Below are 230686 nucleotides of genomic sequence, written 5' to 3'. Positions count from 1 at the left end.
GAAAAGATCCAGCAGTCGTCAGCCTCTGCAGACCAGCTGCCCGGGCCGTCAGCACCGGCCGGCATGAGTTTTCTCGAGGTACCCGCGCCCAGACAACAGCCGCAGATGGGCGATCCGGGCACTTCACGAGACCCTCTGCCCGACAACCCGCAGCTGCCTGATGCGACAGGCATCGCGGTGCCCGACGCTGGCCTGCTCGTCGCCCTGACGGGTGTTCGATGACTATGAGGATGCTGACAAGACTCGTGACGCTGGTGCTGACCGCCCTGTGTGGCCTGACCGCCCTGTGTGGCCTGACGGCCCTGGCCGGGTGCTCGTCAGCCGACGACGGGGCAGAGAGCGTCGCGAGACCGGTCTCTACCGACGAGGCGCAGCAGCTGGCGACGGTCAGGTTCAAGCTCTTTGAGCAGGGCAGCGTGCCGGTGACCGTCGCGGCCAAGACGGCAGAAGGCGACGTCGGTCTGCAAGGGTGGGTCGATTACCGCAGTCAGCTCGGCTATGCGCAGCTGACGCAGCAGGGAACGTCCAACCGCGCAGTGCTGTGGTCGGGGTCGACCGCCGGCGTGCATGCCTCGCAGCCTGACGCCCTCGGAAACCCCGCGCTGCCGATTCCCGCCGTGAACGAGACCGGCTGGAGCGCGCAGGGCCTCGGCTCGACGACGGATGCGCTGCCCCAGCTGCTGAAGGTGCTGGCGGCGCTGGGAACGGATCGCCCGGACAACCCGATGCTGCTGCAACAGACGGGAGCACTCTGGCTGCGTGATGACACATTCGACGGGCAGACCGTTCATGTGTTCGCGACACCGCCGTCTGACAGCGTCGCCGAAGGGCAGAGCAACGTCGCGGTCGACCCCGATGCGTCAGGCGTTCGGCTGTGGGTCACAGACGAAGGACGTCTGGTGCAGGCTGAGATTCGGGCGTCCAGCCAGTGGAGCACCGTGCAATTCGGCGCCGAGAGCGGGCCGACGCTGACTGCTCCGGGAATCAGTGCACAGTGAGCGACGAACCCGGTCGACACGATCCTGAGGCCAAAGGGTCGGCCTCTGACACGACAGAGAACGAAGACGGAACCTCTCCCCGGCGGGAGGGCTCGCGCTGGTCGAGGCGTCAGCTGCTTCTCGGCGGGGGCTCGCTGCTTGGCGGAATGGCGATCGGCGCGGTGGGCACGACGGCGGTCTCGAACCGTTCGCCGGTGCAAGGTGACCGTGCGACGAGCGCCGACGCCGGTGACGTCAGCCGGGTCGTGGCCACCGGAGAGCACCAGGCTGGTGTCAACCGGCCTGACGTGCCTGCATCGCACGCGCTCTACAGCGTTTTGGATGCGCCGCAGATTCGAACTCGAGAAGACCTGATCACGATGCTTGCCGCACTGGGCGACCGCGTGCGTTCACTCACTGAGAGCGACTCCGATCTGCTGCCAGACGGCGCCGGAGACCTTGCGGTCTGCATCGGCGTGGGTGCACGTCTGGTCGAGCTGGTCGAGGGGAGCACTGCTCGTGTCGACCTCCCGCTCTTCGCCGGCGATGACGCTCTGCCCCCGGAACGCTGCGGTGGTGACATGTTGATCATCACATCTGCCAGCGATCCCGGCATACTTGAGCCGGTCACCGCCGAACTCGTGACGGCTGCGCAGCTGACACTGCGCTGGAGTGAAGCCGGCTACCGTGGCAGGCCGAGACAAGACGTCGCTCGCAATCCATTCGGCTTCTACGACGGCGTCATGATTCCGCGCGACGACGACGCACTCGAACAGGGTGTGTGGATCGGCTCAGGGGCGTTCGCCGGTGGGACGATCTGTGTGGTGCGCCACTTCGACCTCGACGTCGATCGCTTTCGAGAGCTGGCCGAGGGCGATCAAGAGCAGATCATAGGCAGGCACAAAGCTGACAGCTCACCTCTGACCGGTGGCGACACGTTCGCCGAGTCAGACCTGTTGGCCAAGACGTCGACTGGTTCGTACGTGACCCCGGCGTCATCCCACGTTCGGGCGGCGCACCCGTCATTCGTGGGCAGGCCGCTGATGCTCAGACGCAGTTACAGCGTGCTGTCAGCGGGCACGGTCTCTGGGCTGCTGTTCACGAGCTTTCAGAACGATGTGCGCACCTTCGCGGCCACCCAGCAGCGAATGGATGACATGGACGCGATGATGGCGTACACGACAGTCCGAGGCGTCGGCGCCTTCGCAGTACTGCCGGGATTCGACTCAGTCCAGAAGATGGGAGCCTCGCTATAACGCGGACTTGCATCTGACGTCGAATGCATAGGGCGAAAAAGAGGGTGAAACTTGACTCTGGCGAACGTCGTCCACCGGATTCGTGCATATCATCCTGCTCAGTGGCATATCTGTCACCAGTTTTCGAATGCTCTGCACCCGGGTGCCGACTCTGTGTCTGCACGTCATTCGTGCGAGCCGTCATGAGGGGATTGCGTGAAATCGCACAGCCGCAGTATCGACAGTCAGAGCCGGTCATTCACGAGACGAAGCGGCGTGGCCATGATCGCCACGGCCACGACTGTTCTTGCCAGCATGACTCTTCTGACCCCGGCGTTCGCCGCAGACGAGCCGACCATATCGGGAACGGTCTTTCGTGACTTCAATTCGAACGGTCAGTTTGACGCAGCGAAAGCCGATGGGTCGGCATCGGCTGCCGATGGGCTGATCGATGTGGGCCTCGGGGGTGCCGATGGGAATCGCACCAAGGTTGACGCCTACGCTCAAGACGGGTCGCACATCGGGTCGCAGGTCGAGGTCAATGATGACGGCACGTACACGCTTCCGCTGACGGGAATCACGAGTGGCTCTCCGGTGCGCGTGGTGTTCAGCGGGTATCCCAGCGATTTCTACGACTCCTACCAAGGGTCTTCCTCGGGCTCGAGCGTGCAGTTCGTCACAGCCGGGGCATCCTCAGTGAACCTCGGGCTGCATCGCCTCGATGACTACTCGAAGGGGCTGGACTCCCCAGTGTTCACCGGTCTGCAGGCACAGGGTACCTACGACGGCGTGAACAAGGGCAAGCGAGCGCTGACATCGATACCCGGCACACTGGGGCAGAACGCCACGACCGCTGACTCCACCACTCTGGCCAGCTTCGGGCAGATCGGTGCGACATGGGGCACTGATTACCAGACGGATGACACCAGTGGCGGTGCCGGCTATGTCTACGTCGCTGCGTCGTTGAAGCGCTACTCCGGTTTCGGGCCGCAGGGCATCGGAGGCATCTACCGCGTGCCGGTGACTGCTGACGGCAGGATCGCCGATGACGGTAACGCCACAAGCACCAATCGTTCATGGCTTGATGTGACGACTCTGGGAGTTGACCTCGGCACCGTGACGCGAGACTTGTCCGAGAACACGGGAACGGGGCGTGATGCTGATGCCTGGGACAAAGCCGGTCTGGTGGGTATCGGCGGCATCGCAGTCTCAGGCGACAGCCTCTTCTTCGTCAATCTGAATGATCACAAGATCTACGAGGTCGACATTCCCTCGCAGACCCTCAAACACACGTATGCTCCGGTCAGCACGTGGAGCGACGGCGGCAAGCGGGAGCAGCCGTGGGCGTTGACCGTTCGCGACGGGCAGCTCTACACGGGCATCGTCGATATCGATGGCACGAACGCGCGTGTGAGCCGCACAGCGATCGGCGCCGACTCGTGGGCTGCTGCGCCTGGTCTCGGAAAGATCGATCTCAGTTACAAACGCGGCTACACGTCGTGGGGCGACAACAGCACGCTGAGTGACACTGCTGGGGTTGAAGGCACACAGTGGCACAAGTGGACCGGGGCTTGGGGCACCGACACGGACGCACAGAACGCGATCAAGAAAGACTCTGTGATCTGGCCGAACTGGCGGCACGTCGGCTACGCCCAGCCGATTCTTTCGGGGCTGTCGTTCGACGAGTCAGGCAACGTCGTGCTCGGGCTCGCCGACCGCTGGTCACTGACCACCGGTTACAGGGGCACTTGGCCTGATGGCACGTACAACTATGTCGATGCCGATGGAGTGTCTCAGAACTACGCGACCAATGAGTTCGGCGGCGTGGTCGCCGGAGACACGCTCTTCGCCGGTAACCAGAACGGCACCTGGACACTGGAGAAGAACGGCGAGGTCACGGTCTCGACACCGTCTGGCAGCACAGAGACGCGAACGGCGCAGGTTGTGCCCGCGGGGCAGACGATTCCCGCTGACGAGGCCAAGACCCTGGGCATCCAGGGACTGGGCGGCAAAGAGTTCTTCGAAGACCGCATCGGCTGGGACGGCGGCAACCTCGGTGGAGTCATTCACGAAGAGACCACTCTCGGCGCTGTCAAGGTGCTGCCCGGCCTGCAGCAGGTGGTCTCGACTGCCTATGACCCGCAGAACAGCGTGGAGACTGGCGGTAACAAGTGGCTGAGTCTGAGTGACGGACAAAGCCTGCACGGCTTCGACCAGTATTCAAGCAGTGAGAACGGCTTCTTCGGCAAGGGCGGCGGTCTCGGCGGCCTCGCTGTTCTGACCAGCCCGTCGCCTCTGCAGATCGGCAATCGGGTCTGGCTCGACGCTGACAATGACGGTGTGCAGGATGCAGGCGAGCCTTCACTGGGCGGCGTCACGGTGACGCTGAAAGACAAAGACGGCAAGACCGTAGCGACCAAGATCACCGACGCCCAGGGCAACTATCTGTTCAGCAGCGATGACAAGGACTCTGCGCTGCAGCCGAACACGGAGTACACGCTGGTGTTCTCCACCCCATCCGAGGCAACGCAGAGCACGGTCATTGCCTCGCTTGACGGGACTGACTACGCGGGCACGACCTGGGGGCAGCTCAAGCTCACCACGCAGACGGCCACTGGCGGTACGACGGATGCGGCACAGCAGACGCTGGTCGACTCGAACCCCGATCCGACCACGGGCGCATTCACGTATACCACTCCATCACTCGGTGCGAACGATCATTCGCTCGACGCCGGCTATGGGCTGACCCCCGCAGTCTCCGTGGGCGACTACGTGTGGCGCGACACCGATGGCGATGGTGCACAGGATGACGGCGAGCTCGGCATCCCGGGTGTGGTGCTGAACGTGACCGACCCTGACGGCAAGCCGGTCACCGACGTCTACGGCAACGTCGTCAGACCAGTGACCACAGATGCGAACGGCAAGTACCTGTTCCCGGCCCTGCCGGTGCTGCCTGCGGGCAAGCACTACACGGTGACGATTGACCAGGATGCGTCGAAGGATGCGCTGACTGGTCTGGAGCCCACGAAGAACGACGGCGCTGATGGTGACACCAGCCAGGATTCTTCGACGTGGAGTGCCGAATCGACCGACCTCACGACGAACCTGGCGAAAGATCTGACTCTCGACTTCGGGTTCGTGACCACGCCGCCTCAGCCGACGCCGTCTGTGTCGGTTGGTGACCTGGTCTGGAAGGATACGAACGATGATGGTGTGCAGGGGTCGGAAGAGCCTGGCATTGACGGTGTCGTCCTGAAGATCACTGGCCCTGACGGCAACCCGGTGACGGATGTCAACGGGAAGCCTGTTGGGCCGGAGACGACCAAGGACGGCGGGAAGTATTCGTTCGCGGATCTGCCGGTGCTGCCTGCAGGCGAGCACTACACGGTTGCCATTGACCAGAATGCGTCGAAGGTCGCGCTGACCGGTCTCGAGCCGACGAAGTCGAACGTGGGCGATCCTGCGAAGGATTCGTCGGAATGGTCTGCGACCTCAGGCGATCTCACCACTGATAAGGCGCAGGATCTGACCCTCGACTTCGGGTTTGTGAATACGCCTCCTCAGCCGGCGCCGTCAGTGTCGGTTGGCGACTATGTGTGGGTTGACGGTGATGCCGATGGTCTGCAGGGCGGCGCGGCAGACAAGGCGTTGCCTGGGGTGACTTTGACGATCACGCGCTCGGATGGTTCGCCCGTGACGGCTGCTGATGGGGTGCCGCTGACGACTGATCAGTTGTCGACGAAGACTGATGCGACTGGGAAGTACGAGTTCACGGGTCTCGAGGTGCTGCCTGCGGGCACGCACTATGTGGTGACCGTCACCACGCCTGAAGGCTATGAGCCGACGGAGGCCGGTGCTGGCAGTGATCGTGGCAAGGATTCTTCGACGGGTTCTGCCACGTCGAGTGATCTGACCACGGATGGTGCCAACGATCCGACGTTGGATTTCGGGTTCGTGAAGCTGCCGACGCCGTCTGTGTCGGTTGGTGACTTGGTCTGGAAGGATACGAACGGTGATGGTGTGCAGGGTTCGGAAGAGCCTGGCATTGACGGTGTCGTCCTGAAGATCACTGGCCCTGACGGCAACCCGGTGACGGATGTCAATGGGAAGCCTGTTGGGCCGGAGACGACCAAGGACGGCGGGAAGTATTCGTTCGCGGATCTGCCGGTGCTGCCTGCAGGCGAGCACTACACGGTGACGATTGATCAGGATGCGTCGAAGGAGGCCCTGAAGGGTCTGGAGCCGACGAAGGCTGGTGCGGGCAGTGATCGTGGCAAGGATTCGTCGACGGGGTCTGCGACCTCGACTGATCTGACCACGGACGGTGCGAGCGACACGTCGCTCGACTTCGGGTTCATCACACCGACCTACGCCGTGGGCGATGTCGTCTGGGTGGATGCTGACGGCAACGGGCAGCAGGGCGACGCTGAACGTCTGGCCGGTGTCACTGTCATGCTGCTCGACGCCGATGGCAACCCGGTTGCCGGTGTCGAACCGGTGACCACCGACGAACAGGGACGCTACCTCTTCGACAAGCTGCCGGCTGGCGACTACCGTGTGAAGTTCACACTGACTGACGAGCAGGCTGCGAAGTACCAGTTCACAGGCAAGTCGGTTGAGGGCTCCACCGCAGAAGACGATTCGAACGCCGACCCGGCGACGGGCATCAGCGATGTCTTCACACTGGGGGCGTCGAACGGCAACCTGACGCGCGACTACACTGATCAGGCATTCACCGCGACCAATGGCATCGACCCCACCATTGACGCCGGTGTGACACTGAAGCCGGTGACGCCCACGCCTGATGAGCCCGGTCAGCCGGCGCAGACTGAGACGCAGCCGGCGAACCAGGGCGAGAGCACTCCGTCATCGTTAGCTCGTACCGGACTCGAGGCAGGAGCGGGAGCACTTGGGATCGCGCTGCTGGCCGCCGGTCTGCTTCTGCGGCGTTCGGCACGTCGTCGCGACAGCTGAGCCCGAGCGACTGAAGTGCTGTTCACGAGCCAAGTCATCCTGATCCGCTCGTGCAGCACAGACAGACACTGAAGCAAGACCGAGCAGGGGCCTCATCTCATTCGCGTGGGATGGGGCCCTTTCTTCTCACTCATCGGGCGGTCGTCAGAAGACTCTTCGGGCCGACTCGGCGCCATCGCCTGCTGCTGAAGGAATTGTTGCGCAGTGTTGCAGGCTGACTTCCGTGCCGACCAGCAAAGCCGTAGGCTCTACAGGTTGTGCCCACACACGTTGCCGGCGCGAGTCGATCGCGCCGCGTGCACGCGGCATCCGCACGACGAGGGAAAGCGTCACCATGACGCCAGCAGACACAGAAAGGCCGGAGGTGATCGACAGTGAAGTGGTCGGTCATCGAGAAGGCGCTGCCGCTGTTCGCCGATGCCTTCTGGACGACCCTGTGGCTGTCTGCAGTGGGCATCGCACTGGCCCTCGTGATCGGGGCGGTCGCCGCATTGGTGCGCGAGTTCGAGGTGCCAGTCGCAGCCAAGGCCGCCGCAACCTATGAAGAGCTGCTGCGCAACACCCCGCTGCTGATTCACCTGTTCTTTCTCTACTACGCCCTGCCGGTCGTCGGCATCAAGCTGCCGGCTCAGGCCTGCGCCATCGTCGGGCTCGCGCTGATGGGCGGGGCGTACATGGCTGGCGCGTTCCGCGGCGGGTTCAGCGGCATTCCCAGCATTCAGCAGGAGTCGGCGCGCGCGCTCGGCCTGACCAGGCTGCAGCGCGCCCGATATGTCACGCTGCCGCAGGGGCTGGGGCTCAGTGTGCCCGCCGTCGCAGCGAACATGATCTTTCTCGTCAAAGAGACCTCGATCTTCACCGTGATCGCGGTCCCCGAGCTGACCAACACCGCGCGCTATCTGATCGGCATGTACTACCGCACCGACGAGTATCTGTTCATGCTCGTTGTGGCATATGCGGTCATCCTGGTGCCGCTGTCGATCGGGCTGACACTGCTCGAGAGGAGGGTGCGCCGTGGTTCCTTCGGGCATTGAACTGCTGCTCGATCCCACCATTCTCGGGCGGCTGCTCGGCGGGCTGTGGGTGTCGGTGCGCATCGCCGTGCTCTCGCTGCTGGTGGGCATTCCGCTCGGCATCGTGCTGGGTGCGCTGCGCCTGCTGCCGAGTCGCATTGTACGCACTGTGCTGCGGCTCTACCTCGAGTTCTTTCGCATCATCCCGACGCTGGTGCTGCTCTTTCTCTTCTACTACATTCTGCCGCGTGAGCTCGGTTTGCAGGTCGGCGGCGAGACCATCGCGGTGGTCGCGTTCGCGCTGTGGGTTGCGGCAGAAATCAGCGACGTGGTGCGTGGTGCGCTGGTGTCGGTGCCGACCCATCAGGTGGATGCCGGGCGTGCGCTGGGGCTGAACGCGCTGCAGCAGCTGCGGTACGTGCGCATTCCGCAGTCGATCGTGCTGATGGTGCCGGCGACCATCAACCTGGCCACCCGCGTGATCAAGACCACCTCACTGCTGCTGCTCATCAGTGTGCTCGACGTGGTCAGCGTCGGTCAGCAGATCATGGAGGCCAACCGCGACACCGCCCCCGACGCGCCATTCTGGATCTACCTCTTCATCTTCGTGCTCTACTTCGTCGTCTGCTGGCCGCTGGCGATGTTCGCGAGCCGACTCGAGCGCAGAACGAAGGAGCGCACTCATGGCTGAAACTGCGGAGCGACCGCTGCTGGCGGTGCGCGACCTCGCCAAATCGTATGGTGACCGGCACGTGCTCAAAGACATCACTCTCGCGGTGCCGAAGGGCAGCGTACAGGTTCTGCTCGGCCCGTCGGGGTCGGGCAAGTCCACGTTGATCCGGTGCCTGAACGGGCTCGAGACGATCGATGGCGGGCGCATCGCCTTCGACGGCGACGTGGTCGTCGACATGGCTTCGGGCACCGGCTCGAAGCGCGCCGGCCGGGCGCAGGAAAAGGCTTGGCAGCCATTGCGCAGCCGTATCGGCATGGTCTTTCAGAGCTACGATCTCTTCCCGAATCTGACCGTGGCCGAGAACATCAGGCTGGCACCGACGAAAGTGCAGCACCGTGATCGCCCCGAGGTCGATGCCGAGATCGAACGACTGCTGGCCCAAGTGCAGATGAGCGACTACCGCGACTCATACCCGCGGCAGCTCAGCGGCGGGCAGAAGCAGCGCGTCGCGATCGTACGCGCCCTCGCGATGCAGCCCGACCTGATGCTCTTCGACGAAGTCACCGCCTCGCTCGACCCCGAGATGGTGCGCGGAGTGCTCGAAATTCTGCTCGGCCTCGCCAAACGCGAGATGACCATGATCGTCGTCACACATGAGATGGAGTTCGCTCGTCGCGTCGCCGACACGGTGCTCTTCCTCGATGGCGGGGTCATCGCAGAGCGAGCTTCCGGGGCGGAGTTCTTCCAGCATCCGCGCACTGAACGCGCCCAGCGCTTCCTGGCCAGCATGGCCCCGCTCGAGTGACCACAAGACGAACGACTGAGAACGAGACACAGGAGACACAGATGAAGATTCGCAAGACCATCGCCGCCATCGCCACCGTGGGCATCGCGGCCCTCGCACTCGCGGGCTGCTCGGGCAGCGGCTCAGACGGCTCTGACGGCGCGCAGACCGGTGCGACCGTGCAGCAGATCAAAGACAAGGGAACGATCCGCATTGCGACGTTCACCGATCTGAAGCCCTACGGATACACCAAGGACGACGGCACGAACACCGGCTTCGACGTCGAGCTGGGCGAGCGGCTGGCCAAAGACTTGGGCGTCAAGGTCGAGTGGGTGCCGGTGAATGCGGATGCGCGGGTCGACTCACTGCGGTCTGACAAAGCGGACCTGGTGCTCGCGAACTTCACCGTCACCGATGAGCGCAAAGAGGTCGTCGACTTCGGCACGCCGTACATGAAGGTGTCGATCGGGGTTGCGTCGCCAGAGAGCGCGGTCATCACCGACCCCTCGCAGCTGGAGGGCAAGACCTTGGCGGTGAACAAGGGGACGACGGCCGAGCAGTACTTCACCGAGAACTTCCCGCAGATCGAGCAGACGAAGTTTGACTCGAAGACGCAGCAGTTCCAAGCTTTCAAGGATGGCCGTGCGGCGGCGCTGGCAGACGACAACACGTACCTGTATTCGTGGGCGAAGGACAACCCCGGGTTCACGGTCGGCATCAAACAGCTGGGCGACCAGTCGTTCATCGCCCCGGCCGTGGCGAAGGGCAACGCCGACCTGCTCAAGTGGGTCAATGAGCGCATCTCGTCGCTGACCGGCGAGGGCTTCTTCGAGCAGGATTACAACGATCAGCTGAAGCAGTTCTTCACTGACGACGTACAGCCCGACGACGTTGTGCTGACCAAGGACGAGGTTGCTGCGCAGACGAAGTAGGTCTGAAGCGGGGCCGGTGGGTCAGGCTGCACTCTCAGTGTCCGAGACAGTGGAGTCGGCACCGAGACATGGCAAATGCCGCCTACAGATGTCGAGACAGGGAACTTGTCATGTCTGGATGTTGTGGAGCAGCGTTTGCCCTGTCTCGATCGTCAGATCTCGGCGGGCAGACGACGACCGTCAGATCACGGGCGTCAGATCACCGACGTGTGATCGCGAAGGTCAGGCGTCGTGCGTGCGGCGGCTCCTCGCTTTGACGACCATGGTCGTGCCGATGACAGTCACGCCCGCTGCGACCAGTGCCCAGAAGAGCATGATCGAACTGGTGCCGGTCGTGGCCAGGGCGTTGTGTGCGACTGGCTCCTGAGCATCTGCATCGTCTCGGCCAACAGTACGGCTGCCGTCGACGTCGCAATCGGTGCTGTCACTGATGCCGTCACTGTTTCCGGTCCCGGTGCCGGTCCCGGGGCGAAGGTCAAGGTCTTTCTGAGTGCAGATGACGCCGCGAACGACCGCAATGCGATCGTCGTCGACGGGTCTGACGAATGGGCGACGGACGACCAGGGGCAGGTCACCATTGACGGGCTGCGTCTGTCGAACTTCGTGAACGGGCTCGATCGTGACACCTCTGACCCGCTCTATCGTTCGTTCTTCGTCAAGCCGACGTTCTACCCGGCGGGCTGGATGGGGGATTGGGCTGTGCGGCAGACGGCCGTCACCTCGGTGGACGACCCGGCTGTGGTCACCTTCGAGGTCTGGCGTGACGACTCGAATGGGGGCGGCGAGACACCGCCTGGAACTGGGCTTGACGACTTGGCTAGGACCGGTGCGCAGCTTGCGGGACTTGCGCTCTTGGGTATTGTGCTGGTCGGCGGTGGTGCGCTGGCGCTGGTTCGGCGGCGTCGCAAATCGGACGACACGAGAATGGCGACGGGTGAGGCGGAGTCGCACGGGGCATCCGCAGACGACGAATGACCTCGCATCGTCAGACGCGCGCGCCGCGCACCTGTGCCCACGCACGCAGCCCGACCCGACCCAGCCGGGCCGACCCCCAGTCCCGCCCGGCCTCACTGCCCATGCGGGCCTGCCGCAGTCGAAGCTGCTGACCGATCTGTCGAAGGCGGAGGTCGGCGACACTTTCTGGATCAGCGTGCTCGGCGAAGACCACCACTACCAGGTGATGAGCACTGAGGTCGTGCTGCCCAGCGACACCGATTCGCTGAAGATCACGCAGGGCGACGCAGGTGAAGAGCTCGGCGCCGATGGGGTGCCGCTCGGGTTCCCGTGGTGGGCCGTCTGGCTGGCCGGCGGGTCGGGCGCCGTCGGGTGGATGCTGTTCGCACCCCCGCGCAAGAAGGGCAAGAAGCGGCGCGGCGGGGAGTCAGAGGGCTGAGCGGGCTGAACGGGTCGGGCTCTGAACGCTGGGCCTCGTCGTTCATCTTGCCAGCGGGTTGCCGGCGGGGCCCAGCGCTTCGTCTGAACTCAATTACTCGGCTTCGGCCGCTCTAACCGTCTGGTGCTCGAGTTCTGCGGTTCTCGACGTTTGGCTCTGCGCGGTCTTGCCGTGTACGACCATGTTTCGCATGGCACGGTTTTGTACAACCTGGTCTTGCACTGCTTGCTCCTGGGGCGAGTTGCCGAGGTGCGTTCGTCGAGATGGTAATTAAGCGGTCCATGGGTGAGTTTTGGCCCGTGTTTTTGCCAACTCGGTGCTGGCACGCGTGGTCGTGAGGGCGTCTTCCGCGGGGCGGTCGCACATGCACGGTGTCAGACTCGTGTTCACTGTCAGTTCACCTCGCACTCACCGGGCAGCCACTCACTCGGGAAGAGATGTTCACAAGAAACCCGTAGGTTCTGACGGTCGGCCACGAGACGGTGGCGGGCAGCCCCCCGTCAGCGCATCAACGAGGAGAACCTGTGAAGCTGGGATCGTCCCTCCACGCCCACCCCCATCAAACCCGCGAGTCCCATCAGCGCCGCGACCTGCACGAGGCTGCACACCCGCTCCGGGCCGGCCAACCGCACGTGGCTGCCAACCTGCAACAATCTGCCCAGTCGCACTCGTACGCTCAGCAGCATCGGCACAGCGACATGCACCGGTCCGTTTCGTCGCGAACGCGACGACTGCTGGCCAGCGCCGTGGCGACGCTGAGCATCGCCGCCCTGCTCGCTGCCACGCCCGGGCTCACCGGCTCGGTGCCGGCGGGTGCGGCCGAAGAGGTCTCCGGGCCGATCGTCACCGAGATTCAGGGCGACAACACCGGCGATGACAACTTCGAGTACATCGAGCTCTACAATCCGACCGCGTCCAGCATCGACTTCGCAGCCGACGGAGTGACGCTCGGATACGACGTCAACGGTGCTATCAAGAAGCTGAGTACCGTCGGCATGGACAACATGGGAACCCCGAATCTCGTGCTCGCACCGGGCAAGACGGTGGTGCTCTGGCTCTCGTACAACGATGCCAAGAAGGTCGACTCGTTCTCGAAGACCGAGGCGCAGTTCCGCGACGCGATCGGTCTGAACGACACGGAGGTTCCCGTGGTGCGCCTGACCGGCCAAGCGGGCATCGCCAACGGCGGCGACCGCGGCATCGTGGTGCAGCGCAACGGCGAGACCACGTCGGAGTCGTACTTGCCGGCTGTCTCACCGCTGGCGCCGGGCAAATCGACGCACTTCGCGCTGCCGGCCGATGCGACCACGCATCAGCTGAAGGTGTGGCAGTTGGCCACGGACGGCACCCCTGGTGTGGTCGACCCCGAACAGATCGCCGATCAGGGCACCGACCCTGGAGACAGCACCGATCCCGGCGACGACAACACCGACCCTGGCGACGACAACACCGACACGGGGCAGCCCGCCGCCGACGATCCCACCCCGGGGTTCGAACCCGTTGCAGACGACAGCGCGACGGGCCCGGCCCTGCAGATCACCGAGCTGCTGCCCGACAGCTCGAACGTCGGCGGGTCAGACGGCTACGAGTTCATCGAGGTCTACAACTCGTCGAGCGAGCCGGTGAACTTCTCCGACTACGTGCTGACCTACCTGATCCCGATCGACTACGACACCAACACGACCGAGACGCTGTGGCCGTCGACCAAGCGCGATGTGGTCATTCAGCCGGCCGGCACGCTGGTGCTGTGGGTGAAGAACTCTGCCAACCAGCAGCTCACCGCCACAGACTTCAACGCGAAGTTCGGCACGCACCTCGTCGCCGACCAGAACCTCGTCGAGGTGCAGTCGTCGGGCATGGCCAACGGCAGCATGCGCGGCCTGGCGCTGCGCACGAACACGGGCGACACCGTGAGCCGCGCGTACTACAACATGAGCATCGGCCAAGGGCAGAAAGACGTCGCGGCCGATCAGGGCCTGCACTACACGCTTGGCACTGACGCGGTTCGACCCGATGTGCAGCGCATCCAGAGCACCAGTGCAGCCACCCCGGGGCAGGTGAGCCTCGATCAGGTCGGTGACAAGCTGGTCAAGCCGGCCGCAGACTCCACGCGACCGGTGATCGAGAACCGCACCGTGGCATCCACCGACGGCACGGGCGACCTGACGATCTCGGCGCGCATCACCGATGACCAGCAGGTGCGTACCGTCGAGCTGCGATACCGCAACAACGTCGACAACACCGACCAGACTCTGCAGCTCAAACGGGGCGACGGCGACGTCTACTCGACGACCATCGCCGCGGGCGACCTGACGGGCAAGTCGAGCATCGACTACACCTTCACTGCGTCAGACGGCACCACCGAGCCCTCCGCTCTCAGCGGCACGGTCGCCATCGAACGCGGCGAGACCGGCCCAGTGCGTCTGAACGTCACCGACGGCCAGGTGGTCTCGGGCACGGTCGACCTTGTGACCGACGGCGACGCCGGCGACACGACCCTGCTCATCGACGGGCAGCAGCAGTCGACCACGCCCAGCCTCCCGAGTCAGCCCGCCTTCCTCTTCGAGGCGACCAACACCGATGTGTTCTTCCGCAATGGAGTGAAGGCCACGAACGCCGAGGGGCAGAACGATCTGCTGAAGATCTTCGACGAGGGCACCTACTCGAACGTCGAGACCATCAGCACCCCGGTGCCGCTGAGCTACATCGCGCAGGGGCAGCCGCTCAAGCTGAGCATCTGGGCCGGCACGAAGGCCTGGCCCGACATCGATCTCAACGAGAACAACGACGACTTCATGGTGCAGAACCTGCGCCTCGTGCTGCCCGACGGGCGCACGCTTCGCGCACCCGAATGGTCAGATCCCGGTGAGGTCATCCAGATGGGCGACTCCACGGGCAAGCACGACTACATCGACGCCACGTTCAGCATCGACGACGCAGCGTTCAGCGGGTCGGGCTTCTCATGGAACACCACACAGGCCGCCGATGGCAGGCACACGGTCACCGGCCGGTCAGGCGCCGACGAGTTGCAGGCAGACGTGATCGTCGACAACACGGCGCCGCAGGTCACCCCCACGGTGACGTCGCAGAACGACACCGAGCAGGGCATGCACGGTGCGATCACCCTCGACGCCGCGATCGACGACGGTGACGGGGATGTTGCAGGCGTGCCCGCCTCGGGCGTCACCGCGAAGCTGGACGGCACCGCGATCGACCTGCCCCATCAGACGAGCACCGTCGATCTCGCCCCCGGGCAGCACACGTTCACTGTTGCGGCAGTCGACGCCGCGGGCAACCGCGCCGAGCAGACGACGACCTTCACCACCGTCGACGAGACGCCCTCTGAGGCCGAGCTCGCAGTCGGCCAGCAGGCCACGCTGAACGTCGACGGCACCGCGACCGTCGACCTCTCGGCGACGTCGACCGACCCGACGGGCGACGACCTCACCGTGACGTTCAACGAGGGCACCGCTCAACAGCTCGGCACAGACGTTCAGGCCTCTGCGGGGCAGACGGCTGACGCGCTCGCCACCGATCGCAGCAGTGCCGTGGCGCTGAGCGAAGACGACCTCGCCAAGCTGGGGTCGACAGACGGCGTCGGGGCGACATCCGCCGGCACCGACGGTCTGCCGTACCAGCTGTTCACCGTCGCCGTGCCGCAGGGCGTCACCACGGGCCAGGTGCGCACGGTCTGGTCGGGCACCAGCAATCCGAACGCCCAGGTCACCCTGTACGCGAAGAAGGCCGACGGCTCGGGCTGGGACCAGATCGACCGGCACTACACGCCGGCTGACGACGAGGGCGCGAACTTCACCCTCAGCGGCTACGTGGGCGTCGAATCGCACGCCGTCGACGGCCAGGTCACGCTGATCGTGCAGCATTCCGACGGCTGGTCGGGCGCCGACCTCACCACCCGTGACTCGACGGTCGATCCGTACAACGCGGATGCGACCGCGCGCAGCGACTACGACTTCACGCTGGCTTGGGAGTCTGACACGCAGTACTACAACGAGAACCTCAGCGAGAACTATCACTATCAGCGAGACATGCACCAGTTTCTGCTCGATCAGCGTTCGAACCTGAATCTCAAGTACCTCTTTCACACGGGTGACATCGTCGACGACTTCGACCAGGAGTACGAGTGGCAGAACGCCGACTCGGCCTACAAGATGCTCGAGCAGGATGCCGACGGCAACCCGCTGGCCGACGAAGACCGCCTGCCCTACGGCGTGCTCGCCGGCAACCACGATGTCGGGCATATGGCCGACAGCTACACCGAGTTCAGCAAGTGGTTCGGGGTGAGCCGCTACCAGGGATCACCCTGGTTCGGTGGCGATTACAAAGACAACCGCGGGCACTACGACCTGTTCAGTGCCGGTGGCATCGACTTCATGGTGGTGTCGATGGGCTGGGATCCGGGCACGTCTGAGATCGAATGGATGAACAAGGTGATCGCCGAGCACCCCGAGCGCACCGTGATCATCAACCTGCACGAATTCATGCTGACCACGGGAGGCCTGGGGCCGATTCCGCAGAGCATCATGGACGAGGTCGTCGCGACGAATCCGAACGTGCGCATGGTGTTCAGCGGGCACTATCACGATGCCTTCACGCGTCAGGATCAGTTCGACGACAACGGCGACGGGGTCAACGACCGCACGGTCACCTCGATGCTCTTCGACTACCAGGGGCTCGAACAGGGCGGCCTCGGCTACCTGCGCCTGCTGCACTTCGACAACCAGTCGCAGACCATGCAGGTGCGCACCTACTCGCCGTCGCTCGACGACTTCAACGCCGACGAGGCGTCGCTGTTCGGCCCGAACGGGGAGCCGACCTACTACCAGGACTTCCCGGTCTCATATGCCGACCTCGGCATCACCCCGCGCGACAAGACGCTCACCACCGATTCGTTCAGTGCGTCGGTCTTGCAGAACGTTGCCGGGGTGCAGGGTGCTGCGGGGTTGCAGAGCGTGGCAGCGGCTCAGAGCGCCGCGTCCATCGCGCCGGCGGATGCCGTGAGCGGCCTCATCGCCACGCGTCAGGTTACGAGCGGCGAGACCGCGCACGCGGCCTGGACGGTTCCCGGCCCCGGAGTCTACGGATGGTACGCACAGGTGACCGACCCATACGATGCCAGCTCGGTGTCGGCGGTCAATACATTCACCGTGCGCACTGACGGCAGCGTCGTCGCCGGCTCGGTCGACCCGAATGTGGGCGGCTCGAATGCGGGCGACTCGGACGGCTCAGGCACGGGCACCGGCACTCCTCCTGGCAATACGGGTGACGGGAGTAAGAAGGCTGGTGCTGACGGCGCCGGGGAGGTACCGTCCGTGGCATCCACTGGGGAGCTCGCGCGCACTGGTGCAGACATGCTGCCGCTCGCAGCAGCGCTCGCCCTGCTGCTGGCGGGTGTCTGCGTCCGGCTCGTGTCGGCACGCCGCGCGTGCAAGGGGCGTCCGACCAAGTAAATCAAGTAAATAGGGCCAAGCCCGTCACAGACGACTGTGCAAGAAGGGCCGCAGCTGCTCAGGCAGCTGCGGCCCTTCTTGTCGTTCTGAAGCTGACGAATACACGGTCTGTACGGCTGACGAATACACCGTCTGTACGGTCGTACCCACCATCTGCACGTGCTCCCGTGCACGCCATCTGCGTGAGCCTCCGACCGGCAGCGCCGGTGACAGGTGTTCCGGGCCGCAGCCTCAAAGGTGAGTCAGCATGTGAGCGGTGCGAGGAGGCCCTGCTCAGCAAACACGAGTTCTCAGCCTGAATCGAGAGTGTGGTCACAGAGCTGAACCGAGCGGGTGACAGAGAAGCTCGCACTGAGAGAGGCAGGCATGACGGTGCGGGGCTCTCCGTGGTTGCACTGGTGCTCAGTGCTTAGTGCTCAGTGCTCGGTGTTGACGTGTGACCCGTCTTGACGCGCGCCACCCAGTGAGAGACACGCTGTACCACGGTCGCTCGTGCACGCAGAGTGCGGGCTCTCCGTGCTCTGTGAAGGTACCGAGACATGGCAAATGCCGCCCACAGATATCGAGACAGGGAACTTGTCATGTCTGGATGTTGTGGAGCGGCATTTGCCATGTCTCGATCGTCAGATCTCGGCGGGCAGACGACGACCGTCAGATCACCGGCGTCAGATCACCGACGTGTGATCACGAACGTCAGGCGTCGTGCGTGCGGCGGCTCCTCGCTTTGACGACCATGGTCGTGCCGATGACAGTCACGCCCGCTGCGACCAGTGACCAGAAGAGCATGATCGAACTGGTGCCGGTCGTGGCCAGGGCGTTGTGTGCGACTGGTTCCTGAGCGTCTGCATCGTCTCGGCCGGCAGTACGGCTGCCGTCGACGTCGCCATCGGTGCTGTCACTGTTCCCGGTGCCGTTGCCGGTGCCGGTGCCATCGCCATCGGTGCCGTCACTGTTCCCGTTGCCGTTGCCACCGCCATCGTTCCCGTCACCGTTCCCGTCATTGCCACCGTCACCGTTCCCGCCCCCGTCACCGCTCCCGCTGCCGTCATCTGACTGCCCGATCTGCACGGTGATCGGCTCGGAGTAGACCGTGAAGTCTGCGCCCTGGATGCTCTCGGTCGTCTGCAGCAGCACGGTGGCCGTGCCAGTGGCACCGGCCGCGGCGGTGAGCGTGCTGCCCGTGACCTGCACCTTGTCGCCGCCGTCCACGACGACCACCGAAGGCGCATCGACATTCACGAGATCGCCCACATTGGTCTCGGCGCTGCCCTCCAGCGTCACCGACGAACCGGGAGCCACCTGATACGACCGGCTCGCCGCATCGATGCCGAAGAAGGCGTCTTTCGTCCAGCCAGAGTTGTTCGTCGTCATGCCGTTGATGCCGAGCAGCAGCGACTGCTGAAAGCTCTGACGGTCGCCGTCACCCGAATACGTCCAGCCCCACAGCGTGAGGTTGCGCGCATGCGCGTTGGCGACGAAGGTGCGGTTGTCGGCAGACTGGGCATCGTTGCCGCCCAGCTGGTTGAACGACGGGTCGTAGGCCGCATTCTGCGGGGTCAAATACTGCAGAGCCTTGTGCAGCGTTTCCATTGGCCGACCGGTGGCGATGCCGCCGACCCCCTGCAGATTGCCCACCGAGTTGCCGGGCAGCAGCTGCTGAATGGTCGGAATCTCATACTGGTTGAACGTGATGAAGACGACCTGGTCAGCGGCCTGCTTGGCCTGCACTACCTCGGCCGTGCGCTCTTCGATGGCGGGCGAGGTCGGGTCTTTCAGCTCCAAGAAGAGCACGACGTCGTGGGCCTTGACGAAATCGAGCAGCTCGTCGAGGGTCGGCACTGGCTCGGCCGTCGCAGCCCCGTTGGCATCGCGCAGTCGCAGCTTCTCGATCTGCGCAAGCGTCAGATCGCTGGGGCGTGCATTGGCCCGGGTCACGCCGCCGGTGAACTCCGAGTCGTCGAGTGCTCGAGTCGTCGTGATGTCAGTGGTGCGGGCGAACGTCGAGTCGTGCAGAACGACGACGTGGTCGTCTTTCGTCACGTACACGTCGGTCTCGACCATGTCGGCGCCGTTTTCCTCGACCGCGGTGCGGTAGCCGCTGATCGAGTTCTCCATCGCCTGCGTGGGGATGCCACGGTGGCCGATCGTGAAGATGCGGCGCAGGAGCGCGTTGTCACCGAGTTTGTCGACGACCTGCAGCGCGGTCTCTGGAGCGGCCGAGATGATGGTGTTCGCCCCAGAGGCGATCGCCGCAGCATTGCCTGCGGCCGTGTCGTCGGCCTGCACGGTCACCGAGAGCAGCCGACGCTGCAGCTCTTCGACCACGGCGCGGTCGGCTGCGCCCTGCTTGAGAATGACATGCTGCGAGCGTGAGCGGTTCGTCTCGTCGACGACGGATGCCACGTCGGCCTGCGAGATCGTGTCGCGGTCGCTGAACAGGCCAGAGCGAGTCGACGGGTTGTCGGCGCGGAACCCGGCGAGCAGCTGCACGTCGCTGCTGACCACCTCGACATCGCTGAGTTCGCGCTGCCGCAGCGCCTCACCCAGACGGTTGGCGCTGCTCTGGTCGCTCACACGCGCGATGATCAGCGTCTTGCCATAGGCGGCATCGGCGAAGTCGTCGAATGAGCTGATCTTCGTGTCGCCAGAGAACACGTTCAGAGCGTCATCGGAGTCTGACGCACGCACGTCGACGAGCGTGCCGTCGGTCGGATCGTCAGCGACGATCGACTGCACGTCGTCGAGCGATGCGAGGTGATCGGTCATGATCGGCGTGGTGCCGATCACCTTCGACGTCTTCTGCTTGACCTCGACGTCACCGTCTTCGATGTGCGGAACAGGCCCGAGATCGGCCGGGCTCATCGTGACCTTCAGGTTGTCGACGATCATGGTGAGGTTGTCGCTCTGCATGCCGAGGTCGCCGGCGGCATAGTCGCCGGCTCGGTCGGTGAAGATCATCTGCTGGCCGTCGATGAGCTCTTTCACCCGGTCGCCGGTCACCGTCGCAGCGAAGTGATAGGTCTTCGACCCGTCGATGGCCTCGGTGAAGCTCGAGGTCTGTCGAACATCCCATTGATCCTGCGCGTTGCGGTGAGCGAACTCGACGCCGTTGGCCGCAGTCGCACCCTGACGCACCGCCATCTGAAAGTAGGGATGATCGCCGTTCTGCACCCGATACATCAGCGACCCCCAGCGCGCGCTGTTCGCGGCGTTCTGATAGGTCACATCGGCTTCGATCGTGTAGTCGTTGCGCTCGGTGATGTTCGGAATCAGCACGCGCGTCGACGGCGCCAGCTGCAGGGCGCGCCCCTGGCCGTCGGCGACTGCCTGCACCTGCGAGGCGCTTCCGTACTTCAGCTGCAGACCGGTCGGCAGAGCACCCGCGGTCAGATCATCGTCGAAGTGCTCGTCGATGTAGACCAGATCGTTGTCGTCGGCTCGCACCCAGACGTCGAGAGGCGCCGGGGTCGTTGCGACGGTGGCGGTCAGCCTGGCGAGCCCCTTCTTGCCGAAGACGATCTGCCCGTCCTGCACCGTGGCGACGGCGTCGTCACTTGAGGCCCAGGTCACCGCGGCGTCATCGCCTGCGAGCTGCTCGGTCGTGCCGAGCACCGTGCTCGCCGTCAGCGAGACGTCTGACAGCGACAGATTCTGACCGACGATGTGCTCGGCGAGCTGACGAGAGTCGTCGACCGTCAAGGCCGTCAGCGCCGGGCGGTCGTCGCTCGCCTCGACAGTGATGGGCGCCGTGACCGCACGCGCCCCGACGATGAACGTCAGAGTCGCCTGACCGGCGGCGTTGGTCACGAGCGTTCCGTCGTCTCGAACCGTCACCACACTCGGGTCAGACGAATATGCGCGCACGCTCGAGCCGGTGGCGGTGTAATGATCGCCGTTCGACAGAGCGACCTCGACCGACGGTGCGATCTCGGCATACTGCTTCGCCGAGCCCGGAACGGACGAGGCGACGGTGAGCGAGTCGATGCTGAGCTGTCTGACCACGATGTTGTCGAAGGCGGCAGCCGCCTGGTCGACCTGCACTCCGACGCGCCCGCCGTGGCGCAGATCATCGGCGGCGACGATGCCCGACTGGTCGGCGTCGGCGGTGAGGTCGAGCGTTGCAGGTGATCCGCCGCCGGTGCGCACATGATGCAGATGCTGCCCCGAGGCGGCGACTGACGAGTGATAGGCGACGCCCTGCTGCAGAGCCCCCGGCGACGGGGCGTTGTTGAACGCCTTCCATTCGTTCGCCTTCACCTTCTCGGTGATCTCGCCGCGACCGTCGAGCCGATTGGTGAAATGGTAGTAGCCGAGGCTGTCATCCGGCGCGCTGCGGTAGACGACCGATGCCCACCGGCCGGCGTTGACGGTCTTCTCGAAGGTGACGTCGGCATCCACCGTCACGTCTGACCCGAGTGCGGGCAGCAGCAGCCGCTTCTCGGCGGCGCCGCTGACGGCGAAGTCGCCGTGCAGCGCCCCGTCGCGCACCGACCAGCCCTCGGTGCCCGAGGCCGAGCGAACGTTCGCCGGCAGCTGCCCGTCGGCGATGCCCTCGAAGCTCTCGTCGTAGATCACCGGGCTGTCGGTGTTCTGCCTGGTCTCGTCGTCGAGGCGGAGCACGCCGAAGCCGCTCGTGTCGTTCCAGAAGCTGTTGCGCCCGTTGGTCTCCCACAGCGCGAGCTCGCTCGACGAGCCCGTGAGGGCGGCCGTCTTGTTGTCGACGCCGAGGTCGAAGCCGATCTCGCGGTCGAGGTAGGCGTCGATGCCGAGCTGCTGCCAGGGAATCGCCACCTCGGCGTCCCAGCCGTCTGCGGTGGGCTTGGTGACGCCCTGCACCTCGTCGGCGATGCGCGTCTGGTCGTCGCTGGTGAGTCCGTTTCCCGGGGCCGACCCGAAGAGAATGTGCGGCGCGAAGTTGTCGGTCTGATTCAGGCCGATGCCCAGCTGCAGATCGCCCGCGGCGAACGGAGCAGACTTGTGATTCGACTTGTCGAAGAAGAGCGAGACGATGTCGCCGTGGCCCCAGTTCGTGCCGTCGACGAGGTCTTGGTCGCCGGTGACATGCACTGCGACGTACAGATTCTGGTAGTCCCAGGTCGCATCGAAGGTGTTCTGCGTGGTCGACGGCTTGGTCTGGTCGGTGGTCGGGATGCTCTCGTCTGCCGGGGTGCCCACCTGCCAGACCGAATCGTCGAGATTGCCGTCGATGATCGGCGATCGCGAGACGCTCTTGGCGTCGAATGTGCTGGTTTGAGCCGGTTGCAGGGCGGTGTCGCCGCCTGCGGCCGTCGCGGCGGCGGATGCGATGTCTGGCCCGATGCCGACGGCTGCGGCGCCGGTCGGCGAAGCCGCGATCGTCGCGACCGTCAGCGCCCCGGCGAGCAGAGCCAGCCGCGACTTGTGGATGAATGACATGAACAGCACTCCTTACAGATGCGCCCGAGGCGCGTGGGGGATCGGGGTGGTGCGCCAGGCCCCGTCGCCGCGCAGGGCGCGCTGGCGAGTGTCGGGGCCTCACCGCGTCGAAAGCACTGAGATCCCGCAGAGCCAGCAGACAGGCTGCGTCTGGAAGAAGGCCGAACACCCAGAACCTATGGGCAAGCTGTGAATGAGAAGTGGCTCAGATCTTGTCGTTTCGTGACCGCGGAGTGACGTTCGGCTGCACTTTATGGAGGGCGAGTGGCCGTTCGGTGAACGACTGGTTCCAGGTGTCGTATTCGATTGGTGCGGGCGACCCTGGTGAGAGCAGACTCACTCGTATGCGCGCACTGACAGACTGCGGTGAACATGCAGTACCAGCGTGCAGTGCGTGTCATGGCTGCAGCGCAGACGCAATGCACGCAGCGACCATGCACCCGCACAGGGTGCCGAACAGGTGAGGAGCCTCTCATGACAGAGTTGTCCGTAGACCCCGAATACGCCGCCTTTCTCGCGGCCCAGCAGGCCGAGACAGAGGCATCAGCAGAAGTGGTGCTGCCAGCCGTCGGCGATATCGAAGGCCGCCGCGAAGCGTTCAAAGCGCTGCTGGGCACCGGTGACGAGCCCTTCGACGAGACCGAGGTGACCATCACCGATCATGAGATTCCGCTCGAGGGCGGCCAGAGCATCCGCGGTCGCCTCTTCACACCCGTCGACCGACGCAGCGACGCGTTTGGCGTGTACACCCACGGCGGCGGCATGATTCTTGGCACGATCGAGCAGTACACTCCCATCATCGCCGGCTACGCTGCAGCCGCGGGGGTGCCGCTGTTCGCCCCGGACTATCGGCTGGCGCCAGAGCATCCGCACCCGACGCCGAGCGAGGATTCGTACGCGGGCCTGGTCTGGGCATGGGAGCACCTTGACGAGCTCGGCGGCGGTGATCGGGATCGGTTCTTCGTCATCGGCGACAGTGCCGGCGGCAACCTGGCGGCGGGGCTCGCCCTGATGGCGCGAGACCGTCGCGGCCCGAAGCTCGCCAAGCAGATTCTCATCTACCCCATGCTCGACGACCGCACCGTGGTGACCGACCCCGCGATCGCTGCGTTTCTGACGTGGAGGTTCGAAGACAACATCACCGGATGGCAGGCTCTGCTGGGCGACGGCGCCGGAGCGCTCGAGCCGGTTTCGCCCTACGCTGTGCCCGGTCGTGCCGCAGATCTGGCGGGGCTGCCCGAGGCCTTCATCGACGTGGGCACGCTCGACATCTTCCGCGATGAAGACATCGACTACGCGAAGCGGCTGCTGCGCTCAGGCGTGCAGGTTGAGCTGTGCGTCTATCCCGGCGTGCCGCATGCCTGGGAGCTGCTGGCGCCTGACACCGAGCTGGCGAAGGTCGCCCGCGCGAACAGAGTGCGGGCGATTCGCGCCGTGTGAGGGCGCCGGGGCAGGGGACTGCGGCCTCGTGACGGAGCCATGGCAAATGCCGCCCCTTGACACGGTCGAGACATGGCAAATGCCGCCCACTGACGGTCGAGACATGGAACTTGGCATGTCTGGTTCTCGTGGAGCGGCATTTGCCATGTCTGGATGGGGCTGTCTGGGGGCGTCTGGATGGGGACAGAGCGGCCTGCTCAGCGTCGTGTGTGTTCTGGTGGGGTAGGTGCGTCGAGTTTGTAGAAAAACCGGAATGGCGTGTCTGATAGCCGTACTTTTTGCAAACTCGGCGAAGGAGACGCCGGTGTTCGGCACTGAACGTGCGGAAACGGGTGCGCGATCGTGACGGGTGGCCGAGTCAGAGCGCGCGATCGTGCGACACCCGTATGGGAAGAACCGACGCACCGGCTGCGTTGGGTCTCAACGTGAGTTCGCGGCAGAGGGTGAACCGCGCCGAGGATGAGCTCCGGCAGAAGACTGCAGAGTGCTGCGGCTCGCAGAAACCAGAAACCAGGAACCAGGAGTCTCATGCGCAACCACATTCCCCTGAACGTGCTCGACCTGGTGCCGGTCAGCGCCGGCAGCGACATGAACGCGGCGCTCGACGCGTCACTCGACTCGGCGAAGCTGGCCGATGAGCTGGGCTACGAACGGTACTGGTATGCCGAGCACCACAACACCGAGCAGCTGGGAGCGAGCGCAACCGACCTGCTGATCGAGCGGGCAGCGGCGAACACGCACCGCATCCGCGTGGGGTCGGGCGGGGTCATGCTGCCGAACCACCCGCCGCTCATGGTCGCCGAGGCGTTCGGCACCCTCGCGCGGCTGCATCCCGGGCGCATCGATCTCGGCATCGGGCGCGCTCCGGGCACCGACCCGACCACATCGTCGCTGCTGGCGCGTTCCGGGTCGGCTCCGCAGGCGGTCATGCGCAACATCGCCGACCTGATCGGCTGGTTCGGGCCTGAAGGGCGTGCGCTCAGCGCGCCGGTGGTGTCGGGCGTCTCCGCCGGAACGAACGTGCCGATCTGGGTGCTCGGCTCGAGCCCGGTCGGCGCGACGATCGCCGGCGCGATGGGGCTGCCGTTCGCGGTCGCCTCGCACTTCGCGCCAGACGGCCTGCAGCAGGTGATCGAGACCTATCGGGCAGAGTTCGATGCCGATGCGCCCACGGTTCAGACCGAGTGCCCGCGAGTGATGGTGGGCGTGAACGTGATGGTCGCGCCGACCGATGCCGAGGCTCGGCGTCTGTGGACGACCGTGCAGCAGATGATGGTCAGCGTCCGCACCGGTGCCCGACTGCCGCTGCAGCCCACGGTCGACCCCGAGTCGCTGCCGGTCGAGGTGCACCGGTTCAGCGACGCGATGCTGCGTGTTCGTGCGGTCGGTACGGCGGATGTCGTGGTCGCGCAACTGCGAGCGCTCGCAGACGCGACCGGGGCCGACGAGCTGATCACGGTGACGTATGCGCATGATTCTGCGGATCGGCTGCGCAGTATGCGCCTGCTCGCGGAGGCGTGGGAGAGATGAAGACCACTCAGCGTCGGAACCGGCTGCGGTGCCGACGCCGAACAGTGCACCGACGCTGAACAGTGCACCGACGCCGACGCCGAGGAAATTGCCGATGTTCGGCTCTGCCAAGCGCTGTGCTCCTGTTCAGATCTTCTCTGAATCTTCGCAGCGACCGTCCAATCTCCGCAGTATTGGCTCGTTGTTGCGGGCATTTGGCTGGTGTTGCAGAGATTCGGGCGAAGTCTCGGGCGAGGAGAGCCGAGGCGAACCGGTCGCCGCTGTGACACCGCTGCGCAGTGTGAGTCTCGAACGCAATCGCAATCGCAATCGCAATCGCAATCGCAATCGCAATCGCAATCGCAAACGCCGTCAGCGCGTCAGTCGGCACGTTGGTGCCGATGCACAGGCCGAGGCTCGAGACCGCGCAGAGGTGGGCCGCGGGAGCAGCATGATGCGTCCTGCGGCTGACAGCTCGGTCTCAGGTCTCCGAAAGCAATCACACGGGCATGCGCCATGTCAGTCTCAGGCTCAGCCGCTGTACTGATTCTTGGACGCAGGATGGCGCCAAGAGCACCCGTTGTGGCCGAGCAGCACGATTCGTGCAGAGGCTCACAGGTCGCCGACGAGGCTCGAACGGCAGAATGCGTCACTCGACGACACGAGCCACAGGAGGCAGAGCATGTTCGACGATGATGACACCCGGCAGGTGCCGCAGCAGACCCCTCGGCAGCAGCCCCAGGCCGACCGCCAGGAACAGGGCGAGTCTGAGACGGACCCCTCGCAGGGTCAGCCTCCGCGCTCGCCGAACTGGGCGTTCGTGACAGATACGGCACACCTAGCACAGCAGCCCGACACGCCGTTCGCGTCACCGCGCTCGCCGAACGCGTTCGCAGAGCCCTCGGCGCAGCAGCCCACCGGCCCAGTGGTCTCGGGCCGCGGGCGCTCGGCCTTCTGGCGCAAAGCCCTCGCGCTCGGCGGTGCGATGGCCATCGGCGCGGGGCTGACGCTGGGCATCGGCGCCCTCACCGGTGGCTTCGGCGCAGCGGCATCCGGCTCCAGCAGCCAGGCCCTGCCCGCATTGGGCAACGGCTACGGCGTCAACGGGTCGCGAAACGGCAGCAGCGGGTCGGGCCAGTCCAACGGGCTCGGCGACGACACGATCGACGACTCCGGGCGCACGGGCACGTCGAGTGCGGGCGCGACCGCGGCATCCGCCGAACAGCAGCGCGGCGCCGTCATCATCGAGACGGTGCTCTCGTACGGTGCCGGAGAGGCTGCTGGCAGCGGATTCGTGCTCAGCAGCGACGGAATCGTCGTCACGAACCATCACGTCGTCGAGAGCGCGACCCAGATCAAGGTGACCGTCGCGTCGACCGGAACCACGTATACGGCCAAAGTGCTGGGCAGTGACTCGACGAAGGACGTCGCGCTGCTGCAGCTGCAAGATGCGTCGGGCCTCGAGGCCGTCTCGCTCGACGACGACGGCGTGAACGCCGGTGACACGCTCACCGCGATCGGCAACGCCGAGGGCAAGGGGCAGCTGGTCGCCGCCGCAGGCACGGTGAGCGCCACGAACAAGACGATCACGGCCTCGACGGCGAGCAGCGTGACCGGCGCGGCGAGCGGCAGCGCCACCGGCGGGACGTCAGGGGGCTCATCGAGCAGCAGCGAGTCCGAGACCCTGAGCGGGCTGATCGAGTTCGGCGCCGCGGTGGTGTCGGGCGATTCGGGCGGGCCCGTGCTCGACGCTGAAGGCGAGGTGACCGCGATGACGGTCGCCGCGAGCAGCGGCGGCCAGACCGTGGGCTACGCGATTCCGATCACCACCGTGTCGAGCGTGGTGCAGCAGATCGAGAACAAGGATGCATCAGGCAGCGTGCGCATCGGCGGCTCGCCGTTCTTGGGCGTCTCGATGCAGAGCGCGGGCAGCTCGTCGGGGTCGGTCTCGTCGAATCGTGGCTCTCGCAGCGGCTCGACGGGCTCGTCGGCGCAGACCGGCGGCGCAGCTGTCGCCGGGGTCGTCGATGAGACCCCGGCTGCCGAGGCCGGCATCACTGCGGGCTCCACGATCACTGCGATCGACGGGCAGACCGTGGGCAGTGCCGAAGACCTGAGCACGATCATCGCCAAGCATGCGGTCGGCGATCATGTCTCGGTCACGTGGGCAGATGCGCAGGGCACCTCGCACACCAAGACCGTGACGCTGGCCGAAGGCCCCGTGCAGTAGCAGAAACACCTCGCCGGGCATCGTGCCGCGGTCAGCCCAGCATGTCGACGGCGAGACCGCGCGCACGGCGCAGCCGCTCCAGCACAGCGGTCTCACTCGCCTGCATGTCCGGGGGCAGCTGCTCGGGGCCGGTGACCAGCGCGATCTTGACCACGGCGATCACGACGGCGAACAGCAGTCGCGCTCGCTGCTGCACCCGGGCATCCGTCGTCGCCGTGCCCAGCTCGAGCGCGACCCGCTCGGCGATCGCGTCATTCAGACGACTCTGCAGCCGTTCGACGCGACTCGCTATCTCGGTCAGCAGATGCGGGTGCTCATGCAGAATCCGGTGACGCTGTACCTGCAGCGACGACTGTCGCAGCGGGCTGTGCTCTGCAGATGCGATCAGCTGCAACAGCGCATCGATGATGTCGTCGTTCGAGTGCTCGATGAACTGCTGCAACGCGGCTGCATCGATGCTCGCCGGTATGTACCCGAGAATCGCGGCATCCTTGGTGCCGAAGTAGTTGTAGAACGTGCGCGGCGAGATCTCGGCCTGATCACAGATCATCTCGACCGAGACCTGGTCGTACCCGAGGCGATCGACGAGTTCAACCGTCACCTGCTCGACATGCTCGCGAGTCTGGCGCAGCTTGCGCTGACGCAGCCCCTCGTGCGCGCATGCCATCGCGTCGGCCTGATCAGCCATCGTCGCGAGCCTGTGCGTGATCATGCGTCGATGCCGCGGATGCTGCATGCGTGCCTTGTCGACGAGTCGCGGTCGTCATCTCGGCATCGGCCGGGGCCGCGCCGCCGGTCTTGCCCGACTCATCGAGAGAAGTGGCGAGCGGGTGTTCCTGCACGAAGAGCAGCAGCACGAAGGCGATCAGCAGCAGCGGCATCAGCCACATGAAGATCGGGGTGAGGGCGTCGTTGTACGCGTTCACGATGACATCGCGAATCGGCGTCGGCAGGTCTCTGACCACGGTCGGGGTGAGTGAGTCGAGGCTGGCCCCGGAACCGTCGCCGGCGCTGGTCTGCGGCATGCGCTCTGTGACCAGAGCTGTGAGACGCGAAGTGAACACGCTGCCCACGATGGCCGACCCGAGAGTGGCGCCGATCTCTCGAAAGAAGTTGTTCGCACCGGTCGCGGTGCCGACCTGCGTGATGGGAAACTCGTTCTGCACGATGAGCACGAGAATCTGAATGCCGAGACCGATTCCGGCACCAAGCAGAAACAGGTAGCTGCACAGCAGGAACAGCGGGGTGTCGGCGTGCAACGTGGACAGCAGTACCAATGAAGCCGCCACGAGCAGCATGCTGGCCAGGGGCATCCACTTGTAGTGCGACGTGCGGCTCGCGAGCTGGCCCGAAGAGATTGCCGTGATCATCAGGCCGATGACCATGGGCACCAGGAGCAGCCCTGACTCGGTGGCGCCCGTGTCGTGCACGATCTGCAGGTAGGTCGGCATGTAGCCGAGCGTGCCGAACATCGCGATGCCGACGGCGAGGCCTGCGGCGGTGGTGAGGTTGAAGTTGCGGTTGCGGAAGAGCGCGAGGGGCAGCAGCGGGTCGGCCGCCTTGGCCTCAGCCCAGAGAAACAGACCGGCGAAGACGATCGTGGCGATGATCAGTCCGATGATCTGGGGGGAATCCCAGTCGTACGTGTTGCCGCCCCACGAAGCGAACAGCACTAGGCACGAAACCCAGATCGCGAGCAGCACGGTGCCGAGCACGTCGAGGCGCACTCGGTCTGTCGCATGCTTCGGCAGGTGCAGCAGCACGCTGAGCGCGATGATGGCGATGACTGCGAGTGGAATGTTCATCCAGAACGCCCAGCGCCAGCCGATAGAGTCGGTGAACCATCCGCCCAGCAGTGGACCGGCCACTGCTGAGAGGCCGAACACGGCACCCATGGGGCCCATGTACTTGCCGCGGTCTTTCGGCGGCACGATGTCGGCGATGATCGCCTGTGAGAGAATCATCAGGCCGCCGCCGCCGAGGCCCTGAATGCCTCGAGCGATGATCAGCCAGGTCATGTCCTGCGCGAGGCCGCCGACGATCGAGCCGACCAGAAAGGCGGTCACTGCGCCGATCGTGATCGCCTTGCGGCCGTAGAGGTCGCCGAGCTTGCCATAGACCGGCATCATCACGGTCGCGCAGAGGATGTATGCGGTGGCGACCCAGAGCATGTGCTCGACACCGTTGAGCTCGCCGACGATGGTCGGCAGGGCTGTTGAGAAGATCATCTGGTCGAGCGAGCTCAGCAGCATCACGACGATCAGCGCGACGAAGATCAGATTGATCTGTCGTCTGGGCAGCATGCCTGTCGGGGCGTGCGTGAGAGTGGGGTCGGGCATGGAAGAGCCTTCTTCGTGAATCGGGGGAGTGTCGTGCAGATGTACATGCGGCAGATGCGCATGGACACGACGGCGCGTGCCATCACGGCAGCGTCGCGCGTGTCAGTGCACTAACTGTAAACTTGCAGACTCTGCAAAGTCAAGCTGGGGCTTTGCCGGCGCCCGAGCTGCGGTTCGGCCTCAGCAGACGCCCTAGAATACCCTCGGCGCCTTTCGATCGCGGATGGTGCAGTGATGGGGGGGTGAGACTGCGATGAACCTGAAGCGGCGGCTGCACGTGCCCTCGCATGCGCTGATGCGCGGCACCGCCGCGATGCTGACGCTCTGCCTTGCCGCTGCGGGGGTGATCCAGATCGCGGCCGGGGATGCTCCAGCCGCCCAAGCCGTTGAAGTCGATGCCCTCAGTGCGGCTGCGGCGGTCGACGCGCTGCAGCTGCAGAGCCCGCAGCTGCAGATCGAACTGCAGAGTCGGCTGCAGGGCATCGTCGACAGTGCCGCGCAGCATGGCGTGAAGATGGGCATCGCGCTCGGTGACTTGTCGGGGGTGCTCGGTGGCGAGTCTGTGGCGGTCGGTGCCGCAGACGAAGAGTTCAAAGCTGCCAGCACGATCAAGATCGGCCTCGCTGCAGTGATCATGCGCGCTGTCGACGACGGGCGGTGGGATCTGCAGACCCCCGTCACCGTTCGGCCTTCAGATATCGTCGGCGGCACGGGAACGCTGCAGGGCGGGGCCGCGGCGACATCCGTCAGGCAGCTGCCGTTGGGCGAGCTGCTGCGCCTGATGATCACCGTCAGCGACAACACAGCCACCAATGTGCTGATCGACTTCGTCGGCGGGCTCGACGCGGTCGGGGTCGGGCTGCGCGCGCTCGGCATCGCCGACGCCGACATGCACTTCGGGCGCAAGATGGTGCTCTCGCATGATGCGAGACATGAGAACCTCATCACCGCAACAGGCGACATGCGGCTGCTCGAGCGCATTCATGCTGGTGAGATGCTGTCGCGCGCGGCGAGCGATCAGATCATCGACTGGATGCGCCAGCAGACCGTGAACACCAAGTTCGGCGCGGTTGTGCCGCGGACCGAGCTGGCCAACAAGACGGGCGAGAACGTCGACGTCAGCCACGACACGGGCTACCTGCTCACCCCAGGCCGAGAGGTGGCGCTCGCCGTGATGACCTCGTTCGGCCCGGGTGTCGCGGGTGGGGCAGGCACGGCGTCGGCTGCCGACCGTGACGTGCAGGACGTCGCGCGCGCGGTGCACGACGTTCTTGTCGCGGCACCTCGGCCTGCTGCGGGCTCTGAGGCGGGCGCGAGCGAGTCGGCTTCGCACGTGGGCTCGGCGTCAGGGCTGGCCGATCAGGTGCCCCAAGGCACCGCCGGTGACGCTCGCCTGCCCGCTGAGACCGTCATGGGGATGCCCCGCTCACTTGCCGTGGGGCTGGCCAGCGCCGGGCTGGGTGCGGGAGTGCTCTGCGTGGTTGCGGGCATGGTGCTTGCGGTTCGTCGCCGGCGCGCTCTGGTTTCCGATTCGCACAGATGATTGCTAGGATTTGCTCTGTGACAGTTTCGACTGTCTCTCTGGGGGGAGAGCGGTACATTTCGACCCTTGGATGATTCGAATCAATCATGTTCAAGTTCTAGGGGGGAATGCCCATAATGTCAGCAACTCCAGTGGCATCACGCAAAGCGCTCGGCCTCATCGCCGCATTCGCGCTTTCGTTCTCAGCTCTGATCGGCGTCAGCTCGATTGCGCATGCAGACAACGTGTCGCCTGACGATGGCGCGTCTGCAGGCCAGCACGCAACGTCGAACGACGGCAATGCGTCAGGCGACAACGGCAACGCGTCAGGCAACAACGGCAACTCGAGCGCCGACGACAACTCGAGCGCCGACGACAACGACAAAGACGGCGCGCTGACGCTGGACGACATCACTCTGTCAGACGCCACCGTCGTGCCCGGCCAGACCATCACCGTCTCGACCAAGGCTGGCACGCTGGCGGCTGGCGAGCAGGTCGACATCGAGCTGCACTCGACTCCCGTCGTGCTGGCGAAGGGCGTCGCGGCGAACGACCAGGGCGTGCTCAACGCGCAGGTGACGATTCCCGCCGACACCGAGCTGGGCGAGCACCACATCGTGATCGCCGACCTCGATCCGGCCAAGCTCACGGTCGTGGCCCCCACGGCTGACGATGCAGCGGCAACCGACGCCGGCAGCTCAGCTCAGAGCGGCACCCTCGCTCACACAGGTGCTCAGGATGCCGCCCTCGTCTTCGGCGCCCTGCTGCTGGTCGCCGCTGGTGCGGCCGGTGTGATCGCGGCTCGTCGTCGCGGTGCAGCTCAGCACTGAGACTGTTGAGACGCTGCCTGCGCCTCAAACGCGGGTGACATCCATGATTCGCGCGCTCATCCGAAAGACATGGGATGAGCGCGCGAATCTGTCTGCACACGCAGCGATCTGGCTGCTCGTCGTCTCACAGTTCGTCTTTCTTCCCTATGCAGATGACCGCTGGATCTTTCCCAAGCTGACGGCCATGTGCGTGGCGGTCTTCTTCGCGGCACTCGCACCGGCATCGGGGCGCCTGCCAGCGTTCTTCACCCCGGTTGTGCTTGCCGGGCTCGGCATCCTGCTGCTCGACGTGGGTGTGTCGGCAGACTTCGGAGCACAGCTGCTCGGTCGTGACCCGCGCTATGAGGGGCTGGTCGCCGTGCCGGTCTACGCCGCGGCGATCTGGGCTGGTGCACGCATGTTGGGGCCTGGTGCGACGCAGGGGCACAGGCGGTCGTTCGTCGTGGCCCTGGCCTGCGGTGCGATCGCCACTGCAGTGGTGGCTGTCTCGCAGCGCACCCCGTTGACGCTGATTCCCACCGACTCGGCGCGCCCCGGGTCGTTGCTCGCCAACGCCACCAACCTCGGCGTGATCATGGTCGTCGTCGCCGTCATGCTCGTGCCATCGGCTCTCGCCGGCGTCAGGCAGTTCGTTGCCGCGGTGAAGATCGGCACACGTCTGCAGGCGACCCCGCGCCGCATCGCCCATGCAGTGAGCATCGCCCTGATTCTCGCAGGCCTGGCGAGTGCAGTGCTCAGCTTCGTGCTGTCTGCCTCGCGAGCGGCGTTTCTCGCCGTCGCGGTCTCAGGCGTCGTCGGTCTGGCCGTGATCATCACCGACCGGGTGCGCAGTGGGCGTCGCATCGTGCGGCCGGTGTTGCTGCCCGCGACAATCGCGGTCGCGATCGTCGTCGTCGTCTCGCTGTGCGTGCCCATGACGCGTTCACGGCTGCTCGGCACCTCGAACTTCGCGCTCAAGACGGTCTCAGACCGATTTGACATCTACGAGTCGACGATGCGCATCGTGGCGGATCATCCGTGGACGGGGCTGGGGGCAAACGGCTTCATCGAGGTTGCCCCGAAATATCTCAATGCGAACTGGTATGCGAGCGTCGGCGGCGACGTCACGCTCGACTCGCCGCACAACTGGGTGATGCAGGTGCTCGTCATCGGCGGTCTGCCGCTCTTCGCGTGGGCATTGCTGACAATCGCGCTGTGCGTTCGTCAGCTGTGTGCCCTGCTGCTGTCACAGCCGATCAGCACGCGGTCGCAGGGGCGCCGCAAGAAACTGGTCGGCAGCTATCAGGGCACTTCTGCCGTGACGATGACCTCTGACCGCTGGTGGGCGCACATCGGCCCCGAGCAGCGCGCTCTGCAGCTGTCGGCCGGTGTCGCCCTGGCCGGCTATCTCGCCGCACTGCTGACGCACTTCACCTCAGCCGACAACACCCTGCTCGCCGGTGTGCTCGTCGGTCTGGCCCTGAGCCGGCCGATGCCCGCACGCGGTGCGATCGAGCGCATGTCACTGCTGAGTCAGGCGTTCTCCCGGGTGCGCTCACCACGGCTTCGCAGACGGTGCCAGCGCTTGAAACATGCGGCCGAGCGCCCGCTGCGACCCGCACTCGACGGCGGCATCTCGCGTGTCATCGTGCTCGCCGCGCTGCTGATCTGGAGCGTGTGGATGGGAGTGAACGCCGCCGCCGAACAGCCGCTGCGCACGGCACAGCTGGCCATCTCGCAGACGAACTATGCCCGAGCCGAACGTGAGTACGCCAAGGCCGAGGCAATGCGACCGTGGGATGTCGACCTGCCGTACAAGGCGGCACGTCGCTATGCGGGGAAAGCAGCCGCGGGTGATCCGGTCGCCGCCCAGCTGACCGTCGACTGGTCGCGTCGAGCGCTGGCCGAAGTGCCAGACATGGGGCGGGCCAAGCGCACGCTTGCGATCGGGCTGGAGCATGTGGGCGACGTGCGCGGGGCATACGCAGTGCTCGACGAGCTCGCATGCGATATTCCGGGCAACCCCTCGGTGCAAGAGCAGCGCAGTCGTGTCGGGGAGCTCATCGCCGCCCAGACGCACTGACCTGCGGTCTGCAGACATCGGTCGGTCAGGCCGTGAGTCTCTTCGCTGAGCATGGGGCGCTGCTGTCGCGAATGCGCAGACTCGGCGAGACCAGAATCTCTGCGGGACGCACCCCGCCTGCGGCAGACTCGATGCGGCGGGTGGCCTCGTCGACCGCCAGTGCGGCGATCTGCGCGACGTCTTGGTGCAGAGTGGTCATGCGCAGACCCGACTGCCAGGCGAAGCCGCTGTCGTCGAAGCCCACGACTGACACGTGCTCGGGCACCTGCAGGCCTCGAATCTTGAGGCCGAAGATGATGCCTGCGGCGCATTCGTCGTTGTGCGCAACCACCGCAGTCGGCAGCTGAGCCAGCAGCTGGAGCCGCTTGGCCGCCTGGATGCCAGACTGAAACGTCTCGCCGCCGTGAACGATCGTCGAATGCGCGTTCGTGCCAGCGGCCTGCATGGCGCTTTCGTACCCCAGGCGTCGATCAACGGTGCCCGACGCCTCAGGGGCGTCGGCGAAGGCGATGCGGGTGTGACCGGCCGACTGCAGATACAGCATCGCCTGGCGCACTCCCGCCCAACCGTCGACGCTGACGCTGCTGATCGCAGCACTTGACCTGTTGCTGCCGACAATCACGATCGGCACGGTGTCGATGGCAGCGCTGACGTCGATGTCGTCTGGGTGCGTGCTGACCAGGATGATCGCCTGACAGCGGCTGTCGATCAGGTGTTCGGCCGCCTCCTGCGGGGCGCGGTCATCTGTGACTGCGCTCAGCAGCAGCTCGTAGCCCCGAGATGCGGTGGCCTGATAGAGGGCCTCGATCACCTGTGCGTGAAACGCCTGCCGCAGCGAGAACACGACTCCGATGCGACGCACCTCATGTCGGGCCAGCACGCTGGCAGCCTTGTTCGGGCGGTAGCCGAGCCGTCGAGCGACCTCACGCACGTGCTCACGCGTGCGCTCGGCCGGCCCGGGGGCTCCGGTGAGACACATCGAGGCCAACCCGACCGACACCCCTGCGGCGCGGGCGACCTGGGCGAGGGTCGGGCGAGGTGCGCGTTGCTTCGGCATGAGAACTCCTGTGTGACGGTGCGTCTGAAGCCTCGTCGTTGAAACATTCAGACGAATATCATTTGCCCAGTCTATGCGTTTCTGTCGTACGGTATTAAAACGTTTCAAGCGACGATGTGGTCGGCTGCAGAACCATACGGCGCATCAATCTCGGCAATGACGCGAAATGAGGGATGCACAGTGAAGACGGTTGAAGAGCACTATGACGTGGTGGTCTGCGGCGGAGGCCTCGCCGGCGTCAGCGCAGCGATCAGCGCGGCGCGCCACGGCGCACAGGTGGCCCTGGTCCACGATCGACCCGTGTTGGGCGGCACTTCGTCGTCTGAGGTTCGCGTCACCCCGCACGGGGCTGCCGCGTTTCACGCCTATGCGCGTGAGACCGGCATCATCGCCGAGACGCTCATCGAAGAGCGCGTGCGCAATCATGTGAAGATCACCGAGAACGGCTGGACGAACAGTGTGTGGGATCTCACCCTCTACGACTTCGCGATGCAGACGCCGGGGCTCACCGTGCACCTCAACACACCGCTCGAAGAGGCCGAGGTCGTCGAGGGGCGCATCGCCTCGATCACGGCGCGCACGGTCAACGCCGAACTCAGCCATCGCATCCGCGCCGAGGTCTTCATCGACTGCACCGGCGACGGCACCCTGGGCGCGCTCGCCGGCGCCGAGTCGCGGCACGGCATTGAGGCGCGCTCCGAGTTCGACGAGCCCAGCGCCCCCGATGAGGCGAGCAGCGACACGATGGGCAGCTCGCTGCACTTCAAGACGGTCGACGTCGGGCATCCCGTCGACTTCACCCCGCCGCCGTGGGCGGCGAAGTACGAAGACTCCTCGTTCTTTCGCAGCGGCGGGCGCATCGCCAAGACGCTGGCCAGCGGGTATTGGTGGATCGAGATCGGGCCGCCGTGGAACACCATCGACGACAACGAAGAGATCAGACACGAGCTCACCCGTCAGGTGCTCGGCATCTGGGACTGGTACAAGAACCACGACGACGAGTGGTCGCCGAAGGCGCGCAACATCGCACTCGACTGGATCGGCCAGGTGCCGGGCAAGCGCGAGAGCAGAAGACTGATGGGGCAGCGCCTGCTGACCGAGCACGATCTGCTCGCCTCGCCCGCATATGACGACGAGGTCGCCTACGGCGGCTGGTACATCGATCTGCACTCGATCGGCGGGCTCTATCAAGACGAGGCCGAGCCGCTGACCAGCGCACGCCACGTCGATCACTCCAGCTCATATCAGGAGTCTCGCTATGTCGGCCCCTTCGGCATTCCGCTCGGGGCACTGGTCAGCCGAGACATCGGCAACCTGATGTACGCCGGCCGCAACATCAGCGCCACACACGTCGCCCTCGGTGCGCTGCGCGTGCAGGGCACCACCTCGGTCATGGGGCAGGCGGTGGGCACTGCGGCTGCACAGAGCGTCAGCACGGGCGGCGATCTGTGGCAGAACGTGCAGCGAGACATCATCGAGATTCAGCAGTCGCTGGTGAGAGACGGCTGCTTTCTGCCGCATGTCGCGACAGCAGACCCGGACGAACTGGCAGCGCGTGCCCGTCTCAGTGCGAGCTCGACACACGCGTGCACCGGTGTCGACCCCGACGACGAGTCGGTTCTCGGTGGTCTCGACTACTGGCGCGACTACCCGATCTTTCCCGAAGACGGCAGGCTCGACAGACGTCTGGCCCAGTGGATCGCTCTCGGTGAGGGGCAGGGCGTCGACGAGATCGCCGTCTGCCTCACCAACCGCGGCGACCACGAGGCCGAGGTGCGTGCGCATCTCTACGATGTGCCCGACATCTGGACGTATGCCGCCGAACCCTCTGCGCCTGTGCGCGAGACGACGCTGCATGTCGCCCCCGGCGAGCGCATCTGGGTGCCATGGCCGGTGCAGGCCAGCGCCGAAGAGCTCGCGCAGACGACCTACCTGCGCCTCGATCTCGATGCCGTGCCGAACGTCGAATGGCACGTGTCGAAAGCGGTGCTGCCGGGGCAGGTCGCCGCATACGAGGTCGCTGCGGGCCGTCATCGCCGCTTCGGCGGCGGTGCGACGCTCAGCCACCGCGTCTCGCCGGCCCAGCAGGCCTATCCGATCACCCACGTGGTCAACGGCGTGACCAGGCCGCATCGCGCGACGAACCAGTGGCGCTCGATGCCAGACGACAGCCCGCAGTGGGTGCAGCTCGACTGGGCTGAGCCGCAGACCGTCGCGCAAGTGCAGCTGACTTTTCCCGGGCACCTGCTGCGCGAATACCACGCCTGCCCTCCGGGGTATCGAGACCCACAGAGCGCGCGCGACTACCGCGTACAGGGGCTGACCGCCGATGGGTGGCAGACGCTGGCGGTTCGGCAGGGCAACTATCAGACTCGCGTCGTGCACGACTTCGACGCCGTGCAGATCACTCGTCTGCGCATCGAGATCGATGCGACGAACGGCGACCCCTCGGCCGGTCTCTTCGAGGTGCGCTGCTATGCGCATGCGAAGTGCACGCCGGCGGGCGTGGTGCGAGAGGGGACAGACCATGACGGCTGAGACTGAATTGGGCCGGGTGCCGGCGAGAACCAGACGCAGCGGGTCGACGCGTCGGTTCGCGGTCATTCTCATCGCGCCGGCGCTGGTGCTCTTCATCGCGGTGATCGGCTACCCGATGGTGCGGTCGCTGGTCTACGGCTTCTACAAGGGCAGCCTGCTCACCGACGCGTCGACGTTCGTCGGGTTCGACAACATCGCGAACCTGATGGGCAGCCCGAGCTTCTGGGGCATGGTCTGGCACACCGGCGTCTTCGTGGTCGTCTCGTCGATCGGTGCCTTCGTGCTGGCCCTGGCCCTGGCCCTGGCGCTGAACAGCCGGATAGCGGGCAAAGGCGTCTGGCGCACGTCGTTTCTGATTCCCTGGGTGCTGCCGGGCGTCGTCGTGTCGTTTCTCTGGTCGTGGATCTTCAACACGAACTACGGGCTGCTCAACGGGGTGATCGCAAGCCTCGGCGGGCCGGGTGACACGAACTGGTTGAACTCTCCCACGCTGGCGATGGCAGGCGTGATCATCGCGAAAATCTGGCATTCGTTTCCGTGGATGGCTGTGCTGCTCATGGCCGCCATGCAGGGCGTGCCGAGCGAAGTGCACGATGCCGCCGCGGTCGACGGGGCGAGAGGGTGGCGCAAGCAGTGGTACGTGGTGCTGCCTCAGATCAAGCCGGCCATGGCCCTGACGCTGCTGCTCGAGACCATCTGGGGGCTCCAGCACTTCGAGATTCCCTGGGTGATGACCGGTGGCGGGCCAGTCGGATCGACGACGACACTGTCGATCGGCCTCTACAAGGCCGCGTTCAACAACTACGACCTCGGGCAGGCCGGCGCCATCGGCATCGTGTGGACTCTGATCATGGGCGTGCTCGCGGCGATATACGGAATCTACTCAGTGCGACAGGAGAGGGCAGCACGATGAGCGACACGACCCTGGCGAATGCCATCGACGCCGAACAGAGCCGATCGGGCAGATACGTGCGCGAAGCCGAGAGCAGAGAGGCTGAACGGCGCCCCCGCAGGCTGCGCCGCAGACCATGGGTCGGCTATGCGACCGTCGCAGCGCTCGCGGTGTTCGCGTTCATTCCGGTGATCTGGATGATCATCACGGCATTCACCTCAGAAGAGAGCATCTTCCGCGACCCGCTGGGCGCTGACCGCACGTGGACGCTCGAAAACTTCACCGCTGTGCTCACCGACCCCAATCTGGTGAGATTCATCGGCAACGGACTCTTCGTGTCGCTGACCACCTCGGTGGTGAGTCTCGCGGTGGGGTTCCTGGCCGGATACTCGTTCTCGAAGTTCCGCTACCGCGGGCGCTCCACTGCGATGTACACGCTGCTGCTCGCGCAGATGGTTCCCGAAGTGCTGCTGCTGCTCACGCTGTACACGACCATGGCGAAGTTCGGGCTGCTGAACACCTACCCGGCCCTGATCATCTCGTACACCACGTTCACACTGCCGCTGTCGGTGCTGATGATGAAGAATGCCTTCGACGCCGTGCCCGACGAACTCATCGAAGCCGGGCGAATCGACGGTGCGAGCGAGTGGCGCATCATGAACTCGGTGATCTTCCCGGTGGTCAAGACCTCGATGATCGCCGTGTGCATGTTCGCGTTCATCCGAGCCTGGAACGACTTGGTCTACGCGCTCACGCTGGTCGACACCACGAAGCAGACCCTTCCTGCGGGCCTGACTCTGACCTACCTCGGAGAGTTCCAGAGCCAGTACGGGCAGATGATGGCTGCCTCGCTGATCAGCTCGCTGCCGGTGATCGCCATCTTCCTGGTCTTTCAGAAGCAGTTCGTCAGCGGAGCGCTCGCTGGCTCGATCAAGTGATTCGGCGCGTCGAGCGCGACTGCCGAACGACCAGACTCTCAACACCCGACCGCCACAACCTCGACTGGACAAAGGAGTTCACGATGAATACCACACGCCTCGACCAGAAGTCTGCGTCGCCGCTGCAGATGCCCGTCAGCCGACGCGCACTGCTGGGCCTGATCGGATTCGGCGCCGCCACCGCCGGCATGATGACTCTCACCGGCTGCAGTACAGCCGGATCGTCGGCCACGGGCTCGGACACCGAGACACAGTTCACCTCGTGGATCCTGGGCGATGACAAACAGGGGCCGCAGATCAAGCAGCTGCTCGACTCGTTCGGGCAGTCGAAGTCGGTCACGGTCTCGACCAACACGTATCCGTATCAGCAGTACATGGATCAGATCGTGCTCAAGGCCCGCAACCGCGACATCAGCGGCGTCGCCCACATCGACGAGGAATGGCTCTCCACTCTCGCGACGGCAGGTGTGCTGCAGTCGGTCGATGACATCTTCGACGCCTCGAAGTACTCGTCAGCAGTCAACGACAGCGGGGTCTACAAGGGAACCCGCTATGGAATGCCGTGGGCCTATTCCGCCATCGGTCTGGTCGGCAACAGCGAGGTGCTGAAAGAGGCCGGTGTCGACCCGCAGGGACTGACGACGCCCGAAGGATTTCTCAGTGCGCTTCGGGCCATCAAACGCGCGGACTCCTCGATTGTGCCCTACGCCCCGTGCACGAATGTCAAGCAGGTCAAAGACATCATTCCGTGGATGTGGGCGTTCGGATCCTCGGTGGTGGAAGGCGACCAGGTCACGCTCGGCGACGACGGGTCGGTGAAGGCCCTCGACTTCTGGAAACAGCTCCTGGACGAAGGGCTCATCCAGGCGGGCACGCTCCGAGAAGAGACGAGAACGCTGTTCGCGCAGGGGAAGGCCGCGATCTACGACGACGCTCCCCAGGCGATCGGCGTGATTCCGAAGCAGTCTCCCGACCCGAACATCGTCGACAAGATGGTGCCCGTCGTGCGACCGGGCGGCGACTCGCTCTCGTGGAGTCAGCCGGTCGTGCTCTTCGACACGGGCAAAGCCAGCAGCGAGCTGGCCGGCTTTCTGTCGACGGACGATGGCGCGCTGCAGACCGCGTTCGAGGTGTCGGGTCAGCCACCGGCCCTCGAAAGCGCGACGCAGCAGCCCTGGATCGCGCAGAACCCCTTCTACCAGCAGTGGAATCAAGAGGTTCTGCCGCACGCCAGGCGGAACCCGTTGTGGGCGTTCCCCAGCGCCAGCGCTGCACAGACCCGGCTCAACGAAGAGGTGGAAGCGGCTCTGTCCGGCGCCAAGAGCGCATCTGCCGCGATGGCGACGGCAAAAGACGATCTGCAGGGACTGCTCCAGGGCTGACCCTGGCGCACACGAACGACGAGGAGAGAGCTCATGGCGACAGTCACCTTCACATCCACCACTCGCGTCTATCCGGGGCAGGACCATCCTGCCCTCAACCACCTCGACCTCGAGATCGACGACGGCGAATTCCTCGTGCTCGTCGGCCCGTCAGGCTGTGGCAAGTCGACGACGCTGCGCATGCTGGCCGGGCTGGAAGAGGTGTCAGAGGGCAGGATTCTCATCGATGGAAAAGACATCACCACGCTCTCTCCTCGTGACCGTGACATCGCGATGGTCTTTCAGAACTACGCGCTCTACCCGCACATGACGGTGGCCGAGAACATGGGATTCGCACTGAAGATGGCGAAAGTGCCGAAGGCAGAGCGGGAGCGCAGAGTGCGCGAGGCCGCCCGGCTTCTCGACCTCGAGCCCTATCTCGACCGCCGCCCGAAAGCGCTCTCGGGCGGGCAGCGTCAGCGAGTCGCCATGGGGCGCGCCGTCGTGCGCGAGCCGAAGGTCTTCTTGATGGATGAGCCGCTGTCGAATCTCGATGCCAAGCTGCGAGTGCAGACGAGAACGCAGATCGCCCAGCTGCAGCGGCGCCTGAACGTCACGACCGTCTATGTGACCCACGATCAGACTGAGGCGCTGACCATGGGCGACCGCATCGCGGTGCTGAAAGACGGTGATCTGCAGCAGGTCGGCACCCCGCGAGAACTCTACGAGACACCGGCGAACGAGTTCGTGGCCGGCTTTCTCGGCTCTCCATCGATGAATCTGCTCGAAGGCGTCGTCGACGACTCGGGAGTGCGCCTCGGCACGCGACACATCGACGTGCCTGCCGAGATTCTCATCGGGGCCGGGCCGACGGTCACTTTCGGCGTGCGCCCCGAAGACCTGTACCTCAGCGACAGGCCGGGGGAGGGGCTCAAGCTGAAGGTCGACATGGTCGAGGAGCTGGGAGCCGACGGGTACCTCTTCGGGCATCCCACCGACCAGCCCAAGACGACGGTCGTCGCGAGAGTCGACGGGCGTGACCACCCGGCGCCCGGCGACGTCGTGAGGGTCGTGCCCAAACCCAATCGGGTGCATCTCTTCGATCGGGCGACCGGCAACCGGCTCTACTCGACGGTGACCGCACCCGTTCGGCTGCCGTCGTGACGCGTCGCCGCTGACCGGGCCTTTTCGTCATGGCGCCGCAGGTGCCAGCGCAGTCAGACGACAGCGGGCTCGTCGAGGCTGTCGTCGCCGTCGTCTCCACCAGTCTCAAGGCTGCGGCCTAGACTGGTGGAGCGCGGCCGCACACTTCACTCGGCAGCGCCAGTACCGTCGCAGGTGCGAGCGTACGACGAGGGGAGCACGGTGAGCAGCATTCTGAACGCGCAGACCAGGCAGCAGGCAATCGAGACCGTCAGCGACTCGACGCTGGATGTGCTCGTGATCGGTGGAGGCGTCACCGGCGCCGGCATCGCGCTGGACGCCGCGACGCGCGGGCTGAAGGTCGGCATCGTCGAGGCAGACGACTGGGCCTCAGGCACGTCGAGCTGGTCGAGCAAGCTGCTGCACGGGGGGCTTCGGTATCTCGAGATGCTCGACTTCGTGCTGGTGCACGAGGCGATTCTCGAGCGCAATCTGCTGCTGCGCGTCATCGCCCCGCATCTTGCCGTGCCGGTGCCGTTCATCTACCCGCTGCACCGGGCTGTCACCGAGCGGGCCTACGTCGGCAGCGGCATCACGCTCTACGACAGCATGGCCTGGCTGGGCGGCATGCCAGCCGTGCCCGGGCACCGACACCTCACGAAGCGGGGGCTGCACGAGCTGTTCCCCGGGCTCGATGAGAATCGACTGGCCGGCGGCATCCGCTATTACGACGCTCGCATCGACGACGCCCGCCTCGTCTCGACACTGGTGCGCACCGCTGCGCACTTCGGCGCCCGTGCGGTCAACCGGGCCAAGGTCACCGCTCTCATCACCGACGAGTTCGATCGCGTGCGCGGGGCCGAGGTGCTCGATCGCGAGAGCGGCAAGACCTTCACCGTGCGCGCGAAGAACGTGATCAACGCCACCGGCGTCTGGACGGAACAGACCGAGGCGCTCAGCGGCACCAGCGGCGGGCTCAAAGTGCTCGCGTCGAAGGGCGTGCACATCGTCGTGCCGCGCGAGCGCATCCCCGGCCACGCCGGCATCATCTCGCAGACCGAGAAGAGTGTGCTCTTCGTGATCCCGTGGAAAGGCCGCTGGATCATCGGCACGACCGATACGCCATACACCGGCGACTACGCGAAGCCGGTCGCCACCGAAGAAGACATCGCCTATCTGATCGATCACGTCAACGAGCTGCTCGCCGACCCGATCTCTCGAGAGGATGTCGTGGGCACGTATGCGGGTCTGCGCCCGTTGCTGCAGCCCGGCACCAAGGCAGGCACTGCCTCGACCAAGGTCTCGCGCGAGCACACCGTTGCCTCACCGGCACCGGGACTCACCGTGATCGCCGGAGGCAAGCTGACCACCTATCGTGTGATGGCCGAAGACGCCGTGAACTTCGCCCTCGGGCCGAGCAAGGCCCGCAAGAAGCCCTCGCGCACGAAGCAGACGCCACTGCTCGGCGCCCGTGGGCTCGACGCGATCACCGCCAAGCGAGCCGAGATCTCACGCATTCACGGCTGGCCGATGTGGCGGGTCAACCGTCTGATCAACAGATACGGCACCCTGCTCTACGACGTGCTCGAGCTCATCGGCGTCGAGCCCGAGCTCTCAGACGAGATCGACGGGGCCCCCGGATACCTGCAGGCCGAAGTCGTCTACGCGGTGACGAACGAGGGGGCGCTGCACCTCGACGATGTGATGGAACGGCGCACCCGCATCAGCATCGAGTACCCCGATCGGGGGGCCGCCGCGGTCGACCAGGTCTCGCATCTGATGGCCGCGCAGCTCGGCTGGGGAGAGAGGCAGCGCCTGGCCGAGGTCGACGGTTACCTGGCAGAGACTGCGCACACCGGCATCGGCGACGACCAAGAGCCGGTCGTGCACGCAAGTGGTGACGACGTCGCGCCCGCGTCAGACGAGACCGCGCCAGAGGCCGTCGAAGAGAGCGTCGCCGGCGACCATGCCGACGGGCGGAGTGCAGGCCGATGACGGCCGGTGACCGAACCGTCGACATCGTTCTCTGTGCCCCACGCGTTCCCGCCGGAGTTCTGCCACGGCCCAGACTCAGCGCTCTGATCGGTCGGGGCATCGAGCAGAGAGGCGGAGTGGTTCTGCTCGGGCCGTCTGGCTGCGGCAAGACCACGGCGCTCGCCGACTGGGCGCACAGCCAGCCAGACGACGGCACGATGCGTCTGTGGATCGCCGTCGACGACGGCAGCCGCACGCGTGAGCAGTTCTGGAGACTGGTCGCCGAGCGCCTCACGCGCGCCGGTCTCATGCCGGGCCTCGATGCACAGCGACCGATCGGCCTGGCGACAGACTCCCGAGACCCGCTGCCGGTGCAGATCGCACGGGTTCTGTCTGCGAAGAACACCCGGGTCGTGCTCATGGTCGACCGAGGCGAAGACCTGATCGATCCTCAGATCGCGAACGACTTTCTGATGCTGAGCAGCCGCTGCCCTGCGCTGTCGCTCGTCATCACGGCGCACACGATTCCCCTGGGCATGGACGCCGATCTGCACGCAGCAGGTGCCGCGATCATTCGCGCTGATGAGTTCTCACTGACCGTGGACGAATGCCGTCAGCTGCTGATGCGAGAGGTCGGGCCTCAGGCCGTGCCGCTTGCCTCGCATCTGCGCGAACAGACCGGTGGCTGGCCGATGCCGGTCAGACTGGTTCTCGCCGAGCTGGAGCACACTCGGGCACCAGAGTGGGACGCGCTCATCACCTCGACCACCGTCGCCTTCATCGAATCACGAGTCCTCGGTGACGCGCAGATGCCCGGTGCGGCGGAGTTCATCACGCTGACGAGTTTCGCAGAGACCTTCTCGATAGACCAGGCCGCCCAGATGGCAGAGGTCTCACCGACCGAGGCCGAGCGCATCATCGACACCCTGCACCGGCAGGGCCTGGGCACCTGGCTGCCGTGGGACGGCTCTCCACAGGGGCTCTTTCGCTATCACCGCATGATCGTCGACGTCGCGGCCACGCGCCAGGCCGAGATCTCGGCAGCGCGCCGCCGTTGCATCCACCGTCTGGTCGCGACTTGGGCCGAGCGCAGAGAAGACTGGCGCACAGCGATCCTGCATGCCGCTCGCGGACGTGACATGGCGCGGCTCAACGCCCTCATCTCAGATCATCTGCATGCCACGCTGATGGCCATCGACGCCGAGATCGCCGAGTCGTTCAATGAAATCGATCTCGACACGATGCGCTCTGAACCGCTGGTGCTCTACATGCGGGGGCTCATGCGCATGGTGTCGGCGACCAAGGCCCGACAGGGAGCAGTCGAACTCACCGAGGCAGCTCGGGTCGCGATGCAGCAGGTTCCGAACGCTCGAGGACGGCGCCGAACGACGCTGCTGAGCATGATCTCGGTCGTCCAGCGCATCACCGGCGAGTGGGACGACCTGGGCAAGACCCTGCTGCGACTTGAGAATCAGCTGGACGAGTTCGATGCGCAGCCCGGCCTGATTGCGCCCGATGTCGAGGAGTACCAGCGCCTGCAGGCGGCCCTCGGGCATCTGCGACTGGGCGAGAGCGCGCAGGCCCGTGTCCAGGTTATGCACGCTCTGCAGAAGTCGGATGCCAGCCGGCCGACGCTGTCTCGTGGCAGTGCACTCGGCCTCATGGCCTGTCAGCAGGCGTTCGAGGGGCACCTCTACGAGTCAGAGGAGCTCGTCAGCAAGGGGTTCGCCCAGCAGCGGCCATATGGGTGGCAGAGCTCGTACAATGGCCTCCACCTTCGACTGGCTGCCGCCACGATCGCTCTTGAACGCGGCGACCAGAGACTGATGGACGAACACCTGGACGCCGTCTACCCGCATCTGCCTCGGTCGGAGTACTGGTCCGATGCGGTTCCGCTGATCGGGTGGGGGCTGATGGTGACCCGAGGCATCGGCGCCGCAAACGCCTTCATCTTTCAGCAGGTCGAGATGCACGCCGCAGGGGCGCCGTCGTCACCGGCCGCCCAGCAGCAGCTTCATGGTCTCTGGGCCGGGGCGTGTGCGACCGGCGGGCTGATGCCGCAGGCCGAGCAGCATCTCGTCGGTGTCGATCCGAAGCTCGCACCGGTGCGCCTCGCTCGCGTCATCATCGCGCTGCAGACCTCTCGGTACGATGCCGCTGCTGCCGATGGCATCACACTGGCGACCGACACCACCGTCGCCCTGCGTGGGCGAGTGACGGGCTCTCTCTTCGCAGCCGCCGCGCTCTGGCAGAAGGGGCAGCAGGAGGTCGCGCTGCGATACTACGATGCGGCCAGCGAGGCGGCGCTGCGCGATGGGCTGAGCCTGCCGCATCGCATGCTGCCGGCGACCATCGGCTGTGAAATGCTCGATGACTGGAGACTTCGACATCCTGCTGCGCTCGATGAGACCGAGCACGCCCTGATAGAGCTCTGGGGAAGGCCGATCGGCGCGACTCCGCGAGAGCAGGTCGATCTGACGCCGCGCGAGATCGAGGTGCTGAGACTGCTCAAACAAGGGGGCACGACTTCGTCGATGGCTGCTGACCTGCACGTCACGGTCAATACGGTGAAGACACAGCGCACATCGCTCTACCGCAAGCTCGGTGTGAAGAATCGAGACGATGCGCTCAATCGCGCCTACGAACTCGGTCTGTTCGTCTCGGACTCGGCCGATCCCGGGTCAGGAACGGCCCTGTGATGCAGCGTCGAAGACTCGCGACGACCGTGACGAAGACCGCCGAACCCGTCGAAAGGGCTGGGAAATGATCAGACTCGACAGCGCTGACGACCGGTATCTGCTGGCGATCGACCAGGGCACGACGAGCACCCGCGCGATCGCCTTCGACACGGCCGGGCACGCTCTGGCCGCAGCTCAGCGCGAGCACGATCAGGTCTTTCCCGAGCCCGGCTGGGTGCAGCAGGATGCCATGCAGATCTGGCACAACACCTGTACGGTGATCGCCCAGGTCGTCGAAGCGATGAGCAGCCGTGCCCCGGCGGCGATCGGCATCACGAATCAGCGTGAGACGACGCTGGTCTGGAGCCCCGGGACCGGTGAGCCCCTGCACGATGCGATCGTCTGGCAGGATACCCGTTCGCAGCCGCTGGTCGACCGCATCATCGAGCGCATCGGCGTCGACGGGCTGCGCGAGATCACCGGGCTGCCGGTGCATCCGTATTTCTCGGCGACCAAACTGCTGTGGCTCTTTCACCATGTCACGGGGCTGCGCGAAGCCGCTGAGAGCGGCGGCGCACTCTTCGGCACCATGGACGCCTGGGTGCTCTGGAACCTCACCGGCGGTGCGCACGGCGAGCACACCGTGCACGCCACCGACGTGACGAACGCCTCGCGCACGCTGCTCTTCGACGCCCTCGACCTCGGCTGGAGCGACGAGGCGCTCGCCGGCTTCGACGTGCCCCGACGCATGCTGCCCGAGGTGCATCCCTCGTCGTATGCCTTCGGCCGCGTCGACGCCGCCGCGGCAGGGCTGCCCGCCGCACTCGACGGAGTGCCGATCACCGGCATCCTCGGCGACCAGCAGGCGGCGGCCTTCGGCCAGACGGCGACCCGACCGGGCGACGCCAAGAACACCTACGGCACCGGCAGCTTTCTGCTGGTCAACACCGGCGACGAACCGGTGATCGACTCGGCGGCCGGACTGCTCACCACCATCGCCTACCAGCTCGACGGGCAGGCGCCCAGCTATGCGCTGGAGGGATCGATCGCGGTGACCGGCTCACTGGTGCAGTGGCTGCGCGACAACCTCGGCTTCTTCGATGACGCGGCCGAGATCGAGGCGCTCGCGAACGAGGTCGACGACAACGGCGGGGTGGTGATCGTGCCGGCGTTCAGCGGGCTGTTCGCCCCCTTCTGGCGACCCGACGCGCGCGGCGTGATCGTCGGGCTGACGCGCTATGTCACGAAGGCGCACATCGCTCGTGCGGCTCTCGAGGCGATTGCGCACCAGAGCGCCGACGTGGTCGAAGCGTCGGGGCGCGAGATCAGCGAGCTGCGCGTCGACGGGGGAGCCAGCACGAACGACCTGCTCATGCAGATGCAGGCCGATCTGCTCGGCGTGCCCGTGCAGCGGCTGACGACCTTCGAGACGACGGCGCTCGGTGCGGCCTATGCCGCCGGTCTGGCCGTGGGAGTGTGGCACGATCTCGACGAGCTGCGCGATCTCACCGAGCTCGGGCGTCGATTCGAGCCACAGCCTGACGAGGCGATTCGCGCTCGCATGCGTGCGCAGTGGGCTGACGCCCTGCCACGCAGCTACGGTCTCGCTTGAACGTCCGGTGCACTGAGCTGCGAATGCGCCTCGGGCTGCGTCATCATGCGATGACGGCTCTGGGCTGCTCGTCGCAGCGTGCCTCGACTACAGTTTGCGCAGCAGCACCCGATTCACCGTGTGGTCAGCGGCCTTCTCGAGAATCAGGTCGGCGCGAGACCTCGTGCGCGCGATGTTCTGCCTGAGGTTCGGCAGGTTCACCGTGCGCCAGATGCGGTCGGCGACCTCGGTCGCCTCGTCGTGGCTGAGCTCCGCGTACTTCTTGAAGTAGGCGTCGGGGCTGTCGAAGGCGTTCGCCTGCAGCTTGAGAAACCGGTCGATGTACCAGCGCTCGATGTCGTTGGTGCGCGCGTCGACGTAGATGCCGAAGTCGAGGTAGTCGCTCACGGCGGCCTGCGCGCTGTCGGCCGGCGTCTGCAGCACGTTCAGCCCCTCGAACACGAGCACCTGCGGGCGACGCACGACGACCTCCTCGCCGGGCACGATGTCGTACTTCACATGCGAGTACTGCGGCGCGCGCACCTCGGGCGCACCACTCTTCACCTGGCTGAGAAAGCGCAGCAGCGCACGGCGGTCGTACGATTCGGGAAAACCCTTGCGCGAGAGCAGACCACGGCGCTCCAGCTCGGCGTTGGGCATCAGAAACCCGTCGGTGGTCACCAGGTCGACGCTGTCGATCTCGCTCCAGCGCGACAGCAGCTCGCGCAGCAGCCGGGCCACCGTCGACTTGCCGACGGCGACCGACCCGGCGACACCGATGACAAAGGGCGTGCCGCCGCCGCGGGTGCGCAGAAAATTCTGCAGCCGGTGGTTGAGCCCCTGCCGGTTCACCACGAAGTTCTTCAGCAGCAGGCTCACCGGCAGGTAGACCTCGGCGACCTCGCGCAGATCGAGCGGATCGCCCAGCCCGCGCAGGGCTTGAACCTCGCTCACCGTCAGAGGGTTCGGCACCTTCGGCGCGAGCTCTGACCACGAGTGACGCGGAATCTGCCAGAACGGCGAGGGCCGTTCTTCAGGCGCAGCGGCAGGTGAGACACGCTCTTCGACGGCCGCGGCCGTGCTGGCGTCATTGGCGGGCATGACCTCCATCATGCCTCACCGCCGCGCACTTCCGCACATTGCACAGCCTTCAGACCGCAACCTCCGAGATGAGACGCGATTGCATCCGCACCGACACCGCAGCACGACGGGCTGATGCCAGACGTGCCCAGCGGCCGTTCAGGCATGCCGTAAGATTTGCTCCATGTGCGGAATCATCGGTTATGTCGGCCCCGGAAACACCCTTGACGTGCTGCTCAACGGCCTGCGCCGGCTGGAGTATCGCGGCTACGACTCAGCAGGCGTCGCAATCGTCGCCGAAGACGGCACGCTCGGTGTGCGCAAGCGCGCCGGCAAGCTGCAGAACCTGGTCGATTCGATCGAGGATGCCCCGCTGGCGGCCGGCAGCACCGGCATCGGTCACACCCGGTGGGCGACGCATGGCGGCCCAACCGACGTGAACGCACACCCGCATCTGGGCGACGACGGCCGCCTCGCCGTGATTCACAACGGCATCATCGAGAACTTCTCGCAGCTCAAGCAGGAGCTCATCGACGAGGGCTGCGAGTTCATCTCAGAGACAGACACCGAGGTCGCAGCTGTGCTGCTCGGCCGCGAGTACCGCCGCACCGGCGACCTGTACCAGGCGTTTCTCGCCACCGTGCACCGACTCGAAGGCGCATTCACCCTGCTCGCGGTGCACCAGGATCAGCCCGGCACCGTGATCGGCGCCCGCCGCAACTCGCCGCTGGTGATCGGCCGTGGCACGGGCGAGAACTTCCTCGCTTCAGACGTCGCCGCCTTCGTCGAGTTCACGACGCACGCCTACGCGATCGGCCAGGATCAGATCGCGATCATCACCGCCGACTCGATCGACGTGACCGACTTCGAGGGCAACCCGGTCGAGCCCGAGCCCTTCGAGGTCGAGTGGGACGCCACGGCTGCTGAAAAGGGCGGCTGGAAGAGCTTCATGGCCAAAGAGATCTCGGAGCAGCCCGAGGCCGTCGCCAACACGCTGCTCGGCCGCGTCGCCGACGGCCATGTCGTCGTCGACCAGCTGGGCGCGATCGACGGCGACCTGCTGAAGCACATCGACCGCATCATCGTCGTGGCGTGCGGCACGGCGTCATACGCAGGCCAGACTGCGGCCTATGCGCTGCAACAGTGGACTCGCGTGCCCGTCAGCGTCGAACTCTCGCACGAGTTCCGCTACCGCGACCCGATTCTCGACGACCGCGTGCTGGTGATCTCGATCTCGCAGTCGGGTGAGACCATGGACACCCTGATGGCCATTCGCTGGGCCAGCGAGCAGGGCGCCAAGACGCTCTCGATCTGCAACACGCAGGGGGCGACGATTCCTCGCGAGTCTGACGGTGTCATCTACACCTATGCCGGCCCTGAGGTCGCCGTCGCATCGACCAAGGCGTTTGTGGCTCAGATCGCGGCGCTCTACGTCTTCGGGCTGCACCTGGCCGCCGTGCGCGGCACGCTGACCGGCTCCGAGGTCGCCGAGGTCACCGAGCAGCTCGCGCAGCTGCAGCCGGCGATCGCCGAGGCCGTCGAAGCCAGCAAGGTGATCCCGAACCTGGCCCATTGGATGGCCGACACCCGATCGGTGCTGTTCCTGGGCCGTCATGTGGACTACCCGGTTGCGCTCGAGGGTGCGCTCAAGCTCAAAGAACTCGCCTACATTCACGCCGAGGGGTTCGCCGCAGGTGAGCTCAAGCACGGGCCCATCGCTCTGATCGAGCCCGGCCTGCCCGTGTTCGTCGTGGTGCCGAGCCCGCGTGAGTCACCGGTGCTGCACGCCAAGGTGATCTCGAACATCCAGGAGATCCGCGCTCGTGGCGCTCGTGTGCTGGCGATCGCCGAGAAAGGCGACACCGCGGTGCTGCCCTTCGCCGACGAGGTCATCGCGCTGCCCCTGGTGCCCGCGCTGATGCAGCCCTTCGTCGCCGTCGTGCCGCTGCAGGTGTTCGCGATGGAGCTCGCCGAGGCCAAGGGCCTCGACGTCGATCAGCCGCGAAACCTCGCGAAGTCGGTCACGGTCGAATAGCGGCTGGTCGAAAAGGCTGGTGCCCGCGCCATGAGTGCAGAAGCACAGGTCTCAGAAAGCCGGCAGCTGACCGACAGGCGGCTGAGATCATGATTGCCGGCATCGGCGTCGACACGGTCAACCTCGAACGGTTCGCCGAGCACCTGCATCGCACCCCGCGCCTGCGCGAGCGCCTGTTCTCGCCCGTCGAGCTGTGCGGTAGCGACGGCGACCCCCACGACCGGCACGAGACGACGGATGCCGCAGCGGCCGGGCAGCATCCGCCGCAGGCGACGAGGGCCCCGCGCCCCGAGCAGCTGGCGGCCCGGTTCGCCGCCAAAGAGGCGCTGATCAAGGCGCTGGGCGGTGGCGTTCCAGGCTTCGCCTTCGCCGATATCTCTGTGGTGAACGACGAACATGGCGCGCCCCGGTTCGAGCTGACCGGGAGAATCGCCGACTATGTCTCGTCGCAGCAGCTGCGTCTGCATGTCTCGCTCACCCATGACGCCCCGGTCGCGCAGGCCTTCGTGGTGGCCGAGACGCTGAGCTGAGCTGTCGGTTCGCCGCCTCTCAGCACCTGACCCACGCACTTCTGCGCTGATTCGACAGCCGCGGAACCGTGAATTGTCGGCACAACGCGACTGCAGTGCCACAATGGAGATCATGACTTCTCTGCAAGAGGTGCGCGTCGATCGCGCCGCCTACCGGCATAACCTCGAGACCATTCTGCAGCGGGTGCATCCCGCCAAGGTGCTCGCCGTGCTCAAGGCCAACGCCTACGGCCACGGCGCCGTCGAACTCGCCAAGGTCGCCGACCAGACCGACGTGTCCTATCTGGGCGTGGTCTCACTCGACGAAGCGGTGCGACTGCGCCAGGCCGGCATCCGCAAACCGATCATCGCCTGGCTGCACCTGCCCGGCACCGACTTCGCCGAAGCCGCGCGCCAGAACATCACGCTCGGCCTCTCGACCGCCGACCAGATCGAGGCGGCGGCAGCCGCGGGTGCGCACACCGTGCACCTCGCCATCGATACGGGCCTGGGCCGCAACGGAGCCACACGGGCGCAATGGCCGCACTTCTTCGAGACCGCGGCCCGGCTGCAGGCCGCCGGTAAGATCGACGTCGAGGGCATGATGTCGCATCTGTCGAACACCAGCGTCGACGACGACACCGATCAGCTGCAGGTCTTCGACGATGCCCTGCAGACGGCGGCCGACTATGGCATCCACCCGCGTCTGCGGCACATCGCCGCGACCGGCGTCGCACTCGACCGGCCCGAGGCCCGCTACGACATGGTGCGCATCGGCATCGGCGGGTACGGGCTCTCGCCTGACGACCGCACGAGCGCCGAGCTCGGGCTGACGCCGGTCATGCGGGTCTCGACGCGGGTGGCGCAGATCAAGCGCGTGCCCGCAGGCACCCCGGCATCATACGGATACCTCTATCGGGCACCGCGCGAGACCACCTTCGCCCTCGTGCCCTTCGGGTATGCCGACGGCCTGCCACGTCAGGCGTCACAGGGCGGCGGCGTGCTCGTCGGCGGCAGGGTCTATCCCGTGGCCGGCCGCATCGCCATGGATCAGTTCGTGATCGACGTGGGCGATGACGACGTGCACATCGGCGACGAGGCGGTCATTCTCGGCGACCCCCAGCGCGGCGAGCCCTCGGCGACGCTCTGGGCCGATTCCGCCGGAACGATCAACTACGAGATCGTGACGCGTATCGGTGATCGTCCGCAGCGGGTCTATGTGGATCAGCAGCGTTTGGATCAGCCGCGCGTCGAGGAGCACATCGGTGACCGACATCAGGAACAGGCCAGCGGTGAGTGACACCGAGGCGCTGTCGCCCGGCGCACCGGCCATCTCGACGATGCACGGCGTCGACGAACAGCACATCGCAGACCTCGGCCGCCGCATCGGCTCGATCATGCGGCGCGGCGATCTGCTCGTGCTGAACGGCCCGCTCGGCGCCGGCAAGACCACCCTGACCCGCTCGCTCGGCGAAGGCCTTGGCGTGCGCGGCCCGGTGACGAGCCCGACGTTCGTGCTCGCGCGCACACATCCGTCACAGGTCGGCGGTGCGCCACTCGTGCACGTCGACGCCTATCGCCTGACCAGCGGCATCGAACTCGACGATCTCGATCTCGACCTCGAGGGCTCGGCCACCGTCATCGAGTGGGGGCGCGACTGGGTCGCGCTGCTCGCCGACAGCTGGGTGTCGATCGACCTGATTCCCGAAGAGAACGCCCCGAACCACACGCCCGCCGCATCCGCTGACGCGGGCGAGGCGGCATCCCCCGAGGCGTCGGCCGACGCTGCCGACCTCTTCGACGCCCCGCAGACCCGCACCGTGATCATCACCGCGCACGGGCCGCGGCGTGCGCGCGACCTCGCCGCACGGCTAGAATCGAAGGTCGTATGATCATCCTCGCCCTCGACACCTCTGCCGGCACCAGCATCGCGCTGCTGCGCGACGGCACCCCGATCGCCGTGCGCGATGACCAGAACACCCGCGGACACGCCGAAGCGATGGGCGCGCTCGTCGCCGAGGCGCTCGCCGAGGCCGACGTCGCCCCAAGCGAGATCGACCTCGTCGTCGTGGGAGTCGGACCAGGCCCGTTCACCGGCCTGCGCGTCGGCATCGCCGCCGGCGTCGGATTCGCCGCCGGAGCCCGCTGCCCGGTCGTCGGTGTGCCCAGCCACGACGCCGTCGCCGTCGACGCACTCGCCCCGGCCGAGCCGTGCCCGATCTCGGTGGCCACCGACGCGCGTCGTCACGAGGTCTTCGTGACCGAGTACGACTGCCTCGACGAGCACGGCATACCGCACGAGACCCGTGCCGCCCGCACCGAGCCGAACACCTGGCCCGAGACCTGCGAGCAGGTCGTCATGTCGCCGAACGTGTCGGCCGCCGGCCTCGGGCGCATCGCGTGGCTGCGCCACGAGGCGGGGCTCGACCAGCGCGGCACCGACCCCATCTATGTGCGCCAGCCCGACGTGGGCCGCGCGAAACCGAAGCAGGTGCTCTGACCGTGGCCGCAGCGGCTCGCTCTGAGACGGCCCCGACCGCAGGGAATCAGCCAGAGGCGACCCTGCGCGAGGCGACGGCCGCCGATCTCGCATCGATCACCCGCATCGAGCAGGCGAGTTTTCCCGACGATCCGTGGAGCCCCGCGATGCTCGCCGACACGGTCGCCAGCCCGGACAGCCCCGTGTGGGTCGTCGAACGGGGCACGGCGTCGAACGTCGTCGAGCTGCTCGGATTCGCCGCAGTGCTCGCGGCCCGCGGGGCATCCGACGCCGACGTGCTCACCATCGCGGTGGATGCCGCGGCGCGCGGGCTGGGAATCGGTCGCCGTCTGCTGGCCGCCCTCGCTGCCACAGCCAGAGATCGGGGAGCGCACCAGCTCTTTCTCGAGGTTCGCGCCGGCAACAGCGTCGCGCGCAGCCTCTACGAGAGCGAGGGCTTCGTCGTGATCGGCACGCGCCCTCGGTACTATCAGCCCGACGGCGAAGACGCGATCGTCATGCGACTCGACCTGCATCGGCGGGTCGAGGCCGGCACCGCAGAGGCGACCGCACCGCACGCCGCCGACGGTGACGAGCCGGCGAACCAGACCGTCAGCAGACTTGGAGTCTCGAATGACTGAACCCACGCCCTCAGCAGGTGCAGCAGGAACATCTGCCGCACCCGCGCCGTCGGTGCCAGATGCACCCGTCGTGCTCGGCATCGAGAGCTCGTGCGACGAGACCGGTGTGGGCATCGTGCGGGGCACGACCCTGCTGGCCAACACCGTCGCCTCGTCGATGGAAGAGCATGCTCGCTTCGGCGGGGTGGTGCCCGAGGTCGCTGCGCGCGCCCATGTGCAGGCCTTCGGGCCGACCCTGCGACAGGCGCTCGAGACCGCCGGCATTACCATGGACGACGTCGACGCGATCGCGGTCACGAGCGGCCCGGGGCTCGCCGGGGCCCTCATGGTGGGTGTCTCTGCGGCGAAGGGGCTGGCGCTCGGCAGCGGCAAGCCGCTCTATGCCGTGAACCACCTCGTCGGGCACGTCGGCGCCGAGATTCTCGACAGCGGCCATCTCGAGACCCCGACGATCGCCCTGCTCGTCTCGGGCGGGCACACCTCGCTGCTGCTCGTGCGCGACCTGGTCGACGACGTCGAGCTGCTCGGCGAGACCATCGACGACGCAGCCGGTGAGGCCTTCGACAAGACCGCACGACTGCTCGGGCTCGGCTACCCCGGCGGACCGCGCATTCAGCGAGCGGCCGAGGCGGGCGACCCGAGGGCGATTCGATTTCCTCGCGGCCTGAGCACGGCGAAAGATCTGCGCAGGCATCCCTATGACTTCTCATTCTCGGGGCTGAAGACCGCCGTGGCCCGCTGGGTCTCGCAGGCAGAGGCGCAGCAGGTGGGCGGCGAGCTCGACGACGCCGCACGCGCGGCCGCCGAGACCGGGCTGCCGGTGGCCGACATCGCGGCGAGCTTTCAAGAGGCCGTCGTCGACGTGCTGATCACCAAGGCGCTGAAGGCCTGCGCCGACCACGGGGTGCCGCGACTGCTGCTGGGCGGCGGCGTGGTCGCGAACGCCCGTCTGCGTCAGGTCGCGAGCGAGCGTGCGGCGGATGCCGGCGTGAGTCTGCGCATTCCGGCGCTGTCGCTCTGCACCGACAACGGCGCGATGATCGCCTCGCTCGGCGCGCAGCTGGTGATGGCGGGCAAGCCGCCGACCGGGCTCGACTTCGGGGCTGACTCGACGCTGCCCGTCACCGATGCCTATGTCTCGCCGGGGCGAACAGCCGCACGGCGCGCATAGACTGAGCCGGAGAATCGACGAGGCACCGGCCTCGAAAGGATGCACATGAGCGAGAACACCCCCAGCGGCTCACCGCGCGACGAGGCTGCTGCAGCACCGAGCACCCCTGACGATCAGGCGCTGTCGCGCCCGCGTCCGGCTCCGCAGTACGGGCAGTATGCGCCCGGCTACGACGCGAACACGCAGCCTGCCGTCAGCGATCAGCAGGGGTGGCAGGAGGTGCCGCGGCAGCACCCGGCCGGTCAGCCGCAGTACGGGCAATATGGCCAGGCGGGGCAGAACGGCCAGCCGGGGCAGAATCAGCAGGGCCAGTACGGGCAGCAGAACCCGTATGGCACGCCGGTTCCCGCCCAGCGGTTCTCGTCGCAGGGCGGGTCAGTGCTGCCGAGCGCGAAGACCAACGTGCTCTCGATCATCAGCCTGATCTGCGGCGTGCTGTCTGTCGTCACGTTCTTCCAGCTGCTCGGCCTGCCGGGCATCGCCGCCGTCATCACCGGGCACATCGGTCTGAGCCAGATCAAGCGTCGCGGCGAACAGGGCCGCGGCATGGGGCTCGCCGGACTGATCATGGGATACATCACCGTCGCGGTGGGGCTGGTGCTGCTGATCGTGGGCATCATCCTGGTGGTCATGCTGATGAACGACCCCTCGTCGCTGAACGGGGTCGTGCCGCCCGATCAGCTCGACCAGCTGCGCGACGAGCTCGACGGGCTGAACGTCTGATCGCGCCCAACGTCTGGTCTCGCCGAGCGTCTGATCGCGCTGAACGTCTGATCTGGCGAGACGCCGCACGGGGTGGCTGCACTGCGTGACTGCACCGCACGGAGGCCGCCGTGTGCGGCCGGCGTCCGTTCACGGAACGTTCACCGCGCGGCCGATCGGCGCTCACCTGGCTGACCTATTCTCACGAAGCCGGTGCGTGTGTGGCGCTCGGCAGAAGAGAGCACCATGGCGATCCGCCCACTGCCCGCACCAGCGCATCCGCATGCTGGCGTCATCGATCGGCCGACCCGGGCGACGCGCGCCCGTGCAGCCGGCCATGCGGGGCGCACCGTCTCACACCTGGTCGCCGCGCTGGCCGCCGGATCTCTGCTCGTCGGCGGGGCGGTCGTCGGAATCGACGGCGGAGCACCGGCCTCAGCCGCCGAGCAGAGCGCCTCGATCACTGCCTCGTCACCTGACCGCGCCGGATACCTGAGCGCCAAGGCCGGCGACCTGGTCGACGTGCGCATCGGCGACGTGCACCCGACGCAGCCGTCACTGGGCTATGACGAGGTGTACTACAAGCTGGGTCGATACACGCAGGGCAAAGACGAAGCCCGTGGAAAGCTCAACAAGAAGTTCGACGACTGGTGCGAGGCCAACGGTCAGGGTGAGGGCGCGGCCGCCTCTGCCGGTGCGAGGCTGGACGACCCGACGAGCTTCACCTGCACGATCGCGCTGGGCGCCGAGACAGCTGAGAGCACGGCTGCCATGAAGACCGTCGTGATCGGTCCCGGCGGCAGCCTGTACCTGACCGACGGCCACCACACGCTCACCTCGTTCTCTGAGCTCGCTGCTGACGGCGGCATGAACATCCATCTGCGGCTCAAGGTGCTCGGCAATCTCAGCGACAAGACGCCGGCCGAGTTCTGGAACACGATGAAGGCCAACAAATGGACGTGGCTGCAGGATTCGAACGGCAGGCCGATCGAACCGAAGATGCTCCCGACGACGGTGGGGCTGCGCAGCTTCGAGAACGACGAGTACCGCAGCCTGCTCTACTTCGGCCGTGACATCGGCTACACGGCGGGCACGATCCCGTTCCAGGAGTTCTACTGGGGGCAATGGCTGCGTGACGGCGATTTCGGTGTGCGCGGCGAGGCGGGCAGCCTCACTGGGTGGGACGCCGACGCCGATACCGCGCTGGCGACTGTCAAAGCGATGACCGAGAAGCAGGTCGGGCTCGCCGACACCGAGGCGATGCCGGGAGGATTCACCGCGAAAGAACTCGGCCGACTGGACGAGTGGAACGCAGGCAAGAAGGCGACGAAGGGTGACTTCGGCGACCTGAGCGTGCCCTATTCCGACACCAAGCCGGGCAAGATCGCCTACATGCTGCAGCAGCGTGCTGCGCTCACCGCGCAGGGAGTCGACCCGGATCACGCCGCGACGCTGGTCGACCAGACGAAGACGACCGGGTCGCTGACGATCGCGGCGGCCGATGGTGCGGCTGGTGCTGGTGCTGGTGCTGGTGTTGGTGTTGGTGTTGGTACGGCGACGGCGGCGGATGCTGTGGCGGGCTTCGCACCCGGCGCTGCGGTGACGATCACCGGCGCCGGGTTCGCCACGAACTCTCCGCTGGCACTCGAGCTGCACTCCGAACCGGCCGTGCTCGGCACGGTGGTCACCGACGACGCGGGTCGTTTCACCGCACAGGTCATTCTGCCCCAGGGGCTTGCTGCGGGGGAGCACGAACTACAGGCGTGGCTGCGAGGCCTCGACTCGACGGCAGTTGACAGCGGGCTGGTCGGCAGCGCGAAGCTCACCGTCTCGGGGCCGAGCCCCGATGAGAATGGGAGCACGGACACTCCGCCGTCCACAGACGACACGAAGAACGCCGGCCTGACCGAGCAGGAGCCTGCACAGCAGACGTCCAGCGGCCAGATCACGCTCGCGGAGACCGGTGCGTCCACGGCACTGGTGCAGCCGCTCGCGCTCTTCGGATCGCTCACTCTGCTCGGCGGTGCAGTGGCGGTTCTCGCCGCTCGTGCACTCAGGCGCGGCGAGCGATGATCGCGCGGTGACGGCCGGCCACACGGGTGACGAACACGATCGTCTCGTCAGCCGTGCGGCCTGGCTCGACAGCTGCACCGGCACTGGGACCTGTGCCTGTACCTGTGCCTTTACTTGCACTTGCACCGGCACGGGCACCTATACCAGCTCCAGCTCCAGTACCAGTACCAGCACCTGTACCGGCACCGCTCTGCCGATCGGTCACTGTCTTCGCGCCAGTGCCAGTGACCTGGTGCTGAGCCAGACCGAGAGGCGTGCCTGAAGCCGCCGGGGAGCTCTTGCCCGAGTCTCTGCCGCGCCGCTCGCCGCGCTGTTTGCCGCGCTGTTTGCAGAGCTGTCTGTTCCACTGTTTTGCCAGAGCTGCTGGATCGATGTCGGCACCGCGTTTCTTGACGGTCACACGACGAACGCCCAGCTCGGCGAGACGCATCTTCACCTTGCGGTCGTCGAAGGGCAGGTCGTCGAGCACCTCGAAACCGCGCATGAACGGGCTCTCGACGAACTCTGCCCCTGTGAGGTAGGCGATCGTCTCATCGATCGTCGTGAGGTCGTGCCGGGCCGCGAGAGCACCCAGCGCACGTGCCCGGATGACTGCTCCGTCAGGTTCGTACAGCCACCGCTGAAGCGGCCCCACCTGCGGATCGCGGTCGTCGCTGACGATGCGGTGCCAGCCTGCGTCATCGTGCAGCAGCGCGCTGCGTGCTCCGGGGTGCTCGGTGAGGGCTCCGAACCAGAGCGAAACCTCGACCACGTCGCCGTGGTCAGACACCCACTCGGCCTCGGCGTCGTCGGGAATCAGCTCGTGCGGCAGCCCCGGCCCGAGCTTCACCCCGGTCGGCCACTGGTGCGCGACCCTGAAGACCCAGTCGAGACTGGGGGAGAACTGCTCGGGGTTCCACGTGCGGTGCGACCCGCGCCCGCGTGTGCCGCCGCGCTCCTGCAACGATGCGAGACCTCGCGCAGCGCTGTCGGAGGGGGCTCGTGCTGCGCTGCCAGAGGGTTCTGAGACGCGTCGTGCCGGGTCGAGAAACACCGCTCCTGTGTCAACAGCAGAGCCGTCGTCTTCGGGGCTGCCGAGCTCTCTCGAGAGATCGACCTCTTCGGCCCGCGCCTGCAGCACCCGCACGTTGGGCCACGGCGCGAGGTTGAAGCCTGCGAAGGCGGCGGTGACCGGGTCTGCGTCGACGGCCAGGACATCCACATCAGCGGCGGCGAAGGCGAGCGAGTCTGCCCCGATGCCGCACCCCAGATCGGCCACCCGGAGAATGCCCGCACGAGTCAGCCGAGAGGCGTGCGCTGCGGCGACCGGCAGCCTCGTGGCCTGCTGCACGCCGTCTTCAGTGAGCAGCATGCGCTCGCTGAACTGCCCGAACTTGGTGCGCGCCTGCCGGCGCAGCTTCGCCTGCGTGAGCACCACGGCGATCAGCCCGGGGGCGACGCCCTCTTTGTGCAGTCGGGTCGAGACACGCAGCACGTCGTCGGACGATTCGATCGGCGGGAGGCCGTCGAGCAGTGCGAGAGCTTCTGGCGTGAGCAGGGTGCGGGCGTCTTCGGGAGTCACGCTGCAATTGTGGCACGAGCCGCTGACACGGGCCCATGTGACGGCGATTAGCACTCGGGTTGCACGAGTGCTAACACGTGGCTACAGTTCTAAGTGCACCCACGGAGGGTGCCTCAGTTGTGTTCATTCAGTCCAGTGAAATGGATGAAGAGGAAGAGGTCACAAGTGTCGGTTTCCATCAAGCCACTCGAAGATCGCGTTGCTGTCAAGCTGGTCGAGCAGGAGCAGACCACTGCTTCAGGTCTGGTCATCCCCGACACCGCGAAAGAGAAGCCCAGCACGGCTGAGGTCGTCGCTGTGGGCCCCGGCCGCGTCGACGATAAGGGCAACCGCATTCCGGTCGACGTGAAGGTCGGCGACAAGGTGCTCTTCAGCAAGTACGGCGGCACCGAGGTCAAATTCGGCGGCGAGGACTTCCTCGTGCTGTCGGCTCGCGACCTGCTCGCGATCGTTGACTGAGACTGGTCATTCGATTCTGAACGGGAGTCTGAACAGTTGAGACTCTTCGGCTGAGACGCGCTGGACGCGCCCCAGCATGCAGTGAGGGCGGAGATGCTTCGGCGTCTCCGCCCTCACTGCGTCTTCGGAGTCGGGGCGGAGTCGAGGGGCGGTGCTTGTGCGACGTGGCAACATGCTCTCGCTACGCTCATGGAGGGGTCGGGGCGGTGCTTGTGCGACGAGGCAACATGTCCTCGCTACGCTCATGGCGCGTCTCGGGGCTGCGGCGCAGGGGTCTCGGAGACTGGACTCCGTTGGGCAGAACACTCGCACGGCGCCGGCGCCGTGCATTTGCGGCTCAGGCCGGGAGGCGTTTCGAGTGAGCATCCGCAGAACCGGCGCGCTCGAAACAGAAGCGAAAGATCTCAACTGAGGGAGCATCCGCCGAATCTGATCGTATGCGACTCGTCAGCGGACTTTTCAACACGACCGAACGCACGGCGAAACCCAGACGAAACAGTTGGTTATACTGGCGTAACTCTGCGCACATAACGTCATGAGCGCACGAGGAGCACTCGATGCAAAGGAGCAGGAGTACATATGACAACAGAATCCAACGCACGGAAGTTCGGGTCGACGTTCATGCGACGCGGAGCCCAGTTCATCGCCATTGGCGCTGTTGCAGCGCTGGCACTGACGGGATGCGCGAAGTCGGGCGGCTCGACAGGCAGCGGTGACGACTCGACCCTGAACATCGGCGGTCTCGTGCCGCAGACCGGTTCGTTGTCGTTCATGGGGCCGACGCTCACGGCGGCGATCGACCTGGCTGCAGCAGACATCAATGCTGCAGATGCCGGACTGACCGTGAACACCGACATCAAAGATGAGGGTGACTCGACCACCGACACTGCGACGACGTCTGCGAAGTCACTCATCGAGAAGAACTCGGTCATTCTGGGCGCTGCCTCGTCGGCGGCGTCGAAGAACGTGCTACCGACGGTGTCAAAGCGTCAGGTCGTGCAGATTTCGGCATCGAACACCTCGCCAAGCTTCACGAACATCGATGACAACGGCGGTTACTACTGGAGAACCGCACCTTCCGATCTGCTGCAGGGCAAGAGCCTCGGCAAGCAGATCGTGGCCGACGGCAAGAAGAACGTGGCGATCCTCTTCATGAACGACGACTACGGCTCAGGCCTGAAAGACGCGGTCAAGGCGTCGATCGAGGCCGAGGGCGGCACTGTCTCGAAAGAGCAGTCGTTCGACCCTGCGGCGAAGGACATCTCGAGCGAGGTGTCACAGGCGATCAGCGGAAACCCCGATGCGCTCGTCGCGATTTCGTTCGACCAGTTCAAGGGCGTCGTGCAGACGCTGCAGACGAATGGCTTCGACTTCGCGAAGCTGTACGGCACTGACGGCAACAACGGCATCATGAAGTCGGGTGACACCTCCATCCAGGGGGCGACCTTCTCGCAGCCTGGCCCCTACGAAGGCCTCGACGACTTCATCGACCGTGTGAAGCAGCAGGCCGGTGGCTCTCTGACCTCGACGGTGTACGCCCCAGAGATGTACGACGCGACAGTGCTTGCCGCACTTGCGGCCCTGCAGGGTGGCAAGACTGACGGCACCACCATCAAAGACAATCTGCAGTCGGTCTCAGAGGGTGGCGAGAAGTGCACCTCGTTCAAAGCCTGCGCTGCGCTGATCAAAGATGGCAAAGACATTGACTACGACGGTTTCTCCGGCCCGATCGACTTCGATGGCAACGGTGATGTGACCAAGGCCACGATCTCGTTCTACCAGGTAACAGATGCGAACAACACCACGACGTTCAAGCGTCAGGAAGAAGTCACTGCACAGTAGTCGCTGGTTCAGAGTGGTCGTTGCCGCACGGTGTTCGCTGGTGGCCAGCCCCTACTGGCGCCCAGTAGTTGCTCGGGCGTGCCCAGGGTCAGCTGGGGTACTGGCACAGCAAGTGCATCAGCCGTGTGACAGGGCGTTGACCGTGTGACGGTCACACAGTGCTGACTGTGTGACGTGGGATTGTGGGGTCGTCCTTCGGGGCGGCCCCACTTTTGTGCCGGGTGCCGGGGTGCGGGGGTGCCGGGCGTCTGCTGAGCGGGAGCAAATGGGTCGAGCGGGAGCTTCTGAGAGCCAGACCTGCTCCTGCAGGGCACATATGCTCCCGCAGGGCACATATGCTCCTGCTCGGAACGTCTTCGGTCGGGTCACGCGCCGAGGCGCGTGACCGAAGCTGCTGTCAGCTGCGCACAGGCCAAGTCAGCCGCCAGCCACGCCCACCCGGCCAGCAGCAGCCTATCCTGCGGTGTGATCCTCGGCGAGCGTGCCCAGGTACAGCTTGATCACCTTCGGGTCGTTCAGCAGCTGATGTCCCGGCCCGACGTAGGCGTCTTTGCCCTGATCGAGCACGTATCCGCGGTCGCAGATCTGCAGTGCGCGCCGCGCATTCTGCTCGACCAGCATCACCGAGACCCCGGCGGCGTTGATGCGCGCCACATTCAGAAACGTCTCGTCCTGCCGCACCGGAGACAGCCCTGCCGAAGGCTCGTCGAGCAGCAGCACCTTCGGGTCCATCATCAGCGCCCGCGACATCGCGACCATCTGTCGTTCACCGCCAGAAAGCCCACCCGCGCGCTGTCCCAGACGCTTCGCCAGCTCCGGAAACAACGAGGTCACGAACTCCAGCCGCGGCCCGAACAGCCTCGGCTTCTGAAAGCACCCCATCTCGAGGTTCTCGCGAATCGTCAGACTCGGAAACACGTTCTCGGTCTGCGGCACGAACCCGACCCCGGCGCGCACGAGTTTGTCGGCCTTGAGCCCCGTGATGTCGCGTCCGTCGAGAACGACGCTGCCCGAGCGCACGCTCACCATGCCGAACACCGTCTTCAACAGGGTCGACTTGCCGGCGCCGTTCGGCCCGATGATGCCGACGAGCTCGCCGCGCTCGACGTAGGTGTTGCACCCGTTCAGAATGTTCACCCCGGGCAGATACCCCGCGACCAGATCTTTCGTCTCAAGCACGCGCTCGGTCATCGTGGGTCCTCCTCAGTGGTGCCTGCTGGGCGAGCGGCGGATGCCGTAGTCATGCCGTCCTGCGAACTGCCGGTCGTGCGGGGGGCTGGGCGAGCGGCGGATGCCGTAGTCGCTTCGCCCTGTGACCCGTCTGTCTCACGATGCCCAGCACGAATCTCGGCCACCACCTCGCCGAGGTCGCGGTCTTTGTTCGATCCCAGGTAGGCATCGATCACGGCCGGATCCTGCATGACGACTGAGGGCTCGCCCTCGGCCACGATGCGCCCCTCGGCCATGACGATCACCCAGTCGGCGATCGCCTGCACCATGTGCATGTCGTGCTCGACGAAGAGCACGGTCATGCCTTCGTCTTTGAGCTTCACGATGTGCCCGAGCAGCGACTGCGTCAGCGCCGGGTTGACACCGGCCATCGGCTCGTCGAGCATCACGAACTGCGGGTCGCTCATCAGTGCTCGCGCCATCTCGAGCAGCTTGCGCTGCCCACCGCTGAGCGCCGCGGCGTAGTCGGCCTTCTTCTTGTCGAGCAGGAACTTCTCGAGCAGGCCCATGGCCTTCGCCTCGATCTCGGCATCCTGTCGCTTCCACGCCGGTGGCCACAGGGCGCTCCAGAAGTGTTCGCCGCGCTGCCCCTTGGCCCCGAGCTTCATGTTCTCGAGCACGCTCAGCATCGCGAGCGACTTGGTCAGCTGAAAGGTGCGCACCTGCCCCAGTCTCGACACCTTGAACGACGGAATGCCCGACAGTCTCGTGCCATCGAACGACCACCGCCCGGTGTTCGGCTTGTCGAAGCCGCTGAGCAGGTTGAACAGCGTGGTCTTGCCGGCACCGTTCGGCCCGATCAGCGCGGTGATCACTCCGCGAGGAATCTCCACGTGTTCCACGTCGACGGCGATGTTGCCTCCGAAGCTGCGGGTGATGTCATCGGCGACGACGATGGGATCGGTCTTCTTGCAGCCCGGTGCTGCAGGCTCCGCTGCGATCGGGCGTGCGTCGCCTGAGGAGGCTGCCGCAGTCGAACCGCCCTGCGACGTCTCGCCGACGGCGTGCACCGTGCGAGCCGCCGGCCGGGGCTCGGACGCTGGTGTGAGGGGAGTGTCAGGCATTGAAGTACACCTCCGACTTCTTTCCGAACAGACCCTGCGGTCTGAAGATCACGAGCAGCATGAGCGCGACGCCCACGAGGATGAAGCGAATCTGACCGCCCTGGACACCCGTGATCGGCAGCAGGTTCTCGCTCACGAGCAGCGACACGATGCCGTCGGTCGCGACGATGACCATCCAGAAGATCATCGAGCCGACGATGGGCCCGAAGACGGTGGCGGCGCCGCCGAGCAGCATGATCGTCCAGAGGAAGAACGTCGTCTGGGTGCCGAAGTTGTCTGGCTGCACCGACCGCGGCAGCACGAAGATCATGCCGCCGAGGCCGCCGAGCACGCCGCCGAGAATCAGCACCTGCATCTTGTAGGCGAAGACGTTCTTGCCGAGCGAGCGCACGGCATCCTCGTCTTCTCGAATGGCTTTGACCACGCGGCCCCACGGGCTGCGCACCAGACGCCAGACCAGGAGCATCGCCAGCACGACCACGACCCAGGCGAAGATGATCGTCCAGAGATCCTCTTCGGTATAGGTCAGCGGCCCGAGTTCGTAGAGGCCGACCGGAATCGGATTGAGCTCTTGGAACGAGTCCGAGCCGCTCGGCATGCCGGCCGAGCCGCCGGTGAGCCACGACAGCTCCGGCGTCTTGGCCACCAGCCTGATGATCTCGGCGGCGGCGATGGTCACGATGCTCAGGTAGTCGGCGCGCAGTCGCAGCGTCGGTATGCCGAGCAGCAGGCCGAAGAGCACGGCGCCGAGAATGCTGAACAGCAGGCCGACGAAGAACGGCACACCGAAGGTGTTCGACGTGATGGCGAAGAAGTAGCCGCCGACGGCCATAAAGCCGGCCTGACCGAAGTTGAGCAGCCCGGTGTAGCCGAAGTGAATCGAGAGGCCGAGCGCGGCGAGCGCGTACGCGGCCGTGGTCGGCGAGATGATCTCGCCGAGAGCCTGTGAGATGAACGACAGATCCATGGTGGCCCCTTATCCGATGCGTTCTCTGCGACCGAGGATGCCCTGCGGGCGAACCAGCAGCACCACGATCATGATCACGAGCGCCGTGACGTACTTGAGACTGCCCGGCAGGAACAGGCTGGAGAGGTTCACGGCGATGCCGATGATGAGCGCGCCGACGAGGGCGCCGTAGGCGGTGCCGAGGCCGCCGAGCACGACCGACGCGAAGATCAGCAGCAGGATCGACGCGCCGGTGTCCCACTGCTGCGTCTGGTAGAACGCGAGCAGCACACCGGCGACGGCTGCGAGGGCGGTGCCGCCCGTCCACACCACGCGAATGATCCGGTTGACGTCGATGCCTGATGCGGATGCCAGAGCCGGGTTGTCGGCGACGGCCCGCGTGGCCTTGCCGATGCGCGATTTCGTCAGCAGCACAGCAGTGGCGACGAGCAGCACGATGGCCACCAGAGAGCCGAGCACGTCCCACTGGCGCAGCCGCACCGAGCCCATCACGAGCCAGGCGTCACTCGACACCGGCATCACGATGCGGTCGGGGCCGAAGAGAAAGGCGTAGAGGTAGCGCAGCGCCAGCGAGAGGCCGATGCTCACGATCATCAGCGGGATGATGCCCACCCGCTTCTTGCGCAGCGGCTTCCACAGCGCCGCATCCTGCACCCAGCCGAAGACGCCGCCGACCACGAAGGCCAGAATCACGGCGACCCAGGCCGGCAGCGCCAGCGTGGTCATCGCCGTCACGGCCACGAAGCCGCCGAAGGTCACGAGCTCGCCGTGTGCGAAGTTGTTGAGCTTCGTCGTGCCGTAGATCAGCGAGACACCAATCGAGGCGAGCGCGAGGATCAGTCCGAAGACCACCCCGCTGATCAGACTCGGCACGAACTGGTCGGTGAGAAATCCGCTGCCCTCCTGCGCGAGCACGACTGATGGCGTCGCGTGAGCGAGCGCACTTGCTGTCAAGGCCGTTGTCAACTGAGCCTCCCCGTTTGGCGATGGACGCGTGGGATGCCGCACGCGTCACCGTCACCACCCTGAGAGGGTCGCGACGGGTGGCACACAAGCTACCTCGCTTTTGTGTCGCCAATGTTACACAGGAGTCGGGGTAGACTGAGCACACCGCGTCTGGAAGGAAGAAATGGCACACGACCCCTTTGCCTACACCGGTCTGACATATGACGATGTGCTGCTGCTGCCCGGCCACACCAACGTCATTCCCAGCGAGGTCAACACCAAGACCCGCTTGACCCGTGAGCTGTCGATCAACATCCCTCTGCTGTCATCAGCGATGGACACCGTCACCGAGGCACGTCTCGCGATCGCCCTGGCGCGCCAGGGCGGCATCGGCGTGCTGCACCGCAACCTCTCGATCGACGATCAGGCTCGCCAAGTCGACCTGGTGAAGCGCTCTGAGTCGGGCATGATCACCGACCCGCTGTCGACCTCGCCGGAGGCGACCGTGCAAGAGGTCGACGACATCTGCGGCCAGTTCAAGGTCTCGGGCCTGCCCGTGGTCGACGAAGACAACGTGCTCGTCGGCATCATCTCGAACCGCGACATCCGCTGGGTGCCGGTCGCAGAGCGTGAGAACACCCTGGTCAAAGACGTCATGACCAAGGGCAAGCTGTTCACCGGCAAAGTGGGCATCAGCCGCGAAGAGGCGTACCGCACCTTCGCCACGCACAAGATCGAGAAGCTGCCGCTGATCGATGACGAAGGCCACCTCAAGGGTCTGATCACGGTCAAAGACTTCGACAAGGCCGAGAAGTACCCGCATGCGAGCAAAGACGGCTCCGGGCGTCTGCTCGTGGGCGCGGCCATCGGCGTGTTCGGCGATGCCTGGGAACGCGCCTGCGCACTGGTCGAGGCCGGCGTCGACGTCATCGTCACCGACACCGCCAACGGTGATTCGAAGGGCGAGCACGACATCGTCAAGCGGCTGAAGACCGATCCTGCCACCAGACACGTGCAGGTCGTCGGCGGCAACATCGCCACCCGCGAGGGTGCGCAGGCGCTGGTCGACGCCGGTGTCGACGCCGTGAAGGTCGGCGTCGGACCAGGCTCGATCTGCACCACCCGCATCGTCGCCGGTGTCGGCGTGCCTCAGGTCTCGGCCATCTACGAGGCATCGAAAGCGACCATTCCGGCAGGCGTGCCGCTGATCGCAGACGGCGGCCTGCAGCATTCGGGCGACATCGCCAAAGCGCTGGTCGCAGGTGCAGACACCGTGATGCTCGGCTCGCTGCTCGCCGGAACCGATGAGAGCCCGGGCGAACTGGTCTTCGAGCACGGCAAGCAGTTCAAGCAGTACCGCGGCATGGGATCGCTGGGCGCCCTGCAGACGCGCGGCCAGCGCACCAGCTACGCTCGCGACCGGTATTTCCAGGCAGATGTGCCCAGCGACGACAAACTGATTCCCGAGGGCATCGAGGGGCAGGTTCCGTACCGCGGCCCGCTCGAGGCCGTCACCTACCAGCTCATCGGCGGCCTGCGACAGTCGATGTTCTATGTGGGCGCCGAGAACATCGAGCAGCTCAAAGAGAATGGCAAGTTCGTGCGCATCACGCCGGCCGGCCTCAAAGAGAGCCATCCGCACGACGTGCAGATGGTCATCGAGGCCCCGAACTACCACGGCCGGTAGGCCGAACCCGGCAGACGCAGCAACCAGACGAGGGATGAACGAGGAATCATGAGTGAGACAGTGCAGATCGGCGTGTCGAAAGCCGGTCGGCGAGGCTACGGTTTCAGCGACATCGCGGTGGTGCCCGACCGGCGCACTCGCGACGCCGGCGACGTGTCGGTGAACTGGAGCATCGATGCCTACCACTTCGGTCTGCCCGTGGTCGGCGCGCCGATGGACTCGGCCGCGTCGCCCGAGACCGTCATCGCGCTCGGGCGCGCCGGCGGTCTCGGCGTGCTCGATCTCGAAGGCCTGTGGACGCGTTACGAAGACCCGACCGATGCCTACCGCCGCATCCGCGAGGCCAATGACGATCAGGCCGGACGAGTGCTGCAGGAGGTCTACGCAGAGCCAGTCAAGGCCGAGCTGATCACCGAGCGGCTCGAGCAGATTCGCTCCGCCGGCGTGACCGTCGCGGGCGCACTCTCGCCCCAGCGCACGCAGCAGTTCTACCAGACCGTGCTCGACGCAGGCGTCGACCTCTTCGTCATCCGCGGCACGACGGTCTCGGCCGAGCACGTGTCGGCGACCACCGAGCCGCTGAACCTCAAGAAGTTCATCTACGAGCTCGATGTGCCGGTCATCGTGGGCGGTGCGGGCACCTACACGACGGCTCTGCACCTGATGCGCACCGGTGCCGCAGGCGTGCTGGCCGGATTCGGCGGCGGCGCCACGTCATCCTCGCTGAAGACGCTGGGGCTGCGCACGCCGATGGCGACCACAGTCGCCGATGTCGCCGGCGCACGCCGTGACTACCTCGACGAGTCGGGCGGCCGTTACGTGCACATCATCTGCGATGGCAGTCTGGGCTTCGGGGGCGACATTCCCAAGGCCTTCGCCTGCGGTGCCGACGCGGTCATGCTCGGCACGGCTCTCGCCCGCGCGAACGAGGCTCCCGGGGGCGGCTACCACTGGGGTGCCGAGGCGCATCACGCAGAGCTGCCCCGCGGTCGCCGCGTGCAGGTCGGCAGCGTCGGCCCGCTCGAGCAGGTGCTCTTCGGCCCGGCGCACGACGCCACCGGCACGACGAACCTGATCGGTTCGCTGCGCAAGTCGATGGCCACCACCGGATACACCGAGCTCAAGGAATTCCAGAAGGTCGCAGTCACCGTCTCGCACTACGAGGCCTGAAACAGACGTGTCCGAACCTGAGCCCGACGCGAACACACCGTCGGATTCCGCAGGAGCCTCTGACTCGGTACAGCAGCTTGTCGTCTCGGGCGTCTCTGCGCCTGCCGGTGAGCCCGCTCCGCCGCGCACTCAGACGTCGCCGCGCATCGGAGCGGCCGAGGCCAACGCGCTGATCGACGAGCTTGAAGCAGAGCTCTCAGAGCCGCCGCGCTCGACACTGTCGGTGCTGCTCACTGCGAAGTGGCTCGGCGCGCTGCTCGTCGTGCTCGTGATCGTCGCGGCGTTTCTCGGTCTGGGCTGGTGGCAGGCCACGCGGGCGGTGACTCCGGGTGATGACGGCAGTCGTCAGACCGAGACGGCGCGACCGCTGACCGATCTGCTCACGCCTGACCAGACGATGAACGTGCAGGCCATCGAGCAGCGCGCGACCGTGTCAGGCACAGTGCTTGCGGGCACGGCCACGATCGTCTCGAACCGCACTCAGCAGAACGCGTCGGGCAGCGGCGAAGAGGCTCGCGATCGCACGGGCAACGCGCTCGGCTACTGGGTCGTGGTCGGTCTCCTGGTGGATGCCGCACAAGCGCCCGCCGGAGCCGTGCTGCCCGTGGCCCTCGGCTGGTCTCCCGACCTCGACCAGGCCCAAGCGGCACGCGACCGTGCCGAGGCGGCAGCGAGCGGAGCATCCGTCGCAGCAGACGGCGGCACGAGCACAGACGTCGATGGCCATTCCGTTGCAGAGCCCGAGTCGTCGGCGGCCGGCGAGTCGCTGCACCTGACCGGGCGCATCATGCCGTTCGAAGGCGTCGAGAAGCAGCAGACGTCGGCGGCCGACTACCTGACGCAGGTGGTCTCTGGGCCCGAGCTGATCAACGTGTGGCAGACCGATGATCGGCCGTGGTTCGAGGGGTACCTGGTCGTCTCAGACGGCGTGCCCGCCGCGGTCGGCGACGATCTGCAGACGATCTACTCGCCACCGCCGTCGACCGATGCGCAGATCAACTGGATGAACATCTTCTACGCCGCCGAGTGGGCGGTGTTCGCAGCGTTCGCACTGTTCCTGTGGTGGCGCCTGGGGCGCGACGAGTACGAGCATGGTCTCGAATACGCCGCGCAGGAGCGCGAGCAGCTCGAACTGCTGCGCCGCGTCGCCGTGCCCGGTCCTCGTGTCGGTGGTTCGGCGCAGACTGTTTCGCGCGCGACGGATGCGTCAGACGCCCGCACAGAGCAGACATGAGACGAGAGCGAAGACCATGGCACCGACGCCAGAGCAGACGGCACACGATGAACGCCCGCGGTAAGATGGAACCCATGACCCGTCAGCCGATTCTGCCGAAGCGCGATCGGCAGCGCATACCCGGGGCGATCAGGTTCTACAGCATCTTCGCCTACATCACCGGTGTGTTCCTGCTGCTGCTCTGCGCCGAGATGCTCCTCAAGTACATTCCGTGGAACCGTGAGCTCGGCGTCGGCTACGAGGTCTTCGCCGGCGGCGGCCACCTGCTCAACTTCGTGCCCTCGCTGCCCGAGTACATCGACAGCGCAGGCGGCCTCAACCTGTCGATCGGCGTGCTGATCGTGCACGGCTGGCTGTACGTCGTCTATCTGATCAGCGACTTCCGCCTGTGGACGCTGCTGCGGTGGCCGCTGCGGCGTTTCGTCGCGATCGCGCTGGGCGGTATCGTGCCGTTCCTCTCGTTCTTCGTCGAACATCGCATGTCGCGCGTCGCACGTGCAGATCTCGCCGAGCACAACCAACGTGCCGAGGCGCATGACGCGGCCATTCTGGCGCTGCGCAAACAGGTCGCCGACGACGAAGCAGGTGCGGCGACGCAGGCGGGCGAGCATGGCATCCCCAATGCGTCACACGACGCACCACAGACCACAACCGACACCGACGAAAGCAGCGAGACGAAGTGACCCAGCAGACCCCCACTGCGGCAGCGGCCTCGAACGAGGCAGCCGCTGACGCGACGACACCCACGGTGCTCGTCATCGATTTCGGCGCGCAGTACGCGCAGCTGATCGCGCGGCGCGTGCGCGAGGCGCATGTGTACTCCGAGGTCGTGCCGCACACCTGGAGCGTCGAGAAGATCCTCGCCAAGAAGCCGGCGGCCATCATTCTCTCTGGCGGCCCGGCCAGCGTGTTCGAAGCAGGCGCACCGCACGTCGACCGTGCACTGTTCGAGGCCGGAGTGCCGGTGTTCGGCATCTGCTACGGCTTTCAGGCCATGTCATATGCGCTCGGCGGCGTCGTCGACCAGGCGGCGGTGGGCGAGTACGGGCACACAGAGTCTGCGATTCACGAGGCAGGCACGCTGCTCGAGGGCTCGCCCGCGAAGCAGTCGGTGTGGATGAGCCACGGTGTCGCGGTGAAGACCGCCCCCGAAGGGTTCGACGTGCTGGCCTCGACCGTGGGGGCACCGGTGGCGGCGATCGAAGACCGGGGCCGTCGACTGTTCGGCGTGCAGTGGCACCCCGAGGTGCAGCACACCCCGCTCGGCCAGCAGGCGCTCGAGAACTTCCTCTATCACGGCGCCGGGCTGAAGCCGGAGTGGACCAGCGAGAACGTGATCGACCAGGAGGTCGCGAAGATCCGCGCTCAGGTCGGCACGAGCAAGGTGATCTGCGGGCTGTCGGGCGGCGTCGACTCGGCGGTCGCCGCGGCCCTCGTGCAGCGCGCGGTGGGCGACCAGCTGACCTGCATCTTCGTCGACCACGGCCTGCTGCGCAAAGACGAGGTCAAACAGGTGCAGGAGGACTTCGTCGCAGCGACCGGCATTCGCCTGGTCACGATCGACGCCTCGGCTGAGTTCCTGTCTGCGCTGAAGGGCGTCAGCGACCCGGAGCGCAAGCGCAAGATCATCGGGCGCGAGTTCATCCGCACCTTCGAGCGCGCGGCCCGCGACCTGCAGAACGAGGCCTCGGCCGGCGGCGAAGAGATCAAGTTCCTGGTCCAGGGCACGCTGTACCCCGACGTCGTCGAATCGGGCGGCGGCGAGGGCGCGGCCAACATCAAGAGCCACCACAACGTGGGCGGTCTGCCCGACGACCTGCAGTTCAAGCTCGTCGAGCCGCTGCGGTCGCTGTTCAAAGACGAGGTCCGCTCGATCGGACGCGAGCTGGGCGTGCCCGAGGTCATCGTCGGCCGCCAGCCGTTCCCCGGGCCCGGCCTGGGCATCCGCATCATCGGCGAGATCACGCAGGAGCGACTCGACATTCTGCGCGAGGCCGACGCGATCGCCCGTGAGGAGCTCACAAAGGCCGGCCTCGACGATCAGATCTGGCAGTGCCCGGTCGTGCTGCTGGCCGACGTGCACTCGGTGGGTGTGCAGGGGGATGGGCGCACGTACGGGCACCCGATCGTGCTGCGCCCGGTCTCGAGCGAAGACGCGATGACGGCCGACTGGTCGCGCCTGCCCTATGACGTGCTTTCGGTGATCTCGAACCGCATCACGAACGAGGTGCGCGAGATCAACCGCGTGGTACTCGACGTCACGAGCAAGCCGCCGGGCACCATCGAGTGGGAGTGAGCCGGCGGCCCCGGCCGCGTGGGTGTGAGCCTGCGGGCATGGTCGAGCCGCTGACTGAGGAGCCTCGTCGCACCCGCGGCGGGGCTCTGCTCGTTTCGGGTGCTGGTGCTGCCCCGACCTCCCTGCCCCCCCTGACGCGCCCGGCCCGTGGCACACCCCGTGTGTGCAGCGGGCTCGTCAGCGAGTTGGTAGAAAAGCGGTCCTAGCGTGAAGAATGGGCAGTGATTCTGCAAATTCGATGCAGGCACTCGTGTATCCACTTGGTGCGGGCAGCTGGTGCCGGCAGTTGGTACGGGCAGTTGGTGCCGGCACTGAGCACAGTCACCCGGCGCTTCGGGTCTCGCAGGATCCTCTTTCGCAGGGTCCTCCCCGGATCCGCGTATGCTCTCTGCACAGCGGAGTAGGCCTGACAGGTCTCTCCACATTGGGCCTGCGACGCTGCTGCGACGCTCCGTCGCACGCCAAGCTAGGCCTATGACACCGCACCGGCCTGAGCCTCTACCGCTCCAGCTCCGATATCGACCATTTTCCGTGCAGGAGGCTGGGCGCCTTGGCGTCAACCGGCATCGGCTCAGCGCGGGTGATCTGCACAAGCCCTTCCACGGCATCCGCTGCCCAGACGCGTACACCGACCCGCTGCCACTCGGGTCGAGCAGAGGTGAGAGGCTGAGGGCCGAACTCCTGCGTCGTGCGCATCTGTATCTGCCCTTGATGAAGCCGGGGATGGCCTTCACCCATCTGACAGCTGCGCTGATCTGGAAGCTTCCTCTCCCGCTCAGCCTCATTGTCGGGGTGGCCGCACCGGAGCACATCGATGTCGGCTGCCCACGGACAGTCACGCAGCCTCGACGACGGGGCGTGAAAGGGCGTCGGCTGCCACTCTCGGCACACCGGCATGTCGTCGATGGGCTTCCCGTTGTCGACCCATTCACCGTCTGGCGCATGCTCTCTGAAGAACTGGCGTATACCGATGATGACCTCGTCGCCGTCGGAGACCATCTCGTCTGTCGCAGCAATCTGCGCTCAGACGGGCGCCACCCCGTCGCAACGCCTGGCGAGGCAATCGCCTGGGCAGACGGTCTGAGCGGTCGCAATTGTCGGCGGATGCGGCGGGTCGCCCGCAGCGTGCGTGACGGAGCGCAGTCGCCGATGGAGACCCTGCTGAGGCTTCTGCTCGTGCACGCTGGTCTGCCAGAGCCAGAACTCAATGTGAATATCTTTGATGCGACCGGAACCTTCATCGCCCGAGGCGACATGGTCTACCCGGAGTGCAGGGTGATCGTGGAATTCGACGGAGACCAGCATCGGACCTCGCGGGCACAGTATTCGCGCGACCGGGAACGGTTGCGGGCGCTCCGCGAGGCTGGGTGTCACGTGGAGCAGGCGGATTTTGCGATCCTGATCAATCCGGAACGCGCCAGACGGTTCGTTCAGCGTGTGCGGCAGGTGCTTCTGCGTCGATCCGTGTAATGGCCGATGATCGGGTTGTGGTGAGGTGCGCTGCTGTCTGCTGTCTGCTGTCTGCTGTCTGCTGTCTGGTGTCTGGTGTCTGGTGGGGTGCGGTGTGCGTGTGTGGGGAGGGGCTGCTCGAGCAACGGAGCACCGCGCTATTGGCTCGTGGCTTGCGGCTCGCGGCGCGTGGGCGGCCGGAGTAGGGAGCCGATGTAGGGAAGCGGAGCACAGAGCCGGTGCAGGGTGCCGGAGCAGGGTGCCGGAGCAGGGTGCCGGTGCATGGGGCCGGTGCAGGGTGCCGGTGTAGGGAAGTGGTGCGTGGGGCCGGAGCAGAGAGAGCCGGTGCGGGGGCGAGAAAATCATTCGGCGCGGACATGAATTTCGTGGTCTCGGCTGCCGGCGATCTGCCATGGCTGACGGCGCGACACGCCCGGGAAAAAAGATGTGCGGCAGCCTTGCAGAGCAGTGAGCATCGGCCGTAGCATCGTATTCAATTCGCCGAGAAGGATCTCGGTATCCCAGACCACAATGCCAGTGGTCATCCCTTTCACAGTGAGCGATGAATCGCATCGTTGCGGCGCTGCACTGTGCCCCAAAAGACGTCGTCGCCGGTCACACGGACGTGACCGTCTGCGCCGCAGTGCACGAAGCATCCGGGCGCACAGGCCACGTGTCGAACTGTCGACTGACCACTGCACACCGACCACCGATAACCGACCACCGACCAGCACCCAAGCAACCAGCAGCATGAACCCCGAGAAAGGAACGCAGTGTCCGAGATCAGCGCCGTGACGAGCTCCATCCCCGTGCTCACCGGCTCAATCAGTGTCGTCTCTCCCTCCGCTCACGGCAGCCCCGCAGCCCAGCAGACGACGACGCCTGTCGCACGGCATCCGCTGTCGCGCATCCTGATCGGCACCGGGCAGAGCACGCTGGCCGCATGGCGCAACGCGATCTGCGTGATCTTCGCGCTCGCGGGCATCTCGACTGCGGTGTGGGTGGCGCGCATCCCGGAGGTCAGCGCACGCCTGGGCATCGGCAGCGGGGGAGTCGCTCTGCTGCTGGTGGGCCTTTCCAGCGGCTCGATCCTCGGGCTGGTGGTCGCACCGGCGCTCATCGCACGCCTCGGGGCCCGACGCATGCTCACCGCGGCGATCACCGGGGTGGGAATCGGCCTGACTGCGATCGGCCTTGCAGCAGACCTGCTGGCTTCCAGCAGCCTGACCTTCGTCGCCCTGATGATCTTCGGATTCTCGCTGAGCTCGTCATCGGTCACGATGAACCTCGAGGGCACGACGGTGGAGAAACGGGTCGGACGCACCCTGCTGCCGATGATGCACGCCTGCTACAGCGCCGGAACGATCACCGGCGCGCTCCTCGGCGCATTCGCCGCCTCGTCAGGCACGGCTCTGCTGCCGTATCTGGCCTTCGCCTCGGTGTTCCTCGTCGTAGCGGGGCTGGGAACGGTCCGCTCCGTGCCCGGCGTCGCCGCGCTGCAGCGCATCCACTTCGGCGAGACCAACGAACGTGCGGCCGCAGCTGTCGTCGACGAACCCCAGTCAGGCACTGCGACGACCACGACGAGGAAGACCGGCCTGCGTGCCAGGCTCGGGCTGCTCGCCGACCGTCGGCTGCTGCTCATCGGCGTGATGATGGTCGGCATGTCATTCGTCGAAGGCTCGGCCAACGACTGGCTGAGTCTCGCCGCGGTCGAAGGCCACGGTCTCGACCACGGCGGCGCCGCTCTGGTCTACGCGACGTTCGTGGCGGCGATGACCGTCGGGCGCCTCGTCGGCGGGCCGCTGGTCGATCGCCTCGGCACGACCCGCGTGCTGCTGTGCTGCGCGACGGTGGCATCGATCGGCCTCGGAGTCTTCATCTTCGCCGCGGGCACGCCGCTGATCTTCGCCGCAACAGCGCTCTGGGGGCTGGGCGCGTCGCTGGGATTCCCGGTCGGCATGTCGCTGGCCGCCGATCACCCCACGGATGCGACCAAGCGCGTGAGCATGGTGTCGATCTTCGGCTACTCGGCTTCGCTCGCGGGGCCTCCGGCACTGGGCGTGCTGGCCGAGCACTTCGGCATCCTGCACGCATTCGTGCTCGTGCTGGGCTTCGTGGTGATCTCGCTGGCGGTGCTGCCGGGCACGCGCAAGCGCTGACGGCCGGCCACGACCGCTGCCAGTCCCGCGGCCGTCCAGGGGTACGCGTTTTCCTCAGGCACCCTACGTGATCGGCGGTGATGTGGCTCGCCTGTGTGCACACTGACTGCACACTGAGAGCACATCACCGCCAACGGTCTCTGCCTTCTCGGGCAGTGTGGCCGACTGATCACTGAGGAGATCTCCGATGAAGCTCCTGCCCTCGCTCGCAGCCTGCGCTGCTGCGGCTCTGCTCATAGCCTGCCCGGCCACCGCTGCATCCGCCGCCGCAGCATCCGGCGACAGCACGGAAGACCGTCACCCGCAGGGCATGCTCACTACGAAGAGCACCCAGCAGGTCATGTGCACACCGTCACCGGAGCCCGCGTCGACGGCCCTGCGTCGCGGCATCGCGCAGCTGAGCGTCGATCGTGCCGAGGTGACGTCTGCGTGGATCGACATCGAGCAGTCGAACCTCGACCCGGCCACGCTGCACGTCACCCTCGACCGGGAGGGCACCGAGAGCGGCGACCCCGAGGTGACCGTCATCGACGGCACGGCCGGAGCAACCGACGGGCAGTCGGCGGTGCACGCGACCACGTGGGGCGTGACCGTCGTGGTGCCGATGAGCGTCGGCGACTACACCCTCAGCGTCAGCACGCCACAGACCGACATCGAACAGTCCACGGTCGCGTTGACCACGCTCGACGCGTCGGGCGCTTGGGTCGACGCCGGGCAGCGGGTGATGCCGCTCGCCCTCGACGAACCGGGAGACGCCGATCAGCCTGACGCCAGCGAGTGCAGCGATGACAACGGGCACGCAGGCGCAGACGAAGACGTCAACGGCCAAGGCGCCGGCGATACGACACCCTCAGCAGCCTCTGATGGCGCTGAGAACGCAGAGACGCAGGCGGATGCCGGGGCCGGGTCGCTGGCGCGCACCGGCATGGTCGTCGGCTGGACGCTCGGCATCGTGGCAGCGCTGGCAGCAGCCGGGCTGGCGCTGATGTGGTTCGCGCGGCGCCGCTCGCCGCAGACGGCGACGGCCTCGGGGAAGCACTCAGCCCTCGAACAGCGTGACTCAGCCAGCACGGACACCTCGACCGATCAGGAGAACAACCGATGAACATCCGCATCCCTGCTCAGGTCGCGCGCAGACAGCGCCGCAGCCGCTCTGTGGCTCAGATCGCGATTGCCACCCTGATGGCGCTCGCGGTGGGCATGAGCCAGGCACCGCTCGCGTCGGCCGCTGCCGACCCCTCACTGGTCATCCCCGACGCCGTGCTGCAGGCGCCGAGCGGCGTCGCGACCATGGGTGCGGGCGAGACGTACATTCCCCTGGTCGACACCGAGGCAGGAAAATGGCCGCGCGCCTCTGACGGCTCCACCGCCACCGCCGTGACGTTCGACACCCCCGATTCGTCAGATGCGAAGGTGCCGCTGGAACTCGCCGCCAGCGGCCAGCCGGCCGAGACCGATCCGCAGGATGCGCTCGTCCGAGTCACCGTGCTCTCTGCGCCAGCGGGGCAGACGACGGATGTCAGCAGTGGCGGCGATGTCTTTCTCACCGTCGAAGGCGGGCACAGCCGTAGCACCATGGTGCTGATGCCGGTCGTCGACAAGTCGATCGGCCTGCGCACCTCCACGGCCACGGGGCTGCGCATCGAGACCATGGCGACGTTCAGTGCGAACGTCAATACTCCCGGCGGGCTGCACGCCACCGCGACTCCGCAGGCTCGGGCCAACGCCGTGGTGGGAGGTGCGTCGTCGCTGCAGCCGATCGGCTCCGAAGAGCCGTTGGGTGCGGTCAGCGCGGGAGCATCCGATCAGGTGAACGGAGGCAGCGTCCGCTTCGGCGTGACCGGCCAAGGAGGGGTGCCCAGCACGGATGTGCGGTCAGCCGCACTGAGCGTGCAGGTGCACTCCGCCCAAGCGCAGACACTCACCATCGCCGGTCAGCAGGTTCCCGTGTCGGCGGGAGAGGACGTCGTCAACGTCTTTGCCGACCCCGACGCACGGGGAGAGGTCGAGGTTACGGCCGAACAGCCGACTGCAGTGCGCGCGGTCGTGCGAGGGTGGGTTGACGGTGCCGCTCAGGGCAGCCAGACCCTGAACTCCGGCCAGGGCATCGTCAGCCTCGGTGCCAACGCGACGGCGCTGAGCGAGCCCGGTGAGGGCAAACCGCGTGAATACCATGTCACCGCGGATGCGCCGCAGTCGATCGACTTCACCAACGCGCCGAGCGGTGCGGCCTATGCGTTCGTGCAGGCCGACATCACCCATGTTACGCAGCGCACACAGGCAGAGATCGGCGAGCCGTATCTCGGTCGGGGGCGTGGTCTGGCCGTCGAACCAGGGCGCACGGAGAGCGAGCTGATGGTCGTCCCCGTTCCCGGAGACCAGCGTGCCGGCGGGCAGATCACCATTCGTGAGGGCGCGGCCGACGTCACCCTGACCATTCGTCAGTATGTGCTGAGCGATGACGCAGCCGGCGGTGGAGAGACGGACAACGACCGCCTCGTGATCACCTCGCCGCAGAATGGGAGCACCGAAGATCTCGAGCACAGCGCCACGTTCACCATCGAGGGCCTGCTGCAGAAGAACGGTGAGCTTCCTGACCGGGTCGAGATCTTCGCGCGTGAAGCGAATGCCTCGATGCCATCGCTGGTGACGACGGCGGAGCTGACCTCCTCAGACGACCACCCCGAAGAACTCGCCTGGACCGCTGAGATCGGAGCTCCGAAGAGCGGAACATACACGTACACCGTCGTGGCGAAGAACTCGGGCGGCGCCGTGCTCGCGCAGCAGCAGATCGACGTGACGGTGAACGTCACAGACGATGACAGCACGCCCATGGTCTCCGACGACGCCTGGGTGCTGCGCGACGGCGTCTTCGAGAAGGCAGAAACCGCCTTGGCACAGTCTGCCGGGGAGAGCGCGGCGGCGTCGCTCCTGCGAGCCAACTCTGCAGCGTCGGCACAGCAGCTTCTCGCGGTCACTGCGCAGACGGTAACACTCGCCACGGAGCCGGCGTTCGTACCGGGCGATGTGTTCGTGGTCGGGACGACCGGCACGAATGACACCGGTCTGCTGCGGCGGGTCACGGCGATCGATCATCGGCAGAACGGCTGGGTGGTGAGCACCACGGAGGCCGTGCTCACCGATGTCTTCCAGCAGCTCGATCTCGCTGATCAGCAGAACCTGGCCGAGGTCGCGAGCGATCAGCCGATTCACACAAGCGATGTGGCTGTGCCGCAGCCGGACACCGATGACGTGACCATCGTGCACAGTGAGACCGGTGACGATGTGCAGCCCGTTGCCATTGGAGACGAGGAGGACTTCTCCCCGGGAAGTATCGACGCGGGGTCTCGGGACTGCTCCACCGTTGAAGACATGCCCGATGACGAGACGGCGAACGGCGCAGAGTCGCTCGCAGCCGCTCAGTGCGACTTGGCGACGGCGCCTGCGACACCGACGCTGCTGAGCGCCGTGCAGAAGAAGGCAACCTTCAACACGAACATTCAGCTCGCCTGGTCGACCAACGAGGACAAGCTCGACCCGGGCAATGACGTCTCCAAGCTTCCTGCGGATCAGCGGAGCTCGCAGAAGGCCGGGCTCAAGGCCGCCGGTGGCGTCTCTCTCTCATTGACCGGGTCACTCAGTCTGAGCGCCACCATCGGCGTGAAGATCGGATGGAAGAAGTTTGCGGGGTTCATCCCGCGACCGAACCTGCAGTCCATGGAAATGGTGTTGACGAATGATACGAATGCGAAGGTCGAGTTCAACGCGTGGATTTCTTTCTCAGCGGATGCGAAGGTGGGCTACGAGCTCGTCAAACTGCCGATCACCCCGATCACGATCATGGCCGGGCCGATTCCCGTGATCTTCAAACCGTACGCGGACATCAGCATCGGAGCTTCGTTCAAGGTGAAGGGAGAGGCCTCTCTGGCGTTCGCCATCGTCCGTTCGTCCGAGTACGGCTTCGTGTACTCGGACGGCAAGCTGAAGAGGATCGCGACGAGCGTCGACAGCGGTGACGGGCCGCGGCCCGTCGCCGAGGGGCTGAGGGATGTGCCCGACCTTGCTCAGAAGGTCACGGTGTCGACGTCGGCTGGGCCCACTCTGGACATGGGAGTGCTTCTGTACGGTGCGGCAGGGCTCGGCGTCACGGCAACGGTGGGCCCGCAGATCACTGCGACGATGACCCGCACGGCAACAGAGATTGCCGGGAGGCCTGCCAACCACATCGCTTTCGAGGGAGCGGTCGACCTCAAGGCCTCGGCCGGCGGTGAAGCACAGATCCGCATTCCGGTCGTGAACTTTCGCCTGAAGAAGTTCAAACTGATCGACGTCTCGGGCGCAATCTCCATCTGGAAGGGGAAGATCGAATTCGACGTTCCAGAGACAGCGTGAGACGGCCTCTGCGCTGATTCAGGGCTTACAATCCGAGTGCGGCATTCCTGCAGTGGAGTGCCGCACCGAGCCCGGATCGGAATGGAGGCCACGCCTGTGGCACACGATGCACTCACGCTCCGTCGTCTCAGGCTTGCGCGACAGCTGGCTGAGCGCAGTCAGAAGGAAGACCGACGTCTGGTCGCGGTCGTCGGGGCCTCGGGAGTCGGGAAGTCTCTGGTCGCCGCGCGCGTGCAGGAGGAGCTTCTCGCTGCTTCAGGCGCGCCCGGACTGCGTCGCTCGCTAACCCTGGACGTCGGACTCGGACAACATCTCGACCCCCGTGTGCTGCGTCGGCGCCTGCTTCGCGAAGTGCAGTCGGCCCGTCTGGAACGCAGCGTTCAGGAAGACGTCGAGCGCGGGGATGACGAGCGCGCCATTCTGCGCGGCCTCACAGCACTGGCCGCGGACGGGCTGGCACTGCGGATCGAGAACGCCGACCGTCTCGACACGGCATCTGCGCAGCTGATCTCGGAGGCCATGGTCACGCAACGCGTCGTGGCCGTGATCACCACGCGAGATCGCACGGCCCTTCCAGAGGCGTTGTACGAGCAGACCCGCCGGGCGGGCGCGCTGGTCTGGCGTCTGCCCGCACTCGACACCGACGAGACGAGTGAAGTCGTCGAAGCGCATCTGCAGGCCGAGACGCACTGGCGTTCAACGGCACGACTGCACATGGCCACCGCCGGCAATCCCGAGTTGCTCGCCGCCCTGCTGGACGATCTCGACGAACAGCACGCATGGCAGAGCATCAACGGCATCGAGCTGCTGCGCGGAAGGCTTCAGGCCGGGCCTCGGGTACGCGAGCACGTTCGCCGTCTGCTCAGGAGACTCGGTAGGGGCGAACGCGATCTGCTTCTGGCCACCGCACTTGCCGGCAGTCTGCCGGTGCGCAGTGTCGAGGTGCTCAGCTCGTCGGAAACCGTCGATCTCGCAGCGGCCAGCGGTCTGTTCATGCAGCTGCCAGACGGCCCTGCCGCCAGCAGGCGTGTGGGTGTGCAACCCGAGATCACCCGGCAGGCACTGCTCGCGGATGCCGGTCGGGGCGAACTGCATCGTGCTCTGCTTCGGCTGCAGCAGGTGCCGGCGTCCCTGCGCGCCGGCTGGGGTGCGCAGAGCGAGGCCGAGATCATCTGCCGCCGACTCGATCTCGAACCGGAGACGCTCTCTGCCGCAGAGCTGCTGAACGCCGTCGCCGTCTACGTGGAGGCCGGAGATCTGGCGGCCACACTGCCGCTGCTCGAGACCCTCACGCGTCGTGAGGATCTCACCTCTGAACAGAGCGAGGAAGCGACCTTTCAGCGTCTGTACTCGCTGCTGCGCACCGGGCGGGGCGAACAGGCGCGAGCCGAGCTTTCCGGTCTGCGCGATCCGCTGACCCGAGCATTCGCCGGCCTGTGGTTCGCCGAGGGGCCGGAGCTGCCTGAAGGCCTCGACGCGCAGACTGCCCGAGTTCTCACACTGGTGCGCGAGATTCGCAGAGGCGAAGCCGTCGAGGTGGCCGCGCTGGATGCTGTCGCCGACGACGGTGATGCACCTGCCCGGCTGCGATGGCTGGCATGCGCCTATGCCCTGCTCGGCGACCTGTCGTCAGGTGCGCCCCTGACACGCGTCGAGCGCATCGAGCGAGCGCTCGTCGAGATGCAGGCCAGCGCTCGCAGAGTCGACCGGTGGATCGCCAATGAACTCGTGCACGCCCATCTGTACGGGCTGCTCTGCCACCGACGGCCATGGGGCGCCTTCTCGGTGTCGGCGATGATCGAAGGTGTGGCGCAGACCTCTGTCGACGATGCAAACGCCTCACTCGGCCTGGGAGTGATCGCCGGCGAGACCGGTGATCTGCGCATCGCCAGAACGATGCTGCGGCAGGGGCTCGCCCTCTTGCACAGCGATGATCCCACCGGGCTGCGCGAGTACGCCGTCTCGGCGGTGCGCGCGGTCGAGGCGCTGCTCGATGATGCGCCGCGTGCAGATGGGCGCCCGGCAGGTGTTTCAGGCGGCCTGGAGAGAAGCGGTGCCCAGTCGAGCGGTGCCCAGTCCCTGAGCGATGCGCAGCAGGAACATCCCATCACCGGAGCGTCGCGCATGTTCCGTGCCGACATTCGTCGTCGCGACCTGATGACGAGCGCACTGACGCAGTGGCAGAAGAATCGCCGTGAAGGTGTCGAGACCGACTGGAATGAGGCGTCGAGACGATATGACGCGGCGATCTCCGCTGCAGAATCGCGCAGCGAATCGTGGTCGGCCCTGCGGCTGGTGCATGATCGGGCACGGCTGTTGCCACTGCCTGTTCCCGCTCAGTTGGTCGCCTGCGCGCACCGACAGGCCGAGAATCTCGATGGTGAGCTCGCTGAGGCCATGCTGCGGTTCATCACCGGTCGAGGTCAGGAGGAGCCGGAGATGCTTGCGACTGCCGCTGACCTCTTCGAACAGGTCGGTCGCCCGGTGCAGGCGGCGGAATGCGAGGCGACTCGAGCAGGTCTGCTGCGCGCCTGCGGAGATCGCTCTGACGCGGATGCGGCGCTGTGGCGCATGCACGGCCTGCTCGCCGAGGTCGGTCAGGTGAACACTCCGCTGCTCGGTCGTGCCCGCTGGGACGACCCGCGTCTCTCGCGGCGAGAGCGGCAGATCGCCCCATTGGCAGGGCAGCGACTGACCAATCGTGAGATCGCCGACCGCCTGGTGCTCTCGCAGCGCACGGTCGAGGGGCATGTGCAGCGCATTCTCGCCCGGCTGGGCATCGATCATCGTGGGCGGCTGATGGGGGATCTCGGCGACCGTCTGCCCGGCTCCCAGGAATGAGCGCTCGGGTCAGAACTTGCGAGTGCCCACAACGATCAGGACGACACTCACTGCGGCGATGACCGCACCGCCGAGGAACATGGCGCCGTAGCTGATCATCGGAGCCAGAGCCGAGAGAATCGCCGGGATGAAGAACCCGAGGTAGGTCAGCGAGTAGTAGACGCCGACCATGCCGCCCAGATGCTCGGGGCGGGCATTGCGCTGGGTCTCCTGCAGACCCGCGATGAGCAGCAGGCCGTAGGCGAACCCGAGCGCGGCCGCGGCGATGATGGTGATCACCATACTGTGCGTGAAAGCCGAAAGGGCAGCGATCAGCACACCCACGATCACGGCGCACATCGCCGAGGCGATAGCCCGTTGGCTGTGCGGCTTGATGAACTTGCGCGCCAGCTGCTGGCTCAGCACGCCGAAGGTCAGTGCCACGAAGCAGAGGATGCCGGCGAAGGCGACTTCGAAGCCGGGCACCTGATCCATGACCAGAGAGGGGAGCACCGCATACGCGCTGGCGGCCGCACCGAACACCCACGGAGCCATCGGCAGCACCACCAGCAGGAATCTGGGGGAGACCGCCTCCTTCAGACGCAATGCATCCCGCAGGCTCTCGTGACGCGGGGCCGGGGCAGATGCCGTGGCAGCGTTGCGGTCGCCGCCGAGCGGGATGCCGGTGATCGACGCGTTCGTCTCGGGAGTGCCCAGCAGCAGCAGCCAGAGCAGGCCGGTCAGCACGATGTTGACCGCATAGGGCGCGATCTCGGGAATCGGTGTGAACTGTGCGAGCAGCGCGGCGACGACGGCGCCGAGAGCGAACCCGACCGTCAGTGCCATGGTGGCTCTGCGGGCTCCGGCTCCGGCATCCCCGGTCGTGGAGTACGGCCGCATCGAGAGCTCTTTGATCCAGCTCGACCCGACGGCCATCACGAGGCCGAGCGCCAGGCCCGAGAAGATGCGCCCGACGAAGAGCAGCATGTGCGACTCGCCGCCGAACATGAGCAGCAGGCTGCCCGCGATTGAGAGCGCCGGCGCGAGATGCATCAGCGGTCGGCGGCCGCGCAGGTCGGAGAGCGGCCCGCCGATGAGCAGGGCGGGGATGATGCCGAGAACATATGCCCCGAGCAGCACATTCACGCTCTGCGCGCTCATGTGCTCGTGGATGCGGTACATCGCGAGCAGCGGGGTGAACTCGTTGCCGCCCCAGGCGACGGCGAAGAGCACACCCGCGGCGGCGAGCCAGTCAGGTCGCTTCGGCTGCCAGCGGGGGTGTCGGTCTGGCATCGCTGCTGCTGCGGCGGACGCTGCGGATGCGTTGGAGGGATTGTGCTGGGACATGCGTGTGGTGTTTCTCGTTTTCACTCGACGAATCGAACTGGATGGTGGTGTGGCTGCACCGAGTCGGGATGCGCTGCGTTCAGCACGTGATCAACGGGGGCTTGCCCCGTGGATGTCGTTGAAGTGGTGGTCGAGCGCCTTGACGAACTTGTGTGGGTCACCGGTGCGCAGCGCGTCGAGCAGGTCGTGGTGCTGCTGGAGCACGCGATACGGGCGGTCGCTGCCCGTCTTGACCGCATAGGCTGTCATCCGGCGCTGGCGGTCGCTGAGCTGCCGATAGACCGCAGTGAGAATACGGTTGCCGGCCGACTCGACCAGCAACTGGTGAAAGTGCAGGTCGGCGATGATGAACGCCTGCAGATCTGGCTCTTCGGCGAGTGCGGCCTCTTGGCTGATCAGCGTGGTCTCGAGCTCGTCGGCGACCTTGGTGAGCAGGGCGGGGGCGGCAGCCAGGCGACTCGCCGCCCACGACTCGATCAGTCGGCGGGCCTCGAGAATCTCGTTGCCCTCACTGCTGTCGACTCCTTCGACGAGGGCGCCGCGCTTGGGGTAGAGGTGCATCCAGCCTTCGGCCTGCAGGCGAAGAAACGCCTCGCGCACCGGCGTGCGGCTGACGCCGAGCTGGTCGGCGATCTCTCCTTCGCTGAGCAGTGTGTTGCCGGCGATGTCTCCCAGAATGATGCGCTCTTTGAGATCGCTGTAGACGCGTTCTGACGCCAACGCCGCCACGACCAGCCCCCTTCGGGTATACAACATAGATACAAGATGTATCTCGTAGTGTACCGCACAAGCCGGTCAACGCCAAGAACGGCCGACCACCCGCCCGTGAACGGGGCGCGTGGTCGGCCGAACAATGCTGGCGGAGGGAGCCCTCAGTCGCGACTGCTGGCGATGATCGCGAACAGCCGAAGAAACTCGACGTAGAGCCAGATCACGGTGACGGCGATGCCGAACGCGGCCGTCCAGCCGAACTTGGCCGGCGCGCCCTGCTGCACCCCGGTCTTGACCATGTCGAAGTCGAGGACGAGCGAGTATGCGGCCATGATGACCACGAGAATGCCGACGAGCACGCCGACCGGGATGCCGAAGATCTGCATGCCGAGCACGCCGAAGGGGTTCGTGGTCGCTCCGAAGAGCATCATGCCGACGTTCACGAGGCTGAACAACAGGTACCCGCCCATGGCGATCATGAGAATCTTGGCGCCCTTCGCCGAGGCGCGCACCTTGCCGCTCGTGAAGAGCACCAGGGTTACAGCGAACACGCTGAGCGTCGCGAGCACGGCCTGCATGACGATGCCGCCGTAGTAGGTGGCGGCGAACACCTGCGAGATCGCACCGACGAAGAGGCCCTGGAAGACTCCGTAGGCGAGAATGAGCGGCACCGACGGCTGCTTCTTGAACGAGTTGACCAGGCCGAGCACGAGGCCGCCGATGACGCCGACGAACAGCAGCTGAGGAACCATCCAGCCGACCACGGCACCGATGAGAATCGTGCCGAAGAGCATTGCGGTCTTGACGATGACGCCGTCGTAGGTCATGCGCTCCGAGGTGGGCAGAGCCGAGTCGGCAGCGGGGAAGGCCTGCGGTCGGGTCTGCTGCGGAACGCCCTGCTGGGCCTGCGGCTCGGCGCCGGCGGGGCGATCGTACATCTGGCGCAGCTGATCGGCCGTCGCGGTCTCACCCACCTGCGGCGTCTTGCCGTTGAAATAGGGGTTTCTCGAGAGAACGGGGTTGTCCAGAGCCACGAAGGCCTCCTCAGTGTCGTGTCGTGGTCAGCCGCGCTGTCAATGTCGCTGATCGGCAGCGGTGCCGCGGCGCGTCTACAGTCTAGAGAACGCGTCTGTGCGCCGCCTATTCCCTCACGTCCCTCAACTCATCGAAACGGCCTCGCGCACAGCTCGGTTCAGATCATCGTCGCCGAAGACGAATCCCTCACCGGTCAGCCGTTCGGGAACCACCTGCTGGTCGGCGAGCAGCAGGTCATCGGCCGCCGCACCGAGCACCGCGCGCAGGGCCCATGCCGGCGCCGGCAGCACATGGGGCCGACGCAGTGCCCGGGTGACGGCCCGAGTCACCTGCTCGCTGGTCGCGCCGCTCGGCGCCGCGATGTTCGCCGGTCCCGCGATCTCGCTCGCGGTCGCGAGGTGCACATAGGCCGCGGCCTCATCGCGCAGAGAGACCCACGGCCAGTGCTGTCGCCCGGATCCGAGTCTGCCGGCGAGACCGAACTTCGCGAGTGCGACCAGTGGCCCGAGCGCCGCACGGGTCGAGAGCACGATGCCGGTGCGCGCGTGCGCGACGCGCGTGCTCTCCGTCGCAGCGTTCGTCGCCGCCTCCCACCGTCGTGTGACCTCTGCGAGAAACCCCTCTCCGGCGTCGGCCTGCTCAGTCAGCCGCTCGCCGGGGCGGCTGCCGTAGAACCCGACGGCCGACGCTGACACCCAGGCCTTCGGAGGAGCGGCCGACGCCGCGATCGCCCGGGCCAGCGTGCGAGTGCTCTCGATGCGGCTTGTGAGGATGCCATGGCGGCGCGATCTGGTCCACGGCAGCTTCGCGATGCTGGTGCCGTTCAGCGAGACGATCGCATCGGCCCACTCGATCGCAGCGGGGTCGAGCTCGCCGGCCGCCGGCTGCCACTGCCAGGAGAGCGTCGAATCGGGGCGGGGGCGGGAGCCGGGCCGCGTCAGCACGCCGACCTCGTGTCCGGTGTCGGTCAGCTGCTGACGGATCTCTGAGCCGATGAGCCCGCTGGCTCCGGCGATGAGCACTTTCATGGTCGATCCTCTCGACGGTGAGACGTGCAAGTAGCTTACTTGGTAAACAGGCGATGCTACGATCGGCCCATGCACACCTTGCCCGACACCTCTCATCGAACGGGCTCGCGCCCGCCACAGGGCAGGCAGGCGGCCTCGCCACAGCCGAGCCGCTGGCTGCGCATCGGCCTGCCCGTCGTGCTCGCCCTGCTCTGGCTGGTGCTGGGCGGTCTGGGCGGCCCGACTTTCGGCAAGATCTCGCAGGTGGCTTCGACCGATGCCACCACGTTTCTGCCGGCCAGCTCGCAGTCGACTCAGGTGCAGCAGTGGCAGCAGCGCTTCGCCGACGACCCCGATGCGATTCCCGCTGTCGTCGTGTTCACCACAGAGCAGAACCGCGAGCTCACCGCGACCGACCTGCAGCAGATCACCGACCGGGTCGCGGCCGCCGCTGACGGTGCGACCACTTCGCCGGTGATTCCCAGCGACGACCGGCAGGCGGCTCAGGTCGTCGTCGAACTCGACCGCGGCGACGGACTGAAGGCACCCGTGCAGCAGCTGCAGCAGGCGCTCGCCGACGATGCCCTGGCATCCGCCGGCATCGAGGCGCACGTGACCGGTCCGGCCGGCTACGCCGCCGACCTCAGCGCCGCCTTCGCCGGCATCGACGGCGTGCTGCTGATCGTGGCCCTGAGCGCCGTGCTGGTCATTCTCGTGCTGGTGTACCGGTCGCTCCTGCTGCCGCTGCTGGTGCTCGCCACCTCGGTGTTCGCCCTGTGCGCCTCGATCCTCGCCGTCTTCTGGCTCGCCAAGGCGGGCGTCGTGCAGCTCAACGGGCAGTCGCAGGGAATCCTCTGCATTCTGGTGATCGGCGCGTGCACAGACTACTCGCTGCTCATCGTGCACCGATATCGTGAGCTGCTCACCACCGAGCCAAGCGTCTGGCGGGCGGTGCTGGGCGCCCTGCGCGCGAATCTCGAGCCGGTGGCGGCTTCGGCCGGCACGGTCGTCGCCGGGCTGCTCTGCCTGCTGCTCAGCGATCTGAACTCGAACCGCAGCCTCGGACCTGTGACCGCGATCGGCATCGTCTGGGCGTTCCTCGCCGCGATGACGCTGCTTCCCGCACTGCTCGCCCTGGTCGGTCGCGCGGGCTTCTGGCCCAACGTGCCGCGGCTGCGTGCGGCACACGCGGCGAGTGAGCCGACCGGTCGGCTGTGGCCCGCAGTGGCTCGATTCGTCGACCGTCGTCATCGCACCGTGTGGATCGCGAGCATCGTGCTGCTCGCCGCCGGTGCGACCGGACTGTTCGGGCTGAACGCGAACGGCGTGCAGCAGCGCGACCTGGTGCTCACCGAGAACCAGTCGTCGACCGGTCAGGCGCTGCTCGAGCAGCACTTCGCCGGCGGCACCGGCAGCCCGGTCACAGTGATCGCCGAAACGGCGGATGCGGCGGTCACGCTGAACGCTCTGCGTGCAGCCGACGGCATGAGCGGCGCGTACCAGGTGACCGACGGGCCGAGCGGTGCGCCGATTCCGGGCGCACAGCCGCTCGAGGTCGACGGGCACGTGCAGCTGCGCGCGACACTGGAGCACGGCGCCGACGACCCCAGGTCAGAGCAGGCGGTGCGCGACCTGCGCGACGAGCTGGCCACGGCCGCTCCGAGCGCGCTGGTCGGCGGGGTCACCGCGACGGCGGTCGACACCAACGACGCCGCCATGCACGACCGCAACCTGATCATTCCGGTCGTGCTGGTGGTGATCACGATCATCCTCATGCTGCTGCTGCGGTCGATCGTGGCGCCGATCATGCTGCTGGGGGCCACAGTCCTCTCATTCGCCGCAGCCCTCGGCGTCTCATCGCTGATCTTCGATCACGTGCTGCACCTGCCCGGCGCCGATCCGTCGGTGCCGCTCTACGGCTTCGTGTTCCTGGTCGCGCTCGGGGTCGACTACAACATCTTCCTGATGACGCGGGTGCGTGAAGAGACGCGGCTCTTCGTCGCCCACGGCGTGCCTGACGCAGATCTGACGCGAGAGCAGCAGCGGGCCGCGCACCTCAGCACCCGTCGCGGCATCGACGAGGGTCTGGTGCAGACCGGTTCGGTGATCACCTCGGCCGGCGTCGTGCTCGCCGCGACGTTCGCCGCTCTCGGCGTGATCCCGATTCTCTTCCTGCTGCAGCTCGCCATCATCGTGAGCTTCGGCGTGCTGCTCGACACGATTCTGGTGCGCTCGCTGCTGGTGCCGGCGCTCGCGATATCGATGCGCCGGGTGCTCTGGTGGCCGTCGCGCCTGGATGGTGCGCGAGCTTCGGAGCGCGGGGCATAATGATCTGCAGGCCGGCTGTCACAGCCGGCCTGCTCACCCCATCGAACGGAGCATTGCATGGCGCTGTACGCGATCACCTACAAGTATGTCGACGACACCGAGAAGCTCGGCGAGGTCCGCCCCTCGCATCGCGCCTATCTCTCTGGGCTGTGCGAAACCGGGCAGATCCTCGCCTCGGGCCCGCTGACGACGGCCGGCCCGAACACCGCGCTGCTGATCTTCCAGGCCGACAGCATCGAGCAGGCCGCCGCGCTGAGCGACGACGACCCGATGGTCGCCAACGGTCTGGTCGCCGAGCGCCATGTGCAGGAATGGAACGTCGTCATCGGCGGCTTCTCACACTGACTCTTCGATCAGCACCCGGGCCAGGGCGAGCATCGCCGCGTCGAGCTCCTGGTCGTCGAGGTGCCCGTAGCCGATGACGATCCCATGTCGAGACTCGCCGTCGTCTCCGCTGCTCCAATAGGTCGACAGCGGCGACACTGCGAGGCCGGCGGCGGTGCACCGGCGCACGAGGCCGGTCTCGCGTTCGCGGGATGCCCTGCTCGCGTCGCCCTGGGCGCGCCCGGCACCTGCGGCCGGCGTGCGCATCGCCTCTGCCTGCTTGCTGTCGTGCATCACCTCGATGACGGCGTGCAGGCCGCCGTCCATCGGGAACACCGTGATGCCCCGGACTCCCTGCAGTCGGGTGAGCACACGGCTGCGCCGCTGGCGATAGATGCGTCGCATGCGCGCGGTATGGCGGCGCAGCTCTCCCGACGCCAGATACTCGGCGAAGGCGATCTGCGTCACCGCAGACACCGGCGAGCCGAGATCGCGACGCACCTGCAGCATCCGCTCGCGCAGCCGATCGCCGGCGATCACGAAACCTGTCGCCACTTCGGGCGCCACCGTCTTGGAATATGTGCCGAGGGTCACGACCACGCCGTCGTGCGGGTCGTCGAGGGCGGCGAGGGCGGGCAGCGGCTGGCCGACGTAGCGCAGCTCGGAGTCGTAGTCGTCTTCGATGATGACCACCTCGTTGCGGCGAGCCCACTCGAGCAGTTCGCGGCGGCGGTCGGCGGGCAGCGACCCGCCCAGCGGATACTGGTGGCTGGGAGTCACGATCACCGCGTCGGGCACCGTCTCAGGAGGCTGTGGCAGGCGATCGGTGAGCAGACCCGACGTGTCGACCTGCAGCTGCTGCAGTCGCGCGCCCAGCCGTGTCACCACGCGTCGCAGCGACGGGTACCCCGGTGACTCCACGCCGATGGCGGGGGCAGCGGCCGTGCCGAACAGCGCGAGCATCAGCAGTGCCAGCCCTTCGCGCGCGCCCGCGGTCACGATGACGGCGTCAGCGTCGCGCCTGACCCCGCGCATGCGACGCAGGTGCTCGACGATCTGCTCGCGCAGTGCCGGCAGGCCGGCTGGCGGCAGGGCGGCCGGCACCGTCTCGGCAGCCGTTCGCCAGGCCGCGCGCCAGGCCGGCGTGACCAGGTGCTCGGTCGACGGCCGATCGGGGGTCAGATCGTGGATGACCCGTGGTGCCCGAGGCGCCGTCTGGGGGCGCCTGCGCGCTGGGGTCGGCGCCGAGGCAGACACCGACCCCAGCGGGGCTGCCTGCGGTGTGCTGACGTGGGCGGGTGACGGCGGGCGCGGATGCATCGCGGCCAGACGCGGGTTCACTCGCGTGGCCGAGCCCCGTCGTGCCTCGAGATATCCCTCGGCGCCGAGTTGTTCGAAGGCGGTGACGACCGTTCCTCGTGAGATGCTCAGCTGCCGCGCCCAGGCCCGTGTCGAGGGCAGTGCGTCGCCGGCGGCGAGCACACCGGTGTCGATCAGCTCTCGAACGGCCGCGGCCAGCTGAGACGGCAGTGACGAGCCGCGATCGGATCGCAGCTCGATCGGAAGCTCCAGCAGCTGGGCAGCACGCATGCTCTCCATTGTGATCCATAAGACACGAAGTGGTCCAGAGAAAACATCAGATACTGGATCTTGTCTCATGCCACTTCTCGGACGACAGTGGAGGCCATGACTGAGAACGAGACCATCGCAGACGAGACCACTGCTGCGAACACGACAACTGCATCCGCCTACGGCACGCCCCTCGTCAAGAGCGGGCTCGCCGACATGCTCAAGGGCGGCGTCATCATGGACGTCGTGACCGCCGAACAGGCGCGCATCGCCGAAGACGCCGGAGCCGTCGCCGTGATGGCGCTCGAGCGGGTGCCGGCCGACATTCGCGCACAGGGCGGCGTGGCGCGCATGAGCGACCCCGATCTGATCGACTCGATCATCGCGGCGGTGTCGATCCCGGTGATGGCGAAGGCCCGCATCGGGCATTTCGTCGAGGCGCAGGTGCTGCAGGAGCTCGGTGTCGACTACATCGACGAATCCGAGGTGCTGAGCCCCGCAGACTACGTGAATCACATCGACAAGCAGCGCTTCACGGTGCCGTTCGTCTGCGGAGCCACGAACCTGGGCGAGGCACTGCGTCGCATTGCCGAGGGCGCGGCGATGATTCGCTCGAAAGGTGAGGCGGGCACCGGCGACGTCTCAGAGGCGACCAAGCACATCCGCACGATTCGCGGCGAGATCGCTCGCCTGCAGGCGCTCGCTGCGGCAGAGCCCGAGCAGCTCTACGTCGCGGCGAAAGAGCTTGCGGCGCCGCTGCCCCTGGTGCAGTGGGTGGCCGAGCACGGGGAGCTCCCGGTCGTGCTGTTCACAGCGGGCGGCATCGCGACACCGGCCGATGCGTCGATGATGATGCAGCTCGGGGCCGACGGCGTGTTCGTCGGCTCGGGCATCTTCAAGTCGGGCGAGCCGGCGAAGCGCGCTGCGGCGATCGTGCGCGCCACCGCGCAGTACGACGACCCGGCGGCCATCGCCGAGGCCTCGCGCGGGCTCGGCGAGGCGATGGTGGGCATCAACGTCGCCGATCTGCCTGCTCCGCACCGGCTGGCCGAGCGCGGGTGGTGAGCATGCCGGCCCCGACAGGCGCCCACCCGGCGAGGCGCTCGCGGCCAGACCCGAGCATCCGCCGCGTCGGAGTGCTTGCGGTGCAGGGTGGCGTGCGCGAACACGTCGATCTGCTGGCGTCGATGCAGGTGCTGCCGGTGCCGATTCGGCGTGCCGCCGACCTCATCGGCGCCGACGGCCCGCGAGTGGATGCTCTGGTGCTGCCCGGTGGCGAATCGTCGGTGCTCGATCGGCTCACCCGCACGCTCGGCCTCGCAGATGCGCTGAGCGAGGTCATCTCGGGCGGGCTGCCGACGCTCGGCACCTGTGCCGGGCTGATCATGCTGGCCGATCGCATCGAGAACCCGGCGCCGGGCCAGCGCTCGATCGGCGGGCTGGGCATCACGGTCGACCGCAACGCCTTCGGGGCGCAGGTCGTGTCTGAAGAGGCAACGGTCGAGACGGTCTGGGGGCCGGTGCATGCCGCGTTCATCCGGGCGCCGAGGGTGGTGCAGCTCGGGAGCGCCGCCCTCGCCGCGCGTCACCGGGGCGAGGTCGTCGCCGTCACTCAGGGCAACCTGATCGGAGTCGCCTTTCACCCCGAGCTCACCGGTGACACCACGGTGCACGAGCAGCTGCTGAAGCTGGTGTAGCTGCGCAACACCAGAGATCGCTCGGCACCACCACCGATCGCGCGAAGACACGCAGTTCTGAAGCGAACAGTGGGGTGCCGAGCGATCTGCCTGAGGCGCCCTCGCGCAAGTGGGGTGCCGCTGCGCCGCTACCGCACCGATGCGCGGCGCAGTGCGAGATACTGCGCCAGGCAGGCGATCACGATGATGACGCCGGCAAGCGCGGCCAGCCACCAGAGGGCGAAGTGGGCGCCGATCCATGCCCAGGCCGGCACCGACAGCAGCAGTGCGAGCGCGACGACCAGTGCCAGCGCGATGGCCACGATGGTCGGGCCCTTGTTGCCGAATCGCACCCAGATCGCGCCGAAGGCCCCACCGATCGACAGCGACGCGAGCGTGCCCAAGAACACGGTCACGAGCAGCTGCCACAGCGATCCCGAGCCGAACAACAGCGTGTCGAACACGTAGACGCCGATGAACCAGTGGTTCGTGGCCAGCTCGAGCAGCAGCAGAGCGCCGCCCAGGAGCGCGACGTAGACCGCCATCAGCAGGTGGAACGCCAGGGTGCCGAGTGTGAACGATCGGCGTGTGCTGCCGAGGGCGAGCGTGAACGGGAAAGTCGTCGACACCGAGGCAACGCCCAGGTAGATGAGGAATCCGGGCAGAGACCAGGCCGCACCCGAGTTGTTGCGAAGGCCCGCGATGAACTCCGGGTCGCTGGGGGCGCCACCGGTCGCGCGTTGAATCGTCAGCGAGACGATCACCGAGACGGCGAATACCAGTGCGAGAATGATCCCCGGAGTGAGTAGGCTGCTCGACGGCACATTCAGCTGCAGGCGGGTGACGCGAGCGATGCGCTGCAGTGGGGTGGGGCGGACGACACCTGTGTCGGTGGATGGGCCTGTGGTGGCCGGGCCCGGCCCGGCGGAGCCGTCGATGCGGGAAGAAGAGGCGGGAGAAGTCATGATCACTCCTTAGACGGTCGTGGTGCGCGAGGCACCGAGGTCTGTGTTCGGGCGGGCGGCGCGCGCGTCTGTGAGCGAACCTGCGCCGAGCGCGCTCACGATCTGCTGCAGCGACGCGGGTCGAACATCCACACCGTCTGCGGCCGCCGCGGCGACCAGCTCGCGGCCGGCCTGCCCACGCACGGTCACCGTGCTCAGCGCGCCGATCTCGTGCGAATGCAGAACCTCGTGGCCCTTGATATATGCGGTGACGCGTGAGGTGACGCCGCTGAGCGTGAATGCGTACCCGGCGAGGTCGTCGGCGCTGCGGTCGAGCACGAGCCGCCCACGGTCGAGCACCAGCACATGGTCGAACAGTGGCGCCATCTCGTCGATCAGGTGCGTCGAGGCGATGATCGTGCGCGGGTGTGCCGAGTAGTCCTCGATGAGCACGTCATAGAAGTGCTGCCGAGCTGTCGCGTCGAGGCCGAGGTACGGCTCGTCGAGAAACGTGATCGGCGCCCGCGACGCCAAACTGATGGCGACGCCCAGGGCCGAGAGCTGGCCGCGGCTGAACTTCTTGACCTTGGTCTTAGCAGGCAGCCGGAACGCGTCGGCGAGGCGTGCCGCCAGTTCGGCATCCCACGCCGGGTGGAACAGCGGCGCGATGCGCAGCGCATGCTTCAGCTGGTAGTCGTCGGGGTAGCGCTGGTTGTCGCGGATGAAGCTGATATCGTCCTGCACGCGCGCCGACTCGAACGGGCCGCTGCCCGTGATGTGGATGCTGCCCGCCGTCGGGCGATCCTGCCCGGTGAGCAGCGCCATCAGGGTGGTCTTGCCGGCGCCGTTGCGACCGAGGAGCCCGATGATGCTGGGCTGATCGATGCTGAACGACACGTCGTCGAGTGCGGCGACGTCGCCGTACCGGCGGGTGACGCCGGCCACTGAGATGATGGGGGATTTCATCGGGTCCTCCTGTCGAGGTCGAGCTGGTCGGGGTGTGCTGACTGAGCGGCTTGGGTGGGTTGGGCGGTTTGGCCGGGCGGGTTGGTTGGGTTGGTGCGGGTGGCGTGGCTGGTGTCGACGGTCTGTGTGACTTGGCTCATCTGGGTGATGGTGCCGCGCACCTCGTCGCGAGTGAGTCCGAGGCGCTGGGCCTCGCGCAGCATCGGTGCGACGAACTGCTCTGCGAATCGGCTGCGTCGTTCGGAGAGCAGCTGTGCTCGGGCTCCGGCGACGACGAACATGCCGCGCCCCCGGTGCTTCTCGAGCAGCTGCCGATCGACGAGCAGGTTCAGCGCCCTGCCTGCCGTCGCCGGGTTGATGCGGTGGAACGCCGACAGCTCGTTGGTCGACGGGACCGCCGTGCCTTCGGCGTAGGCGCCGTTGGCGATGTCGTCGGCGATCTGATCAGCGAGCTGGATGAAGATCGGCCGGTCGTTGTCGAATGCCACGGATCACCTGCTCTCTGCTGTTCGGCTCGGATGGTTCTGGTGTTTCTCGAGGTGGTGGAGCGTTGTGCTGGCTGATTGCGTTGTCTGTCCAGTGTCGTGCACTTTGGTTCGTTAGTCAAGTGATGAACCAAATAACCTGACCGGTCACCCCACGTCAGATGCCGACCACGTGCGCCCATTCCAGTCCCAGTCCGGCCGGGCTGGCATGCGCAGATTGCCGCGGTGGATGCCGAGCCCGATCCCTGGGCTCCCGAAATTCCGCAGTGCGCGCCGAATCTCCGCAGATCCACGCAGGTTCTGCGCATATTCGTGCGGAGGCGCGGTGATCTGCGCAGGGTGGCTCGCCGAGTCAGCTGATGCAGGTGAGCGAGCGCTAGTCTGGCAGCATGCCTGACACCACCACTGCATCCGTTGCAGCCCACTCACCGGCGATCGAGACGCGCAGCCTTGACGAGATTCTGTACCCGGCGCTGGAGCCATACCAGACCGAGCATCTCGATGTGGGGGAGGGACAGCGCCTGTACGTCGAGCAGTCGGGCAACCCGCACGGAACACCGGTCGTGTTCGTGCACGGCGGCCCCGGCGGCGGCACGAGCCCGTGGCAGAGGCGGTTCTTCGATCCAGCCGTGTACCGCATCATCCTCTTCGATCAGCGTGGATGCGGGCGCAGCACCCCGCATGCGGCTGACGGCGCCGACCTCAGCGTCATCGACACCGCCCGGCTGGTCGCTGACATGGAGTGCATCCGCGAACGCCTCGGCGTCGAGCGGTGGCTCGTCTTCGGCGGGTCATGGGGCTCGACGCTGTCGCTGGCGTATGCCGAAGCCCACCCCGAGCACGTGATCGGACTCGTGCTGCGCGGCATCTTCCTGCTGCGGCGCTGGGAACTCGACTGGTACTACAACCGCGGAGGCGCGCAGAATCTGTTCCCCGACCTCTTCGACGCCTACGAATCAGTGCTGCGCGAGCATGCGCCGGATGAACTCGCCGGCGACCACATCGAGACGTTCCACCGGCTGCTCAATGGCTCCGATCCGGAGGTGGCCCTTCGCGCGGCGCTCGCCTGGTCGGCGTGGGAGGCGAGGACCAGTCACCTGCTCATTCCCGACGAGCCTGTGCAAGCCTCGCAGCAGCTGGCCGAGCATCGCCGGTTCGCGCTCGCGTTCGCGCGCATCGAGAACCACTTCTTCGCGAACGCCGGGTTCATGCGTGAGAACCAGCTGATCGATGAGGCTGATCGCCTGGGCGGGATTCCCGGCGTGATCGTGCAGGGCCGCTACGATGTGGTGTGCCCGCCGCGCAGTGCCTGGGAGCTGCATCGTGCCTGGCCGCAGTCACAGCTCACCTTTGTGCCGAACGCCGGCCACGGATCGAACGAAGCCGGAATCGCGGCCGGGCTGATCGAGGCCACCGATGCGTTTCGCGCGCTGCGGTGACCGATTCAGTCTTCGTAGGCAGGTGCGACGCCGACCAATTCGCCGAGCAGGCCGATGTCGATGACGCTGAGTTCACCTGCATACCCCTTGGCCGGGCGCTGCAGCAGCCCCGCCTTCGCCGCGCCGAAGGTGACGGTCAGGTCGGCGTGCAGCACAGTCGGGTCGGGCACCTCGCCGGTGTCGGGGTCGATCCCGCTGGGAATGTCGACGGCCACGACCATCGGGCGGATGCCATGGGCTCGATCGCCTGACGCGTCTCGTGATGCCTGGGCCGAGGTCGATGCCGTCGTCGTGAGCGATGCGGTGTCGAGACTCTGCACCGGAAAATCGCTGCGTTCGCCGACCACCTCGTTCACCGCCTCGACCACGGCCCGAGCCGTGCCGCGCAGAGCCGCTCCGGGGCCCGGTCTCGTGCCGGTGCCGAGAATCCCGTCGATGACCACGTCGCTCGTCTCTGCCGCGGTGCGAGCGGCTTCGACACAGGCCTCTTGGGGGGATCCGACGGGAACGGCCAGCCGCGCACCGGCATCTTCGGCAGCGGACAGACCGGAATCGTGCACTCTGTCAGCCGTCGGCACGATGCGCACATCGGCACCCGCATCAGCGAGTCGACCGGCCGCGAAGAGCGCGTCGCCGCCGTTGTCTCCCGCCCCGACGAGCACCAGCACATGCGCATCGGAGATCACGATACTGTGATCGTCAAGCAGGCCACGAACCTCTTGAGCGAGTGCGGTCGCTGCCCGCTGCATCAGTGGCAGCCCGGCTTCGAGCAGCGGCTTCTCGGCAGCACGGATCTGTTCGGCGGTGTATCCCCTCATGCTCTCTAGTATGACGGCTGCGATCTCAGTGCTGTTCAGCGAAGCGCGTCGGCTTCGAGGGCCTGCAGAATCGCCTTGGCCGGCGCGCCGCCTCGATAACCGCCCAGACTGCCGTCGGCCCTCGTCACGCGGTGGCACGGCACGATCACGGGCACGGGGTTGCCCGAGCAGCCCGTGCCGACGGCGCGCACCGCCTTGGGCCGCCCAAGTCGTTCGGCCAGGGCGGTGTACGTCGTGGTGGTGCCAAACGGCACCTGGCGCAGCGCCTGCCGCACTTCGAGGTAGAACCCCGATGACAGCGCATCGTCGATCGGCACGGTGAACGTCTGCAGCCGCCCCGTGAAATACTCCCGCAGCTGTGCTTCGGCCGCAGCCAGGTGACGCACCGATTCATTCCCGATTCCCTCGTCGGCGATCAGTCGGTCCGGACGAAGCCGGTCGACCAAGTCGGTGAGCACGGAATCGATGCTCTCAGCGGCGAATGCGACGCGCACCACGCCGCGTTCGGTCGTCGCCACCAGCAGCGGGCCGATCGGCGTCGACACGACTGATGACGTCAGCTCGTTGCGGTGCAGGGTGCTGGCACGAGGCGCACCACGTGGATGCTCGCTGTGGCTCGCGGTGTCAGGCGTCGGTGCCGGGGTCTCTGTCATCGGATTCATGCATTGAGTCTGCCGCACCGGCAGCCGCCTTGACAGTCCCCTCATGTCGTCTGTGCACAAGTCCAGAGCCGCGGGCCAGCTGTGCAGAATCGGCATCACCGCAGAATCGGCCCGACGTCGCGCGAGCGCTTCAGCTCGAAGAACCCGTCGACGCTGGTCGTCAGGGAGAGCCCGTCGTACAGCCGCAAGGCAGCATCCCCGGTCGGAGCAGGCGACACCACCGGCCCGAAGAACGAGTGCCCGTTGACGGTCAGCACCGGTGTGCCGACGTCGGTGCCCACACGCTCGGCGACATCCCGCTGGTTCGCAGCCAGAGGAGCATCCCCCGCGTGCCGCTCGTCGAAGAGTGCCGCGTCGAGTCCGGTCGCCGCCAGGCTCTCACGAGCCACAGCCTCGACGTCGGTGCGGGCATCCAGATGGATGCGCCGGCCCATCTCGTCATACAGCGCCTTGACCGCAGCGCTGCCGGCGCGCTCGCCGACCAGTGCGACCAGCGGGCAGTACTCCTTCGACCGTCGAATGCCGTCGGCATGTTCCGGGGCGGGCGTGGCGTTCGCCGGCAGCAGCGCGAGGCTCATCACCCGCCAGGTCACCTCGAGGTCTCGCAGCCGCTGCACCTCGGTGAGCCAGCGAGAGGTCATCCATGCCCAGGGGCAGATCGGGTCGAAGAAGAACTCGACGGGTGCGTCCGCCTGCGCCGTCGCGCTCGATGTCGTGGTCGGTGCGGTCTGAGTGGTCTGTGCGGGGAGTGCCATGGGGTTCCTCTCGAATTCACGTCGGTCATGTGCGACCGGCGTGCGTTACCGTGCGGTCGCGTCGTGGTCGACTGCCTCGTTGGGGCCATCAACGTGCTTGCCGCCGTCGAAGAGCTCGACGAGGGCGTCGAGAAAGCCGATGACGGCTCGCTGCTGGTCGTCGTCGAGAGCAGCGGCCAAGCCGATCATGCGGGCGTGCATGTCGCCCAGCGAGCGGCGCACCTCCCGGTGCGCGGCTTCAGTCGACTGCAGCAGCTGGCCGCGTCCGTCGAGGGGGTTCCTCGATCGCGTCACGAACCCTGCGGCCTCGAGGCGTCCGAGCAGCTTCGTCGTCGCTGCACTGGTGACGTCGAGATGAGCGGTGACGTCGCCAGGAGTCGTCGCCACACCGCAGCGCTCGCGCGCCACGATGAGTCGCAGCGCTTCCATGTCGGTCGCATTGAGCCTCATGTACCGCTCGGATCTGTGACGCATTGCCTGGTCGGCGCGTCGCAGACGACGAACCGCTTCGAGCACCTGACGGGCGCCGTTCTCGGTGCGCTCGTCATACCAGTACGAGTTCGGGCGGCGATCGGTTCCCGCGATGGGCTGTGGGGATGGTGCGCCTGTGGTCTCCCCAGTTCTCTCAGACATCGTGTTCTCCTCCGTGCAGCGATGCGCGCCAAGTCGCGCCGCCCTGCTCCGAGCCTACTGGGCGAACGGGCTTCGAGTTGGAAATCTTACTAAGTTAGATATAGTTGCGTTGTACGTCAGCCGTCATCGCCGGCTGTTGAAGGAGACCACATGTCCGCGCGCCCGGCATCGACCACAGCCAACCGTCATGTCGCCGAGACGACGCACGCACAGGTGACGTCGATCACCTTGGCCGACGTCGACGAACGGCTGCAGCAGCTGATGGACGAGAGTCTGCGGAAGGCGGCACAGGTCGACGATCGTTTCGTACAGCTGTGGCAGGCGCTGCGAACCGGCATCGGGGGAGGCAAACGCGTTCGGCCGGCGCTGCTCATCGATACCTTCACGGCCTTGGGCGGCCCCGAGCAGCACCGCGAGGCCTGCATCGAGGCAGCAGCAGCCCTTGAGATGCTGCACGCAGCCTTTCTGCTGCACGACGATCTCATCGACGGCGATCTGCTGCGACGCGGCCGTCCCAACGCCATCGCCGAGTTCTCGGCACGGGGAAACGCCCATGCGGCAGGAGCGGGCAGCAGCTGGGGGCTCGCGGCAGGAGCGCTCGGAGGGGATCTGCTGCTCAGCTCAGCCATTCGCCGCCTGGCAGGTGTGCGAGTCGAAGATCGGCTGCGAGAGCGGCTTCTCGACGAGTTCGACGAGACGATTCACCTCTCTGCCGCCGGTGAGCTGGCCGACGTCACACAGTCGCTCAGGTCAGAGGAGACGCAGTCGACGGTCCGTCTGCTGCCACCCGAGGTCCGCCCTTCACACGGCAAGAAGACACGCTGCACGGTGCAGCAGAACACAGCCCCGTCGTCGAGGTCGACTGCGCCGGCTCAGGTCGCATCCGTGCCACCCCTGGCCGACGATGCGCTGTCTCAGATCGAGCAGACCCTGGAGCTCAAGACGGCGCGATACAGCTTCGTGGCTCCCGTGCGCATCGGCGCGATGCTCGCTGGCGCCGATGCGCGGCAGATCGCGCATCTCAGCGATATGGCTCGACACGCAGGCATCGCCTTTCAGCTCACCGACGATCTCATCGGCGTCTTCGGCAACGCTGAGATCACCGGAAAGAGCACCAAGGTCGACCTGCAGCGCGGTACCCGCACCGCGCTCATCGCCGTCGCGCAGCACACGGCGGTGTGGGCAGAACTCGAGACCATGATCGGTGACCCCACCCTCGATGACGCACGGGCGTGCCGAGCGCGCGATCTGCTGAACGCCTGCGGTGCCCGTGAGGCGGTCGAGCTGCGAGCCAGGGACCATCTGCACGTCAGCCGCAGGCTGCTCGAAGACGAGTCGCTGTCGGAGCGCCTCAGAGACTGCATGCAGACCCACCTCGACGCGATAGCGGGGAGGCAGCGATGAGAGAGACCGACGCACAGCGATACCAGCGCACGGCCATGCAAGCCGCTGCACTCGTGGTCGAGCGGTACTCGACGTCGTTCGGGCTCGCCTGTCGACTGCTCGCACCTGCGCTGCGGCCCGAGATCAGGGCTCTCTACGCACTGGTGCGCATCGCCGACGAAACGGTCGACGGCGCAGCAGGGCAGGCCGGGATGTCTGCAGTACAGCAGGGCAAAGCCCTCGCCGCGCTCGAAGACGAAGTCTATGAGGCGATCCGTGACGGCCACAGCACGAATCCCATCGTGCACGCCTTCGCCAGCGTGGCACGCCGCCGAGGCATCGACACCGAGCTGATCGCGCCGTTCTTCGCATCGATGCGGCGTGACCTCGACCCTGCACCGTTCACGGCGGCAGAGATGCCGGCATACATTCACGGGTCTGCCGAGGTCGTCGGGCTCATGTGTCTGGCCTGCTTCGTCGAGGATCCGGTCGCCTGCGCACGGCTGCGCGAGGGGGCACGTGCTCTGGGCTCCGCCTTTCAGAAGGTGAACTTCCTGCGTGACCTGGGCGACGATGTGCTCGTGCGTGGTCGAAACTACTTTCCCGGGGTCGTCGCGGTCGCCGAAGACCGGCAGCCGGGGCGGCTCGAAGATGAGCCGCCCGCTGCGCAGACGTCCGTGCAGACGACCCTGCAGACGACGGATGCTGCAGCGCGCCCGCATCGCAGCATCCGGCTGACCGAGCCCGCCCGAGATGGCATTCTCGACGATATCGACGCTGAGCTCGCCCAGGCCGGTGAGGCGATTGCCGAGCTGCCGGCCAGCAGCAGACTGGCCGTCGCCAGCGCGCATGCGCTGTTCTCCGAGCTCTCCCGGCGCCTTCGGCAGACGTCGGTCGACGGGCTCGTGACCAGACGCACGCGGGTGCCCGGGTGGCGCAAGGCGCAGATCGTGGCGCGGTGCATGGTGCATGAGCGCATCGTCCGACGGCACGGCCGCGCGGTGGACCGCTCGACGGCATCGCAGTCGCTCGACGGTAGCAGAGGATGAGACGGCATCAGCGATCAGCGCAGAACCGCGGGCAGCGTGCGGTGGTGATCGGCGGCGGCATCGCGGGTCTGGCGTCGGCTGCGCTGCTGGCGCGTGACGGGCACACCGTCACGCTGCTCGAGGGGCAGGATGCGATCGGCGGCCGCGCGGGAACCTGGCAGCACGAGGGGTTTCGCTTCGACACCGGGCCGAGCTGGTACCTGATGCCCGAGGTGTTCGACCACTTCTTCACGCTGTTCGGCACAAGTGCTGCGGAACAGCTCGATCTGACGACGCTCGATCCCGGATATCGAGTGTTCTTCGAGCCGTCGACGCCGGGTCAGGCCGCCTCGCGGCTCGACATCGCTCGCTCGCGCAGCGCGAACCAGGCCGCATTCGAAGCCGTCGAAACCGGCGCGGGAGAGGCGCTCGGCAGATATCTGGACTCGTCGGCGATGACCTACCGCAGTGCCAAGAAGCACTTTCTCTACACGTCGTGGCAGCGACTGACACCGCTGCTGCGGCCGGGGGTGCTGCGCGACATCCGGCGTCTTCCGGGGTTGATGACGCAGACGTTGGAGGCCTTCGTGGGGGCGCGGTTCGCCGACCGCAGGCTGCGCCAAGTGCTCGGCTACCCGGCGGTCTTTCTCGGCACGTCGCCCGAGCGCACCCCGGCGCTCTACCATCTGATGAGCCATCTCGATCTCGACGACGGCGTGCGCTATCCGCAGGGAGGCTTCACGGCTGTGATCGCGGCCATCGAGCGCGTCGCCCGTGAGGCGGGAGTGACCATCGTCACTGATCGGCGGGCGATCTCGATCGACACGCGGGGTGGGCGCCGGCAGGGCAGCGGCTTCGCGCGGCGGCGGCGCGCTCAGGCGACGGGCGTGACCACGGTGGACCATACCGGTCGTCGCCGCCGACACCTCGCCGAGATCGTGGTGTCGGCGGCAGACCTGCACCACACCGAGACCGAGCTGCTGCCCTCGCATCTGCGCACCTACCCGTCGTCGTGGTGGCAGCGTCGCGACCCTGGCCCGGGCGCGGTGCTGGCGATGCTCGGGGTGCGCGGCGGGCTGCCGCAGCTCGAGCATCATTCGCTGTTCTTCACCGCAGACTGGAAGACCAATTTCGACACCATCTTCGCCGATCGCTGCGGCGTTCCCGACCCCGCATCCTGTTACGTGTGCCGACCGAGCGCCACTGACGCATCCGTCGCACCGAATGGCTGCGAGAACCTGTTCGTGCTGATTCCCGTCGCGGCAGACACCCGGATCGGTGCCGGGGGCGTCGACGGCGCAGGAGCCCCGGCCGTCGAGGCTGCCGTCGACCGGGCGATCGCACAGATCTCTGAGTGGGCAGACATCCCCGACCTCGCCGAGCGCATCGTGGTGCGTCGCACCGTCGCGCCTGCAGACTTCGCGAGAGACCTCAACGCCTGGCAGGGAGGCGCACTGGGGCCCGCCCACACCCTGCGCCAGAGCGCGCTGCTGCGTGCCCGAAACGCCTCGCGCAAGGTGGCGGGGCTGTACTACGCAGGCACGTCGAGCATCCCCGGGGTCGGCCTGCCGATGTGTCTGATCAGCGCCGAGATCATGCTCAAGCGTGTGCGCGGCGACACCTCACTGGGGCCGCTGACCGAAGGCGCTCAGAAGGCCACGGCAGGGGGTGACCGATGAGTGCCGCGTATCTGATTCTGCTGCTGCTCTCACTCATCGGCGTCGCCCTGCTCGACCGGCGATGGCGACTCTTCGTCTGGCGTGCACCCGTCACTGCGGCGCTGGTGCTCGTCGGCGGCGTGGCGTTCTTTCTGATCTGGGATCTGCTCGGCATCGCTCACGGTCACTTTCGGCAGGCCGACGGGCCGTGGCAGCTCGGGGTGCTGCTGGCGCCGGAGCTGCCGGTTGAAGAGCCGGTGTTCCTGCTGCTGCTCTGCTGGTGCGCGATGCTGCTGTGGTGTGCAGCTGCGCGGCTGCTCGAACGGCGGCAGCGATGACCTATCCTCAGCTCAACCTCATCATGCTCGCTGTCGCGGCCGCTGCAGCTGCAGCGGCGGTGCTGTGCGGGGTGCTGCGCCGCAGAGACGGTCGGCGCGCTGCGCCGCATCCGCGTCACACTCCTCCGCACACCAGGCCGTTGTCGGCAGCACCACGCATCACCCGTGCGCTCGCAGCATTCGCGATCGCGCTGACTGGCCTCGCCGTGCTCACCGCGGTCTTCGACAACGTGATGATCGCCGCGGGGCTGTTCTCCTACCCCGACCAGGGCCGCACCGGTTGGCAGATCGGCCGGGCCCCGATCGAAGACTTCGCCTACCCCCTCGCCGCCCTGATACTGCTGCCAGCACTGTGGCACCTCATGCGAGACCATGAGCGCACCGCGCGCACGGTGCTGCTCTCATCACGGCCGGTGAGCTGGATCAACACGGCGTTTCCGTTCGCCGCGGCATTCTCACTCGGCGCCGGCGACGGAGCCCGTCAGAGCGCCGTGCTGGCCGCGGGCTCCTGGCAGACCCTGGCGCTGGTGGCGGGCACGCTGCTCTTTCTGGTGCCGTACAACCTGCTCATGTACGGCATCAACGACGTGTTCGACTACGAGAGCGATCTGCGAAACGCCCGCAAGGGCGGGGCGGAGGGCGCCCTGCTCGAACCCCGACTGCACCGCGCGGTCATGATCAGCGGTGCGATCTCGGCCGCGCCGTTCGTGCTGCTCGTGCTGTTCGCAGCCTGGCACCTCGGCACGTTCGCGGCCAGCGCGATCGTTCTCGCGGCGAGCCTGTTTCTGGTGGTCGCCTACTCGGTGCCGGGGCTGCGGTTCAAAGAGCGGCCCGTCGTCGACTCGGTCACCTCGAGCCTGCACTTCGTCACCCCGGCCGTGTTCGGTCTGGCCGTCGCCGACGTCGGTCTCACCTGGCCGCTGGTCGCGCTGTTGGTCGCCTTCGGGCTCTGGGGCATGGCCAGTCATGCGTTCGGCGCGGTGCAGGATGTCATGCCTGATCGCGAGGGCGGCATCTCGTCGATCGCGACAGTGCTGGGAGCGGCGCGAACGGTGCGGCTGGCGCTCTGGCTCTGGGCGGCGGCTGGCGCGCTGACGCTCGTCACACCGTGGCCGGGGCCGCTCGGTGCGCTGCTGGTCGTGCCGTACATCGCCGCGGCATGGCCGTTCCGGTCGATCAGCGATGAGCACTCTGCACAGGCCAACGCCGGCTGGCGGCGTTTTCTGGCGATCAACTACGCCTGCGGATTCTGCGTCACGATGCTGCTGATCTGGTGGGCGTCGCTCACACGGTGAGCAGCGGCCGACTCAGGCCAGACCGCCGGGTGAGACCTGGTGCAGGCGCAGCAGCCAGCGTCCGTTGCGACGAACCCAGACTGACGAGTGGGCGGCCACCGTCGGTGACCGAGTCTCGTATGTCACGATGGCAACGTCGTCGGTGACGGCGGATGCCGCTGCCGACCTGAGCTGATCGCCGGCGGCCGGCAGCAGAGCGCGTGAGCCGATGATGCGGCACCCCTCGTCGAGCAGGTCGCGACCGGTGGCGAGGTCACGAGAGCCTCGGGCGTCGGCGAGCAGCCGTTCGGCGGTGAGTGCGTCAGGGGCAGTCGAGCTCGACGATGTGGCCTCTGACGAGGCGTCGGTGATCGACGGGGTCGCAGCCGATGCGGCGAAACCGGGCCCGGCATCCACCGCACGACCCGCCTGGATGGCGAGGGCGGCACCGTGCGCGCGTTCGTCGGCGGCCTCGTTCATGTGATGCCCGGCGTGCCCCTTGATCCACTCGAAGCGCACGTCGCGACCCTGCAGGGCCGCATCGATCAGCTCGAGCTGATCGCGGTTGAGCACCGGCTTGCCGTCAGACTTCTTCCACCCCTTGCGCTTCCAGCCGGGCATCCACTTGGTGACGGAGTTGATCACATACTTGCTGTCGCAGAGGATGCGCAGCGGCTCGTCGCGGTCGGCCGTCGCCTGCAGCAGCTCGAGCACGGCCTGCAGCTCGCCGCGGTTGTTCGTGCTGTGATCCCAGCCGCCGGCCGCCCAGTGGTCGTCGTCGACATACCAGGCCCAGCCGGCGGGGCCGGGGTTGCCGAGAGCTGATCCGTCTGCAGAGGCGATGATGGTCATCCGACTATTCTGCCACTGGCCGGCGGCAGCAGACTTCGTCGTCTGATCATGAACGACGCGGCTCTCTGCTGCAGTTCTGCTCAGATGCGGCCCCGGCGCGGAACGTCACCGTCACGGATGACGTCAGCAGACTGCTTGTGCAGCAGAGCATCGCACGAGCGGAGAAAAGGCCAATCGGCATTCGACGCCGCAGACCACATCGAGGGGCAGTGCTTGTCCTTCTGATCTCGTTGCTCGTGGGTGTTCCAGGGGTGGCTGTCGGTGCTGGCTTCCTCGCGCAGACGGGCATCTTCGGCAACTCGTCGGCCTCGACCGAAGAAGACGACACTGAATACATCAACACTGGATCGCATGACTATGAGAGCTATGCCGTGGCACAGTGGCCGGCCTACATCGTCCTCCCCGCACAGTACGACAGCACCCGATTCGCAGCAGCAACAGCCGCATACCTGAAACCTGCAGACGGTGCGCTGGTGCAGAAGACCACGGTCATCTGGACGTTCGAGGACGCGGCCCGGTACGCCTGGATGCGTGAATGGCTGGACGCTGACACCCGGAGCGACCGTCCTGCAGCGGCCCGAGCAGCCGACATGCTGACTGAGGCAGCATCCTGGCCGGCGACCGTCCGCGCTGACGGAGGAGGCGTCGTCGACCACTTCTCTGACGTTGCGCGAGCAGCCAGAGACGGTGACCGTGCGACTGTCCAGGATGACGCGCTCAGATACGCAGATGACGATCAGGCCATTCTGGAGCAGGCACGATGATGCATTCTGGTCTCCGTCACGCTGATGCAGCGCATCCCACGCGGAACACCCCTGATACGCCTGCCTCAGACAGCATCGAAGCTTTCTCTTCCCGAAGCTGTGCAGCGAAAACTGTGGTGTCTCGGCGGTTTCACCACAAGAATCGCTGTCTGACCAAGGCTGTGCTGCATTGCCAACAAAAGCGACGTAGCGAAGAATCGCGACATGCCAAAGGCAGCGCTACATTGCCAAGGCGAGGTGTGCGATCAGCTGGCGGTTCCGCGTCTTGACTTTCTGCCGTGTTGAGCCATCAGGCAGCAACCCCACATGCAGCAATGGCACGTCGGTGATGACGAGAACTTGGCCAATCGTCGAGGTATCTGCAGGCATGTATGTCTGATTCAGAAGGTGCTCTTCCGAACCTAGGGGAGAGTCGCAGAGGCCGCACCCCAAGGCCTTGAGGCGTGCCTCGGCACGCACCCACGTGCGAGTCAGCTCATTCTCGGCACCATCAGAAGACGTCGCGGCAGCAGTTCGGTGCGACACCGCGGAGTTCTGCAGCGCCTCGCTGATCTCGTGACCGAGCGGTCGTGGCAGCGCATCTGTCAGCAGCATCTCTCGCAGCCGGTCGGTAGTCGGCCTGTCGAACGTGCACTCGACGTCGACGCCAACCGGGCGAGAACTGATGGCGATCAACGCCAGGTCGTCAGTGTACGAGACTGAGAACCGGACTGGTGCCTTGACCGGTTTTTCGGTGAGTATCGCGGTGTGAACCTCTGGAGAAGAGCTGCTCACGGCGAACACAGGGCGGCCATGATCGGGGTCGGCGCAACGCGGGCAGGGCATCCGGGCGAGAGGCACCTCAGCCGCCGGGCAGTTCAGGCGCATGCCGAGCTCTTGACGCAGTCGTGTGTGTGCGGCGATGAAGAGGGCTTTGCGCGCGGGATGTCGCAGGCGAGCGGCACGACGCTGTTCGTCTGCATCGAGCAGAGCCCAGCCGTCGGGCTTGGAGGCGGGGGATCGGTGTTCCAGACGCGACGAAGCACTGACGGTGATGAGATCGATCAGGACACCGGCCGGAGTGGTGGTCATCAGCGGCAACATCCTCACTCGAGTGTCGTCGCAGCATCCGAAGACAATGCTGCCTCCCCCGAAATCTTCGCACGAGCAGCGGAATCGTCGCACTTTCGGCCCATTCCTGCGTCGTTTGGGGTGCGGCTGCGGTGTTGTGCGTGGGGAACGACCATTGGTTAGGCGGCCTCACATGAACACGAGCCCGGGGCAACATCATCGGTGCGTGTCTGAGTCTGATCACCGTCTTCCTGAGCATCACAGCAGTGCTGTCGTTACTTGTCTGGGCAGAATCGCCTTGATCGGTGTTTCGCTGACGATTCTTGCCGGAGCAGGTTGACTGCATCGGCGCACGAAAGCCACGGGTGTGCCAGTCTGGCCGTTCGATGTGTGTTTGACGTGCCAGAACCACACAATCGAGCCGTGAACCTGCCCCTTCCAGTCTCATCTCTCAGCGCCCACTTCTCGAACCTGTGCAGCGAAATCTGTGGTGTCACGGCTGATTCACCGCAAAAACCGCTGCACAGCGACCGCAAAAACCGCTGCACAGCCAAGGCGACGTGTGCGACCAACTGGCGGGGGAGGGGCGGGGAGGGGGGAGAAGAAGAGCAGCAGAGAGGGGGGGCAACGCTCTGCCGTGCAGGGGCGCAGGGGCGCAAGGGTCTCACGCCCCGAACATATCACCGACGGTCTCGAAGATGAGTTTGATGTTCAGCACGGTCAGCACGCCGGTCGCGAGCCATCCGAGCACCACGGCCCACCGCGGGTTCGCGAAGCTGCCCATGATCTTCTTCGACGAGGTGAACCAGACCAGCGGCACCATCGACACGGGCAGTGCGATGCAGAGAAACACCTGAGAGTTGACCAGCAGGTTGTCGAGGGCCTGCTCGTCGCCTCCGTACATCACCGTGCAGATGATCACCGGAATCACCGCGATCGTTCGGGTGATCACGCGGCGGGCCCACAGCGGCATCCGCATCTTGATGAAGCCCTCCATCACGACCTGACCGGTCAGCGTGCCGGTGATCGTCGAGTTCTGGCCCGAGGCGAGAAGGGCGACGGCGAAGAGCGTGCTGAGCACAGGGCTGGCGACGGCACCCGCGAGGCTGGAATCCTTGAGCGCGTCGTACAGCGCGCCGAACGTGCCCAAGTCGCTCTCGACGCCGAAGAACAGAGCCGCACCGAGCAGCAGCAGCAGACAGTTGATGATGAACGCGGCCGAGAGCTGGATGTTTGAATCCCACGTCGCGAAGCGCACCGCACGCCTTTTCTCGACGTCGTCTTCGCGGGCGTAGTCGCGCGACTGCACGATGGCAGAGTGCAGGTACAGGTTGTGCGGCATGACGGTGGCGCCGACGATGCCAAGGGCGAGAGTCAGCTGCTCAGGTTTGAGGATGTCGGCCTTCGGCACGAAGCCGGCGAACACCTGCGGCAGATCAGGCTGGGCGATGACGACCTCGTAGATGAAGACGACCATGATCGTGAGGATGAGCGTGACGACGATGGCCTCGATCTTGCGAAAGCCGATCTGCAGCAGCAGGAGCAGCAGAAACACGTCGAGCACTGTGAGAATGACGCCCACCACGAGAGGCATGCCGAAGAGCAGGTGCAGAGCGATGGCCGCACCGATCACTTCGGCCACGTCGGTGGCCATGATGGCTAGCTCGGTCACGATCCAGAGCACGAAGCCCGTCTTTCGCCCCGTGTGCGCCCGCGTCGCCTGGGCGAGATCCATGCCTGTGACGATGCCCAGCTTCGCAGCCATGTACTGCAGCAGCATCGCGGTGAGGCTCGAGATCAGGATCACACTGAGCAGCAGATAGCCGAACTGCGAGCCGCCGCCGATCGAGGTCACCCAGTTGCCGGGATCCATATATCCGACCGCGACGAGCGCACCGGGGCCGCTGTATGCGGCGAGCGTTCGCCAGAACCCGGCATGGGCGGGCGGTGTGCGCACGGTCGAGTTGATCTCTTGCAGCGACGGCCCGTTCGCCGGCTGAATCAGTCGGCTGCGCGAGCCGTCTGCCCGTTTCGGACGCGTCTCAGATTCGATGGACATTTCGCGTGCTCCTCTACATGCACTCCCGGTGATCACGAGCCGCAGGCTCGCGCATGGTGGGCGAGCCTTGCACGTCCATCTGCAATTAGTTTTACCACATTGAAGAGAAAAGTTCGGCCACCCGAACAGTTTGGGTTACGGTGGATGCTGTCGCTGCAATCCCGACCGGGTGCGCTGGCATGAGAACGAATAATCGATCGTCTGTGAAAGGACACCTGTATATGTGGGCAAAATCAAGACTCCTGCGCGTCGTGACCGCGACTGCCGCCGCGACGGTGGTGGTCGCATCTCTGAGCGCCTGCACCTCCAACGGCGGCAGTGAGCAGAAGTCGGCTGACGGCGACGGCAAGCCTCTCGTGCTCACCACGTTCACCGTGCTTGACGACATGGCCGAGAACGTGGCCGGCGACCATCTGAAAGTCGAGTCGATCACGAAGCCCGGCGCTGAGATCCACGACTACGAACCGACCCCGAGCGATATCAAAGAGGCCTCGAAGGCAGACCTGATTCTGAACAACGGCTTGGGCTTGGAACGCTGGTTCGAGAAGTTCACCTCTGACTCGAAGGCCAAGCGCGCCGACCTCTCTGAGGGTGTCGATCCGATCGACATCAGCGAGGGCGAGTACAGCGGCAAACCGAACCCCCATGCCTGGATGTCGCCGAAGAACGGGCAGATCTACGTCGACAACATCGTCAAGGCCTTCAGCGACCTCGACCCCGACCACGCCGCCGACTACCGACAGAACGGCGAGAACTACAAAAAGCAGCTCCAGGGCGTCTCGGACAGTCTGGAGCAGCGCCTGTCGAGCGTTCCCGAGGGGCAGCGCACTCTGGTGAGTTGCGAAGGAGCCTTCTCGTACCTGACCCGTGACTCGGGGCTGAACGAGATCTACATGTGGCCGGTCAACGCCGAGTCAGAGGGCACGCCGCAGCAGAAGGCCGACGTCGAGAACAAGGTGAAAGCCGCAAACGTGCCTGTGGTGTTCTGCGAGTCGACCGTCAACACCTCGGCGATGGAACAGGTGGCCGAGGCCACCGGCGCTCGCTTCGAGACTGATCCCGAGCACCTGCTCTACGTCGACTCGCTGTCTGAGAAAGACGGTCCGGTGCCCACGTACGTCGAGCTGCTCAGGCATGATGCTGACACCATCGCCGATGGTCTGACCGGAGCCAACGCACAGTGAGCATCGATGCTGCTGACGACGGTATCTCCGTCGACGACCTGAATGTCTCGTATGGCGCCGTGCGCGCCCTGCGAGACGTCTCGGTGCATATCAAACCCGGCCGCATCTGCGGTCTGGTCGGCATGAACGGTGCCGGCAAGTCGACGCTCTTCAAATCACTGATGGGCGTCATCCCGATTCACAGCGGCAGGCTCTCGTTTCTCGGGGAGTCGTCGGTCACGGCGCGTCGCGCCGGCATGATCGGATACGTACCGCAGCATGACGACATCGACACGACGTTTCCTCTGAGTGTGCAGGATGTCGTCATGCTCGGTCGCTATGGCTACCAGAACTGGCTGCGTCACCCGCGCGCGGTCGACCGCGAGGCGGTCGCTGAGGCGATCGAGCGCGTCGAACTCACCGGTCTCGCCAAGAGGCAGATCGGTCAGCTCTCTGGGGGCCAGCGCAAGCGCGTCTTCGTCGCCCGAGCCTTGGCGCAGCATGCACGTGTGCTGCTGCTCGACGAGCCCTTCGCCGGCGTCGACAAGCGCTCTGAGGCCACGATCGTCAGTGTGCTGCACGATCTCGTCGCCGACGGCGCGACGATCCTGGTCGCCACGCATGACCTGCACTCGCTGCCGGCGCTCTGCGCCGAGTCAGTGCTGATCAATCGCACGGTGCTCATGCACGGTGAGACCAATGCAGTGCTGGAGCCGCAGAACTTGGCTCGAGCGTTCGACCTGAGCGCCGATGAGGCCAGAGAGGTGATTCGATGAACGACCTGCTCTCACTGCTGGTCGAGCCCTGGCAGTACGCATTCATGCAGCGCGCGCTGATCGTGGGCATGGTCACCGCACTCGTCTGCGGTGTGATCAGCTGCTGGCTCGTGCTGATCGGCTGGTCGCTGATGGGCGATGCGATCTCGCACGCGGTGCTGCCCGGCGTGGTGCTCGCCTACATCTGGGGTGTTCCCTTCGCCGTCGGCGCTCTGCTGTTCGCCGCGATCGCCGTCACGCTGATCGGCGGCATGCGCGGGCAGCGGCTGGTGAAGGAGGACGCCGCCATCGGTATCGTGTTCACGACGCTGTTCGCCTTCGGTACGGTGCTGATATCGATCACGCCCAGCCAGACCGATCTGAACCACATTCTCTTCGGCAACCTGCTGGGCATCACCAAGACAGACATGTGGCAGGTGATCGTTCTCGGCGCGATCACTGTCGTCGTGGTGCTGTTGAAGCGTCGTGACCTCACTCTGTTCGCCTTCGATCCCACTCACGCTCGTTCGCTGGGGCTGTCGACTCGCGTGTTGAGCAGCCTGCTGCTCGGTGCGTTGGCGGTCACCGTCGTCGTGTCGTTCCAGGCAGTCGGTGTGATCCTTGCGGTGTCGATGCTGATCGTGCCCGGGGCCACCGCCCGTCTGCTCACGTCGAGCATCTGGCGGATGCTCTGGCTGGCACCGCTGATCGCTGCGGTATGCGTGTTGGTCGGCATTCTGCTCAGCTATGCGTTCGACACCTCGTCGGGCGGCATGATCGGGGTTGTGCTGGGTGTGGCGTTCGGCATCGTCTATCTGTTCGGGCCGTCGAGTGCGCTGCTCACGATGCTGCGCCGTCATCGCAGCGGAGAAGAGGCCGAAGCCGCCCTTCGTGAAGAGAACGAAGAAGTGGAACTCACCCCGACGCGCTGAGAGAAGAGGTGACACTGCGCTTTCCAGAGCCACAGGCTGATGTCGACGATCCCACAGAGTCGTCGGCATCAGCCTGCTTCTCTCGCAAGAAGTCTGGTGTCTCTGGTCTGTCTCTTCGGCGTGGCTGGCTCTCGTGGCCCAGAAGCGGTGAATACTACATGTAGTGGGTTGAGTCGGATGTAACCACTACATATGGATACTGAGTGAACAGATGAGGTATGACGAGTGATGCAGGTGACGACAGCTGCGACGGTGCGAGAGCTTGCGACGAACGAGTCGCCAGAGCTGGTCTATTTCTCCAGCGTCTCTGAGAACACTCGTCGGTTCGTCGACCGCGTGGGTCACGATGCCGTGCGCATTCCGCTGCGCCCCCGCATCGAGGGCCTGTTGCGGGTCTCGCGCCCCTTCGTGCTGGTGCTGCCGACGTACGGCGGGGGAGTGCGCAACGGCGCCGTGCCCAAACAGGTCATCGGCTTTCTCAACGACCCGGTCAACCGGGGTCTGCTGCGCGGCGTGATCACCGCGGGCAACACGAACTTCGGCGAGTACTACTGCTACGCCGGGCCGATCATCGCGACCAAGTGCCAGGTGCCTGAACTGTATCGATTCGAGCTGCTGGGCACCCAGCGCGACGTCGAGCAGGTCGACAACGGCCTGACTCGGTTCTGGCACCAGACGCACCAGGGTGACTTTCGCGTCCCCAGTGCGCCCGACGAGGCCGGCTGCAGCGCTTACCGCGTGAAGTGAGGCGAGGCAACCCTTTCTTTCATTGCTGCCACTGATTAGGCTGACCGAAACGAACTGGTGGCCCGACCACATTGGCGTGTGGGCCGCTGACAGCGATTCACAGGAGAGTGGCGAACATGGTGACGAGGCAGTTTCCCAAGCCCAGCGAGATCTTCGATCTGCTGCATTTCAAACCCATCGATCTGAACGGTCGCCGACGGCGGCTCAACTCGGCGCTGACCATCTGGGATCTGCGCCGCATCGCAGCCCGTCGCACGCCCCGTGCGGCCTTCGACTACACCGACGGCGCGGCCGAAGACGAGATCTCGCTGCGTCGTGCCCGGCAGGCGTTCCGTGACATCGAGCTGCATCCGTCTGTGCTGCACCCGGCGACGGATGTCGACACGAGCTGCGAGATCTTCGGCGGCCCGTCTGCGCTTCCGTTCGGCATCGCGCCGACGGGGTTCACCCGCCTGATGCAGACTGAGGGCGAGGTCGCCGGAGCCGGTGCCGCAGGCGCTGCCGGCATCCCGTTCACCCTGTCGACTCTGGGCACCACGTCGATCGAAGACGTCAAGGCGGCCAACCCCGACGGGCGCAACTGGTTCCAGCTCTATGTGATGCGCGATCGTGAGATCAGCTACGAGCTCACCCGACGCGCGGCCAAGGCCGGGTTCGACACGCTGTTCTTCACCGTCGACACCCCGGTCGCCGGGCAGCGTCTGCGCGACAAGCGCAACGGCTTCTCGATTCCGCCGCAGATCTCGCTCGGCACCGTCATCAATGCGATTCCACGGCCGTGGTGGTGGTGGGACTTCCTCACCACGCCTGAGCTGGAGTTCGCCTCGCTGAGCTCGACCGGCGGCACGGTGGGCGAGCTGCTCGACAGCGCGATGGACCCCACCATCAGCTTCGACGACCTCGACGTCATCCGAGAGATGTGGCCCGGCAAACTCGTGATCAAGGGTGTGCAGAACGTCGAAGACGCGAAGAACCTGGTGGCTGCGGGCGTCGACGGCATCGTGCTCTCGAACCACGGCGGCCGCCAGCTCGACCGCGCGCCCGTGCCGTTCCAGCTGCTGCCCGACGTGGTCAAGGCCGTCGGCGACCGCACCGAGATCGGCGTCGACACCGGCATCATGTCAGGGGCCGACGTGGTCGCGGCGATCGCCAAGGGCGCGAACTTCACGCTCATCGGCCGCGCCTACCTCTACGGTCTGATGGCCGGCGGCCGTCAGGGCGTCGATCGCACGATTCAGATTCTGCGCGACGAGATCATCCGCACCATGAAGCTGCTCGGCGTCTCGTCGCTCGACGAGCTGAACCCCGGTCACGTCACGCAGCTGCGTCGGCTGACGCGCGACGAGCGCGAGGCGAACGGTGCGCAGGCAGCTGCGAGCGAGCTCCAAGCGAAAGCCGAGCGCGAGGCGGCCGGCGCCAAGAAGTGAGCCGCGTGCTCAGCAGCTGAGACAGAGGGGCGTCCGGGCAGCCGGCGCCCCTCTGTGCTGCCTTGGGGCCGGGTAAGGAGTTGAGCGCCCGGCCACCAGCGCCCGGCCCGCGGCCGTCTGCGCCTGCCGCGGTGCAGACGCTCAGCGTATTCACAGCGCAGTCATGAGTCGTCGGAATGTGCGCTGACCACGATGGGTAACGCTCGGCCGGCATGCCAGCAGACGCCAGTTCAGAGGTCGTCGGTACCACGGCATCCGCCGCGCAGAGCGAACGAAGCAGAATCTGAAGCAGACAACGCGGCCATGCTGTGACATGGCCAGAGACGGGAGAGTGGCAGCGTGCGCAAGTGGCTCACAGCCGGAGTGATCGCGGTGACGATGGTAGGACTGGCCGGATGCTCGAACGGGTCGAACGGCATCGACGTCACGGGCGACTTCGGCACGGCGGCGGCCGTCAGCGTCTCAGGCGACGTCGACACCTCGAAGGTGCAGACCAAGACTCTGATCGACGGTGACGGCGACACCGTCGGCAAAGACGACAACGTCGAACTCGGGCTGGCGCTCTACGACCCGACCAACCAGAAAGACCTCTCGCCTTACAACACCACGTCGGGCCTGACATCGTGGAAGCAGTACTTCAGCTCGCTGCCCGACCAGATCGACGGCAAGAAGATCGGAACCCGCCTGAGCATCACGGGCAGCGCCTCCGACCTTCTCGGCGCCGGCAACGCAAGCAGCTACTTCGGGCTCGACGACTCCGACCCGCTGGCTATGGTGGTCGACGTCATCGGCCAGGTGCAGACGAGCGACCCCGAGCTCTCCGACACGTTCAGCGATGCCGACTTTCCCACCGTGACGCTCGACGACTCCGGAAACCCGACGACCACGATCACGACCGGCATCTCACCGAAGACCACACAGGTCAAGGTGATCAAGCAGGGTGACGGCGAGACGGTCGCGGAGGGCAACAGCGTGTCGTTCCACTACCAGCTCACCAAGCTGCGCGACGGCAAGCAGGTCGAGAGCAACTACGGCGGCGACGCGGCAACGAGCACGGCAGACGAGACGGGGCTGATCCCCGGATTCGTCAAGGCGCTGGTCGGGCAGAAAGTCGGCTCGACGGTGGTGGCTGTGGTGCCGCCGTCAGAGGCGTACGGCAGCAGCGACGGGGCGGTGATGCAGCATGAGACCCTGGTGTTCGTGCTCACGATCGACTCGACCGGGCCAGCCAGCGACGCCTCGACCTCGACAGGAGAGTAAGACTCAGCGAAAAGGCAGCCGAGCCGGTGATCGGGTTGACCGATCGCCGGCTCGGCTGCTCTTTGGGTACACCGACTGGTGCTGTTCGGTGCGCCCAAGGGGATTCGAACCCCTGGCCTTTGGTACCGGAAACCAACGCTCTATCCAGCTGAGCTATGGGCGCAGAACGCACGCACCCGCAGAGCAGGCGCGCACAGACGCCCACCAGAATAGCATCCGCCGCAGGCCATGCGCGGCACGGCGCGCTCGCAGCCGCTAGAATAAGCCCTCGTGACCCCTGAAGATCTCTCCCAGACCATCGTCGACATTCTGCACGGCCTCGCCGAGGCGGGCGAGGTGCCGACCGAGCTCACCTCGGTGCCGGCCCCGCGCATCGACCGGCCGAAGAGCCGTGACCACGGTGACTGGGCGACCAACGTCGCGCTGCAGCATGCCAAGCGCGTCGGACTGGTTCCGCGTGCGCTCGCCGAGACGATCGCCGGGCGTCTGCGCGACGTCGACGGCATCGCCGAGGTCGACGTCGCAGGCCCGGGATTCATCAACGTCACGCTCGACGCCGCGGCCGGCGCCAGCATCCTGCCGACGGTCATCGGCCAGGGTGACCATTTCGGCGACAACGAGGCGCTCGCCGGCCACTCGATCGACCTCGAGTTCGTCTCGGCCAACCCCACCGGCCCGCTGCACATCGGGCACACCCGGTGGGCTGCACTCGGCGATTCGATCGCGCGCCTGCTGAAGGCGTCCGGCGCCAAGGTCGTCAGCGAGTACTACATCAACGACGCCGGCAGCCAGATGAACCGCTTCGCCGACTCGGTGCTCGCCGCCATCAAGGGCGAGCCCACGCCCGAAGGCGGTTATCCTGGGCAGTACATCCAGGATCTCGCCGCCTACGTCAAAGGCGAGCGGCCCGACATTCTCGATCTGCCGGCCGACGAGCAGCTGTCGACCGCACGCGAGCTCGCCTACGCGAAGCAGCTCGCCGAGATCAAGCACTCGCTCGACACGTTCAACGTGCACTTCGACGTGTGGTTCAGCGAGCGTCGCCTGCACGCGATCAACCCTGAGACCGGCACGAGCCTGATTCAGGATGCGGTGCAGCACCTGCGAGATCAGGGTCGCGTCTTCGAGCAGGAAGGTGCGACCTGGGTGCGCACCTCTGACTTCGGCGACGACAAAGACCGCGTGGTCGTGCGGTCGAATGGCGAAGAGACGTATTTCGCCGCAGATGCCGCGTATTACCTCGACAAGCGTCGTCGCGGGTACGAGCAGGCCATCTACTTCCTCGGTGCCGACCATCACGGCTACGTCAATCGTCTGAAGGCGATCGTGGCCGCCGCGGGCGACGACCCCGAGACGAACATCAGCGTGCTGATCGGGCAGCTGGTGAACCTCAACGGCGCGAAGCTGTCGAAGCGCGCGGGCAACATCATCGAGCTCGATGATCTGCTCTCCTGGATCGGCAGCGATGCGATGCGCTACTGGCTGGCACGGTATCCCGCCGACTCGCCGCTGAACCTCGACGGCGAGAAGCTGCGCAGCCGCACCAATGACAACCCGGTGTTCTACGTGCAGTACGCGCATGCGCGCACGCACAACGTGGGGCTGAACGCGGCTGCTGCGGGCATCGCCGTCGCGCTGCCCGGGCAGGACGTCGAACAGGTGCGCGCCGCCGCCGAGAAGTCTGCCGCCGCCGGCGTGACCGTCTCGGCCTTCGACTTCGACCCGTCGACGCTCACGCATGCCACCGAGACCGAGCTGATCGCGAAGATCGCGCAGTTCCCGGCCGTCGTGGCCAAAGCCGCGGAGTTCCGCGAGCCGCACCGCGTGGCCCGCTATCTTGAGGAGCTCGCAAGCGACTTCCACCGCTGGTACGACAACTGCCGCGTGATTCCGCTCAGCAACGGAGCGGTCGAGCCGGTGCACGCTGCCCGTCTGGCGCTCAACGATGCCGCGGGACAGGTTCTGCGCAACGGCCTGAATCTGTTGGGCGTCTCGGCCCCAGAGCGCATGTGATTCTGCCGCCGCAGCGAGGTCGCCGCAGCGAGGTCGCCGCTGCGCGCCGCAGCGCTGCCGCAGCTCTCTCGTGCGCGCCGCAGCTCGGTGGCTCATCGACTGCGGCAGTGCGCTGAGTTTGTAGAATCTCTGCCTATCGCTGCGTGATGGCCGTATTTTCTGCACTTTCGGTGCCACGACCGCGGGTTTGCTCCAGCTGGGATGGACCGACGTGCCGACCACGTAGAATATGCGGGTGCCCTCACACTCAGATCACACCGAACCGCTGGCTCCCGAATGGCTCACCATTCCTGACGACCTGAACACGCTCGATCCGGCCATCTGGCCAGACACCGCGGCCCGCAATGCCTCGGGTGGGGTCGAGATCGGCGGGGTCGCGGTGACTGACCTCGCCAAGACCTTCGGCACGCCGCTCTACGTGGTCGATCGCGCCACCGCAGTCGCACAGGCCACCCGCATCCGTGACGCATTCGCGAACGCACTCGCCACCATCGGCACCGACGTCACCGTCTACTACGCTTCGAAGGCGCTGCTCACCTCAGACGTCGTGCGCTGGATGCGCGACGCCGGCCTCAACGTCGACGTCTCGAGCGGGGGAGAGCTCGCGATCGCCGTCGCCGCGGGCATGCCCCCGCAGCGCATCGGCCTGCACGGCAACAACAAGTCGTACGCCGAGCTGCGCGCCGCAGTCGGCATTGGCCTGGGCACGATCGTGGTCGACTCGCTCGATGAGATCGACCTGCTGCAGGCCGTGATCGAAGACGCGGTCGCCGAGACGACGGCGGATGCAGCGGCCGGTTCGCCTGCTGCGTCCAGCCCGCTGGCAGATCCGTCGTATCGGCAGCGTGTGCGTCTGCGCGTGACGACGGGCGTGCATGCGTCGACGCACGAGTTCTTGGCGACGGCACGCGAAGATCAGAAGTTCGGGGTGGCGCTGGCCGACGTCGACGAGGCGGTGCGCCGTCTGCGTGCGATCGACCGCGTCGAGTTCGTCGGCATGCACTCGCACATCGGCTCGCAGATCTTCGACGCGCTCGGATTCGACGAAGCGATCACGCGTCTCATCGAGGTGCAGAAACGGCTGCTCGAGAGCGGGCCCGTGCCCGAGCTCAACCTGGGCGGCGGCTTCGGCATCGCCTACACCGAAGCCGACCTGCCGCGACCGATCGAGCAGATGGCCGAGAACATCGCGTCGACCCTGCAGCGCTCCTGCTTCGCGCAGGGCGTTCCGGTGCCGCACATCGCGATCGAGCCGGGGCGCTCGATCGTCGGCCGCGCCGGCGTGACGCTCTATGAGACCGGCACCATCAAAGACGTGCAGATCGATCAGCTCACCGGCAACACCCGCCGATACATCGCCGTCGACGGGGGAATGAGCGACAACCCCCGCCCCGAGCTGTACGACGCCGACTACCAGGCCTCGCTCGCCTCGCGCAGCAGCGACGCCGAGCCGGTGCTCGTGCGCGTGGTGGGGAAGCACTGCGAGAGCGGTGACATCGTGGTGCAGGCCGACTACCTGCCCGAAGACGTGCGTCGAGGCGATCTGCTCGCCGTGCCCGACACCGGCGCGTACTGCTTCTCGCTGTCGTCGAACTACAACATGCTTCCGCGCCCGGCTGTCGTGGGCGTCTGGGATGGAACCGCACACCTGCTGGTGCACGGCGAGAGCATCGAGACGCTGCTGCGCCGTGACGCCGGTCTCGAGATCACGAACAAGACGGAGGACTGATGACTCACCGCACGCTGAAAGTCGCCCTGCTCGGCGCCGGGTCGGTCGGAGCGCAGACGGCCCGACAGCTGATCGAACGTCGTGCCGAGCTCGCCCAGCGCATCGGCGCCGACTTCGAGCTGATCGGCATCGCGGTGCGCAACCTGCACGCACACCGCGACGTCGAGCTGCCTGAGCAGCTGTTCACCACCGACGCCGATCGCCTCATCGACGAGGCCGACATCGTGATCGAGCTGATCGGCGGCATCGAGCCCGCACGCACGTACATCGAGCGCGCGCTCAGCGAGGGCAAAGACGTCATCACCGCCAATAAGGCACTCCTGGCCGCGCACCAGGTCGACATCTTCGAGGCCGGCCGCCGCGGCGGCGCCGAGACCTGGTACGAGGCGGCCGCGGCGGCTGCGATCCCGATCATCCGCCCGCTGCAGGACTCCCTCGTGGGCGACCGCATCAACCGTGTGCTCGGCATCGTCAACGGCAGCACGAACTACATTCTCGATCGCATCGACACCGCGGGCATCACGCTCGACGAGGCACTCGACGAGGCCAGCCGTCTCGGCTATCTCGAAGCCGACCCCAGCGCCGACGTCGAGGGTCACGACGCCGCGGCCAAGGCGACCATTCTCGCCGGTCTCGCCTTCCACACGCACGTGCCCCGCTCAGCGGTGCACACCGAGGGCATCACGAGGCTGACCACTGAGCAGCTCGTCGCCGCCAAACGGGCCGGCTACGTCGTGAAGCTGCTCGCGATCGCCGAGCGCCTTCCCGAGAAGCCGGGCGAGCGCGACGCGGTCAACGTGCGTGTCTATCCGGCGATGGTGCCCGCCGATCACCCGCTTGCTGCAGTGCACGGGGGCAAGAACGCCATCTTCGTCGAGGCGCTCGACGCCGGTGACCTGATGTTCTACGGTGCTGGCGCCGGCGGCGTCGAGACCTCGTCGACCGTGCTCAGCGACTTCGTGCTCGCCGCGAAGCGCATCGTGCGCGGCGCACCGGCCGAGTTCGTCACCTTCGACGCGAACCTGCGCATCGCCGACATCTCAGAGGTCGAGTCGAGCTGGCACATCACTCTGCACGTCGCCGACGAGCCGGGTGTGCTCGAGCAGATCTCGGCGGTCTTCGCGGGCAACGAGATCTCGGTTCGCGCCCTGCACCAGGAGCAACTCGCTGACTCGGCTGTCTCCACGACCGCTGCCGCAGGCTCAGACGAGGCCACCACCGCATCAGCCGCAGACGTCAGTCTCGTCATCGTCACGCACCGGGCACCCGAGGAGCGCCTTCGGCGAACCGTCGAGCAGCTCGGCGAGACGTCTGCCGTGCGCTCTGTGATCGGCGTCATGCGTGTCGAAGGAGACTGATATGTCCGTTCGCGTTCGTGTTCCCGGCACCAGCGCCAATCTGGGCCCCGGCTTCGACTCGCTCGGCATCGCCCTCGACCTCTGGAACGAGGTCGAGGTCACCCCGAACGACTCCGGCCGATTCGAGGTCGACGTGCGGGGCGCCGGGTCGAAGTGGCTGCCTCGCGACCGTCGCAACCTGCTCGTGCGCATTCTGCTGCAGACGACGGAGCAGCTCGGCGGTGCCCTCTCCGGTGCGCATCTGCGTGCCCTGAACGGCGTGCCGCAGTCGGGCGGGCTCGGGTCTTCGGCATCGGCCGTAGTCGCCGGCGTCGCTGCGGCGCTCGCCCTGCACACCGGTGAGCAGCCCGACCGCGACGAGGTCTTTCGGCTGGCCACCGCCTGCGAAGGGCACCCCGACAACGCGGCTCCGGCCGTCTACGGCGGCGCGACCATCGCCTACACCGACGGTGAGGGGCGCCCTCGCTGCGCCGCCATGACGGTCGACGAGAGCATCCACGCGGTGCTGCTGGTGCCCGACTACACGACCAAGACGAGCGCCATGCGCATGCTCCAGCCAGAGAGCGTGCCGGTGGCCGACGCCGTGTTCAACCTGTCGCGTTCGGCGCTGCTGGTGCATGCCCTCGGCGAAGACCCGAGCCTGCTCTTCGAGGCGACCGAAGACCGCCTGCATCAGCCGTACCGTGCGCAGGCGATGCCGGCGACCGACCGCATGATCACCGATCTGCGCACGCAGGGGCATGCGGCAGTGCTGAGCGGGGCCGGGCCGACGGTGCTCGTTCTCGCGACCAGCGCGGCCGAGGCCGATGCCGTGGCGGCGGCGGATGGCCTGGTCGATTCCGCCTCGCATGACACGCCCGTGCGGTGGAAGTCGCACCGGGTGGCGATCGCCGCTGAGGGTGCTACAGTAGTGTTGTGACTTTGAGAGCTGTGCTCTCGGTCATGATCCAGCGGCACCTCACGTTTTCTCAGATGTGTGCCCTTCTGTAATGACGATCGGGACCACCGATCGATGAATCTCCTTGGCCGAAACGGCAAGGCGAGAGGAAAACCTCCTGTGACTGATGTCAAGAACACCACCGAGACGCCCAAGCTGACCACCCTGCGCGTGGCTGAGCTGCAGAGCATCGCCGCAGAGCTGGGGCTCTCTGGCGTGAAGCTGCGCAAGAGCGAACTGATCTCGGCGATCACCGAACGCCGTGCCCAGCTTGCCGGCGGATCGACCGTCGAGCAGGCGAGCGCCACAAGCGCTGAGCCGGTCGCCGCCACGAGTGCGACCGACCAGCCGGCAGCGGCCGAGGCCGAGGCGACCAGCGCGTCCACCGAGGCACCGCGCGCACGCCGCGCCAGCACGGGCCGCCGCTCGCGACGGGCGACGCTGCCCACGACCGATGTGGCCGAGGGCGTCAACGCCGCGGTCACGGTCGAGGTGCTCGATGCGCCCGGTGCGCAGGCAGAGCAGGGCGCTGCCGAGACGCAGCCCGTCGAGCCCGCTGCAGCGGTCGAGCGCACCGAGTCGCGCGCTCCGCGTCGTGCCAGCTCGAAGCAGGGCGCAGCCCGACAGAGTGACAACGACCAGGCCGGCGACGCGAACGCGCAGAACGCCGACCAGGGCGAGAGTGCGACGCACGAGTCGCAGCAGGCCGGTGAGCAGCACGAGTCGAAGCGTGGCCGCCGCTCCGAGCAGACCGCCGACGGCGCGAACGCGTCGGCAGAGTCGAACGGCGAGAGCGCCGATGGCGAGACCGAGAACCATGAAGGCCGCACCGAGCATCGCGAGGGCCGTCGCAGCCGCGGGCGCGGTCGTGGCCGCGGTCGTGACAACGACCGTCAGAACGACAACGAGTCGGCTGAGGGCAAAGACGAGCAGGGCGAGCAGGGCGATCGCAGCGACAAGAACGATCGCAGCAAGAGCGACAAGCATGACCGCCACGAGAAGGGCGACCGTCGCGAACGCGGTGAGAAGGGCGACGACAACTCGCGTCGCGACGATCACGACAACGACGAGCGTCGTGGCCGCAGCCGCAGCCGCAACCGCAGCCGCGACCGCAAGCGACGCGGCCGTGAAGACGAGCCCGAGTACACCGAGAACGATACGCTGATTCCGATCGCGGGCGTGCTCGAGGTGCTCGACAACTACGCCTTCGTGCGCACCAGCGGCTACCTGCCCGGCCCCAACGACGTGTACGTCTCGCTCGGCCAGGTGAAGCGCTACGGCCTGCGCAAGGGCGACGCCGTCGTCGGTGCGATCAAAGAGCCGCGCGACAGCGAGAGCAACAGTCGTCAGAAGTACAATGCGCTGGTCAAGCTCGACACAGTCAACGGCGCCACCGTCGAAGAGGCGCGCCAGCGCGTCGAGTTCTCGAAGCTCACGCCGCTGTACCCCCAGGAGCGCCTGCGCCTCGAGACCGAGCCGCAGAAGCTCACCGGCCGCGTCATCGACTTGGTCGCCCCGATCGGCAAGGGTCAGCGTGGTCTGATCGTCGCGCCCCCGAAGGCCGGCAAGACGATCATCATGCAGCAGATCGCCAACGCGATCACCACGAACAATCCTGAGGTGCACCTCATGGTCGTGCTCGTCGACGAGCGCCCCGAAGAGGTCACCGACATGCAGCGCACGGTCAAGGGCGAGGTCATCGCCTCGACGTTCGACCGCCCCGCCGACGACCACACCACGGTCGCCGAGCTGGCCATCGAGCGCGCCAAGCGTCTGGTCGAGCTGGGCCATGACGTGGTCGTGCTGCTCGACTCGATCACGCGTCTGGGCCGTGCCTACAACCTGTCGACGCCCGCCTCGGGCCGCATCCTCTCCGGTGGTGTCGACGCCTCGGCGCTGTACCCGCCCAAGCGCTTCTTCGGCGCCGCCCGCAACATCGAGAACGGCGGTTCGCTGACGATCATCGCCTCGGCTCTGGTCGAGACCGGCTCGAAGATGGACGAAGTCATCTTCGAAGAGTTCAAGGGCACCGGCAACATGGAGCTCCGCCTGTCGCGCCAGCTGGCCGACAAACGCATCTTCCCGGCCGTCGACGTCAACGCGTCGGGCACGCGCCGCGAAGAGCTGCTGCTGCCGGCCGACGAGCTCAAGATCGTCTGGAAGCTGCGTCGTGCACTGGGCGGCCTCGAGCCGCAGCAGGCCGTCGAGATCGTGTTCAACGGGCTGAAAGAGACCAAGTCGAACGTCGAGTTCCTGATGCGCATGCAGGCACATGACGTGCCCGGCCTGCGCCAGCGTTGAGCGAGGCCTCGACTGTGAGCTCGATGTTCGACTCCGTCGACAAGCTGCTCGCCGAGCACGCCGACCTGCAGATCCAGCTCGCAGACCCGGTGGTGCACACCAAGCCGGCTCTGGCGAAGAAGCTCAGTCGTCGGTACAACGAGCTGAACGCGATCAAGGTCGCCTTCGAGCACTGGCGGCAGACCGACGAAGATCTCGAGGCCGCGCGCGAGCTGGCCAGAGAAGACGAGTCGTTCGCCGACGAGGTGCCCGGTCTCGAGACCGAGCTCGCCGCGTCGGCCGAACGGCTGCGTCGACTGCTGATTCCGCGCGACCCCGATGACGGCCGTGACGTGATCATGGAGATCAAGGGCGGCGAGGGCGGCGAGGAGTCCGCCCTCTTCGCCGGCGACCTGCTGCGCATGTACATGCACTACGCCGAGAAGAAGGGGTGGAAGGTCGAGATGCTCGACTCCACCGAATCTGATCTGGGCGGGTTCAAAGACGTCTCGGTCGCCATCAAGGGCCGCTCGAACAATCCTGCAGAAGGTGTCTGGGCGCACCTGAAGTACGAAGGCGGCGTGCATCGCGTGCAGCGTGTGCCGGTCACCGAGAGCCAGGGGCGCATCCACACCTCGACCACCGGCGTGCTGGTGTTCCCCGAGGTCGACGAGCCCGAAGAGGTGCAGATCAACCAGAACGATCTGCGCATCGACGTCTACCGTTCCTCCGGCCCCGGCGGCCAGTCGGTCAACACGACCGACTCCGCCGTGCGCATCACGCACCTGCCGACCGGCATCGTGGTGTCGATGCAGAACGAGAAGAGCCAGATTCAGAACCGTGACGCCGCCATGCGCGTGCTGCGCGCCCGTCTGCTCGCCAAACAGCAGGAAGAACTCGACGCCGCCGCCAGCGAGCAGCGCCACAGCCAGATTCGCTCGATGGATCGTTCAGAGCGCATCCGCACCTACAACTTTCCCGAGAACCGCATCGCCGACCACCGAACCGGCTTCAAGGCCTACAACCTCGATCAGGTGATGAACGGCGAGCTCGACCCGGTGATCGAGTCGGCCGTCGCCGCTGACGAGGCGCACCGTCTCGAGGCCCTGGGGCAGTGACGGCCGCGGCTGCCGGCAGCGAGGTGGGCCCGGTCGTCCGGCGGATGCAGCAGCAGCTGACCGAGGCTGGCATCGGCCCGGCCCGGGCTGAGTCCCGGCAGATCGTCGCGCACGCGCTCGGCGTGAGTCTGGGCGATCTCCGCCTGGCCGAGCTCACCGGCCGGCTTCGCGTGAACGCAGAGCGGCTGCACACGATCGAAACCCTCACCGAGCGACGCAGCCACCGCATCCCGCTGCAGCATGTGCTCGGCAGCGCCCCCTTTCGCGCGCTCGACCTGGCCGTCGGACCGGGTGTGTTCGTGCCTCGCCCTGAGACCGAGCTGCTGGTCGAACGCGCCCTGGAGCTGCTGACAGAGCGCCGCGCCGCCGGCCAGACGCCGGTGTCTGCCCCCGATGGGTCTGCCGCGGCCGTCGCCGCACGTCTCGGCACCGCACCACGGCTTCTGCAGGTCTTCGAAGCCGGCACCGGCTCGGCCGCCATCAGTCTCGCGATCGCCACCGAGATGCCGCGCACACGGGTGCGCACCGTCGAGCTGGAGCCTGCCGCCCAGGCTTGGGCGCAGCGCAACATCGACGCCCAGGCCGATGGTCTGGCCGCGGTCGAAAGTGCCGTCGCCCTCGTCGCCGGTGACGCGATCGCCGATCTGGCGACTGCATCCTCATCGCCCTCGTCGGCCCGGTCGCAGACACGCTCGACCGTGCACCTGGCGCCAGGCAGGCCCGCGGCAGAGCCTGTGGGTGCGTTCGACCTGATCGTGTCGAACCCGCCGTACGTGCCGACCGGGGATGTTCCCCTGGAGCCCGAGGCGCGCGCCGACCCCGCGTCGGCCCTCTATTCCGGTGCCGACGGACTCGACTTCATCCGTGCGCTGATCTCGCCCGCCTTCGCCGCGCTGCAAGGCGGAGGGGGCATTCTCTTGGAGCACACCGAGCAGCAGGGCGCAGACGTGCGCACGCTGCTCGAAGGCGTCGGATTCGAGGCGGCGCAGACACACCGCGATCTGACCGGTCGCGATCGGTTCACCGAAGCGCGCCGACCGCTGCGCCGCTGATCGTGCGCGGCCGCGAGTCGGCACAGGGCACACGCAGACTCGGCGACTAGACTGCTACAGACACCCCGAGGAGATCTTCGACATGAGCAGCGTGTTCGACTGCAGCGACACTGAGCAGCTACTGACCGGAACCAGAGAGGCCCGCCGGGCCATCGGCCGCGGCCGACTGGTCGTGATGCCCACCGACACGGTCTACGGCATCGCCGCTGACGCGTTCTCGCCGGATGCGGTGAACGCACTCCTCGAGGCGAAGGGGCGCACGAGGCAGTCACCGCCGCCGGTGCTCATTCCGAACCTCAACAGCCTGCACGCACTGGCAGAAGACGTGCCTGAGCCCATCGAACGGGCGGCCGAGAAGTTCTGGCCGGGTGCGCTGACCATCATTCTCAACGCGCGCAGCAGTCTCAACTGGGATCTCGGCGACACACAGGGTACGGTCGCGCTGCGGGTTCCCGACGAGCCCGTCGCCCTCGCCGTGCTCGAAGAGACGGGACCGCTCGCGGTGTCGTCGGCGAATCGGCACAGCCAGCCTGCGGCGACCACGATCGACGACGCACAGCAGCAGCTCGGCGACAGTGTCGAGGTCTATCTCGACCACGGCACCAGCCGCAGCGGGCTCTCGTCGACCATCATCGACGCGACGCTCTTCGACGTCAGCGGCGCCGTGCGCATCGTGAGGCAGGGCGGTGTCACCCCGGAGCAGCTCACCGAGGTCATCGGAGACGGCAAGGTGCTGACCGAGTGAAGGGCTATGCGCTGGTCGCATTCGTCGCCGCTGTCGCGACGTGGGGGCTGACTTGGGTGGTGCTGCGCTTCGCGCTGCGCTTTCACGTTTACCCGGCCATCAGGGCGCGCGACGTGCACACTCGCCCGACGCCGAGGCTCGGGGGAGTGGCCATCTTCATCGGCATCATGCTGGGGCTGTTCACGGCGAGCCGCATAGAGTGGTTCAGCGAGGTGTTCAGACACCCCGGGCAGATGGTGGCTCTGGCCGCGGCCAGCCTGCTGATCGTCTTCATCGGGGTCTTCGACGACCTCTACGACATGGTCTGGTATGCCAAGCTCGCCGGGCAGTTCCTCGCGGCCGGCATCCTCACCTGGCAGGGGTTTCAGATCGTGTCACTGCCGATCGGCGGTACCCTGATCGGCTCGGGAGCCGTCAGCGCGCTGCTCACCACCATCCTGATCGTGCTCACGATGAACGCGGTCAACTTCATCGACGGGCTCGACGGGCTGGTCGCCGGCGTCATCCTGCTCGCCTCGGGAGTGTTCTTCCTGTACGTCTATCTGCTCACGATGCGCACCTCGCCGACCGACTACTTCAACCTCGCGACGCTGGTCGCCGCGCTGCTGATCGGCGGATGCGTCGGCTTCCTGCCCTGGAACTGGCACCCGGCCAAGATCTTCATGGGCGACTCCGGCGCGATGCTGCTGGGGATGCTGCTGGCGGTGAGCGCGATCTCGGTCACCGGGCAGATCGACCCGCAGACGCTCTCAGACTCGAGCGTCTGGCTGCCGCTGCTCGTGCCGGTCGTGGTGCTGTCGCTGCCGTTCGTCGACTTCGCTCTGGCAGTGATCCGGCGCGTGGGCGCGGGAAAGAGCCCGTTCAGCCCTGACCGCAAGCATCTGCACCATCGCCTGCTCGGCCTCGGCCACAACACGTACACTGCAGTAGCGGTCTTCTACAGCTGGACGATCGTGCTGTCGCTCTCGTGCTTCCTGTTCATGGTGTGGGCCTGGCCGTTCGTGGTGATCTTCGCCGTGATCGGCATCCTCTGCTGCATCGTGCTCACGTTCTGGCCGGTGCTGCAGCCCCAGCTCGGCTGGGGGCCGCCGATACCGAACGAGCTGCAGCTGACGGCCAGACGCATCCGCAAGAAGGAGATCGCATGACCACCCCCGAAGACCGCGCCCAGCAGCCCGACGCCGCGTTCGACGAGAGCCTCGTCGATGACGCCGAGCAGCCGGTGAGGCGACAGGCAGCACCCGGTCTGGTCAGAGTGCTGCGGCTGTCACTGATGCTCACGACGGCCCTCGCCGTGCTCGTCGCGATCGTCGGCGGCATCATCGGCTGGTCGATCGCCGGCTGGAACGGCGCGCTGAGCGCACTCGTCGGAGCGGTGCTCACCCTCGTGTTCGCGGCGATCACGGCCGGGAGTCTCTGGCTCGGCTCCCGCCAGGGCGGCATCTCGTTCCTGGCCATCGTGCTCGGCGGCTGGATCGTGAAGATCATCGTGTTCATCGGGCTGCTCGCGGTGATCACCACGGCGCCCTTCGTGGTGAAGGGTGTGCTCTTCGGCTCGATCGTCGCCGCCGTGCTCGGTTCCCTCGCCGCAGACTCCTTCGCCGCGATGCGCGCGAAGGTGCCGTATGTCGACGATCCGCAGTGAGCACGGCTCGCCCGAACTCACGCTGTCCGCACAGCCGGTTCCGCACTCATGGCCAGATGTTGCTAGTATGTCCCGTGGTGGTCTTGTCACTGGCTGCCGAATCACTCAATACGCGCCGTGGCGAAGACTGCGGACATCGCTCAGGAGAATGATCTTTTGATTCACGCGCTGACCCAGCTGACAACGCCGACTCTCGCCGCTGACGGCGAGTTCCACGCACCGAGCATCAGCGAGTTCTTCCCCGAACCGATCTTCTTCGCGGGCACGCCGTTCGAGCTCAACCGCATCGCACTGATTCGCATCCTGGTGATGCTGGTGATCATCGCGCTGCTGTGGTTCGGCACTCGCAAGCTGAAGCTCGTTCCCGGCCGCGGCCAGGGAATGCTCGAGTTCGCCTACGACTTCGTCCGGGTGAACATCGCCGAAGAGATGCTCGGCAAGAAAGACGGCAAGCGCTTCGTGCCGCTGCTGTTCACGATCTTCATCGTGGTGCTCGGCTTCAACATCACCGGCATCGTGCCCGGCCTGAACCTCGCGGCTTCGGCGACGATCGGCTTTCCGCTGGTGCTCGCCCTGGTCGCCTACATCGCCTTCATCTACACCGGCATCAAGAAGCACGGCGCGGGCTACTTCAAGAACGCGCTGTTCCCCGCCGGAGTGCCCAAAGTGATGTACATTCTGGTCACCCCGATCGAGTTCCTCTCGACGTTCGTCATCCGTCCGGTCTCCCTGACCCTGCGACTCCTGATGAACATGGTCGCCGGCCACCTCATCCTCGTGCTGTGCTTCAGTGCGACCTGGTTCTTCCTGTTCAGCGCCGACGGCATTCTCAAGAGCTTCAGCGTCGTCACGTTCGCCTTCGGCTTCGCCTTCACGCTCTTCGAGATCCTGGTCGCCGCGCTGCAGGCATACATCTTCACTCTTCTGACAACGGCCTACATTCAGTCGTCGCTGGCAGAAGAGCACTAAGCGGCCGGAAACCTCCGGCCACACTATGGAAGGAAACGAAAACCCGTGGATATCAACACACTCGCTGAGATTTCGGGCAACATCAACAGCGTCGGCTACGGCCTGGCAGCCATCGGCCCCGGCATCGGCATCGGCATCGCCGGCGGCAAGACCGTCGAGGCGATCGCTCGTCAGCCCGAGCTCGCTGGCAGACTGCAGACCACCTTCTTCCTGGCGGTGGCATTCACCGAGGCACTGGCCCTCATCGGCCTCGCTGCGGGCTTCATCTTCCAGTAAGTCGACACCCACCTCAGACGTAAGGCACTAATATGGCTCAATTCGCGCTGACAGCAGGCGTACAGGCCGCCGAGGAAGAGCACAACATTCTTTTCCCCGCCGTCTACGACTGGTCGCTGTCGCTCATCATCTTCCTCGTTCTGCTCATCTTCGTGTGGAAGGTCATCGTACCCAAGCTGCAGAAGACGCTGGACGAGCGCTCAGAGAAGATCGAGGGCGGCATCCAACAGGCGCAGAAGGCACAGGAAGAGGCCTCGGCTGCACTGAACGCCTACAACGCGCAGCTGGCCGAGGCACGCGTCGAGGCTCAGAAGATTCGGGATGCCGCCCGATCAGAGGGTGCGCAGATCGTCGCCGAGCTCAAAGAGCAGGCGACGGCCGAGGCCCAGCGAATCAGCGACCAGGCTCACGCTCAGATCGCTGCCGATCGCAAGACCGCCTTCGACCAGCTCAAGAGCGAGATCGGCGTGCTGTCGGTCGACCTGGCGTCTCAGGTCGTCGGTCAGTCGCTCGAAGACGACCAGAAGTCGAAGGCCGTCGTCGATCACTTCCTCGCTGACCTCGAGAAGTCGGAGGCCAAGTAGGCATGGGCAGCGCCACCGCACACTCACTCGAGCATGCTCGACAGATTCTCACCGCCGACACCCGGGTTCGTGGCTTGGAGGCCGCGGGTGGGATCTTCGAGGTCGCCGACGCACTGGGCGAGAGCACGCAGCTTCGCGGGCTCATCGCCGACCCTTCCACTGACGAGCAGCTGCGTGTCGGCCTGATCACTCGTCTGTTCACCGGCAGGGTGGCAGATGACGTGGTCGCATTCGTCGAGAAGACCGCAGCACTGCGCTGGTCGAACGACGACGAGTTCGTCGCATCGATCGAGGCTCTCGGTGAGACGGCGGTGGCGCTGACGGCTCAGCAGGACGGCACCCTGGAACGGTTGGAAGACGAACTCTTCCAGGTCGCCCAGGTGTTCGAAGGCAGCCGCGAGCTGCAGCTGAGCCTCTCACACCCGGGAGAGCACCCAGAGGCCGAGCGTCAGCTCGTGGCTCGCCTCTTCGGGCAGCAGGCTCTGCCTGCGACCACACTTCTGGTGACCCGCGCCGTCAGCAGCGTGCGCGGCAGCAAGGTCGCACGTCGACTGCACGAGATCGCCGAGCGAGTCTCAGCGGTCGCCGGCAGACAGGTCGCAGACGTGACCTCGGCGCGCGCGCTCTCCGAGTCGCAGCGAGCCGCTCTGGCTCAGGCGTTGCAGAACGAGGCGGGCGGCCCCGTTCACGTCAACGTGTCAGTCGACCCCGCCCTCGTCGGCGGCGTCGTCGTCCGCCTCGGCGACACCCTGATCGACTCATCGGCTCGCACGAAGCTGTCTCAGCTTCGACAGGCCATCGCGTAGTCGACTTCGACAGGTACTGAACAGGTCTAGATCGGGGCCGGCGGCCCCACCAAATGTAAGGAAGATGATGGCAGAAGTAGCAATCAGCCCCGAAGAGATCCGGGGTGCTCTCAAGGAATTCGCCGAGGGGTACCAGCCAGCCTCCTCGACGAAGGCCGAGGTGGGCTACGTACTCAGTGCCGCCGACGGCATCGCCCACGTCGAGGGCCTGCCAAGCGTGCAGGCCAACGAGCTGGTGCGCTTCGAGAACGGCGTGCTGGGTCTGGCCCAGAACCTCGACGAGCACGAGATCGGCGTCGTCGTTCTCGGTGAGTTCGTCGGCATCGCCGAGGGGCAGCGCGTCGAGCGCACCGGCGAGGTGCTCTCTGTGCCGGTCGGCGACGAGTTCCTCGGGCGAGTCATCGACCCGCTCGGCAACCCGATCGACGGTCTTGGCGAGATCAACGCTGAGACCCGACGCGAGCTTGAGCTGCAGGCTCCCAACGTGATGAGCCGCAAGAGCGTCGACGAGCCGCTGCAGACCGGCATCAAGGCGATCGACGCCATGATCCCGATCGGTCGGGGCCAGCGCCAGCTGATCATCGGCGACCGTCAGACCGGTAAGACCGCAATCGCGATCGACACCATCATCAACCAGCGCAAGAACTGGGAGTCGGGCGACCCCAAGCAGCAGGTGCGCGCGATCTACGTCGCCATCGGTCAGAAGGGCTCGACCATTGCCAGCGTCAAGGCTGCGCTCGAGAAGGCTGGCGCGATGGAGTACACCACCATCGTCGCCTCGCCTGCGTCGGATCCGGCCGGCTTCAAGTACCTGTCGGCTTACACCGGTTCGGCGCTGAGCCAGCACTGGATGTACCAGGGCAAGCACACCGTCATCGTCTATGACGATCTGTCAAAGCAGGCTGAGGCCTACCGTGCCGTCTCGCTGCTGCTGCGCCGTCCGCCGGGCCGCGAGGCATACCCCGGCGACGTGTTCTACTTACACTCCCGTCTGCTGGAGCGTGCGGCCAAGCTCTCTGACGAGCTGGGCGGCGGCTCGGTGACCGCACTGCCGATCATCGAGACCAAGGCGAACGACGTCTCGGCCTATATTCCGACCAACGTGATCTCGATCACCGACGGTCAGATCTTCCTGCAGTCCGACCTCTTCAACGCCAACCAGCGTCCGGCCATCGACGTCGGCATCTCGGTCTCTCGAGTCGGCGGTGACGCGCAGCGCAAGCACATCAAGAAGGTCTCGGGAACGCTCAAGCTCGAGCTCGCCTCGTATCGCGACCTCGAGGCCTTCGCGATGTTCGCGTCAGACCTCGACGCCGCGTCGAAGCAGCAGCTGAACCGCGGTGCACGTCTGACCGAGCTGCTCAAGCAGCCGCAGTACTCGCCGTATCCCGTCGAAGACCAGGTCGTCTCGATCTGGCTGGGCACCACCGGCAAGCTCGACGACGTGTCGGTCGAGAACGTGCTGCGGTTCGAGGGCGAGTTCCTCGACTACCTGAAGCGCAACACCGATGTGCTCGATGTGCTGCGTGAGTCGGGCAAGCTCGAAGACGAGACGAAGGCGAAGCTGGAGTCGGCAGTGGCCGAGTTCAAGAAGAACTTCGTCGAGTCAGACGTGCAGGGGCTGTCCGCACCTGGCACCGAAGACGACGCCGCGCTCGACGAGAGCAAGGTCGGTCAGGCCAAGCTCGTCAAGCCGAGCAAGTAGCCGAGAGACGAGGGAGTAACACATGGGAGCGCAGCTTCGCGTCTACAAGCAGAAGATCAAGTCTGCTCAGACGACTAAGAAGATCACCCGCGCCATGGAGCTCATCGCAGCCTCCCGCATTCAGAAGGCTCAGCAGCGCACCGACGCCGCCCGACCGTACGACGAGGCAATCACTCGCGCGGTCGGTGCGGTGGCGGCGCTGTCGGGAGACATCGATCATCCTCTGCTGCGTGAGCGGGAGCAGATCCGCCGCAGCGCGGTCGTTGTGTTCACTTCTGACCGCGGTCTGGCCGGTGCGTTCTCATCAGCGATTCTGAAAGAGACCGATCGCTTGGCCAATATGCTTCGGCAGAACGGTCGCGAGGTCGACTTCTACCTGATCGGGCGCAAGGCGGTCGGCTACTTCCAGTTCCGCGATCGTGAGTTCGTGCAGAGCTGGACGGGTGACACCGACAAGCCGAGCACCGAGGTCGCTCACGAGATCGGCACGGCGGTGGTCGACTCCTACCTCAAGGGTGGGGCAGAAGGCGGTGTGGACGAGATCCACTTGGTCTACACCAAGTTCCTCAACAGGGTGTCGCAGACTCCAGACGTGCTGCGGCTGCTGCCGCTCGAGGTCGTCGACGCCACCGGCGAGCACGCCGAGAAGCGCGAAGAGCCCCTCTACGAGTTCGAGCCGGATCCCGACGAGGTGCTCAGCCTGCTGCTGCCGCGCTACATCGGATCGCGCATCTACCATGCGCGACTCGAGTCGGCTGCCAGTGAGCACGCGAGCCGCCAGAAGGCCATGAAGTCGGCCTCTGACAACGCCGACAAACTCATTCGCACCTACTCGACGTTGATGAACAACGCTCGACAGGCCGAGATCACCCAGCAGATCAGTGAGATCGTCGGTGGCGCCGACGCCCTCGCCAACTAGACGACGACACAGAAGAGAAGAGAGACATGGCAACTGCATCAAGCACCCAGACGCCGGCGGCCGAGGCCACCGGTAACGTCGGGCGCATCGTGCGAGTGACCGGCCCGGTGGTCGACATCGAGTTCGCTCACGACGCGCTGCCCCCGATCAACAACGCTCTGAGCACCGAGGTCACCGTCGGCGCCGAGACGTACACGATCACCTTCGAGGTTGCTCAGCACCTCGGCGACGATCTCGTGCGCGCCATCGCGCTGAAGCCGACTGACGGCCTCGTTCGCGGCCAAGTCGTGTTCGACTCCGGCTCACCGATCACGGTGCCGGTCGGCGACGCGACGAAGGGCCACGTGTTCAACGTGACCGGCGACGTGCTCAACGCCGCAGACGGCGAAGAGATCAACTTCGAGAAGCGCTGGTCGATTCACCGCGAGCCTCCGCGCTTCGACCAGCTCGAGTCGAAGACCCAGATGTTCCAGACGGGCATCAAGGTCATCGACCTGCTGACCCCGTACGTGCAGGGCGGCAAGATCGGTCTGTTCGGCGGTGCCGGCGTCGGCAAGACCGTGCTGATCCAGGAGATGATCGCTCGAGTGGCCAAAGACCACGACGGCGTCTCGGTCTTCGCCGGTGTCGGTGAGCGCACCCGTGAGGGCAACGACCTGATCCATGAGATGGACGACGCCGGGGTGCTCGACAAGACCGCCTTGGTCTTCGGCCAGATGGACGAGCCGCCGGGCGTGCGCCTTCGCGTGGCGCTCTCGGCCCTGACCATGGCGGAGTACTTCCGCGATGAGCAGGCTCAAGACGTCCTGTTGTTCATCGACAACATCTTCCGATTCACGCAGGCCGGTTCAGAGGTCTCGACTCTGCTGGGTCGCATGCCTTCGGCCGTGGGCTACCAGCCCAACCTGGCTGACGAGATGGGTCTGCTGCAGGAGCGCATCACCTCGACGCGTGGTCACTCGATCACGTCGCTGCAGGCGATCTACGTTCCCGCCGACGACTACACCGACCCGGCTCCGGCGACGACGTTCGCGCACCTCGATGCGACGACGAACCTGACCCGCGACCTGGCCAGCCGTGGTCTGTACCCCGCGGTCGATCCGCTCGCTTCGACCTCGCGCATTCTCGATGCGCAGTACGTCGGGCAGGAGCACTACGATGTCGCGATCCGCGTCAAGCAGATTCTGCAGAAGAACAAAGAGCTGCAGGAGATCATCGCCATCCTCGGTGTCGACGAGCTCTCTGAAGAAGACAAGATCGTGGTCGAGCGTGCTCGCCGCATCGAGCAGTTCCTGTCGCAGAACACCTACACCGCCGTGAAGTTCACGGGCGTCGAGGGGTCGACCGTGCCGATCAAAGACACGATCGAGGGCTTCCGCGCCATCGCAGACGGCGAGGTGGACAACATCCCAGTGCAGGCCTTCTACAACGTGGGTCCGCTCGACGATGTGTTCCGCAAGTGGGATCAGATCAAGAAGGAACTCGGAGAGTAAACCATGGCTCAGTCATTCGACGTCGAGATCGTCTCGGCAGAGAAGCTCATCTGGTCTGGCCGTGCCACGCAGATCACCGCCCGCACCATCGAGGGCGAGATCGGCGTGCTGGCCGGCCACGAGCCTCTGCTGGCCGTGCTGGGCGATGGCCCCGTTCGAGTGACCCTGGAAGACGGCAAGACGGTCGAGGCGACCGCCGCTGACGGCTTCCTCTCGGTCGAACGCCACGCTGTGCGAGTCGTCGCTCGCGTGGCCGAGCTCGCCGCCTGAGCTCACCGGCCGGAGCCGAGCGCTCCGCTCTGATGTGTCCGAAGGGCGTCCACCTCTGGGTGGGCGCCCTTCTTGCTTTCGCCTGCCGGCCGTCCGGCCGCAGACGGAGCGATCCGTCACCCAACACGATATGCGCACCAGTGAAGAGGCCCTGAGCAATGCCGATGAGGCAAGACCCCGCAACCAGCACAGATGACGCGGACGACAGCACCAGGAGCCTGCCAGAGACCCGCTCGACTGCATGTCCACAGCGCAGAGCCGGCATCATGCTGCTGCTGCCGCCGAGCGAGACGAAGTCTGCGGGCGGCGATCGGCCCTCACTCGACATGACGCGACTCTCGTTCGCATCAACACTCACCGCCGCACGCCGACAGACGATTCACTGGCTGACGCAGCTCTGCGCCGATCCCGACTCTGCGGCTCAGGCGCTGCGCCTGACCGTGCGCCAGGCCCGCGCACTGCAAGACGATCGACATCTGGACACGGCTGCCACAACACCCGCCGTGCAGCGCTACACCGGCGTGCTGTACGACGCGATCGGCGAACAGACGCTGGCCCCGCCGATGCGCTCCTGGCTCGGAGCCCACGTCTTCGTGCAGTCAGCCCTCTTCGGGCTGATCTCGCTGAGCGACGAGATTCCGACCTACCGCCTCTCGGCCGGCACGCGAAAGTCGGTCTACGACCTCAACGCCGCCTGGCATGAGCCGTGCACCGCAGTGCTGCAGCGTCGGCTCGCAGAGGGAGCGACTGTGATCGACCTGCGCTCGAAGTCGTACGCGGCGCTGGCACCGCTGCCGGAGCATCCGCACGCGCACGTCGTAGAGGTCGTGGTGCGAGACGAAGACGGGCGGCATCGGCCGCTGAACCACTTCAACAAGAAGTCGAAGGGGGCGTTCACCCGGGCTCTGGCCGAGTGCGCCGACGAGCGTGCGGCGGATGCGATGGTCGTCGACAACGACCGGTCACTGCTGGCCGCGGCGGCCGATCGCATCGGGGCACGACTCATCTGCGACGGCGAGGGTGCCGACTGGCTGCTCGAGATCGTGAAGAGATAACTCTCAACGCGTGGTCAGAGCGGCTGGATCTGCGATTCGATCTGGCGGTTGAGCTCGGCGACGATCGGGCAGCTCGCGCAGCCGATCCAGACTTTGAACTCGCTCGGGTCGTCGAAGTCAGGGGCAGTGAGAAACTCACTGCGCCACAGATCGATGGCCTGCGCGAGCGCCGCGCCGTGAGCATCGTCATGCGAGGGAATCCAGTGCACGCTCACGCGGGTCGGTCCGTGCAGGACGACGGGTTCGGAGTGCTCGGGGGAGTATTCGATGAAGACCTGGCCATGGGCACGTTGAGGCAGGGCCGACAGCATGAGCTGGATCACTGCGAGGTCGCTGTCGTCTCCGGCGATCATGAAGCGTCGTGACTGTGACGGGTGCCACGCTGACGCTGAATACTCGATACTCATAACGACCACAGTCTAGGTTAGGTGAACCTCAAAAGGGAAGACTCTCTGTGAAAAGGGCATGGAGAAGCCGATCGGCGCCTGCGCAGCGGCAGAACATCTGCTGAATCCGAGCGCCGGTTCTCGAGCGCCCGCGCCCGTCGACAGGCCGACCTCGGCGATCACCCGTACACTGATACCGGTGTCTGTCGTCGCCGGGGGCCTCGCCGCCGAGCCCGAGACATCTCTGATCCCACGTGGGAAAGGCATTCGATGACCCTGATTGGTGCTGCGCAAGGCAGTTTCGAGACGAGGCTGCCAGACGGCGGTCGTCTGCGTGCACGCTGGGGCGCACTGACCGACACCGGTCTGCTGCGGCAGCGCAACGAAGACAGCGTGGTGGCGACTGAGGCGGTGCTCGCCGTCGCCGACGGCATGGGCGGGCACGAAGCCGGCGACCGTGCATCCGCAGCCATCGTCGAAGAGCTCTCGCAGCTCGACCCAGACTCCTCGCCGCAAGACATCTATGCGGCTCTTCGACGCGCCAGCGACGACGTCGAGCAGATCTCGGCCGCTTCAGGCGGGCAGTCGGGCTCCACGGTCACCGGGGTGGCCTTCGACATCGTCAAGGGTGAGCCGGGCTGGCTGGTCTTCAACATCGGTGACTCGAGAACCTACGGCTTCTATGAGGGGCAGCTGCGTCAGGTCACGCATGATCACTCGGTCGTGCAGGGGCTGGTCGACAGCGGGCAGATCGCCGAGAAAGACGCCGAACGTCACCCGGCGCGCAACTCGATCACCCGTGCCATCGGCTTCGGCATGGATCCTCGGCCCGACTTCTGGCATCTGAACCTGGTGCCGCAGGTGCGGCTGCTGGTGTGCTCCGACGGGCTCACGAAAGAGGTCTCGAACGAGCGCATCGAAGAGATTCTGCGCGACAGCGACGACGTCTTCGTCGCGGCGGAGCGACTCGTCGAGCAGGCACTCGAGAACGGCGGCCGAGACAACGTCTCGGTGATCGTGATTGATTCCAGCGTCACTGCGGCCTCGACCGCACCCGCTGAGGCAGAGGCCGACGCTGAGGCAGAGGCCGACGCTGCGGCATCGGCCGAGGGGCGAGGCGACGCCGCCGAATGAACCGCAGAGTCATCGTTCTGGGTGCGACCGGGTCGATCGGCACGCAGGCGCTGGATCTCCTCGAGACGACCGACCGATTCGAGATCGTCGGTCTTGCCGCCGGTCACGACACAGCGGCGTTCCGCGACCTGGCCAGGCGCCACGGCTGCCGTGATCTCGCCGTCGCCGCGACGCTCGGCGCCGAGAGTGCGGGCGGTCGCGGCGACCCGATGGTGACGATTCGTCATGGCGCGGATGCCGCGGTGCGGCTGGTGCGCGAGGTGACGGCCGACGTGGTGCTGAACGCCATCGACGGCGCCGCGGGTCTGGCGGCGACGCTGGCCGTGCTGCACAGCGGTGCGACGCTGGCGCTGGCGAACAAGGAGAGCCTGGTCATCGGCGGCGACCTGGTCGAGGCTGCAGCCGCGCCCGGGCAGATCGTGCCCGTCGACTCCGAGCACTCCGCGATCGCCCAATGCCTGCGGGCTGGCGACCGACGTGAGGTCTCCCGACTCGTCCTCACGGCATCCGGCGGTCCGTTCCGCGGCTGCAGCCGTGCCGAGCTCGCAGGTGTGACGCCACAGCAGGCGCTGCGGCATCCCACTTGGAGCATGGGGTCGCTGGTGACCGTCAACTCGGCGACGATGGTGAACAAAGGGCTCGAGATCATCGAGGCGCACTATCTCTTCGGCACGCCGTACGAACGGATCGACGCTGTGGTGCATCCGCAGTCGATCGTGCACTCGATGGTGCAGTTCATCGACGGTGCGACGATCGCGCAGGTCTCGCCGCCCGACATGCGGCTGCCGATCAGCATGGCGTTCGACTGGCCGCACCGGTTCGTCGACGCGGTGCCTGCGCTCGACTGGTCGCAGGCGCAGCAGTGGTCGTTCGAACCGATCGACCATGAGGCGTTTCCCGCTGTGCGGCTCGCGAAGCGGGTGGGAGAGCGTGCAGGCACCTGGCCGGCGGTCTTCAATGCGGCGAACGAGGTCATGGTCGCCGAGTTCCTCGCCGGGCGCATCGGTTTCACCGCGATCGTGGAGGGAATCTCGACGGTGCTCGAACAGTGGAGCCCGCCGAACGCGCCGCTCTCGGTCGAGGGCGTGTTCGCGGCCGACCGGTGGGCGCGACGAGCAGCACATGCGGTCGTGGCCGGTGCCGATGCGGCTGCACTCGACGGTGACTGAGCACGTCTCGAATCGTCAGCTCGCTCACAGCAATCAGGTCTAGGCTCGGTCATCATGCAGGTTCTCTGGTACATCATCGGCATCGTCGCGATCGCCCTCGTCGTGGCTGCGTCGATTGCCCTGCATGAGCTCGGGCACCTGTTCTGGGCCAAGCGCTTCGGCGTTCGCGTCAACCAGTACATGATCGGCTTCGGCCCGACGGTGTTCTCCTGGCGACGCGGCGAGACCGAATACGGCTTCAAGGCGATTCCTCTCGGCGGATACATCTCGATGATCGGCATGTACCCGCCGGCCAAAGACGCGAGGCCGAACGGCGAGCCGGTGCGGGTCTCCCGGTCACGCCTCGCCGAGATGGTGCGCAGTGCGCGGCGTGTCAGCGCAGAGACCATCCCCCCGGGCGAAGAGCACCGTGCGTTCTACCGCCAGGCGGTCTGGAAGCGACTGCTGATCATGCTCGGCGGCCCGCTGATGAATCTGATCATCGCACTGGTCTGCTACGCCGTGCTGATCAGCGCCTTCGGCACGGTGCAGTCGACGACGTCGCTGGCGAGCGTCAGCCAGTGCGTGCTGCCCACGACCGAGCAGCGCAGCGACTGCCGCCCCGATGATCCGGCTGCTCCCGGCGCCGAAGCAGGATTGCAGCCGGGCGACCAGCTGCTCGTCATCAACGGTGAAGACGTCGAACGGTGGAGTGACGTGCAGTCGATCGTGCAGCCACTCGCCGGTCAGACGGTCAGCGTGACCCTGCTTCGCAACGGGCAAGTGCAGACGGTGAACCTGACGCCGCAGCCAGTCGAACGATTCGTCTATGACAGGTTCGGTCGAGTCGAGCGCGACGCCGACGGGCAGAAGAAGACTGAGACGGTCGGCTTCATCGGCATCGCGCCCACATCAGAACGCGTGCGTCAGCCGGTGACCGCCGCCATCCCCGCGATGCGGGACAACCTGCAGCTGGCGTGGGAGGGCATCATCTCGATGCCGCAGAAGCTCGTCGGAGCCGCTCAGGCGGCCTTCGGCAGCGAGGCCCGCGACCCCGACGGGCCGATGAGCATCGTCGGCGTGGGGCGGGTCGCCGGCGAACTCACCGCCAGCGACCAGATCGGTGTGACTGACAAGGCCGCCAGCCTGGTGGGTCTGGCCGCATCGCTGAACGTGGCGCTCTTCGCCTTCAACATGATTCCGCTGATGCCGCTCGACGGCGGGCACATCATCGGTGCGCTCTACGAAGGGCTGCGCCGCAGCATCGCACGCCTGTTCGGGCGTCGAGACCCGGGGCCGTTCGACACCGCACGCCTGATGCCGCTGACCTTGGTCGTCTTCGGCGCGCTCACCCTGATGGGCGTGCTGCTGATCTACGCCGACCTCGTGAAACCGATCCAGGTGCTCGGCTGATGCGGCAGACACCGGTCAGCCTGACCGCAGCAGAAGCAGACCGTACCGGTCAGGCGTTCTAGACTTGCAGAGCATCGGCGCGTCGTGCGTCGAACGAAGGAGGCCATCGTGACCGCTGTCGACCTCGGGATGCCCAAGGGGCCGGCCCGCGTGCTGGCGCACCGACGCAAGACCCGTCAGATCCACGTCGGAAAGGTCCCCGTCGGCGGTGACGCCCCGATCAGCGTCCAGTCGATGTGCACCACCAAGACCACCGACATCGGCGGCACGCTGCAGCAGATCGCCGAGCTCACCGCGGCCGGCTGCGACATCGTGCGCGTTGCCGTGCCCAGTCAGGATGACGCCGACGCGCTGCCGATCATCGCGCAGCAGTCCAACATCCCCGTCGTCGCAGACATCCACTTCCAGCCTCGCTACGTCTTTCAGGCGATCGAGGCGGGCTGTGCCGCAGTGCGTGTCAATCCCGGCAACATCCGCAGATTCGACGACAAGGTCGCCGACATCGCCAAGGCTGCCTCAGACGCGGGCGTCGCTCTGCGCATCGGTGTCAATGCCGGCTCGCTCGACAAGCGCCTGATGCAGAAGTACGGCAAGGCCACGCCGGAGGCCATGGTCGAGTCTGCCGTCTGGGAGGCGTCGCTCTTCGAGGAGGTCGGCTTTCACGACTTCGCGATCTCGGTGAAGCATCACGACCCGGTCGTGATGATCGAGACCTACCGCATGCTCTCGGAACAGGGCGACTGGCCGCTGCACCTCGGGGTGACCGAGGCAGGGCCGGCGTTCCAGGGCACCATCAAATCGTCGGTGGCGTTCGGCGTGCTGCTGGCGCAGGGCATCGGCGACACGATACGGGTGTCGCTGTCGGCGCCGCCGATCGAAGAGGTGCGCGTCGGTCTCAAGATTCTCGAGTCGCTGAATCTGAGGGAGCGCAAGCTCGAGATCGTCTCGTGCCCGTCGTGCGGTCGAGCCCAGGTCGACGTCTACACCCTGGCTGAGCGCGTCACTGCGGGCCTCGACGACCTGAAGGTGCCGCTGCGCGTGGCCGTCATGGGCTGCGTGGTCAACGGGCCGGGTGAAGCCCGCGACGCCGATCTCGGCGTGGCCAGCGGCAACGGCAAGGGGCAGATCTTCGTCAAGGGCGAGGTGGTCAGAACGGTGCCCGAGGCCGACATCGTCGAGACGCTCATCGCCGAGGCGAACCGGCTCGCCGAGGGCATGACGCCCGCTGAGGGCGTCGGCGTCGAGGTGGTGACGGCATGAGCGATCAGAGAGCGGTTCCCGACGGCATGCGCGGCTTTCGGCCGATGGGCATCGTGTCGGCGGTCATCGGGCTGGTGCTCGTCTTCGTGCAGTTCGACGGCCAGGCGGTGCTGCTGCATCGCATCTTCGGCATGGCCGTTGTCGTCATGTCGATCATCATGGCCTCGCTGATGTATCGCACCCGGCATCGCGTCTGGGGCATCGCCCTGAGCTTCGTCGCACTGGTGTTCCTGCCGCTCTGGCAGATGCAGATGTGGCTGTGGTGGATTCTCGACGGCCTCTGCGTCGTGATCCTGATCGCCGCGGCGATTCGTTTCAAAGGGCCGCCGCCTGAGAAAGACCCGGACAATCTGCCCGATCGCTTCATGTGAGACGACTGGGGCGACGCGGTACGATGAGAGCTGGCTGCTCACAGCGAACAGCCGAGACCGTTCAGAGAAAGACCCAGCCCAGTGCCCACACGCCTGTCGAACCTGTTCCTGCGCACCCTGCGCGAAGACCCCAACGATGCCGAGGTGGCCGGGCACAAACTGCTCGTGCGCGCCGGCTACATCCGACGCGAAGCCCCGGGCATCTTCGCCTGGCTGCCACTGGGCCTGAAGGTTCTGCGCAAGGTCGAGGCCATCGTGCGCGCCGAGATGGAGGCTGCCGGTTCGCAAGAAGTGCATTTTCCCGGCCTGCTGCCGCGTGAGCCGTATCAGGTCACGGGACGCTGGGATGAATACGGCGACAACATCTTCACGCTCAGAGATCGTAAAGAGGCCGACTACCTGCTCGCTCCCACGCACGAAGAGGTCTTCACCCTGCTGGTGAAAGATCTCTACTCGTCGTACAAAGACCTGCCGGTGAGCCTCTTTCAGATTCAGACCAAGTACCGTGACGAGGCTCGGCCCCGCGCCGGGCTGCTGCGCGGTCGCGAGTTCGTCATGAAAGACGCCTACTCGTTCGACGTCGACGACGCCGGTCTCGACGAGAGCTACCAGATCATGCGCGACGCGTACGAGCGCATCTTCACCCGGCTGGGCGTCAGATACGTCGCGGTCAAGGCCGACGCCGGGCCCATGGGCGGCTCGAAGAGCGAGGAATTCCTCTCGCCGTCGCCGATCGGCGAAGACACCTTCGTCTACACCGACGCCGGCTACGCAGCCAACGTCGAGGCGGTCAGCGTGCACCCGGCCGACCCGGTCGACGCCAGTCACGTGCCTGCCGCTATGACGGTCGACACGCCAGACGCCCCGACGATCGATTCGCTCGTCGCGCTGCTGAACGACCGCTATGCCGACGAACGCGACGGGCTCTGGCGGGCCGGCGACACGTTGAAGAACGTGGTGCTCGCGCTCACTCATCCCGACGGCAGGCGCGAGCTCGTCGTCGTCGGCCTTCCCGGCGACCGCGACGTCGATCTGAAGCGGGCCGAGATCGCCTTCGCCCCGGCCGAGGTCGAGCCCGCTGTCGAAGCCGACTTCGAGCATCATCCGGGCCTGGTGCGCGGGTATATCGGCCCGCAGGCAGACGAGACCGGCACCTATGCGCTGGGGGAGCGCTCGGTCGACGGCATCCCGTATCTGGTCGATCCGCGAGTCTCGGCCGGCACGGAGTGGGTGACCGGTGCGAACGCAGAGCGTCGCCATGCGCTGCACGTCGTGGCGGGTCGTGACTTCGTCGCCGACGGCATCGCCGACGTGGCGAACGTTCGCGACGGCGATCCTGCGCCCGACGGCTCGGGCCCGCTGCGCGCTGCGCGCGGTGTCGAGATCGGGCACGTCTTCCAACTCGGCCGCAAATACGCTGACGCCCTGGGGCTTCAGGTGCTCGACCGCAACGGCAAACTCGTCACCGTGACCATGGGCTCGTACGGCATCGGCGTCACCCGTCTGCTCGCAGTGCTCGCCGAGGCGAATCGCGACGAGAAGGGGCTGATCTGGCCTGAGACGGTCGCTCCGTTCCCTGTGCACATCGTCTCGACCGGCAAGAGCGACGAGGTCTACCGCGTCGGCTCCGATCTGGCCGACGAGTTGGAGCGCGTCGGCATCGACGTGCTCTTCGACGACCGACCCAAGGTCTCGCCCGGTGCGAAGTTCAAAGACGCCGAGCTGCTGGGCATGCCGCACGTGCTCGTGGTCGGCAAAGGGCTCGCCGACGGTCAGCTCGAGCTCTGGGACCGTCGCGCCGGCACGAAGCAGCCGATTGCGATCGCGGACGCCGTGGCCGAGCTGCGTCGTCGTCTCGGCAGGGACTGAGCCGTCGGCCGAGATGGTGACGGCGAGGCTCTCGACCCGCTAAGATAGGGTGTTCGACACTGAACATCTCAGCTGAATAGAGGAGGCGGTATGAATATCGATCTGAGTGCACTTCGTCTTCTCGAGAGCGAACAGGGTATTCCCCTGAACGAACTGCTGGAGATTCTCGAGCAGGCGATTCTCACGGCATATCAGAAGCACACCGGCCACACGACTGCGGCCCGCGTCGAGATCAATCGCAAGACGGGGCAGGTCGCCGTGCTCGAACGGCAGACCGACGAAGACGGCAGCGATCTCGGTGAGACCGACGTCACCCCGCACGACTTCGGCCGCGTCGCTGCGCTCGCCGCTCGACAAGAGATCAACCAGCGCCTGCGCGCGCTGGCCGACGACAGCCTGCTCGGCGAGTACAAAGACCGCGAGGGCACCATCGCCGCCGGTGTGGTGCAGCAGGGGCAGAACCCTCGTCTGATCCCGATCGACCTGGGGTCGGCCGAAGGCGTGCTGCCGCCCGAAGAACAGGTGCCAGGCGAGCACTACCGACACGGTGACCGCCTGCGGGTCTTCATCGCGCAGGTCGCGCGCACCGCAAAGGGCCCGACCATCACCGTCAGCCGCACCCATCCGGGACTGGTTCGCGGGCTCTTCGAACTCGAAGTGCCAGAGATTCACGCCGGTGCCGTCGAGATCACCTCGCTCGCCCGCGAAGCCGGGCACCGCACCAAGATCGCCGTGCGGGCCACCGAGCCGGGCATCAACGCCAAGGGCGCGTGCATCGGCGAGCTGGGCCAGCGCGTTCGCGCGGTGACCGCAGAGCTCAACGGTGAGAAGATCGACATCGTCGACTCGAACGACGACCTCGGCGCATTTGTGGCCAGCGCGCTCTCACCGGCCAAGGTGACGCGCACCGAGGTGCTCGACGCCGACCAGCGGGCGGTGCGGGCATTCGTGCCAGAGAACCAGCTCTCCCTGGCCATCGGCAAAGAGGGGCAGAACGCCCGTCTCGCGGCGAAGCTCACCGGGGCGAAGATCGACATCCAGGCCGACAACTGATTCGGTTTCGCACAGTGTCTGCGTGTCCGTCTTCATGAGGCGGCACGCCGATGCTGTGCGTCTGGGCCAGAACGCGCTAGGATGACGTACTGGACATGTGCCCGATGCGCATGTCGGAATCCACACAGAACAGGCTGATTCGGCTTATGGACGCATAATGAACGGCTCGAAATGAGACGTCAGAGGTAATTGTCTGCTCCCGCTCTCGGGTGCAGACCTGAGACAGGAGAATTGTGGCAAAACCACGCGTACACGAGATTGCGAAGCAACTCGGCGTCACGAGCAAAGAGCTGCTGGCCAAGCTCAACGATATGGGAGAGTTCGTCAAGGGCCCCTCGTCGAGCCTGGAACCCCCAGTCGTGCGCAAACTGAAGGCTGCGTTCCCGCAGCAGAAGTCCGCAGACGACAAGAAGTCCAGCGCGGCCAAGAAGCCCGCCGCCCGCAGCACAGCTGCGAAGAGCACGACGCCGAAGCCCGGCGCTCGCACCACCACGGCGAAGCCCGCGGCCCAGAGCGAGACCGATGCGGCACCGGCCCAGGCCCAGACGCCGAGTCCGGCTCCTCGAGTCGCTCGTCCCGGGCGTTCGGCCCAACCGACTCCGTCGGAACCCGCACCTCACCAGACTGCGCCGAAGCCCGCTGCCGAGAAGCGCACCACGGCTGCCCCGGCTCGTCCGGCGCCGAAGCCCGCTGAGACAGGAGCCTCCGAGTCTGACGGGCACAATCCCCACCCGCCGATCCCGCGTCCCTCGCCCGGATCGATTCCCCGTCCGCGCGCTCCGCGTCCGGCGAACAACCCGTTCTCGCCCAAGCACAGCGGAGGCCCGCGTCCCGGTCCTCGTCCGCACGCACCGCGTCCGGGTGCCGGTGCCGGTCCTCGTCCGCATGCTCCGCGTCCGGGCCAGGGCTTCGGCCCACGTCGTGGTGCCGGCAGCGGTAGCGGCCCGCACCGCGTCGGTCAGGGCGGCGGCGCTCGGCCGCGTCCCGGTCAGGGCGGCTTCGGCGGCCCGCACCGTCCCGGTCAGGGCGGCGGCGCAGGCTCGGGCTTCGCACACCGCGGCGGCGGCGGCGGTCGCCCCGGTCCAGGCGGCCGCGGGCGCGGCGGCACGGCTGGCGCGTTCGGACGCGGCGGAGGCCGCTCGGGCAAGTCACGCAAGTCGAAGCGCACGAAACGGCAAGAGTTCGAGCAGATGGAGGCCCCGACGCTCGGCGGCGTCAAAGTGCCCCGCGGCAACGGCGAGCAGATCATCCGTCTGCGTCGCGGCGCCTCGCTGACCGACTTCGCCGATAAGATCGGCGCGAACCCGGCATCGCTGGTGACCGTGCTCTTCCACCTCGGCGAGATGGCCACGGCCACCGAGTCGCTCGACGAAGACACGTTCCAGCTGCTCGGGGCCGAGCTCGGCTTCAAGATCCAGATCGTCAGTCCTGAAGACGAAGACAAAGAGCTGCTCGAACAGTTCGACATCGACCTCGAAGACGCCGACGATCCCGAAGACCTCGTCGCGCGTCCTCCGGTGGTGACGGTCATGGGCCACGTCGATCACGGCAAGACCCGACTGCTCGACGCGATCCGGCATACCAAGGTGCTCGCCGGTGAGGCCGGCGGCATCACGCAGCACATCGGTGCCTACCAGGTCGAGACCGAGCACGAAGGTCACGAACGCGCCATCACCTTCATCGACACCCCCGGTCACGAGGCGTTCACCGCCATGCGTGCCCGTGGCGCCGAGGTGACCGACATCGCCGTGCTGGTCGTCGCCGCAGACGACGGCGTGATGCCGCAGACAGTCGAGGCGCTGAACCACGCCCAGGCAGCTGACGTGCCGATCGTGGTCGCCGTCAACAAGATCGACAAGCCCGATGCGAATCCGGCGAAGATCCGACAGCAGCTGACCGAGTTCGGCCTGGTCGCCGAGGAGTACGGCGGCGACACGATGTTCGTCGACGTCTCGGCCAAGAGCAACATCGGCATCGACGATCTGCTCGACGCGATTCTGCTGACGGCGGATGCCGGGCTCGAGCTGGTCGCGAACCCGGAGCGCGAGGCGCGCGGCGTCGCGATCGAGGCGAACCTCGACAAGGGCCGCGGTGCGGTCGCCACCGTGCTGGTGCAGAACGGCACCCTGCACGTCGGAGACGCCATCGTGGCAGGCACGGCATACGGTCGTGTGCGCGCCATGTTCGACGAGAACGGCGAGAACATGCAGAATGCCGGGCCGTCACGCCCGGTGCAGGTGCTGGGGCTCACCTCGGTGCCTCGAGCCGGTGACAACATCCTGGTGACCGAAGACGACCGCACGGCTCGTCAGATCGCCGAGAAGCGTGAAGCCGCCCAGCGCAACGCCCTACTCGCGAAGAGCCGCAAGCGCATCAGCCTGGAAGACTTCACGAAGGCTCTTGAAGAGGGCAAGGTCGAGACCTTGAACCTCATCATCAAGGGTGACGTCTCTGGTGCCGTCGAGGCGTTGGAGGAGTCGCTGCTCAAGATCGAGGTCGACGACTCGGTGCAGCTGCGCATCATTCACCGTGGCGTCGGCGCGATCACCGAGAGCGACGTCAACCTGGCCACGGTTGACAACGCGATCGTCATCGGCTTCAACGTGCGCCCTGACGGCAAGGCTCGCGAGGCCGCGCACAAAGAGGGCGTCGACATTCGGTTCTACTCGGTCATCTACGACGCGATCGACGATATCGAGGGGGCTCTCAAGGGCCTGCTCAAACCAGAGTTCGAAGAGGTGCACACCGGTACGGCCGAGATCCGCGAGGTCTTCCGCTCGTCGAAGTTCGGCAACATCGCCGGTACGCTCGTGCAGACCGGCAAGGTCACGCGCAACTCCAAGGCGCGCGTGCTGCGCAACGGCGTCGTGCACGGCGACAACCTCACGATCGAATCACTGCGTCGTTTCAAAGACGACGTCACCGAGGTGATCAAGGGCGTCGAGTGCGGCATCGGGCTCGGTAGCTTCAACGACATCCAGGTCGGCGATGAGATCGAGACCTACGAGATGCGCGAGAAGCCGCGAGACTGATCACCGCCTGAGCGGTCACAGTCGTGATCGAAGCGCCCGCACCACCGGAATTCGGCGGCGCGGGCGCTTCTCTGTCACCTGACGGCGGGTCGTGCCCGTCGCTCCGCGCGGTTCACGGCGAGACCGGGAGTGAACTACCATCGACACGGGCCCACACCATCGCCCTTGCACAGAACGAACCGAGGAGAACATCATGGCTCAGACCGCTAGCCGCGCAGAACGAGTCGCCGACCGCATCAAGGTCGTCGTCGCTCAGACGCTTGATCGCGGAGTCAAAGACCCTCGACTCGGCTTCGTGACGGTGACCGATGTGAAGGTGACCGGTGACCTGCAGCATGCGAGCATCTTCTACACAGTGCTCGGCACTGACGAGGAGCGCGCCGACACCGAGGCCGCGCTGCGCAGCGCGACCGGCATGATCCGCACAGAGATCGGGCGCAACATCAAGCTGCGGCTGACGCCATCGATCGAGTTCATCCTCGATGCCATCCCTGAGAACGCTGCGCACATCGAGGCGCTGCTGCAGACCGCGCACGAGCGCGACGATGCGGCTCGCAAGGCCTCAGAGGGCTCGGCATTCGCCGGCGACGCCGACCCGTACCGCAGGCCCGGCGAAGAGGCAGACGACGAATCGGCCGATCAGGCCTGATCGAGGTCTGACCCGGTCGCGATCAGAGCAGGTCTTCGGCCTCGGCCCAGACCTGGTCGACCGAGCGGAACGTCGGCCGGCCGTCAGCGCTGCGGGCGGCGTTCTCGACCTCGTGCACGAGACGCACCAAGACTGCGTTGAGGGGCGCCCGCGTGCCGATCTGCTCGGCTGCGCGCACCACCGCGCCGTGCAGGTGATCGATCTCGGTGGGGCGCCCGCTGACGACCGACTGCAGGGTCGAACCGGTGTTGGGCACGTCGCCCATTCGCTTCGCCAACAGCAGCGGGATGAACTCGGCCGTGACCGAGGGCACCTCGGCCAGCACGGTCAGCATGCTGTCGTCGAGGCCCTGCGCACTGCCGAAGCGAATGCCCGAGGCATGTGCGACGTGTACCGCTTCGCGCATCGAGGCGGTGAGCACCCGGCGCAGCCGGTCGTCGGCGACGGTCTGCTGAATGCTCAGCCCTGTGATCGCGGGCAGCGCGTTGACCTGATTGACGACGAGCTTCGTCCAGAGCACGCCGTCGGTGTTCTCGACCGCACGTGCGGGCAGCGCCGGCTGCAGCAGCGCGGCCACACGCCGGGCGTCGTCCAGATCGCTGCCGGGGCCGGGGCACACCACAGTGGGGCCGGGCGTGGTCACATCGACGAGGCCCGGCTGCGGCACGTTGGCGCCGATCGACGACGTGCCGCTCAGCACGCTTGCCCCGGCGATCGCCTGGTGCGCGGTCGTGGGGCCCTCGACTCCGTTCTGCACGACCAGCAGCGGCACGCCACGCAGCCACTCGGCGTTGTCGGCCAGCGCGGCCGCCGCATCCTGCGCCTTCGTGGTGAGAATCGCGAGATCGGGAGCCGCATCGAGCGCGGGCACGGCATGCACGTGGGCGACGTGGTCGCCGAACGCTCCGGTCATTCGCAGCCCGTCTCGCTGCATCGCTGCCAGATGGTCGCCGCGAGCGGTCACGGTGACCTGACAGCCCGCCCGATCGAGTGAGGCGGCCATGGCCCCGCCGATCGACCCGCAGCCGATGACCGCGATGCGCGTCGGTGACGTCGCATCGGGGGATGCCTCGTCGGCGCGATGGGGAGCGGGCGTCTGTGTGCGGGTGACCTCGTCGTTCATGAGGCGATTCTACGGCGATGGGCCGGCCGCGTGCGACAGCCGACGGCGCCCCTGTGGCAGACTGGGGGCATGCCCGATGCCATCGTTCTCGTCGACAAGCCGCAGGGCTGGACCAGCCATGACGTGGTCGCCCGGGGTCGCCGCATCTTCGCCACCCGCCGCGTGGGGCACGCCGGCACGCTCGACCCGATGGCCACCGGGCTGCTGATTCTGGGCGTCGACCGCGGCACGAAGCTGCTGACCTATCTGGTCGGGCTCGACAAGGTCTATCAGACGACCATCCGACTCGGCCAGGCCACCGTCACCGATGACGCCGAGGGCGAGATCACCGAGCAGGCCGACGCCGAGACGCTGCACACGGTCACCGAGGCGCGCATCCGAGAGATCGTCGAGACGCAGCTCAGCGGTGATATCGATCAGGTGCCTTCGTCGGTCAGCGCGATCAAGATCGACGGCGTGCGCTCGTACGCGCGGGTGCGCGCGGGAGAGGGTGTCGAACTCAGCCCACGACCGATCACGATCCATGAGTTCGCCGTGACCGACGTGCGTCGCCGCGACGACGGGTTCGTCGACGTCGACGCCCGGGTGCACTGCAGCTCGGGCACGTACATTCGCGCCCTCGCTCGCGACCTCGGCACTGCGCTGGGCGTGGGCGGGCACCTGACGGCGCTGCGCCGTGTGCGGGTAGGCCCGTTCGATGTGGCGGATGCCTCAGTGCTGCCCGGCCGCGAGGTGCCGATCGAGCAGGTCGAGACGCCGCCCGCGCTCACGCTCGGCCAGGCGGCGAGTGCAGTGCTCCCGACCCGGGTGCTGAGCGCGCAGGAGTGTGTCGATCTCGGCCATGGCAGACCGCTCGCGCCGAGTGCCGAGCCGGCCGCAGGGCCGCAGCCGATCTCTGCCAGCGCAGCGCGGCATCCGTCGACCGCACGACCGCTCACCGCGGCTCTCGACGACGCCGGCGGGCTGCGCGGCATCGTCGAGAATCGCGGGGGTCGGGCGCGAGCGGTGCTCGTCGTGCCGCCGGACGCGAACGCACCCCAGCCGGCCGACTCGCAGAGAGAAGGCCGAGACCGTTGACCGACTGGTTCACCTGGACGCAGATCATCGTGGCCTGTGCCGTCGGCGTGCTCTGCCTCGTGCTCGGGCTGATCGGGCGCACTCCCAGTGACCTCACGCTCGGCTGCCTCGCGCTGGTCGAGCTGCTGCTGGTCGCACAGATCGTGGTCACGATCGTGGTGTGGAACACGGGGCCGGGGCCGACCGGCAGCGGCGTCGAGTTCGTCGGCTACCTGGTGACTGCGCTGATCATTCCGCCGGCTGCGGTGTTCTGGGGGCTCATCGAGCGAACGAGGTGGTCGAACGTCGTGCTCGCCGTCGCCGCCCTCACCATCGCGGTGATGATCTGGCGCATGGATCAGATCTGGTCTCTGCAGGGTGCCACCGGGCTGGCCCCCACTGCGCTCGGCATCGGCTGAGGCTGAGGCTGAGACGACTTCGGCGACCTCCCGAACGCTGACTAGAATAAGTGACCGATGACTGCTTTCACCCCACACACCCCGTTGAGCGGCGAAGACGCGCGCAGCGACGCCGACGAATCGCCGCGACTGAGCGGAGCCGGCAGACTGCTGGTCGTGGTCTACGCGATTCTCGCGCTCGCGGCCACCGCACGCTCGCTGGTGCAGATTCTCACGAAGTTCAATCATGCTCCGCTCGCGTACTCTCTGAGCGCCGTCGCCGCGCTCGTGTACATCCTGGCCACCGTCGCGCTGGCTCGCCATCACCGGCCGGGCTGGCACCGCATCGCGCTGCTCACCATCGGCTTCGAGCTGGTCGGCGTGCTCGTCGTGGGTGCGCTGACGACCTGGGCACCGCAGCTGTTCATCTCTCCTGATGCTCCGAACGGACGCATCGAGAGCACGGTCTGGTCGTGGTTCGGCATGGGCTACGGGTTCATCCCGCTGGTGCTGCCGGTGCTGGGGCTGTGGTGGCTGGCGAAGCACCGCCCCGGCATGCAGAAGACGGCCGGCACAGCCGACACCGCGGCGCAGACCGATGCAGGGCGCGACGGCTGATGCGCATCCTGCACCTCGACAGGGAGTCATCGGATCTCGGCCCCAGCGCCATCACGATCGGCAAATTCGGCGGCTTGCACCGTGGCCACCGGGCGATCATCGGGCAGCTGACCGAACTGGCCCGACAGCGCGGCCTGGCATCGATCGTCGCGACGTTCGACCGGCATCCGCTCGCCGTGATCGCACCGGACAAATGCCCGCACCCTCTGGCAGACCCGCGCCGGCAGGCGCAGCTGATCGCCGAGACCGGCGTGGACGCACTCGCGATCATGACCTTCGACCGCGCGTTCGCGTCGCTGACGCCGCAGGAGTTCATCCAGCAGGTGATCGTCGATCGCCTGCAGGCCAGACTGGTGCTGGTCGGCGAAGACTTCCACTTCGGGCACTTCGGTGCCGGCGACGTCGACACGCTGCGCGAAGCGGGTGAACGCCTCGGGTTCGATGTGATCGCCGCCGACGTGCTGCGACCACAGCCGGGCGAGCCGAAGTTCTCGTCGTCGAGCGTGCGGGCGGCGCTGAGCGAGGGAGACATCGACACGGCCGCCTCGGTGCTCGGCCGATCGCCCAGCGTCGGCGGATTCATCGTGCACGGCGCGAAGCGCGGTCGCGAGCTCGGGTTCCCGACGGCGAACCTGGGGGCAGGGGAGGACGCAGCCACCCATGAGCAGCGCGGCGTCGAGGGGTTCATCCCCGCCGACGGCGTCTATGCCGGCTGGCTCGACGTCTCGACGGGCGGGTCTGAGGGCGCCGACACGGGCGAGGTGCATCGCTACCCGGCTGCCGTCTCGGTGGGCACCAACCCGACCTTCGACGACGTGCCGCGAACGGTCGAGGCGCATGTGATCGACCGCGACGACGACCACGTGGGCGACTTCGACCTCTACGGACGCTGGGCTCGGGTCGTCTTCGTGGCTCGGCTGCGCGGCATGGTCGCCTTCGCCGGCCTCGAGCCGCTCATCGAGCAGATGCACCGTGACTGCGACGAGACGCGCGCTGTGCTAAGGTCGAGTGTTCGCCGTATATCGGCCGCGGAACCAGAGCGCCACTGAGAATTCCCTCAGCGGCACCGCGCAGCGAGTGAGAGGAATCACCATGGCACTGGCACTTGATGTCAAGCAGCAGATCATCAGCGAGTACGCGACGCACGAGGGTGACACCGGCTCACCCGAGGTGCAGGTTGCGCTGCTGAGCCGTCGCATCACCGACCTCACCGAGCACCTGAAAGAGCACAAGCACGACCACCACTCACGTCGTGGCCTGCTGCTGCTCGTCGGCCAGCGCCGTCGCATGCTCGGCTACCTGCAGAAGGTCGACATCGATCGTTACCGCAAGCTGATCGAGCGTCTCGGCCTGCGCCGCTGAGTCTCGACTGACCTCTGCCGGAATGCGCAGGCGCCGCCTGCCTTCTTCAGGTCGAGAGCCCCGGACGAACCCTCTGGTTCGCTCGGGGCTCTCTGCGTCTGCGGTCCAGGCCTCATGCGCGAGAGGTGCGCTCCGTTCGTCTGCGGTGTGCTCTGCTAGACTGGGGCGTGGTTCGCTGAGAGCCACTCACAAATCAAAACCGTGCAGGTGAGCCGTTCAGGCGCTGATCTTCGGTGGTGAGTTTCGGAACGTCCGTCCGAGGTTTTCTACTGTTGATCAGCACCATACGTTGCTCGTGCCCGTCCTGCCTGCTTGCACGTATCAGGTAAAGGAGCACCCCTTGGAGGGTCCAGAAATCACGTACGCCGAGACCGTTATCGACAACGGCAAGTTCGGCAAGCGCACCATCCGTTTCGAGACCGGCCGTCTCGCGCAGCAGGCCGCCGGCGCCGTGCTCGTCACGTTCGACGACGAGACCACGCTGCTGTCGACGACCGCCGTGTCGAAGAAGCCGAAAGAGGGCTTCGACTTCTTCCCGCTGACCGTCGACGTCGAAGAGCGCATGTACGCCGCAGGGCGCATCCCCGGCTCGTTCTTCCGTCGCGAGGGCCGCCCCACGACTGACGCCATCCTCGTCGCGCGTCTGTGCGACCGCCCGCTGCGTCCCTCGTTCGCCGAGGGGCTGCGCAACGAGGTGCAGGTCATCATCACGGTGCTGACCATCGCCCCCGACGAGCGTTACGACACCCTCGCGATCAACGCGGCCAGCGCATCCACCCAAATCGGCGGTCTGCCGTTCTCGGGCCCGATCGGCGGCGTTCGCATCGCACTGATCGACGGCCAGTGGGTCGCGTTCCCGAAGCAGTCGCAGCTTGACCAGGCCGTGTTCGACATGGCTGTTGCCGGTCGCAAGGTCGTCACCGAAGACGGCAGCGAAGACGTCGCCATCATGATGGTCGAGGCCGAGGCCGGCGAGAACTCGTGGGATCTCATCGAGGCCGGCGCGCAGAAGCCGACCGAAGAGGTCGTTGCCCAGGGGCTCGAGGCCGCGAAGCCGTTCATCCGCCAGCTGGTCGAAGCTCAGGAAGAGCTCGCCCGTCAGGCGGCCAAGCCGGTGGCCGAGTTCACGCTCTTTCCTCCCTACAGCGCAAGCCTGTACGAGAAGGTCGAGAAGCTGGCTCATGACGAGCTCGCCAAGATCTACCAGATCGCCGACAAGCTTGAGCGGCAGGATGCTGACGACGCGCTGAAGGCGAGCATCAAGGAGCGTCTGGCTCCTGAGATCGACGAAGACGAGTACGAGCAGATCGGTGCGGCGTACAAGGCCGTGACCAAGAAGATCGTGCGCGGTCGCATCATCAACGAGGGCGTGCGCATCGACGGCCGCGGGCTGCGCGACATCCGCGCGCTCGACGCCGAGGTGGCTGTGCTGCCTCGCGTGCACGGTTCGGCGCTCTTCCAGCGCGGCGAGACGCAGATCCTGGGTGTGACCACGCTGAACACGCTCAAGATGGAGCAGCAGATCGACTCGCTGTCGCCTGTCACGCGCAAGCGCTACATGCACCACTACAACTTCCCGCCCTACTCGACTGGCGAGACCGGTCGTGTCGGCAGCCCGAAGCGTCGCGAGATCGGCCATGGCATGCTCGCCGAGCGCGCCCTGGTGCCCGTGCTGCCCAGCGTCGAGGAGTTCCCCTACGCGATTCGCGAGGTCTCTGAGGCACTCGGGTCGAACGGCTCGACCTCGATGGGCTCGGTCTGCGCGTCGACGCTCGCTCTGCAGAACGCCGGTGTGCCGCTGCGCGCGCCGGTCGCCGGCATCGCTTCGGGGCTGATCAGCCACGAAGAGAACGGCCACACCGAGTACGCCGTGCTGACCGACATCCTGGGTGCCGAAGACGCGCTCGGTGACATGGACTTCAAAGTCGCCGGCACAGCCGACTTCATCACCGCGATTCAGCTCGACACCAAGCTCGACGGCATTCCCGCATCAGTGCTGGCCGGTGCGCTGACGCAGGCCAAAGAGGCTCGTCTGACGATTCTCAACGTGCTGAACTCGGCGATCTCCGAGCCCGACGAGCTGGCGCCGACCGCACCGCGCATCATCACGGTGCAGGTGCCTGTCGCCAAGATCGGCGAGGTCATCGGCCCGAAGGGCAAGATCATCAACCAGATTCAGGAAGACACCGGCGCCGACATCTCGATCGAAGACGACGGCACGGTCTACATCGCCAGCGCCGACGGGCCTTCGGCCGACGCTGCGCGCGCCGCGGTCAACGCGATCGCCAACCCGACCATCCCCGAGGTGGGAGAGCGCTACCTGGGCACCGTCGTGAAGCTCGCTGACTTCGGCGCGTTCATCTCGCTGATGCCCGGCCGTGACGGTCTGCTGCACATCTCAGAGCTGCGCAAGCTCAACGACGGCAAGCGCGTCAGCCAGGTCGGCGACGTCGTGCAGGTCGGTCAGAAGGTGCAGGTCGAGATCTCGAAGGTCGACGATCGTGGCAAGCTGTCGCTGATCCCCGTGATCGAAGAGGATGCCGCTGCGGCTGACGCCGAGTAGGAGTCGCTGATCGTTCGGCTGCCGGTGCCGTCGCTGCGGTTGCTGCGGTCGGGCGGCCGCGCATAACCGCGCAGCAGTGCCGACTCGGCACTGCTGCCTGACCAAGGCGCTGCCGACGGTCGCAGAAGAGCCCCACCAGACAATGTCTGGTGGGGCTCTTCTGCGTCTGCGCGACGCGCTCGGCAGGGGTGGTGTCGCCGCATCTGATTCGGGCGGTCGTCACCCGGAGGGCTCTCTGCCGATCGAATCGGGAGACTCTGCATGTCTCGCATGGTCCGGGGCATCTGGCATGTCTGCATGCAGGAGCACGAGACGGTCAGCGCCTCATGCGAAGACGTCTGCGAGAATGCAGAACGGTTGACGACAGCTACGATCGTTGCCTAAACTCCAATGGTGCGGCTGAGGTAAGCCTTAGATTGGTCTGTGTGTGCAAGACGGTGATCTCCCAGACTGCCGTGCACTGCCTGTCGAATGCCGGACCGGAGAGAGAGACAACGATGTTTGCCCAGATGAACTGGGGTATTCCTCACATTCTGGGGAGATCTCGGCGGCGTTCAACGCGTGCTGCAGGCCACCTCGGGCGTGTGCTCGGGGCAACAGGTGTGGCTGTGGCTGTGGCCCTGTCGGGCTGTTCGGGCGTCACACAACACACGAGTGGTGATCAAGAGGCAGCAGAGGCTGCCCTTTCACCGCTGTCATCGCTCGATGCTCTGAGCAATCCGCGCAACCACTTCGGCGAGTCCACGGCCAGGATGGCCCAGACCTCGATCACGCCGATCGAGACCGACCCGCAGCAGCAGCTGCCGGCGACCGTGACCGACAGCCAGGACGCATCCGTCACCGTAACGGACACCACCCGCATTCTGGCCCTTGACCTGTACGGGTCGTTGGCAGCGACGGTCTTCGGCCTCGGACTCGGCGACAGAGTCGTGGGGCGAGACATTTCGACGGGGTTCCGCGAAGCCGCAGATCTTCCGCTGGTGACGCAGAATGGCCACGAGCTCAACGGCGAAGCCATCCTCGATCTCGCTCCCACCGTGATCGTCACCGATACGACCCTCGGGCCCTGGGACACCCTCATGCAGATGAAAGATGCCGGCATCCCCGTCGTCTTCGTCGATTCAGAACGCAATATGGGCAACGTCAGCGAGATCGTGATGCAGGTGGCCGCCGCGCTGGGCGTTGCGCAGACAGGGCAGCGTCTCGCGGATCGCCTGTCTGCCGAGATCACGGCGAAGACGCAGGAGATCGCCGCCATCAGGCCGCAGAACGAGGCTGACCGCGTGCGCATGGTCTTCCTGTACGTGCGTGGGAATGCCGGCATCTACTACATGTTCGGCGAGGGCTCAGGCGTGGACTCGCTCATCGACGCCCTCGGTGGGGTGGACGTCGCGCGGGAGGTCGACTGGAAGGGCATGAAGCCGATCAACGCCGAGGCGCTGGTCCAGATGAAGCCTGATCTCATCCTCATGATGACCAAGGGTCTGGAATCGGTCGGCGGCGTCGACGGGCTGCTGGAACGCGTACCGGCGGTGGCCAGCACTCCAGCGGGTCAGAACCGCCGCATCGTCGATATGTCCGACACCGAGATCATGAGCTATGGTCCGCGCACCGCAGACGTTCTCGACGCCTTGGCCCGTGCGGTGTACGCCCCGGATGACACGCCGGCTGCAGAGACGACCGACGACTCGACCCGCAGGGACGGCCGATGAAGACCTCGCCGCTGACCACAGGCACGAAGCCTCGACAGTCGTCTCGTCCACCCCTCGAAGCCGCCCAGCCGCGCCACGCGCGAGCAGCCGTCGCCATCGTCGTGCTGACCGTTCTGCTCGTCGTGTTCGGCGTCATCTCCGTCGGCTCCGGACAACTGCGCATTCCTGCGGGAGAGGTCGTGCAGATTCTGCTGCACGGGCTCGGCATCGACATCGGCCATGAGGTGACGCATCCCAACGCTGCAGCCGCGCTCTGGAGCATCCGCCTGCCGCGCGTCGTGATGGCGCTCATCGTGGGAGCCGCGCTCGCGGTCGCCGGCCTCATCATGCAGGCCATCTTCGGCAACCCGCTTGCAGACCCGGGCGTCGTCGGGGTCTCGAGCGGCGCCGCAGTCGGCGCGTGCACGGCCATCGTCTTCAACATCGCTCTGCTGGGCGAGTGGACCGTTCCGGTCATGGCGTTCGTGTCCGGTCTGGCGACGACGCTGATCGTGTACGCCTTCTCTCGATCGGGCGGCCGCACCGAGGTGGTCACCCTGATTCTGACCGGCGTCGCAGTCAACGCGTTCGCTGGGGCCGCACTCGCCTTTCTGACGTTCGTCAGCGACCAGTCTGCGCGCGAGCAGATCGTGTTCTGGCAGCTGGGCAGCCTGAACGGCAGCCGATGGGTGCAGGTGGCGGCAGTGGCCCCGCTGGTCGTGATCGGCATCGCCTGCACGTTTCTCTTCACCCGTCGACTCGATCTGCTCTCGCTCGGCGAGCGTTCGGCACGACACCTCGGTGTGAACGTCGAAGTGCTGCGCGTGATCGGCATCGTGGTGGTCGCCGTGCTGACCTCGGCCGCGGTCTCGTTCGCCGGCATCATCTCGTTCGTCGGGCTGGTCATCCCGCATCTGATGCGCATGCTGTTGGGCCCGGCGCATCGCCCGCTGCTGATCACCAGCATGCTCGGAGGTGCGCTGCTGCTCGAAGTCGCAGACCTGGTCGCGCGCACCGCGGTGACGTACGCCGATCTGCCCATCGGCATGCTCACCTCACTGGTGGGCGGCCCCTTCTTCTTCTGGCTGCTGCGGCGCACGCGGCGCACGTCAGGAGGCTGGGGATGATCGGTCTGATGAGTGCCCGGATGATCGCTCTGCCGAGGCGCACGCCGATCGGGCAGGCCGCCCTCGAAGCCTGCGATCTCTCGGTCGAGTTGGGCGGTCGCACCATTCTCGATCATGTGGATGCGGTGGTGCGCGCCGGCGAGGTGCTTGCGCTGGTCGGCCCGAACGGTGCGGGCAAGTCCACGCTGCTCGGGGCGTTGAGCGGCGACATCCCGTCGACCGGGGTGGTGCGCCTCGACGGGCGGGAACTCGGCGAGTGGCCACTCGGCGAACAGGCTCGCGCTCGAGCCGTGCTCACCCAGAACAATTCACTGGCCTTTCCGTTCACCGTGCTGGAAGTGATCGAGATGGGGCGCGCGCCGTGGCGCCGCACGCCTCGCGAAGCCGAAGACGAGGCCGCCGTCGCCGAGGCGATGGCGCGCACTGAGACATCGACTTTCAGCGCACGGATCTTTCCGTCGCTCTCTGGAGGAGAGAGCGCCCGTGTGTCGCTCGCACGAGTGCTGGCTCAGCGCACCGGTGTGCTGCTGCTCGACGAACCCACCGCGGCACTCGACATCCGTCATCAAGAAGAAGTGCTCGGCATCGCACGCGAGCGTGCCCAGTCCGGCGACGCCGTCGTCATCGTGCTGCACGATCTGAACCTCGCCGCGGCCTATGCCGATCGGATCGCACTGCTCGAGCACGGCACGGTGACGGCAGCGGGAGCCCCGAGCGACGTGCTCACGGCCGAACGCCTCAGCCGCGTCTACCGGTATCCGGTCGACGTGATCGAGCATCCACGCACTCGGCAGCCGCTGGTGCTGCCGCGTCGCGGGGCCGGATCTTCCCTAAACTCACGAGAGGAATCAGCGTGAAGAACTCAGCGCGTGCAGCGACACGGCGTCATTCGGGTCATCTCGGTCGCATCCTGCGGGGCCTCGCACTTGCCGCCGTCGGCCTGATCGCAGTGGGCGCCGCAGCGGTACCGCTGCCGGCCGAACCGGCACAGGCCGCCGGCCCGACCGTCGTCGCCACAGTCGAGGGGCGACCCGACCTCGTCAATGTCGCAGACAACCAGTATCTGACGACGCTCGATGTGTCGGGCAGCGGATTCGTGTCGAAGAAGAACGGATTCGGCGGGGTCTACGTGCTCTTCGGCTGGGCCGGGCAGAACTGGAAGCCCAGCACCGGCGGAGTGGACGGCATCGACCGCAAGTACGTCTACGACGATGAGTCCAACCCGACCGGCTACATGCTCTTCGTGAGCTTTCCCGGCAGCGAGACGCAGTACGCCGCCAATGGCGGTCTGCTGAACGCCGACGGCACATGGCATGCGAAACTCATGGTTCCCGGTCCGACGTTCCAGTACAGCGATCGAGACGGCAACAAGGGCAGCGTGAACTGCCTGGAGACGCAGTGCGGCATCATGACCGTCGGCGCCCACGGCGTCAAAGAGCCGGCGAACGAGTCGTTCACCCCCATCAGCTTTCAGCACATCTCTGACTCGGGAAGAAAGGTCGACGTGCAGGCCGGGACGACCGGCCAGACGTCGGCACAGGGAAAGACGCTCGAACAGCAGGCCACGGGAGGCTCAGCAGGTGTGACAGCGCCTGACGCAGCCGATGCGCGACCGGCCACTGTGCCGACCAGCCCTGACCCTGCGGCTCTGACCGATGACAACAGGGGAGACCTCCAAGTCACCGTCAGAGACACCCAGCTGAAAGTCACCGATGCCGCGGCCGACCCTGCCTCGTGGACGGGATTCTTCGTGATGTCCGACCCCCGGTTCACCGGATGGTCCAAGCCGAACTCGGTCGGAGAGTTCGATGTGCGACTTCCCGACGACGTCGCCGACGGCGAGCACCGTCTCGTCGCCGTCAACGCGCAAGGCGATGTGACCGGATGGACGACCTTCGATACGTCCGGTCAGACGGGCGCGGTCAGCACGACCGATGAGCAGCCCGCCCCGAACACGCCGCTGATCATCGCCGCAGTCGTCGTCGGCGTCATCGCGCTGCTGGTGATCGCTCTGCTGATCTTCGTGCTGCTGCGCAGGCGCCGCAGACAGCCTGCTCAAGAGGACTGACCGCCATGACTTCTCACACCCACACAGAAAAGAGAGCACACATGTACAGAACAGGACGACCGCGCCCCGTGCGCGGCGCGTTGGCAGTCGGCCTCTCCGCCGTCCTCGCCATCGGCGGTGCCATCGCCGGCACCACGTTCGCCTCGGCGGCGGATGACTCCAAGACCGTGTCCGATGCGACGTTCGCCTGGGGCATGAACCACGAGTCGGGCAACGGCGGGTATATGCCCGGCAGCTGCAACTACCTGGTCGCAGGCAAGATCCCGAATCCGGGCACGGGCAACACCCAGCTGACCAAGGCCGGCTATGACGGAGCGACGGATGCCGGCAACGCCAGCGTGCTGAAACCCGACCTGCAGGGCACGCTCTCACCGGCGACGTGGGAGAACAGCTGCCTGTCGGTCAACGGCAAGAGAGTCGCAGCCGGAGCCCACGCCGATGTGAATGACTACAGCCTGAACGAGGTGCACCTCACCAAGGGCACCGGCGAGATCGATTCGGTCAAGAACACCGCCGACATCGCCTGGCGGGGATCATGGACGGTCGTCTACTACAGCGGCCTCACCCTCTGGTACGCCGCTGATCCGCATTTGTCCGTGAACACCGACGGCAGCGCGACGATCACGGCGACGGCCAGCGGGTTCGGCTCGTCGATGGAAGATATGACGCAGTGGGTGAGCATCCCCGACCGGCAGATCACCCTCGCCGACTTCTCCGCCGGCTCGGTGAAAGTCACCGAGACGGGTGTGACGACGAAGGACGGCAAGCCGATCACGCCGCAGTACGAGGGCGTGCAGGTCACAGATGACACGGGGCAGGTGCTCAACCCCTCGGGCAACCCCCAGGGATCGTTCCCGCAGAGCTTCGTGGACTTTCAGAAGCTCACCGGGCAGAGCTCCTACTGGTACTCGTCGAATGGCGGTGCCGACCCGAACAAACCCGCGACTGCGGTGACCGTCGGGTACACGGCGCAGGCGAAGGGCATTGCCCCGACGATCACCGCACAGCCGGCCGACGCGACCGTGGTCGAGGGCAGAGACGCCACGTTCACCGTCGCAGCTGCGGGCACTCCACAGCCGACCGTGCAGTGGCAGTCCAAGGTCGGCACGTCTGACTGGGGCGACGTCGCCGGTGCCACGGCCACGACGCTCACAGTCAGCTCGGCCGCGCTCACCGCCTCGGGAACCCAGTACCGTGCTGTGCTGACCAACACGATCGGCACGGCGACGAGCACCGCAGCGACGCTCACCGTGCAGCAGGCGGCCACGCCGGTCACTGCAGTCACGGTCGACTCAACCGATACGACCGGGCTCGGCATCACCGTCGCCGGCACGAACTACACGAACCTGCCGGATTCCTCGGTCGGCGCATTCCTGAACAACGGCGTCTACGCCGCAGTCATCGACTCGGCCACTGACCTGGCCACGATCGATGAGGCCTCTGGATTCATCGGCGAGGCGAAATGGATCGCTCAGAAAGACATCGTGGACGGTGCATTCACAACCCAGCTGAAAGCTCCCGCAGACAAATTGGACCGCACCCGCACCTATCAAGTGCTGATCTGGCGCGCACATGGCATGCCGACCGGCAACGCCGTCATCGATCGGCGGGACATCTCGGTGACCGACGAGCAGTGGGATCAGGTCTTCCCCGAGTCTGTGCAGATCACCGGCCAGCCCGAGAGCACGACCGCGCGCGCAGGACAGCAGGCGACCTTCACCGCGACGGCGACAGGCCTCCCTCTGCCTGCCGCGACATGGCAGAGCAAGACGGGCGACGCAGACTGGACTGACGTTCCCGCGACTTCGGTCACCACGACGTCGCAGCGCCCCACCGTCACCACGCATCTGACGATCGATGCGGCGACCATCGCGCAGAACGACACGCAGTACCGGGCCGTCTTCACGAATCCCGCCAGCGCTGCCGGTGTCACCACCGACCCGGCGAGGCTCGTCGTCAACGACGTGCCCACAGCGGTTGCCAAGCCCACGGTCACGAAGTCGAAGACCTCGGTCGTCGAGGTCTCCTGGCAGAAGCCGGCCGAGAACAACTCGGCGGTCACCGGCTACACGGTCACACTGACGCCGGCTGACGGCAGCGCCCCGCAGACGGCCAAGGCCGCTGCCGACGCCACGAGCAGCGTGTTCGACGGACTCGTCGCTCCGGGGGTCGCCTACACCGCGACGGTCACGGCGGCCAACGACCTCGGCGCGTCGGCAGCATCCGCCGTCTCCGACCCCGTCATCGCGACCCCGAGGCTCGCCGCCGGCGTGACCGGCAGCGTCTCGACCGCACCGGCGCAGAATCTGCTGCAGGTACAGGTCGATGGCAGCGGGTTCGTGCCGACCGATCTGCCGCAGTACTGGAGCGATGGCAGCAAAGTGTGGAAGGACTCGGCCGGCGTCTATGCCGCGCTGGTTCCGGCAGACGTCGACCTAAACACCATCACGGCGACCGATGGCCATCTCGGTGTGCAGTACGTCACCAAGTTCGGCCCCGGTGCCCTCGCCGACGGCACGTTCACCACGACACTGCAGGTGGCGGCCAAAGATGACGAAGGGCAGCCCCGGCTGTCTCGCGACCAGTCGTACAAGATCATCGTCTGGAACGCGCACGGCCTGCCCCAGTCGCCGAATCAGCCTGCCCTGCTGGCCGAAGCCCCGGTCAGCATCACGACGGCGCAGTTCGATGCGCTCTACCCAGAGAAGCCCGTCGTGCAGTCGCAGCCGACCGACCAGACGGCAGTCGAGGGCGACGATGTCACGTTCAGCGCCGAGGTCAGCGGGGCCCCGGCACCGAAGCTGCAGTGGCAGCGTTCGACCGACGGTCAGAACTGGGCCGACGTCGAGGGTGCCACCGAGTCTGCTCTGACCCTCAAAGCGGTGACGCTCGCCCAGAACGGCGAGAGCTACCGCCTCGTGGCGACGAACGAGAGCGGCACCGTGTCTGCGCAGGCAGCCAAGCTCACGGTCGAGGCCAAGAAGGCCACGCCCCCGGCAGCAGACAGCGACGAGGACGGGGCGAATCCGGTCGTCGGCGATGAAACGACGCGCGGTCAGGCGAAGACCGAGACCTCGGAGCAGGAGACCTCGGAGCAGCAGCTCGCCCGAACCGGTCAGGGGATCGCCGGAGGTGCCATCGGCCTCGCGCTGCTGGCCGGCGGCCTGCTGCTGACCCGTGCTCGTCGCCGTCGTGACGATCAGGCGTCTCAGCACTGATCGCACTGGCCTCTTGTCAACTGGCAGGACAGCAGCTGACAAGAGACCAGACAGATGAATGAGCTGGGGTGCGATCTGCGATGCGGGTCGCACCCCGGTCTTCTCGACTGGTGGCACAGCACCGGTCACATTTCGAGGGAACAGAACGGTTGATGGGCAAGCAGATGAACGAGTCGGCACGCAACGAGTCAGAGTCGAGCGGTCAGCGGCGGCCAGAACCGCGGGCGGATGCCGCGGTCGCCTCGCGCAGGCGGCGCCGGGGGCGTGGTGTCGCTGCAGTGCTGACGCTGCTGGCGGTTGGAGTCGGCGGCGGCGCGTTTGCCCAGGCCGCGGTGACGGCGGTGAAACCCGAGAGCAATCTCGTTGCGATCGAGGATGCGAGCTTTGCCTGGGAGATGAACAACGAGTCAGGCAACGGTGCGTTCATGCCCGGCAGCTGCAACTTCCTCGTTGCCGGAAAGGTGCCCGATCCCGGACGCGGCAGTCAGCAGATCGATGAGGCCGCCTATGACACGGCTCGTCAGAACGGTGCCGGCAACGTGCGCGTGACCAGGCCGTCGGCAGACCGCAAGACACGCGTCGACTCGACGTTCGCCGATCGCTGTCAGTCGGCGAACGGAACCAAGCTCGTCTCCGGCGTGCACAAAGACGACGGAGACTACAGCCACAACCGCATCGAGATCTCTGGCGGAACCGGCAGCGTCGACTGGCGCACTGGCGCGGGAACCATCCAATGGCACGGCGCATGGACCGTCGCGTACTACAACGGGCTGACATTCTGGTACGCAGCAGATCCCAAGCTCACCGTCAACGCCGACGGCAGTGCGAAGATCACTGCGACCGGCAGCGGATTCGCATCGTCGATGGAGGACATGACGCAGTGGAGGCCGGTCGAACCGAGAGAGATCACTCTGGCGACGTTCGACAAGGCGAAAGGCCGTGCCGCGCTCGCGGAGGGGGCACTTCGACGGGCCGACACGACTGATCAAGAGGCCGTGGGGTTCGACATCCTCCCCGACTACGAAGGCGTCAGGGTGAAGGACGACTCGGGCACGGTGCTGAACGAGACGGGCAATCCACAGGGCTCCTTCCCACAGGACTTCGTGAGCTTTCAGCAGGCCACCGGTCAGGGTGCGTACTGGTATTCCTCGAACGGCGCAGCCGATGCGAACAAGGTGGCTGCGCCCGTCACCGTTCGCTATGGCAACGCACCCGTCACGCAACAGGTGACGGTGAACAGTGTCACCGGGGGCGACGGCGGGAACAGCGCCGCACAACCGGCACCCGCACCGGCTGCCGACTCGCAGCCTCAGACCGCGACGGCTCCACGGCGAACTGAGGCCTTGGGCACGGACTCGGCACCGGCTGCAGCCTCCGCGCTGGCGGCCACACCCGCACAGCTGCAGACGATCGACGACCTGACCGCCGCGATTCAGGATGGGCGGGTGCAGCAGATCGAGGGCACCGAGGCAGGACTTGCAGACTCCTTCGCCTGGGGCGACCAGCTCGCTCTCGGATTCGCCTGGCCCGAGGATGACGCGGAGGCCACCGGGGGAACCGTTATGGCCTATCCGGGTGCGCAGTATGTCGGGGGCTTCGCCGTCACCGACGGGCAGGTTCGCCTCGTCGTGGACTCGTCGGCGCTGCCACAGGGCGACGATGGCGACCGATATTTCGTCTTCTTCGGCAACACAGGAAAGACGATCGCGGTGCACACGATGCAGCGCGGCACCGCTGCTCAGGCGTCTGCGCAGCAGCCCGAGGCCGAGGAGCAGGCAGCTGCCCCAGAACAGCGCAGCGGCGACTCGTTGTGGACCACGCTGCTCATCGTCGCCGGGGGAGTGATCGTGATCGCCGGTGGGGCCAGCCTGCTGCTGCTCAGACGGGGTGGCCGAAGATGACCGCATTGCGACTAAGGTAGAACATACACACGAGCGTTGCTCTTTCAATCGAACAAGTGCTCGTGGCGCGCACGACCACACACAGAGACAGATGAGGTGCCATGACCATGACAGCGACGAGCAGGGAACGACCGGCTGCTGCGACTCCCTCGGCCCGGCTGCGCGACGCGACTGTCGCCGAGCATTCTGCGGCCGAGACGAAGACCTTCATCGCCGACCTCATCGAAGGTCGTCTCACCCTCGCCGACTACACCAGATATCTGGCCCAGCTCGCCTATGTCTATGAGGCTCTGGAGAACCGCATGTCTCGAAGCGAGGAGCCTGAGTTCCTGCATGATCCACGACTGCACAGATTCGCTGCGGCACGCCACGACCTCACCGAACTGGGCGTTCTCGACTGGCGCGCCGAGCACCCGGCGCTCGCCGCCACTCGTCGATACGTCGAGCATCTGCGCACCGTCGCGGCCGACAACGACATGGTTCCCTACCTGGCCCAGCACTACACCCGGTATCTCGGTGATCTCTCGGGCGGGCAGGTCATCGCGACGATGATGTCGCGGCACTACGGTGCGACCGAAGACCAGCTCACGTTCTATCGCTTCGACCAGATCGACAAACTGGTCGGCTACAAGCGGGCCTATCGCGAGCATATCGACCATCTCGGCCTGGACTCGGCGCAGATCGATCAGCTCGTCGCCGAATCGAAGCGCGCGTATCGGCTCAACGCCGACCTCTTCGACGACCTCGGTCGCACACGCTGACCCTCGCGATCACAGCAGACGCTTCGTCTCGATGTCGTGCGGCGGCAGTGCGATGGCCCGATACTTCTCGAGCAGCACATGCGGGCGCTTCACGCCGAGCCCCATGAGAGACCAGCTCCAAATCGATTCGGCCTTGTCTTCGAGGTCGACGACTGGCTCGAGCCGGTAGCGCAGCACGACGCCGAGCGTCGCGTCGACGATGCTGTCGCTGGCAGTCTTCACCTCGATCGCGCCGTCGACCTCGCCGTCTTCAAGAGCCTCGGTCAGGTACTCGGCCACGAGCTGCCGTGCGGTGAACGGCGGGGCGGGCAGCGTGACATCGAGCACCGGTGCATCGAGCAGCAGCGAGATGGCGGCCCGCTGGTAAGGCCCGGTGCCGTTGTCTGCGAGAAAGGTGCGCATCATCGTGATGAGGCCGGCGAGCCCGGTGCGATTGGTGTCGTCGACGAGCTCGTGCATCGTCTCCCAGCGCTCGAACTCGGCCTCGAGCAGCGCGGTCGCGATGTCGGCCTTCGTGTCGAAGTGATAGCGCAGAGCGGTCTTCGGCTTGTGCAGCACGGCCGTGATGTCGGCCAGAGACGTCGCCTCGTAGCCGCGTTCGCCGATGGCGGTGGCCGAGGCGTAGAGCAGCTCGGCGCGCGTTCGAATGGCCTGGGCACTGCGGTGCGAGCCTGATGCGGTGGGGCCGGCGCCGTGCGTTTCGACCCGTCGATAGGTGCGAGGTGTCATCTCATGCCTTCCGGATTCGAGCTGACTTCATTGTAAAGTACGGGCTCTTCACGACATATGAAAGTAAGGCATGCCTTATCACTGGCCGAGATGCAGCCCGGACGGCGGCGAGCTCAGCGCATCCAGCGCCGCCTGCGCATTGACGCGTCCAGAACGCTCGGCCGTGATCGTGCTGGCCTGCGGGCCGTAGCCGGCCAGAATCAGGGCTGGATCGCGATGCGCGACACCGTCTACCACTCTGATCCCACCGGCCTGCTCCCGCAGGCCCAGCCCGGTCAGGTGCCTGAGATCGGGGCGAAACCCGGTGTCCCAGATCACGGCGTCGAGTGCGATGCGTGTGCCGTCGACCAGCACCGCACCGTGCTCGTCGAGTCGGCGAAACATCGGCTGTGGCCGCAGCCCGCCGCGCTCGTACAGATCTCTCATGTATGACGAGACCGGCACATCCGTCGTGCTCACGATGCTGGGCAGCGTTCGACCGGCGCGCGCGGCCTCGTCGGCAGCGGCGACGGATGCGCGGCCCGCTTCGGCACTGAGACCGTGCGTGGGCACGATGCGAACCGGTCGCCTGGCGAACCAGCAGGTCTGGGCGGCGACGCCGTCGAGCTCGGCGAGATGCTCGATGGCCGATGTGCCGCCGCCGACGACGCCGACCCGCTGCCCGCGGAACTCCTCGGCCGATCGGTAGTCGTGTGTGTGCAGCTGGCGGCCGGCGAAGCGGTCTCGGCCCGGGTACCAGGGCAGAAACGGCGCACCCCACGTGCCCGCCGCGCTGACGACGACCTGTGCGCGAATGCGGAACGGCCCGGCGGCGCTGGTGCCGACGACCTCGAAGCGGTCTGCCCCGGTCTGTCGGGCACGAGGCAGCCGGGCGACGCGCTCGACCCGATGCCCGTGGTGCACCTGCAGGCGAAAATGCGCCTCGTATGCGCGGTAGTAGTCGACGACCACGTCGCGTGCGGGACGCTGCCGTTCTGCCGTCTCGAAGCTGAGCCCGAGATCGCGCATGCCCGGCAGATCGTGCACGCGGTGTGCGTCGCCGAGGCGCATGGCCGGCCAGCGATGCTGCCAGGCCCCGCCTGCATCCGCGTCGCGGTCGACGACCACCATGTCGACGTTCGGGCGCAGCCCACGACGCAGCAGCCAGTACGCGGTCGAGAGACCTGCCTGGCCGGCTCCGATGACCACGACGGGCGCACGTGCGGGCACAGGGAGCGAACGATCGGAGGCCTCGAATTCTGACACAGCGATCTCAGCGACGACGGCCCCCATTCCATTCCCGGCCGGATCGTCGGGGCAGCCGGATCGCGGGGCAGGAGGCCGGCCGGCCGACTAGACTCAGCGGGATGGCTACTACCTCTCCTTTTTCGCTTCCACTTGACGTGGACGACTCCTCATTCGACCTCGACGGCGGCGCGACCGTGCGCCGAACGGTGCTGCCCAACGGCGTGCGGGTGCTCACCGAGAACATGCCCGGCGCACACTCGGTGACCTTGGGCATCTGGGTGCCGGTCGGCTCACGCGACGAGCACGAGGGGCAATTCGGGTCGACGCACTTTCTCGAGCACCTGCTGTTCAAGGGCACGCCGACGCGCACGGCCATGGACATCGCCGTGGCCTTCGACGAGATCGGCGGCGAATCGAACGCGCTGACCGGCAAAGAGCACACCTGCTACTATGCCAAGGTGCGCGACGCCGACCTCGGAGTCGCCGTCGACGTGCTCACCGACATGGTGATCAGCTCGGTGATCGACCCTGACGAGTTCGAGCGCGAGCGCAAGGTCATTCTCGAAGAGCTCGCGATGAGCGAAGACGACCCCACCGACGTCGTGCACGAGCTCTTCTCGTCGCTCGTGTATCGCGGCGAGAGCCTGGGGCGCCCGATCGGCGGCACTCCCGAGTCGATCAGCGCGGTCGGGCGCGACGCCGTCTGGGCGCATTACCGTGCGAACTATCGCGCCGAAGACATCGTCGTCACCGCGGCCGGAGCCATCGACCACGATGACCTGCTCGCCCGACTCGGCGAGGCGCTCGCAGCCGGAGGCATGGGAGCATCCGCACACGGCGCCCTGCATCCGCGGCGCGCGCGCGGCTCGCTGTCAGCACTCGCCGAGCCGAGCTTCGACCTGCGTCAGCGCGACGCCGAGCAGGTCAACCTGATCATGGGCACGCGCGGCATCGCAGGCTGGGACAACCGCCGCTTCACACTCAGCGTGCTCAACGGCGTGCTCGGCGGGGGCATGAGCTCGCGCCTGTTCCAAGAGGTGCGCGAGCAGCGCGGCCTCGCCTACTCGGTCTACTCGTTCGCAGGCACGTACGCCGACGCCGGGTCGTTCGGCCTGTATGCCGGCACCCGGCCCGACTCGGCGCCTGAGGTTGCGCGTCTGATGCAGGACGTCATGGCCCGGTTCGCCGAGCAGGGGCCGACTTCTGCCGAGCTCGCGCGTGTCAAGGGACAGCTCTCCGGCGGCATCACGCTGGGGTTCGAAGACAGCTCGCACCATATGACGCGTCTGGGTAAGTCAGAGATCGGGCTCGGGGAGCTCTGGGATCTGCCGGCGACGATCGAGCGCATTCGCGACGTCACCGCCGAGCAGGTGCGCGACCTCGCCACCCAGCTCGTCGCCGGGCCGCTGCAGATCGCCGCCGTCGGGCCGATCGACGCCGATCGACTGCGGGTGAGTGAGCTCCAGTCGACGGGCTCGGCAGCACAGGCGCACTGACGATGACCGAAGTCAGTCGTCGAGGCTTTCTCGAGCGCACCGGGCTGATCGCCGTCGGCGCGTTGGGCATCGGGGCCATGGGGTCGACGCTGGCCGGCTGCTCGCAGGCCGTGTCGACGGCTGACGCAGAGGCATTCACCAATGCGCTGCACATCCCGGCTGAGGCGCCGGCCACCGTCGACGCGGCAGGCATTCGCCGATTCGCGCTGCACGCCCAACGGGGCAGCACCGAGTTCGTCTCGGGAAAGACCGCGCAGACCGCCGGCTACAACGGCGACTACCTGGGGCCGACGCTGCGGGCGAAGCCCGGCGAGCACGTCGCGGTCGACTTCATCAACGGCCTCGACGAGGCCACGACCGTGCACTGGCACGGCATGATGCTGCCGGCCAGAATGGATGGCGGCCCGCATCAGATGGTCGACGCCGGCGGCGACTGGCACCCTGACTGGACGATCACCCAGCCGGCTGCGACGCTCTGGTACCACCCGCATCCGCACGGCGAGACTGCGCAGCAGGTGTACCGAGGGCTGGCCGGACTCTTTCTGATCGACGACCCCGCTGTGAGCCGGGCCGGCGTCCCGAGCACCTACGGCGTCGACGACGTGCCGGTGATCCTGCAGGATCGTTCGTTCACGAGAGACGGAGACCTCTCGATGTCAGGCGACGCCTCGGCGTTCGGCCTGCTCGGCGACAGCATTCTCGTCAATGGCACGCTGCTGCCGCACTTCACCGTCACGACCACACGCGTGCGTCTGCGCATCGTCAACGGGTCGAACGCGCGCGTTTACCACGTCGAATGCGACGATCAGCGCGCCTTCTCGGTGATCGGCACCGACACCGGGCTGCTGGAGCAGCCGGTGAGCGCGACGCAGGTGCTGCTGAGCCCGGCCGAGCGCATCGAGATCGTCATCGAGCTGCAGCCCGGCGAGCGGGTGATGCTGCGCAGCGCCAAAGGCGGCAACGACGTGCTCGACAACGCCGATTTCAACCTGCTGAGGCTTGACGCCGCCGAACAGCTGCAGCCCTCGCCGCCGCTCGCAGCCGATCTGCCCGGCGCTCGGGCCGCCGGTGCGCCTGCCGTCGGCAGCAAGGCTCGCGACTTCTCGTTCGACAACGCCAACCGCATCAACGGGCTGTCGATGGACATGGAGCGCATCGACGAAGTCGTTCCTGCATCGGCGCTCGAGGAATGGCGGGTGGCGAACACCGTCGACCCGCATAACTTTCACATCCACTCCTGCTCGTTCCGTGTCGTCGAGTACGACGGCGCCGAACCGCCTGAATGGATGCGCGGGCCGAAAGACACCGTCTTCGTGCCGCACGCCACACGCGTGCGCCTGGCTGTGCAGTTCGGCTCTGACACCGATCCGCTGACGCCCTACATGTATCACTGCCACCTGCTGCGGCATGAAGACGAAGGCATGATGGGGCAGTTCGTCGTGGTCGAACCGGGAACCGAAGGCGGCGTCTCACTGCGCCTGCCCGCCGCACACCAGCACTGATGCACTGGTGGGCGCGCGGCTCAGTCTTCGGTCATGTAGTCGTGCAGCGGCTGGCCGGTGCCGTCTGTGCGGTAGTTGGGCGCCTTCGCCAGAATGAGGATGCCTTCGACCAGGCCCCAGATCGTGGAGACGACGGCGAGCATGCCGAGCGACAGCACGGTGATGAGCAGCTGTGCTACGGCGAGCCCGGTCTTGCCGAGGTAGAAGTTGTGCACCCCCACGGTGCCGAAGAAGATGCCGAACAGGCCGGCGGCGATGCGACTCTTGTACTGGGCGACCGGCTGGTAGGGCGCCGGGTACGGGGCCTGTCCCGGTGCCCCGTAGGTCTGACCCGGTGCTCCGTAGGGCGGGGGAGCGGGCGTCGACGGGTAGGCTGGCGGGTCGAACTTGGGCAGGTCTGGATTCGTCATGTCTCCAGCCTAGAAGAGCACCGGGCCGGGGCGCGTCAGAAAGTCAGATGCAGGCGAAAATAGCCGGGGTCCATCAGCGACTCGGCATACTCGACCAGCGTGCCGTCGGCTGCTCGCGTGACGCAGCGCGACACCAGAACGCTCGATCCGGCGGCACCGCCGAACAACTGCGCATCGCGCTCGCCGAGCGCACCGACGTCGACCCACTGCTCGCCAGACGCCGCGACCAGACCGGCCTCGCGCAGAGTCGCGATGATCGAGTCGTCGACCAGACCCCGCTCGGTCAGTCCGTCGAGCTCGGCGACAGCCGGCACCAGCGATCGCTCGAGCGAGATCGTGCGCGCCCCGACCACTTGCCGCACCCGCTCGATGCGCAGCAGCTGGTCGGCCGGTGCTGAGAGCGAGCCGAGCAGCCCGGCCGGCAGTTCCGAAGCTGCCACCCGCTGAATCGAGAGCAGTCGAACGTGACCGACCGCACCCTTCTGCTGAATCGCGTTCGCCCAGCCCAGCGCAGGTTCGGCATCCACCGGATGAAACGTCACGAACGAGCCGACGCCCGGTCGCGTCGTGATGAGCCCCAGATCGGTCAGTGCGGCCAGTGCCTGACGCACCGTGTTGCGGCTCGCAGCGAAACGCCGACCGAGCGCGGCCTCGCTGGGCAGCGGCTCGTCGGCGGCGAAGACCCCGGCCTGGATGTCGGCTGCGAGAGCGTCGGCGATGCGCTCGTGCTTCAGCGGAACGGAACGGGGTCTCTGCATGCCCATCATCGTACCCGGCGGCGTCGACCGGGCCGGGCCGCCCGCCTAGAATGACGTGCATGTCAGATTTCGATCGCATCCTGGAGCGCTCGGCGCAGCTGCTCGACGGGCCGGCCACCGACGCACGCATCTCGACGCTGCTGCGCTCGCTGCCGCATATCGACCCGGCCCAGCTGACGCCGTGGGTGCGACAGCAGACCCAGAGCGCGAGCAGCGACGCGGTGACACCTGACGAACTGCGGCTGATCACCTCGCTGATCGACCTGACCAGCCTGTCGGCGAACGACACCCCCGAGAGCGTGGCGGCTCTGGTGCGACGTGCGGTCTCGCCCGAGGCCGATCTCGTGCGGCCGGCGTTGCTGCCCGCGACGGCCGCGGTCTGCGTGCACGCCGACCTGGTGGGTGCTGCTCGGGTCGCGCTCGATGATGCGGCGGATGCCCCGGTCGCGCTCGCAGCCGTGGCCGGCGGGTTTCCGCATGGTCGGTCGCCGTTCGCGGCGAAGGCCGCCGAGGTCGAATACGCCGTGGCCGCAGGGGCAGACGAGATCGACATCGTCATCGACCGCGGTGCGCTGCTCAGCGAGCGCTATGCGCGGGTCTACGACTGGGTGCTCGCCGCACGACGCCTGGTGGAGCGCGGCGACGGCACCCGTGCGCATCTCAAAGTCATTCTCGAGACGGGAGAGCTGCCCAGCTACGACTCCGTGTTCCATGCCGCGATCATCGCGCTGCTCGCCGGCGCCGATTTCGTCAAGACGTCGACCGGCAAGGGGCAGGCCGGAGCGACTCCGGAGGCTGCCGCCGTGCTGCTGCAGGCCAGTGCGCACTGGCGTGAAGAGACCGGCGAGACCGTCGGGGTGAAGGTCTCCGGAGGCGTGCGCGCGGTGGAGCAGGCCAGGGCCTACCTGCGCTTGGCGCGGGTGATCTGTGGTGACTCGTTCGTCACCCCGGCGTCGTTGCGCTTCGGCGCATCGGCACTGCTCGATGACGTTCTGCGCACGCTCGAGCCGCTGCGCTGACCGCATCGCCGGACACGGCGGCGGCCCGCACTACACTGAACGCATGACTCTCAACATCTCTGTCACCGGCGCCACCGGGCGCATGGGACGGCTTGTCGCCGACATCATCGAGAATGACGACCGCTTCGCGCTGCACTCCACGCTTGATTCGCACAGCCCGCTGAACGAGATGGACGGCGCCGACGTCGTGGTCGACTTCACGATCTATGACGCCAGTCGAAAGATCGTCGAGCACGCGCTGGCCCATGGCATCGACGTGGTCGTCGGCACGTCGGGATGGAACGCCGAGCGCATCGCCGAGGTCGCCGACCGGGCCGACCGCAGTTCGCTGGTGATCGTGCCGAACTTCTCGGTCAGCTCGGCGCTGGCCACCAAGCTCGCGCAGTTCGCCGCACCGCTCTATGACTCGGTCGAGGTGGTCGAGGCGCACCCCGCCCGCAAGAAGGACTCACCGTCGGGCACCGCGGTTCGCACGGCCGAACTCATCGCCGCCGCCCACGGGCCCTATGCGCAGCCCAACACTGATCAGACCGCTCGTGGCCAGCTGGTCGACGGCATACCGGTGCACTCGCTGCGCCTGCAGGGAGTCGACGCCGTGCAGCAGGTCATCTTCGGCGGCACCGCTGAGACGCTGACGCTTCGGCATGACACGCTGAGCATCGACGCCTACCGTGACGGTATCGCGCGCAGCATCGTCTTCGCACACGAGCAGACCGGGACGACCATCGGCCTCGCCGACGTCATCGGGCTCTGAGATGGATCGTCACGCACAGTCGCGGGCGCTGACCCTGGCGATCGTCATGATCGTCTTTCTCGCTCTGTACATCTTCACGGTGTTCGAGCGGGCCTTCCTGCTGATCGGCCTGCACGACCCGATCGCGCAGACGATGGGCGTCGTCCTGCTGCTCTTTCCGCTGCTCGGCGTCTACGTGATCTACGCCGAGATCCGCTTCGCCGTGTGCGCCAACCGGCTCATCGCGAGGCTGTCGCACGAGGGGGGGCTCCCCACTGACGACCTGCCGCTGAGCCCGAGCGGCAGAGCCGATCGCGACGCCGCCGCACAGCGCGTCGGCGCACTCTCCGGGGTGGTCGAGCAGGCCGGAGAGCGCGCCACCTGGCAGGATCTCCTGCGCCTGGGCCTCATGCAGGATGCCGCCGGTCATCGATCCGACGGTCGGCGCACCATTGTGCGGGCCATCCGCGCCGAGCGCAGATCTCCTCAGCCGGGTGCGGCTCAGCGCGGCTGACCTGCGCCCAACCGTGCAGGAGCACTCGTGCCCTGCAGGAACTTGTGTCGTGCCGGAGCACTTCAAGCGTGCAGGAGCGCTTGTGCAGTGCAGGAGCATTCGCACCAAGCGGGAGCGCTCAGACTGTAGCTCGTGCTCCTCTTCGGCGTGTTTGCTCCTGCTGGGATTGTGGTTCTTGTTTGGTGCCGCCGAGCGGCACTGCGGAGTCGAGCATCTTCGCGTGAGTCCCCAAGCATGGTGTCAATTGCTGTGGGCGGGGAGGGGAGTCTCGTCATCGTGGATGATGGAGAGCCACCGTGGGATGACCCGGTACTTCTGCTGCACGACTTCGGCCGAAGCCTGCGCCGATCGACCTGTCCTGCAGGCTTCGGCAGTGCATACTCGGGATGTTCTGGTTGTGCTTGCTCTGGGCGGCCGGTTGCGCGTGCTCGGGATGTTCTGGTTGTGCTTGCCGTGAACGGGGCGGTGGTGTGTGCTCGGTTGGAATCGGTGGTTTGTCTCAGGAGTCTGTGCCTCGATCGGGTTCTGGTTGTGCTTGCGCTGGGGGCGGTGGTGTGTGCTCGGTTGGAACCGGTCGTTTGTTCCAGAAGCCAGTGCCTCGGCAGGTTCCAGTCGTGCTTCCTCGGACGACACCTGACTCGCGGTCAGGCGCCGGCAAGTCGCGGCCATCACCACCATCGAGAGTGCACTCCAGAACAGACTCTGAGACCCATGGGCAGGTGGCACGCAGTCTTGTGGCGGCATGCTTTCCTGGCCCGATCCGCTGCACGGTGTTCTCTCGCGAGTCCCTTCGTGATTTCCGGCGTCCCCCTGCTCAGTTTCCCCGCGCATCTACCCAGGAGACTACACGGACCCTTACTAGAAGCCTTTCTCTGTGAAGGCATACGCCTTTCCCGGTGAAAGCACACGTCTATGTGCCTTTCTGCGTGGGGCACACGCCGTCCCTCCCGGACCTTTCGGCTGGGGCACAGTGAAATGTGGCCGGTCGGGTGCCTTCGAGGTAAACTGAGGTGATGCCACAGACAGAGATCATCAATCAGCTCGGCCAGGTGCTGGTCGCCGTCGTCACTCCCATGCGCGCTGACGGCGAGGTCGATTGGGCCGGGGTCGAGGCGCTGATCGACGATTGCGTCACTCAGGGAGCCGACGGGATCGTCGTCAGCGGTACGACCGGTGAGACGTCGACGCTCACCGATGCCGAGAAGATCCAGCTCGTGCGCACAGCGAAGCAGGTGGCCTCGGGCCGCGCTCGCATCATCTCGGGCGGGCCGTCCAATGAGACGGCACACGCCATTCAGCTGGCCCGAGAGTCTGAGGCTGCAGGCGCAGACGGCATTCTGCTCGTGACCCCGTACTACCTGAAGCCGACGCAGTCGGGCGTGCTCACGCACATCCGCATGGTCGCAGACGCCACCGACCTGCCGGTCATCCTCTATGACATCCCCGGGCGCGCCGGCATCCCGCTCACCTACGAGACCATCGTGCGCGCTGCGAAGCACCCCAACGTGGTCGCGGTCAAAGACGCCAAGGGCGACTTCGCACAAGTCTCGCGCGTGCTGAACGAGACCAGCCTGGCCTACTACTCCGGCGACGACACGCATGCGCTGGCCCACGCCGCGCTGGGCGCGGTGGGCGTCGTGAGCGTCACCGCCAACATCGTGTCGGCCGCCTACCGCAAGATGTTCGACGCAGTGAACGCCAACGACTTCGCGACGGCGCTCTCCGTGCATCGTGACCTCGAGCCGCTGGTGCGCGCGACCATGACGCACATTCCGGGCACGGTGTCGACGAAGTACATCCTGCATGGTCTCGGGCGCATCGGCAGCCCGCGTGTGCGGCTGCCGCTGGTCGGCCCGGAAGACGCCGAGGCCGCACTCATCGAGGCCGACATCGACGCGGTCGAGAGCATTCCCGGCGTCGACTTCACCGATTTCCGCCCCGACCGCAACGCAGCGGCCGGTGGGGCACTGCCGCGCATTCCCGGCGCGGCACGTCGCAACGCCTGAGCCGATCTGCCTGCGCATGACGCACGGTGCAGTCAGCGCAGACTGATCGCGAGCCTCTCGCAGGCTCTGGCGACGACAGATGTACGGGTCGTGCACGAGGCACGGCCATGAAGACGCGAGTCTCCACGTTGGAGCCGCAAGAAGCAAGGGCACGAGTGTGCCCATGGAAGGTCGGATTTGTCCGCTGTAGTCATCAACCAGCCACCGAAACTGCGCAAAGACACCCTGCGCATCATCCCTCTGGGCGGCCTCGGCGAGGTCGGACGCAACATGACGGCGTTCGAGCTCAACGGTCGTCTGCTCATCGTCGACTGCGGCGTGCTCTTCCCTGAAGACTCGCAGCCCGGCGTCGACCTCATCCTGCCCGACTTCGCACCGATCGCCGATCGCCTCGACGACGTCGAAGCGCTCGTGCTCACGCACGGTCACGAAGACCACATCGGTGCGGTGCCGTACCTGCTCAAGCTGCGCGACGACATTCCGCTGATCGGCTCGCGTCTGACGCTCGGCCTGACCGAGGCGAAGCTCAAAGAGCACCACATCACCCCGGAGTCGATCGTCGTCGAGGCGCGAGACAAGCTGACCGTCGGCGAGTTCGTGCTCGAGTTCTTCACCGTGACCCATTCGATTCCCGACTGCCTCGCCGTCGCCATGCACACACCGGCGGGCACGCTGCTGCACACTGGTGACATCAAGGTCGACCAGACGCCGATCGACGGACGCGTCACCGACTTCCAAGGTCTGGGACGTCTCGGCGCCGAGGGCGTCGACCTGCTGCTGATGGACTCGACCAACGCCGAGGTTCCGGGGCACTCCGACTCAGAGCGCAGCGTCGGCCCCGCCATTCGACGAGTGATCAGCGAGGCGAAGCAGCAGGTGATCGTATCGACGTTCTCATCGCACGTGCACCGCGTGCAGCAGATCGCCGACGCCGCGATCAAGGCGCGACGCAAGATCGTTCTGGTCGGCCGTTCCATGCTGCGCAACCTGACGATCGCCCGCGAGCTGGGCTATCTCAACATTCCGGACAACGCCCTGGTCGACCTCAAGAAGGCCGGCAAGATGCCGCGCGAGAAGCTCGTCTACATCTGCACCGGTTCGCAGGGCGAATCGCTTGCGGCGCTGTCTCGCATCGCCAACGGATCCCATCCTTCGATCACCGTCGAGAGTGGCGACACCGTCCTGCTCGCCTCGTCACTGATCCCGGGCAACGAGACGGCCGTCTCAGGCCTGATCAACAAGCTGATCGAGAAGGGCGCCGACGTCATCCACAAGGGCAACGCCAAGGTGCACGTCTCAGGGCACGGCAACTCGGGCGAGCTGCTGCAGTGGTACAACGTGGTGCGCCCGCACATGGCGATGCCGGTGCATGGCGAGGTTCGCCATCTGCACGCCAACGCCGCGCTGGCGGCCTCGACCGGGGTGAACCCCAAAGGCGTCGTCGTGGCGCACTCTGGTTCGGTCATCGACCTGGCCAAGGGTCGGGCGAAGATCACCGGTCAGTACCGCAACGACCACATCTTCGTCGACGGCTCGTCGGTGGGCGAGATCACCGAGGCCGACCTGCGAGACCGTCGCACGCTGAGCGCCGAGGGCTTCATCACGGTGATCATCGGCATCAACCTGACCGACGGCCACCTGGTCGTCGGCCCAGAGATTCAGGCACGCGGTCTCGCCGAAGACGACAAGGTGTTCGATGACGTCGTGCCCAGGGTCGAGCGTGCGATCGCCGACGTCTATGCCGAGGGCGAGCGCAACCCGCACGTCATGCAGCAGGTCGTGCGTCGCACAGTCGGCCGTTGGGTCAGCCAGCGGCTGCGGCGCAAGCCCATGATCGTTCCGATCGTGCTTCCCGCCGAGTCGATCGACGACGTCGAGATCGTCACAGAGAGCGACTGATCTCGTCTCTGCCGCCCGGACTCTTCCCGGTGCCGCCAGCGTGTACGCGTGCAAGCGTCTGCGGCTGGCGGTACCGTTGAGGCCATGGCTCGACAACCCCGAACGAAACCCGCTGCGAAGACGGCGAAGACCCGCGTGCTCAAAGACACGCAGAAGGGCGAGGCCAAGCGCGTGCAGACTGAGGGCGAGGGCTTCGGTCCGTTCGTGAGGCGTGCCTACATCGCGTGCGCCCATGGCGTGGGAGCCGCCGCACGCGCGTTCGCACCCGACAAGGTGCCAGCAGACGAACGCCGCGACGGCTTTCCCTTCGCGCTCTTCGTGCTGGCCGTTCTCGGTGTCATCGTCGAGTGGTTCCTGCCGACCTCCGCCGTCGGTCACGCCCTGCACACCGCGACGTTCGGCGCTCTCTTCGGCGGGTCGGCCACGCTGCTGCCAGTGCTCTTCTTCCTGCTCAGCCTCTGGCTCTTCCATCATCCGGTCAAGGCTGCTGAGACCGGTCGCATCGGCATCGGCCTCGGACTCTTCGTCGCCATGCTCGCCGGCCTCTGGCAGGTCGCGGCAGGCAATCCCGTTCCAGCGGACGACGGCCTCGAGCGTGTCGCCCAGGCTGGCGGCATCATCGGCTTCACCGTCGCATTCCTGCCGATCCGTCTCACCGTCTGGTTTGCCGTGCCGGTGCTCACGGTGCTGCTGCTGCTCTCGCTGCTCATCCTCACGAAGACGCCGCCGAACCGCATCCCGAATCGGCTGCGAGAAGCGTACGCCTACATGTTCGGCGTCGACCACGCCGCCCCGAACGATGCCGCCGACGTCGAGAGGCGTCCTGGTGAAGAGCTGCCCCCGACACGTCCGCTGCTGACGAGCGACCGTTCTGCAGAGACCCCGGAACAGCCCGGTCGGCGCACCCGCCCGAGCCGCGCCGAACGTAGAGCGAAGAAGGCCGCCGAGGCCGCCGAACACGAGGCGATCGAGAGTGCAGAGACCCCTGCCGCAGACGAAGTCGCCGCGCTCTTCGACATTCCAGACGAACCCGCCGCGACCGTCCATGCCGCTGACAACACTCACACCGAGGTGCTCAGCGAGGGCGAGCACGGTGCCGCTCCCAGCGACGAGCCAGACACCTTCGAGCCTGAGCCTGCCTCGTTCGACGACCCGGAGCATCCCTACCAGCTGCCCGACATCGCCCTGCTGAGCAAGGGTGCACCGGCTCAGGCGCGCACCAAGGTCAATGACGAGGTCATCGCACAGCTCACCGACGTGATGCAGCAGTTCGGCGTCGACGGCAAGGTGACCGGTTTCAGCAGAGGCCCGACGGTCACCCGTTACGAAGTCGAGCTCGGCCCGGGCGTCAAAGTCGAGCGCTTCACCGCGCTGAGCAAGAACATCGCCTATCAGGTGGCCAGCGCCGACGTGCGCATCCTCTCGCCGATCCCGGGCAAGTCGGCCATCGGCGTCGAGATTCCCAATCGCGACCGCGAGACCGTGCACTTGGGCGACATCCTTCGGTCACCCGCGGCGCAGAAGAGCCACCACCCGCTCACCATCGGTGTGGGCAAAGATGTCGAAGGCGGGTTCGTGCTGGCGAACCTCGCCAAGATGCCGCACCTGCTCGTGGCCGGCTCCACGGGGTCGGGCAAGTCGAGCTTCGTGAACTCGATGATCACCTCGATTCTGCTGCGTTCGACGCCGGCACAGGTGCGACTCGTGCTCGTCGATCCCAAGCGCGTGGAGCTCTCGAACTACGCCGGTGTGCCGCACCTGATCACACCGATCATCACGAACCCCAAACGGGCGGCAGACGCGCTGCAGTGGGTGGTCAAAGAGATGGATCACCGCTACGACGATCTGGCGAACTACGGCTTCAAACACATCGACGACTTCAACAAGGCCGTCGTCAACGGTGAGGTGCAGCCGCCTGCCGGCTCGAAGCGCGTGTTGCGACCGTATCCCTATCTGCTGGTGGTCGTCGACGAGCTCGCCGACCTGATGATGGTCGCACCGAAAGACGTCGAAGACTCGATCGTGCGCATCACCCAGCTCGCTCGTGCCAGCGGCATCCACCTGGTGCTCGCGACGCAGCGCCCGAGCGTCGACGTGGTCACCGGGCTCATCAAGGCCAATGTTCCGAGCCGCCTCGCGTTCGCCGTGACCAGCGTCACCGACTCCCGAGTGATTCTCGATCAGGCCGGCGCAGACAAGCTGATCGGGCAGGGCGATGCGCTCTTCCTGCCGATGGGGGCGAACAAGCCGGCCCGTGTGCAGGGCGCCTGGGTCGAAGAGGGCGAGATCCATGAGATCGTCGATCACGTTCGTCAGCAGGCGAACCCGGACTACCGCGAAGACGTCACGGCCGCACCCGAGGCCGAGAAGAAGCACATCGACGCAGACATCGGCAACGACCTCGAAGACCTGCTGGCCGCGGCCGAGCTGATCGTCTCGAATCAGTTCGGGTCCACGTCGATGCTGCAGCGCAAACTGCGGGTCGGCTTCGCAAAAGCCGGACGCCTCATGGATCTGCTCGAGTCTCGTGACATCGTGGGCCCCTCCGAGGGGTCGAAGGCACGCGACGTGCTCGTGACACCAGAGTATCTGCCGAACGTGCTGGCTTATCTTCGAGGCGAGCGCGACAGCATCTACGACTCCGATGACGACGGCGCCGACGGCGCTGCGCCGCCCTCTGCGGGCGGCGGTGCTCCCAGCGGCGGGCACCCGACCGGCTCTGCCGGCACTGAGGCCGGGCCTGCCCGCGACGATCGCAACGCCCAACACGCCACCAGCCCCGCCGCGGCCCGCGGGCACGTCGCCGGCTATGCCGGCCCCGACAACCACGCTCCCACAGGGCCCGACGCCCGAGGCGTCGATCCCAGCAAACCGGTGCTCTCGAACGACTTGGGCGATCTGGACGACGCCCGGCGGCAAGGCGGCTCGAGTCAGGACGCCTGGCAGCTGACAGGAAGATGATCCAGATGACCACACCCACACCGGCACGCTCGAGCGACGCGCAGCCGTCGCCCTGGAACCTGCCGAACACGATCACGGTCGTGCGCATCCTCTTCGCACCCGCGGTCTTCGCGCTCCTTCTGGTCGACGCTGCGGGGCCGCATGGCGGCAGTCTGCGCTGGTGGGCGACTGCGCTGTTCGTCGTGGCCATGGCCTCAGACGGCGTTGACGGTCATCTCGCGCGCAGCCGGGGGCAGGTCACCGACTTCGGCAAGATCGCCGATCCGATAGCAGACAAGGGCATGACCGGTTTGGCGCTCATCGGGCTGAGCATCGTCGGCGACGTGTGGTGGGCGGTGACGATCGTCATTCTGGTGCGCGAGATCGGCATCACGGTCTATCGCATCATCGCTCTGCGCTCGCACCTGGTGATCCCGGCCTCGCGAGCCGGCAAGCTCAAGACGGTGGTGCAGTCGGTGGCCATCGCCTGTGCCCTCGCTCCCTTCGCGCTGCACGTCGTCTGGTTCCAATGGGTGACGTGGGTGCTGCTCGCCGCTGCTGTGCTGCTCACGCTCTACAGCGGCATCGCCTATGTCGTCGATGCCGTTCGCGGGCACCGATCCCGTTCGGCCGTCGACGATTCGTCACAGTCAGGAGGCACACGATGATGGCAGAACAGCCGATCAGCCGCCAGGGGTTCATCATTCAGCACTACACGCGGCTCGGTCTCACCATCGCCGTCGCCGAGTCGCTCACCGCCGGTCTCGTCAGCGCCGCACTGGCAGATGTGCCCGGTGCATCGGAGGTGCTCGCCGGAGGCATCACGGCCTACCAGACGCCGCTCAAGCATCGACTGCTCGGCGTCGACAAGCAGCTGCTCGACGAACGAGGCGCGGTCGATCCACAGGTGGCCGAAGAGATGGCCCTCGGCGTGCGCGAGCGGCTGGCACAGGGGCCGCTGGTGTCGACGGTGGGCATCTCGACCACAGGAGTCGCCGGCCCCGACTGGCAGGATGAACAGCCTCCGGGCACAGTCTTCATCGGCCTGGCGTCGCAATCTGGCGTCACCCACTTCGCGCACCACTTCGGCGGCAGCCGACAGGCGATTCGCGAGGCGACGGTCTCAGCCGCGCTCGACCACCTCTGGGAGCACATCGACCTCGGCATGCGCTGACCGCCACCGCTCTGAGCGATGCCGTGCAGAGATCTCACCGACAGAGGAGTCTCATGACCGTCGATCCACTCATCTCGACCGCCGCCGCCGCCGAGCTCATCGACGAGCAGGGGCAGGCGGATGCTCCCCGTCTGGTGCTGCTCGACGTGCGCTGGCAGCTCGGCAATGACCACACCCATGACGAGTATCTCGCCGCGCACCTGCCGGGAGCGATCTACGTCGACCTCGACGACGAACTGGCTGATCCTGCCACACCGCAGCTCGGACGGCATCCGCTGCCGTCTGCCGAGCGCTTTCAGCGGGCCGTGCGCCGGTGGGGGCTGCGCCCCGACGACGTGGTGGTGGTTTATGACGATGTCAGCGGCACAGCCGCGACCCGTGCGTGGTGGCTGCTGCGCGACGCCGGCTTCGAGAGCGTCAGGCTGCTCGACGGAGTGCTCGCCAAGTGGCGAGCCGAGGGGCGACCATTGCAATCCGGTGACGTCGCAGCGGCCGACGACGGCACGGTGACCGTGCGCTTCGGCCATCTGCCGACCGTCACCATGGACGAGGCGGGCCATCTGCCGCAGCAGGGCACTCTGGTCGACATCCGCGCACGAGAACGCTACCGAGGCGAGAGCGAGCCGGTCGACCCACAGGCCGGTCACATCCCCGGAGCCGTGAACGCGCCGACCGATGAGAACCTCGCCGACGACGGCACGTTCCGCCCGGCGAGCGAGCTGCGCGACCGTTTCGCCGGCCTCGGCGTCGACGGCTCGACTCCCACGGCGGTGCACTGCGGGTCAGGTGTGTCGGCGACCCATACGATTCTGGCGCTCAGCATCGCCGGGATCGATGCGGCGCTCTATCCGGGCTCGTGGAGTCAATGGTCGTTGACACCCGGACGCCCCGTCGCGACGGGCCCGCTGACCTGACCCGCCTCGTGTGACAGCGCGTCGCGCCGGTGACGGTCGACGCCCCTGACGAGCCCGATCAGCCAGATCGCCAGCGTGATGGCGATCGTGCCGAGCAGCTGCCAGCGCGTCTGGTCGTTCCAGAGCATCAGAGCGGCGAACGCGGCGAGACCGGCCAGACCGATCCATGACAGCCATGGGTGCCACCACATGCGCAGCGTGATCGAGCCCTCGCGCTCGAGCTCACTATGCAGTCGCAGCTGCGAGGCGAGCATGCCTGCCCAGACGACCACGAGTGCGGCACCCACCAGGTCGAGCAGCACCGTGAACACCTGACCGGGAATCCACCAATTGAGGAACACGCCGACGAGCGAGAGCACGATCGAGACCATGACGCCGTTTGCCGGCACCTTTCGCTTCGACAGGTGCAGCAGGGGAGCGAACCCCTCACCCTGAGCGGTGAGCGAATAGGCCATGCGCGAGGTCGCGTAGATGTTCGCGTTGAACGCCGACAGCAGTGCGAGGGCGGCGATGACCTGCATGATGACTGCGATGGCCGGGACGTGGGCCAGCTGCAGCACTGCCACGAACGGGCCGTTCGGGCCGTTCACGGCCGGGTCGTTCCACGGCAGCAGGGTGACGATGACGAGCATGCTGCCGATGTAGAAGATCAAGATGCGCCAGAAGATGCTCTTGGTCGCCGCGCGGATCGCCTCGCGCGGTCGCTCGGCCTCGGCAGCGGCGATCGTGATGATCTCGATGCCGCCGAAGCTGAACATCACGGCGAGCAGTCCGGCGGCGATGCCGCTGATGCCCTGCGGTGCGAAGCCGCCGTGGTCGACCAGATTCGAGAAGCCCACCGGACCGTCACCCAGAACGCCGGCGATGAGGGCGACGCCGATGACCAAGAAGACCACGACAGTGGCGACTTTGACGCCTGAGAGCCAGAACTCGAACTCGCCGAAGCTGCGCACGCCCCAGAGGTTGACCACGGCGAACGCGACGACGAAGATGAGCGCCCAGACCCACTGCGGCACGGCCGGTATCAGCGAGTTGAGGATGCCGGCGGCGCCGCTGATCTCGGCGATGAGCACCATGATGAGCAGAAACCAGTAGAGCCAGCCGAGTGTGAAGCCCGCCTTCTTGTCGAAGGCCTGCGATGCGTACGTCGCGAACGAACCGGTCGAAGGGCGGGCCGACACCATCTCTGCGACGGCTCGCATCACGATGAGCACGAGTACGCCGGCGACGGCGTACGAGACGATGATCGCCGGGCCAGCTGTTGCGATGCCGGTGCCACTGCCCAGAAAGAGTCCGGCGCCGATGGCCGAGCCCAGGCCCATCATGGTCAGATGCCTCGTGCGAAAGCCGCCGCTCGGCTGCGTCGTGCTTGAGCTCGTCTCTGCGCTCGTCTGCCCGTCAGGCATGGGACTCCTCATCTCTCGGCGGGCACAGCGGCCTGTCGGAGGCCGCGATGAAGCTGGGAGCGAGGCGGTCTCGCTGCTCGGTGTGCCGCACGGATCTCGGACGAGTCTACTGCCGGGGCGTCGGGCGTGACCGGCACGGCGGCGTCGGGCTCGCCTGCGCGGCGCACTGTTACGTCGTGCGTCGGCTCGGCGGATGCTCGCTGATGTGTGCGGGTAAGGTCGCCGGGAACGAACGGAGAGGTGCAGGATGGCACAGCAGGAGAGCAAAGCGTACGGCAGGGTCTACCGGGAGAGCACCCCTGATGTGCTCAAGGCGTTCGGCGCGTTCAACGACGCCGTCTTCTCAGACCAGCGTGAGATCCCGGTCAAGTATCTCGAGCTGATCGCACTGGGAGTGGCATTCACCACTCAGTGCGAGTTCTGCATTGAGGGGCACACGGCGCGGGCGGTCGCAGCGGGCGCGACCGACACTGAGCTGGCCGAGGCCGCCTGGGTCGCTGCGGCGCTGCGTGCCGGGGGAGCCTATGCCCACGGGAGGCTGGCGTTCCAGGCCGCCGACGCGCACCGGCACTGAAGAGGACTCGACGTCTCGTGCGTCACAGTGCCACGAGCATGTGCCAGAGCCGTGGGAATAGCGCGCGATGCGCCCTCGTTGTATCGACCGAACCCCGTGGCAATCAGTGCTTGTGCATGAGCTGTCACTCTGCATACCTTGTCACCGGGGTGGGCTACTCTGGTTCGTAGCCGCACAGACAGGCTCAAGCGGGCCGGAGAGGAGAACCGATGGTATTGCTTCGGCAGGAGCTCGGTGACGTGCTCCGGGATCTGCGACAAGAACGCGGCCACACGCTTCGGCAGGTCGCCGGACGCGCCAGTGTGGCGCTCGGCTATCTCAGTGAGGTCGAGCGCGGGCAGAAAGAGGCCTCGAGCGAGATTCTGGCATCGGTCGCCGACGCGCTCGATGTGCCAGTCTCGCAGATCATGCGCCAGGTCAGCGACCGCATGGCGACACTCGAAGGCATTACGGCGCATCCCTTCGAAGACATGGCGGGCATTCCCGACACCATTCCAGACGAGCTGCTCGACGACGTCGACCGCTACGCTCCGACGGCGCGCTGAGCGCGGCGAATGCGCACCAGTCAGTTCTGGGAGTTCATCGAGAACGAGTTCGGCAGCGCGTACGGGCAGGTTCTGGTCGATGACCTCGTGCTCGGCGCCTGCGGCGACGTGACCGGCAGAGTCGCCTTGGCAAGAGGCGATGAGCCGCGCGAAGTCTGGCTGGCGCTGTGCGCCGCAGCCGATGTGCCCAAGAGCCGTTGGCACGGCGTCGACCCCAAGGCTGCGAAGCATCAGCGGCGTTCGTGAAGCGCTCCAGGCGCCGCTCGGGCTTTGATGACACGCAGCACGCTCTTCGAACACATCTTCGAATCATCTGCTAACGTTCTCTGCAGAACACGTCGTCGCCCATGGATCTCTCCACAGGCAGCCGACGTCGCACATGAATGTCAGTGGTCGGCTCTAGCGTGATCTTCATCACAGGATGTGAACGTCGACCAGAGATGAGGAAGCACATGGCTGCAGCAAATGATCGTCAGAAGGCGCTTGACACGGCGCTGGCACAGATCGACCGCCAGTTCGGCAAAGGGTCGGTCATGCGACTGGGCAGTGACGAGCGTGCGCCTGTCGAAGTGATTCCCACGGGATCGATCGCCCTTGACGCCGCCCTCGGCATCGGCGGGTTGCCACGAGGCCGAATCGTCGAGATCTACGGCCCTGAGTCGTCAGGCAAGACAACGGTGGCTCTGCACGCGCTCGCCAACGCCCAGAAGAACGGCGGCATCGCGGCGTTCATCGATGCCGAGCATGCGCTCGATCCTGATTATGCGCACAAACTCGGTGTCGACATTGATCAGCTGCTCGTCTCTCAACCCGACACCGGCGAGCAGGCGCTTGAGATCGCCGACATGCTGATTCGCTCTGGGTCGATCGACGTCATCGTCATCGACTCGGTGGCCGCGCTGGTTCCGCGAGCCGAGCTCGAGGGCGACATGGGCGATTCGCATGTCGGCCTGCAGGCTCGACTGATGAGCCAGGCGCTGCGAAAGCTCACCGGTGCGCTCTCGCATTCGAAGACCACCGCGATCTTCATCAACCAGCTGCGTGAGAAGGTCGGGGTGTTCTTCGGCAGCCCTGAGACCACCTCAGGCGGTAAGGCGCTGAAGTTCTACGCGTCGGTTCGTCTTGACATCCGTCGCATCGAGACGCTGAAAGACAGCGGCAGTGCGGTGGGCAACCGCACACGTGTCAAAGTCGTCAAAAACAAGATGGCGCCGCCGTTCAAACAGGCCGAGTTCGACATCCTCTACGGCGAGGGCATCTCCCGTGAAGGCAGCCTCATCGACTATGGCGTTGAGAACGGCTTCGTGCGCAAGTCAGGTGCCTGGTACACCTATGAGGGCGAGCAGCTCGGTCAGGGCAAAGAGAACGCTCGTCAGTTCCTCAAAGACCACACCGAGATCGCCGACGAGATCGAGACAAAGATCAAGGTCAGCCTGGGCATCATCGACGGGCCCGAGGCCGCAGAAGAGTCGAACGTCGAGTCGCTCGACGGCAAGCGCGTGGCGAAAGGGGCCTGATGAGTGACGACAACGTCGTCAGCCTGGGGACCTGGCGCAGAGACGCCGGCGAGCAGGTCGAGCCGGCTGCGACTGCTCCCGAGCATCGGCAGACGGGCGCGGAGGCCCGGGTGATCTCGCTCGCACAGCGTCATCGCGCCGCGCAGGGCCACGGTCTGGCAGAGGCTCCATCGCAGGCATCTGCGGCAGCCACGACGTGCAACAGCGGGCATCCCGGCGACGAACCCGCTGCAGACGCAGCGCTGGCCGGCGCCACCGACGCGGCGACGGCCCTCGGAGAGATGCTGGGAGCCGATCCCGAGCTGCTGCAGGCCCGCGCCGAGCTCGACCGTCTGCTGACGCGTCGCGACCGCACAGAGGCAGAGTTGCGCGGCGCGCTCTGCGCACATGAGATCGCTCCCTCGGCGGTCGACGCGGTGATCGCTGAGGCCCAGCAGCGCGGCGACATCGATGACCGGCAGATCGCCCAAGACATCGCTGAGCAGATTCTGCGGCGTCGAGGCCAGGGCACGATCGTCATTCGACGTGCGCTCGAAGAGCGTGGGCTCGACCGTTCGGTGATCGACGACACTCTCGCCGAGCTCGATGACGACCAGCAGATCGATCAGGCTGAGGCACTTGCACGCAAGCGGCTGCGCAGCCTTGGTGCCCAGCAGCCTGCGGTGCAGCGCCAGCGGCTCTCAGCGACGCTGCAGCGCAAGGGCTTCGACTCCGAGACGGTTCACCTGGCGATCGCTCGAGTGCTCGGCTGAGTTTGCCGGAGGCATCCTCCCAGAAGCCTCAGCACCCGGCAGATCCCCCAGATCAGCGGCGTTCGGCCCGATCGCCGACGTCGCCTAGAATGACTTCATCATGAGCACCATCGAACAGAGCGCACCACACACCGAGCAGCCCCGCACTTACGAAGTGCGCTCGTTCGGCTGTCAGATGAACGTGCACGACTCCGAGCACCTGCGCGGGTCGCTTGAGGCCGCCGGTTACGTCGAAGCAGACGGGCAGGAGCCCGACGTCGTCGTGCTCAATACGTGTGCCGTTCGTGAGAACGCCGACAATCGCCTCTACGGCAACCTCGGCTACCTGGCCTCGGTCAAGCGCGAGCACGAAGGCATGCAGATCGCCGTCGGAGGCTGCCTCGCCCAGAAAGACCAGGGCCGCATCATCGAGAAGGCCCCCTGGGTCGATGTGGTCTTCGGAACCCACAACATGGGTTCGCTGCCGGTGCTGCTCGAACGTGCACGACACAATCATGAGGCTCAGGTCGAGATTCTCGAATCGCTCGAGGTCTTTCCGTCGACTCTGCCCAGCAAACGGGAGTCTCATGCTTCGGGCTGGGTCTCGATCTCGGTGGGCTGCAACAACACCTGCACGTTCTGCATCGTCCCATCCCTGCGCGGCAAAGAGCAAGACCGGCGCCCGGGCGACGTGCTCAGCGAGGTCGGAGCCCTCGTCGATCAGGGCGTGATCGAGGTCACGCTGCTCGGGCAGAACGTGAACTCCTACGGCGTCGGCTTCGGCGATCGCAGAGCGTTCGGCAAACTGCTGCGCGCTGCCGGTGACATCGACGGCCTGGAGCGCCTGCGCTTCACCAGCCCGCACCCGGCGATGTTCACCGACGACGTCATCGAGGCCATGGCTGACACCCCTTCTGTCATGCCTCAGCTGCACATGCCCTTGCAATCGGGCTCTGACCGGGTGCTCAAGGCGATGCGTCGCTCGTATCGCAGCGCCAAGTTCCTGCGCATCCTCGACAGTGTTCGAGACCGCATGCCCGAGGCCGCCATCAGCACAGACATCATCGTCGGATTCCCTGGTGAGACCGACGAAGACTTCGAGCAGACGCTCGACGTCGTGCGCCGGTCGCGCTTCGCGAGTGCGTTCACGTTCCAGTACTCGATTCGTCCCGGCACGCCCGCCGCCACCATGCCCGATCAGGTGCCGAAGGCCGTGGTCCAAGAGCGCTACGAGCGACTGGTCGAGGTGCAGAACCAGATCTCGCTCGAAGAGAACCGTCACCAGATCGGCCGCAGCGTCGAGGTGCTGGTCGCCCCGGCAGAAGGCCGCAAAGACCATGCGAACCATCGTCTGAGCGGCCGTGCCGCCGACAACCGTCTTGTGCACTTCAGCGTGCCGGTCGGGGCAGAAGAGCCGCGTCCCGGCGACTTCGTGACGGTGCCCGTGACCGAGGCAGCACCGTTCCATCTGCTGGCCGATCCGAGCGCAGACCAGTACCAGGTGCGTCGAACGGTGTCTGGTGATGCCTGGGAGGCAGCCGAAGCCGACGCCTGCGCCGTCGACGACGGACGAGTCAGCCTCGGCATGCCGAGCATCCCCACCAGAGCCACCACTGCGTCCCGATGACGCTGACCGTCATCGGAGGCGCCACCGCCACGGGCAAGAGCGCACTGGCCGTCGACGTCGCCCTCGCCCTGCGTGAGCAGGGCATCCCCAGTGAGATCGTCAACGCCGATGCGATGCAGGTCTACCGGGGCATGGATATCGGCACGGCGAAGATCACCTCGCTCGAACGCAGTGACGTGCCCCATCACCTGCTCGACGAGCTCGACGTCACTGAGGAGTCGACGGCGGCCTGGTACCGAGAGCGTGCCCGGGCCGTCATCACCGAGATGCAGCGCCGCGGTGTGCACCCCATCATGGTGGGGGGCTCAGGGTTCTACATCGAGGCGGTGATCCGCCGACAGTCGATGCCGGGAACCGACCCGAGCATCCGGTCGAGACTCGAGCTGCAGGCGCTGCGGCTGAGCGACGAACAGCTGCATCAGCGGTTGCACGCAGTCGACCCGATCGCAGCCGGGCGCATCGACCAGCGCAACCGACGTCGGGTCATTCGCGCGATCGAGGTGTATGACCTCACCGGCCGCCCTTTCAGTTCGTTTCGCGCCGAGACAGCAGCCCTGTGGCAGCCGACGAGTCTCTTCGTGCTCGAAGACGACCGCGCAGTGCTCAACACACGCATCGCCGAGCGCGCCCGGGCGATGTGGCGTGACGGCATGCTCGACGAGGTGCGAGCGCTCGAGCGGCTGGGGCTCGCGTCCAGCCCGACGGCGATACACGCCACAGGCTATCGAGAAGCGCTCGACCAGCTGCACGGCGCATGCTCCGAGGCCCAGGCGATCAGTGCCACGGTGCTCGCCACGACGAGACTCGTCAAGAAGCAGCGCACCTGGTTTCGGCGATACCATGATGCTGTGCGGCTGCAGACCGGTGACCCGCGGAATATCCAGCGCATCGTCGACGCTGTGGTCGACGACCTCGCACCAGGCGCAGATGCGCTGGCAGATCACGAAACGGAGCGACGATGACCACGATTGCGTTCACCAAGGGGCAGGGCACCGGCAATGACTTCGTGCTGGTCGAAGATGCCGAGGGTGCGCTCGACCTCGCGCCTGAGCAGGTCGCGCAGATCTGCGATCGACACTTCGGCGTGGGAGCCGACGGACTGATCCGCGTCGTGCGATCGGCGCACCTGCCCGAGGGGCGCACGCTGCTGGCCGAAGAGCCCCGCGCGGAGTGGTTCATGGACTACCGCAACGCCGACGGCAGCATCGCCGAGATGTGCGGCAACGGCGTGCGCGTCTTCAGCCGCTTTCTCACCTCACGGGGCCTGGCCGCGATCACGCCGGGCAGCACACTGCCGGTCGCCACTCGCGCCGGCATCAAAGACGTGCAGACTGCGGCGGCCGGCTTCCAGGTCGACCTCGGACGCTGGAGCCTGGTGCCCGGCGACGTCACGGTCGACGACGAACTCGGCGACGCGAGCCGGCCCGGCCTCGGCATCGATCTGGGCAACCCGCACGTGGTCGTCCTGCTGCCGGATCGCGCCACGCAGCAGCAGCTGCGACTGATCGAGCAGCCCGTGCTGACCCCGGCTCCGGCAGCCGGGGCGAACGTCGAATTCGTCGCGCTGGGGGAGCAGCCCATCGTCGACGGCGTCGGACAGATCAGCATGCGCGTCTTCGAACGCGGTGTCGGCGAGACCCTGTCGTGCGGCACCGGCACTGCAGCCGCCGCACTGGCCACCCGTCACTGGATGGGGGAGCACGCCCCGAACCTGTGGCGGGTGCAGGTGCCGGGTGGAGCGCTCACCGTGCGCATGTTCGCCGCCGAAGACGGCGAGCACGTGGCGTTGGGCGGGCCTGCCGAGCTGGTCTTCGACGGGTCGTTCACCCTGGTGTGAACGGGCCCGTTCTCATTCGCCCAGCCTGTGAACGTTCACGTCGTGTTCACAGCGACCGAGGCGGTGCATGCGATAACGTGCACTCATGACTGAATTCCGGTATCTGGGCGACAGCGGCCTCAAAATCTCATCCCTCATCTTCGGCAACTGGCTCACGCACGGGTCGCAGGTCGAGAACGACGCGGCGATCGCCAGCGTGCACGCGGCGCTCGATGCGGGGGTGACCTCGTTCGACACGGCCGACGTCTATGCCAACACGAAGGCTGAGTCGGTGCTCGGCGAGGCGCTGCGCGGGCAGCGACGCGAGTCGCTCGAGATCTTCACCAAGGTCTACTGGCCGACCGGACCCAAAGGGCACAACGACTGCGGTCTGAGCCGCAAACACATCCTCGAATCGATCAATGGCTCGCTCGAACGGCTCGACACCGACTACGTCGATCTGTATCAGGCGCACCGCTACGACACCGAGACCCCGCTTGAAGAGACCATTCAGGCGTTCGCAGACGTCGTCAGCGCCGGCAAGGCGCTCTACATCGGCGTCTCAGAGTGGACGGCCGACCAGCTGCGCGCCGGGCAGGAGCTCGCTCGTCAGGCCGGCTTCCGCATCATCTCGAACCAGCCGCAGTACTCGATGCTGTGGCGCGTCATCGAGGGCGAGGTCGTGCCCGCGTCGAAGGCACTCGGCATCTCGCAGATCGTCTGGTCGCCGCTCGCGCAGGGAGTGCTCACCGGCAAATACCTGCCGGGTCAGCAGCCGCCGGCCGGCAGTCGCGCCACCGACGAGCACGGCGGAGCTCAGACGATCGCACCCTTCCTGCATGACGATCTGCTCGCAGCCGTGCAGCGACTGCGTCCCATCGCCGACGACCACGGCATCACCCTCGCGCAGCTGTCGCTGGCGTGGGTGCTGCACCGCGACGGCATCGCGGGCGCGATCATCGGCGCCTCACGGCCCGAGCAGGTCACCTCGAACGTGCAGGCCGCCGAGGTCGAACTCGACGACGCGACGCTCACTGCGATCGACGAGGTCATCCTGCCCTTCGCCGAGACCGATCCGGCCAAGACGGCCGAGCGGGCGCCCAAGACGCGTCCCTGCTGATCGACGAATCGTCGCGGCTGCCCGTGAACGACGTGAACGACGAACGCGCTCAGTCGCGCAGTCGCAGCGTGCGGCGCAGCGCTCTCGCCTGCATGCGATCGAGCGCTGCGCCGCCGTCTCTCACCTCGGTGTGGTGCACTTGAAAGAGTCTGCGCACCTGGGCCCAGCTGCCCCGGTCGCTGCGGTCCCAGGCACCGTAGCCCAGAAACAGATGATCGGCGTCGTCGTCGTGGTCTCGGCTGGTCAGATAGACCATCAGCAGGTCGCCTCGGTCTGAGATCGACCCCACCACGACGCAGGGGCGGTCTTTGCCGTGATCACCGCGCTCGTCGAAGGGCACCCACGTCCAGACGATCTCGCCGAAGGCATAGCCGGTGGATGCGTTGGGCACGTCCGTCCACTCGGTGTCAGCCGACCGAAGCCCGCGCAGCGAGACCTCGATGCATGCACCCGAAGACGACGACCAGAACCCGCTCACCTGCGCCCGCCCATCAGCGTGCCCCGACGACCGACTCGTCGAGCGCCAGCTCTTCGGCGTCGAGCCCGGCCATCACCTCGCGCATCAGCTCTTCGTCGATGTGCCCGGCGTTGCGCTCGCGCAGCAGGATCTCGCGCCGAGTGCGCAGCACCTGGCGGCGCAGCTCGGTGATATGCCGAGATGCGAGTGCGGTGACTTCTTGGTGTTCTGCTGCGTCGAGCTGGTGCTCGATGCGGCTCAGTCGCGACTCGATGTTCGTGATCGCCCGGTCGACGGCTTCGTCGCCGAACTTCTTGCGCCAGTTGCCCTCACGCCTCTTGACGAAGTCGGTGGCCTCGGCCAGACTCGTGCGCAGCAGCCGCTGACGTGCGGCGCGATCGCGCTTGGGCTGTTCTTTGTCTTCGACGTTGAGCACTCGGATGAGCGTCGGCAGGGTCAGTCCCTGCAGCAGCAGCGTGCCGACGGTGACGACGAACGCGATGAAGACCAGCATGTCGTGCCCGGGAAAGCGCGACCCGTCAGAGAGCATCACCGGGATGCTCAGCGAGGCCGCCAGCGTCACCACACCGCGCATCCCCGTCCACGAAAGCACCAGCAGCTCGTTCCACTTGAGAGGATCCTGCGAACTGCCGAACGCTCTGACGGTCTCTTTCGCACGAACGGCGAAGCGTCGGGTCGAGCTGTTCTCGGGCGTCAGCACCATGATCGACCGGGTCAGCAGACTGGGGTCTCCTGAGGCAGCTCGACGGCCGGGTGGGGTGGATGCGTCGGCTGGGTCAGGCGATCTGCCACGTCGGCCTCGGCTCAGGCGCATCACCAAGAGCTGCAGCCCGTAGGTGGTGAACACGAAAGCCGGCCGCACCAGAATCACGGCGACGAGCACCAGAGCGGCGACGCTCAGGCTCCATAGAATGCCGCGTCCGCCGTCGACCAGGCTCGTGCTGACACTGTGCAGCTGCAGGCCGATGAGCGCGAAGACCATGCCCTCGAGCAACACGTCGATGGCGTTCCAGAGTGGTTCGTCCTGCAGACGGGTGCGGTAGTTGAACGTGGGAGACGCGTAGCCGACCAGGAGACCGGCTGCGACGACGGCGAGCACGCCCGAGCCGCCGAAGTGCTCGGCGCCGGTGTAGGCGAAGAACGGCAGCAGCAGCCCGAGCAGCGACTCGATCACCGGGTCGTTGAGCCGTCTGCGCAGCCAGTTGTAGACCACGCCCATGACCACGCCCAGGCCGATGCCGACACCGACGGCCAGACCGAAGATGCCGAGATCGTCGGCGAAGGTGAGGGCCGCCCCGCCGACCAGGGTGAGGGCCACCTTCATCAGCGTCAGCGAGGTGGCGTCGTTGATGAGGCTCTCGCCGAGCAGCACGGTCATCAGGCGTCTCGGCAAATTCAGCTTGCGCCCGACCGACGCAGCCGACACGGCATCCGGCGGTGCGATGATCGCGCCGAGCAGCAGCGCCGCAGCCCAGGTCATATCGGGAATCACCATATAGGCGATGAAACCGGCCACGGCTGCCGTGACGACCACCAGCACGACGCCCAGCATCGAGATGTCGCGCAGGTTCTTGCGAAAGCTGATCACCGACACGTTGAGGGCTGACGAGTACAGCAGCGGCGGCAGCACCAGCGTGAGAATCAGCTCGGAGTCGATGTCGAAGTGGGGCACGAAGGGCAGAAACGAGATCGCCGAGGTGAGGATGACGATCACCAGGGGAGACGACCAGCCGCGTCGGCGCGCGAAGGCGGTGATGAGCACCGACATCATGAGCAGGGTGAAGAGCAGCAGGTGGTTCATGGGTTCCCTCTTCAACTGTGTGACGGTTGACCGAGTCGCGGTGCAGATTGGTGCCGATGATACATCGTGTCTGCGCAAGAGCCGTGGCCCCGGCCGGAACCGATAGTTTAATGAAACATTTGATCGTCATAAGGGTGGCCTGAGCCGACGGTCTGGCCGGATGCCTCCTCCGGCATCCGTCTCGGCGATCGCTCGCTGGTTGCGCGCGCCGCACTGTGCTCCCCGACATCTGTCGGGGTAGACTGGGTCATCATGACCACAGACCTTTTCTCTCACGCGACCGGTTCTGACATCCGCGTGCGTTTCTGCCCGTCGCCCACCGGCACACCCCACGTCGGCATGGCGCGCACCGCACTCTTCAACTGGGCCTATGCTCGCCACGTCGGCGGCACATTCGTCTTCCGCATCGAAGACACCGACGCCGAGCGTGACAGCGAAGAGAGCTATGCGCAGATCGTCGAGGCTCTGCGCTGGCTGCACCTCGACTGGGACGAAGGCATCGACGTGGGCGGCCCGCACGGTCCGTACCGTCAGTCGCAGCGCGGCGACATCTATCAAGACGTCATCGAAAAGCTGAAGGCCGCCGGCTTTCTCTACGAGAGCTACGTCACGGGTGAAGAGATGGAAGCCCGCAACGTCGCACAGGGGCGCAACCCCAAGCAGGGCTACGACAACTTCGAGCGCGACCTCACCGACGAGCAGCGCGCGGCATACCGTGCCGAGGGGCGTCAGCCCGCTCTGCGCCTGCGGGTGCCCGACACCGACCTCTCGTACGACGACTTGGTGCGCGGCGAGATCGTGTTCCCGGCCGGCTCGTTCACCGACTTCGTCGTGGTGCGCCCCAACGGGCAGCCGCTCTACACGCTGGTCAACCCGGTCGACGATGCGCTGATGGGCATCACCCATGTGCTGCGCGGCGAAGACCTGCTCTCGTCGACGCCTCGGCAGATCGCTCTGTACCACGCACTGATCGAGATCGGGCTGACCACGTTCATCCCGCGTTTCGGCCATCTGCCCTTCGTGATGGGCGAGGGCAACAAGAAGCTCAGCAAGCGCGACCCCGAGTCGAACCTGTTCAACCACCGCGACAACGGGTTCATCCCTGAGGGGCTGGTCAACTACCTGGCGCTGCTGGGCTGGTCGATCGCCCCCGACCGCGACGTGTTCAGCCCGGCCGAGCTGGTCGAGCACTTCGACATCGTCGATGTGAACCCGAACCCGGCGCGCTTCGACCTGAAGAAGGCCACGGCCATCAACGGCGATCACCTGCGTGCTCTTGATGCGGCAGACTTCGAAGCTCGACTCGTCGAGTTTCTGCAGCACGGCGGGCTCGTCAGCACACCGCTGAGCGACCGAGAGGCCGAGATTCTGCATGAGGCGTCGCCACTGGTGCAGCCGCGTCTCAACGTGTTGGGCGAAGCCCCCGACATGCTGCGTTTTCTGTTCATCACGGCAGATCAGATCGAGTATCAGGATGACGCCATGAAGCTCAAGGGCGATCCCGCAGTGGTGGTCTCGGCTGCGCGGGCTGCGCTCGAGGCGCTGCCGGCCACCAGCTGGAACACCGATGCCATCCACGCCGCGCTGCAGACGGCGCTGGTCGACGGTCTCGGCGTCAAGCCGCGCCTGGCATTCGGGCCGATCCGCACGCTCATCTCTGGCCGCAGAGTCTCTCCGCCGCTCTTCGAGTCGCTCGAGATTCTCGGCCGCGATGAGACGTTCGCGCGGTTCGATCGCTTCTCTGCGATGCTCGCCGAGCGCGGTCTCTGACACACGGGTGGCATCCAACCCCGTCGAACGGCACGGTCACAGAGAGGTGAGCTGCAGATGAACAACTACGACTGCATCGTGGTCGGCGGGGGACCGGCCGGGCTGAGCGCCGCACTGGTGCTCGCCCGGGCCCGGCGCGAGGTGCTCGTGGTCGACGGCAATCGCCCGCGAAACCGTGCGACCTATATGTCGCACGGTTTCATCACCCGCGACGGCACCCCGCCGATGACGCTGCGCGAGCTGGGTCGCGAAGATCTCGCGACGTACCCCAACGTGCACTTTCAATGGGGCGAGGTGCAGCGCATCACGGGTGTCGACGGCGCATTCACCGCATCGATCAAGGGAGTGCGCGGCGGGCCCAGCGGCGAGGTGCAGGCCCGTAAGGTGCTGCTGGCGACCGGGGTGCTTGAGACCCTGCCGCAGGTGCCAGACCTGATCAGCTACTACGGCTCGACCATCTTCAGCTGTGTGCACTGCGACGGCTGGGAACGCCGCGAGCAGTCGCTGGTGGTCATCGGCGAGAACCCCGAACTGGTCAACACCGCCAAGCGAGCGTCGCAGTGGGCCGATCACGAAGTGGTGCTCACGAACGGCTCGGGCATCATCGAGGCGCATCAGGCCGAGGTGCTGGGCCGACAGGGCATCGAGGTCGACGACACCCCGATCGCAGCGCTGCACGGCGACGGCAGCCGTCTCGAGTCGGTCGAGCTCGCAGACGGCCGCGTGCTGCCGGCGACCGGCGGGTTCGTGCAGCCCGAGTGGAGCCTGCCGCAGGTCGTCGCCGACCTTGTGCCCACGGCTGGCGACCTCGGAGGCGTCAAGACTGACGAGTACGGTCGCTCAGGCGTCGACGGAGTCTATGCCGCCGGTGACGTGCGCGGCATCACCCCGTCGCAGCTGATCATCGCTGCGGGTGAGGGTGCTCGGGCCGGCATCGGGCTGAACAACGATCTGATCTTCGCGACGTTCGACGCGCCAGGTCGCTGAGGCCGCCGTCGCCGGCTGTGTACCGTACAATGGTCGCAACCTAATTCCCGGCGGTGCCGGTGTTCGGCACGGCCGACGACAGAAGGAGGTCTGCCATGCAGATCAGCGTCCTGGCACGGGGAGTGAAAAACTCCGATCGTTTCGAGAACTATGTTGATCAGAAAGCCGACAAAGTCACGCAGCTCTCAGACCGCGCTCAGCGGTTCGAGGTGAAGGTCTCGAACATCAACGACAAGACTCCCGATCTCGGCGAACGTGTCGAACTCACCGTGATCGCTCCTGGCCCGGTGATTCGTGCCGAGGCCGAAGGCGGCGACCGCTTCTCGGCGTTCGACCAGGCGCTGGGCAAGCTCTCAGAGCGTCTGCGGCGCAGCAAAGATCGCCGCAAGATCTCGAAGGGTCGCCCCAGCCGTGTTCAGGTGAGTGTGGATGCCGGAGTCGTCGTGCCTGACGCCTCGGTCGCGAGCGAGGCGGCTGTCGACGAGCAGCCGGAGTCGCCGCTGGTGATCCGTCGCAAGGAGTTCCCAGCCGAGCGACTGTCTCCCGAGCAGGCCGTCGACCGCATGGAGCTGGTCGGGCATGACTTCTATCTCTTCGAAGACGTCGAGACCGGCAAGTCGAGTGTCGTCTACCGCCGCAAGGGCTACAACTATGGCGTGATCGCCTTGGGCGAGGCCGAAGAGACCATCGACGAGTGAGCTCGATCCTGGACGGTTTGGCTCCAGCCGCTGAGGTCACGCTCTGAGCGTCTGAGCGTCTGGGCGTCTGAGCGTCTGAGCGTCTGAGCGTCTGGGCGTCTGAGCGCCTGAATTGTTGAATCCCCGTGTCTCTGACGAATATGTCGAGACATGGGGATTCATCGTCTGCGGGGTATGTCGAGGCTGTCGATCATCGCGGTGGTGCGGTGCGCGAGTCAGGGCGATGCGTGCCTTTCGCGCATGTGTGCGGAGTTCTGCAGCAGGTGTCTGTGACTGCGTCTGCGAGATGTCCTGTTCTGGCACATCCCTGCGCCAGCAGACCGTCACACGACCATTCCGGTTCTACACTCGGTCTTCGGGTCGACGCTCAGAAGTCGCCTCACTCACGCGATGTGGCGTCGAAGTGCCGCACCGCGATCAGCAGTCAGGATTCTCGGGGCCGACGGGGAAGTGCCTCGATCGGTGCGGCGAACGCCACGCGAAACCGGACCAAGGAGATCCATGCTGCAGTATCAGACTGTGAACCCGGCCACGAACGAAGTCGTGGCCACTTTTCCGAACGCGACTGACGAGGAGATCCTCGACAAGGTCGCCAAAGCACACAATGCCTTCCTTGACTGGAGAAACACTCCGCTGGCCGATCGTGCCGCTGTGCTCGCCAAGGCGGCCGACCTGCTGCGCGCCGACAAGCAGAAGTACGCTGACATCCTCACCCTCGAGATGGGCAAGCTGACCGCTGAGGCGCTGGGCGAGGTCGATCTCTCAGCCGACATCCTGCAGTACTTCGCCGATCACATCGACGAGCTGCTGGCACCGCGCGTGCTCCCCGTCGCCGACCCGGCAGAGGGCAAGGCACAGCTCGTGACGCAGCCTCTCGGCGTGGTCTACCTGATCGAGCCCTGGAACTTCCCCTACTACCAGATCGCCCGTGCCGCTGCGCCGCAGATCGCCGCCGGCAACACCGTGATTCTCAAGCACGCCGAGATCGTGCCGCAGGCCGCGCAGGCGTTCGACGACCTGTTCCGCGCCGCCGGCGCACCCGAGGGCGTCTTCGCCAACGTGTTCGCCACGCATGAGCACACCAAGCTCGTGCTCGAAGACGATCGCGTCGTCGGCGTCGCGCTCACCGGCAGCGAGCGGGCGGGCTCGGCCGTCGCATCCGTCGCCGGGGCGGCCATGAAGAAGGCCACCCTCGAACTCGGCGGCTCTGACGCGTTCATCGTGCTCGACGACGCCGACCTCGACAAGGCGGTGCACCTCGCCGTGCGCGGTCGCAACTGGAACGCGGGGCAGGTGTGCGTGTCAGCCAAGCGCATCATCGTCGTCGACGCGCTCTACGATGAGTTCCTCGAGAAGTACATCGCCGAGGCGAACGCGACGATCAAGCCCGGCGATCCGAAAGATCCGCAGACGACGATGGCTCCGCTGTCGTCACAGCGCGCCAAAGAGATGCTGACCGCACAGGTCGACGGCGCCGTCGCAGCCGGTGCCACCAAGGTCGAGGTCGGCGCGCCGATCCCGGCTCAGGGCGCCTACTACCAGCCGGCCGTGCTCACCGGCGTGACCCCGGAGAACCCGGCCTACCACCAGGAGCTGTTCGGCCCGGTGGCCACGTTCTACCGTGCGAAAGACGAAGACGACGCCGTGCGCATCGCCAACGACTCGCCCTACGGTCTTGGCGGCTCGGTGTTCACCGCTGACGAGGCGCGTGGCGTCGAGGTGGCCAAGCGCATCGACACCGGCATGGTGTTCGTGAACCATCCCACCGGGGTGTTCGCCGACATCCCGTTCGGCGGCATCAAGCGCTCGGGCTTCGGCAACGAGCTGATCGATCTCGGCTTCGACGAGTTCGTGAACAAGAAGCTGATCGACGTGCAGGACATCAACACGCCGTTCTGATCGGCCTGAGCGTCGCTCTGGTCGTCCGAACCAGCGGCGCTGCAGCCAGTGTCAACAACGAGCCCCGGCCCAACTCTGGTGCCGGGGCTCGTTCGCGCTGTGTGCGATGCTCCGATCAGCGCAGCAGTGTGACGACCTGGTCGGCGATCAGTGCGACGCCGAAGCAGAGCATCAGAATGCCCGAGACGATCGAGATCGGCTTGAAAACGCCCGGATGCCGGTCGAGCACGCGCACCGCCGCCAGCGCCAGCAGCGTATAGAAGCACATCGTGGCCAGCACGTGCACGCCGCCGAGCATCGCGGTCTGCGCGCTCAGCGACCACGCGGCGTCGGGACTGATGAACTGCGGCAGTATCGACAGGTACAACAGCACGACCTTGGGGTTGAGACCGCTGACTCCGGCGCCTTTGGCGACGACGCGCCCGAGCGGATGCTGCGGCTGGGCGACCAGCGCCGGCAGCGTGATCGATCTGGTCACCACCGGGATGGTGCCGGTCGTCGTCGAGATCGCCTGCGCCTGCACAGGAGCCGGCAGGACGAACCCGTCAGGATGCCGCAGCGACTGCACGCCGAGCCAGCACAGATAGGCCGCCCCCACGAAGGTGAGCGTGGTGAGCGCGCCGGGCAGCAGCGCCAGCGCTACGGTGAGCCCTGCGGTCGCGAGAATCGTGTGGCCGGCATAGCCGATCAGCAGCCCGCCGATCGATGCCATCGCCTCGCGCGTGCTGCGCGCATGCGAGAGAATGTACGCCCAGTCGGCACCCGGTGTGATGATGACGATGAGGCTCACGGCGAAGAACGCCGGCAGCAATGCGGTATCCATAGAGTGAATGGTATGTGCACAGCTTTCGCATGTGGTGCCAAGTCTGGTTCGCAGAGGGTCGAATAAAGATATAATCTTGCGCATGGATGCCACGGATAGAAAGATCCTTGCGTTGCTGCAGAAAGATGGTCGTCAGACCGTCACCGAACTCGCCGAAAAGGTGCAGCTGAGCGTCTCGCCGTGTCTGCGGCGCGTGCGTCAGCTGGAGCGCACCGGCGTCATCACGGGCTATCACGCCAGCATCGACCCACGAAAGGCCGGCCTGGAGTTTCAGGCGCTGCTCTTCATCACGGTGAGTCGCAGCGACGCCGTCACCATGGCGGCCATCGAACGCTCGCTGGCAGACCTCGACGAGATCATCGAGTGTCAGCGTCTCTTCGGTGAGCCCGATTTTCTGGTCAGAGTGCTCACACGCACGCTCGCCGACTACCAAGAGCTCTACGACCAGCGCATCTCGGTCATCCCCGGCATCGAGCGCATCCGCTCGACCCTCGTCATGCGTTCGGTCGTGGTGAGTCGGCCGATCCCGCTCTAGGGTCAGACCGCCTGCATCACGCGGATGCGGGCGAGAATCGCCTGACGCGAGATCTCGATCTCAGGGGCGATGCGATCCCACCGGTGGGGAACTCCGGGATAGACATGCAGCTCGGTCTGCACCCCGGCCTGCAGCAGCCGGCTCGCGAAGGCGATGTCTTCGTCGCGAAAGATGTCGAGCGTGCTGGTGTCGATGAAGGTGTCGGGCAGGCCCGAGAGATCATCGGCGCGCACCGGTGTCGCATAGACCGACGCAGGCTCGTCGGCGGCGGCCTGATCTGCGAGCAGCGCCTGCCAGGCGGTGATGTTGTCGTTGTACGTCCAGGTGAGGTGCTCGTCGAGCAGCGGGTCTGAGAGCACCGTGCGGTCGTCGAGCATCGGTGCGATCAGAATCTGGGCTGCAGGGGTGGGGCCGCCACGGTCGCGGCTGAGCAGGGTGAGGCCTGCGGCCATGCCGCCGCCGGCGCTGTCGCCCATGACGAAGATGCGGCGAGCATCGGCATCGAGCTCGTCGAGATGCTCGAACACCCAGGTCAGCGTGCTGTAGGCGTCTTCGAGCGGGGTGGGGTGCGGATGCTCGGGTGCGAGACGGTATTCGGGTGCCAGCAGCGCGACCCCCGAGCGGGCCACGTAGTCGGCGATCGAGGCGTCGACCTGATCGAGCGTGCCGACGAACCAGCCGCCGCCGTGCAGAAAGAGGCCGAGGGGGCCGGGGCGCCAGTCGAGCGGCAGATACAGTCTGGCGCGCAGTCTGTGGCCGTCTGGTGTGGGAATCGGGTAGTCGCGAGTGACCACCTCGGGCGTGCGGGCCGGATCTGTCACGAAGCCGAGACGCAGCGCCGCACGTCGCCGGCGCCCCTCGACGTCGCCGACGGGCAGCTTGGCCGGGCGCACTTTCGAATAGAGATCGTCACGCTCCAGAAAGGCACGAAACTCTGGGTTGATCGTCCAAGTCATGAGACCACTTCCTCTCCAGCGACTGTGATGGATGGGTGCCTCTATCGTTCCAGATCTGTATCGGCTTGTCGCGTGTCGATCTTGCGCGATCTCGTCGAGGCCGGTGCACGTCGCCGGCTCAGGCGGGCCGGTGCGCACCGGGCAAGTGGGTGTCGACGATGCCGATGGCCTCCATCAGGGCGAACATGGTCGTGGGGCCGACGAACGAGAACCCCTGCGCTCGCAGCCCGTCGGCCAGCGCACGCGACTCGGTGGTCTGGGTGGGGATGTCATGCAGGGTGAGCGGCGCATCCCACGTCGCCGGGCGGAACGACCAGACGAACGCGGCCAGCCCGCCGGAGTCGCGCATGGCGGCGGCTGCGCGCGCGTTGCGCACGGTCGCCTCGATCTTGCGGCGCTGGCGGATGATGCGCTCGTCGGCCAGCAGGCGGGCGACGTCCGATTCGTCGAAGGTGGCCACGGCATCCACCTCGAAGTCGGCGAAGGCGGCCCGAAAACCCGGCCGTCGGGCGAGGATCGTGCGCCACGACAGACCGGCCTGGAACGCCTCGAGACTGAGCCGCTCGAAGACGCCGCGCTCGTCGGTGACGGGCAGGCCCCACTCGGTGTCGTAGTAGTCGCGCAGCAGTGGGTCTGCGGCCGCCCACGGTGGTCGTGCCCGACCATCGGCGCCGACGACGAGGTCAGCCCCAGCCGAGTTCATGCAGCTTCTCTTCGTCGATGCCGAAGTAGTGCGCGATCTCGTGCATCAGGGTGATGTGCACCTGTTCGACGAGACTCTGCTCGTCGTCGACAATGTCGAGCAGCGACTCACGATAGAGCACGATGCGGTCGGGCAGGTCGACCATGCCGTAGTCGTCGCGCTCGGTCAGCGCGAGGCCGTCGTACTCGCCGAGCAGGTCGAGCGACCCGTCGGCGGGGCGGTTCTCGATGACGAAGACCACGTTGTCGAGCTCGTCGATCACCTGTTGCGGAATGTCGTCGAAGACATCGTCGACCAGCTCGGCGAAGCGGGACTCGTCCATCTCGATCGGCATGAGGTCATCATATCGATCGCCGACATCTGTCGCTGTCGAGTAGGGAGATCGAGGGTGCAGGGGGTAATCTGCCCCGGTGATCGCCGCGCTGCTCATTCTCGTCTTCATCGGCTCGTTCGCCCAACGCATCACCGGCCTGGGGTTCGGGCTGGTCGTGTCACCCTTCATCGTGCTGCTCTTGGGGCCCTACAGCGGCGTGATGATTCTGAACCTCGCAGCCATCGTCTCGGCGTCGCTGGTGCTCAGCCGCGTCTGGCGCGACGTCGACTGGCAGCGGTTCATCGGCTTCGCGCCCACGACGCTGCTCGGCATCGTGGCCGGAGGCATGCTCGCGCATGCGCTGCCGGGGGAGTGGCTCGAAGCGATCATCGGCGCGACGCTGATCATCGCGCTGACCGTCTCGCAGCTGATCGGTCGCACCTCGTTCGTCGCGGCGGGGCCGAGCTGGATCGCCGGCAGCGGGTTCGCGGCCGGTGCGATGAACTCGGCGGCGGGCATCGGCGGGCCGGCGATGACGGTCTATGCGGTGCTCTCGAAGTGGCCGCAGAAGTCGTTCTCTGCGACGCTGCAGCCGTTCTTCATGATGACCGGCATCGCCTCGTTCCTGGTGAAGTTTCTGATCGACCCGGGGCGTCTGGTCAGCCTGCCGGCGCTGGTCTGGATCGGCATCTTCGTCACACTGGTGCTCGGGGTGACCTGCGGCAGCCTGGTGGCGAAGAAAGTGCCGGCGGGTGCGGCGCGCATGGCCGTGCTCGTGATCAGCTATGCGGGTGGCGTGGTCACGCTGGGGCGCGGGCTGCTCGACATCTTCGGGGTGCAGATCTGAGTGGGTCTGGGGATGATGTGGGCCGGTCTGTCTCACCTCGGTCGGCCAGGCCGTCGGCGCCAGTTTCGTGTGGATGCGATGCGCACAAGACGACGCGAGCCTCGCGCTGGTAGCGCGTCTAGGAGAAACTCGCTGTTAGGAATGCATACATTCCGACCGCTTGAGCGGCAAGGAAAGAGAGGGTGACACCCCACGCGACCTGTGTCTCGAATCGACGTTTGCTGGGAATACCTATGCCGTTCTTTGGCCGACGGGCTGCTAGGCCGAGTGCGAATAGTCCGGTCGGGACGATGAGCATGACGTAGCGGTTGACGTGTGCGTTGCTTGCTCCGCGGCCGTTGTAGAGAATGTGCGAGTTCAGTGGGATCTGGGTCATCACGAACCCCAGCATGGCGAACCCTAGCAGCGACGCGACCAACGGGATCCAAGCCTGCTTCCTCGACAACAGAATGCTCGAGATCAGCTCATCTTTCGTGATGGGCGGGATGTTCTCAGCCTCAAGTTTGGTGTTGAACTCACTCAGAAGCCGCTCAAGCTCAGTTGAATCGCCGTAGGTTTGATGCCGCATCTTTTCGAGTTGAAAGGATGGCGTCATGCCAAAGAAGATTGATCCCCAGCTCCGTGAGCGAGCTGTGAGGTTGGTGCTTGAGCACCGGTCCGAGTAGCCGTCGAACGCGAAGGCGATTGCGGCTGTTGCCCGGCAGGAGGGCGTGGGTGCGGAGTCGCTGCGCCTGTGGGTGATCCAGGCCGAGATCGACGCGGGTGACCGTGACGTCAGACCACCGAGGAGCACGCCGAGATCAAGCGGTTGAAGGCTGAGAACCGTGCGTTGCGTGAGGACGTGGCGATCTTGAAAGCGGCGACGGCTTTCTTCGTGGGGGAACTCGACCCCCGGGGGCGTTGATCATGAGTTTCGTCGATCAGATGAGGTCGGAGGGCTTCGCCGTCGAGTCGATCGTCCGCGTCCTGCGTGAGCAGGGCGTGAAGGTCGCGGCAGGTACCTACCGGGCCTGGAAGCGTCCCCGTATCGCGCTCCGGAGATCACCGACGCGATGGAGCTCGACGCCGCCCGTGACGCCGCCTGGCGCGTCGAGGAGCTGCCTGATGGGACGACACGGCGTCGGATGACACCGGAGGGGCTGTACGGGCGGAAGAAGATGACCGCGTTCATCCGCCGGACTGCGATCGGTGACGCATCTCGGGGTGCGGTGGACCGTGCGATGCGGGTGCTGGGACTGTCAGGCATCACAAGGGCGAAAGGGTGTGCTGCAGCTTTGGTTGACTGTTTTCCTTATGCTGCTTGTGCAGTTGGTTGATAGGTTATCTCGTATTCGAGTGGGGTGAGTTTTCCGAGTGCTCGTTGTCTGCGTCGTCTGTTGTAGGTGCCGTTGATCCAGCGGACCAGCGCGAGGCGGAGCTCTTGTCTGGTGGTCCATTTCTTGCGGTCGAGAACGTTGGTCTGCACGAGGTTGAAGAACGATTCCATGGCGGCGTTGTCCGCGCAGGTCCCGACCGCACCCATCGACTGCGCCAGCCCGTTGGAGTCGAGAACGCGACGAAATTTCCGTGCCCGAAATTGACTGCCTCTATCGCTATGGACGATCAGACCGGGCGCGGGGGATCGCCGATTGATCGCGTCGGTGAGTGCTGCGACAGCGAGGCTGGCTTTCATTCTAGAGTCGATGGAGTAGCCCACGATCCGGTTGGAGAACACGTCTTTGAGTGCGCAGAGGTAGAGCTTGCCTTCGCGCGTCCAGTGCTCGGTGATGTCGGTCAACCACAACTGGTTCGGGCCGTCAGCGGTGAAGTCGCGACGGACCTTGTCCGTCGCAGTCGGCGGACCCCACGACCCCTTGCGCTTGCCCTTACCGGTGATGACCGAGCGGATCCCGTTGATGGAACAGACGCGCCAGACTCGCCGCTCCGACACGTCGAACCCGTCGCGTTCGAGCTCGTCAGCGATCAACCGGTACCCGAACTCTGGATCATCAGCATGCACATCCATGGCGGCGTTGGCCAGGTGGGCGTCGTCCCAGTCCCGCTGGCAGACACCGGCAGCCACCCACCGGTGATAGCCCTGCTTCGTGATACCCAGCACCCGGCACGTCACCGCGACCGGCACCCGAACACGGGCACCGGTCGCGGCCAGTTCTTGGACGAGCGGGTAGATTATTTTGGGAGACGCAGGTTCGCTTGAGACAGATACGCCGCTGCCCGGCGCAGCACCTCGTTCTCCATCTCCAGCTCACGAATCCGTTTCAACGCCTGCGCGGACGCTCTCATCGTCTCCGCGTCCCCACTCGTCGGCAGCCCATGAGCGGCGGCCTGGGCCTTGCGAACCCAGGCCTGCAGAGCAGACTTCGAGATGTCCAGATCCGCGCAGACCTGCTTCTGGGACATCCCCGACTCCACCAGACCCACCGCATCGGCCTTGAACTCATCACTGAATTTCCTCGGCATGATCAACATCCTCCCGCACGACCCGAAAGCCATGCAATCTCAGAGTCAACCAAACCTGCAGCACACCCTCAGGATCGGCGTTGAGCTCTGGCTGGCGAAGTTCCCGAAGCCGGTCGGCGACGACTGGAACGTCATGGCGTGGGAAGCAGCCATGCTCGATGCCATGCAAGAGGCGGGAATCCATGTTCCCCCACACATGACGAAGCGGATGGTCGTCGACGGCACGGCACGCACCGTGCTGTTCCTGAAACGGTTCGATCGGACTGAGGATGCTACCCGCATCCCGTACATTTCCGCGATGACGGCGCTCGAAGCCGTCGATGGCGACGGCGCGGACTGGGTTGACGTCGTCGACTTCGCACAGATGGCCGGGGCCGACACGACCGAGCTGTGGCGACGAGCCGTGTTCGGTGCTCTCACGGGCAACCTCGACGATCACCTCCGAAACCACGGCTTCCTCCGCCGCGGACCCGCATGGGCCCTCGCTCCCGCATTCGATGTCAACCCGACACCCCTCGGCGACGGCAACCAGCACCAGCTCGCACTCATGGGCGCCCACGACCTCGAACTCGACTCCTTCATGGAAAAGGACGCATTGGACCTGTTCAGCGTCAGCCAGACCGCAGCTCACGAGTTCCTCGGACGACTACGCCCCGCGCTGGCGACGCTGCCCCGCTACGCCGCCACCCATGGTGCCGACGCTCTCACCATCGAGGTCATGGCCCCTCGAATCGCTGCGGCCACGTCGGCAGTGAGCTGAGCGTAGGAGGGGTCTCCGGCAGCTTTGGTCGACTGCTCTCCGCACGAGGTTTCGCACTAGGCGTCCCAACCCTCGCACGGCGCTCACTCGTCGCTGCACTGCACATCTGCTATGATGTCTTGCTATTGCCCGTGACGGTCGAATCCCGATGATTCGTGAAGAGCAGCTTCAGCGCCCTGTCCACGGGCTGGCGGATGACAGCAACGTTTGCTGAGCCGCGGCACCGTAGCCCTCGCCCTGCGCCCGATGCGCGGCTGGTGGGCTGATCATGACGCACATGGTGCATCAGGAGATTCCTGATGCACTCCTTCGAGGTGCAGCCAGCCTCGAGTCAGTTCTGCGTAGCCGCTGCGCTCCCGCGTACGCACACGAACAGAGGTCAGAATGCAGACGAATGACAACAGTTCACAGATGGCGCCAGAGGGCGTCGGCGCAGGCCCCGGCCAGGCGCGAGCACGTCGGCGCCGTCTGCGCAAAGAAGACGTGGTGATCGTGAAGCGACGCCCGATGAAACAGGCCATCGGCGGCACCGTGGTGGGCAACTTCATGGAGTGGTTCGACTTCGGCATCTACGGCTACCTGGCCGTCGTGATGACTCATGTGTTCACCGAGGGGCTGCCGCAGCAGACCGGTCTGATCATCATGCTGCTCGGGTTTGCCGTGAGCTTTCTGGTGCGCCCGCTGGGCGGCATGGTGCTCGGGCCGCTCGGTGACCGCATCGGTCGTCAGAAGGTGCTGTTTCTGACCATGGGCATGATGGCCCTCGCCACAGCACTCATCGGACTGCTGCCGACGGCAGCTCAGATCGGGTTGTGGGCGACCGTTCCGCTCTATCTGCTCAAGATGGTGCAGGGGTTCTCGACCGGCGGCGAGTACGCCGGTGCGACGACATATGTCTCAGAGTTCTCGCCAGACAAGAAGCGCGGCTACTTCGCCTCATGGCTCGACGTCGGCTCGTACCTGGGGTTCGCCGCAGGTGCTGCGACGGTGGCTGTGACCACGATCATCGCCGAGTCAGTGTGGGGTGAGACGGCCATGGCCGACGGTGCCTGGCGCATTCCATACCTGATCGCCATTCCGCTCGGCGCCGTCGCCATCTATCTGCGAACGAGAATTCCCGAGACCCCGCACTTCGAAGAAGACGAAGACGACGCACCGAAGCCCGAAACGGCAGATCCCATGTTCCAGCGACTCGGCATCGGCGGCATCCTCAAGCACTACTGGCGTGAGGTGCTCATCGGCATCGCCATCGTCGCGGCCACGAACACCGCAGGGTATGCCCTGACCAGCTACATGCCCGCATATCTCGAGACCGAGGTGGGCACGACGCCGACCATGGCCGCCGCCGCAACGGTGCCTGTGCTGATCGTGATGGCACTTTGCCTGCCGCTGATCGGGCGCCTGTCTGACCGCATCGGCCGTCGCCCGGTCTACGGCATTGCCGTCGTCGCGACACTGGTGCTGATGCTGCCCGCATTCATGCTCATGCACGTCGGCACCTTCTGGGCGATTCAGGGTGCACTGGTGCTGGTCGCGATTCCAGTGGCCTTCTACGTGGCGATCTCGGCGGCGGCCCTGCCGGCGCTGTTCCCGACGGCATCGCGCTTCGGGGCGATGGCGATCTCGTACAACGTCGCAGTAGCGCTGTTCGGCGGCACCACGCCGGTGTTCTCGCAGGGGCTCATCTCACTGACCGGCAACCACTACATGCCGGCGTTCTACATCATGTTCTTCGGCCTGCTCGGCGGCGTCGCGATGCTGTGCATGCGTGAGACGGCGAAACGGCCGCTGCTGGGCTCGATGCCCACGGTCGAGTCTGAGGCCGAGGCCCGCCGACTCGTGCGCGATCAGACCGAGAACCCCTACATCGACACCAGCACCATGCCGCTGCAGGTCATCACACAGGCGCCGGCGGCTGCGGCTGACAACGCCGATGTGAAGACCGCTGCGGCAGGCACGACCAAGGTCGACTGAGCACCTCACCGGCCAGCGATGCGAGTTCTGTGTGGTCACAGCGGTAAAGTCCCGCTATGACCACACAGACTTCGAGCCGTCTTCGCGCGTCTGCCGAGATGGTCGGTGCGACCGTGTTCTGGGCGCTCAACTATCAGATCAGCGCCATCGTGCTGCAGCAGATGTCGCCGGTCGGGCTCACCTTCTGGCGCTGGATGATCGCCGCTGTGCCCCTGCTCGTGCTCGCGCAGATCATCGAACGACCAGACTGGCGCGCTGTCGCCCGCGCTCTGCCGAGGCTGGTCGTGCTCTCGCTGCTCGGGCTCGTCGCATACAACCTGCTGCTCTACATGGCCTTGCACTATACGACGCCGGTCGGCGCCTCGCTGGTCAACGCCGGCAACCCGGCGCTGATGGTGATGCTCTCTGTGCTGCTGGTCGGCCAGCACGTCTCGAAGACCGGTGTGGGCGGCATCGTGCTGAGCCTGGTCGGCGTTCTGCTGGTGCTGACCGAAGGATCATGGCAGACCATCGCCGAGCTCGATTTCAACGTCGGGCAGATCATCATGCTCGGTGCGATTCTGGTGTGGAGCCTCTACACGATCTATGGGCGCGTGCCGGGTGTGCGACCGATCACCTCGACTGCGGTGCAGGCCGTGCTGGTCTGCGTGATGCTCGGCCCCGTGGCTGCGGTGCAGGGCGCAGGTCTGCCTCTCGGCGACTCGGGTGCGACGATCGGGCTGATCGTCATCGCCCTGCTGCCGTCGGTCTGCTCATATCTGCTCTGGAACAGCGCAGTGAGCATCGTGCCCTCATCGACAGCGGCCATCTACCTCAACCTGATCACCGTCTTCGTCGTGATCATCGGTCTCGTGGCCGGTCAGCCGCTGACCCTGTCAGCTGCCGTCGGGGGCCTGCTCGTCATCGTCGGCGTCGTCATCACGAGTTTGGCCGCCCGTCGAGTGCCCGCCTGAGCGCGGGGTCGTGTGCAGAGATGCCGAGCCCGCGGCGGGGTCGCGTCAGCAGCGTGAGCAGCGCGTCACGCAAGATGCGCTCGTGCGCCGCGCGGGCATCCGCCGCAGTCGAGCCCGATGCGCGCGCTGCCGCGCCACCGCTCAGCGCGGCGCGATCCTCGTAGCGGTCGGGCAGCATCCGCAGGCAGTCGTCATCACCCAGCACGACAGACGGGCCGAGCAGTACGCCCGCCCAATCGACGTCGAGCCCCTGCACGGTATAGACCGAGCCCACCTCGTCTGCGCTGTCGGGGCGCTCAGGCCACGGCAGGGTGGCCTCTGGACGGTAGCGATCCCAGCGCACGTGCAGGCCCGGCTCGTCGATGAAGTGGTCGCGCCCGTCGAGGGCATAGGGGTAGTCATAGGTCGACAGCATGCGTGCCGAGCCCTGTGCCTGGTGCGAGCGCACCCAACGGTAGAGAGCGCCGGCGTCGTCGAAGACCTGCATCGAGAACGAGGCGTCGCCTGCCGGGGGCGGGCACACGGGCGCACCCCCCGAGACGAAGCGGTCGATCCACTCGCGAACCTCGAGAGACGCGCCCATGCGGTGCTGACGGTGCAACTCGCCGCGTTCGAGTGTCGCGTGCCCGATCACCCGCTCGAGCAGCGCCAGACTCCAGTGGCTGCGCATGCGCAGCACCTGTGCATCGTCGTAGACGACCACTGTGATGCGAGAGGCGCGAATGATGTCGGCCAGCTGATTCTCGCCGCGAAACCGGGTGTAGGGGTCGGCACGGGTGAGCAGCAGGTGGCCTTCGTCGACGAGCGCGATGTCAGCACGCTGCGACGCGTCGCGGGCGGCTGCGTTGATGTAGGGCGTCGGCCGCATGACCTGCATCTTGCGCAGCGCGGGCTGCTGCCCGGCGAGATCGCGGTAGCGCCGCCACATCTCGGCATGGTTGACGAGCATGCGGATGCGGGCGCCGGCCATCGGGTCGGCCGACGCCCGCAGACGCGATCGTGCGCTCAGCGCGACGAACAGCTGCGAGAGCAGCGCGCTCTTGCCCGTGCCTGCGGCGCCCTGCACGAGGAAGACGGCCGGTCGGTCATCGCTCGACCGGTGCCGAGCAGAGCCGGTCGCGAGGTGCTCGTCGCAGAACGCGGTGATGCGCTGCGCCAGCCGCCCCTGGTCTCGATCGAGACCGGGCAGCAGGGTCGAGGTCTCAGCAGCTGGGCTTGTCACAGGTCGTGATTGTAGCCCCCGTCGCGCTGGCTCGCGTCGTCGGCGCGCGAGCTCGCGTGCTGTTCGGGCAGCACGACGATGCACACGAGGCTCAGCACCATGGCCGCGACCAGAAAGATCGAGATCGACACGGTGGTGCCGGTGGCGGCGAGCAGACGGTTGGCGATCAGCGGTGAGAACCCGCCGCCGAGGGCGGCACCGATCTGAAACCCGAGACCGATGCCCGTGTAGCGCTGAGCCGGAGCGAACAGCTGCGCGAACCAGGTGAGCATCGGGCCGAACATGATGCCGGCCAGGGTGAGCCCGATCACGATGGCGGCCGCGGCCTCGCTCGCCGAGCCGGCGGTGAACAGCGAGAACATCGGAAACGCATAGAGCGCGAGGCCGATCGCACCGGTGAGAATCACCGGTTTGCGGCCGACGCGGTCAGAGAGCACGCTGGCGACGGCGATGGCGATGGCGTGCCCGAGGCAGCCGAGCAGCGTGCCGGTGACCAGCGCATTGCGCGCAAGGCCGAGGCCGTGCTGCGCGACCGGTTCAGAGCCGAACGACAGCAGAAAGGTGAAGAGCACGTATTGAAAGGCGTTGAAGCCGAACATGACGCCCGCGGCCCCCAGCACACGGCCCCAGCTGTGTCCAAGCACATCGGCGACTGGCCGCTTCGCGACCTTGCGCTCGCTCTGCAACTGTTTGAACACCGGGGTCTCGTCGACGTGCAGCCGCGTGACCAGACCGACGACCAGCACGAGGCCGCCGAGAAGAAACGGAATTCTCCATGCCCAGCCGATGACCGCCTCATTGGGCAGCAGCAGAATCAGCAGAAACGAGAGGTTCGCGAGACCTGCTCCGACGGGCGAGCCGAGGGTGACGAAGCTGCCATAGAGGCCGCGGTGCTTTGCCGGGGCCTGCTCGATGGCGATGAGCGCCGCGCCGCCGACCTCGCCGCCGCGGGCGACGCCGTGCACGAGGCGAAGAAAGAGCAGCAACAGGGGAGCAGCCACGCCGATCGTCGCGTGGCTCGGCAGCAGCCCCATGAGCAGGGTCGCGCCGCCCATCAGCGTGAACGTGGCGATCAGGGTGTTGCGGCGGCCGATGCGATCGCCCAGATGGCCGAAGACGACGGCGCCGATCGGGGCCATCAGAAAGCCCACGGCGAAGGTCACGAACCCCAGAAAGGTGCCGAACCAGGGGTCGTCGACGACGAAGAAGACCTTGTTGAACACGAGTGACGTCGCGGTGGCGTAGAGGGCGAAGTCGTAGAACTCGAGGGCGGTGCCGACGCCCGATGCGAGGGCGAGGCGGCCGAGCAGCCCCTTCTGCGCGGGCGGGTCGGCGAGCGGGCTCGGATTCACCGCCTGCGGCGGGTCATCGGGCAGGTGCAGCTTGGGTGACGGCTCGTGGGTTGTTCGCTGATTCACGGGGATCTCTCTGTGTGTGAGGCCGATCGACTGATCGGATTCGGAGCGGCACCGCCGACGAGAGAGAATCGCACAAAGGCGAAAGGCCGCTCGATCGGCGGCCTGAATGTGTGCGCGAGGCGCGGGTCAGTGCCGTCGGAAGGACGGCCACCACCAAGCGCTGCGCGAGAACTGCATGGCCACGACTATACACCTGGTCGTCTCGCTGCGCCTGGGCGAACTCGCCGCAGATCTCAGGGTGCTGTCGCCGAGCAGACGTCTGCGAGACAATGGGCGCATGCGCATCAGCGATACGACTTCGGGCTCCCTCTTTCTGCCACCGCTGCAGCACCCACGTCGCACTGTCGGTCGCCGCAGCTTCGATTTCTCTCGCCAGATCGCGGTGATGGCGATCGTCAACCGCACACCCGACTCGTTCTTCGACGAGGGGCGCACCTTCGCGCTCGATGCGGCCGTCGAGGCGGCGATGGATGCGGTGCGGGCCGGTGCCGACTGGGTCGACATCGGCGGGGTCAAGTTCGCTCCAGGGCCCGAGCTGTCGGCTGACGACGAGATCGAACGCGTACTGCCCGTGGTGCGAGCGGTGGCGCAGCGCAGCGACGTGGTGATCTCGGTCGACACCTTTCGCCACGAAGTGGCCGAAGCATGCATCACGGCCGGCGCGGCGGTGATCAACGACACCACCGGGCTGCACGATCCCGACGTCGCGCGAGTGGTCGCCGACAGCGATGCGACACTGGTGATCACGCACAGTCTGGCCGAGCCTCGCACGCCGTTTCCGCATCCGCACTATGACGACGTCGTCGGGGAGGTGGCCACCTTTCTGCGCAGGCGCGTCGACCGCGCGGTCGAACTCGGCGTGCCGCCCGAGCGCATCGTGATCGACCCAGGGCACGACCTCAACAAGAGCACCCGACAGACGCTCGAGCTCACCCGTCGCTTCGCCGAGATCGCCGAAATCGGCCTGCCTGCGCTCGCGGCGGTGTCGAACAAAGACTTCATCGGCGAGACGCTCGATCGAGACAAGCCCGACCGGCTGGCCGGGTCACTCGCTGCGGCGACGGTCTGCGCGATGCAGGGCGCTCGCATCGTGCGCATGCACGCCGCTCGCGAGTCGGTCGACGCGATGCGTCTCGTCGAGGCCGTGCTCGGCTGGCGCGAACCGGCCTACGAACGGCACAACATCTGAACACAGTCGGCGGCTGCCGGTAGGGTCGGAGCATGAGCGCGATCACCGAATTCGTCAGTACAGGAAAACCCGTCAGTGCCGGCGAACGCATCCCTGCCGGCGATGCAGCCGCAGCGCTGAGCGACGACGACCTGCTGCAGCGCTATGCATGGCCCGATGGCGACGGCGTGCGCATTCGACTGAACTTCGTGACCAGCCTCGACGGTGCGGTCACGGTCGGGGGCGTCTCAGGGCCGCTGGGCGGCGAGGCCGACCACCGGGTCTTCGACCTGCTGCGGCGGCAGGCGCACGTCGTGCTGCTCGGCGCCGGCACCGCTCGCGACGAAGGCTACGGCGCGATGCGCGTCGACGAGGCCTCGGGGGCGTGGCGCCAGGCGCATGGCCTGGCAGCGCACCCCGCGTTCGCCCTGGTCTCGGGGCGAGCGAACCTCGACCCGGGCAGCGACATCTTCGCGAACGCGCCGACACGGCCGATCGTCTTCACCCTGGCGAGTGCCGCCGCCGAACGACGGGCTGCGCTCGCCGAAGTGGCAGAGGTCGTCGTGGTGGGCGAGACCTCTCTCGACATTGCCGGCCTGGTCGCCGAGCTGCACGAGCGGGGCCTCACCGATGTGCTCTGCGAGGGCGGGCCGCGTCTGGCGTCGGCGCTCTTCGACGCCGACGCGGTCGCCGAGCTGTGCCTCTCACTCGACTCGCTGGCCGTCGGCGGCTCCGGCCCGCGACTGACCAGCGGCGTGGCAGCGTTCAGCCGGCGCTTTCATCTCGCCGGCGCACTGCGTGCCGAAGACCTGTTACTGCTCAGATATCGCCGGGCCCGAGACTGACCCCCGCTACCGACCACAGGAGGCGATCATGCCGACGCGACCGCAGCATCCGCCGACATTCGCGAGTGACCCGGGCACGTCGGCACTTCGGTCGATCGGCCCGTGCCACACGAACAGCCTGGGGTGAGAAAGACGACCGGGGCGTGTTAGCCTACAACTTTGGAATGTCTGCCTTCGACGTCTCGTTGTCGTGGGTGAGAGCGAACGAGGTATAAGGGCATGAGTGCGTCATCCGATCGTGCGGCAGGCGCCGCGCAGACACCGGCGGGCGAGCACCTGGGCACCTCGGCACCGGGAGTCTCACCCGCACAGTGCTCGCAGACGCACGTCGCTCAGCCCGGCACCGATGCCGCGATAGCCTCTCGACACCCCGGAGAATCACTGCGCGACGTGATCGCGCGCTACTACTCGCTGACGAAGCCGGGAGTGCTCTATGCGAACGTGCTGAGCGCCGTCGCCGGCTTTCTCTTCGGCAGTCAGAACGGCGTCGACCTCTTCTCGCTGGTGATCGTCACAATCGGAACGACGCTGATCGTCGGTTCGGCGACCGTGCTCAACAACGTGCTCGATCGCGACATCGATCAGCGCATGGAGCGCACCAAGAAGCGAGCGACCGTCACCGGGGGAGTACGCGCGAGACGAGCGACGATCTTCTCGATCGTGCTGGGGCTGCTCGGCGCCGCGGTGCTGGGCATCTGGTCGACGCCGCTGGTGCTCGGTCTCGGCGCGTTCGGCTTCGTCTGCTACGTCTGGCTCTACGGGGCGACTTCGAAGCGCATGTCGTATCACGGCACCCTGGTCGGATCGGTCTCGGGCGCTGTGCCCATTCTCGCCGGTTACGTCGGCGCCACGGGGCGTGTGGATGCCGGTGCCGTGCTGGTCTTTCTCGCGCTGTTCTTCTGGCAGATGCCCGAGTTCTACTCGATCGCGATCTATCGGCGCGAGGAGTACGCCGCTGCAGGGGTTCCCGTGATCACCGTGGTGAAGGGCGTGCCGACGACCATCGTGCACATCTTCGTCTACACCGTGCTGTACGTGGCGAGTGTGGTGCTGCTCGGCGTGCTGGGCTTCGCCAGCCTGACCACCACCAGCGTCTTGGGGCTGCTCGGCGTCGTGTGGATCGTGATCGGTGCGCTCGGCTTCACGGCCGCCGACAGAATCGCCTGGTCGCACCGCATGTTCGGGTTCTCGCTCGTGTCGATCATGGCGCTGTGCATCATGCTCGGTCTTGACCCCTGGCTGCCGTAGGCACGTAGGCACGTAGGCACGCAGGGCGAGGGCCGCTGCCTCGGCAGACCTGCGCGGTGAATAGAGTGGTGCCATGGCCATCACACTCAGCAAGCCACAGATCGCAGCAGCCAGAATCGTCGCTCAGCTGCTCGCTGATGCTCTGCGCACTGAGCCGCTGCCTCCCGAGCTGCTGCCCGCTGAGGCGACGGCTGCGGAGTCTTCGGCCCGTTCGGCCGGTACGAACAGCCCCCACAGGGGCACGGCCGACGACGTGGCCGCGGCGACCTCGCACCTGCTCGCGGTGCAGGGGCAGGATTTTCTCTCTGCGCAATGGGCGTTGGGACTGCGGGCCGGGGCCTCGGCACAGGCGGTTCGGGCTGCCTTCGACCACGGGCTGATCGTGCGCTCGTGGCCGATACGCTCGACGGTGCACCTCGTGGCAGCGGCAGACATCGGCTGGGTGCAGCAGGCCACGAATCACCGCGTGCTCAGAGACTGGCCCAAGCGCCGTGCACGCCTGCAGCTTGACCTTGCCGTCGTCGATCAGGTGAGAGAGATCACGCGCCAGGCCCTGTCTGGCGGGCGGCGGCTGCATCGAGACGCACTGACACAGGTGTGGCAGGACGCCGGGATCGAGATGCGGGCAGGGTGGACGTACCACTTGGTGTGGGCGCTCAATCAGCTCGGTGATGTGGTGTTCGGCCCCGTGAACGACAACGGCCGAGACCTTGACCTCGTGCTGACCGACGAGTGGATCGTCTCGCCGCAGCTGCTCGAGGGCGATGATGCACTGGCCGCACTCGCTCGGCGGTACATCGTCGGGCACGGCCCTGCGACTGCGGCAGATCTCAGCTGGTGGACGGCCCTGACCGTCGGCGAGAGCCGTAGGGCGCTGCGCCTCGCCGAGTCGGATGCAGCACGTGAACGACTCGTGGAATGCGCCGGGCCGAACGGCGAACAGCTGTGGGCGACCGAGCCGCAGCTGGCCTGGGCGCAAGACGAAGGGCAGACGACGGGATGCTCGGCCGCCGATGCGCTGAGCGAGACCTTGGCGCTGCCCGCCTTCGACGAGTTTCTGCTCGGGTACAGAGATCGTTCGATGGTGCTCGATCCGAAGTTCAACATGGCGGTCATGTCGAAGAACGGAGTGGGGCGACCGACGGTGCTGAGCGCGGGGCGCATCCGGGGCACCTGGAAGACGAAGACCGCCGAAGTCAGCCTGTTCGAGGGTGAGACTCTGACCGAGCGGGAATCGGCCGCGCTCGAACGTTCGATGACGGCCTACAGCCGGTTCAGCACCGCACGCGGCTGATACGAGCGGCAGAATGCCGAACAAGGAGGGGAGAACCACGCAGAAGAACTTGCTGGGGTACCTGGACTCGAACCAAGAATAACGGTACCAGAAACCGTCGTGTTGCCAATTACACCATACCCCAAGGGCAGTTGCGCATCCGTTGTGCACGTTTGCGAACCGAGAGTCAACATTAGGGCATTCTCGCCCGAAACACAACTCGGGCTCGAAACGGCCCGGTGGTGCGTCATACGATGGGGGAGTGGATGTTCCTCAGCCCCGTGCCTTCGAACGCCTCTCGGACCACGTGTGGCGTGCGCGAGAAGCTCGGCACCAGCAGCGCGCCGATCAGCTCACCGCCGGGTGGCGCGCACGCCGACAGACCGGCGAGATCAACGAAGTCGATGACTTTCTGTTCACCTACTACTCGTATCGGCCATCGCTCCTGCGGCGCTGGCACCCGGGCGCCGGAGTCGAGCTCGAGGGAGCATCCGCCGAACCGCGGGCCCAGTGGCGCTGGTACGTGACTGACGGGGCCGACACCCGTGTCGACGCGGCCGCCTTTCTCGCCGATCGACGCGGCGCGGTCGGCTTCGTCGAAGGGCTGCTGCGCCGCACCGCCGAGCGCCGCCCCAAGCTCGGCTGCTCCTGCCTGCACGAGTGGGCGATGGTCTACGGCATGCGCGACGGGCAGGAGCGCCACACGAAACTCCCGCTGCGACTGGGGCACGCCGGCACCGATACCGTGGTCGAGTCGAGCCGCATCGAGTGCACGCACTTCGATGCCTTCCGCTTCTTCACCCCCGCGGCCCGACCTCTGAACGCGCTGCAGCCGACCCGTGCCGCACAGCCAGACCTCGAGCAGCCCGGCTGTCTGCACGCCAACATGGATCTCTACAAGTGGGCCATGAAACTCGGGCCGATCATTCCCGGCGAGCTGCTGATCGACACCTTCGAACTCGCTCGCGAAGTGCGCGATCTCGACATGCAGGCATCGCCCTATGACGTGCGGCGATTCGGGCTGGAGGCGGTGCGCATCGAGACGCAGCAGGGACGACGCGAGTTCGCCGAGCGGCAGCAGGGCTTCGCATCACGCGCCAACGAGCTGCGCGAGCGCATGCTGCACGCTGTCGACCATGCGCGTCAGGCGGCTGCGGCGGATGCCGAGGCATGTGACTGTGTCGCGGCCGGCTCGAAGGGGGGTCAACGGCGATCAGTGCGCGTCGACGCCGATGAGCATGCCGACGACGTAGGTCACCGCAACGGCGACCAAGCCGAGCACCAGCTGGCGTGCGGCGCCTCTGAACCAGTTGCGGCCAGACACCTTTGCGGCGATGCCGCCGGCGAGCAGCAGCCCGACACAGCCGGCGATGAGGCCCGTCATGAGTGAGCCGATGCCGAAGAGATAGGGCAGAATCGGCACGATCGCGCCCATCGAGAAGAACAGGAATGAGAGCAGACCTGCGGCGATGGGTGAGGGGCGATCGTCTGGGTTGATGCCGAGCTCCTGCATGAGGTGCACGTGCACGGTGCGGGTCGAGACCGACGTGCTGTGAATCTCGGCCGCGGCGGTGTGCGCCGTCTGCTCGCTCATGCCCATCTGCTGGAACTCTCGGGCGAGCTCGGCCTGCTCGCCGGCCGGGTTGCGCTTCTGTGCGGCCACCTCGACGGCGATCTCTTTGTCGAGCTGCTCGTTCTGGCTGCGCACCGAGGTGAACTCGCCGAGTGCCATCGAGAACGCGCCGGCCAGCAGCCCCGAGACGCCGGTCAGCAGCACCACGTGGTTCGAGGCACCGGCTGCGCCGATGCCGGTGACCAGGCCGATGTTCGAGACCAGGCCATCCATCGCACCGAAGACCGAGGCGCGCAGCCAGCCCCCGCTCACATTCGCGTGCGTGTGATCGTAGGTGTGCGGGTTGGCCGGATCGACCACTGTTGCCGCTGCTGACATGGAGTCAGGCCTCCTCGTGAGAACTGGTCGTCTGGGTGGCGGATGCTGCTCGGAACGGGCAGCATCGCTGCGTATGTACGCCACAGTAGGGCGAGAAATCGGGTCAACGCCACCGTCGTCTGGGTGTTCGGAGACGAGAACTTTATCGATCTGCAACGTCGAATCATGACGTTCGTGCGGCGGGACGGCTATGGTTGAGGGCGACAGACTGGAAAGGAACCGCAGTGACCCCAGAGGTTACCGGCTTGCTCCCTAGCGTCTCGCTGATCATCCCGGCGTACAACGAGGAAGAACGCATCGAGGCGTGCCTGCGAGCGGCGATCGCACAGACCGTGCCGCTCGACGAGATCATCGTCGTCGACAACCGCAGCACCGACGGCACCGCAGCGACGGTGCGGCGTGTGTCTCGACAGCACCCGAATCAGGTCATCCGACTGCTTGCCCAGAACGAGCGCCAGGGGCTCATTCCCACTCGTGACGCCGGGTTCGACGCAGCCACCAGCGACGTGCTCGGCCGCATCGACGCAGACTCGCTGCTGGCTCCCGAATGGAGCCGCCAGGTGCGTCTCGCCTTTCGCAACCAGCACATCAGCGCCCTCACCGGCCCGGTCATGTACTACGACATGCCGTTTCGCCGCTTCGGCCTGCGCGCTGACGATCGCTTTCGCAAACTGCTGATGCGGCTGAACCGCGAGTACCGGTTCGTGTTCGGCAGCAATATGGCGGTGCGGGCCGAAGCGTGGAATCTGATTCGCGACGAGGTGTGCCCCGATGAGGGCGATCTGCTGCACGAAGACATCGACCTGTCGATTCATCTCGCCGAGAACGGGCAGTTCGTCGGCTACGAGTCGAACATGGTCTGCGGCATCTCGGCGCGACGCATGGACTCCAAGTTTCGCGACTACAGCGACTATGTGCAGCGCTTTCGCCGCACATATCGGGCGCACAGTCTCAACCGCGGCCTCGAGCGCATTCCGCAGGCTGTGCTCTACATGATCTATCCGTCTCTGCACGGGCTGCGACAGATCAGACACCTCGGCAGTGATGACATCGAGCGCAGCAGTCTGCCGAGCGTGCCCGTGCTCAGTCGTCGCTGAGCTCGCGACAGCGTAGTCTGGGCGGCATGATCGACGACATCAAGAAGCGCGCCCTGCATCGCGTGCGCATCATCGAAGGGCAGCTGCGTGCCATCGAGCGTCAGATCGAAGACGAAGACTACTGCGTCGACATCGTCACGCAGTCGCTCGCCGTGCAGCGCTCGCTCGCGTCGCTGAACGCGCTGCTCGTCGAGAATCACCTGCGCACGCACGTGCCGCACATGCTGCAGGCGGGTGGCGACGAACGCGAACGCGCCATCGACGAGATGGTGCGCCTCTACGGCATCAAGGGCCGAGCTGACTGACCCCGGCCGGCACAGGCGACACGCCCGAAATCGACTCCAGAATTGGTGTGCGTGATCGAATCTGTGGCATAATCATCTGGTTGCTTACAGACGGCCCCATCGTCTAGCGGCCTAGGACATCGCCCTCTCACGGCGGTAACGCGGGTTCAAATCCCGCTGGGGTCACAATCACAAACCCCTGCTCCGGCGGGGGTTTGCTTTTCTGGCAACAGGCTGTTCTGACTGGTGCAGAGCCTGCCTGGCCGCGATCAGAACTACAGCGCCACGAATCCCAGCAGCAGATCGAGCAATGCCGGTGCCAGCCCCGTTTCGCTCTGCATCTCCTCGCGTGATGACAGCGCGGTATCGGGCCGATCTGTGATCATCGCATCGACGCCCTGTCGCAGGCGCACGCGCTGGGCGAGCTCATCGTCGACCGTCCAGACGTAGAACTTCAGGCACGCCTTCGCAGCTGCCCGTCGCATGTGCTCGGTGGCTGTGTACTCTTCGATCACCAGAAAGTCGGCGGGGGTGTCGGGTACTCCGACACCGGCGAATGAGAGGATGTAACCCACCTCGGCGTCGGGAAGAAGCTCTTTCAGACGCGCGACGCTCGTGTGGTCGAGTGAGTGGAACTTGGTGCCGTCGAGCGCGTTGAGGGCTTTGAGCTGCTGCACCAGAAGATCCACATGGTCGGGTGAGTCGAGGCCGCCCATCTTCACTTCGATGAGCAGTGGCATCCCGAGCTCTCGTGCTCTGACGACATACTCCTCGAGCGACGGGATCTTTGCGCTGTGCCCCGCCTCATCGTGCACGGTGATCTGGGTCAGCTCGGCCAACGTGAGATCTTTGATCGCCTCATTGCGCCCGGCCAGCCGGCTGAGGTCGAGGTCGTGCATCACGATGAAGTTGCCGTCTTTCGTCTGCATCGCATCGATCTCGACGCGATCGATGCCTGCCTGCGCCGCCGCCTCGAGCGCGGGAATCGTGTTCTCGACACCGCCTGCCACGAAACCGCGGTGCCCGATCACCTCCGACTGTGGAGGAGATGCGAGGGTCTGCATTGGCGCGAGCATGCTGAGACTCAGCGGAATCACCATCAGGGCGGCGCTGGCGGCAAGCCCCCAGCGCCATGGCGCGCGCCGGTAGCCCCCGGATGATGAGGTCTCTGTCTGCTGTGTCACACCTGCCTGATCTGCCACCGCAGTGAGCATCGAGAACAGAGCGACCGTGACCGTGCTGAGCAGCAGTATGAGCAGCACTTGGGCGACGCCGGCGCTGATCGCGGCAGAAACTGGAGAAACAGCTGGATTGAGATGATCGGTAATCGCCGTCGGCAGCACCATTGCGACGGCGACGGTGACGGCGATCGGAGCCGCGATGAGCAGTATGACGAGGACACCGGCGACGAGCGTCCAGAACGTGCGACCGTGGACGGTTCGCCAGCTGACCCGCATGGCGCGGCTGCCCGAGGCGTCTGAGCGCGCGAAGATCGGCAGTGTCAGCGCGAGTCGGATGTTGACAATGAGGAGAGCCAGCATGAGCAGATTCCAGAGCGCTGCAGTGACCGGGTTCTTCAACAGCTCGCCCGACACGAAGTTTGGCACCGCGATCACTTGCGTGAGGGCTGAGAGAAATCCGAATCCGCTGATCGGAAGCAGGAGGAAGAGGTAACAGAACACCGGGAGCGAAGAGACTCTGAGGAGCCGGCGGAGCAGCCCGCCGAGAGAGATGAGCAGGTCGTGCACACTCACCCGCCCGGTCGAGGCGGTCTGTTGCAGGGCAAGCAGGATCAAGACCAGCTGCATCGTGACGAGCACGAAGGCGAAGAGCCCGATCAGCACGATCAGGGCGGGCACCAGGAGTGACACGGATGAGAGCCGCAGCTGGCCGAAGTCGACACCGGGCTCGCCGCTCAGCAGCAGTGCTTCGCGGAACAGGAAGCCAATGAACGGTTCGGCCGCGACGACCAGCACGATGTTTGTGAGGAAGGCGAATGCGACGACCGCGATGCCCCCGCGCCGCACTGTTCGCAGGGTCGCTCGCAACAGTGCGCCAAGACCGAGTCGAACGCTCTCGTTGCCTGCTTCTCTCTTCAAGGTCGTCGTGCCCTTCTGCCCCTTCTGCCGCGCGCATCGTTGATGCCTCGTGCCGATTCCCGGCGCGTTTGTGCTGCTATGGTATCAATTATCTAACAGTCGTTAGCTATCTTGATGCAGTGCAGAAGAGTGCACACCATGGCGGCTGTATCTCTGATGTCTCAGCCGTGCTCAGGCGCGGTACTGCTCGAAGCCTGCAAACACCGTATCGGCGACTCGTTGCCAGTCTTCGAAATAGTTCGGCGCTTCTCGCGAGCGAAGCCAGTGCATTCGGAGTCCGTCTACGACGGTGGAGAGCACCTCCGTGACGAGCTGGGGGTTTCGAGGGTACTCTTCTTCGGCGAGTGTGATCGTGGCCGCAAACGGGCGGGTCTCCATGAGATAGAAGTCATGTGCCGGATGATCAGGGTTCGCGATCGCCTGTGTCTCCAACGCGTCGAAGTTGCGGTTCTCTTCTACCCGGGTCATCGCGACTCGCGCCACAGTGTCTGCCCAGTCTCTCAGGGTGGGGTTGGCCGGCAAGGCGGCAGTGTACGCTGCCATTTCGTCTTCTGCACGTTCCCTGAGCACCGCCTCGAGAAGCGGCTTCAGGCCATCGAAGTGGTGCAGCAGGCCGGGGGCGCTCATGCCGCACCATCTGGCCACTGCCCGCAGGCTCAGTCCCTCCGGGCCCTGCTCGGCGATCATCTGCCGGGTTCGTTGCAGTATCTCGCTGCGCCGGGCCTCGAGGCTGAGTCGACGTGCCATTCCGACCTTCTTGTCTCTGCGGTTGCAGCCTGTGTGGTGCAGTCTCTGTTGTAACGCTGAACTCTGCATTCTAGTCGAGCAGTGCTCTCAGAACTCGGCATCGCCTACTGCAGAGCCGATGTGAGTCGGAACAGCCCGTCGAGCAACTGGCTGCGCAGCGGCTGCTTCTTCCACTCTTCGAGCGTGAGCTCGCGAGAGTTCTCGTGATAGTAGGCATTGACTCTGTCGAGCTGTCGCACGAATCCTGCCCCGTTGACGACCATCGATACCTCCATGTTGAGGCTGAACGATCGCTGATCCATGTTCGACGAGCCGACAACGGCGATCGAGTCGTCGATGGTGAAGTGCTTGGAGTGCAGAATGTACGGCGGCTTGAACATGAAGATTCGAACGCCGGCGCGCAGGAGAGCCTCGTAATACGAGCGCTGGGCGTGATAGACCATCGGCTGATCGCCGGTTTCTGAGACGAAGAGCTCGACGGCGACGCCTCGCGCGGTGGCTGCCCTGAGCGCGTACATGATCGCCTGATCAGGAACGAAGTACGGGCTGGTCACACTGATTCGCCTGGTCGCGGTTCCCATGAGGGCGATGAACACCTGCAGGTTGTTCTCTTCGCCGAAGCCCGGGCCGCTCGGGAGCACCTGGCAGTCGAGCAGCTCGCCGGGCTGCTCGGAGTCTGCAGCGTGCGGGGCGCTGTCCTCGAGCAGCTCGCCGGTCTCGATGTACCAGTCGCCCATGAAGACCCGATTGAGGCTCGATACGATCGGACCAGTGACTCTGACCATGATGTCTCGCCATTTCAGGCCCCTGCGCAGGTTTCCTGGTTTGTTGTAGCTCGTGTCGACCATGTTCTGAGAACCGATGAAGCCGATGTGCCCGTCAACCACCAGGATCTTGCGGTGATTGCGCAGATCCGGGCGCTGCCACTGGCCCCGCCAAGGCCGTACCGGCAGCATGAAGGCCCACTGGGCGCCGACTTCGTCTAACTTGCGCGTGGTCGCTGACGGTTTCGGCTGCCGTATGGTCGCGATATGGTCGAGCATCACCCGAACCTTGACCCCGCGTGCGGTGGCCTCTCGTATCGCCTCGAAGACGTCGTGCGTCGTGCGATCGTACGAGAGGATGTAGAACTCCACATGCACGTACTTCTCAGCCGTGCGAATCGCGGAGGCCATGGCCTCGATGGACTCCTCGTACTGGTAGGTGATGTGTGCTCGGTTTCCTGCCATCATGGGCTGAGCGCCGAGATCCAGGCCGAGCTTCTCGGTGTTCTCGAGACCGGGCGGAAGCCTGGCGAGGTCGCTGCCGAACACTTTCGCGTCCTCTGCCGCGGCCTTCTGCATCTGGGAGATCACGCGGTCCTGCTTCTCGCGTCGAGCGCGCGGCATCCGGTTCGCGCCGATGAGCAGAAAGACGATGAGCCCGGGAATGGGCAGCAGAAAGATGAACAGCAGCCATGCGGTGCCGGAAGCCGGGGTGCGGTTGCGGGGCACCACGAAGAGTGCGACGACCCGGATAACGAGATCGGTCGTGAAGAAGATCAGTGTAGGTAGAGTGAACCAAGTTTGATAATCTGACATCCGTTAGATAGTAGTTGAAAACTGATCGCCGCGGTGCGGTGAATACTCCAAATACTCCATAGGGGGCATGTTGTCAGAAGAGAACTATTGCATGGTGGGCACTCACGATGGCGAGGTTCGCGGTCGTTGGCGAGAGCAGGGGAAGACACGGAGTGCAGCGTTCTTGGGCATTCCCTTCGCGAAAGCTCCGGTGGGGGATCTCCGCTTTGCCGCTCCTGAGGCGGTGGATGCGTGGACTGGAGTGCGGGATGCGCTCGAGTACGGGCCGACGCCGAAGCGCGGTGAGCCTGACAGCGGAATGATCCCGGAACAGGTCGTGCCGGGTGATTCGACCCTGAACGCCGACGTGTTCACGCCTCGGCCGGGCGACACCGAGGCGGGTCTGCCGGTGCTCGTGTGGATTCACGGCGGCGGCTACTACGAAGGCTCGCCTGCCAGCCCGTGGTACGACGGGCGCACGTACAACCGCGATGGTGTTGTCACGGTGACGCTGTCGTATCGTCTCGGTTTCGACGGCTTCGGCTGGATCGAGGGTGCCCCCGCCAATCGTGGCGTGCTCGACTGGATCGCCGGGCTGGAATGGGTGCAGCGCAACATTCGCGAGTTCGGCGGTGATCCCGATCGCGTGACCGTCTCGGGGCAGTCGGCGGGCGGCGGCGCCGCACTCACGCTGCTGGGCATGGAGTGCGCGCAGCACCTCTTCTCAGGCATCCATTCGATCTCGGGTGCGCTCGGAGACCGCCCGAAAGAAGAGGCCATCGAGTTCGCTCGGCAGCTCGGGCAGCAGCTCGGGGTGGAGCCCACGGCCGAGGCGCTGCGCGCCGTGCCCGAAGACCGCATCTACGAGGTGCAGCAGGTGCTCGACACGCCTCCCGGCCTCGACTATCTCAAGTCGATGGTGCAGGATGGTCCGCTTCTGGCTCCGGTGGTCGATGGCGAGCTGATCAAGCGCCCCACCTTCGAATCGTACGCGCTCGGCATCGGTGCAGACAAGACGCTCATGCTCGGAGCGACCGACGAAGAGTTCCTCGTGCTGACGATGGGGCAGTCGAAGCAGTTCCAACAGGTTCCGCTGGCGGGCCTGCTCGACTCGGTCGGCTTGAGCGGCGACGTGCAGCACCAGTACGTGCAGGCTCACGACGACTACGTCGCCCGTGGCAATGCCGCCGTGCTCGGACGCTATCTGAGTGACGGCATCTTCCGCAGCACGGTGGTTCGCGCGGCGCGGGCGCGTAGCGGGGAGCGCACCTGGGTGTACCGCTTCGCGTTCGTCTCTGGCAGCTACGGGTTGTCGGGGCACTGCCTCGACGTGCCGTTCTGGTTCGACTGCCTCGACTCGACCGACGTCGCACTGCACACCGGCGAGAACCCGCCGCAGGCACTGGCGACGGCCATGCACTCGGCTGCCGTGTCGTTCATCGCGACGGGCACCCCCGGGTGGCCGAGCTGGGCTGAGGATGCCGGAGTCGTCGAAGTGTTCGGCGGCACGCAGGCCGCGGTGCGGTCGCACGGCGATTTCGACGATGTCGAGATGCTGCTCGATCAGCCCTTCCGGCGTTAGCTCTTGAACCGGAGGTGAGAAGCGGGGGGGGGGGGGGGGGGCCCCCCCCCCCCCCCCCCCCCCCCCCCCCGGACGACCACAATGTTTGTGGGTGAATGA

General features: G+C 66.3%; 187 protein-coding genes, 3 tRNA genes and 1 pseudogene (1 of these 191 cut by a window edge). 142 read left to right on the top strand and 49 right to left on the bottom strand.

Going from position 1 to position 230686, the window contains the following annotated elements; translation table 11 throughout:
* From LRX77_RS03565 to LRX77_RS03515, 11 genes are all read left to right on the top strand, one after another.
* Positions 1-222: the end of a right-handed parallel beta-helix repeat-containing protein gene (locus LRX77_RS03565; RefSeq protein ID WP_231831471.1), read on the top strand. It extends 1122 nt beyond the left edge of the window; the window shows 222 of its 1344 coding nt (coding positions 1123-1344); the start codon falls outside the window, past its left edge; its stop codon occupies positions 220-222.
* A gap of 8 nt (positions 223-230) precedes the next feature.
* Positions 231-998 (top strand): hypothetical protein, encoded by a 768-nt coding sequence (locus tag LRX77_RS03560; RefSeq protein ID WP_231831469.1) that lies wholly within the window; start codon positions 231-233, stop codon positions 996-998.
* The gene (locus LRX77_RS03555; RefSeq protein ID WP_231831468.1) at positions 995-2233 is read left to right on the top strand and encodes a Dyp-type peroxidase; all 1239 of its coding nucleotides are present in this window, start codon (positions 995-997) and stop codon (positions 2231-2233) included. The genes LRX77_RS03560 and LRX77_RS03555 overlap by 4 nt, the downstream gene beginning before the upstream one ends.
* A gap of 294 nt (positions 2234-2527) precedes the next feature.
* Positions 2528-7186 (top strand): SdrD B-like domain-containing protein, encoded by a 4659-nt coding sequence (locus LRX77_RS03550; protein ID WP_231831467.1) that lies wholly within the window; start codon positions 2528-2530, stop codon positions 7184-7186.
* A 374-nt stretch (positions 7187-7560) separates the two neighbouring features.
* Positions 7561-8220, top strand: a complete 660-nt coding sequence (locus LRX77_RS03545) for an amino acid ABC transporter permease (protein ID WP_231831466.1) — start codon at positions 7561-7563, stop codon at positions 8218-8220.
* Positions 8201-8890 carry an amino acid ABC transporter permease gene (locus LRX77_RS03540; RefSeq protein WP_231831464.1) on the top strand — a complete coding sequence of 230 codons (690 nt, stop codon included), beginning with the start codon at positions 8201-8203 and terminating at the stop codon, positions 8888-8890. The genes LRX77_RS03545 and LRX77_RS03540 overlap by 20 nt, the downstream gene beginning before the upstream one ends.
* Positions 8883-9677 carry an amino acid ABC transporter ATP-binding protein gene (locus tag LRX77_RS03535; RefSeq protein WP_269453608.1) on the top strand — a complete coding sequence of 265 codons (795 nt, stop codon included), beginning with the start codon at positions 8883-8885 and terminating at the stop codon, positions 9675-9677. Before LRX77_RS03540 ends, LRX77_RS03535 begins: the two co-directional genes overlap by 8 nt.
* 41 nt (positions 9678-9718) lie before the next feature.
* Positions 9719-10588 (top strand): transporter substrate-binding domain-containing protein, encoded by an 870-nt coding sequence (locus LRX77_RS03530; RefSeq protein ID WP_231831463.1) that lies wholly within the window; start codon positions 9719-9721, stop codon positions 10586-10588.
* A 348-nt stretch (positions 10589-10936) separates the two neighbouring features.
* The gene (locus tag LRX77_RS10480; protein WP_231831462.1) at positions 10937-11563 is read left to right on the top strand and encodes an LPXTG cell wall anchor domain-containing protein; all 627 of its coding nucleotides are present in this window, start codon (positions 10937-10939) and stop codon (positions 11561-11563) included.
* On the top strand, positions 11523-11981 hold the full coding sequence (locus LRX77_RS03520) for a sortase (protein WP_231831461.1): 459 nt from the start codon (positions 11523-11525) through the stop codon (positions 11979-11981). Before LRX77_RS10480 ends, LRX77_RS03520 begins: the two co-directional genes overlap by 41 nt.
* 698 nt (positions 11982-12679) lie before the next feature.
* The gene (locus tag LRX77_RS03515; protein WP_231831460.1) at positions 12680-17449 is read left to right on the top strand and encodes a lamin tail domain-containing protein; all 4770 of its coding nucleotides are present in this window, start codon (positions 12680-12682) and stop codon (positions 17447-17449) included.
* 693 nt (positions 17450-18142) lie between these two features.
* Here LRX77_RS03515 and LRX77_RS03510 read toward each other — a convergent pair.
* Complete coding sequence (locus LRX77_RS03510; protein WP_231831459.1) at positions 18143-22864, bottom strand: glycerophosphodiester phosphodiesterase family protein; 4722 nt, start codon at positions 22862-22864, stop codon at positions 18143-18145.
* A 474-nt stretch (positions 22865-23338) separates the two neighbouring features.
* Here LRX77_RS03510 and LRX77_RS03505 point away from each other — a divergent pair, with 474 nt between their 5' ends.
* From LRX77_RS03505 to LRX77_RS03495, 3 genes are all read left to right on the top strand, one after another.
* On the top strand, positions 23339-24304 hold the full coding sequence (locus LRX77_RS03505) for an alpha/beta hydrolase (protein ID WP_231831458.1): 966 nt from the start codon (positions 23339-23341) through the stop codon (positions 24302-24304).
* A gap of 528 nt (positions 24305-24832) precedes the next feature.
* Positions 24833-25834 (top strand): LLM class flavin-dependent oxidoreductase, encoded by a 1002-nt coding sequence (locus LRX77_RS03500; protein WP_231831457.1) that lies wholly within the window; start codon positions 24833-24835, stop codon positions 25832-25834.
* A 661-nt stretch (positions 25835-26495) separates the two neighbouring features.
* The gene (locus LRX77_RS03495; RefSeq protein ID WP_231831456.1) at positions 26496-28043 is read left to right on the top strand and encodes a S1C family serine protease; all 1548 of its coding nucleotides are present in this window, start codon (positions 26496-26498) and stop codon (positions 28041-28043) included.
* A 31-nt stretch (positions 28044-28074) separates the two neighbouring features.
* Here LRX77_RS03495 and LRX77_RS03490 read toward each other — a convergent pair whose 3' ends face one another.
* Together LRX77_RS03490 and LRX77_RS03485 are read right to left on the bottom strand one after the other, a co-directional pair.
* Positions 28075-28731 (bottom strand): TetR/AcrR family transcriptional regulator, encoded by a 657-nt coding sequence (locus tag LRX77_RS03490; RefSeq protein WP_231831454.1) that lies wholly within the window; start codon positions 28729-28731, stop codon positions 28075-28077.
* A complete protein-coding gene (locus LRX77_RS03485) occupies positions 28724-30382 on the bottom strand; it encodes an MDR family MFS transporter (RefSeq protein WP_225733166.1) in 1659 nt (552 codons plus the stop codon). Before LRX77_RS03485 ends, LRX77_RS03490 begins: the two co-directional genes overlap by 8 nt.
* A 253-nt stretch (positions 30383-30635) precedes the next feature.
* On the opposite strand from LRX77_RS03485, the gene LRX77_RS03480 reads away from it, so the two are divergent.
* The 3 genes from LRX77_RS03480 to LRX77_RS03470 all read left to right on the top strand — a co-directional run bounded on the left by LRX77_RS03480 (position 30636) and on the right by LRX77_RS03470 (position 34796).
* Positions 30636-31925 (top strand): serine hydrolase, encoded by a 1290-nt coding sequence (locus tag LRX77_RS03480; protein WP_231831452.1) that lies wholly within the window; start codon positions 30636-30638, stop codon positions 31923-31925.
* A gap of 116 nt (positions 31926-32041) precedes the next feature.
* Positions 32042-32734, top strand: coding sequence for a hypothetical protein (locus LRX77_RS03475; protein ID WP_231831451.1), 693 nt, complete (start codon positions 32042-32044; stop codon positions 32732-32734).
* Between the two features lie 43 nt (positions 32735-32777).
* Positions 32778-34796 carry an O-antigen ligase family protein gene (locus tag LRX77_RS03470; RefSeq protein WP_231831449.1) on the top strand — a complete coding sequence of 673 codons (2019 nt, stop codon included), beginning with the start codon at positions 32778-32780 and terminating at the stop codon, positions 34794-34796.
* A gap of 25 nt (positions 34797-34821) precedes the next feature.
* Here the strand turns inward: LRX77_RS03470 and LRX77_RS03465 are convergent, their stop codons facing one another.
* The gene (locus LRX77_RS03465) at positions 34822-35853 is read right to left on the bottom strand and encodes a LacI family DNA-binding transcriptional regulator (RefSeq protein ID WP_231831448.1); all 1032 of its coding nucleotides are present in this window, start codon (positions 35851-35853) and stop codon (positions 34822-34824) included.
* A 180-nt stretch (positions 35854-36033) separates the two neighbouring features.
* On the opposite strand from LRX77_RS03465, the gene LRX77_RS03460 reads away from it, so the two are divergent.
* The 8 genes from LRX77_RS03460 to glpK all read left to right on the top strand — a co-directional run bounded on the left by LRX77_RS03460 (position 36034) and on the right by glpK (position 48989).
* Positions 36034-38391, top strand: coding sequence for an FAD-dependent oxidoreductase (locus LRX77_RS03460; protein ID WP_231831447.1), 2358 nt, complete (start codon positions 36034-36036; stop codon positions 38389-38391).
* Positions 38381-39304 (top strand): carbohydrate ABC transporter permease, encoded by a 924-nt coding sequence (locus tag LRX77_RS03455; RefSeq protein ID WP_231831446.1) that lies wholly within the window; start codon positions 38381-38383, stop codon positions 39302-39304. Before LRX77_RS03460 ends, LRX77_RS03455 begins: the two co-directional genes overlap by 11 nt.
* Positions 39301-40221 (top strand): carbohydrate ABC transporter permease, encoded by a 921-nt coding sequence (locus tag LRX77_RS03450; protein WP_231831445.1) that lies wholly within the window; start codon positions 39301-39303, stop codon positions 40219-40221. The genes LRX77_RS03455 and LRX77_RS03450 overlap by 4 nt, the downstream gene beginning before the upstream one ends.
* A gap of 83 nt (positions 40222-40304) precedes the next feature.
* Entirely contained in the window at positions 40305-41603 is a 1299-nt protein-coding gene (locus LRX77_RS03445; protein WP_231831444.1) for an ABC transporter substrate-binding protein, read from the top strand.
* Positions 41604-41636: 33 nt separating this feature from the next.
* Complete coding sequence (locus LRX77_RS03440; RefSeq protein WP_158030842.1) at positions 41637-42746, top strand: ABC transporter ATP-binding protein; 1110 nt, start codon at positions 41637-41639, stop codon at positions 42744-42746.
* 201 nt (positions 42747-42947) lie between these two features.
* Complete coding sequence (locus tag LRX77_RS03435; protein ID WP_231831443.1) at positions 42948-44720, top strand: glycerol-3-phosphate dehydrogenase/oxidase; 1773 nt, start codon at positions 42948-42950, stop codon at positions 44718-44720.
* Positions 44721-44836: 116 nt separating this feature from the next.
* A complete protein-coding gene (locus tag LRX77_RS03430) occupies positions 44837-47398 on the top strand; it encodes a helix-turn-helix transcriptional regulator (protein ID WP_231831441.1) in 2562 nt (853 codons plus the stop codon).
* A 64-nt stretch (positions 47399-47462) separates the two neighbouring features.
* On the top strand, positions 47463-48989 hold the full coding sequence (glpK, locus tag LRX77_RS03425; RefSeq protein ID WP_158030844.1) for a glycerol kinase GlpK: 1527 nt from the start codon (positions 47463-47465) through the stop codon (positions 48987-48989).
* An 87-nt stretch (positions 48990-49076) separates the two neighbouring features.
* Here glpK and coaA read toward each other — a convergent pair whose 3' ends face one another.
* Positions 49077-50069 (bottom strand): type I pantothenate kinase, encoded by a 993-nt coding sequence (coaA, locus tag LRX77_RS03420; RefSeq protein WP_158030845.1) that lies wholly within the window; start codon positions 50067-50069, stop codon positions 49077-49079.
* Positions 50070-50232: 163 nt separating this feature from the next.
* Here coaA and glmS point away from each other — a divergent pair, with 163 nt between their 5' ends.
* The 9 genes from glmS to LRX77_RS03375 all read left to right on the top strand — a co-directional run bounded on the left by glmS (position 50233) and on the right by LRX77_RS03375 (position 59658).
* Positions 50233-52083, top strand: coding sequence for a glutamine--fructose-6-phosphate transaminase (isomerizing) (glmS, locus tag LRX77_RS03415; RefSeq protein WP_231831440.1), 1851 nt, complete (start codon positions 50233-50235; stop codon positions 52081-52083).
* An 89-nt stretch (positions 52084-52172) separates the two neighbouring features.
* Positions 52173-52613 (top strand): holo-ACP synthase, encoded by a 441-nt coding sequence (locus tag LRX77_RS03410; RefSeq protein WP_231831439.1) that lies wholly within the window; start codon positions 52173-52175, stop codon positions 52611-52613.
* 112 nt (positions 52614-52725) lie between these two features.
* Complete coding sequence (gene alr, locus LRX77_RS03405; RefSeq protein ID WP_231831438.1) at positions 52726-53892, top strand: alanine racemase; 1167 nt, start codon at positions 52726-52728, stop codon at positions 53890-53892.
* A 40-nt stretch (positions 53893-53932) separates the two neighbouring features.
* Positions 53933-54484, top strand: a complete 552-nt coding sequence (gene tsaE / locus LRX77_RS03400; protein ID WP_231831513.1) for a tRNA (adenosine(37)-N6)-threonylcarbamoyltransferase complex ATPase subunit type 1 TsaE — start codon at positions 53933-53935, stop codon at positions 54482-54484.
* Positions 54481-55092: a tRNA (adenosine(37)-N6)-threonylcarbamoyltransferase complex dimerization subunit type 1 TsaB gene (tsaB, locus tag LRX77_RS03395; protein WP_231831436.1), complete on the top strand. Its 612-nt coding sequence runs from the start codon at positions 54481-54483 to the stop codon at positions 55090-55092. Before tsaE ends, tsaB begins: the two co-directional genes overlap by 4 nt.
* A gap of 2 nt (positions 55093-55094) precedes the next feature.
* Positions 55095-55712, top strand: coding sequence for a ribosomal protein S18-alanine N-acetyltransferase (gene rimI, locus LRX77_RS03390; protein WP_231831434.1), 618 nt, complete (start codon positions 55095-55097; stop codon positions 55710-55712).
* Entirely contained in the window at positions 55705-56883 is a 1179-nt protein-coding gene (gene tsaD, locus LRX77_RS03385) for a tRNA (adenosine(37)-N6)-threonylcarbamoyltransferase complex transferase subunit TsaD (protein WP_231831433.1), read from the top strand. Before rimI ends, tsaD begins: the two co-directional genes overlap by 8 nt.
* Before the next feature lie 45 nt (positions 56884-56928).
* Positions 56929-57606, top strand: coding sequence for a DUF4190 domain-containing protein (locus LRX77_RS03380; protein ID WP_231831432.1), 678 nt, complete (start codon positions 56929-56931; stop codon positions 57604-57606).
* A gap of 225 nt (positions 57607-57831) precedes the next feature.
* Positions 57832-59658 carry a ParB/Srx family N-terminal domain-containing protein gene (locus tag LRX77_RS03375; RefSeq protein WP_231831431.1) on the top strand — a complete coding sequence of 609 codons (1827 nt, stop codon included), beginning with the start codon at positions 57832-57834 and terminating at the stop codon, positions 59656-59658.
* Here the strand turns inward: LRX77_RS03375 and LRX77_RS10475 are convergent.
* Positions 59639-61219, bottom strand: a complete 1581-nt coding sequence (locus tag LRX77_RS10475; protein WP_231831430.1) for a class I SAM-dependent methyltransferase — start codon at positions 61217-61219, stop codon at positions 59639-59641. The two genes, LRX77_RS03375 and LRX77_RS10475, sit on opposite strands and share 20 nt — an antisense overlap.
* A 165-nt stretch (positions 61220-61384) precedes the next feature.
* On the opposite strand from LRX77_RS10475, the gene groES reads away from it, so the two are divergent.
* Both groES and LRX77_RS03360 read left to right on the top strand, forming a co-directional pair.
* A complete protein-coding gene (gene groES, locus LRX77_RS03365) occupies positions 61385-61678 on the top strand; it encodes a co-chaperone GroES (RefSeq protein WP_158030854.1) in 294 nt (97 codons plus the stop codon).
* A gap of 579 nt (positions 61679-62257) precedes the next feature.
* The gene (locus LRX77_RS03360) at positions 62258-63520 is read left to right on the top strand and encodes an ABC transporter substrate-binding protein (RefSeq protein ID WP_231831425.1); all 1263 of its coding nucleotides are present in this window, start codon (positions 62258-62260) and stop codon (positions 63518-63520) included.
* 453 nt (positions 63521-63973) lie between these two features.
* Here LRX77_RS03360 and LRX77_RS03355 read toward each other — a convergent pair whose 3' ends face one another.
* The 4 genes from LRX77_RS03355 to LRX77_RS03340 are packed head-to-tail and all read right to left on the bottom strand — an operon-like array spanning position 63974 to position 67735.
* Positions 63974-64711 carry an ABC transporter ATP-binding protein gene (locus LRX77_RS03355; protein WP_231831423.1) on the bottom strand — a complete coding sequence of 246 codons (738 nt, stop codon included), beginning with the start codon at positions 64709-64711 and terminating at the stop codon, positions 63974-63976.
* Complete coding sequence (locus tag LRX77_RS03350; protein WP_231831422.1) at positions 64708-65814, bottom strand: ABC transporter ATP-binding protein; 1107 nt, start codon at positions 65812-65814, stop codon at positions 64708-64710. The genes LRX77_RS03355 and LRX77_RS03350 overlap by 4 nt, the downstream gene beginning before the upstream one ends.
* Complete coding sequence (locus LRX77_RS03345; RefSeq protein ID WP_231831420.1) at positions 65807-66781, bottom strand: branched-chain amino acid ABC transporter permease; 975 nt, start codon at positions 66779-66781, stop codon at positions 65807-65809. Before LRX77_RS03345 ends, LRX77_RS03350 begins: the two co-directional genes overlap by 8 nt.
* A 9-nt stretch (positions 66782-66790) precedes the next feature.
* Positions 66791-67735 carry a branched-chain amino acid ABC transporter permease gene (locus tag LRX77_RS03340; protein WP_231831419.1) on the bottom strand — a complete coding sequence of 315 codons (945 nt, stop codon included), beginning with the start codon at positions 67733-67735 and terminating at the stop codon, positions 66791-66793.
* 175 nt (positions 67736-67910) lie between these two features.
* Between LRX77_RS03340 and guaB the strand changes: the two genes are divergently transcribed.
* From guaB to LRX77_RS03310, 6 genes are all read left to right on the top strand, one after another.
* Positions 67911-69413 carry an IMP dehydrogenase gene (gene guaB / locus LRX77_RS03335; protein WP_231831418.1) on the top strand — a complete coding sequence of 501 codons (1503 nt, stop codon included), beginning with the start codon at positions 67911-67913 and terminating at the stop codon, positions 69411-69413.
* Positions 69414-69461: 48 nt separating this feature from the next.
* Positions 69462-70583 carry a GuaB3 family IMP dehydrogenase-related protein gene (locus LRX77_RS03330; RefSeq protein ID WP_231831416.1) on the top strand — a complete coding sequence of 374 codons (1122 nt, stop codon included), beginning with the start codon at positions 69462-69464 and terminating at the stop codon, positions 70581-70583.
* A 7-nt stretch (positions 70584-70590) separates the two neighbouring features.
* Positions 70591-71817 carry an SURF1 family protein gene (locus LRX77_RS03325; RefSeq protein ID WP_231831415.1) on the top strand — a complete coding sequence of 409 codons (1227 nt, stop codon included), beginning with the start codon at positions 70591-70593 and terminating at the stop codon, positions 71815-71817.
* 74 nt (positions 71818-71891) lie between these two features.
* The gene (locus tag LRX77_RS03320) at positions 71892-72500 is read left to right on the top strand and encodes a DUF3817 domain-containing protein (protein WP_231831413.1); all 609 of its coding nucleotides are present in this window, start codon (positions 71892-71894) and stop codon (positions 72498-72500) included.
* Positions 72497-74113, top strand: coding sequence for a glutamine-hydrolyzing GMP synthase (guaA, locus tag LRX77_RS03315; protein ID WP_442961595.1), 1617 nt, complete (start codon positions 72497-72499; stop codon positions 74111-74113). The genes LRX77_RS03320 and guaA overlap by 4 nt, the downstream gene beginning before the upstream one ends.
* 942 nt (positions 74114-75055) lie before the next feature.
* Entirely contained in the window at positions 75056-75583 is a 528-nt protein-coding gene (locus tag LRX77_RS03310) for an endonuclease domain-containing protein (RefSeq protein ID WP_231831412.1), read from the top strand.
* 341 nt (positions 75584-75924) lie between these two features.
* Here LRX77_RS03310 and LRX77_RS03305 read toward each other — a convergent pair whose 3' ends face one another.
* On the bottom strand, positions 75925-76107 hold the full coding sequence (locus LRX77_RS03305) for a hypothetical protein (RefSeq protein ID WP_231831411.1): 183 nt from the start codon (positions 76105-76107) through the stop codon (positions 75925-75927).
* A gap of 228 nt (positions 76108-76335) precedes the next feature.
* Between LRX77_RS03305 and LRX77_RS10470 the strand changes: the two genes are divergently transcribed.
* The 4 genes from LRX77_RS10470 to LRX77_RS03285 all read left to right on the top strand — a co-directional run bounded on the left by LRX77_RS10470 (position 76336) and on the right by LRX77_RS03285 (position 84957).
* Positions 76336-77724, top strand: a complete 1389-nt coding sequence (locus tag LRX77_RS10470) for an MFS transporter (protein WP_231831410.1) — start codon at positions 76336-76338, stop codon at positions 77722-77724.
* A gap of 187 nt (positions 77725-77911) precedes the next feature.
* Complete coding sequence (locus LRX77_RS03295; protein ID WP_231831409.1) at positions 77912-78829, top strand: hypothetical protein; 918 nt, start codon at positions 77912-77914, stop codon at positions 78827-78829.
* Complete coding sequence (locus tag LRX77_RS03290) at positions 78826-82116, top strand: hypothetical protein (protein ID WP_231831408.1); 3291 nt, start codon at positions 78826-78828, stop codon at positions 82114-82116. The genes LRX77_RS03295 and LRX77_RS03290 overlap by 4 nt, the downstream gene beginning before the upstream one ends.
* 96 nt (positions 82117-82212) lie before the next feature.
* Entirely contained in the window at positions 82213-84957 is a 2745-nt protein-coding gene (locus tag LRX77_RS03285; RefSeq protein ID WP_231831407.1) for a helix-turn-helix domain-containing protein, read from the top strand.
* 9 nt (positions 84958-84966) lie between these two features.
* Here the strand turns inward: LRX77_RS03285 and LRX77_RS03280 are convergent, their stop codons facing one another.
* The 4 genes from LRX77_RS03280 to LRX77_RS03265 all read right to left on the bottom strand — a co-directional run bounded on the left by LRX77_RS03280 (position 84967) and on the right by LRX77_RS03265 (position 89057).
* Entirely contained in the window at positions 84967-86283 is a 1317-nt protein-coding gene (locus LRX77_RS03280; RefSeq protein ID WP_231831406.1) for an MFS transporter, read from the bottom strand.
* Between the two features lie 90 nt (positions 86284-86373).
* Positions 86374-87039, bottom strand: coding sequence for a GntR family transcriptional regulator (locus LRX77_RS03275; protein ID WP_231831405.1), 666 nt, complete (start codon positions 87037-87039; stop codon positions 86374-86376).
* 116 nt (positions 87040-87155) lie between these two features.
* Positions 87156-88022, bottom strand: coding sequence for a Bax inhibitor-1/YccA family protein (locus tag LRX77_RS03270; protein WP_269453676.1), 867 nt, complete (start codon positions 88020-88022; stop codon positions 87156-87158).
* A gap of 129 nt (positions 88023-88151) precedes the next feature.
* Positions 88152-89057: a TIGR01777 family oxidoreductase gene (locus LRX77_RS03265; RefSeq protein WP_231831403.1), complete on the bottom strand. Its 906-nt coding sequence runs from the start codon at positions 89055-89057 to the stop codon at positions 88152-88154.
* 69 nt (positions 89058-89126) lie between these two features.
* Between LRX77_RS03265 and LRX77_RS03260 the strand changes: the two genes are divergently transcribed.
* Entirely contained in the window at positions 89127-91364 is a 2238-nt protein-coding gene (locus tag LRX77_RS03260; RefSeq protein ID WP_231831402.1) for an MMPL family transporter, read from the top strand.
* A gap of 57 nt (positions 91365-91421) precedes the next feature.
* Positions 91422-91709, top strand: a complete 288-nt coding sequence (locus tag LRX77_RS03255) for a YciI family protein (protein ID WP_231831401.1) — start codon at positions 91422-91424, stop codon at positions 91707-91709.
* On the opposite strand, the gene pdxR is transcribed toward LRX77_RS03255, so the two are convergent.
* The gene (pdxR, locus tag LRX77_RS03250) at positions 91701-93278 is read right to left on the bottom strand and encodes a MocR-like pyridoxine biosynthesis transcription factor PdxR (protein ID WP_231831400.1); all 1578 of its coding nucleotides are present in this window, start codon (positions 93276-93278) and stop codon (positions 91701-91703) included. The two genes, LRX77_RS03255 and pdxR, sit on opposite strands and share 9 nt — an antisense overlap.
* A 96-nt stretch (positions 93279-93374) precedes the next feature.
* On the opposite strand from pdxR, the gene pdxS reads away from it, so the two are divergent.
* Together pdxS and pdxT are read left to right on the top strand one after the other, a co-directional pair.
* On the top strand, positions 93375-94322 hold the full coding sequence (gene pdxS / locus LRX77_RS03245; protein WP_269453603.1) for a pyridoxal 5'-phosphate synthase lyase subunit PdxS: 948 nt from the start codon (positions 93375-93377) through the stop codon (positions 94320-94322).
* 2 nt (positions 94323-94324) lie between these two features.
* Entirely contained in the window at positions 94325-94954 is a 630-nt protein-coding gene (pdxT, locus tag LRX77_RS03240; RefSeq protein WP_231831399.1) for a pyridoxal 5'-phosphate synthase glutaminase subunit PdxT, read from the top strand.
* 128 nt (positions 94955-95082) lie between these two features.
* Here the strand turns inward: pdxT and LRX77_RS03235 are convergent, their stop codons facing one another.
* Genes LRX77_RS03235 through LRX77_RS03225 form a run of 3 tightly spaced genes read right to left on the bottom strand, consistent with a single transcriptional unit; the run spans position 95083 to position 97331 of the window.
* Positions 95083-95898, bottom strand: a complete 816-nt coding sequence (locus LRX77_RS03235) for a hypothetical protein (protein ID WP_231831398.1) — start codon at positions 95896-95898, stop codon at positions 95083-95085.
* 9 nt (positions 95899-95907) lie between these two features.
* Positions 95908-96843 carry an ABC transporter ATP-binding protein gene (locus LRX77_RS03230; RefSeq protein ID WP_231831397.1) on the bottom strand — a complete coding sequence of 312 codons (936 nt, stop codon included), beginning with the start codon at positions 96841-96843 and terminating at the stop codon, positions 95908-95910.
* The gene (locus tag LRX77_RS03225) at positions 96840-97331 is read right to left on the bottom strand and encodes a GntR family transcriptional regulator (protein ID WP_231831396.1); all 492 of its coding nucleotides are present in this window, start codon (positions 97329-97331) and stop codon (positions 96840-96842) included. Before LRX77_RS03225 ends, LRX77_RS03230 begins: the two co-directional genes overlap by 4 nt.
* 386 nt (positions 97332-97717) lie before the next feature.
* On the opposite strand from LRX77_RS03225, the gene pip reads away from it, so the two are divergent.
* Positions 97718-98767, top strand: coding sequence for a prolyl aminopeptidase (pip, locus tag LRX77_RS03220; protein WP_231831395.1), 1050 nt, complete (start codon positions 97718-97720; stop codon positions 98765-98767).
* Positions 98768-98772: 5 nt separating this feature from the next.
* Here pip and LRX77_RS03215 read toward each other — a convergent pair whose 3' ends face one another.
* The 4 genes from LRX77_RS03215 to LRX77_RS03200 all read right to left on the bottom strand — a co-directional run bounded on the left by LRX77_RS03215 (position 98773) and on the right by LRX77_RS03200 (position 101635).
* Complete coding sequence (locus LRX77_RS03215; protein ID WP_231831394.1) at positions 98773-99585, bottom strand: NAD(P)H-hydrate epimerase; 813 nt, start codon at positions 99583-99585, stop codon at positions 98773-98775.
* 35 nt (positions 99586-99620) lie between these two features.
* Complete coding sequence (locus LRX77_RS03210; RefSeq protein WP_231831393.1) at positions 99621-100247, bottom strand: methylated-DNA--[protein]-cysteine S-methyltransferase; 627 nt, start codon at positions 100245-100247, stop codon at positions 99621-99623.
* A gap of 95 nt (positions 100248-100342) precedes the next feature.
* A complete protein-coding gene (locus LRX77_RS03205) occupies positions 100343-101002 on the bottom strand; it encodes a mycothiol-dependent nitroreductase Rv2466c family protein (protein WP_231831392.1) in 660 nt (219 codons plus the stop codon).
* A gap of 45 nt (positions 101003-101047) precedes the next feature.
* Complete coding sequence (locus LRX77_RS03200; protein ID WP_231831391.1) at positions 101048-101635, bottom strand: MarR family winged helix-turn-helix transcriptional regulator; 588 nt, start codon at positions 101633-101635, stop codon at positions 101048-101050.
* Between the two features lie 150 nt (positions 101636-101785).
* Here LRX77_RS03200 and LRX77_RS03195 point away from each other — a divergent pair, with 150 nt between their 5' ends.
* The 5 genes from LRX77_RS03195 to LRX77_RS03170 are packed head-to-tail and all read left to right on the top strand — an operon-like array spanning position 101786 to position 107337.
* A complete protein-coding gene (locus LRX77_RS03195; protein WP_231831390.1) occupies positions 101786-103039 on the top strand; it encodes a polyprenyl synthetase family protein in 1254 nt (417 codons plus the stop codon).
* Entirely contained in the window at positions 103036-104067 is a 1032-nt protein-coding gene (locus tag LRX77_RS03190) for a phytoene/squalene synthase family protein (protein ID WP_231831389.1), read from the top strand. The genes LRX77_RS03195 and LRX77_RS03190 overlap by 4 nt, the downstream gene beginning before the upstream one ends.
* Positions 104064-105725: a phytoene desaturase family protein gene (gene crtI, locus LRX77_RS03185; RefSeq protein ID WP_231831388.1), complete on the top strand. Its 1662-nt coding sequence runs from the start codon at positions 104064-104066 to the stop codon at positions 105723-105725. Before LRX77_RS03190 ends, crtI begins: the two co-directional genes overlap by 4 nt.
* On the top strand, positions 105722-106042 hold the full coding sequence (locus LRX77_RS03180) for a lycopene cyclase domain-containing protein (RefSeq protein ID WP_231831387.1): 321 nt from the start codon (positions 105722-105724) through the stop codon (positions 106040-106042). The genes crtI and LRX77_RS03180 overlap by 4 nt, the downstream gene beginning before the upstream one ends.
* Positions 106039-107337: a prenyltransferase gene (locus LRX77_RS03170; RefSeq protein ID WP_269453602.1), complete on the top strand. Its 1299-nt coding sequence runs from the start codon at positions 106039-106041 to the stop codon at positions 107335-107337. Before LRX77_RS03180 ends, LRX77_RS03170 begins: the two co-directional genes overlap by 4 nt.
* 12 nt (positions 107338-107349) lie before the next feature.
* Here LRX77_RS03170 and LRX77_RS03165 read toward each other — a convergent pair whose 3' ends face one another.
* A complete protein-coding gene (locus tag LRX77_RS03165) occupies positions 107350-108168 on the bottom strand; it encodes a ribonuclease H family protein (RefSeq protein ID WP_231831386.1) in 819 nt (272 codons plus the stop codon).
* A gap of 251 nt (positions 108169-108419) precedes the next feature.
* Here LRX77_RS03165 and LRX77_RS03160 point away from each other — a divergent pair, with 251 nt between their 5' ends.
* Complete coding sequence (locus LRX77_RS03160; RefSeq protein WP_231831385.1) at positions 108420-108932, top strand: hypothetical protein; 513 nt, start codon at positions 108420-108422, stop codon at positions 108930-108932.
* Between the two features lie 219 nt (positions 108933-109151).
* Here LRX77_RS03160 and LRX77_RS03155 read toward each other — a convergent pair whose 3' ends face one another.
* Together LRX77_RS03155 and LRX77_RS03150 are read right to left on the bottom strand one after the other, a co-directional pair.
* Positions 109152-110003, bottom strand: a complete 852-nt coding sequence (locus tag LRX77_RS03155; RefSeq protein ID WP_231831384.1) for a 4'-phosphopantetheinyl transferase family protein — start codon at positions 110001-110003, stop codon at positions 109152-109154.
* Between the two features lie 643 nt (positions 110004-110646).
* Positions 110647-112041 carry an Nramp family divalent metal transporter gene (locus LRX77_RS03150; RefSeq protein ID WP_231831383.1) on the bottom strand — a complete coding sequence of 465 codons (1395 nt, stop codon included), beginning with the start codon at positions 112039-112041 and terminating at the stop codon, positions 110647-110649.
* 221 nt (positions 112042-112262) lie between these two features.
* Here LRX77_RS03150 and LRX77_RS03145 point away from each other — a divergent pair, with 221 nt between their 5' ends.
* From LRX77_RS03145 to LRX77_RS10465, 6 genes are all read left to right on the top strand, one after another.
* On the top strand, positions 112263-113225 hold the full coding sequence (locus LRX77_RS03145) for a metal ABC transporter substrate-binding protein (RefSeq protein WP_231831382.1): 963 nt from the start codon (positions 112263-112265) through the stop codon (positions 113223-113225).
* Entirely contained in the window at positions 113222-113980 is a 759-nt protein-coding gene (locus tag LRX77_RS03140) for a metal ABC transporter ATP-binding protein (RefSeq protein WP_231831381.1), read from the top strand. The genes LRX77_RS03145 and LRX77_RS03140 overlap by 4 nt, the downstream gene beginning before the upstream one ends.
* Complete coding sequence (locus tag LRX77_RS03135) at positions 113977-114891, top strand: metal ABC transporter permease (RefSeq protein ID WP_231831380.1); 915 nt, start codon at positions 113977-113979, stop codon at positions 114889-114891. Before LRX77_RS03140 ends, LRX77_RS03135 begins: the two co-directional genes overlap by 4 nt.
* 228 nt (positions 114892-115119) lie before the next feature.
* Positions 115120-115638, top strand: a complete 519-nt coding sequence (nrdI, locus tag LRX77_RS03130; protein WP_231831379.1) for a class Ib ribonucleoside-diphosphate reductase assembly flavoprotein NrdI — start codon at positions 115120-115122, stop codon at positions 115636-115638.
* A 116-nt stretch (positions 115639-115754) separates the two neighbouring features.
* On the top strand, positions 115755-117065 hold the full coding sequence (locus LRX77_RS03125; RefSeq protein WP_231831378.1) for an alpha-hydroxy acid oxidase: 1311 nt from the start codon (positions 115755-115757) through the stop codon (positions 117063-117065).
* A 339-nt stretch (positions 117066-117404) separates the two neighbouring features.
* A complete protein-coding gene (locus tag LRX77_RS10465) occupies positions 117405-118325 on the top strand; it encodes an FKBP-type peptidyl-prolyl cis-trans isomerase (protein WP_231831377.1) in 921 nt (306 codons plus the stop codon).
* 89 nt (positions 118326-118414) lie between these two features.
* On the opposite strand, the gene LRX77_RS03115 is transcribed toward LRX77_RS10465, so the two are convergent.
* Positions 118415-118488 (bottom strand) — tRNA-Arg (locus LRX77_RS03115).
* A 107-nt stretch (positions 118489-118595) separates the two neighbouring features.
* Between LRX77_RS03115 and argS the strand changes: the two genes are divergently transcribed.
* The 19 genes from argS to LRX77_RS03020 all read left to right on the top strand — a co-directional run bounded on the left by argS (position 118596) and on the right by LRX77_RS03020 (position 139279).
* On the top strand, positions 118596-120338 hold the full coding sequence (argS, locus tag LRX77_RS03110) for an arginine--tRNA ligase (protein ID WP_231831376.1): 1743 nt from the start codon (positions 118596-118598) through the stop codon (positions 120336-120338).
* A 235-nt stretch (positions 120339-120573) separates the two neighbouring features.
* On the top strand, positions 120574-122067 hold the full coding sequence (locus tag LRX77_RS03105; RefSeq protein WP_442961587.1) for a diaminopimelate decarboxylase family protein: 1494 nt from the start codon (positions 120574-120576) through the stop codon (positions 122065-122067).
* Entirely contained in the window at positions 122064-123425 is a 1362-nt protein-coding gene (locus LRX77_RS03100; protein WP_231831508.1) for a homoserine dehydrogenase, read from the top strand. Before LRX77_RS03105 ends, LRX77_RS03100 begins: the two co-directional genes overlap by 4 nt.
* A gap of 1 nt (position 123426) precedes the next feature.
* Positions 123427-124344: a homoserine kinase gene (gene thrB, locus LRX77_RS03095; protein WP_231831374.1), complete on the top strand. Its 918-nt coding sequence runs from the start codon at positions 123427-123429 to the stop codon at positions 124342-124344.
* A 138-nt stretch (positions 124345-124482) separates the two neighbouring features.
* The gene (gene rho, locus LRX77_RS03090; protein ID WP_231831373.1) at positions 124483-126663 is read left to right on the top strand and encodes a transcription termination factor Rho; all 2181 of its coding nucleotides are present in this window, start codon (positions 124483-124485) and stop codon (positions 126661-126663) included.
* 23 nt (positions 126664-126686) lie between these two features.
* Positions 126687-127760: a peptide chain release factor 1 gene (gene prfA / locus LRX77_RS03085; protein WP_231831372.1), complete on the top strand. Its 1074-nt coding sequence runs from the start codon at positions 126687-126689 to the stop codon at positions 127758-127760.
* The gene (locus LRX77_RS03080; RefSeq protein ID WP_231831371.1) at positions 127757-128812 is read left to right on the top strand and encodes a N5-glutamine methyltransferase family protein; all 1056 of its coding nucleotides are present in this window, start codon (positions 127757-127759) and stop codon (positions 128810-128812) included. Before prfA ends, LRX77_RS03080 begins: the two co-directional genes overlap by 4 nt.
* Before the next feature lie 82 nt (positions 128813-128894).
* Entirely contained in the window at positions 128895-129557 is a 663-nt protein-coding gene (locus LRX77_RS03075) for an L-threonylcarbamoyladenylate synthase (protein ID WP_231831370.1), read from the top strand.
* Complete coding sequence (locus LRX77_RS03070; protein ID WP_231831369.1) at positions 129554-130705, top strand: MraY family glycosyltransferase; 1152 nt, start codon at positions 129554-129556, stop codon at positions 130703-130705. Before LRX77_RS03075 ends, LRX77_RS03070 begins: the two co-directional genes overlap by 4 nt.
* Positions 130702-131202, top strand: coding sequence for a hypothetical protein (locus tag LRX77_RS03065; RefSeq protein ID WP_231831368.1), 501 nt, complete (start codon positions 130702-130704; stop codon positions 131200-131202). Before LRX77_RS03070 ends, LRX77_RS03065 begins: the two co-directional genes overlap by 4 nt.
* 168 nt (positions 131203-131370) lie before the next feature.
* Positions 131371-132171: a F0F1 ATP synthase subunit A gene (gene atpB, locus LRX77_RS03060; protein WP_231831507.1), complete on the top strand. Its 801-nt coding sequence runs from the start codon at positions 131371-131373 to the stop codon at positions 132169-132171.
* A gap of 45 nt (positions 132172-132216) precedes the next feature.
* A complete protein-coding gene (gene atpE / locus LRX77_RS03055; RefSeq protein ID WP_158038723.1) occupies positions 132217-132447 on the top strand; it encodes an ATP synthase F0 subunit C in 231 nt (76 codons plus the stop codon).
* 32 nt (positions 132448-132479) lie between these two features.
* Entirely contained in the window at positions 132480-133031 is a 552-nt protein-coding gene (locus LRX77_RS03050) for a F0F1 ATP synthase subunit B (RefSeq protein ID WP_231831367.1), read from the top strand.
* A 2-nt stretch (positions 133032-133033) separates the two neighbouring features.
* Positions 133034-133837 carry a F0F1 ATP synthase subunit delta gene (locus LRX77_RS03045; protein WP_231831366.1) on the top strand — a complete coding sequence of 268 codons (804 nt, stop codon included), beginning with the start codon at positions 133034-133036 and terminating at the stop codon, positions 133835-133837.
* Positions 133838-133904: 67 nt separating this feature from the next.
* Positions 133905-135542 carry a F0F1 ATP synthase subunit alpha gene (gene atpA / locus LRX77_RS03040; RefSeq protein ID WP_231831365.1) on the top strand — a complete coding sequence of 546 codons (1638 nt, stop codon included), beginning with the start codon at positions 133905-133907 and terminating at the stop codon, positions 135540-135542.
* 22 nt (positions 135543-135564) lie between these two features.
* The gene (locus LRX77_RS03035; RefSeq protein WP_231831364.1) at positions 135565-136461 is read left to right on the top strand and encodes a F0F1 ATP synthase subunit gamma; all 897 of its coding nucleotides are present in this window, start codon (positions 135565-135567) and stop codon (positions 136459-136461) included.
* 26 nt (positions 136462-136487) lie between these two features.
* The gene (gene atpD, locus LRX77_RS03030) at positions 136488-137954 is read left to right on the top strand and encodes a F0F1 ATP synthase subunit beta (RefSeq protein WP_231831363.1); all 1467 of its coding nucleotides are present in this window, start codon (positions 136488-136490) and stop codon (positions 137952-137954) included.
* 3 nt (positions 137955-137957) lie between these two features.
* Positions 137958-138224 carry a F0F1 ATP synthase subunit epsilon gene (locus tag LRX77_RS03025; protein ID WP_231831362.1) on the top strand — a complete coding sequence of 89 codons (267 nt, stop codon included), beginning with the start codon at positions 137958-137960 and terminating at the stop codon, positions 138222-138224.
* Between the two features lie 266 nt (positions 138225-138490).
* Positions 138491-139279 (top strand): YaaA family protein, encoded by a 789-nt coding sequence (locus tag LRX77_RS03020; RefSeq protein ID WP_231831361.1) that lies wholly within the window; start codon positions 138491-138493, stop codon positions 139277-139279.
* Between the two features lie 14 nt (positions 139280-139293).
* On the opposite strand, the gene LRX77_RS03015 is transcribed toward LRX77_RS03020, so the two are convergent.
* Positions 139294-139686: an SIP domain-containing protein gene (locus LRX77_RS03015; protein ID WP_231831360.1), complete on the bottom strand. Its 393-nt coding sequence runs from the start codon at positions 139684-139686 to the stop codon at positions 139294-139296.
* Between the two features lie 249 nt (positions 139687-139935).
* On the opposite strand from LRX77_RS03015, the gene LRX77_RS03010 reads away from it, so the two are divergent.
* The 9 genes from LRX77_RS03010 (at position 139936) to rbfA (ending at position 151594) form a co-directional block, all read left to right on the top strand.
* Positions 139936-140799, top strand: coding sequence for a PP2C family protein-serine/threonine phosphatase (locus tag LRX77_RS03010; protein ID WP_231831359.1), 864 nt, complete (start codon positions 139936-139938; stop codon positions 140797-140799).
* Positions 140796-141968 carry a 1-deoxy-D-xylulose-5-phosphate reductoisomerase gene (gene dxr / locus LRX77_RS03005; RefSeq protein WP_231831358.1) on the top strand — a complete coding sequence of 391 codons (1173 nt, stop codon included), beginning with the start codon at positions 140796-140798 and terminating at the stop codon, positions 141966-141968. Before LRX77_RS03010 ends, dxr begins: the two co-directional genes overlap by 4 nt.
* A 54-nt stretch (positions 141969-142022) precedes the next feature.
* Complete coding sequence (locus LRX77_RS03000; RefSeq protein ID WP_231831357.1) at positions 142023-143360, top strand: M50 family metallopeptidase; 1338 nt, start codon at positions 142023-142025, stop codon at positions 143358-143360.
* Positions 143361-143489: 129 nt separating this feature from the next.
* Positions 143490-144620, top strand: coding sequence for a flavodoxin-dependent (E)-4-hydroxy-3-methylbut-2-enyl-diphosphate synthase (gene ispG, locus LRX77_RS02995; RefSeq protein ID WP_231831506.1), 1131 nt, complete (start codon positions 143490-143492; stop codon positions 144618-144620).
* Positions 144617-144991: a hypothetical protein gene (locus LRX77_RS02990; protein WP_231831356.1), complete on the top strand. Its 375-nt coding sequence runs from the start codon at positions 144617-144619 to the stop codon at positions 144989-144991. The genes ispG and LRX77_RS02990 overlap by 4 nt, the downstream gene beginning before the upstream one ends.
* A gap of 81 nt (positions 144992-145072) precedes the next feature.
* Positions 145073-146860 carry a proline--tRNA ligase gene (locus LRX77_RS02985; protein ID WP_231831355.1) on the top strand — a complete coding sequence of 596 codons (1788 nt, stop codon included), beginning with the start codon at positions 145073-145075 and terminating at the stop codon, positions 146858-146860.
* Positions 146861-146950: 90 nt separating this feature from the next.
* The gene (gene nusA, locus LRX77_RS02980) at positions 146951-147913 is read left to right on the top strand and encodes a transcription termination factor NusA (protein WP_231831354.1); all 963 of its coding nucleotides are present in this window, start codon (positions 146951-146953) and stop codon (positions 147911-147913) included.
* A gap of 233 nt (positions 147914-148146) precedes the next feature.
* Positions 148147-150945, top strand: coding sequence for a translation initiation factor IF-2 (gene infB, locus LRX77_RS02975; protein WP_231831353.1), 2799 nt, complete (start codon positions 148147-148149; stop codon positions 150943-150945).
* Positions 150946-151138: 193 nt separating this feature from the next.
* A complete protein-coding gene (rbfA, locus tag LRX77_RS02970) occupies positions 151139-151594 on the top strand; it encodes a 30S ribosome-binding factor RbfA (RefSeq protein WP_231831352.1) in 456 nt (151 codons plus the stop codon).
* Between the two features lie 22 nt (positions 151595-151616).
* Here the strand turns inward: rbfA and LRX77_RS02965 are convergent, their stop codons facing one another.
* Positions 151617-152717: a ketopantoate reductase family protein gene (locus LRX77_RS02965; RefSeq protein WP_231831351.1), complete on the bottom strand. Its 1101-nt coding sequence runs from the start codon at positions 152715-152717 to the stop codon at positions 151617-151619.
* A 69-nt stretch (positions 152718-152786) separates the two neighbouring features.
* Here LRX77_RS02965 and truB point away from each other — a divergent pair, with 69 nt between their 5' ends.
* The 13 genes from truB (at position 152787) to LRX77_RS02900 (ending at position 169480) form a co-directional block, all read left to right on the top strand.
* A complete protein-coding gene (gene truB / locus LRX77_RS02960) occupies positions 152787-153794 on the top strand; it encodes a tRNA pseudouridine(55) synthase TruB (RefSeq protein ID WP_231831350.1) in 1008 nt (335 codons plus the stop codon).
* Positions 153791-154192, top strand: coding sequence for a hypothetical protein (locus LRX77_RS02955; RefSeq protein ID WP_231831349.1), 402 nt, complete (start codon positions 153791-153793; stop codon positions 154190-154192). The genes truB and LRX77_RS02955 overlap by 4 nt, the downstream gene beginning before the upstream one ends.
* Positions 154193-154249: 57 nt before the next feature.
* Positions 154250-154789 (top strand): hypothetical protein, encoded by a 540-nt coding sequence (locus LRX77_RS02950; RefSeq protein WP_231831348.1) that lies wholly within the window; start codon positions 154250-154252, stop codon positions 154787-154789.
* Entirely contained in the window at positions 154789-155838 is a 1050-nt protein-coding gene (locus LRX77_RS02945; RefSeq protein ID WP_231831347.1) for a bifunctional riboflavin kinase/FAD synthetase, read from the top strand. Before LRX77_RS02950 ends, LRX77_RS02945 begins: the two co-directional genes overlap by 1 nt.
* Positions 155839-155881: 43 nt before the next feature.
* The gene (gene rpsO / locus LRX77_RS02940) at positions 155882-156151 is read left to right on the top strand and encodes a 30S ribosomal protein S15 (RefSeq protein ID WP_158030926.1); all 270 of its coding nucleotides are present in this window, start codon (positions 155882-155884) and stop codon (positions 156149-156151) included.
* A 340-nt stretch (positions 156152-156491) separates the two neighbouring features.
* A complete protein-coding gene (locus tag LRX77_RS02935; RefSeq protein WP_231831346.1) occupies positions 156492-158714 on the top strand; it encodes a polyribonucleotide nucleotidyltransferase in 2223 nt (740 codons plus the stop codon).
* A gap of 752 nt (positions 158715-159466) precedes the next feature.
* Entirely contained in the window at positions 159467-160426 is a 960-nt protein-coding gene (locus tag LRX77_RS02930) for a heme/hemin ABC transporter substrate-binding protein (RefSeq protein WP_231831345.1), read from the top strand.
* Positions 160423-161532: a FecCD family ABC transporter permease gene (locus LRX77_RS02925; RefSeq protein ID WP_231831344.1), complete on the top strand. Its 1110-nt coding sequence runs from the start codon at positions 160423-160425 to the stop codon at positions 161530-161532. Before LRX77_RS02930 ends, LRX77_RS02925 begins: the two co-directional genes overlap by 4 nt.
* Positions 161533-161552: 20 nt before the next feature.
* Positions 161553-162389, top strand: a complete 837-nt coding sequence (locus LRX77_RS02920; RefSeq protein ID WP_231831343.1) for a heme ABC transporter ATP-binding protein — start codon at positions 161553-161555, stop codon at positions 162387-162389.
* On the top strand, positions 162386-163600 hold the full coding sequence (locus tag LRX77_RS02915) for an EGFR-like transmembrane domain-containing protein (RefSeq protein WP_231831342.1): 1215 nt from the start codon (positions 162386-162388) through the stop codon (positions 163598-163600). Before LRX77_RS02920 ends, LRX77_RS02915 begins: the two co-directional genes overlap by 4 nt.
* Before the next feature lie 41 nt (positions 163601-163641).
* The gene (locus LRX77_RS02910) at positions 163642-166818 is read left to right on the top strand and encodes an immunoglobulin domain-containing protein (RefSeq protein ID WP_231831341.1); all 3177 of its coding nucleotides are present in this window, start codon (positions 163642-163644) and stop codon (positions 166816-166818) included.
* Between the two features lie 152 nt (positions 166819-166970).
* Positions 166971-168719 (top strand): hypothetical protein, encoded by a 1749-nt coding sequence (locus tag LRX77_RS02905; RefSeq protein ID WP_231831340.1) that lies wholly within the window; start codon positions 166971-166973, stop codon positions 168717-168719.
* Between the two features lie 101 nt (positions 168720-168820).
* Positions 168821-169480, top strand: coding sequence for a biliverdin-producing heme oxygenase (locus LRX77_RS02900; protein WP_231831339.1), 660 nt, complete (start codon positions 168821-168823; stop codon positions 169478-169480).
* A 9-nt stretch (positions 169481-169489) separates the two neighbouring features.
* Here the strand turns inward: LRX77_RS02900 and LRX77_RS02895 are convergent, their stop codons facing one another.
* Positions 169490-170209, bottom strand: a complete 720-nt coding sequence (locus LRX77_RS02895) for a TetR/AcrR family transcriptional regulator (RefSeq protein ID WP_231831338.1) — start codon at positions 170207-170209, stop codon at positions 169490-169492.
* Positions 170210-170287: 78 nt separating this feature from the next.
* On the bottom strand, positions 170288-171454 hold the full coding sequence (locus tag LRX77_RS02890) for an FAD-dependent oxidoreductase (protein ID WP_231831337.1): 1167 nt from the start codon (positions 171452-171454) through the stop codon (positions 170288-170290).
* 101 nt (positions 171455-171555) lie between these two features.
* Between LRX77_RS02890 and LRX77_RS02885 the strand changes: the two genes are divergently transcribed.
* Both LRX77_RS02885 and LRX77_RS02880 read left to right on the top strand, forming a co-directional pair.
* Positions 171556-172932 (top strand): M16 family metallopeptidase, encoded by a 1377-nt coding sequence (locus LRX77_RS02885; protein WP_231831336.1) that lies wholly within the window; start codon positions 171556-171558, stop codon positions 172930-172932.
* A 2-nt stretch (positions 172933-172934) separates the two neighbouring features.
* Positions 172935-174434 (top strand): multicopper oxidase family protein, encoded by a 1500-nt coding sequence (locus LRX77_RS02880; protein ID WP_231831335.1) that lies wholly within the window; start codon positions 172935-172937, stop codon positions 174432-174434.
* A 20-nt stretch (positions 174435-174454) separates the two neighbouring features.
* Here LRX77_RS02880 and LRX77_RS02875 read toward each other — a convergent pair whose 3' ends face one another.
* Positions 174455-174844 carry a TM2 domain-containing protein gene (locus LRX77_RS02875; protein WP_231831334.1) on the bottom strand — a complete coding sequence of 130 codons (390 nt, stop codon included), beginning with the start codon at positions 174842-174844 and terminating at the stop codon, positions 174455-174457.
* Between the two features lie 35 nt (positions 174845-174879).
* Positions 174880-175602: a GntR family transcriptional regulator gene (locus LRX77_RS02870; protein ID WP_231831333.1), complete on the bottom strand. Its 723-nt coding sequence runs from the start codon at positions 175600-175602 to the stop codon at positions 174880-174882.
* A gap of 59 nt (positions 175603-175661) precedes the next feature.
* On the opposite strand from LRX77_RS02870, the gene deoC reads away from it, so the two are divergent.
* The 9 genes from deoC (at position 175662) to LRX77_RS02825 (ending at position 186801) form a co-directional block, all read left to right on the top strand.
* Positions 175662-176621, top strand: coding sequence for a deoxyribose-phosphate aldolase (deoC, locus tag LRX77_RS02865; RefSeq protein WP_231831332.1), 960 nt, complete (start codon positions 175662-175664; stop codon positions 176619-176621).
* A gap of 43 nt (positions 176622-176664) precedes the next feature.
* Entirely contained in the window at positions 176665-177375 is a 711-nt protein-coding gene (gene dapB, locus LRX77_RS02860; protein WP_231831331.1) for a 4-hydroxy-tetrahydrodipicolinate reductase, read from the top strand.
* Between the two features lies 1 nt (position 177376).
* Positions 177377-177868: a hypothetical protein gene (locus LRX77_RS02855; RefSeq protein WP_231831330.1), complete on the top strand. Its 492-nt coding sequence runs from the start codon at positions 177377-177379 to the stop codon at positions 177866-177868.
* Positions 177869-178881: 1013 nt separating this feature from the next.
* The gene (gene dapA / locus LRX77_RS02850) at positions 178882-179874 is read left to right on the top strand and encodes a 4-hydroxy-tetrahydrodipicolinate synthase (RefSeq protein ID WP_231831329.1); all 993 of its coding nucleotides are present in this window, start codon (positions 178882-178884) and stop codon (positions 179872-179874) included.
* A 177-nt stretch (positions 179875-180051) separates the two neighbouring features.
* On the top strand, positions 180052-181773 hold the full coding sequence (locus tag LRX77_RS02845) for a ribonuclease J (protein WP_231831328.1): 1722 nt from the start codon (positions 180052-180054) through the stop codon (positions 181771-181773).
* An 84-nt stretch (positions 181774-181857) separates the two neighbouring features.
* Positions 181858-184734, top strand: a complete 2877-nt coding sequence (locus LRX77_RS02840; RefSeq protein WP_231831327.1) for a DNA translocase FtsK — start codon at positions 181858-181860, stop codon at positions 184732-184734.
* 5 nt (positions 184735-184739) lie between these two features.
* Positions 184740-185381, top strand: coding sequence for a CDP-diacylglycerol--glycerol-3-phosphate 3-phosphatidyltransferase (gene pgsA, locus LRX77_RS02835; RefSeq protein WP_231831326.1), 642 nt, complete (start codon positions 184740-184742; stop codon positions 185379-185381).
* A complete protein-coding gene (locus LRX77_RS02830; protein WP_231831325.1) occupies positions 185378-185887 on the top strand; it encodes a CinA family protein in 510 nt (169 codons plus the stop codon). The genes pgsA and LRX77_RS02830 overlap by 4 nt, the downstream gene beginning before the upstream one ends.
* Positions 185888-185940: 53 nt before the next feature.
* A complete protein-coding gene (locus tag LRX77_RS02825; RefSeq protein WP_231831324.1) occupies positions 185941-186801 on the top strand; it encodes a sulfurtransferase in 861 nt (286 codons plus the stop codon).
* On the opposite strand, the gene LRX77_RS02820 is transcribed toward LRX77_RS02825, so the two are convergent.
* Positions 186750-188207 carry an amino acid permease gene (locus tag LRX77_RS02820; protein WP_231831323.1) on the bottom strand — a complete coding sequence of 486 codons (1458 nt, stop codon included), beginning with the start codon at positions 188205-188207 and terminating at the stop codon, positions 186750-186752. The two genes, LRX77_RS02825 and LRX77_RS02820, sit on opposite strands and share 52 nt — an antisense overlap.
* Positions 188208-188454: 247 nt before the next feature.
* On the opposite strand from LRX77_RS02820, the gene LRX77_RS02815 reads away from it, so the two are divergent.
* The 9 genes from LRX77_RS02815 to LRX77_RS02775 all read left to right on the top strand — a co-directional run bounded on the left by LRX77_RS02815 (position 188455) and on the right by LRX77_RS02775 (position 196137).
* Positions 188455-188781, top strand: coding sequence for a carboxymuconolactone decarboxylase family protein (locus tag LRX77_RS02815; RefSeq protein WP_231831322.1), 327 nt, complete (start codon positions 188455-188457; stop codon positions 188779-188781).
* Positions 188782-188990: 209 nt separating this feature from the next.
* Positions 188991-189326 (top strand): helix-turn-helix domain-containing protein, encoded by a 336-nt coding sequence (locus LRX77_RS02810; protein WP_231831321.1) that lies wholly within the window; start codon positions 188991-188993, stop codon positions 189324-189326.
* 9 nt (positions 189327-189335) lie between these two features.
* Complete coding sequence (locus LRX77_RS02805) at positions 189336-189572, top strand: DUF3046 domain-containing protein (protein ID WP_231831320.1); 237 nt, start codon at positions 189336-189338, stop codon at positions 189570-189572.
* 206 nt (positions 189573-189778) lie between these two features.
* Entirely contained in the window at positions 189779-190843 is a 1065-nt protein-coding gene (recA, locus tag LRX77_RS02800; protein WP_231831319.1) for a recombinase RecA, read from the top strand.
* Complete coding sequence (locus tag LRX77_RS02795; RefSeq protein WP_231831318.1) at positions 190843-191595, top strand: regulatory protein RecX; 753 nt, start codon at positions 190843-190845, stop codon at positions 191593-191595. The genes recA and LRX77_RS02795 overlap by 1 nt, the downstream gene beginning before the upstream one ends.
* A gap of 100 nt (positions 191596-191695) precedes the next feature.
* Positions 191696-193201 carry a tRNA (N6-isopentenyl adenosine(37)-C2)-methylthiotransferase MiaB gene (gene miaB / locus LRX77_RS02790; RefSeq protein WP_231831317.1) on the top strand — a complete coding sequence of 502 codons (1506 nt, stop codon included), beginning with the start codon at positions 191696-191698 and terminating at the stop codon, positions 193199-193201.
* Positions 193198-194163 (top strand): tRNA (adenosine(37)-N6)-dimethylallyltransferase MiaA, encoded by a 966-nt coding sequence (gene miaA / locus LRX77_RS02785; RefSeq protein WP_231831316.1) that lies wholly within the window; start codon positions 193198-193200, stop codon positions 194161-194163. Before miaB ends, miaA begins: the two co-directional genes overlap by 4 nt.
* Positions 194160-195038 (top strand): diaminopimelate epimerase, encoded by an 879-nt coding sequence (dapF, locus tag LRX77_RS02780; RefSeq protein ID WP_231831315.1) that lies wholly within the window; start codon positions 194160-194162, stop codon positions 195036-195038. The genes miaA and dapF overlap by 4 nt, the downstream gene beginning before the upstream one ends.
* A gap of 85 nt (positions 195039-195123) precedes the next feature.
* A complete protein-coding gene (locus LRX77_RS02775; RefSeq protein ID WP_231831314.1) occupies positions 195124-196137 on the top strand; it encodes an aldo/keto reductase family protein in 1014 nt (337 codons plus the stop codon).
* A 49-nt stretch (positions 196138-196186) separates the two neighbouring features.
* On the opposite strand, the gene LRX77_RS02770 is transcribed toward LRX77_RS02775, so the two are convergent.
* Together LRX77_RS02770 and LRX77_RS02765 are read right to left on the bottom strand one after the other, a co-directional pair.
* Positions 196187-196615 carry a type II toxin-antitoxin system PemK/MazF family toxin gene (locus LRX77_RS02770; RefSeq protein WP_231831313.1) on the bottom strand — a complete coding sequence of 143 codons (429 nt, stop codon included), beginning with the start codon at positions 196613-196615 and terminating at the stop codon, positions 196187-196189.
* Positions 196616-196628: 13 nt separating this feature from the next.
* Positions 196629-198416: a cation:proton antiporter gene (locus LRX77_RS02765; protein ID WP_231831312.1), complete on the bottom strand. Its 1788-nt coding sequence runs from the start codon at positions 198414-198416 to the stop codon at positions 196629-196631.
* Positions 198417-198668: 252 nt separating this feature from the next.
* On the opposite strand from LRX77_RS02765, the gene gltX reads away from it, so the two are divergent.
* The 4 genes from gltX (at position 198669) to LRX77_RS02745 (ending at position 203770) form a co-directional block, all read left to right on the top strand.
* A complete protein-coding gene (gltX, locus tag LRX77_RS02760) occupies positions 198669-200186 on the top strand; it encodes a glutamate--tRNA ligase (RefSeq protein ID WP_231831311.1) in 1518 nt (505 codons plus the stop codon).
* A 57-nt stretch (positions 200187-200243) separates the two neighbouring features.
* Positions 200244-201173: an NAD(P)/FAD-dependent oxidoreductase gene (locus tag LRX77_RS02755; protein ID WP_231831310.1), complete on the top strand. Its 930-nt coding sequence runs from the start codon at positions 200244-200246 to the stop codon at positions 201171-201173.
* Between the two features lie 95 nt (positions 201174-201268).
* The gene (gene hpf, locus LRX77_RS02750) at positions 201269-201871 is read left to right on the top strand and encodes a ribosome hibernation-promoting factor, HPF/YfiA family (RefSeq protein WP_231831309.1); all 603 of its coding nucleotides are present in this window, start codon (positions 201269-201271) and stop codon (positions 201869-201871) included.
* A gap of 501 nt (positions 201872-202372) precedes the next feature.
* The gene (locus tag LRX77_RS02745) at positions 202373-203770 is read left to right on the top strand and encodes an NAD-dependent succinate-semialdehyde dehydrogenase (RefSeq protein WP_231831308.1); all 1398 of its coding nucleotides are present in this window, start codon (positions 202373-202375) and stop codon (positions 203768-203770) included.
* A 115-nt stretch (positions 203771-203885) separates the two neighbouring features.
* On the opposite strand, the gene LRX77_RS02740 is transcribed toward LRX77_RS02745, so the two are convergent.
* Positions 203886-204593 carry a LysE family translocator gene (locus LRX77_RS02740; RefSeq protein WP_231831307.1) on the bottom strand — a complete coding sequence of 236 codons (708 nt, stop codon included), beginning with the start codon at positions 204591-204593 and terminating at the stop codon, positions 203886-203888.
* A gap of 82 nt (positions 204594-204675) precedes the next feature.
* On the opposite strand from LRX77_RS02740, the gene LRX77_RS02735 reads away from it, so the two are divergent.
* Complete coding sequence (locus tag LRX77_RS02735; RefSeq protein WP_231831306.1) at positions 204676-205128, top strand: Lrp/AsnC family transcriptional regulator; 453 nt, start codon at positions 204676-204678, stop codon at positions 205126-205128.
* A 2-nt stretch (positions 205129-205130) separates the two neighbouring features.
* On the opposite strand, the gene LRX77_RS02730 is transcribed toward LRX77_RS02735, so the two are convergent.
* The 3 genes from LRX77_RS02730 to LRX77_RS02720 form a co-directional block, all read right to left on the bottom strand.
* Entirely contained in the window at positions 205131-206084 is a 954-nt protein-coding gene (locus LRX77_RS02730) for an alpha/beta hydrolase (RefSeq protein ID WP_231831305.1), read from the bottom strand.
* A gap of 118 nt (positions 206085-206202) precedes the next feature.
* Entirely contained in the window at positions 206203-206787 is a 585-nt protein-coding gene (locus tag LRX77_RS02725; protein WP_231831304.1) for a DNA-3-methyladenine glycosylase I, read from the bottom strand.
* Positions 206768-207121 carry a metallopeptidase family protein gene (locus LRX77_RS02720; RefSeq protein ID WP_231831303.1) on the bottom strand — a complete coding sequence of 118 codons (354 nt, stop codon included), beginning with the start codon at positions 207119-207121 and terminating at the stop codon, positions 206768-206770. The genes LRX77_RS02725 and LRX77_RS02720 overlap by 20 nt, the downstream gene beginning before the upstream one ends.
* 76 nt (positions 207122-207197) lie before the next feature.
* Between LRX77_RS02720 and LRX77_RS02715 the strand changes: the two genes are divergently transcribed.
* Positions 207198-207947 carry a sulfite exporter TauE/SafE family protein gene (locus LRX77_RS02715; protein WP_231831302.1) on the top strand — a complete coding sequence of 250 codons (750 nt, stop codon included), beginning with the start codon at positions 207198-207200 and terminating at the stop codon, positions 207945-207947.
* A gap of 118 nt (positions 207948-208065) precedes the next feature.
* Here LRX77_RS02715 and LRX77_RS02710 read toward each other — a convergent pair whose 3' ends face one another.
* The gene (locus tag LRX77_RS02710; RefSeq protein WP_231831301.1) at positions 208066-208542 is read right to left on the bottom strand and encodes a hypothetical protein; all 477 of its coding nucleotides are present in this window, start codon (positions 208540-208542) and stop codon (positions 208066-208068) included.
* Here LRX77_RS02710 and LRX77_RS02705 point away from each other — a divergent pair.
* Positions 208541-209206: pseudogene (locus LRX77_RS02705) on the top strand (transposase); the annotation flags it as partial. The gene LRX77_RS02710 and the pseudogene LRX77_RS02705 overlap by 2 nt on opposite strands.
* A 32-nt stretch (positions 209207-209238) precedes the next feature.
* Here the strand turns inward: LRX77_RS02705 and LRX77_RS02700 are convergent.
* Positions 209239-210407, bottom strand: a protein-coding gene (locus LRX77_RS02700) for an IS3 family transposase (protein WP_231831300.1) whose coding sequence is annotated in 2 segments (ribosomal slippage) — positions 209239-210128 and positions 210128-210407 — 1170 coding nt in all. Because the reading frame shifts where the segments join, the coding sequence is not laid out codon by codon here.
* On the opposite strand from LRX77_RS02700, the gene LRX77_RS02695 reads away from it, so the two are divergent.
* From LRX77_RS02695 to LRX77_RS02685, 3 genes are all read left to right on the top strand, one after another.
* Positions 210406-211167, top strand: coding sequence for a type II toxin-antitoxin system HipA family toxin (locus tag LRX77_RS02695; RefSeq protein WP_231831299.1), 762 nt, complete (start codon positions 210406-210408; stop codon positions 211165-211167). The genes LRX77_RS02700 and LRX77_RS02695 overlap by 2 nt on opposite strands.
* A gap of 384 nt (positions 211168-211551) precedes the next feature.
* The gene (locus LRX77_RS02690) at positions 211552-213141 is read left to right on the top strand and encodes an MFS transporter (protein ID WP_231831298.1); all 1590 of its coding nucleotides are present in this window, start codon (positions 211552-211554) and stop codon (positions 213139-213141) included.
* Between the two features lie 56 nt (positions 213142-213197).
* Positions 213198-214094, top strand: coding sequence for a DMT family transporter (locus tag LRX77_RS02685; RefSeq protein ID WP_231831297.1), 897 nt, complete (start codon positions 213198-213200; stop codon positions 214092-214094).
* Here LRX77_RS02685 and LRX77_RS02680 read toward each other — a convergent pair.
* Positions 214060-215316 (bottom strand): DUF2075 domain-containing protein, encoded by a 1257-nt coding sequence (locus LRX77_RS02680; protein ID WP_231831296.1) that lies wholly within the window; start codon positions 215314-215316, stop codon positions 214060-214062. The genes LRX77_RS02685 and LRX77_RS02680 overlap by 35 nt on opposite strands.
* A complete protein-coding gene (locus LRX77_RS02675) occupies positions 215313-216734 on the bottom strand; it encodes an MFS transporter (protein ID WP_231831295.1) in 1422 nt (473 codons plus the stop codon). Before LRX77_RS02675 ends, LRX77_RS02680 begins: the two co-directional genes overlap by 4 nt.
* 277 nt (positions 216735-217011) lie before the next feature.
* Between LRX77_RS02675 and folP the strand changes: the two genes are divergently transcribed.
* The 4 genes from folP to LRX77_RS02655 all read left to right on the top strand — a co-directional run bounded on the left by folP (position 217012) and on the right by LRX77_RS02655 (position 221289).
* The gene (gene folP, locus LRX77_RS02670; protein WP_231831504.1) at positions 217012-217923 is read left to right on the top strand and encodes a dihydropteroate synthase; all 912 of its coding nucleotides are present in this window, start codon (positions 217012-217014) and stop codon (positions 217921-217923) included.
* 32 nt (positions 217924-217955) lie between these two features.
* Positions 217956-218747: a dihydrofolate reductase family protein gene (locus LRX77_RS02665; protein ID WP_231831294.1), complete on the top strand. Its 792-nt coding sequence runs from the start codon at positions 217956-217958 to the stop codon at positions 218745-218747.
* 219 nt (positions 218748-218966) lie between these two features.
* Positions 218967-219995, top strand: a complete 1029-nt coding sequence (gene cyoE / locus LRX77_RS02660; protein WP_231831293.1) for a heme o synthase — start codon at positions 218967-218969, stop codon at positions 219993-219995.
* Positions 219996-220068: 73 nt separating this feature from the next.
* Positions 220069-221289, top strand: coding sequence for a winged helix DNA-binding domain-containing protein (locus LRX77_RS02655; RefSeq protein WP_231831292.1), 1221 nt, complete (start codon positions 220069-220071; stop codon positions 221287-221289).
* Between the two features lie 52 nt (positions 221290-221341).
* Here the strand turns inward: LRX77_RS02655 and LRX77_RS02650 are convergent.
* Positions 221342-221413: transfer RNA gene (locus LRX77_RS02650), tRNA-Gln, on the bottom strand.
* Positions 221414-222481: 1068 nt separating this feature from the next.
* The gene (locus tag LRX77_RS02640; RefSeq protein WP_231831291.1) at positions 222482-223219 is read right to left on the bottom strand and encodes a VIT1/CCC1 transporter family protein; all 738 of its coding nucleotides are present in this window, start codon (positions 223217-223219) and stop codon (positions 222482-222484) included.
* Between the two features lie 224 nt (positions 223220-223443).
* On the opposite strand from LRX77_RS02640, the gene LRX77_RS02635 reads away from it, so the two are divergent.
* The 3 genes from LRX77_RS02635 (at position 223444) to LRX77_RS02625 (ending at position 224786) form a co-directional block, all read left to right on the top strand.
* A complete protein-coding gene (locus LRX77_RS02635) occupies positions 223444-224316 on the top strand; it encodes a glycosyltransferase (RefSeq protein ID WP_231831290.1) in 873 nt (290 codons plus the stop codon).
* 26 nt (positions 224317-224342) lie between these two features.
* Positions 224343-224621 (top strand): metal-sensitive transcriptional regulator, encoded by a 279-nt coding sequence (locus LRX77_RS02630; RefSeq protein WP_231831289.1) that lies wholly within the window; start codon positions 224343-224345, stop codon positions 224619-224621.
* A gap of 92 nt (positions 224622-224713) precedes the next feature.
* Positions 224714-224786, top strand: a tRNA-Glu gene (locus tag LRX77_RS02625).
* 89 nt (positions 224787-224875) lie between these two features.
* On the opposite strand, the gene LRX77_RS02620 is transcribed toward LRX77_RS02625, so the two are convergent.
* From LRX77_RS02620 to cls, 3 genes are all read right to left on the bottom strand, one after another.
* Positions 224876-226699 carry a glycerophosphoryl diester phosphodiesterase membrane domain-containing protein gene (locus tag LRX77_RS02620; RefSeq protein ID WP_231831288.1) on the bottom strand — a complete coding sequence of 608 codons (1824 nt, stop codon included), beginning with the start codon at positions 226697-226699 and terminating at the stop codon, positions 224876-224878.
* A gap of 171 nt (positions 226700-226870) precedes the next feature.
* On the bottom strand, positions 226871-227446 hold the full coding sequence (locus LRX77_RS02615) for a TetR/AcrR family transcriptional regulator (protein WP_231831287.1): 576 nt from the start codon (positions 227444-227446) through the stop codon (positions 226871-226873).
* Positions 227447-227550: 104 nt separating this feature from the next.
* Positions 227551-229026: a cardiolipin synthase gene (cls, locus tag LRX77_RS02610; protein ID WP_231831286.1), complete on the bottom strand. Its 1476-nt coding sequence runs from the start codon at positions 229024-229026 to the stop codon at positions 227551-227553.
* A 91-nt stretch (positions 229027-229117) separates the two neighbouring features.
* On the opposite strand from cls, the gene LRX77_RS02605 reads away from it, so the two are divergent.
* Positions 229118-230587, top strand: a complete 1470-nt coding sequence (locus tag LRX77_RS02605; protein ID WP_231831285.1) for a carboxylesterase/lipase family protein — start codon at positions 229118-229120, stop codon at positions 230585-230587.
* Positions 230588-230686 lie beyond the last annotated feature (99 nt).

It is taken from the genome of Pseudoclavibacter sp. 13-3, assembly GCF_021168475.1.
Classification (GTDB): domain Bacteria; phylum Actinomycetota; class Actinomycetes; order Actinomycetales; family Microbacteriaceae; genus Pseudoclavibacter_A.
Note: the sequence above shows the minus strand (reverse complement) of the source record. Positions and strands in the feature narration are given on the sequence as shown.

Coding starts and splice junctions, on each gene's coding strand:
- LRX77_RS02755 (WP_231831310.1), top strand. CDS start 200,244: ATGAACAACTACGACTGCATCGTGGTCGGCGGGGGACCGGCCGGGCTG.
- LRX77_RS02765 (WP_231831312.1), bottom strand. CDS start 198,416: ATGAACCACCTGCTGCTCTTCACCCTGCTCATGATGTCGGTGCTCATC.
- LRX77_RS03165 (WP_231831386.1), bottom strand. CDS start 108,168: ATGACCATCATCGCCTCTGCAGACGGATCAGCTCTCGGCAACCCCGGC.
- dapF (WP_231831315.1), top strand. CDS start 194,160: ATGACCACGATTGCGTTCACCAAGGGGCAGGGCACCGGCAATGACTTC.
- LRX77_RS02690 (WP_231831298.1), top strand. CDS start 211,552: ATGCAGACGAATGACAACAGTTCACAGATGGCGCCAGAGGGCGTCGGC.
- prfA (WP_231831372.1), top strand. CDS start 126,687: ATGTTCGACTCCGTCGACAAGCTGCTCGCCGAGCACGCCGACCTGCAG.
- pip (WP_231831395.1), top strand. CDS start 97,718: ATGCCTGACACCACCACTGCATCCGTTGCAGCCCACTCACCGGCGATC.
- LRX77_RS02805 (WP_231831320.1), top strand. CDS start 189,336: ATGCGCACCAGTCAGTTCTGGGAGTTCATCGAGAACGAGTTCGGCAGC.
- LRX77_RS03505 (WP_231831458.1), top strand. CDS start 23,339: ATGACAGAGTTGTCCGTAGACCCCGAATACGCCGCCTTTCTCGCGGCC.
- LRX77_RS02840 (WP_231831327.1), top strand. CDS start 181,858: ATGGCTCGACAACCCCGAACGAAACCCGCTGCGAAGACGGCGAAGACC.
- deoC (WP_231831332.1), top strand. CDS start 175,662: ATGTCAGATTTCGATCGCATCCTGGAGCGCTCGGCGCAGCTGCTCGAC.
- LRX77_RS03075 (WP_231831370.1), top strand. CDS start 128,895: ATGAGCAGCGTGTTCGACTGCAGCGACACTGAGCAGCTACTGACCGGA.
- LRX77_RS02810 (WP_231831321.1), top strand. CDS start 188,991: ATGGTATTGCTTCGGCAGGAGCTCGGTGACGTGCTCCGGGATCTGCGA.
- LRX77_RS02820 (WP_231831323.1), bottom strand. CDS start 188,207: ATGCCTGACGGGCAGACGAGCGCAGAGACGAGCTCAAGCACGACGCAG.
- LRX77_RS03455 (WP_231831446.1), top strand. CDS start 38,381: ATGACGGCTGAGACTGAATTGGGCCGGGTGCCGGCGAGAACCAGACGC.
- LRX77_RS03495 (WP_231831456.1), top strand. CDS start 26,496: ATGTTCGACGATGATGACACCCGGCAGGTGCCGCAGCAGACCCCTCGG.
- LRX77_RS03045 (WP_231831366.1), top strand. CDS start 133,034: ATGGGCAGCGCCACCGCACACTCACTCGAGCATGCTCGACAGATTCTC.
- LRX77_RS03020 (WP_231831361.1), top strand. CDS start 138,491: ATGCTGCTGCTGCCGCCGAGCGAGACGAAGTCTGCGGGCGGCGATCGG.
- gltX (WP_231831311.1), top strand. CDS start 198,669: ATGACCACAGACCTTTTCTCTCACGCGACCGGTTCTGACATCCGCGTG.
- LRX77_RS02720 (WP_231831303.1), bottom strand. CDS start 207,121: ATGCCGATCGAGATGGACGAGTCCCGCTTCGCCGAGCTGGTCGACGAT.
- dapB (WP_231831331.1), top strand. CDS start 176,665: ATGACTCTCAACATCTCTGTCACCGGCGCCACCGGGCGCATGGGACGG.
- LRX77_RS03310 (WP_231831412.1), top strand. CDS start 75,056: ATGCTCTCTGAAGAACTGGCGTATACCGATGATGACCTCGTCGCCGTC.
- LRX77_RS03330 (WP_231831416.1), top strand. CDS start 69,462: ATGAGTGAGACAGTGCAGATCGGCGTGTCGAAAGCCGGTCGGCGAGGC.
- LRX77_RS02920 (WP_231831343.1), top strand. CDS start 161,553: ATGATCGCTCTGCCGAGGCGCACGCCGATCGGGCAGGCCGCCCTCGAA.
- truB (WP_231831350.1), top strand. CDS start 152,787: ATGCCCGATGCCATCGTTCTCGTCGACAAGCCGCAGGGCTGGACCAGC.
- LRX77_RS02950 (WP_231831348.1), top strand. CDS start 154,250: ATGACTGCTTTCACCCCACACACCCCGTTGAGCGGCGAAGACGCGCGC.
- LRX77_RS03345 (WP_231831420.1), bottom strand. CDS start 66,781: ATGGATCTGTCGTTCATCTCACAGGCTCTCGGCGAGATCATCTCGCCG.
- LRX77_RS03500 (WP_231831457.1), top strand. CDS start 24,833: ATGCGCAACCACATTCCCCTGAACGTGCTCGACCTGGTGCCGGTCAGC.
- LRX77_RS03170 (WP_269453602.1), top strand. CDS start 106,039: ATGACCTATCCTCAGCTCAACCTCATCATGCTCGCTGTCGCGGCCGCT.
- LRX77_RS03135 (WP_231831380.1), top strand. CDS start 113,977: ATGAACGACCTGCTCTCACTGCTGGTCGAGCCCTGGCAGTACGCATTC.
- LRX77_RS02830 (WP_231831325.1), top strand. CDS start 185,378: ATGATGGCAGAACAGCCGATCAGCCGCCAGGGGTTCATCATTCAGCAC.
- LRX77_RS02605 (WP_231831285.1), top strand. CDS start 229,118: ATGGTGGGCACTCACGATGGCGAGGTTCGCGGTCGTTGGCGAGAGCAG.
- LRX77_RS03355 (WP_231831423.1), bottom strand. CDS start 64,711: ATGACCGAGCGCGTGCTTGAGACGAAAGATCTGGTCGCGGGGTATCTG.
- LRX77_RS03375 (WP_231831431.1), top strand. CDS start 57,832: ATGGCGATCCGCCCACTGCCCGCACCAGCGCATCCGCATGCTGGCGTC.
- LRX77_RS03180 (WP_231831387.1), top strand. CDS start 105,722: ATGAGTGCCGCGTATCTGATTCTGCTGCTGCTCTCACTCATCGGCGTC.
- LRX77_RS02875 (WP_231831334.1), bottom strand. CDS start 174,844: ATGACGAATCCAGACCTGCCCAAGTTCGACCCGCCAGCCTACCCGTCG.
- LRX77_RS03480 (WP_231831452.1), top strand. CDS start 30,636: ATGAACCTGAAGCGGCGGCTGCACGTGCCCTCGCATGCGCTGATGCGC.
- LRX77_RS03295 (WP_231831409.1), top strand. CDS start 77,912: ATGAAGCTCCTGCCCTCGCTCGCAGCCTGCGCTGCTGCGGCTCTGCTC.
- LRX77_RS03465 (WP_231831448.1), bottom strand. CDS start 35,853: ATGCCGAAGCAACGCGCACCTCGCCCGACCCTCGCCCAGGTCGCCCGC.
- LRX77_RS02615 (WP_231831287.1), bottom strand. CDS start 227,446: ATGGCACGTCGACTCAGCCTCGAGGCCCGGCGCAGCGAGATACTGCAA.
- LRX77_RS03360 (WP_231831425.1), top strand. CDS start 62,258: ATGACAACAGAATCCAACGCACGGAAGTTCGGGTCGACGTTCATGCGA.
- LRX77_RS03475 (WP_231831451.1), top strand. CDS start 32,042: ATGTCAGCAACTCCAGTGGCATCACGCAAAGCGCTCGGCCTCATCGCC.
- LRX77_RS02730 (WP_231831305.1), bottom strand. CDS start 206,084: ATGACTTGGACGATCAACCCAGAGTTTCGTGCCTTTCTGGAGCGTGAC.
- rbfA (WP_231831352.1), top strand. CDS start 151,139: ATGGCTCAGACCGCTAGCCGCGCAGAACGAGTCGCCGACCGCATCAAG.
- LRX77_RS02710 (WP_231831301.1), bottom strand. CDS start 208,542: ATGACGCCATCCTTTCAACTCGAAAAGATGCGGCATCAAACCTACGGC.
- LRX77_RS02885 (WP_231831336.1), top strand. CDS start 171,556: ATGGCTACTACCTCTCCTTTTTCGCTTCCACTTGACGTGGACGACTCC.
- LRX77_RS03410 (WP_231831439.1), top strand. CDS start 52,173: ATGATTGCCGGCATCGGCGTCGACACGGTCAACCTCGAACGGTTCGCC.
- LRX77_RS03035 (WP_231831364.1), top strand. CDS start 135,565: ATGGGAGCGCAGCTTCGCGTCTACAAGCAGAAGATCAAGTCTGCTCAG.
- LRX77_RS02895 (WP_231831338.1), bottom strand. CDS start 170,209: ATGACACCTCGCACCTATCGACGGGTCGAAACGCACGGCGCCGGCCCC.
- cls (WP_231831286.1), bottom strand. CDS start 229,026: ATGTCAGATTATCAAACTTGGTTCACTCTACCTACACTGATCTTCTTC.
- LRX77_RS03230 (WP_231831397.1), bottom strand. CDS start 96,843: ATGAAATCCCCCATCATCTCAGTGGCCGGCGTCACCCGCCGGTACGGC.
- LRX77_RS03280 (WP_231831406.1), bottom strand. CDS start 86,283: ATGTCCCAGCACAATCCCTCCAACGCATCCGCAGCGTCCGCCGCAGCA.
- pdxS (WP_269453603.1), top strand. CDS start 93,375: ATGACTGAGAACGAGACCATCGCAGACGAGACCACTGCTGCGAACACG.
- LRX77_RS03205 (WP_231831392.1), bottom strand. CDS start 101,002: ATGGCACTCCCCGCACAGACCACTCAGACCGCACCGACCACGACATCG.
- LRX77_RS03490 (WP_231831454.1), bottom strand. CDS start 28,731: ATGGCTGATCAGGCCGACGCGATGGCATGCGCGCACGAGGGGCTGCGT.
- LRX77_RS03260 (WP_231831402.1), top strand. CDS start 89,127: ATGCACACCTTGCCCGACACCTCTCATCGAACGGGCTCGCGCCCGCCA.
- dapA (WP_231831329.1), top strand. CDS start 178,882: ATGCCACAGACAGAGATCATCAATCAGCTCGGCCAGGTGCTGGTCGCC.
- LRX77_RS03125 (WP_231831378.1), top strand. CDS start 115,755: ATGGTGACGAGGCAGTTTCCCAAGCCCAGCGAGATCTTCGATCTGCTG.
- LRX77_RS02825 (WP_231831324.1), top strand. CDS start 185,941: ATGACCGTCGATCCACTCATCTCGACCGCCGCCGCCGCCGAGCTCATC.
- nrdI (WP_231831379.1), top strand. CDS start 115,120: ATGCAGGTGACGACAGCTGCGACGGTGCGAGAGCTTGCGACGAACGAG.
- tsaD (WP_231831433.1), top strand. CDS start 55,705: ATGACTGAACCCACGCCCTCAGCAGGTGCAGCAGGAACATCTGCCGCA.
- LRX77_RS02735 (WP_231831306.1), top strand. CDS start 204,676: ATGGATGCCACGGATAGAAAGATCCTTGCGTTGCTGCAGAAAGATGGT.
- recA (WP_231831319.1), top strand. CDS start 189,779: ATGGCTGCAGCAAATGATCGTCAGAAGGCGCTTGACACGGCGCTGGCA.
- LRX77_RS02815 (WP_231831322.1), top strand. CDS start 188,455: ATGGCACAGCAGGAGAGCAAAGCGTACGGCAGGGTCTACCGGGAGAGC.
- atpA (WP_231831365.1), top strand. CDS start 133,905: ATGGCAGAAGTAGCAATCAGCCCCGAAGAGATCCGGGGTGCTCTCAAG.
- LRX77_RS03535 (WP_269453608.1), top strand. CDS start 8,883: ATGGCTGAAACTGCGGAGCGACCGCTGCTGGCGGTGCGCGACCTCGCC.
- LRX77_RS02930 (WP_231831345.1), top strand. CDS start 159,467: ATGGCCCAGACCTCGATCACGCCGATCGAGACCGACCCGCAGCAGCAG.
- LRX77_RS03515 (WP_231831460.1), top strand. CDS start 12,680: ATGCACCGGTCCGTTTCGTCGCGAACGCGACGACTGCTGGCCAGCGCC.
- LRX77_RS02990 (WP_231831356.1), top strand. CDS start 144,617: ATGAGCGATCAGAGAGCGGTTCCCGACGGCATGCGCGGCTTTCGGCCG.
- LRX77_RS03450 (WP_231831445.1), top strand. CDS start 39,301: ATGAGCGACACGACCCTGGCGAATGCCATCGACGCCGAACAGAGCCGA.
- LRX77_RS03275 (WP_231831405.1), bottom strand. CDS start 87,039: ATGTTGTATACCCGAAGGGGGCTGGTCGTGGCGGCGTTGGCGTCAGAA.
- LRX77_RS03195 (WP_231831390.1), top strand. CDS start 101,786: ATGTCCGCGCGCCCGGCATCGACCACAGCCAACCGTCATGTCGCCGAG.
- LRX77_RS03050 (WP_231831367.1), top strand. CDS start 132,480: ATGGCTCAATTCGCGCTGACAGCAGGCGTACAGGCCGCCGAGGAAGAG.
- LRX77_RS02855 (WP_231831330.1), top strand. CDS start 177,377: ATGGATCGTCACGCACAGTCGCGGGCGCTGACCCTGGCGATCGTCATG.
- LRX77_RS03550 (WP_231831467.1), top strand. CDS start 2,528: ATGACTCTTCTGACCCCGGCGTTCGCCGCAGACGAGCCGACCATATCG.
- LRX77_RS03445 (WP_231831444.1), top strand. CDS start 40,305: ATGAATACCACACGCCTCGACCAGAAGTCTGCGTCGCCGCTGCAGATG.
- LRX77_RS03265 (WP_231831403.1), bottom strand. CDS start 89,057: ATGAAAGTGCTCATCGCCGGAGCCAGCGGGCTCATCGGCTCAGAGATC.
- LRX77_RS03235 (WP_231831398.1), bottom strand. CDS start 95,898: ATGACTTCTCCCGCCTCTTCTTCCCGCATCGACGGCTCCGCCGGGCCG.
- hpf (WP_231831309.1), top strand. CDS start 201,269: ATGCAGATCAGCGTCCTGGCACGGGGAGTGAAAAACTCCGATCGTTTC.
- folP (WP_231831504.1), top strand. CDS start 217,012: ATGCGCATCAGCGATACGACTTCGGGCTCCCTCTTTCTGCCACCGCTG.
- LRX77_RS02870 (WP_231831333.1), bottom strand. CDS start 175,602: ATGCAGAGACCCCGTTCCGTTCCGCTGAAGCACGAGCGCATCGCCGAC.
- coaA (WP_158030845.1), bottom strand. CDS start 50,069: ATGCCCGCCAATGACGCCAGCACGGCCGCGGCCGTCGAAGAGCGTGTC.
- LRX77_RS02910 (WP_231831341.1), top strand. CDS start 163,642: ATGTACAGAACAGGACGACCGCGCCCCGTGCGCGGCGCGTTGGCAGTC.
- miaB (WP_231831317.1), top strand. CDS start 191,696: ATGAGCACCATCGAACAGAGCGCACCACACACCGAGCAGCCCCGCACT.
- LRX77_RS02880 (WP_231831335.1), top strand. CDS start 172,935: ATGACCGAAGTCAGTCGTCGAGGCTTTCTCGAGCGCACCGGGCTGATC.
- LRX77_RS03255 (WP_231831401.1), top strand. CDS start 91,422: ATGGCGCTGTACGCGATCACCTACAAGTATGTCGACGACACCGAGAAG.
- pdxR (WP_231831400.1), bottom strand. CDS start 93,278: ATGCGTGCTGCCCAGCTGCTGGAGCTTCCGATCGAGCTGCGATCCGAT.
- glmS (WP_231831440.1), top strand. CDS start 50,233: ATGTGCGGAATCATCGGTTATGTCGGCCCCGGAAACACCCTTGACGTG.
- LRX77_RS03470 (WP_231831449.1), top strand. CDS start 32,778: ATGATTCGCGCGCTCATCCGAAAGACATGGGATGAGCGCGCGAATCTG.
- guaB (WP_231831418.1), top strand. CDS start 67,911: ATGGCACACGACCCCTTTGCCTACACCGGTCTGACATATGACGATGTG.
- LRX77_RS03155 (WP_231831384.1), bottom strand. CDS start 110,003: ATGACCACCACTCCGGCCGGTGTCCTGATCGATCTCATCACCGTCAGT.
- LRX77_RS03440 (WP_158030842.1), top strand. CDS start 41,637: ATGGCGACAGTCACCTTCACATCCACCACTCGCGTCTATCCGGGGCAG.
- LRX77_RS03000 (WP_231831357.1), top strand. CDS start 142,023: ATGCAGGTTCTCTGGTACATCATCGGCATCGTCGCGATCGCCCTCGTC.
- LRX77_RS02945 (WP_231831347.1), top strand. CDS start 154,789: ATGCGCATCCTGCACCTCGACAGGGAGTCATCGGATCTCGGCCCCAGC.
- LRX77_RS03010 (WP_231831359.1), top strand. CDS start 139,936: ATGACCCTGATTGGTGCTGCGCAAGGCAGTTTCGAGACGAGGCTGCCA.
- LRX77_RS03380 (WP_231831432.1), top strand. CDS start 56,929: ATGAGCGAGAACACCCCCAGCGGCTCACCGCGCGACGAGGCTGCTGCA.
- LRX77_RS02745 (WP_231831308.1), top strand. CDS start 202,373: ATGCTGCAGTATCAGACTGTGAACCCGGCCACGAACGAAGTCGTGGCC.
- nusA (WP_231831354.1), top strand. CDS start 146,951: ATGAATATCGATCTGAGTGCACTTCGTCTTCTCGAGAGCGAACAGGGT.
- LRX77_RS02685 (WP_231831297.1), top strand. CDS start 213,198: ATGACCACACAGACTTCGAGCCGTCTTCGCGCGTCTGCCGAGATGGTC.
- pgsA (WP_231831326.1), top strand. CDS start 184,740: ATGACCACACCCACACCGGCACGCTCGAGCGACGCGCAGCCGTCGCCC.
- LRX77_RS03305 (WP_231831411.1), bottom strand. CDS start 76,107: ATGACCACTGGCATTGTGGTCTGGGATACCGAGATCCTTCTCGGCGAA.
- LRX77_RS03510 (WP_231831459.1), bottom strand. CDS start 22,864: ATGTCATTCATCCACAAGTCGCGGCTGGCTCTGCTCGCCGGGGCGCTG.
- LRX77_RS03320 (WP_231831413.1), top strand. CDS start 71,892: ATGACCCGTCAGCCGATTCTGCCGAAGCGCGATCGGCAGCGCATACCC.
- dxr (WP_231831358.1), top strand. CDS start 140,796: ATGAACCGCAGAGTCATCGTTCTGGGTGCGACCGGGTCGATCGGCACG.
- LRX77_RS02725 (WP_231831304.1), bottom strand. CDS start 206,787: ATGAACTCGGCTGGGGCTGACCTCGTCGTCGGCGCCGATGGTCGGGCA.
- rpsO (WP_158030926.1), top strand. CDS start 155,882: ATGGCACTGGCACTTGATGTCAAGCAGCAGATCATCAGCGAGTACGCG.
- LRX77_RS03290 (WP_231831408.1), top strand. CDS start 78,826: ATGAACATCCGCATCCCTGCTCAGGTCGCGCGCAGACAGCGCCGCAGC.
- crtI (WP_231831388.1), top strand. CDS start 104,064: ATGAGACGGCATCAGCGATCAGCGCAGAACCGCGGGCAGCGTGCGGTG.
- tsaE (WP_231831513.1), top strand. CDS start 53,933: ATGCACGGCGTCGACGAACAGCACATCGCAGACCTCGGCCGCCGCATC.
- LRX77_RS03190 (WP_231831389.1), top strand. CDS start 103,036: ATGAGAGAGACCGACGCACAGCGATACCAGCGCACGGCCATGCAAGCC.
- pdxT (WP_231831399.1), top strand. CDS start 94,325: ATGCCGGCCCCGACAGGCGCCCACCCGGCGAGGCGCTCGCGGCCAGAC.
- miaA (WP_231831316.1), top strand. CDS start 193,198: ATGACGCTGACCGTCATCGGAGGCGCCACCGCCACGGGCAAGAGCGCA.
- thrB (WP_231831374.1), top strand. CDS start 123,427: ATGTCCGTTCGCGTTCGTGTTCCCGGCACCAGCGCCAATCTGGGCCCC.
- LRX77_RS02900 (WP_231831339.1), top strand. CDS start 168,821: ATGACCATGACAGCGACGAGCAGGGAACGACCGGCTGCTGCGACTCCC.
- LRX77_RS03530 (WP_231831463.1), top strand. CDS start 9,719: ATGAAGATTCGCAAGACCATCGCCGCCATCGCCACCGTGGGCATCGCG.
- LRX77_RS03065 (WP_231831368.1), top strand. CDS start 130,702: ATGACCACCCCCGAAGACCGCGCCCAGCAGCCCGACGCCGCGTTCGAC.
- LRX77_RS02965 (WP_231831351.1), bottom strand. CDS start 152,717: ATGAACGACGAGGTCACCCGCACACAGACGCCCGCTCCCCATCGCGCC.
- atpD (WP_231831363.1), top strand. CDS start 136,488: ATGGCAACTGCATCAAGCACCCAGACGCCGGCGGCCGAGGCCACCGGT.
- LRX77_RS03210 (WP_231831393.1), bottom strand. CDS start 100,247: ATGAATCCGATGACAGAGACCCCGGCACCGACGCCTGACACCGCGAGC.
- LRX77_RS02905 (WP_231831340.1), top strand. CDS start 166,971: ATGGGCAAGCAGATGAACGAGTCGGCACGCAACGAGTCAGAGTCGAGC.
- LRX77_RS03200 (WP_231831391.1), bottom strand. CDS start 101,635: ATGTCTGAGAGAACTGGGGAGACCACAGGCGCACCATCCCCACAGCCC.
- cyoE (WP_231831293.1), top strand. CDS start 218,967: ATGAGTGCGTCATCCGATCGTGCGGCAGGCGCCGCGCAGACACCGGCG.
- LRX77_RS03025 (WP_231831362.1), top strand. CDS start 137,958: ATGGCTCAGTCATTCGACGTCGAGATCGTCTCGGCAGAGAAGCTCATC.
- LRX77_RS03350 (WP_231831422.1), bottom strand. CDS start 65,814: ATGCCTGACACTCCCCTCACACCAGCGTCCGAGCCCCGGCCGGCGGCT.
- LRX77_RS03150 (WP_231831383.1), bottom strand. CDS start 112,041: ATGTCCATCGAATCTGAGACGCGTCCGAAACGGGCAGACGGCTCGCGC.
- LRX77_RS03560 (WP_231831469.1), top strand. CDS start 231: ATGCTGACAAGACTCGTGACGCTGGTGCTGACCGCCCTGTGTGGCCTG.
- LRX77_RS02665 (WP_231831294.1), top strand. CDS start 217,956: ATGAGCGCGATCACCGAATTCGTCAGTACAGGAAAACCCGTCAGTGCC.
- LRX77_RS03215 (WP_231831394.1), bottom strand. CDS start 99,585: ATGAGGGGATACACCGCCGAACAGATCCGTGCTGCCGAGAAGCCGCTG.
- ispG (WP_231831506.1), top strand. CDS start 143,490: ATGCCCAAGGGGCCGGCCCGCGTGCTGGCGCACCGACGCAAGACCCGT.
- LRX77_RS03015 (WP_231831360.1), bottom strand. CDS start 139,686: ATGAGTATCGAGTATTCAGCGTCAGCGTGGCACCCGTCACAGTCACGA.
- LRX77_RS03485 (WP_225733166.1), bottom strand. CDS start 30,382: ATGCCCGACCCCACTCTCACGCACGCCCCGACAGGCATGCTGCCCAGA.
- LRX77_RS02775 (WP_231831314.1), top strand. CDS start 195,124: ATGACTGAATTCCGGTATCTGGGCGACAGCGGCCTCAAAATCTCATCC.
- LRX77_RS02655 (WP_231831292.1), top strand. CDS start 220,069: ATGGCCATCACACTCAGCAAGCCACAGATCGCAGCAGCCAGAATCGTC.
- tsaB (WP_231831436.1), top strand. CDS start 54,481: ATGATCATCCTCGCCCTCGACACCTCTGCCGGCACCAGCATCGCGCTG.
- LRX77_RS02795 (WP_231831318.1), top strand. CDS start 190,843: ATGAGTGACGACAACGTCGTCAGCCTGGGGACCTGGCGCAGAGACGCC.
- LRX77_RS02695 (WP_231831299.1), top strand. CDS start 210,406: ATGATCAACATCCTCCCGCACGACCCGAAAGCCATGCAATCTCAGAGT.
- LRX77_RS02630 (WP_231831289.1), top strand. CDS start 224,343: ATGATCGACGACATCAAGAAGCGCGCCCTGCATCGCGTGCGCATCATC.
- LRX77_RS02925 (WP_231831344.1), top strand. CDS start 160,423: ATGAAGACCTCGCCGCTGACCACAGGCACGAAGCCTCGACAGTCGTCT.
- LRX77_RS03145 (WP_231831382.1), top strand. CDS start 112,263: ATGTGGGCAAAATCAAGACTCCTGCGCGTCGTGACCGCGACTGCCGCC.
- LRX77_RS02740 (WP_231831307.1), bottom strand. CDS start 204,593: ATGGATACCGCATTGCTGCCGGCGTTCTTCGCCGTGAGCCTCATCGTC.
- glpK (WP_158030844.1), top strand. CDS start 47,463: ATGATCAGACTCGACAGCGCTGACGACCGGTATCTGCTGGCGATCGAC.
- LRX77_RS02640 (WP_231831291.1), bottom strand. CDS start 223,219: ATGTCAGCAGCGGCAACAGTGGTCGATCCGGCCAACCCGCACACCTAC.
- alr (WP_231831438.1), top strand. CDS start 52,726: ATGACTTCTCTGCAAGAGGTGCGCGTCGATCGCGCCGCCTACCGGCAT.